Origin of the sequence: Exiguobacterium sp. s5 (genome assembly GCF_018618075.1) — a bacterium.
GTDB lineage: Bacteria > Bacillota > Bacilli > Exiguobacteriales > Exiguobacteriaceae > Exiguobacterium > Exiguobacterium mexicanum_A.
Map to the genome: position 1 here is coordinate 57,672 of NZ_JACSLK010000005.1, position 170,612 is coordinate 228,283.

Sequence of the window (170,612 nt, forward strand, 5' to 3'; positions counted from 1 at the left end):
CTGAAAGTGGAACCGCGTAAGAAGTGGTTCTTTGAAGACTAAAAAAGGTAAAAAAATAGCATCACCTAACTGGGCTTTTAAAAAGTCAGTTAGGTGATGCTATTTTTATGAGCTGAGCTTGCTTGTTTTTTATTTTCGTCACGTAAGGCGAGAAACGGGTTGAACCCATATAGTGATCTTGCTCCGATAGACTAGAGAGTAAAGCGAGGATGTTTTTAAGCTGCTTCGCCCCTTCTTGGATGCTCAAGTGATTGACATGTCCCTTTTGATCTAATCGGTTCACAAATAGCTCGACCTTCCCGCCGCTTTCAATCAATTCCCGACTGACCAATGCCGTATCCTCTATCAATTCTTCGAACTGATGATGAAGGCCGATCCCGTTCGAAGCTGACAAATCGAGGTACACCGTGAACATGTCTTGATTGACCGGCTGGTACAGTTTCGTTTGCAAAGTCGATTTTTTCGCCGTCGCATACCAGTCGATTTGTCTAGACGGTTCATCCTCATAGGGTTTCGAGGAGATTTGTAGTAACCGATCCTTAATTGGAGAATATTTAGAGACGCGCTCACCAAGCTTCAGGTGTGAGCGGATACGCTGCGCATGAGTACTTGAAATCGATGGATAGACCGTCCAACGTAAAGGGGGAGGCAAATAGAGTGTCAGCGTCCCTAACGATAGAGGCAAGCTAATCGTGATGGAGATTTCAGCTATTTCGATGGGCCCCCTTCGATTACCTGTAAGTTCGAAGACGAAATCAGATGGCAGCTCGTCCAATTCGATGATGGATTCCGTATGCCCCTCTAAGTTCACGACGTAAGGTCCATCCTTTGGCGTACGTATATATGTTTTCGTGCTCATGTCGTTTAAGAGGTGCACGTTCGCCAGTTCAAGGGTGAACTTACAACTTTCGTTCTTGAACAGAATCGAGTCGAACTGTCTCCACGTGACGTCCATTTGTGCAGTCAGTCGTTTCGTGTAACGCTCGATATAAAGACTTGCCGCCAAAAAAACAGCGAGAACGAATGAAAGAATCGAGAGGTACGGCACGAACAACAAGATGATCATCACTGAAAATAAGACGATTTGGATTCGTTTTTCAAGCAAAAAAAATACATTGGTCGTGATGTTCATCGGAGTCACATGCCCATCTCGACCGGGACCGGGACGGTCGACAAGATTTCTTCCATGACCATGGCCTTCGAGGACTTGATCTCGCCCTCGAGCGTCAGTGTCAACCGATGAGCGAAAACGTATGGGGCCAAGAACTTGATGTCCTCTGGTGTGACATAGTCACGATTTTGGATATAGGCATAGCTTTGAGCGGCTTTCGAGAGCGCGATCGTCGCACGTGGACTGATCCCCGTCTGAACGTTCCGGTGACTACGTGACGCGGTCGCGATCGAGACGATATAGCGTAACACGTCTCTCGAGATGTGGATTTTCATGGCATCGGCTCGATATTGCAGGAGTTGCTCGAAATCGACATTCGCCAATACCGCCTTACGGGTCTCGGTGACGGATTCCTCCAGCAATTGAAGTTCGAATTCTTCGGTCGGATACCCTGTATGTAGACACATCATGAACCGGTCAAGCTGCGCATCAGGCAAAGAGAAGGTGCCAGATGATTCAATCGGGTTTTGCGTCGCGATGACGAAGAATGGGGTAGGAAGTTGATAGGTCTTGCCCCCGACCGTCACCTGTCGTTCTTCCATCGCTTCGAGCAATGCGGACTGGGTACGTGGGACGGCCCGGTTGATTTCATCGATGAGCACGATGTTGGCGAAGATCGGGCCTTGCTTGTTTTCAAACTCTTGCGTCTTTAGATTGAAAAAATCTGAACCGACAATATCTGACGGTAATAAGTCGGCTGTGAACTGAATTCTTGAAAAGTCGCCGTGGAAACTCGTCGCTAACGTCTTGGCCAACATCGTTTTCCCGGTGCCAGGTACATCTTCTAAGAGCACATGTCCGTTTGCCAACAGCGACGTCACACACAACTCTACTACTGTCGGGTTGCCCAAATAGACTTGGTTGATTTCCTCAATCATCGTACGAATGTTCATCAAGATTTCTCTCCTTTGTAGTGTTGTATATACTGTCTGACAGATACTTTGAAATCATGAAGTGAGCGCTCGTCGATCACGTTCAGTTCTCCATATCGCACATCGGCATAAGGTTTCACAGATTGTTCGAATCGAATGCGTGCAAACCACTCTGAGACGGTCTCGTGAGGTTTTCGTTTTTGAGTGTCGCTCAAGGTGTCATTCAACTCCACGAGTAGTTTCCCAAGCTCAGTATCAGAGGCATAGAGAAAGGTTGGTGTTGTATTGGTCACCGTGTTCATGTTGGCTCGAGATGATAATGGTCTCTCGTCAGCTGAGGACGATGTCGCTTTGCGTCGCCGTTTATCCCACCAATCGTGTACGCGCTTGTAGTTCTTGAGAAATAAAATGAGCAAGAAAGCTATAACGGCCCATTTCAGGACGTCTGAAGTATCCCCTTGGTCTTCACCAGACGTCTTTTTCTCAAACCGTTCTTTCGACAAAAGATCATACCACTTCGGTATATCATTAGTATCCTCTAGATTCTCTGTTTTATCTTTAAAGGTTGCCAATTCACCGTCGATGTACCTTGGATTTCCCGACATGTCTTGTTGGGTCGGGCGATCTACAATCATTGTATAAAGGAAAGTACCCCCGATTTTAAATAAAGCGACGATGATTAAGGTCGATATGATGAAATAATACATTTTTCTTTTCTGCATAAGCCCTCCTTCATCGATAAGTCTCTATGATAACTTAGTCTTCTTAAAGGAATTCAATGTATACTTATATATTCCTTTATAATAAAAAAATGTTAACAATTGAAAAATAATACATTTAAAAGCGAATCACCAGATTGGCTAATTCACCGTATAATGAAAACATAATAAATATTATTGGGGAGTGGCAAATGAAGGTCCATTTACTGCACACTACAAAATTTTGGAACATCCGCGTCGGCACAGACGAGTTCGTCGTCCAGTATGGAAAGCTCGGTACGGTCGGTAAAGTCCAACTAAAGTCTTTTGATACGGCAGAAGAGTGTAAGAAAGAAGCCGACAAACTCGTCCGTCAAAAACTAAAGAAAGGGTACGTTGAGGTCGAGTACGACTGGGACAACCATCTTTACTTAGATGACCCAGAGATCGGCCCGCATCCGTTGACGGCCCACCCGGCGTTTATGCAACATTTCCAGGAAGACTTTTATTTAGACTGTACGGACGAGTTCGCGCCGTTCGGGAGCGATGAAGGGGCCGACGTCCTCGACATGTTCGGAGAAGCGCTTCGAAAAGAGCAGGACTTCGATTTTCTGGAAGGGGCGTATGCCGTCCTGTCTGACTGGCTCGAGGAAGACATCTCGACGCCGGACGACTGGATGTTGAACGGAGATCGTTTCGTGTGTGACGTCGTCATCCTCGCGAGCGCGTTCGCTTCAATCAAACTGACCGGACGAATCACAGATGCGTTGAAACGTTCTGCCCATGAAGCGTTAACCACAATCGTCGAGGAAGTCGAGCCTGAGGATACGCATCGGTTTCAGCTAATCAACGAACAGCTCACCACTTTCCCCGTGTCGAAATGAAACTTTTTCAGAAAAACGGCGTATACTAAAGAGAGAGAAGGACAAACGTCCGAACGAATAGGGGGAAACACCAATGTCAGACATAGAAACAACACCGACATCATTCAGCGGCACATTGCCAATCGAGGCACGCACCGTCTTCCGACTGTCGAGCGCGATCTTTTATCTCATTGGGCTCGTCATCACAGGTGGCCTCGTCGCCGCCGCGCTTTATTTTGACTGGCCGACATGGCTGCAATATACGATGTACGCCTTACTCGCCATCGACCTCATCTATAGTGTGATTGATATTGTCGTCTTCCAAAAATGGAAGCAAGAGCGGTTCACGTATGATGTGAAACCACTCGAGATTCGCTTGCATCATGGCGTCATCACGACAAACGACGTGTTGATCCCGATGACGAAAGTACAATACGTCCACGCCCAGCAAGGCCCGCTGCTACGAAAGTACGGCTTGCAGACGATCACGATTGGAACGGCGGCCGGGTCTCACGACATTTATGCAATCGAGGAGTCGTTCGCGAAGACGCTTCGTGAACAGATTGCGATCTACGCCCGCATCGAGGAGGAGGATGTCGTATGACGGAAGCCGCCCTCACGTGGCATCGGCTGCCGAGCCGCGTTTTACTGTTACGGGTATTAGAGGTCATCAAGTCGTTCGCCATCCCACTCATTATCTTGTTCGTCTTGAACAATGACTGGGAGTCGACGTTCGGCATCATCTTGCGGGTCGGGATTCTGCTCTTTCTCGGGCTCGATGTCCTGCAGAAGTTCTTTGGCTGGCTCAACTTCCGGTATGCGCTCGATGAGAAGACGGTATACATCATCGACGGTAATTGGATCAAGAAAGAGAAGTCGCTTCCGCTCTATAAGATTCAGAGCGTCCACTCGAACAGCCCATTTTTGTACCGTTTGCTCGGCGTCGTCGAATTGACGTTCGACACGAACGCGAACAGTGACGATGCCTCGTTCAAGCTGGCCGGTGTCTTCCCGAACGAGGCGAAGCGGCTCGAGGACATTCTCGACCACGTCCGTCATCGGAAAACAGAAACTGCCTCACCGATAGAAGGAGAGGCTGAAGCAACGTCAGAACCGCTATCAATCGAAAAGCCGGCAAGTCGGTTGTTATATGCACTATCGACACGAGAAATCATTATCGCCTCGTTGACATCACTATCGGTCTTCGCGATTTTCCCTGTCGCTTCGACAATCATCTCGTCCATCGATGACTTCATCAATCTCGACGGGACGTTCGATACAATCGGCGATTGGGTCGTCCACGCGTCGATTATCGCGATTGGCCTGCTCGTCCTGACGGTCCTGATATTGTCGGTCGTCATCGGCATGGTCATCAACTTCTTGAAATACGGGAACTTCCGGCTCGAACGACGCGGGGACCGCATCCGCGTTGAGAAAGGACTGCTCAACCGTTCCGCTAAAGAGATCCCATACGAGAAGATTCAAGCGGTCCGGGTCAAAGAGACGTTCATTCGGCGCTGGTTCAACATCGTCGGTGTCGAACTCGTCGCGGCCGGGACGATGGACGAGTTGAAAGACGAATCGTCAACCATCCTCCCGTTCGTGAAACGGGAGCGGGCGATGACCGTGTTGAACGAGCACTTCGACCAGTTCGTCTGGTCTGACACGCTTCATCGCTTGCCAAAACGTTCGCTCTGGGTCAAACTGCTACGCATCAGCTGGGTCGGACTCATCGTCTCGGGTGTCGTTTTGTATTTCTTCCGCGATTACGCCTGGTGGCTCGTCCTACTGTGGGCCATCATTATCGGCGGTCGCCTATTGAGCTATATGACGACGCGCTACGCTCGCAACGGTCAGTTCATCGAGCTGCGGACAGGGGCCTTCAACGTCAGTTCATTCTTGACGGACAAGCCGCGGATCGAACAGGTCCAAGTGACACAGACGCCACTCCAACGCCGTTTCGATGTATGTAACGTCCTGTTCTCGACACGGGGTGGCTTGTTATCGAATGAGATGATCGAGGACATCCCGAAACACGAGGCAGAAGCCATGTTGAAGTGGTTCTCCCGTTATACGGTAGAGGAAGACATGAAAACACCGGGCTAACGGATAGCCCGGCCAGGTGATCGACGAGCCCACTCGCGTGTTGCAAGTGGGCTCGTCTTTTTAAATCGGCTTGAGGGGCTCGCTCCGACATAAGCTTGAAGTTGATCCTCTTTTGTGTGAATGCAAAAATCATGGCGCGTGTAGGTCACACGGGCCATGATTTTTCATGAACAGCATTGGAAGAGACTTTTGGGAGAATGATTGTGAACGTCGTTTTTCTTGGTTGACTCGTCACGTGAATCTCGCCCTCATGTAAATCGATGATGGACTTGGCGATGGCGAGACCAAGACCTGATCCGCCGGTGTAATGTGCGCGTGACTTTTCCACTCTAAAAAATCGTTCAAACACGTATGGGATGTCACGTGAGGGGATGGCCTCCTCGCCGTAATTCGTCATGTTGATAAGAACCGTTTCATCCGTATCTTCGACAAATGTATCGATATACGTTCCGTCACGCCCGTAACGAATCGCATTCTCGAGTATGTTTTCGAATACGCGCACGAGCTTCAACGCATCACCCTCAACGATGGGTCGTTTGGCTGAGGAACTGAATCGAGCTTCCATTTCAACTTCCGAGAGACGTAACGTCGACTGCATGATGAGCTGATTGAGCAATTCATCGAGACGGACCTCACTTGTTTGCAGCGCGATTCGGTCGTTTTGCAGAAATGTATAGTCAAAGATATCGTTAATCAAGCCTTTCAGATGGGTCGCATTCTCATGAATGACTTGGATGTAATGACGCAACTCCACCTCGTCCCGGTAACGGTCGCTGTGAATCAAGTCAAGATAACCCGTGATTGACGTGAGCGGGGAGCGCAAATCGTGGGCGACGTTGGCCACGAGCTCGTGCTTCAAACGATCCGCTTGAACCAATTCCTGCTCCGCCTTTGCTGCACTGTCTGAGATGGCGCGAACAGTCGCCATCAACTGCTCTAGCTCTGGCGGGACCGATGGTTCAACCAAATCACGATTGGCATGGAGTTCTTCGACAAGTGAAGTCATCCGCTCAATGTGAAACTGTAAATACCGTTTACGCTCATATTGATAAATCAACACGAGACAAACGATGACCATCAGATTGTAAAACATGACGATGACACCTTCCCGGAAATACGACAACACGATGATCAGACTCTCCATAAATCGTGATGACTCCTCGAAGTACCAGACGGCAGGCAGTAACAGAGCACCGCTCAGTGTGGCGACCCCAAACGCAATCAATACATACAGCAGACGTTTCCACATCGGGATGAACGTTATGACGCGCCATATATTATGTCTCAATTTTATATCCCACTCCCCACACCGTATGAATGATGACCTCATGTGGCACGACGGCATGTAATTTCTCACGGATGTTACTGATATGAACCATCACCGTCTGATTCGACCCGACGCCATGCTCTTGCCAGACAGCCTCAAATATTTCTTCAGAGCTATACACCCGGCCTTTATGTTTCGCTAGTAAATACAAAATCTCAAATTCACGTGCTGTCAATCGAATCGTCTGCTCTTGCATCATGACGGTGTGGCTGGCTCGATCGATGAGGAAGGGGCCAGCTTGTACACTTGAGGACTTGCTTGGTCGGTTATAGTTTGAACGGCGTAGCAATGCTTTAATACGTGCCATCAACTCGAGCGGATTGAACGGTTTGATGATGTAGTCATCGACTCCCGTCGTCAATCCCAATATCTTATCCATATCACCCACTTTGGCACTGACCATTAAGATCGGAATTTGGCTCGTCTGGCGCACACGCTTACAAAATTCAAGCCCATCCATCCGAGGCATCATCCAATCTAAAATGATTAAGTCAAACGATTCTTGGTTGAACAAGTCAAGCGCCATTTCCCCATCGGTTGCCATCGTCGTGTGATACCCGTCATTTTTTACATACACATCAATCAGTTCTGCGATTTGGACATCATCATCCACTAACAAGATTTTTGTCATGCTTGAAACTCCCTCGCGAATTAAAGTTGGAAATTCTGATACAAACGTCGGAACGGAGCGTATTGGACGACGAAGCGAACGAGTAAGAACCCTAAGAGCGCGCCGAACGCATTTGCCAATAAATCATTCACATCCGTGCTTCGTCCACTGCCTAGTGTCGTACGCACCAATAATTGAATCAGTTCAAGAATCAGACTAAACTGAAATCCTAATTTAAGTACTTCTTTTTTCGTGATCGACGGTTTCAAAAATGGAAGATAACAGCCGAACGGGAGGAGCATCACGATATTCAACACAAACGAATACAAGTCGATGGTCAAAATCGGAATAAAATTAATCGTTTTCCACCATGGTACTTGGTTCGCATATTTTCCTAAGTTAACGTCAATCGGGAAAAAAACGAAGTGAAGGACACCTAATAAGTATATCCCGAATGATAGAAGCAAAATGGTTTGTGTGACTTTTACATGTTTCTTGCGAAACGACCAGACGAGTAACGTGATGAGTCCGAGGATGGCGAGTGGGATGAGAACGACTCCTGATTCGATTGTGAACATAACTGAATAATTCTGATTATACATGGGAATAAACCTCCTAAGAATTTGAACTGTCTTCAGTGTAGATGGCAGATTTAAAGAATTCTTAAAGGAGTCATAAATGAAATCTAAAAAAGGCAAAGCGCTTTGCGTTGCCTCGAACTGTAGAACAATCAATCAAGAAGCTTGCTCTCGGAATAATGTCGGGCGTCCCGATATCATTCGTCACGTCAACTTCACCGTTTTCGCGTTTCTGTTGCTGAAAAATGGGAACAAGTATGGTATGATGCAAGTAGAAAGAGACCGGTGCTGGACACACCGGCCTCTGGCTTACAGGCTACCACTTTAAGAGTGGTCCCAGCCGCCACAATGGTTAGTGAATCAGAAAGTGACCCATCTCATTGCGCCGAGGGGGTCATTTTTTTGTGCGTTCAGACGTTGCACGATCGGATGTTTGGTGTAAAACCAAGTGAACGATGATCGGAGCGAGGATCGGGACGATCACATAGTCGCCGACCCAGGTCCATAGTTGTTCCATCCGCACCACCGCCTTCCTCCATTGTGGACTTGGCGGCTGCCCCCACTATTGCTGCGTTAACCTGCCTCTTCATTATAGCAGATTCTTGTCAAAAAAGATGCTAAAAACAGGAACGTTTGTTCTTGTTTTATAAAATGAACCTTTCGTCCGAATAGGTCTCATGACTGGGTCCAAAGATGGATTTGAACCAATAATAGCTTGTATGTCAGAGGTCAGACAGGATATAATCAATCTCGTGTGTATAACCACATGGGTGGGTGAGGGTGCCAATAAAGGATTGATTCCTATGGCAAAACAAACAGAATGGAAAACAGAAACATACGGGGGCGTGCTAAACTTTCTGGCGACAGCATACATCCCGGCCGTTCACGCGGCAATCTTGACACAAGCCGGACTCCCGTTCGAGGGAGCGCTCGTCGGAGCGATTTTGACAAGCATCATCGGAACGTTCATCGCAGGGCTGTTCAACTTGCCGCTGCTCCTGTTACCAGGGATGGGTATCAACGCGCTGTTCACGTACACGCTCGTCCTGCAGATGGGGCTGAGCTGGCAAGGCGCGCTCGCTGTCTCATTCGTCTCAGGGGCGCTCGTCGTCCTGTTGACGGTGACGAAGGTGGCGAGGAAACTGGCGAACGCATTCCCACCGATCATTCATGACGGATTGACGGTCGGACTCGGCCTGTTCCTCATCTTGATCGGACTCGAGGCGGCGGGGATCGTCTCGGGCGGTGGCGGGGCATTGCTTCACATCGGAGACCTCGGGGAACGGCCGGTACAGGTCGCGTTCCTGTCGCTCTTCGTCGCCATCCTGCTCTTCTTGAAGATGGGACCGAGCAGTTTTTTATGGACAATCGCGTTCGGGGTCGGTTTAAGCGCCGTCATGGGTACGCTCGACTGGACCGGTGAGTTCGCGCTCACGCCGTTCTTCGAGTCGTTCGGGACCGTGTTCGGCAACGTCTCGTTCGCCGAGTCGGCGTCACCAATTTTCTTGGTCGCCGTCGGCGTATTGACGCTCGTCTTGCTGATCGAGAACATCAGCCTGATCCAGAATCAGACGCGCGCCATCGGCAAGGATGCGGATGCCCCGAAAGGGCTCGTCGCCCAAGGGTTATCGACGATGGCCGGTGCCCTATTCGGCTCGAGCCCGACCGTCTCGACGGTCGAGGTCGCGGCCGGCATCTCGGTCGGCGCTCGGGGCGGCATCGCCTCGTTCGTCACATCAGGCCTGTACGTCGTCTCGCTCTTGTTGTTGCCGCTGTTCGCGATCATTCCGGTGACGGCAATCGCGCCAGTGTTGATCATCATCGGCATGATGATGTTCCAGAACGTGAAGCATCTCCCACTCGACAATTGGGAGCATGCCTTCCCGGCGATTCTCGTCATCATCATGATTCCGTTCACGTATTCCATCGTCGATGGCATCGGGCTCGGATTCATCGCCTATACGATGATCGTCTTGTTCAAGAAAGGCTATCGGTCGCTCAGTCCGGTCGTTGGTGTCTTGGCCGTATTGTTTCTGGTGTTCTTTTCTTTACCAGTCTGGCTATAAGATAGGGCGGTACCGTGTATACGGTGCCGCTTTTTTTGTATGATGAAACAAAGGAGGTGTTTGAATGGATCAAGCAGGCGGATTCATTTCCATCGGGATGGCTTATCCGAGCCATTATCCGTTACCTGAACTTGCTCAAAATGTATGTGCGGAACTGTTAAGTAGCGGTGGCGAAATCATAAACGTGACATACAGTCAGGATAAGGCGGGCACTAGTTGGACGACAACGACAGGTACCGACTTTGCTCAGGTTGGGCATTACGGATCTATCCATTTACGAAGCAACTATTTTGGAGACGTGGACATGACGATGACCGTGTCCCTTCAAGAGATGGACACCTATGTCGGGATTCTCATCGATATAAGGTGGAATGATATCGTCTCACACCCTGCATCGAGACCCGTGTTCACACAGAAAATCGAACGACTGCTCGTTGACGTGTATCGCCATATGCCATTCTCGTACGCGCTTGCCGGGCACGAACTTGAGCTCGACTGGGCACCTGATGCGTTTCCGACATCAGCGGACTGGTTGGATACGTTCCCTCTTTTTATGGTCCCGTCACCACAAGGCGTGATGGTAACTTACGGTTCAATTTCAATCGACGGGATGACTCCTCAAACCAATATGAAGAGGTCTATCCCGTTATATGCATAAGTGAGGCTCAATCACCTCAATCAAGCATTCCTTGATTGACGAAGCTCAGTGCTAAGCGGCCGGAACATGATACAATTTTCTTAGCTTATAACCGAAGGAGGATACTTTTATGACGAAAACCTCAGATGTCATCGACGAGTTTGCATCCTATATAGACTGGTTAAACACATTGTCGGGATTGGATGAATCGATGTGGGAAAAATCGATTGCAACCGACAAATGGTCAATCAAAGCAATCGTCCTTCACATCGCCCATTGGGACAATCATCTGTTGAACGTCATCGTCCCGGCCGTCAAGACCGGGGAAGCCATGATTTTCCCTGAATTCGACTCATTTAACGCGCGAGCGACCCAAAAAGCGAAACGTCTTTCGGGAGAAAACGTGTTCCAGTTAGCCAAAACGAGTCGGAGCTTGCTTATAGAAACGCTTCGGTCATTACGTCAAGAGACGCTGACTTCTCACACGATGGCAAACGGAACGACCCATTCTCCGCATGACGGTGTTCCGTACACACTTGCCTATATCGTCACCGAGTTCATCGAACACGACCGGCACCATCAGCAACAAGTCGACAGCATCTTGGGGAAAACGTCTTGAAGAGACGAGCGAAAGTACGCGGTGTTAGACGAAGACTGAAACGGTTGCGCATGGATGTCGACGAACAGACCTATTCGTTCCCGACGACGTTTCACGACGGGTATTGGCATAACAAAATCCCGATTGATCAATCGTTCTTATCGTCTGTACAGGAGAACAGCCGGATTCAACGTGCGATTATCGAGGTGATGATGGAAGGGGCCTCACGTCTAGTGCATAACCGAGAAGAGGAGCGATACCAGGTCGTCGTCTTACTCGATTTGCCGACGCTTTGGCAGTCCGAACTGCTCGTGTTTGAAAGCGATGCACGACTGAAGGCGTTTATGGATCGGGATACGTCAGAGCAGATGTGGACGCGGTTGCCTAACGATCGCATATTCCTACAAAGACTCGACCTGTCAATGGACGTCGAGGTGCATCGGTTCCACGAACTGATTCAAGATGAAGATTATATGCATAGTGGAGAAGTCTGGTTGCTCGTTCAATAAGCGGGCAACTTTTTTTGTTAAAAAACTGAATATTCCATTAATCCGTATGCTATAATCCTTTCAAATCCATTTTCCAAAAAAAGGATTAAATGGAATCGATGAATGAAAGGAGTCGTTGAATGGGATGCAGTCGAATCTACATATTCACATACGGGTCGTTACATGAGAAAAGCCAAAGTTCTGTTTGTATCAGCAGTCTTGATTTCTTTACTGGTTGTCGCACTTATTTCATTTTCAGGTCAACTTGCTTATACCTACTTCAAAGGGTTGGACATTTCAGGGAGCCCCATCACAAGTTGGGTCACGGATTGTCATGACAAGCGAAAGTTGTTTGGGATCATTAAGGTCGTCGATACGGATGTTTGGTGTGGAGATGGTAGTGACGCAGATCCCGGTCCCGGTATTTCTGAAGCAGGAGCGGTTGTTGGGCCATCAGATGATGAAGGCGGCACACCAAGGGAAGATGAGAATAACTCGTCTCCGTCATACGGCAAACCATCCACAAGCGAATCCGATCGCCTTTCCCTGTTGCCTTACATTTTCAGCGCCCTCCTCCTTCTTTTGATTGGTGTATGGATGTGGCGTAGACCCTTCCACAAAAAGGGGAGGGAAGCCGTTCCGATAGACGAGAGGATCCACTCAAGGCAAGAGACAGACGGAACGTTCGAAGAGGCAAAACGCTCCGCTCATCCGCTACCAGATTCCCCGTTGCGGCAACATTTGATTCAATTCGAACAAGCGCTACCGCCAGAAAAACGTCGACGGACGTTCGAGACGTTATCCGCCTGGGCGAGCCGCATTCAACTCGACGCCTCGCTTCGGAGCTATTTAGAGACCCGTTATGACAAAGTCGAGATCACGCCACAACGTGAAGAAGCGTTCAAACAACAGCTTGATGCCTATTTACTTCGTTTAGAAAAGGAGCCACCCTTATGACCATCAAACGCGTATTAGAACAATTGGACCAAATCTATCTCGGAAAACCTGAAATCACGCGCCTCTGCTGCACGGCGCTACTCGCGAACGGGCACATCTTGTTAGAGGACGTCCCGGGTACCGGGAAAACGTTACTTGCCAAAAGTATTGCCAAGAGTTTCGAAGCTGATTTCACGCGCATCCAATTCACGGCCGATTTGCTTCCGACCGATATCATCGGTTCTGACTTCTTCAACATGCAGACACAGACGTTCGAAAATCGGACAGGACCGATCTTTACCAACATCTTATTGATTGATGAAGTGAACCGAGCCGTCCCCCGGACACAATCCGCCTTGCTCGAGGCGATGGAAGAGCGGCAAGTCTCGATCGGCGGAGTCACGTATCAACTGCCAGAACCGTTCTTCGTCATCGCGACGCAAAACCCGATCGAATCGGCAGGGACGTTCGCCTTGCCCGACGCTCAACTCGACCGTTTCTTGATGTCCCTTCAAGTCGGATATCCTGAAGCAGGGGAGGAGCGACAGTTGATTCTTCAGACTGTTTCTAAGACACGCCACATCGTTTATGCCCTCATGTCGTCCGAAACGTTTTTAGCAGCGCAGCGAGCAGTTGAGGAGGTCCGTATCCATGACGACGTCGTCACCTATCTGCTCGCCCTCATCCAAGAGACACGATTTCATCCGCTCGTCGAAGTCGGAGCCAGTCCTCGCGCGACGCTCGCCCTCGTCAAGGCGTCTCAAGCTTACGCTTATATCGAAGACCGTCAATTCGTGACCCCGGAAGATGTCCAAGCCGTCGCGACGCATGTTCTGGCACACCGCTTGACGCTCACGCTCGAAGGGGACGTGAAATCGACGAAACGGGAAGTTCTCGCTGATATTTTGGAGCGAGTCGATGTACCGGTCGAGAAGGTGTGAAGATGCGACAAGTCGAAGTGAGCACACCGTCACTTTTAGACGACAAGCTATGGCCGGCCTATACCGGAATCCTACTTCTGTTCATATGGTTCCCATATGTGTGGCCGCTCGCTTATCTGTCTGGCGCAATTCTAGGATTGATGCTGATTCGGAAATGGCTGACGCAGAAAATTGTCGAAGGGACACGTTTATCGTTCCACCAGAAAGAGCAGTTGTTGTTCGTAAATGATCGTGTCTCGCTAAGAATGGAGGTGACAGGTGTAGAACGTCTCCAAGAACTCGGAATCCCGACATCGGTCCGCCTGGTCACGGGACACGGCTTGACGTTTGACGAAGATCAGCGCGTACATGTCATTCAACTTCGTGAGGAATCGACCTATTCGCTTCCAATTCATGCGAAACAGCGCGGGCCCGTCCAAGTCAATGAATGTACACTTCAGTTCAGACTCCCATTTTGGCTTGGCACCATCTTCGTCACAGATCATACGCTTCCATCCTGGATCATACTCCCATCCATCACGAGACAGAACAGATTTGACTCACGCCTGGTACGGATGGGGGACCGACTCGTTAAACATTCACCGCTCAACGACCCGTTGATGATTCAAAGCACAAAACGGTATGAGCAAGAGCCGGTCAAACAGATTGACTGGATCGCGACAGCCAAGACAGGAAAACTTCAGGCGAAAGTGTATCAACGCCAAAACCTCGATACATTCACGCTCGTGCTCGACTTGAGCGGTCCGCTAGGGAATGGCCTTCATGCGCGCTATGAAGAGTTGATTCAACAGGCCGCTTATCTGGTATCCTATTTAGTGAAGGAAGATTGTAAAGTCGAGCTGTTCATCAATCGGCTCGATGCTGAGAATCATATCGACCACCTGCGAATGAGTGACGGTCGCAAGCAATTGCGCCTCGCCCTCGTACGTCTGGCGTGGGTCCATGAATCCGATCGATTCGTCGCTTCGAAACGGTTCAATCAAATCATCGAGCGACAGAATCATCCGCATGCGGAAGTGATTCGGATTGACGCGTCACTGCTCAAACAGATGTCTATCAGTTGAAAGGAGAAAACATGTTGCGCCACCTCACAACATTCGCCCTAGCTGGGGCCTTCACGCTCGTTGCTACGTCAGCAGCTGCCGCGCCGACTGAACGATCCGCGGAGCGTTTTGCTGAAAAACATTTCGAGTCAATCGTCCTCGACCATATCGAAGGTGACGACCCGAGTAACTATCATTTGACGGAAAGTCGCGCCATCTCGTTCGGTTCGCTCCATGAAGTGATGATTGCCGCGCAATCCTGTTATTCGTCGGACGAAATGTGTACGTTTGTCTCGAGCAAGGAGTACGTATCAGCCGTCCTACAAGATGGAGAGCCGAGAAATGTCATCGGCACGTACGAGCAGGAACCGGGCCTCTTCGCCTTCTCCACGTTCGGGTATGGTGACGAGTTGGCCATTGCCTTAGCTGATGTGTCCGGTACATTGGTCCATTCCTCGCGAGAGAATGCCTGGTTTGACTATGATGGAAAGAAGTTGACCGCCTTGACGACCGATGCGAAACGGTTCATCGAAGAAGACAGGATCACGCTCGAGATGTATCAGAAACGCTTGGTCGAGACACAATCCAACACCGAAGCGCAACCAGGGGATGCGCTTACTGGTGGTTCAGGTGACGTTCAGACAACAGAACCAACATCATATCGGATGCTCGGACTCGCGTTGTTGGCGGTGCTCCCGCTCGCTTATCTTTTTTTCCGAAGGCGATGGAGAAAGTGAAATGTAAACGTCAGTGATTGATTTAAAGCGAAAACCGCTCGTCTGAGCCATACAAAAACACCGCTCCACGCAAATCGCGTAGAGCGGTGTTTTCACATGTATGGTCCGTTCGCTTGGACGACGAACTGTGAGTGTTCGTAATGATACGTGATGCGTGAATAATCGAACGGCTTCCCGTTCGAAAGATGGAAAATCGTCTCGATGCGGAGCGTCGGGTCCTCCGTCTGTAAACCTAGATAGCCGGATTCCGTCTCGGTCAATCGCCCGACCTGCATGTACATGTCCGAAAAGCCGATGGTGACGCCGAGTGCGCCTTGTACGTAATCGAAGATCGAGTCGGCGACGATCTCTCGGTTCAAATACGGGACAATCGCCTTCACATAGTACGACTCCTCGTAACAGAACACCTCGCCGTCGACGAAGCGGACCCGCTCGACGCGATAGACGTCATCCGTCACGTCGATGCCAAGGTTCTGTGCGACCATCGCGTCCGGTTTCGTGACCGAGACGTCGAGCACGTCCGACGTCAACACCCGGTCACCAAGGTTGCTCTTGAACCCTTGTGTCGAGAACAGGCTCATATAGCCCGGACGGTTGTGGCGCCGGACGAAGATGCCGCTCCCCCGCAATTGAAAGATGACGCCTTTCCGTTCCAGCAACTCGAGCGCTTTCGTGATCGTACTCTTGCTGACGGCATATTGGCTCATCAACTGCTCGAGGACGGGCAGTTTATCTCCTTGCTTCAAATCATGTTGATTGATGTACTGTTCAATCTCTGCTGCCACTTGTTGATATTTAAGCACGCTCATCCCTCATCTACTTGAAAATGTTGCCTTCATTATACCACACACATGTCTACGAAACGTTCACAAACTATTTATTGTATCGCTATTGATTAATTGTACCGGTACAATTATAGTAAGAGTGTACAAAATGTAAGCGTTACATCAAAGGAGGGTTTTCAGTTGAGTAAAGTTCGGGATTATTCAAAACTGGCTCGGGATATTTTAGAGGCCGTCGGAGGGGAAGACAACGTCATCAATGCGGCCCGCTGTGCGACGCGACTCCGCCTCGTCTTGAAGCGGTCGAATCCGCAAGCGAAAGAACAAGTCATGGCGATGCCAGGTGTCATCACGGTCGTCGAGACGGGTGGCCAGTTCCAGGTCGTCATCGGGCAGCATGTCGGGGAAGTGTTCGATGAGTTCACGAAACTGGTACAGATCGAAGGGACGGAGGTCGAAGACGGAAACAAGGGGACCGTCCTCAACCGCATCATCGCAACGATGTCCGCCGTATTCGCACCGTTCATCTATATCTTGGCCGCAGCCGGGATTTTGCAAGGGGTACTCATCATCACGACATTGTTGTTCGACGGTTTCGCCAAGACGGGGACGTACGAAGTGTTCAGCTTCATCTCATGGGCACCGTTCACGTTCTTACCGATTTTCATCGCCATCACGGCATCGAAACACTTTAAGACGAACACGTTCATCTCCGTCGCAGCCAGTGCGGCGTTGGTCAGTCCGACATGGGCCGAGATGGCGGCTCGCATCACGTCAGGGGAGACGATCAGTTTCCTCGGCCTCGCCTTGTCAGGTACGACGTATACGTCATCGGTATTACCACCGCTCTTCCTCGTCTGGATCTTATCTTACGTCGAGCGGTTCTTGAACCGACACATGAACGAGGTCATTCGCCCTCTGTTCGTACCGTTCTTCAGTTTGGTGCTCATGGTGCCGCTCACGATTCTCGTCGTCGGACCGATCACGACGATGGGTGCGGTCGGAATCGCCAACGGCTACAACTTCTTGGCGGAAAACGCGCCGATGCTCGCTGGCGCGATTATCGGTGGTCTCTGGCAAGTCATCGTCATCTTCGGGGTCCATTGGGGTGTGACGCCGATGGTGCTCGCAAACTTCGACTTGTATGGCCGTGACTCGTTCCAGGCATATCAGACGATCGCCGTCATCGCCCAAGTCGGTGCCGTCCTCGGTGTCATCTTGAAGGCGAAGAGCCAAGAAATCAAAAAAGTCGGTGTCTCGGCTGGGATTACTGGACTATTCGGAATCACAGAGCCTGCCATTTACGGGGTGACACTCCGCTTCAAGAAACCGTTCATCTTTGGATGTATCTCAGGGGCCATCGGAGCCATCGTGGCCAGTTTCTTCAACCCGTATTACTTCGCTTACGCTGGTCTCCCAGGTCCGCTCACCCTTGTGAACGGAATCAGTGAAGACGTGCCGACCTCGATTTGGGGATTGTTAATCGGGACAGCGATCGCCATCATCCTTCCGGTCGTCTTGATTCAAATCTTCGGTTTCGGAGAAGACACGGCCAAACAAGTGACAGAAGTGACGGAAACACCTGCGACGGCAGAAGCGAGTGCGACGCTCGTCCAGGAAGAGACGATTGCTTCACCGCTCTCTGGAAAAGTCATCGCCTTGAACGATGTTCCGGACGACGTATTCGCCTCCGGAGCGATGGGGAAAGGTTATGCCGTCGAGCCAGACGGGAATAAGGTCATTGCACCGTTTGACGGGACGGTCGTCATGGTCGCACCAACGAAACATGCGATCGGTCTCCGTTCGAACACTGGGGTTGAACTCTTGATCCACGTTGGTCTCGATACGGTGACGCTCGATGGGAAACCGTTCACCGTGCACGTCAAAGACGGGGACGGCTTTAAAGCGGGCGATGTGTTGACGACGTTCGACCGTGACATGATCGCTGCACATAATATTTCAAGCATCACACCTGTCATCGTGACGAACAGCGCGACATACGCCGACGTACTCGTCCAAGCAAGTAATCAGACAGACACGACGACACCAATGCTCACGATTGTTAATCAATAAGGAGGAACTACCATGAAGACATTACCAAAAGACTTTCTATGGGGCGGCGCGCTTGCCGCCCACCAATTTGAAGGCGGCTGGGACGCCGACGGCAAAGGGCCGAGCGTCGTCGACGTGTTGACGGCCGGCGCTCACGGCGTCGCGCGTCGGATCACGGACAAGGTCGAGCCGGACGAATTTTATCCGAACCATGAAGCAATCGACTTCTATCACCGTTATAAAGAAGACGTCGCGCTCTTCGCTGAGATGGGCTTGAAGTGTCTCCGCACGTCAATCGGTTGGAGCCGGATCTTCCCGAACGGGGACGATGCGGAGCCGAACGAGGCAGGGCTCCAATTTTATGACGACTTGTTCGATGAACTGTTGAAGCACGACATCGAGCCGATCATCACACTATCTCACTTCGAGATGCCGCTTCACCTCGCACGTGAGTACGGCGGGTTCCGCAACCGTGCCGTCGTCGACCATTTCGTCCGCTTCGCCGAGGTGTGTTTCGACCGCTACAAAGACAAGGTCAAATATTGGATGACGTTCAACGAGATCAACAACAAGATGGACGTCAACAACCCGCTCTTCTTATGGACGAACTCTGGCGTCATCGTCGAAGACGGGGAGAACGCCCGTGAAGTGATGTATCAGACGGGGCACCATGAGTTGATTGCGAGCGCCCTCGCCGTCGCGAAAGGGAAAGCGATCAACCCGGACTTCGAGATCGGGGCGATGGTGTCCCACGTGCCGATCTATCCGTTCTCGTCAAACCCGGACGACGTCATGCTCGCTGAAGAAATGATGCGTCAGCGTTACTTCTTCCCAGACGTGCAAGTGCGTGGGTTCTATCCGAGCTACGCCTTGAACGAGTTCGAGCGTGAAGGCTATTCAATCCCGTTCCTCGATGGGGACGAGGAGATTTTGAAAAACGGGACCGTCGATTACCTCGGTTTCAGTTACTATATGTCGACGACCGTGAAGAGTGATGTCGTCGCCGACAACAGTGGCGACATCGTCAACGGTGGTCTGCCGAACGGCGTCGAGAATCCGTATATCAAGTCGAGCGACTGGGGCTGGTCAATCGACCCGGTCGGTCTCCGCTATGTGCTCAACCGGTTGTACGACCGCTATCAAATCCCGCTCTTCATCGTCGAGAACGGATTCGGTGCTGTCGATGAGATCGTCGACGGGAAAATCCATGATGCGGCACGCATCGACTACTTGAAGGCGCATATCGAACAGTTGAAACAAGCGGTCGTCTATGATGGCGTCGACTTGATCGGCTACACGCCATGGGGCATCATCGACATCGTCTCGTTCACGACGGGCGAGATGAAGAAACGGTACGGCATGATTTATGTCGACCGTGACAATGAAGGCAACGGCTCGATGGAGCGGATGAAGAAAGACTCGTTCGATTGGTATAAGCATGTGATCGAAACGAACGGGGAAGCGCTCGCGTACGAGCTTTCGAAGTAAACGAAAATACCTCTTGAAGACAATTGTCTTCAAGAGGTATTTTTCTGTGCTTACGTCGTTTTCGGTTTGACCGCCACCCACACTTCGCTATAGACGTTGTCCGACGGTCCGTCATGCTTCGTGAACGAGATGCTTGGCAAGTCAGCCAGTTCGTAGCCAGACGTCGGCAGCCACTCGGCATACGTCTTGGCCATCGTCTCCTGGAGCGTCTTCGGGAACGGGCCGGTATTCGGGAAGACGGCCCACAGGTTCGACTCGATCGTAATCTGTTCAAGATCCTCGTACGGATTATCTTGTGTCGTCGCGAAGCCAATCATGTGCGTGAGTGAACCCGTTTCGTCCAAATAGCTTTCATCGAAGTCGTACGACACGTTGAGCACTTGATTTGGATAAAGGTCCGCCAATTGATGCATCTCGCTTCGTTGTTGTTCCGTAATTGACTGCGCCAACTCGACGATGTCTTGATTCACGCCTTCGAACTGAATCGGGACGCGTTTAGACACGCCGACGACGTTAAATGAAGATTTGTGTTCTAATTTGAATTCCATCGAGATTCCCCCTTTGATGTCAATGAAGAAAGTGAATTTCGGGAATGACTTTTGAATCTTGTTCTTGATGACTTCTGACGGTAAAAAGCCACACCAGTCTCGAAACGCTCGCGAGAATCCGTCGACGGATTGATAGCCATACGTATATGCTATGTCCGTGACTGATTTCCCTTGAATCAAGTCCTTGTTCGCTTCTGACAGCCGACGGTTTCGAATGTATTCATTGAGCGTCATCCCGGCCATGTAGGAAAACATGCGTCGAAAATGATAGTCGGAGACCCCGACGATGCGGGTGATATCCTGACTCGTGATGTCTTCTGTTAAATGTTGATCGATGTGGTCCATCAATCGGTTCAATGATTCAAGCATCAGCATTCCCTCCTTTCTGCATTCATCATACTTCGAACGTCGTAGGGGCACTCGATGATTTTGATACGGATATCATCGGATAGAAGGCATCACTGGTTGTAGCCGATGAACATCGTGAACATGATGAGAATGATCGATGACGTCATGAGTAGAAACGCAAGCGAGCTCGCGAACACGAGAAATGTTTTGGAGAAGTGGCGTCGTCGTTTCCAAATCCCGATGACGAACACGACGTTCAAAATGAGAAATAGTGCGAGCAGTAGTAACGGGAGAGCCCGGTCCTGTATCAACATAAGTAAGTCCATAGATGGTTACCTTCCTTTAACTATTTTAAAAATCAGGGTATTCGTCATAACTCCCCTTATAATAATCAAGAATTAGCACGCATATCGTTTGTTACCTAGGAGGAAAACTATGAAAAAGCTACTTCGTGCGACCATCGCGGGCATCGCGTTGTTCACGCTGAGCATCGCGCCGTCAGAAACCGCGGACGCTGCACCGAAAAAATTTAAGAACTGCACCGAACTGAATAAGACGTACAAGGGCGGTGTCGCCAAGACGAAGACGACGAAAAACAAAGGCGGCAAGACGAAGTACAAGCCGTATGTCAGCGCCACGCTGTATGAAGCAAACAAATCGAAAGACCGCGACAAAGACTTTATCGCCTGCGAACGCTAAGAGATGAGAGGACAGCGGTCCTCCGTCTCTTTTTTAGTTATTAAAGCGGTACGATATATCCCCTTCAGCATCGTAACCGATGATGGACTCAATCGACTCGATTTGGTCGACGAGCACGAACCAGACGTCATTCCCGGCCTTTGTCTTCAACAGTTCCGGTTCAAATTTGTCTCCGTTCAACTCGACGACGACTCTTGTCGTCTCGCCGTGGTTCATTCCGTAAAGGATGTCGTAGGGGGAGCATTCTGACCGATCCCCGCACGATTGGCCGAAAGTGGCCCACGTGAGCCCTGCCTCGGACAGCGATTCAGATGTAATCGACTGAACCTGATTGTCGACAGTAAGTTCAAGACCTATGCCTTGCGTAACCGGCTCTTCACTCCATTCCTCGACGGTGTAACTGTTCATGAAAAAGCGAAGACTCATGTCACGGTCATCAACAGGGTAGGTGAGAATCGGTTCCGCTCCCTCGGGCAATTGTGGCTGCTTCGTCGAATCAAATGCCCAGGCCACTCCGGCTGATACCAACAATGAGCACATAAGAATGAGGACAATCTTTTGCTGACGCTTCATAACAGACCGCTCACTTTCTCAACTTGTAAAAACTGTCGTACCTGTTCGAGCGGGAACGCCGGGTTCCAATGGACGAAGTGGCCGCCTGTCATTCGTATGTAAGTGATCGGCAGCTCATGCCGTTGCAGGTCCATCATGGCTGACTTCGTCAATCGGGCTTCTTTGTCGTCCAGTCCGACAAAATCGCCGTAAATAAGTAACGTCGGGACTTTAAGTGAACGCATAAGCTGCGGCACGTCAAGGTGATAGAAGCCGAACAGCAGATTCAATCCGCCTCGTCCGAGCTTAGCCGGGTCGTTCAACGCGCGCCGAATCTCGTTTCGTTCAGAGAGGCCTGTCTGTGCGCAGAAAGTCTTAACCTGTTCCTCTGTAACTGGAGATGTACCTTCATCTGAAATGACCTTCGTCTCGATTTTCGGGACGAGCCGAGGTCCGAACAGACGATAAAGTCCGCTCAGGAGCGGGACGGCAAGGCCGAACACGCCATACTCTCTCAACGGAAGGCGAGGGAACGCCTTATGGCCTTGATCGAGCAAGACGAGCCGCTCCACGTGCTCGGGATAATGCGTGGCGAAAGCGAGAGCGATCGCACCTCCAAGTGAATGCGCGATCACATGGACGGGTCCGATTCGATGTGTGACGACGTAGTCGTTGACCCAATCCGCCAACTGTTCGGACGTCATGACCTGCTTAATCCCTTCACTTCGCCCGAACCCTGGCAAATCCAGCAAATGCACCTCGAAGTCGTCGCATAGCACCTCAGCGAGTGAACGACCTTCTTCTCCGGTGAATCCTCCAGCCGGTAAAAATATAACGGGTGTCCCGCTTCCCATCACTTCTGCATGATAACGATTCAATTGAATCCCACCTTCCAACTCCCAATATCTGTATCTTTCCATTGTACGTGACTAGTGATTGGAACAGAAGCAGATTCTTTCAAACAGAGATACGTTTTCACCCAAATCCAGGTATAGACTAATGACACGTGAGCAGGTTGCACTTGTCGTTTTCTCTGTCGCTCTTGAGTTGTCTCAACAAGGAGGAATGCGGTGTGAAATTATCGGGTAAAACGGCACTCGTCACCGGGGTCGGGCCATCGCCAAACTGTTTGCCGAGGAAGGGGCACGCGTCGTCGCCGTCGACATGAACGGGGACTCGGTCGAGACGATCGCCTCAGAGATTAAAGCGAGCGGCGGGGAAGCCGTCGGCGTCTCGGGGAACGTCACGAAGCAGGAAGATATCGACAAGATGGTCGAGACGGCGACGAGCACGTTCGGCTCGCTCGACATCTTGGTCAACAACGCGGGCATCATGGACAACTTTTTGACCGTCGGCTAAGTGACGGACGAGATATGGGACCGCGTCATCGCCGTCAACTTGACCGGACCGATGAAACTGGCACGGGCCGCGATCAACATCATGGACAAGCAAAAAACGGGTGGCGTCATCATCAATAACGCCTCGGTCGGTGGCCTGTTCGGGACACGCGGCGGTGCCTCGTACGTCGCCTCGAAGCACGCACTCATCGGCTTGACGAAAAATATCGCCGCCACGTACGGTACGTTCAACAAGATTCGGGCCAACGCCATCGCACCGGGCGGGGTCAATACGAATATCGGCGCCACCATCACCGCGCCGAGCGAGCTCGGGATGCGGGCCATCCAAGGGGCAGGGGATGCCCCGATGGGTGAACCGGAGCAAATTGCCAAGGTCGCGTTGTTCCTCGCCTCCGACGATTCGAGTTTCGTCAATGGAGACGTCTTGAAAGCAGACGGCGGTTGGACCGCCCGTTAACGAGAAAAAGCCGACACGATTGTCGGCTTTTGTTATGTCTGTCGCTTTCGGTACGCCAATGGTGTCACCGCATGGACTTTTTTAAACGATTGCACGAAATGGCTCACGCTCGTGTAGCCGAGACGATGCGCTAGATCGGCGATCGGTTCCTTCGACTCCTCGACGAGGCGCGCCGCACGATGCATGCGGACGTTTTGGACGTAGGCGAGCGGCGATGTGTCGCCCCATTTTGTAAAGTAGCGGCAACATTCCGCCCGGCTCAGACCACCCGTTGCTGCGATGTCTTCGAGCGTCAGTTTCATCGTGTCATGGTCATGTATGTAGGCGAGCATGAGACGCATCCGTTCCTGAACATGATGTTTCGTTCTGCTTTGCGGCTGTTGAATCCAATAGCGCCAAATGACTGCGAGCTGTAAGCTCGCATCGAGCAACGCGAACGAGGACTTCTTCTTCAGGCTACAAATCACTTTGTCGATTATGTCGAGGACGGGCTTATCTCCTGGTTCACCGGGATGCAACACTTTACTACGCGACGTCTCGGCGTGCGGTGTCACGTACAACTCCGCAAGCGACGGAGAGAATAGGTCAAACGGCTCGACGGAGATCACGACCAAACGAAATGGCTCTCCTTTCGGTTGAACTTTCACGATTTGTCCACGGTCTAAGATCAACGCCATCCCGGAGCGGAGCCGAGACCGTGTCCCATTGACGAGCAGGTCGAGTTGTCCGTTCGTGATTAACCAGATTTGAAACAGAGGATTCACTTTGATCGTCGTCTCAATCGTCGTTTCAGTCCACTCTTGGATATCAATCAGATTTCCTTCAACCTTCATCCGAACACCTCAATAATTGAACATTTATTTCGTTTTAACACCGGATGGACACACTTCTTTTTCACCACGAAGCGTCTATCAAGACATTTCATTGGAATTTTCTACGTGGCGATTGAACAAGTTCCTTCTATATAATGGCGTCAAAAGATGAACCAACCGGTGACACCCGCATGCACTAAGATGGCGATTGGAACACCAATGCGGAATTTCGGTTTCAATGTCTTATGACGGAAGAACCGCATCGCGAGATAGGCCCCGAATGCGCCACCGATCCAAACGAGAATGAGTAACGTTTGTTCCGAAATGCGCCATTCCCCAGATTTAGCACGACGTTTATCGAGGTAAAATGACATAAACGCTAGGAAATTAGTCACAATGTAATATAGCAGTAATAGTTCCAAAGACTAAAACCTCCTTTCTCTTCTCTTTAGTATAGCTGAAAATGGCTCAACTAAGCCATTTGTATTTGGATTGTAAAAATTCAGATTCCTCTCATCTCGCTGAAAGCTTCTGTAACTGAACTGATATCACTCTCATATCAGCCTGTAACGGCAGTGAAATATACAGGTGTTACAGTAAGGGGGCGTTAGAAAAGGGAGGAATATTCTTATGAAAAAACCACTATTGACACTAACGGCACTCGCTGGCCTTAGTTTAGGAGTCGCTGCTCCAGCTTCGGCAGCATCAACACACACAGTTCAGTCTGGAGATACACTTTACCGTATCGCCGTGAACAACGGTGTATCAGTTAATGACATCAAACAAGCGAACGGCTTAAACTCTAATATGATTTATCCAAACCAAGTATTGAAGCTTGCGAAGTCAGAAGCTAAAGCTTCAAGCGCTTCAAAAACGTATACAGTAAAATCAGGTGACACGTTGTATCGCATCGCGACAAACAACGGCGTATCTGTCAAACAGTTGATGACATGGAACGGTCTTAATTCAGATCTCATTTTTCCTGGTCAACAATTCTCTGTAAAAGGTGCTAAAGCAGCATCGGTTGCGAACAGCGCACCAGCCGCTAAACCAAAAGCATCAACATCTGCACCAGTGACGAAACAGTCTACGTCTACAACGCAAACCCAAGCTCCGGCTTCAGGTAAGACGATGACTGTGGAAGCAACGGCTTACACGCCATACTGTGCAGGATGCTCAGGAATCACGGCAACAGGAATCGACGTCCGCTCGAACCCGAACCAAAAAGTCATCGCGGTTGACCCTTCAGTCATCCCACTCGGCTCTAAAGTATGGGTTGAAGGCTACGGCGAAGCAATCGCTGGAGATACTGGTGGCGCCATCAAAGGTAACAAAATCGATATCTTGATGCCGACACGAGAGCAAGCGCTCAACTTCGGTCGTAAATCAATCACAATCAAAGTCTTAAACTAATCGATTTACCCCAAAAACACCGCAGGCGCGGTGTTTTTTTGTGTGTCTATCCCTTTACCTGTAAACGAGCATTTCATTCTTACGAAGAATGGGTAAACAAGAGACAAAAGGAGGAAATCGAGATGATCACGACAGAATTCATTCTAGGCATACTCGGTATCGTATTGGTCATCCTCAACGTGACGTTTGCGGTCACCATCATCTTCTTCGAACGGCGCGATATCGGGTCGACGTGGGCCTGGCTACTTGTTTTATTCTTCGTGCCGCTGCTCGGATTCTTCATCTATATCTTCTTCGGACGATTAATCAAATCGAATAACTTCTACCAAGTCGACGAGGAACGACGGCATGAATACGCGGAACACGTCCATAACCAGTTGACTGAGCTCGACGCCCATGGCGGCTTGTTCGCCAGTGATCCGCTCTTATCCAAGTATCGTCGCCTCGCCCGCTTGAACTTATCCTCCACGAATGCGCTCGTGACGTATCATAATGCAATTCAAGTCATCCATGACGGCGAGCAGAAGTTCGATGCGTTGTTCCATGACATCGAGGTGGCAACAAAGGAAATCAACATCCAATACTATATCATCCAAAACGACTCGCTCGGTCAGGCGCTCATCTCGGCCTTGACGCGACGGGCCAAGGAAGGGGTCAAGGTCCGTCTGCTCTATGACGCCGTCGGCTCCCGCGGATTGCGACGTTCCCATTTTAAACAACTGCTCGCGCACGGCGGCGAGGTCAAATCGTTCTTCCCGTCACGCCTCGGTATCAACTTCCGCGTCAATAACCGGAATCACCGAAAGCTATGTATCATCGATGGGGAGATCGGCTATATCGGTGGTTTCAACGTCGGGAATGAATACCTCGGGACGAATCGTCAGTTCGGCTATTGGCGCGATGTGCATCTACGGATGAGAGGGGAGGCGGTCCGAGAACTGCTCGAGCGTTTCCTCCTCGATTGGAACCGTGCCGTACCGACGAAGCATCGGGCCGAGAAAGAGGATTTCATTTGGCCGTCCATCCTTATTGAGACGGCCCAATCACCGGTGCAAATCGTCACATCGGGCCCGAACTCATCGACCGAGCACTTGAAAAACATGCTCGTCAAGATGATCACCGAGGCGAAAGAGACGATTTACATCCAAACCCCTTATTTCATCCCTGACGCCAGCTTCCTCGACGCCTGCCGCAATGCGCTCATGTCCGGGACGAAGATCCGCCTGATGATCCCGAACAAGCCGGACCATATGTTTGTCTACTGGGCGACGTATACGAATGCGGCCGAGCTTGTCCGCTACGGGGCCGAAGTATATACGTATGAAGGCGGCTTTTTGCACGCGAAGACGCTCGTCATCGATGGCGAGGTCGCCTCGATCGGCACGACGAACATCGACGCCCGCAGTTTCCGACTCAATTTCGAGATCTCGGCGCTCGTCTATGACGAGGTCGTGGCCCAGTCTGTCATCGATGCATTCGATCGAGACCTCGCATGTGCTGACAGGTTAACAATTGAGCGTTATGAGACACGAACGAAATGGATTCGCTTCAAAGAGAGCGTGTCGCGCCTGTTGAGCCCAATCCTCTAAAAAAGACCAGTCAGGTGTCCCGGAAAGTCCGGTCATCTGGCTGGTCTTATTGTTTGAGCGTCTGTTTGACTTGCCGTTCGAACGCCTCGACGATTGGAGCCGGCGCTTCTTTCTCTCCGTACTCGGCCGCCTCCAGCCATGTGGCAAAGCGATTCCCTTCGGTAAATCCGATTCGTTCGAACCATTCCGAAACAGTCTCTTCGCGCTGGCGGGGATGCGCTTGTTCGAGACGTCTCCCGGCATCAAGCAGACGGACGTGCCGTGGGGCCCGTGTCGAGCGGCGAACCGAATCGGCCGCTTGATGGCGTTGCTTCGGCACCGTCACATCCTCATGGATTTCTTTTCGGCGTTGCACATAGATGAATAAAGCGATGACGCTGACGAGAACGACGAGAAACGTCACGACCAAGAATAGCGATTGATTCGTCGCCGATTCGAGTAACGTCTCGTTTGAAATCGTCTCGGCATCGATGTTAGGATTGTCCGGGACGAGGATACGGTTGACGCGATCGGTCGGATCGAGATTGACTCCGTCGAACCAACCGCCGATCCAAATCAGGATGGGCTGAATCCAGGCGACGAGATTGCCGAACAACAGCTCTTTGATGGTCCGGATGATTATCGCCAAACCGAGGCCGACCCCTAGGGCGACGACGAGCGTGGACAACATCCGTTTATAGTCACGGCGATAATACAGGCTCCGTTGCCAAAACAAGAACAAGAACGGGAAGACGATCATCGCCAGCGGCTGAGACGCCGGCGGGAACAACCAATCGACAATGAGGAAGAGCACACTTGCGATCGCGTAACGGTCCGTCCAATCGAGAGTTCGGATAAAGGCGTGGACGTACGTGAACAACAGTAGCGTGATGCTCATCTCATACGAGAACAAGAGCGCGGCGATGCTCAGGGCCGTCTGCACCCCGAGCTGCCAGTTGCGCGGCAAACGGAGCGTCAGCAGAAAGACGAGCGGAAACACGTGACCGACATAGAACGCGGCGAACACCCACCAGAGTAGTCTCATCGTCCGTCACCTCCCAGTCGTAAAATGGATTGGCTGCCGCCGTATTTGGCGACCTTCCGTTCGAACAGTGACCGGGCGAGCGGGAAATCCCGTTCCGACAGACAGGCGAGTGTCGTCATGACCTTGCGGAAATGCGTCTCACCGCTCCCCGGGGCGAGGTCATAGGTGATGCCTTCCTTCGTCAGGGTCGGGACGATCAGCCCATAGCTCGCGTTCTCTTTCTCGAAGTCGCGGCATAGCGCCGCCGCCTGCGAGATCAACCGTTCCATCTGATGGGTGAGGGCGCGCCCGTCTTTCGTCAACAAGTCGAGCACGACGACATATTCGTTCGCCTGGACGGGTTGCTCGGTGCGGGCGAGCAGTTCACCTGTCTTCGCGTAGGCCGACCAATACAGTTGCCGCATCGGCTGTCCGTGATACGGGGCCACCGACTGGAACGTCTCCGGGTCACGGTAGGCGCTATGACGGACCATCTCTTCGCCTGGTAACGTCGGCGGACGTTTCGGGATCGGATAAGGCAGGAATTCGGGGAAGACATACCCGATGCGGTCGAGCGGATCTTCTTTATAAAGTGAGAACATACGGAGTGGGTCCCGAATCTCCATGCCGATCGCCTCCATGCGGATCGGACCACGCTTGATTGCCTTGAGTGGAAGCGTGTAGGCGACGGCCGCCTCACGACCGACAAAGTTCTCTTGGCGCCAGAAGGCGTGCGCCTCCGACTCGACGGTCGGATGGAGATAACCCGACAATCGGACGACGCCAAGGGGCACGGGCGCCGTCGAAATCAATTTGAGCGTATACGTCTCTTCATCGTTCGGGAACAGCTTCAGTTCGTCAGTCACTTCGACGTGGACGTACTCAGCGAGTCGGAATAATAACTCCGGCATGATGAGCGCATACAGGCTGAACCCGATAATCACACTCGCGAGGAAGACGTTCCCGTATAGGGCGGTGAACACCCCGACGACGAACAAGAGCCACATATACCCGGACTCGAGGTAGCGAGGGCTGACGAGTTGCATGTCACACCTCTGACGGGACCGGGATGGTCTCCAAAACGGACTTGATCAATTTGGACGGCTTCGTCTTGAGCGACGCCTCCACCGTCAACACGATCCGGTGGCCGAGGATGGGCAGGGAGAGCGCGCGAATGTCTTCCGGCGTGACGTAATCCCGTCCGTCCATATAGGCGTGAGCCCGGGCTGCCATCGTATAGGCGAGCGTCGCCCGTGGGCTCGGTCCGACCTCGATGTCACGGTGATGACGGAGTGCCTCGACGAAATCGAGAAGGTAGTCTTCCATCGCCTCGTGAAACAAGACGTCACGGACGGCTTGCTGCATCTCGACAAGCTCGGTCTGTTGCAACGTGAACGGAGCCGCACTCAAATGCTCATTCCGTAGCAACCGGCGTTCCGACTCTCGTGACAGCGGGGCGAGTGACAGTTTGAATAAGAAGCGGTCGAGCTGCGCCTGAGGCAACGGGAACGTCCCTTGCCCGTCGAACGGATTTTGCGTCGCGATGACGAAGAACGGGTCCGGTAAACGAAGTGACACCTCACCGAGCGTCACTTGCCGCTCCTGCATCGCCTCTAACAGTGCCGACTGCGTCCGTGGTGTCGTCCGGTTGATTTCATCGACGAGTAAAATCGACGTGAAGATTGGGCCCGTTCTCCGTTCGAACGTGCCTGTCGTCGGATTGAACAGTTCCATCCCTAAAATGTCACTCGGCAACGTGTCCGGCGTACACTGTACGCGTTGGAATGCGGCCGATACCGAGGTGGCCAGGCTACGCGCGAGCGTCGTCTTTCCTGTCCCCGGTCGGTCCTCGAGCAGGACGTGTCCCCCGGAGAGGAGGGCGATCGTCGACAGCTTGATCGCCTTTGACTGCCCGATCACTTGATCGTTTAAATGTGTCGTCCATTGTTGCACCATAATAAAATTCCCCCGTCTATTTTCTGATAATTAAGAAAATCATAGCACACTCGCGGTCCGAGATGGAACGCTAAAGACCAGCGCTTCAAAATATGTACGTCACGTGTGGTCAATTTGAAGAGGCCGCCTTCGCTCTTTTCCGGCTCGGGAACTTAAAAACCAAGTAATAAAGGACAATCATACTCGTGTATGGGTTTAAGGCACTGACCCATGCCGGTCCATCGAACAAAATATACGTGAGTGTGATGAGGCCGGATGCGACGAATAATAGCTTTGAGAACATAGGTGATGTGTCTCCTTTGAAGCGAAATATAGAATAAGTTGACTATACCATGTCACTTTCGCGATAACCGCCCGACAAAAAAACTGACCTGCCTGTATGAGGCAAGTCAGTCATCGCTTCGGTGTATCCAAATAGCGTTCAAAATGCCGTTCGAGCCAATCTTGGAAGAACGACATGAACGTACAGATGCCCCAGTAGATGAGGGCAACGACCAGATAGACGGTCATATAGTCGAACTCCCGGCCCCCGACGATCTTCGCCTTGTTGAAAATTTCAGGGACGGTGATCATGGCGGCGAGCGAACTCGCTTTAATCAAATCGAGGAACACATTCGAAAGCGGGGGGAGCGCGATTCGCGTCGCCTGCGGCAAGATGACCCCTTTGAGCGTCAGCCACTTGTTCATCCCGAGCGAGCGGGCCGCCTCGACCTGTCCCGGATCGACGGCACGGATCGCCGACCGGATAATCTCAGCGATATAGGCCGCCGAGTTCAGACTGAACCCGATGACCGCCGCCGTCAGCGCCGCGAACTCGATGCCGATGAATGGAAACCCTGAATATAAGATGAACAGGATAATCAAAATCGGCACGCCCCGCATGAACGAGATATAGAACGTCGACGGGAACCGCAGCATCCGGGACGGTGACAGTTTCCCAAGGGCAAGCACGAGACCGAGCAACAAGCCGAAGAACATGCTGACGAATGAGATCCAAAGCGTGTTCGGCAAACCGCCTAGCAGATAAGGGAACGAGCGCACAGCCAGGTCGACGTCGAAGATTGCTTCCCATTTCACACCTTCGAACATGACCGCTTAGTCCAATTCGACGATCGTCGCGTCGACGTCCGGTTCTACCGAGACATCGGCTCCGTTATAGAACGTTTCCGACAATTCTTTCACCGTACCGTCTTCAAGCATCTCGCCAAGGACGCGGTCGATGTTCTCTTGGAGCTCTGCATTCTCTTTGTCCATCAAGAACGCGACTTCCTGTGGGTTATAGGCGATATCCGGGTGGATCGTGATATCGAAGTCCGGGAAGAAGGCGAGGGCGAGTGTCTGAAGATAGTAGTCGTTCAAGATGACGTCGGTCCGTCCTGTCGAGACGTCACGAAGGTACTGGTCGTTCGTCGCGTTGTCATAGATGACTTCCTCGGCTCCGTATTGACGTGCCACGTCCATAAAGACGGTCGTCGCTTCACCAGCGGCTTTTTTGCCTTTCAAATCCTCAATTGACTCGATGCCAGACAAATCGCTCTTGCGAACGATGGCCGTCCCGTACGTGTACTTGTACGGTGTTGAGAAGGCGAACTTCTCTTTCCGGTCCTCTGTGACCGAGATATCGTTCGCTGCGACGTCAACTTGTCCGTTTTGGACGCTCGTCAACATGTTGTCGAACGCCATCTCTTTGAATTGGACCTCGAGGTCGAGGCGTTTCCCGACCTCTTTCATGAGCTCGACATCAAACCCCGTCAACGTATCGCTATCCTCTTCCCGGAATGAGGCAGGATAGAGTGTACCGGCCGTACCGACCGTGAGTGTACCGTCTTCTTTGATTTCGTCCCAGCGCGAAGTTTCGGCCTGATCGGTGCTAGAATCACCACACGCCGCGAGCGGGACAGCCAATAATAGGGATGCTGTCAAACCTTTTGTCATACGTTTCATTCAAGTTCCTCCTTAAGTTATCATCTGTCTAAAAATAGCATGACATACGCTTACAGGCAACTCCTAAGAACTGAAAAACAGAGTTGAATTTATATTTGAAACATAAATCCATAAAGCGTTATCATGTCCTTGAATTAACGATTCAGTTAAGTGATACAGTTTACAATTTCCAACGAAACAGTTGTGGACATGTATATAAATAGTTGTGCGGATGGGAAAGGGACTTTGTCCAACAATGAATGAAGTTGAGTTAAGGAATCGTCGATGTTGGCCATGATGTATCAAACAGAAAGAGGAGTTTCATAGCAATCTAGCAAATCATATAAAAGATGAGTTGTGAATGATTAGAAGTCATCTTAAAAACCAGTTACAATAATCTAGCTACGGGAGATGGACCAACCATGACCTTTATGACCATGATCATCGTTTTAGCAATAGGCTTAATTACACTATTGATTGGACTATTTACAAAGAAAAGATGGGTGACCATCCTGTCGCTCATTCCACTAGGATTGTCACTTTGGAATTTCATGGCCCTATTCTCGATGGGTATGTAATGTAGAGATAATGAGAGTAGAAGAAGGAGATACACGTGGAGAAATGGGAAAGATGGGCCGTTAACCCAGAGATACCGGCTAAGCTGGAACTGCAGGCGCTAATTGATGACAAAGACGGATTAAGACTCGTGTTTATGGATGCGGATGAGAACACCTATACGTTCTTGTTTGACGGACTTGTGCAATCGTATCGAAATACAGACGAAGGAACGCTTTTCAAAACGCTAAAGCATTTATATAAACATTATGACCCTGATTTTTTTAGCGACTGGACACTCTTTAAAGTGAGCGATTCCAGCTATTTAAAATGGTTAGCTGAAGAGTCGGAGAACATTTACGAAACGGTTTATGATATTCAACATTACGTGTTCCTGACATCAAATGATGTGGTCGAAGTGATATCAACAGAGCCGCCAATCCTGATTTCATAACCATCACTGTATGGCTAGTCTGGTGAGACGATGTAAGAGCGGTCATGACATATCGAAAGGAGAATGCTGCAATGGAAGATGCACTAGACATCTCGATTCAAGCGTTGAATGAGGAGTCTATCAACGTCGTGAGCGAAGCAAACGAACCGTTTCCAATCCTCGGGAAAATCATTCCGAGCTTTTGTGACGGGGTTTGGACGTACGAGGAACAGTTATATGAGAAAGCCCGTGTGACGAGCTTCCCGAACGATTCACTGGACTGGCATGAATACATCAACAGTGAGGACAAACAAGTATTCTTGGCATTCGACGAGACGACATGTATCGGACAGATCCGTGTGGTGAAAGATTGGAACCGTTTTGCGTATATCGAGAACATCGCGGTCCGTAATAGCTATCGACACAGCGGGATTGGCCATTTGCTGATACAAGTTGCAGAGACGTGGGCAATCGAGCACTCGTTGCTTGGATTGTCGCTCGAAGCGCAGAACGATAACGTGATCGCGTGTCGATTTTATGCGAAAGAAGGGTTCGCACTCGGAGGTATCGATACGCTCAAACAGACCGGCAATCCGAACATCGATATGACGTTGTATTGGTACAAGATATTCTGATTTTTTTTCGAGAGGAGAGACCTCATATCTGGCATCGATTTTCTTAACTTTTCCCTTAGTTAACATAACATATATTATCAGTAAAAATAAAACTCCGTCTCAATTCTTTAGTATACTTAAAGTAGTGAGACGGAATGTGAAATTTGCCGAAAGGGATTCAAGTTCGCGTAAAACGGATCAATGTGACGCCCGGTTCGGGTTCAAACTCGGCACTCGGTTCGAACCCGAGCTTCGTGTACAGTTTTTTGGCTGGTCCGTTATGTTTGCCGGTGTGCACATAGACGAGTTTGTCCTCGTGCAAGCTGAGCACGTGTTCGAGCAACGCCGTCGCAAGTCTCGCCCTGAAATATCGAGGATCGATGCACAGTTTTGTGACCTCGACCGTGTTCTCAGCCGCTTCAATCGTGATAAAGCCGATCAGCCGCCCATCGTTATACAAACCGTAGCTCGTACCGGGCAGATTCTGAATCACCTCGACCGTCTCATAACGTGCCGGAATCTCATCAAATCCGATCAGCTCGGCCTCGACCGCATAAGCGTTTCGTTGAATCTCAAGCATCTGCTCGGCCAGTTGATAATCTGTCGTCTGAATCTCGCGTAATTCCACCTGTGAGCACCCCCGGATTATCGTAAAAATAGACGTGCTTGCTTGCGTTTCGCCCGCTTCAGTGCCAAATAGAGCCGATGTGTCCCGGCGACTGGTTGCCCATGGCCGACGAACGTACGTTGCGGTGCGAGATCGATCAACTTCTCCGCCTGCTCTAACGCTGCACGCTTATCCCATGTCGCGATACCCGGCAACGGGAACAACGGACGAACGTCCCCTGCCACGGCGACTCCCCCACGCGTCTGAAATGCATCTCCCGCAAACAAAATCCGCTCCTTTTCATCGAAAAAAGCAATCGAACCAGGGGTATGACCCGCTGCCGGATAGACCCGTAAGCCGAACAGCCGCTCACCTGGATCAAGCAATTTATCCGGCAAAGAGTGGATTTTCGGGAGAGAGCCTTTCAGTTTGAGAGCCCGCTCGTCCGGGTCTGTCGTCCGGTCCCCTTCAAGGAGACGGGCATCGCGCCTCGAGACGTACAGCTCGGCATGAGGATGGGCTTTCAAAATCGTATCGACACTGCCGACATGATCCCCATGGGCATGCGTCAACAAGATAGCGAGAAGCGGGCGTTCGAATGTCTCGATATACGATAAAATTGCTTCCGCGTTCTGCGCGAGCCCTGTATCGATCAAGACAAGCCCGAGCTCACGTTCAATCAGTTGGACGTTGATGGGTAAGATGGGTGCGAAAAACGTCAGTTGATGGACGTGATCAAAACGTGTGACTTTCATGGAATCCCCTCCCCTTAATCGAATAACGCGGTCCAATCTTCTTGCCAACGGGCCTCAAAACACATATAGAGCTGCTCTCGCGTGTTCCGCGCAAGTGACAAAGGTGGTAAGGCGTCTCGTGTAAAGAACGCAACCTCGCTCGTCTCATGACTAATTTGCGCCTCTCCACCAATCAACTCGCATTCGATAAACAGTTTATAGTAATGCTGCGACAACGGCGGATGGTCGTGATGATGCATGTCGAACAAAGCAAGCAGCCGAATCGGTGCGACATCGAAACCGGCCTCTTCCTCGATCTCTTTGATGATGTTCTCTGCCGGGGACAGTCCGATCTCACAAAAGCCACCCGGAAGCGTCCAAAGTCCGTCTGACCTTTCCTTGACGAGTAACACTGCGTCATCCTTGAAGACGACGCCTCGGACGTCGAGCTTCGGTGTCGGATAACCATCGACGTGGGTCAATTCGGTGATTTCATGCAAAGCAAGATTAGATTGTTGCTCGAACATCTCGGTCGCGATTCGTTGGAGTTCGAGGTAACGTTCTCGATCGAACTCGTCTTTCGTAAACGTCAAGCCAGCCTGTGACATACGTATCCCCCCATGATTTGTCCTCCTGTCCCATTCGCCAAAAGGGATCGTTGTTCCTTTTAGAAATACCCGCTCCTAAGAGAAACTAATGTGACATGGAGTTGAAAAAATCAGCTGATGCCCCCGTGTTATACTGGATAGAGAATCAAATCGAAGGAGGTTGGACATGCCGATTTCACTGTTATCCCAGTTCAAAGCAGACTTGGACGGCTATACCGAGCGGCAGCTCCGTTATCAGGCAGCAGCAGACGTTTGGTCAATCGGGCAGATGTACGACCATATCATCGTGGTGGCCGAGGAATATGCGGACGAGATTGAACGGTGTCTCGCTTCCACTGAAGAACAACCGCTCGGGAAGACCGAGTTCGGTGAACGATTGTTCCGGATGGGTGGTTTCCCAACGGTCAAAATCCGCTTACCTGATGAGATGAACCAACCCCCGAACAATACTGACAAGCGCGAGACGCTCGAACGACGAATCGACGAGTTATCTGGACGCTTGAACCGAATTGAACCGCTCGCCCGCGCGGCAAACCCTGACGTCAAAGCCCGGCATGGCGGTTTCGGTTGGCTGAACGCCCAGGAATGGTACGACCTTATCGAGATGCATAGCCGTCATCATTTGCGCCAACAGGCCGATTTGGAGCGCTATCTGATAAAGGCGGAGCTTTGAATTCATAAGAAAACCCTGTATCAAAGACAATCGTCTCTGGTACAGGGTTTTCTTTAGTTCGATCTCAATCGAGGTACACATCCTCAATCTCTCCGAACGTCTCTTCATCAAACACGAACGAGCCGTTGGCGTAGCGGTCCAAGAGCGTCAATTGCTTCGTCTTGACCGTCTTCGCTTTCTCTTTCCCGATGATGTGGAGCGTTTCATCGTCATGCACCGGGAGCACACGACGAATCTGGTGCGGTTTCGATTTGACTTCGCGGATGAGCATCGTCCCGCGCAAGTTGCGGTTCGTGCAGTCGAACTGATCCTCGAGCTTCATCTTCTTGACCGCTCCACGTTGCGTCACGAGGACGAACAGTGGCGGTGTGAAGAAGGCGAAGGCATCGGCGACCACATCGCCATCTTTCAAGTTCATCGCTTTGACGCCGGCGGCACGTTGGCCGACGACTGGAACATCGTCTTCTTTGAACCAGAGGCCATAGCCGCGCTCAGAGACGAGGAACAGTTGTCCTGGTCCGTCACTGATGCCCGCGAAGACGACCTCGTCGTCACCTTTTAACTTGAGCGCCATGAGCGCTTTCGACTTGCGTTGGGCGTCATAGTCACGGAGCGGCGTCCGTTTGACCATGCCTTCACGCGTGACGAACAGGCAGTGCGCGTCGGTGTCGAACGTCGAGACGACATCGGCCGAGACGACTTGTTCGCCTTCGATCGGCACGAGGTTGGCCACATGCTGACCGGCGTCTTTCCATTTCGACTCTGGAATCTGATGGACCGGGATGAGCAAGTAACTGCCTTTGTTCGTCCAGACGAGCAAGTGGTCCGTCGTCATCGCCTGGGTGACGAGGACGGGACGGTCTTTCTGCTTCATCTCCGGCATCTCGTCGCTCGAGGCGCCATATGAGCGCATCGATGAACGTTTGACGTACCCGTCGCGGCTGACGAACACCATCGTCTCTTCGACGGCGATCATGACCTCTGTCTTCAGTTTCAACTCTTCGACTTCCGATTCGATGACCGAGCGCCGTGCGTCGCCGAACTCGTGACGGAGCGCGGTCAACTCTTTCGAGATGAGCTTCCGTTTCGTCGCGTCGACGTTCAAGATGTTGGCGAGGCGAGCAATCTCTTTTTGGAGCGCCTTCGCCTCTTTTTGGAGCTCGACGATATCCGTGTTCGTCAACCGATAAAGTTGGAGCATGACGACCGCTTCGGCTTGACGGTCCGTGAACGAGAACCGCTCCATGAGCTTCTGTTTCGCCTCGGACTTGTCTTTGGCCGAACGGATGAGTTCGAGCGTCTCGTCTAGGACCGAGATGGCCTGTTCGAGCGCGTCGACGATCTCGGCGCGTTTCTTCGCCTGATCGAGTTCGAACGTCGTGCGACGGGTGACGACTTCTTCGACGTGCTTCAAGTACGCGTCGATGATCGACAAGAGACCCATCTGTTTCGGTGTCCGGTTGACGATGGAGACCATGTTGTAGTTGTAGGCGAGTTGCAAATCGGTATGCTTCAAGAAGAAATGGAGCACACCTTCCGCATCGGCTTCCTTCTTCAATTCGATGACGACGCGGACGCCGGTCCGGTCGGTCTCGTCACGGACTTCGGCGACACCTTCGACTTTGCGGTCGAGACGGAGCTCTTCCATCTTCTTGACGAGGTTCGCCTTGTTCACCTCATACGGGAGTTCGGTGATGGTGATCTGTTCACGGCCGCCCTTAAGTGGCTCGATGACCGATTTGGCACGGATGATGACCTTGCCTTTTCCGGTCTCGAACGCCTTCAAGATGCCGTCTTTGCCCATGACGATCCCGCCAGACGGGAAGTCAGGTCCTTGCATATAACGGAATGCGTCATTCGTCGTCTCGACCTCACCTTTCAAGCGGGCGATGGCGAGATTGAGCACCTCGGTCAAGTTGTGCGGCGGAATCTCGGTCGCATAACCGGCAGAGATCCCCGTCGTCCCGTTCATGAGCAGGTTCGGGAGGAGTGACGGCAAGACGAGCGGCTCTTCGGTCGAATCGTCGAAGTTCGGCGTATAGTCGACCGTATTCTTCGAGATCGATGTCAGCATGACGCCGGCAATCTTCGACAGACGGGCCTCGGTATACCGCATCGCGGCGGCCGAGTCGCCGTCCATCGAGCCGTTGTTCCCGTGCATGTCGATGAGCGGGTAACGCAACTTCCAGTCCTGCGATAGGCGTACCATCGCCTCATAGACGGAACTGTCACCGTGCGGGTGATAGTTACCGATGACGTTACCGACCGTCTTGGCCGATTTGCGGTACGGTTTCTCGTTCGTGTTGCCTTCATGGTGCATCGCATACAGGATGCGGCGTTGAACGGGTTTGAGCCCGTCGCGCGCGTCCGGGAGGGCCCGGTCCTGGATGATATATTTCGAGTAACGCCCGAAGCGGTCACCGACGACCTGTTCGAGCGACAAGTTTAAAATATGTTGAATCGTCGACATCGTTACATCACTTCCTCAATCGCTTTAGTCACGTGTTCATTGGCGATGATTGAATCATCTTCCTGGAGGCCGAAGGCGACGTTCTCCTCGATCCATTCACGGCGATGGGCGACATTGTCTCCCATGAGCACCGAGACACGCTTGTCGGCGACGGCAGCGTCGTCGACCGTGACGCGGATGAGCGTCCGTGTGTCGGGGTTCATCGTCGTCTCCCATAGCTGGTCGGCGTTCATCTCCCCGAGACCTTTGTAGCGCTGGAGGATATAACCCTTCTTATACACTTTGACGAGCTTCTCGAGCGCCTCTTCGTCCCAGGCGTACTCGAACTGTTCCGACTTGCCTTTCCCTTTCGAAATCCGATAGAGCGGCGGCAAGGCGACGAACACTTTGCCGGCCTCGACGAGCGGACGCATATAGCGGAAGAAGAACGTCAACAGGAGCACTTGGATGTGGGCCCCGTCTGTATCGGCATCGGTCATGATGATGATCTTGTCGAAATTGCAGTCTTCAAGGTCGAAGTCGTGGCCGACCCCAGCCCCGATCGCGTGGATGATCGTGTTGATCTCCTCATTTTTCATGATGTCCTGGAGTTTCGACTTCTCCGAGTTGATGACCTTCCCGCGCAGCGGCAGGATGGCCTGGAACGTCCGGTCGCGGCCCTGTTTGGCCGAACCGCCGGCCGAGTCACCCTCGACGAGGAACAGTTCGTTCTTGGCGGCGTTCTTCGACGTCGCCGGCGTCAGTTTCCCGTTCAAGATGCTCGAACGTTTCTTCTTCTTGCCGTTGCGCGCCTCTTCCCGGGCTTTCCGGGCGGCTTCGCGGGCCTGGGCGGCGCGGATCGCCTTCTTGATGAGCATCGTCGCCATCTGCGGGTTCTCCTCGAGGAAGATCGTCAGTTGTTTGGCCATGACACCATCAGCGCTCGTACGGGCCTCGGGCGAACCGAGTTTCGATTTCGTCTGCCCCTCGAACTGGAGGAACTCTTCCGGGATCCGTACCGAGACGATGAGTGTCAAGCCTTCGCGGACGTCACCGCCGTCAAGGTTCTTATCTTTTTCTTTCAACAATCCGTTCTTACGGGCATACTCGTTCACGATGCGGGTCATCGCCGTCTTGGCGCCGACCTCGTGCGTGCCGCCGTCACGAGTCCGGACGTTGTTGACGAACGAGAGGACGTTCTCAGAATAGGCGTCCGTGAACTGGAAGGCGAGCTCTAGCTCGATATCGTTCTCTGTCCCTTCGAAATAGACGATCGGATGAAGCGTCGCCTTATCGTCGTTCAAATATTGGACGAATTCGGCGATCCCTTCCTCGTAATGGAACGTCTCTTCTTTGGCAGAGCGCTCGTCCGTCAGCGTGATCGTCAATCCTTTTAATAGGAAGGCTGATTCACGGAGACGTTCGGCGAGCGTGTCGTAGTTGTATGTCGTCGTCGAGAAGATCGAGGCATCCGGTTTGAAGTAGACGCTCGTCCCCGTCTGGCGCGTCTTGCCAGTCTCGAGGAGTGTCGTCTGCGGAATCCCGCCATCGGCAAACGTCTGCTCGAACACCTTGCCGTCGCGATAAATCGTGACGAGCACCTTGCTCGATAGTGCGTTCACGACCGAGGCACCGACCCCGTGGAGTCCACCCGACGTCTTATAGCCGCCTTGGCCGAACTTCCCGCCGGCGTGGAGGACGGTGAAAATGACCTCCGGCGTCGGTTTGCCAGAAGCGTGCATCCCCGTCGGCATGCCGCGCCCGTGGTCACGTACCGTGATGGCATCATCTTTATGGATGGTCACATCGATTTGGCCACCGAATCCGGCGAGCGCCTCATCGATCGCGTTATCGACGATCTCATAGACGAGATGGTGCAACCCGCGATGGTCGGTCGAACCGATATACATCCCCGGACGTTTCCGGACAGCAGTCAGTCCTTCGAGCACCTGAATGGCGTCTTCATTGTAATTAAATAGATCTGTTGACATCTTCGTCACCTCAATTTCGAACACACGTTCGTTTTTCTATCCTATTGTATAGCTGTTTTTGGATTCTGGCAAGCCTCCCCGCGAGCAAGGCTCGTGAAAAAAAGGAGACCTACCAAGGAGGTAGGTCTTAACCGAGAAGGCGGGCGTGCTCGACATAGATGCATCGATTTTCGATGTAGTCGAGTCCGGCATCGCGAGCGATTCGCTCGGCGTCCGGGCTGGTGAGCCCGAGCTGGTTGAAGACGAGACCGACATCCCCATGTCGGACCGCATCTTCGGCCACGCCGGCCAAATACTCATTGCGTCGGAAGACGTCGACGATATCGACGCGTCCCGGGATGCTCTCGACCGTCGGATAGACTTTACGTCCGTTCCACGTCTCGAGCGTCGGATTGACAGGGATGACCGTGTAACCTTGTAACAGCAGATAGTCTGCGATTTGGTTTGCGGTCTTGTTCGGGTTGGCTGACACGCCGACGACAGCAATCGTCTTCGCCTCGGTGAGCCATTGTTTCAAACGTTGATCGTCCATCCTGAAATCCCCCTTTTGTTTACGTACTCAGTGTACCTTTACCTGAATCACCGTTTCAAGCTTTATTTTCTTTTATCATACAACTGTAACTCTTTCAAATTTTTAAAACAAATCAATTGGTTCACCATAACTTATTATGTAAACCATATTATAAGGCGTATTTTTATGGTTTCCCGGGTCGATGTGTGACTCACTTGGAAATGACGCTTGAACGAACATTGCGTGAAATATCTATTTCACGCAATTATATGCACGATTTAAAGGCGTTTGTGCGTGTCGGTTTTAATCGATTGTTGGATAGGCATGGGCAAATGAGGATGGGTTCGGTATACTGAAAAAAGGAGGTGTTCGCGTGGGAACAGCCTATGAGGAACGTCGCGGTACACTATATAATTACCGCATCACTTTTTATGGGAACGTGTTCGCTTGGCTCATCCATGTCGTGTTCTTAATCACGTTTTGGCGACTTGACGTAACCGTCCTTGCCTGGTCGAACGTACTCAGCGTTCTTTATTACACATTGTCTTTTTATTTTGTACATAAACGATATTATCGGACGTTCTTCATTGGTCTCTTCGTCGAGGTCGTCTATAACGCCATCATCTCGACAATCGTCCTCGGCTGGGGCGCGAACGTCCACTACTTCATCCTCACGGTCGCCTATGGCGTGTTCTTCATGCCGAACGTGAGCCGGGCCATCCGAATCGCCTCGACGATGCTCGCCATGGGCATCTATGGCTATTTATATGTGAACGTGACGGACGGGACATCGCCGCTCGGCCCGACCCTCGAGCAAGTCATCGGGGTGACGTGTTTACTCGCGACCATCGCCTTGATCGCCGGGCTGTCATTCATCTTCGAAGGGGCGGTCGTCGAGGTGACGTCCGAACTCGAACAGACGAACGAACGGCTACATACCCTCGCCTCGCGGGACGGTCTGACCGGTCTCTATAATCGCACGACCGGATACCGTTTAATCGAAGAGGCGATCCGTGAAGCGGTCTTGTCGGGACGCCCGTATGCGGTCGTCTTGGCCGACATCGACCATTTCAAGTCGTTCAATGAACGGCATGGCCACGACTGCGGCGACCTTGTGCTCAAACAAGTCGCCTCTGCACTCACGCGGACCGACGGCGTTGCCGTCCGTTGGGGCGGCGAGGAATTTCTTTTGTTCTTGACGGACCAGTCAGAGGACGAGGCGGCGCAAGCAATCGACCACCTGAGACAGCAAATCAAATCTCTCGAGACGATTTATGAGGGACGACGGCTCAGCGTGACAATGACATTCGGTGTCACGACACACCGTGGGTTCAAGCCTGTCGACACGCTCGTCAAAGAGGCGGACGACCGGCTCCGGGCCGGGAAACAGGCCGGGAAAGACCGCATCGTCACGTCAATCCATCATTAAGCGAGGAGCGATTTTTTGAGTATATTCCGCCAGCTCGGCCAATCACCGACGAAAGTCGACACGAGACGTTTCAACTTGAGCGGCTATGAACGCATGCCGGGCTTCATCCAACGGTTCTTGAACCACTTGGCCGCCAAACACTACTCAGAGCAGACCGCGCAGCGCTATCTGTATGATTTTTTGGATTTCTTCCGCTGGGTCGAGACCGCGAGTGCATCCGAGGTCGACCCGTCATCGGTCGAAATCGAATCGTTCGTCGAGTTCGACCATGCCGGGGCCGAGGCGTACGCGACGTACCTCGCCCTCGAGCTCGACAACGCACCGAGCGTGATCAATCGCAAACTGTCGTCGATGCAGTCGCTGTTCAATCATCTGATCGAGAGGGGCATCACGGCGCACAACCCGTTCCAGGCCGTCGAGCGACCGAAGCGCGCCAAGCGCAACCCGGTCTATTTGACCGAACAGGAATGGCTCGACTTCTCGACGCTCGTCCGCAGCAACGTCGGCATGTCCGACCGCGAAGCGAGCTGGTACGAACGCAATCGGGACCGGGACTTCCTGATGATCCAACTGCTCGGGTTGACCGGGATGCGTGTCTCCGAACTTGTCGGCCTTGATTGGAACGACATCGACCGAGAGAACGGGACGATCCGTGTCATCGGGAAAGGGAACAAGGAACGCGTCATCCCGATCGCCTCCCCGCTCGAGCCGCTCCTCGACGGATATCGTGGTCAAGGCGCAGGTCCCTTGTTCTGCTCCGAGAAAGGCAAACGGATCTCGGTCCGCACGGTGCAGCACGCGTTGAAAGGGCACATCGACCGTCTGAAGCCATATCTGCCATTTTTGACGCACAAGCAGGTCACGCCGCATAAATTGCGACACACGTTCGCCTCTCGTCTCGCCATGAGCGGGGTCGACGTCTTGACGATCCAACAACTGCTCGGACACGAGTCGGTGGCGACGACGCAAGTATATGCCCATATCGGTGACGAGAAGAAAAAACAAGCGTTAACCTGTTTACGATAACTTATTATGTAAACCAAAATAAAACACCCGAATCTATCAACAGGATAGGTTCGGGTGTTTTTGTCATAACTGTTTTGTCGAGAGGATGACAATCGTCTCATCGAGCACTGTATAGTAGGCGTCCTCGAACGTTTGACGTTCGTTCGTCTCGAGGTTGAAGATGCTCACGCCGCCCCCTCCTTCAGCCGATTCATGGATGAAATAGGACGAAGCGAGTACGCGCTCGAACGGAGCCGTATCGAGGAAGCGGGCACCGGTCGTCGCGTCAATCAGTTCGGTGTGATCTTCCGATTCCTCGACTTTGATAAAGACCGTCGAACTGACATCATCATACGTAAAGTCGATCGGTTCATAGGCCCCCCAGTCGACGACCGTGACCTCCCGGAGCACGTCCGGTGCCGCCAACTCATAAATCGTCTCCTCATTCGCTGCATCGACGAACGCAGAGAACCGCAGTTTCGCGTCCCGTTCCCCGAGATATTGGACCGTGTCCCCTTCCCCATGGAGCCGAATCAAGTCCTCGAATGGGATCTCCCCTTGTCGGTCCCGGATAGCCTCGACCGCCTCGTCGAGCGAACAGATGAGGATCGCTTCGGAGTGGTCGATCGCATCGTCTGGCGAGACCCGTCCGTCCTCGAGCGCCTCGTAATAGGCGAACTCGTCCAATCGGGCGTTACAGACGATATAAGGGACCCCGTCCAGCTCGGTCGTGAACAGATACAGCTCGCGGAACTTACCGGCATGGCCGACGAGCCGTTCATCACGGATCCGTTCTTGGAACGACGTCTCGGCATCATACAACCATGCCTCGTCCGCATCCCCGAAACTCGTCAAGAACAGGAAGTAACGATCGGCAAGTACCCAATAGAGCGTACTGTTGCCTCGCTTCTCGAATGTCGCGAGCACAACCTCCTGTCCAGAGCGGTAATCGAAGGCGATCAGTTCCGTTCGGACGACCCCGGTCCGGTCCGGTGTCTCGTTCAAGAAATAGACGCGGTCCTTACTGACGAACAGCTTCGAGATCCCGTAGTCTTCATACACACGACGGCCGACCGGAGTGACGGAACCGTCTTCTTCGTCATAGCGGAAGATCGAGAAACTTGTCTCACCCGACTTTTCGCGGTAATAGACGGACGTCTCGGTGACCGCGATCAAGTCCTCATGGCTGATTGACATGGCACGTGCATCAACGATTCTCATAGCGCACCTCTCTCATAAGAAGATTCGACCGGTTCGACGGTGACGATACCGGGTGGTCGTTTCGGGAATGAAATCCGCAGATGGGCGAATTCGATGACAGACTGGCGAGGGTCGGCCTTCTCGATCCAGCGAATTCGTTGCCGGTTCGCCAAGGCATGACCAATTTTTTCTTCGATTTGGAACTGCGAGATGCCGCGATAGGCGACTTCTTGGATATACGTCGTCTCGTCGGCTTCGAACTGTTGCCAAATGCCCATGACGAGCTGCCCGAGTGCCGAGACGCGTTGTTCCGGTAATCGGACCGTCCGTAACGTCTGTTCGACTTCTTTCAAACATTCGAGCGGATCGTCAGCCATCGCGAACAATCGCTTCGCCGAGTTGTTCATGACCCGATAACGTCGTTTCCCGCTCTCCAGCCGGAGTACTTGCGCGTATGGCTCGACCGGTACCCCGTGAAAGAACGTGTCCACCCCACCCCAAGAAAATCCGAAGGCTGGATCGAACTTTTGGATCGTCTTCATGAAGGCGAGCATGAAATCCTCGACCTCCCGACGCTCGAGCCGTAACCATTCGGCGAGCGCGAGCGTGCCTCGGTCTTTCTGAATCCGGTGCACCGGGAAGAACAAGTCCCCCTCCGCCAGGCGATGTGGTTTGAGTTCGGTCCCGTCGGCGCGATAGTCCGTCGCCGGACGGCCGCTCCGGCCCGCATAGACAATCCATTCGTCTTCGGTGCTCTCAAACGCGTAGGCTTGATGCGCCCATGGCGGCGTCACGTATAATGCCGGATACTCTTCATACGTCTCCAGGTGAAGGTAGGAGCGGTCGGTCCACAGTTGTGCGAGCAAACGGACGATTTCCCCGGTCTCCGAGTCCTTCGGTGCGATATAGTTGCCCGTGTTACCGATGTACGTCAAAACATGGAAGTCATAGGCGTGATACAGATGGCGGACGATGCGCTCGAACACGGCGGCGATCATGCGCTCGAACAGCGGATGGTCCTCGTTCCGGTCGACCGAGGTCGCATCGACGGTGCACATGAGCCATCCCATACGCACATAAAGCCGAATCCGGAGCGGATACGAGATCAACGGGGACGAAGATGCATGAATCTCCGTCAGACCAAGGTTGGCCATGTTCTCGACCTGTAACGTGAATCCGCTACGCCTCAGTTGTTCTTCCATCTTCTTTTTCCAATTGATCGTCTCCATCGCATTCACTCGCTTTCCGTTGCCATGTCAGCTTTGTGGCTCATTGTGAAATTTTTCCCGTTTCTTGATTCATACAAACGCCTTTCCACCGGCGTGTTCTGTCAGGCGCTTGAGTGCCTCGTCAAGCACCGGTCGTGCCGTCCCGAAATTGAGCCGTTCGAACGTCGTCCCTGACGCACCGAACGGGAGGCCTGGTGACAAGAACAGACGGACCTGCTCGTGCAGCCACTTCTTCCGCGCTTCCGGTTCAAGACCGAGCCCCGCGAAGTCGATCCAGAGGAGATAACTCGCCTCGGGCATGAACGTCTTCAATTGTGGTAGTTCTTCCTGGAGCCGCTCGACGAGGTACGTCGCCTGCTCTTCGAGTTCGGCCGTCAACTGGTCAAGCCAACGCTCGGCGCGCGAATCCGTGTAGGCGGCAATGATGGCCGTGTTCGCGAACGGTGTCGGCAGGACGTGATGTTTGTTCTGGACTTGGATGATTCGTTTACGCATCGCATCATCCGGACAGATGATGTAAGAAGCGAACAGTCCAGCGATATTAAACGCCTTCGACGGCGCACTCACCGTGATGACCGAGTCATCGAGTCGATGGAGGGCAGTGTGCCGTTGTGACGGGTACGTCAAATCAGCATGGATCTCATCAGTGACGAGGATGACGTCATGGCGACGTGCCAGCTCGACGACTTGCTTCAGCTCGGACTCGGTCCATACCCGTCCGACCGGGTTGTGCGGCGAGCAGAGCAAGAACAGCTTCGCCTTGCGCATCTGTGTCTCGAGCGCATCGAAGTCCATCTCGTAGCGACCATCGACTTGACGAAGCGGGGCGTCGAGCAACTCCCGTTTCAACCCGGTGACCAGTTCATGAAATGGCGGATAGACGGGCGACTGGATGACGACCCCATCCCCTTCCTCCGTCAACGCCTCGACGATATGCGTCAATCCCGGTACGACTCCACTCGAGAACAAGACGTGATTGGCATCGACGTTGAGCCCGTGACGGCGGTCGTACCATGAACTCACGGCCGCTTGCGCCTCTCTAGAGAATAATGTGTATCCGAACTCGCCTGTCGCGGCCCGCGCCGTGAGCGCCTCTGAGATGGACGGGGCCGTGCGGATATCGATGTCCGCCACCCAAAGCGGCAAGACGTCATCTTTCAAATGGAACCAGCGGTCGAGCCCGTCCCATTTCACCGAATCCGTTCCGGTCCGGTCAAGCGATTGATGTAAGATTGATTTCATGTTCATCCCTCCTACTCCTACTGTAACAAAAAACGGACGTCCGAGTCCGCAAAACGATGGCGGATTCGGGGCACGTCGGCTATAATCGACCGAGATACTACAAGGAGGTGAACCTGATGGACGTGACCGTCATCCGCCATAAACGCCGGAAACGGGCGGCTTTCTTCGTGACGCCGGACGGAATCGAGCTGCGGATTCCAGCTAGGCTCCCGGACCGGGTCGTCGAGACGATTTTAACGGAGCATGCCGGCTGGATCGAAGATCGCCTCGCCGCATTGCCGAAGCGTGACATCTTACCAGCCGACAGACTGCTTTTGCACGGAGAGACGTTCCCGCTCGTCAAACGTGATACCGAGACAAGGTTCCGTTTCGACGGCGAAAACTTTCACTGTCCCGCTGCATGGGACGAGTCATCGCTTCGGAAAGCGCACGAAGCTTGGCTCCGCGAGCGGGCTCTCGCCTACGTCACGAATCGGGCGCCCCACTATGAACGTCAGCTCGGTGTGAAGGCGAGCCGAATCCGCATCGGCCACCAAAAGACGCGCTGGGGGTCATGCAGTTCGACCGGGACGATCTCGATCAACGTCCGGCTCATGCTCGCCCCGCGGGACGTCATGGACTATGTCATCGCCCACGAATGGACCCATCTCGTTCATTTCGACCACTCGAAAGCGTTCTGGTCGAAGCTAGCGTCAGTGTATCCAGACGTCGCCGGCGCGATGGCCTGGTTGAAACAGCATGGCCATACGCTGCAAATCAAAAAAACCAATTGAACGTGTCCCTTTTCAGGAGGCATGTCCGATTGGTTTTTTTAGATGGCGGAGGTGAACCGCTCGGCTGTCCCGTTCAGCGATTCGGCCGACTGTTCGATATGCTCGAACCGCTCGAGTGTCTGTTCCATGATGCGCACACTCTCTTGAATGTCTGCACTGGAGCGGGATACACCGTCGACGATCGAGACGAGCTCTTTGTTCATCCCATCCGTGTTCGAGCGAACTTCGATGACGGCGCGTTCGACGAGACGTGACAGGTTCCGCACCTCGGTCGCAACGACGTTGAAGCCGAGACCGTGCTCACCTGCCCGTGCGGCCTCGATGGCGGCGTTGAGCGACAACAGGTTCGTCTGGGCGGCAATCTCTTTGATCGTACTGGCGATTTTCGTGATCTTGCCCGCCTGCTCTTGCAAGTTTGCGAGCGTCTTCAAGTTCTGATTCGAGTCCGCATCAAGGCGTTCGATCGTCTGTTTCAACTGTTGACTCTCTTCCATGCCGCGTTGGGCCCGGGTGTCGAGGTTTTCTGCCATGTCACGAAATGAGCGCGCGTATTCTTCGATCGTCTGTTGGCGACTCGTGATGTCGGAGGCGATTTTGACGACGCCGACGACTTCGTCCTGTTCATAGATCGGCATATAGGTGGCCTCGAGCCAAATCGAATCGCCACGGGCGTCGATGCGCTCAATCTTGTCGGCCGAACTGAAACCGTCGAACAGCTTGTTCCAAAACGCTTGATAATCCGGGCTGCTGACGAAACTTGGCGTGCAGAACAAGTGATGGTGCATCCCGATCATTTCGTCACGTTTATATTTCATTGCCTTGGCGAAGAGGTCGTTCACATCGACGACGCGTCGTTGACGGTCGAATCGGATCATCGCCACGTTGGCCTCGAGGGCACGGAGCACGTCAGGGGATGAGAGGCTAGCGGTCTTTGTCAGTTCCATTCCGATTATTCCTACCTTCTTTTCTCGATTTCCTTTAGTGCTTTATTCCTGGAATGTAGCGGAATTCTAGTGTACCCTGTGTGAAAAGTCCTGAATAGCGTCGGTTTTTGAAATCGAGTCAATATCTTGAATTTGAAGTGTTTTCCAGTTGGTTCACTGCTAAGTCCATGAACAAAGGACCCGTGCCATGCACGGGTCCCCTATCATTCCTGGTCATCGAATATTGATTTGAACAGCGTGACTTGGTCGGCCGTGAGTTCACCCCGGCTGTCCTGCGGCTCGATACCGCCGATCATCCGCTCATCGAACCAGATTCCGAAGTCGAGCGAACGTTCGGGCGCATCGTCCGGCGTGAACACGAACGTCGCTTTTACATCCGGGTCACGATCGATTGGGACGGGCTGGTCTTCCCATTTGATTTCTTCGGTCGTTCGGTCAAGCTCGGCATTCGTCTCAGCGTCGGTAATGGTGCGTGTCGACCCGTAGTCCCCATCAGTATGTATCGTTTGGTACTCGATACGAGACGGATCCACGTCTTCCTCGCTACTGGCACAACCTCCAAGCAACAGTCCCGCGCAGATGACATATCCAGCTAACATGCGTTTCAACAGCGCATCCCTCCCTGATTCACGTCCAATCTGTTCATTCGAAAGCTTGCGGGTACAGTTCTTGGAACGTCTCCGCCCCGACGCTCGACAGTTTGAACACTTCCCCGGTCTTCACGTCTTTCACATAGACATCGACTTTTTTCGAACGTTGCTGGTAGCTGACCTCGAACTGTTGCCCAAGATTTCCACGCAATAGCGTCAAATACTTATAATCTTCCGTTTCACCGCTCTTCGTCGACGGGCGCGCGGTCTCGATGGCTTCGACCAATCGATCATACGCCTCGCCACTCACGCTGACGGCGTCCGGATAAGGGAGCGGGACTTCACGGTGGTACGGATACTTATGGAGGTAAGCAATCGAAACCTTCTCTAACTCGGTAGAATCACTGAGCAACGGGATCGGTTTGAACCGCATCCACAAGGTCTTCGTCACCATCTGTCCGTCCACCTCGACCGTAATATCGTAAAGCGGAATTTGTTTCGACGGTTCCATCGTTCCACCTTCGAATACCCGACGGAAGGTCAGACTGTCTGCCCCATTGAGCAGGTCGGTATCTTGAAGAATGGATGAAGAGTAGCGAGCCCCGTCCCCGCCATAGGACATGAGCAGATGAGGCAGGTTCGTCTCCGTATCCCGCCCTAGTGCGATGAACACATCAAACTGTCTGAGGTTCGGCGAAAAGTCGAAGGATGGGTTAAAGAAGCCCCATTCTCCAATCCCAATCTCGACCGTGCCGTTAAATCCGGGGGACATCCTCATGAGCGTGACCGGATACGGCTCGATGTCTTGTCCATTCTCGTAGAAGGCGTCCGGCTCATGTAGCGAGGCCCGCTCGTTCTCCGTCGCGACATGGACGGTCGGAAGGAACGAGACTTCAGTACCAACTTCGTCTTTTAAGAAAGACGGCCGTGCCTCGAGCTCGACGGCTTGGTACCCTGGTATCCCATCCATTTGATGCGACCTACAGAGCGCATAGACCGCATCCCCTTCAACATATGTCACTTCGTCGAAGGCATATCCATCATAATCTTCAGTTATAAACGGGGCCCGGGTCGCATACGCCATCCCGAGCACCGAGAACGTCTCTTCGTCTAGTTCGGCCAATCGTTCTTTGTCTTCACATTGGTTCAAAATTGTTTCGGCATTTACTTCCGGCTCTTGACTGTTTATCGTAACCCGTTCGGCTTGCCAGTGCTCCTCGATATGGCCATAGCGGACGACGTCCACGTCTTCCGAGCAGCCTGCCGTCAACCATAACAGTGACAACGCCATCAACGCTCGTTTCTTCATGTTGATTCCACTCATTTCTTCTTCAAATCAGGGAAGTAAGACAAGAACGTCTCGGCCCCTTCGCTCGTCAGTTTATATGTCTCTTCGGTTGATCGGTCGGTCACGTAGATATCCAGCTTCTTCGATCGCTGTTTATACGTCACCACGAACTCTTGGCCTTTGAGCCCGTCGACGATTGTGAGGTAACGATAGTCTCCTTGATTGCCTGTGCGCTTTGTCGGCTCAGCCGAATCGATTGCTTGAATCAGGTCGTCCATCTCGTTACCTACCGCACGCAAAATGGTCGGATACGTCAAGGTTGACTCGTGATTGAATGGTTGTTGGTGGAGATAAATCAGAGGACCGCTCACAGACGGCATATACTGCTCTTCCGGATTGTCTTTGAGCGCCTTTTGTTCAGAAATCGTTAACAGTTCAGAGGCACGATATGTAATGGTCGCGATTTCGGTCACCGCTTTCCCGTCACGGGTATAATTGAACTCATACAATGGATAGGATTTGTCGGGTAATAGTTCCGAACGAAGTGGCAGTCGTTTGACTGTCAACTCTTCATACGACTGTTCTCCTTTTACCGGGTCGATAAGTTCATCTAGCGGACTCATTGTGAAATAGAGGTCCGCGAGCATCAATAAAACATAGGGTTTCTTTTCATCGGGATGATATCCGATTGCGATTTTTACCTCATCTATGTGTGCCATCATCGGGTCGAACATAAGCACTGGGAAAGCGAGTTGTCGATCTCCAATGGTCAATTCCACCTCGCCGTGGAAGGCCGGTATGAACGTGACGATGGTATCAGGAAAAGGTTCGACAGCATTATTCGGCTCCAATAATCCATCCGTATCGAGGAATTCTGCTTGAGTAGTTTCGTCGGCAGGTTTGATGAAAGGGTTTCGTTGAATTCGCTTCCCGTTCTGTGTATCAACGAATGGGGGGAATGACTCAATGACCTCGGCTTGAAAGCGTTCCGAGAGCATATCGCGACAAAGTGCATAATGCTCATCGCCTTTGATGTACGTCACCGATTTATATGCATATTCATCTCCCGTATCGGTCATCTGATGGCGATTCGCGATGACCGTATCGTAAACCGTCAAGTCTCCCTTCAATTCAGTCGTCAATTCCCCGGTACAGGCCTGTAACGTCTCACCGACCGATTCGAGGGCTTCCGGTTGCTCTAAGGAATACTTGTTAACGGTCCAATGCGCATCGACATACGACAAGTTCACGACGTCTGGCTTTTCCCCACCGCAACTGGCCAATAAGCCCATGGATAATACGAGTGCACTGGCTAACTTTTTCAAATCATCCGCCCCTTAAAATCTATTTGTACCAATTTTACCATTATATGACTTTAAGGAGGAACAGGAAAAACCCGTCCACTCTCATGGACGGGTTCGCTCATTCAATTATACGGCTTGATCAATCGCACGCGTCAGTCGCGTCTCGACGTCGTGGGCGATCGATTGAAGCGACTCATCCTCAATCAGCTCGATCAGTTTCGTCGGCTTCGGCATCCCGACATGGGTCGCCCCGTCTTTCGTGAAGACAGCGAGCTTACAAGGCAGGAAATAGCCGCCTTCCCGATGTGCCGTGATGACTTTCTTCGCTTCTTTCGGATTACATACTTCAAGGATGCGATAGTCCCCGTCGATCGCTTGGCCTTTCTCTTCGAGCGTCTCGCTCAAATCAAAGTCCCAGAGCACTCCGAACTCTTCTTCCTTGAGCGTCGCTTTCAGCTTCTCGACGACCGCTTCGACCGTCTGGTCTGTCTTGACCGTGTAATCAAACATGTAAATCCCTCCTCGGTTATGGTCTCTTTCGTCATGTACCCGAACTGACTGACGACAAATCGTCCGATGGCGATAAAAAGTATATGTGATTTGAAACATATTTCGCGTTCGAAACGTATGAATGAGAGAAAATAGAGAAGTCCATACTTACGTAAAGGAGAAGTGGTTGCCGTGACGGTCACCGTATTCACACATACAAGCTGCAGTTCTTCCCGTAAGACGATTGATTGGTTACGCGAACAGAACATCCCATTCATCGAGAAGAAATTGACCGATCAAGGGATGTCGTTCACCGAGTTCAAAGACATGCTCCGCCTTACCGAGAACGGGACGACCGACCTGTTGTCCGTCCAAAAGAGCGTGTACAAACAAGCGGCGGACCAACTTGACGAGATGTCGCTCCGTGAGCTGTACAGCTTTGTGGCGTCGCACCCCCAAATCTTAAAGAGTCCGATCGTCGTCGACGACAATCGGATTCAAATCGGGTTCAGCGAGAAAGAGATTCGTACGTTCATCCCGCGCCATGACCGAATCGCCGAATTGAAACGATTGCTCGACAACAAATAAGAGCCCTGCCGAAGCAGAGCTCTTTTCTTATGCTTTCTTGAGTCGGGCCGCCAAGCGGTTACCGAACGATTGAATCGATTGGACGAGCAGGATCAAGACGAAGATGGTCACGTACATGACCTCCGGCTCGAACCGGAGATGCCCGTATTGGTAAGCGATATCACCGAGTCCGCCTGCCCCGACGAGTCCTGCCATCGCGGTCGCCCCGATCAAACCGATCGTCGCGATCGTCAAACCGAGCACGATCGATGAGCGGGCCTCCCGGATCAACACGTACCAGATGATTTTACGGGTCGAGATGCCCATCGCCTCATACGCCTCGACGACCCCGCGGTCGACCTCGAGTAGCGCCGACTCCATGAGCCGGGCGATATACGGGGCCGTGAACACGATGAGCGGCAACAGGACGCCTTGGACGCCAATCGTCGTACCCATGATAAAACGGGTGAACGGGAGGATAAAGAATAAGAGAATGATGAACGGGATGGAACGGACGACGTTGATGACGCTCGATAAGATGCCGTAGAAATAACGGTTGGCGAGCCGGCCGTTCGGTCGCGTCAAGACGAGAAGCGTCCCGAGCGGCAGTCCGATCAACGTCGAGATGACGAGCGCGATGCCGGTCATCGTGAGCGTCTGGATCGTCCCCGTCCAAATCAAGTCACCCCAATTTTCCCAAAACTGAAGCATGGTTCGTCACCTCCTTCACTTTCACACCGCTCGCCTCTAAGAAGCGGACGGCTTGATCGGTCTGGGCCTTATCGCCGTCCAAATGGACGAGCAGATTGCCGACGAGACCGCCTTTTAGCTTTTTTATGCCGCCCCCGATGATATTCGGGAGCAAGCCGAACCGTTTCGTCAACTGGGCGAGCACAGCCTGTTCACTCTGATGACCGATGAACGACAAGTTGACGAGCATCCCGTGCGTGCTCAACTCATCAACGACCTCTTTCGGGACATCGAGGTTCGTCTTCAAGAACTTGCGTGTCGTCGCATGCTGCGGGTCCGAGAACACGTCGAGCACGTCCCCTTCCTCGATGATCCGGCCGGCCTCGATGACCGCGACCCGGTCACAGATGCGCTCGATGACTTCCATCTCGTGCGTGATCAAAAAGATCGTCAGTCCGAGCTCGCGGTTGATGTCGAGCAAGAGGTCGAGGATCGACTCGGTCGTCTCCGGGTCGAGCGCGCTCGTCGCTTCGTCGCTGAGCAGGATATCCGGCTCGTGCGCGAGGGCCCGGGCGATGGCGACACGTTGCTTCTGTCCGCCCGAGAGTTGCTCGGGATAGTGTTTCCGATGGTCCGTCAAGCCGACGATGTCGAGGTATTTGTCGACGCGAGCACGGATCGTTGCCTTGTCGAGACCTTCAAGCCGGAGCGGGATGGCGACGTTCTCTTCGACAGTCGCCGTCTTGAGCAGGTTGTAGTGTTGGAAGATCATTCCGATTCGATGGCGGAGTTTTGAGAGCCCACGTTTGTCGAGCTTCGTGATGTCCTGTCCTTCGATCTCGACCTGGCCCGACGTCGGGCGTTCGAGCAGATTGATCATGCGGATGAGCGTGCTCTTGCCGGCCCCGCTTCGGCCGATGATACCGAAGATTTCGCCTTTCTCGATCGTGAGCGAGACGTCGTCGAGTGCGGTGACGGCACCTTTGTTCACCGTGAACGTCTTCGTGATTCCTTTAAGTGCGATCATAGGACCTCCTTAAAACGCCGGGACGATTGAGCCGTTGAACGTCTCTTCGATGAACGTCCGGACCTCGTCCGAGTGATAGTATGATTTGAGTGTCGCGACGACTTCGTCATCCTTGTTATCGGTGCGGACGACGACGTAGTTCGGATACGGGTTGTCGACCGTGTCTTCGTGGAACAAGGCGTCCTCGTTGATCGACAGGCCGGCACCCATCGCGAAGTTCGTGTTGATGGCCGCGAGTGCGACTTCCGGGAGCTGGGTCGGGAGCTGAGACGCCTCGAGCTCGATGAATTCGAGGTTGAGCGGGTTTTCAGCGATGTCGCGTTTCGTCGCCTTGTCCGTCAAGCCTTCCTTCAGCGTAATGAGGCCCGCTGTCTCATACAGACGGAGTGCGCGCAGTTCGTTCGCCGGGTCGTTCGGGACGGCGACCTTGTCGCCTTCTTTCAAGTCCTCAATGTCGGTCAACTTTTCCGAGTAAAGACCCATCGGGAACGCGACGGTCTTGAACACATCGTCGATCTTATAGCCTTTGTCGGACTTTTGCAGTTCTAGGAATGAGAGCGTCTGATAACTGTTCACGTCGAGGCTACCCTCGGCGAGCGCCGTGTTCGGCGTATTATAGTCATTGAACACTTTGATATCGAGTTCGAGGCCGTCTTCGGCCGCGAGTTCTTTCACTTTCTCGGCGATCTGTTGGTGCGGCCCGCCCGTGACGCCGATCGTGAGCGACTCCGTGCTGAGCGCCTCGCTCGCGTCCGATTGTCCGCATGCCGAGAGCGCGATGGCGGCGAGTAATGATGTTCCTGCAAGTACTGTTTTCTGTTTGATGTTCATTTGTTTTCCTCCTCCAAAATGAAAGCCCGCTACTCATTCAGAGTGGCGGGCACGACAAGTCAAAGTCGGACACGCTCATCTCCCAGACGATATCGTCTGTTGGAATTAGCACCATGATCATTACGATCTGGTTGCCGGGTTTCACAGGGCCAGTCCCTCCACCACTCTTGATAAGCAATCGGTCTATTAAGTTGTTATCATCTTACTTTTAATTCTTTTAATTGTAAATAGAAAATTGTAAATTTTCAAAAATTATTTTCAAAAAGTCTTTATCGAGTGGTTCCGGCAACTGTTGCAGTTCGGTTTCCGTCATGACGGAGTCGACCAGTACCGGGATGTCGCCCGACCCGACCCCGAGCGCCTCGAGCGTCGTCGGTGCACCGAACCGTTTCAACCAGGCCTCCAAATACGGAGCATCGGCCGAGCGACGCAACCGCTCCTGGACGATTAGGCCGAAGCCGACCTTGTCTCCATGCAAGAAAGAGTGGGTCGACTCGAAGCGGCTGAGTGCATTATGGACCGCATGGCCCACGGCGACGCGTGTCCCGGCGTCACCAAATCCTCCGACGGCACCTCCAATGGCGAGCACGTGATCGACCGCGAAGCGGACGTCGTCACTATACGACTCAAAAGCGTGCTCGCTCAATTCAAGTTCGACGAGACGCCCGCACTGCTCGGCCAAGACGAGTCCGGTGTTGACGCCGGCGTCAGCTGAGCTGTCACCACTCAAATAACGGGCCTCGTAAAACTTCGCGACCGTGTCGATGACACCGGCCCGAAAGTATTCATATGGTGAGCGCGAGATGACCCGTGAGTCAACGATGACCCGTTCGATGACGACGCGGAACATGTCGTAGCGGTCGTAGCTCCCGTCCTCCTGATAGACGACGCTGAGCGGTGTGAACGCCGCACAGTTCGAGGCGAGCGTTGGGACGACGATGAGCGGGACGTTCCGTTGATAGGCGACGAGTTTGGCCGTATCGACGAGCTTGCCGCCTCCGACGGCGATTAACACGTCGGCGTCCAACGGTTTGAGCCGTTTGACTTCCGAGTCCGTGCACTCCCCGCTGAACCTTGTTGCCGGATAGTCCGCGATGGCCGGAAAGATGGCTCGGACGACGTCATACCCGTTCTGACCGTGCAGGACGTGGGCACGTCGGCCGTCGACTAAGTCATCAAGACGGTCGAGCGCGTCATCGGCGTGGTCATATTCAAGGACGGCCTGACGAATCATGCGCGCACCTCCTCATAGGCGGCAAACAACCGCTCGATTCGTTCGACGGCCTCGTCAATCTTCGGTTCCGGTGAGACGAGACCGAAGCGGACGTATCCGTTCCCTTCCGAACCGAAGAAATAGCCCGGGGTGACGGCGACACCGGCTTCATGCAGCAGTTTCCGCGAGAACGACTTGGCATCACCCTCAGGCACTTTCGCCCAGACGAAGAACGAGCCTTCCGGCGGTTCGACGGCCCAGCCGGCCCGGTTCAACCCGTCGATCAGGCGATCACGCCGTGCCTCGTACAGTCGTGCCAAGTCATCGCGAATGGTACGGGGCGCCTCGAGCGCAGCGACAGCCGCCGCCTGGATGGCCGAGAACACGCTGACGTGGACGTGGTCCTGATACGTGTTGATCGCCTCGATGATGTCCGCGTTCCCGACGGCGAAGGCGACGCGCCAACCGGACATGTTGAACGCTTTCGACATCGTATATACCTCGATGCCGACTTCTTTCGCCCCTTCCGCCTGCAGAAAGCTAGGCGGGACATGGCCATCGAATCCGATGCTGCCGTATGCGAAATCGTGGACGACCATCAAGTCCCGCTCCCGGGCGAAACGGACGGTATCGTCAAAGAAAGCGGGTGAGGCGACGGCTCCCGTCGGATTGCTCGGGTAGTTCAAATACATGAGTCTTGCATCTTGCGTATCGAGCGTCTCATAGTCCGGCAAGAAGCCGTTCTCTTCCCGGAGGACGAGGTCACGGACGACGGCACCGGCGAGTCGTGCCCCCGAGATGTAATCAGGATAGCCGGGATTCGGTAGCAAAATCCCGTCGCCAGGTTCGAGCACACATTGCGGCAACGTGATGAGACCAGATTTTGAGCCGATGAGAATCGCTACTTCTGTCTCGGGATCAAGTTCGACTCCATACTCATTCAAATAGAACGTCGCCACTGCTTGCTTCAGGCGGGCCTGACCGCGGAACGGACCGTATTGATGGGTCGAGGCATCAAGGAGCGCCGTCTGAAGCGCGTCACAGATCGGCTCAGGCGTCGGCAAATCCGGCGTCCCTTGACCGAGTCGGATGATATCGCGACCGGCCTGTTCAAGTGCTGCGACTTCATCGGCGAGTCCGACAAAGTGTTGGGGTGGTAAAGTTTTAAGTAAGTGTGAGCGTCTGTCTGTCATGAATAGTCCTCCTATGCAAAAAACACCCCTTTCCGCGGAAAGGGGTGTCGAGATACGGACGTATTCAAACAACCACCTTTCCATCTCTCAAGGTCACCTTGCTGGAATTAGCACAGTATTGGAACAATCTGTTGCTGAAGCATCATCGGGCCAGTCCCTCCGCTTCTCTTGATAGAAAGTGTTTTTATATGCGATTTGTCTTTTTGTAATATGTCACTTAGTTAACCAAACGTTACCAATCTTGTCAATCCTTTTTCGAAAATGGGTGTGGCCTATTGAATCCCGATAAAAAAAAGGTCATAGTACAAAGTGAACACTATTCTACAAAATTTAAAAGATGAGGGGATGGACCTTTGGAATTAAATCGTCAATTGATTTGGAAGTTGAGCGTGATCGGATTGATTCTGCTCGTCCTATGGAAAGTCATCAGTGAACCGGACACGATTTCTAGTGTGTTGCACTACACGTTCCAGTTGCTGACGCCGATTATCATGGGAATTGCCATCGCGCTGCTCCTGAATACCGTCCTGTCCTATATAGAAGAACGGTTTCAATTAAAACGCTATCAAGGTTTGCTGATCCTTTACATCGTCTTCATCGGGATTCTTGTCATCTCCGCTGTGACATTGTTCCCGCGCATCTACTCGAGTGTGGCCTCACTCATCGAAGAGCTCCCGTTCTACATCCGACAGATTGACGGGTTCCTCGCCCAGTTGAACACGTACTTGAAAGAGTACAACGCGACGATTGCCCAAGCCATCGATTTCAGCCGCTTCGAGGAACGTTACTCGGGCTGGGTCGAGACCGCCGTCTTGTCGTCGGTCAGCTACGTGTCGAGCTTCACGATGACGCTCATCAATTTCTTGATTGGGATCGTCATCTCAATCTATCTGTTGAAAGACAAAGAGGTTTTTGCCCGCATGTTCAAGCGGCTGTTGTATGCGATGTTCCCGGTCGCGTCGGCTAAGACGACGATCGACATCTTTCAAGAGATGGATTACATCTTCAAACGCTATATCATCGGGAAGTCGATCGACTGCCTCATCATCGGGGTGTTGGCCGTCGCCGGTCTGTTGATCATCGGGGCACCTTACGCGCTTCTACTCGGCGTCATCGTCGGCGTCTTGAATTTTATCCCGTACGTCGGTCCGCTGCTCGGGATGATTCCGGCGTTCATCATCACCTATTTCTATGACCCGTTCACGGCGCTCATCGTCCTCTTGTTCATCTTCTTGTTGCAACAATTCGACGGACTCTGGCTCGGCCCGAAGATTCTCGGCGACAGCGTCGGCATCACCCCGTTTTGGGTCATCACGTCGATCATCATCGGGGGTAGCCTGTTCGGTCTCGTCGGGATGTTCATCAGTGTCCCGGTCACGGCGATGATTCAAGTCGTGTTCTCTCGGTTGATCGACTACCGGCTCAGCCGAAAGAATTTGAACGAATTATTATGACACATTGACGATTTATGTTGACACATTTCACGGAAATATCATAATCTTGAAGAGAAGACAGTCCAATGCAGAAAGGAGAGGTACCGATGTCAGTCATTCAACGCTCGCACGTCCAAGTTCATATTGACCGGCAGGCGCCTCTCCGTGATTTGAATCCGTGATGTCGCCTGCCTTCCGAGGCATGCCTAAGATCGTAGGGACGCGTATGCCTTTGTGCATGCTGCGTCCCTTTTCTTATTCTATCAACTAAAGCAGGTGACCTTAATGATTCAATCACTCAAACAGCTCGACCGTAACATTTGGATCCGCTTCCTCGGAGAGACGATCACCGGTGTCATGATGTTCATGATCGCACCGTTCCTCGTCCTCTACTATAGCGACAAGCTCGACAGTTATATCCAGGTCGGGGTCATCATGGCGACCGGACCAATCATGGCGCTCATCGGATCGGTCGTCGGTGGACGGCTCGCAGACCTGTATGGCCGCAAACCAATCATGATGGCTGCCATTCTTGGCGACGCCCTCGCCCTAGTCGGTTTCGCCTTCGCCGAAACGTTTTGGCCGCTCCTTTTCTTGAACGCCATGCTCGGTTTGACGAACTCATTGTTCCACCCGGCCGCAAGCGCGATGGTAGCCGATGTGACCGAGCCCGAACAGATGAATGAGGCGTTCGGTCTGTTGCGGATGGGGCACAATATCGGGGCTGCATTCGGCCCGCTCCTCGGGAGTGCCGTCCTCTTTATCGACCGGCAGTATATCTTCTACTCGGCCGCTCTCGTCTTCGTCTTGTACGCACTCGTCCTCGGTCGCTTCATCCGGGAGTCACTCCCAGAGACGACCGATGTCGACACGCCATCGAACCGGGATGTCCTGCGCGTGTTCTACAATGACAAGGTGTTCCTCGTGTTCATCTTTGCCGGTGTCTTCATCTCGATGGGCTTCTCGCTCATCGAGAGCATGCTGCCCCTCTTCTTGAGAGAGTCGATGCCATCGTACACCGATCGTGAGAACCCTTTCGCCTATATGCTCGCCTTGAACGGCATCATGGTCGTGTTGTTCCAGTTTCCGATCGCTTCGAAACTCGGCCGCAAGTCGTTCGGCAACGTCATGCTCGCCGGGGCGACCATCTTCGGGGTCGGCATGATTCTGATCGCCGTCATGCCGCGTCTCCTCTATTCACTCGGGACACCGTACCTCGTTCTCGTCAGCGTCTTGCTCGCGGTGTACGCCTTCTATACGCTCGGCGAGATGATCATGTCCCCGGTCCAACAGACGTTCATCGCCTTGATCGCTCCGGAGAATATGCGCGGTGCCTACAACGGGGCCGCCAGCATCCAATGGTTGATCGGCGGGGTGACCGCACCGATCATGGCAAGCTTGTTCTTCGACCAACGCGCCGGACATATCGCGTTGATCCTCGTCGGGGCGGCCAGCTGCGTGTCGGGATTCATCTATTGGCAACTTGGACGCCGCGTCAGCGCAGCCGAAGCGAAACAAAAGACAGCTTGACTTATAAAACCACACTGAACCTAGTCGTTTAGTGTGGTTTTTGATTTCGTTCGAACATCATTAAATTTTGAATTTTTCATTCGTTTATTCTTTACAAACATAATGATTCTTTTTTATGATGATACGGTTAAGGAGGGATCTTTCATGGAAAGGATCGATAAACAGAAAATTGTGGACAGCGTGCCACAAAAAGGTTTTTTCGGACAGCCTAAAGGCTTGTTCACGCTATTCTTCACTGAGTTTTGGGAACGGTTCTCGTATTACGGGATGCGCGCCATCCTCGTGTTCTACATGTACTACGAGGTATCTGAGGGCGGTCTCGGTCTCGACCAGAATGTCGCCTTGTCGATCATGTCGGTATACGGCGCACTCGTCTACATGTCGGGGGTCATTGGGGGATGGCTCGCCGACCGTGTCTTCGGGACGTCTCGGGCCGTCTTCTTCGGCGGCGTGTTCATCATGCTCGGTCATATCGTCTTGTCGATTCCAGGCAGCCTGACGTTCTTGTTCATCTCGATGGCACTGATTGTCATCGGTACGGGCTTGTTGAAACCGAACGTTTCAAGCATCGTCGGTGACCTGTATCACGAGACGGACCGTCGTCGTGACGCCGGGTTCAGCATCTTCTATATGGGGATCAACCTCGGTGCCTTCATTTCACCTTTGATTGTCGGTGGGGTCCAAAAGAGCTACGGCTTCCATTGGGGCTTCGCACTCGCCGCGGTCGGGATGTTCATCGGTCTTGTCGTCTTCCTCGTCACGAAGAAAGGCAACCTCGGTCTTGCCGGTTCATATGTGCCGAACCCGTTGACGCCGTCTGAGAAGAGAAACGCGATCAAGTATACGACGATCGCGGTCGTCCTCATCGGTGGCCTGTTGGCCGTGCTCATCCCGCAAGGTTTGTTCACGATCAACACGTTCATCGGCCTCGTCGGTGTGTTCGGGATCGCCATTCCGACGATTTACTTCATTATCATGTATCGCAGTCCGAAAACGACGGAAGTCGAACGGTCACGGATCATCGCCTACATCCCGCTCTTCATCGCCTCGGTCATGTTCTGGGCGATTCAAGAGCAAGGGGCGACGATTTTGGCCAGCTATGCCGATAAGCGGACCGATCTTGAATTTTTAGGAATCACGCTCTCACCGGCCTGGTTCCAGTCGCTCAACCCGCTGTTCATTATCATGCTCGCACCGGTGTTCGCATGGCTTTGGGTCCGACTCGGTGACCGTGAGCCGAGCATCCCGACGAAATTCGCGTTCGGGATCTTGTTCGCAGGGTTAAGTTTCTTGGTGATCTTGCTCCCGGCCTATTTCGGAGGCCCGGACACGCTCGTCAACCCGCTCTGGCTCGTCCTTAGCTACTTCATCGTCGTGCTCGGTGAGCTCAGCCTGTCGCCGGTCGGTCTGTCGGCGACGACGAAACTCGCCCCGGCCGCTTTCTCGGCCCAGACGATGTCGCTCTGGTTCTTGTCGAACGCTGCGGCGCAAGGGATCAACGCTCAGCTCGTCCGTTTCTATTCACCGGAGAACGAGATGCTCTACTTCGGGATTATCGGTGGCGCGGCCATCGTCCTCAGTCTGATCCTGTTCGCACTCGCCCCGGTCATCAAAAAGTATATGCGCGGCATTCATTAAGCGTAAAAGCCCATTCCTCGGCCGAGGAATGGGCTTTTGTATGCTTTGCTTATTTACGGACTTGGATGAGCGACAAGTAGCGGTCGATCAAGTCATGGTTGAAGTAATCGTGGAACCGGTCCGACTTGAGCGATTGAATCGACTCATGGAAGGTCGCCGGGAGTGACGAGATGCCTTGACTCTCGATTTGTTTGGCCGAGTACTCAAACAAGTCGTCCTCGTTCGGTGATGACGGCTCAAGCTGTTGCTCGATCCCTTCGAGTCCAGCGTAAATCAGGGCCGCGAGGGCGAGATATGGGTTGGCGCTCGGGTCTGGGTTACGGACTTCGACGCGTGTCGCACTGCCGCGTGACGCCGGGATTCGAATCATCGAACTGCGGTTCGACGGGCTCCAACAGATGTTGACCGGTGCCTCGAAGCCTGGAACGAGACGTTCATATGATTCTGGGAGCGGGTTCGTGAAGATGGCCGTCGCACGGGCATGCTTCAAGATGCCTTCGATGAAATGACGAGCTGTGACCGACAGGCCGTAATCCGACTCCGGCTCTTCGAACGCGTTGACCGTCGGATTGCCGTCCTTGTCGTTCTTCCAGACCGAGATGTTGAGGTGCATCCCCGAACCGTTCACGTCGCGGAGCGGTTTCGGCAAGAACGACACTTTCGCGTTTTTCTCTTGGGCTGCCAACGTGACGATTTCTTTGAAGAACTGGATGTTGTCGGCCGTATGCAACGCGTCATCGTACTTGATGCCGATCTCGTGCTGGGCCGGTGCCACTTCATGGTGGACCGCTTCGATGTTGAAGCCGACATCGCTCAACCGGTTGGCGATATGTTGACGTACCTCATAGCCTTTGTCTTCCGAACGTGTCGAGAAGTATCCGGCCTCGTCATAGAACTCTCCGTTTTCGTCGAAGATGAAGAATTCCGGCTCGGCACCGACGAAGATCGAGTATCCGTCACGAGCAGCGCGCTCGAGGGCATCCTTCAAGACGTTACGCGGGTCGAACTCATACCGTTCCCCGTCTGGTGTGCAGACGTCACAGAAGAACGCGAGGATGCTCTCGTCCCCGTCCTGTTCGTAGCGTGGACGATCTAAATCCGGTCTCAAGAATAGGTCTGAGTTTTTGATGGAAGAAAAACCAGCGATGGATGAACCGTCAAACATCGTCTTCCCTTCAAAAACTTCCGGCAACAATTTTGCAGAGAGAGTCAATAGCTTCAAGTCTCCAAGCACGTCGGAGAAGTACATGTGGATCTGAGTGATCCCTTTCTCCTGAACCGTTTTTTCAATCTCTTCTTGCTTCTTCCTGTTGCCATCCTTGTCAGTTCCGAATAGATTAGCCATGATTCTAAAAAACCTCACTTAAGTTATTTGACAGATCAACACTGTCATGACGCACCTTGCGTACGCTTCTCCTTAAGTCATAACCCACTTTAAAAAATGTTAAACCCCTAATTTGAAACATCGGGCTGAAAGTGGCTCATTCCGCCGTCGCTTGTTATGATGGGGAGAGACTGAAAAGAGAGGAAGAACGCTGTGAACATTTTTATGACCGGTGCGACCGGATTTTTAGGAGGACGGCTCGCCCGCGAGTTGATTCATCGAGGCCACACGTTATGTGTCCTCGCCCGCACGCCTGAAAAAGTGGAGGCGATGTTCTCGCAGGACGAACGCCGCTCGATGACAGTGCTGGCCGGGGATTTGACCGCCCCGTTCCTTGGAGCGGACGATGAGTTTATCAAAAAACATGAGCGGAGCTTCGACTTGGTGCTCCACATGGCCGCGCTCGTCAAATTCGACGAGGAGCTCCGCGATGAGCTGTTCGAGACGAACTTGACGGGGACGCAGCAAGCGCTCGCCCTCGCGAAAGCTTTGCACTGCCCCCGCTTCTTCCACGTCAGTACGGCCTATACGCTCGGCGCACGCGAGATCGGAGATGAGTCGCTGTATGCGACCGATCAGACGTTCCATAACCCGTACGAGGAGAGCAAGGCCCATGCCGAACAAGCCGTCTGGGAAGCCCGGCATGACCTGGCCGTCTCCATTTTCCGGCCCGCCATCATCGTCGGCGACTCGAAGACCGGCGAGGCCGATTCGAAGTTCACGATGTACGGCTATATGCGGGCCCTGGAAGTGTTCAAGCGTCGACTCGAACGCAAAGGCGCGCCTGTCGGTCCGATCCGACTCCTCGGCTCCGAGACGGGCACGTCGAACCTCGTCCCGGTCGACTACGTCGCCGACGTGCTGCTCGCGGCCATCGAACACGCCAAGCCGGATACCATCTATAACGTGACGAACGATGCCCCGCCGCGCAACGAGACGATGCTCGAATATATGAAGCAGGCGCTCGAGTTCCCGCATTTGAAAATCACCGAGACGGCCACGTCCTCGTTGAGCAACGTCGAGCAGACGTTCAACGAGATGGTAAAAGTATTCAACCCGTACTTGAACCGCAACATCTCATTCCAGGATGCGAACACGAAACGCCTGTTGCAGGACGCCGGGTTCAAACCGCTCGATTTGAATGAGCGCTCGCTGCGCCGGATCGTGAACGCCTATTACGAGACGAAATGACAACAGCCGGGACTGATCCGTATCAGTTCCGGCTGTTTTTATGATTTGTCGCAAACGAGGACGATCTTCCCGGCTTGGATTTCACTTTCGAGTGACTCGACCATCTCTTTCGTCAGACCGAGGCTCTCGAGCTGATCGATGCGGTCATCCGAGTTTTTCGTGAACTTCGACATGAGTGATTCCCACAATCCTTTTTCAGTGATGCGGTATGGTTGTACACCTGCTTCTGCGGCAAGACGCACCGTCAATTCTTCATCTTTGGCAAATAAGTAAATGTTCTCGTTGACACATCCGCCTGACACCATTCCATTCACTTCATGGTCGACCGAGGTCATATCCCGCACGATTCTTGTTTCTAACATATTCATCCTCCTAAACGTCCGCTGTTCTAAAATCGAATAATATACTATTCCCGAAAAATGAGTCGTAAAACCCATTTTCCGTCAGCGATTTGAAAAAGAGGGACTCAAGAAAACGTGGCGGTCCAGTCATCGATTCCAAAATGATCGACGATGTCTTGGATTCGTGCCCGTTCCTCCGGTTCAGACGAGACCCCTTCACGGCTGAGACGGACAATATTGACCCCGGTCTGCCAATCGATCTTCCCCGCACGATAACCGGCCTGTTGCAACAGGCCGGCAACAATCTCGAGCTTCTCGCGCTCCATCGATTTCAATGTATGGCTCACTCTCACATGCGACACTCCTTCCCGTTCCAAGCCGTATTGTATCATAGGGACGGCAGACAGGTGCGACAGCGATTTCAATGATGCTATACTACTTATAATGAGACAAGGAGTGATGTAGATGCCGAGACAGGATATGAATACGATCATGCTCGACTATATGAATGAGAAAGAGGATTACGAGGCGTTCGCCGCCAAACTGAAGTCGCTTCTCAGTGAACTATTGAATGACGCCGGGATTCAGTTCCACTCGATCGTCGCCCGGGCCAAGGAAGCGGAGAGTCTATATGCCAAACTGTCCCGAAAACCGTACCAATACCGGTCATTGCGCGACGTCCAAGACTTGGCGGGGATTCGGATCGTGACCTATTTCCATGACGACGTCCGGGCCGTGGCCCAAATCCTTGAGGACGAGTTCCGAATCGACCGTGAACAGTCGATTGATAAATCCACCCTGCTCGACCCGAACGAGTTCGGCTACCTCTCGGTCCATTACGTCGTCGGTTTGAGTGACAAGCGGCTCGCTCTCGGGGAGTATCGCCGCTTCGAGGAGAAAGAGGCCGAGATTCAAGTCCGGTCCATCTTGCAACACGCCTGGGCCGAGATTGAGCACGACCTAGGCTATAAAAACCCGAACGCCGTCCCGCCGGAGATCAAACGCAGCTTCAGTCGTGTCGCGGGACTGCTCGAAATCGCTGATTCCGAGTTCGTCAACATCCGCAAGCAACTGCGGACGTTCGAGCAGGAGACGGTCGAACGGATCGTCGAGTCACCGGACAAAGTGAGTATCACCCGGGACAACTTGAACTATTATATCGCCAATGACGTCACTGTCGAGAAGCTCGATAACGCCATCTTCCAGAGCGACTGGTTGCTCGACACCGACCTGTCGACGATCATCGAACTGACGCGCATGTTCCATTACGCCGAGATTCGCACGTTCCAGGACTTGAGTGACACGCTCGATCGTTATTTCAACCGGGCCATCCAATGCGCGACGCTCTTACCGTCGTCATTATTGCCGCGGCAAGGGATGGGCGTCGTCTACGCAGTCCTCGCCAAGCTGCTCGCCGAAGGGGATGACCAGCAGATCGAGTTCTTCTTCCGCCGCTTCTATCCGGACTTGAAACATTACGATGAAGTCATCCAAGAACTTCGCATCCGTGAAGAGCCATCATAACTTTACAGACTTCATGTTTTTGTTGTAGAATGTTTTTATGTTCTGAAATATATGCAAATAATGATATTTACCTAGGAGGTACGCTTGAGGATGACAACACCTGTACAAACAGCATCTCGCCGTCAGCTCGTCGCTGATGCTGAGCGAGGGATTCGCATGAACTATCGCGGAGTGAAGAAAAACCTCCGGTCGATGTTCTCTCAATACTTGACGCGCAACGAATTCTTCATCCTTCGTTCGCTTTGTCAAAACAGTCCTCAAATCGCCTCGGCCTTATCGAACGAGTTTCAGTTCTCGGCTTCGATGATCACGGCACTCGCAGATGAGCTCACGAAAAAAGGATTAATCTCACGCGAACGTAGCGAACGCGACCGCCGCGTCGTCGAGTTACAGGCGACCGAGGAAGGTCGTGCCTTGTTCGAGACGTTAGAAGATATGAAAATCGAGTACTTGATGGACGTGTTCGAAGACTTTTCAGATGACGAATTGATTCTTCTGTCCAAATTGCTTGATCGAATGGACGCATAAAAACGACTGGGCCCGATTCATTTCGGCCGCAGTCGTTTTTCTTGTGTCGTCCTATAAACGAAAAAACCCTCGGTCAAGGCAGTTGCCTTGTGCGAGGGTTTTTTCGTTCATGCTTTGGCGATTGCCGTGACGACGATCCGGTCACGATATCCGTGTTCCGGGTCATATGGGCCCGCACATGTGATGAGCTGAAGCCGTGTCGCTTGGGTCGCCGCAAAGATCGAGGCGAGCGGAACGTCTTCGAGTCGGTACCGTTCGACGGAGACGACTTCATACTCGATCACCTTTTTGCTCCGCTGGAGCGTCACCGATTCTCCGAGGCGCAGTTCGCCAAGGTTTGCGAAGATGGCCGGTCCGCGAAGGTCATCGAGATGACCGGATAGTACGACGTTACCCGTCGCACCCGCTTTGGCCCCGTAACGATACCATCCGACCTCATCAGCGTCTGTCGGCGTATCCATCCGGTCGAGTCGGTCTTTCCCGACCGGTTGGATGACGGCATCGACATCAATTGACGGAATCTTCAGTCGTTTTGGGACGAACGTCTCTGTGTGAAAAGATTGACGATCGATCTCGGTCGCTGACAGGACGAGCGGTTCGGCGAAACCGACGGTCGTCAGTTTCGAGTCCGCGTCCGGTGCGTCCGCGCCCGGTGCGATCATAAGGAACGATAGCGTTCCAATCAAGAGAAGCTTAAGCGTCTTGCTTCTGACGACGAAAGACGTAGAAGCCAGCTGCTACTGCACCAAGGACTGCTGCTGCGAGCAACCAGTTCATTGATGCTGTCTGAGCGAGACCGCCTTGTCCTGTTTCTGGAGCTCCGGCCATTTCACCGCCGTCTGCTGCAAGGAGGACTTCAAACGCTGGTTCGCCTTCAAGGAGTCCGATGGCGAACGCCGTGTAGTTTTTGCCGCCTTCGAGGGCAACACCGTCAAGTGCCTTCACGACGTCAGTCGCGCCCGCCGGACGAACTTCGAGGTCATACGTGCCAGCGTCGAGTGTGCCATAGTCGCTGACTGCTTTGAACTCAAGGTTCGAGAAGAGCGGGTCGCCACCTTTAGGGGCTACATCGACTGCCGGTGCGTCAGGTGAGAAGTGAGCGACACGGACTTTCGATTTACCGTCTTCAAAGTTCGCATCGTCTTCCATTGCTGCGATCTCGATGTTTTCAAGTTGGCCGATTGCTGCCGCTGTGTAGAACTTGCCTGCTTCGATCGAGAGGTCTGCCGCAACGACGACCGTCTCGGCATCACCTGCCGGCTTGATCTCGACATTGTAATCTCCAGCCGGGAGTGTCAAATAGTCGGTGAGCGCTTTGAACTCTGCGCCTTCGACTGCGACTTCACCGTTGACGTAGACATCTACCGCCGGTGCATCAGGTGAAGCATGGAGTACACGTACCATCGCGTTCTCGTGTCCATCCGCACTGACCGGTACGATGAGTGCAAACGCCAAGGCGAGTGTACCAAGTAAAGACATCAATTTCTTCATGTGAAATTTCCTCCTTTTTCTGCTTGGGTTGACCGATTGACTGCATACGACAAGTTTGATGCGTGCTGCAAAGTGTGCTACATCTGATTGCTATGTAGCTGGTGACATCTTAAATTTAAGACAACGGAGCAATGGCGTAAAGGTGACGGTGTGCTCTGAATATGCCGCTGGACACATCGGGAAGAAACCGCTTTCTTTACATTACCCACACTTCCCCTTCACCTTAATGTAAAAACCCCGCAACGCGTAACGTTACGGGGTTGAATGTGCTTTGGCCCAGTCGATGTCGTTTACGAACACCGCATCGACCCCGAGCCGGCGAAACCGTTCGAGGTCATGCACCGTCTTGACGGTATAGGGACGCACGGCGAGCCCTTCTGTTTGAAGCTGTAGGATTTCCTCATCGGTCATCGTCCGGACGTTCGGATGCACGGCGGTCGCCCCGACCTTCGCACAGTACGCCACAAGGTCATAGAGCGGTTGGGCCAAGAGCACCGCACACTCGATATCTGGCGCCAACCGCTTCAAACGTTTGAGCGTCGCATGATTGAATGAAGAGAACACGATTTGTTCAACGGGGACACGTCGGTTCCGGATCGTATCGACCAGTCGCTGCTCAATCCCGGCATACCGTTCGATATCGGTCTTGACCTCGAGGTTCAGTACCACCGACGTCCCTTGACACAAATCGAACAGTTCATCTAACGTCGGAATCTGCTCGTGGACCGCGAACGTGACGCCCGCATTGACCGCTCTCAGTTCTGATAGCGTCATATCGGCGATCCGCCCTTGACCATCTGTCGTCCGATCGATCGTCTCGTCATGGATGAGAACGAGACGTCCATCTTTCGTCAGATGAACGTCCGCTTCAATCCCATCTGCCCCGGCCTCGAGTGCAGCTCGGAACGCTGTCATCGTGTTTTCGGGATGGCGGGCCATCACTCCTCGATGCGCGAAGAATCTCATCTGTATTCGCCTCAGTTCGTTTTATATTTGCTCGTCAAGTAGCGGACGAGCGGACGTACCGAGATGTCTTCCCCGGTCACTTGTTTGATCAACTCGTTCGGGGTAAGCGCCTTCCCATGACGATGGACATTGTCTTCGAGCCACTGTTTGATCGGGCCGAACTCGCCACTGCTGACGAGCGATTCAAACTCTGGATGGGCATCACGGAGCGCCTCTGTCAATTGGGCGGCATAGACCAAGCCGAGTGCATAGCTTGGGAAGTAACCGAATGAACCGCCGGCCCAGTGCACGTCTTGCAGGACGCCTTTCGCATCACTCGGGACATCGACACCGAGATATTCCTTATACAGCGCGTTCCATGCCTCTGGTAATTCCTCGACCGAAAGATCGCCTTGGATCAGTTTCTTTTCGAGCTCATAGCGGATGATGATATGCAGACTATACGTCAACTCGTCCGCTTCGATTCGAATGAGAGAGGGTTTTGCCTCGTTCACCCCGGCATAAAACGTCTCGAAAGAAACGTCCTGAAGCGCAGGGTGTTCTGTTTGAAGACGCGGATAGACGCTCTTCAGGAACGCTTCGCTTCGCCCGACAAAATTCTCGAAGAAGAGCGACTGTGATTCATGGATTCCCATCGAGGCCCCGCCTCCGAGCCCGAGCTCGTCGAGTTCCGAGTCGATTTGTTGCTCATACGTGGCATGGCCCGCTTCGTGCATCGTCCCGAACAAGGCGTTGCGGAAGTCGGCCTCGTCATATTTTGTCGTAATGCGCACGTCGCGCCGGTTGATCGTAATCTCGAACGGATGGACCGTCGCGTCGAGTCGGCCCCGTGTCAAATCGTAGTCGACGACACGCATCCAATCCTCGCACAACCGCTGTTGGACCGACTTGTCCATCGCCCAGTCGAGTCCTTGTACAGGTTCCGGCAATTCGCGGATGAGCGGGACGAGTTCGTCCCGGAGCGTCTGGAACAACGCATCGAGCTGTTCGACCGTCATGCCAGGTTCATAGTCGTACAGCAAAGCATCATACGGGTGAGACTCGTAGCCGAAATACTCCGCGAACTTGCGTTGGAACCCGATGATCTTCTCGAGATATGGGGCGAACATGTGCCAGTCATCCTGGTCCTTCGCTTTCTCCCATGCCGTCTCGGCTTCAGAGACGAGCGTCACGTACGCCTGATATTCCGATGAAGGAATTTTAGCGTTCCGCTCATACTGTGTCTTGGCGACGGCGACCGACCGGACTTCAATCGGCGTCAATTCCTCGGTCTCGGTCATTTGCGCGAGCAAGTCTTTGAACGACTCGCTCGTCTGGCGCTTGAACGCCTCAGTCGACAGATAGCCAATCGTCTCGGCCCGAAGCGGTGCCGATTGTTCCGGCATCTGGGTGCGCATGTCCCAGTATAGTAAAGAAATCGCCTCATCGAAGGCACGCAATTGTTTGAAATGGTCACGCCACTGCTTTGTTAGTTCCATTCTGATTCCACCCCTATGACAGTTATATCGTTACTTCTTTACTTTAATATAGACGAAGGAAGTTGCCTATTCTTTCGACACATCGGTTTTCCGTTCATACGAGAGCGGCTTCGTCGACGGCCCCTCCAATACGTTCCCTTTCGTATCGAATCGTGACCCGTGGCAAGGGCAATCCCACGAGCGTTCGGCGTCGTTCCAATTGACCGTGCAGCCCATATGCGTGCACCGTGTCGAGACGAGATGGCATTCGTTGTCGAGGTCTCGATAGGCACCGACCTTCTTTCCGTCGACTTGGACGATGCCTCCTTCGTCCAGTTGCAGGTCGTCGAGCGAACCGGGTTTCTCGAGTGAACCTTTGACGAACTGGGTCGCCGTGTCGAGGTTCGTTTTCAAGAACTGACCGACATCCGCCGGCTTGAACTTGGAACGGAGTGGATTTAATAGTTCTCGGAAGCGATTGTCCTCACCGGTCAACAGATCAGCCAAGAGGAGCCCCGAGGCGATCCCATTCGTCATCCCCCACTTGGCGAATCCCGTCGCGACGAACACATCCGGCTCCCGGCTAAACATCTGTCCGACATAGGGGAGATGATCCAGTGTGATCAAATCTTGTGAGGACCAACGGAAGCTGGCCTTTTTCGTATCGAACGCGTCATGGGCGAACCGGTCGAGTCGGTCATAACGCGAGCGCGTCTCCGTCACGTGACCACTTAAGTGACCCTCCCCTCCGACGAGCACGTACGTCTTCTCCCCTTCCTGGAACGTACGGAACGACCGACTCGGTGAATCGACGCTCAAATACATCCCCTCAGGTACACTTTGCTCGGTCTCGCAAGCGACGATATAAGAGCGTTCGACCTCGAACTTCGAGAAATAAAGTCCCCGGATATCATTGAACGGGTAATGGGTGGCGACGACGACTTGGTTCGCCTGGACGCGCCGTCCCGTCGATGTCGTGACGATTGGTCGGGGCCCGGAGCTGATTTCAGTCGCCCGCGTCTTCTCATGGAGTCGACCGCCCGCCTCAACGAAACGATCGGCTAGCTCGTTCAAGTACTTGACCGGGTGCATTTGGCCTTGGTCCCGGATGACAAGGGCTTGTTTCACTTGGAGCGGGAGCGCGGCATTCACTTCCTCCGTCGCGTCCCCGCCTGCGAGGTCGAGCTGCTCATACGCCTCCCGTTCGGCGACGAGTTGGCTCGATCCGTCGATAGAATATAAGTAAGAATCTTTCGTCTCGTAATCGATGTCGAAACCGTCCGCGACCTGGCCCTGCAAATAGCGAAGGGCCTCTTGATTGAGCTCATAATAAAGCCGGGCCGTCTCATGATTGAACGTTCGAATCAATTTGGAGTAAACGGTCCCGTGCTGCACGGAACATTTCGCCGTCGTATGACCGGTCGTCCCCCGTCCGACCTCGGCCGCCTCGAGCAAGACGACTTGTTTACCGCGTCGCTGTAGTTCGTAGGCTGTCACGAGCCCGGCGATGCCCGCTCCAATGACGACGACGTCACATGAGACCGAGCTTTCTAACTTTGGATACGGTACGGTCTCGTCGTGTTGACGCCACAGGGAATTGGTAAATGGATAACGATGCATGAAGGTGCCTCCTTTAGTGGGTTGAGTGTCTGTTATTGTGTATACCCATTCCACTTTATTTCATACGCGTCAATTATTGACCTGATTCTTTATTTTGATGACGATTTCAATAGGCTCCATCCATTATGGTAGAAAAGTAAACAATGAAGGAGCGATTACATAGTGAAACGAAACCGCAGACACCGTAGAAAGACGTACATCATGAGGCGATTGACCGTCGGCCTCGCCCTGATCGGACTACTCGCCATCATCCCTGCCCTAATCGGCTTCAAGCAAGACTCAGAACCAAAAGCAGAACCATCCGCTCCGGTAGCCGTCCCCGTCAAATCCGGACCGACTTTCCCGGAGATTCCAATCAAGGAATGGACACATCAACCGATTGCAGCAGCCGAGAAACCGGATCTGCTCGTCGGATCGATGGCGTTCGTCAATTTGACGGACGGTCAGATTTTAGTAGATAAGAACGCATCGGAACGCGTCTTTCCCGCCAGTACGACAAAACTGATGACCGCCCTCCTCGCTTATGAGACGGCAGTCGACAAAGACGAGCTCGACAAAGACGTGGTCGTGGTGAAACAGTCGACGCTCGATATCCCGTGGGACAGTCACATCGTCCATCTCGCAGTCGGTGACCGGCTCACCGTCCGCCAGGCGCTCTATGCGACGCTGCTCGAGTCGGGGAATGACGCCGCCAATAGCCTCGCCGAATACGTAAGCGGTTCGACACCCGAGTTCGTCAAGTTGATGAACGCCCGTTCGAAAGTACTCGGGTTGACCGGGACCCAATTTCGGAATGCGCACGGCTACTCCGACCCGGAACACTTTACGACTGCACTCGACATGGCTAAAATCACCTACGCGTTCGGCACGTATCCAGAGCTCGTCGAGATTGCCGGGACGTACGAATACGAGGCGAAGTTTGTCGATCAGGCCGGAGATTTGAAACGACGTTGGTGGTATCATCTCGGATCAGCCATCAACGAGCGGAGCATCCACTATTCGAAGCTTGTCACCGCAACGAAAACCGGATATACGGACGAATCAGGCTACACGATGGTGTTCTTGATGGAACGCGACGGCAAACAATACGCTTTGGTAACCATGCAGGCCAAGTCAGGACAGACGTTCCCGACGATGCGTACGGTTGAACAGATTGCTTTTGGCATTACTTATGAATAAATGGACATCAACCACCCGCTCTTCCCTGTACAGGGAAGAGCGGGTGGTTGTGTTAAAACATCAGAAAATAGACGAGTTATATGACAATCAGATGACACAGGGATAACACCTATATAACTAATTGTCAGAATATTTAAGCTTTAACCGTGAAAAATATCGGCCTTATCCATTGATACAATGCGCTTTAGAGCCATTTTTATGAAAAGATGACAGTTTGCAATGATTGAGTAGGTCCGTTATGGTTAGTCACAAGTTCGCCGAGTCATTCAAGTTTGACGCATTTGTGTGAGATTCACACATGGTTGAACTACGATTGATAAAACGACAACAATTGAACACGTACAGGAGGTAATCAAATGTTATGGCAAGAATGGGTATCCATCGCGCTTTATCTCGTGATGATGCTCCTCATCGGATACGTCGCCTATAAGCGAACGACCGATTCATCAGATTATATGTTAGGTGGCCGTAAAATGGGGCCAGGTGTTACCGCCATGTCAGCCGGAGCTTCGGATATGAGTGGTTGGATGTTAATGGGACTTCCGGGCGCAATGTACGCCACGGGATTATCAGCGATTTGGTTAGCCGTTGGATTGGTCATCGGAGCTTACTTGAACTACTTGTTAGTCGCTCCCCGTCTACGCGTCTTCACGGAGATGGCAAATGACTCGATCACGATTCCTGACTTTTTAGAGAATCGGTTCCGAGATCACTCGAACTGGCTACGGATCCTGTCTGCATCCGTTATCATCATCTTCTTCACGTTCTACACGTCAGCCGGACTTGTGTCTGGTGGGAAGTTGTTCGCAAGCTCGTTCGGGCTTGACTATCAGATGGGCGTCATCGTGACGATTAGCGTCGTCATTCTTTATACGCTCTTCGGTGGTTTTACAGCCGTCAGTTGGACGGACTTTGCACAAGGTGTCATTATGTTCCTTGCGCTCGTCCTCGTCCCAATCGTCGCTTTGACAGACGTCGGTGGTGTTTCAAACGCCGTCAACACGGCCACGACGCTCAACACGGATTTGTTCGACCTCTTTAAAGGAACGTCGACGCTCGGGATTATCGGTCTCCTCGCTTGGGGACTTGGTTACTTCGGTCAACCGCACATCATCGTCCGCTTTATGGCGATCCGTGATGTGAAATCATTGAAGACGGCACGCCGTATCGGTATGGGCTGGATGACAGTCTCTATCATCGGTGCCGTTATGACAGGTCTCGTCGGAATCGCCTACTTCCGTGGTCAAGGGAATGCCCTGGCTGACCCGGAAACGGTGTTCATCCGCTTCTCAGAAGTATTGTTCCACCCGTTCATCACTGGATTCTTGCTCGCTGCGATTCTAGCAGCGGTCATGTCGACCGTATCGTCACAGCTTCTCGTGACATCGTCAGCGTTGACAGAAGACTTCTATCGCAAGTTCTTCAATAAAGAAGCAAGTGAGAAGACGATGGTTCTCGCCGGTCGAATCGGTGTCTTAACGGTCGGAGTTGTCGCGACTCTCATGTCGCTCAGCCCATCGAACACGATTTTGACGCTCGTCGGCTATGCGTGGGCAGGCTTCGGTTCAGCCTTTGGTCCAGCGATTCTCTTGTCGCTCTATTGGAACAAGATGACGCGTCAAGGTGCCCTCGCCGGAATCCTTGTCGGTGCCATTACGGTCATCCTTTGGATCGTGACTGGACTCTCGAGCGTGATTTATGAGATGGTGCCAGGCTTCTTCCTCAGTATGCTTGCCATCGTTCTCGTCAGCACGTTCACGAGCCAACGTGAACAAAAACGAATCAACCGTGAATTCAGTGAAATGGAAGCTGAACTCGCCGTTGCGAAAAAAGAATAACATCAATCAAAAACGCGGGCCGAACGGCTCGCGTTTTTTTTGTTGCGCACAGTCACGTATCTTTACTTTAACACGGCTTGTTTTATAGAACACCGTGATCAATGCATTAAAGAAAAGCCCGCAGATATGATATCTGCGGGCTTGAGACTCGATTACATCGCTCTCGCCATGAACCATAATTGAATGAAAAATGGCACCAATACGAGGACGAGCATCGCATTGCGCATCCATCGATTACGGTTCCAGTAGTACGCCATCAAGACGAACGGATGTAGTGCCGTCAGCTGATATGGGTTGAACCAGAACCAGGTGAGCATCAATACGATAAAGAAATATAACACAGAGCGTTGTTTCGTGGTGCGCCATTCGCGCCACATGTCGAACGCCCCTTTGAAGAATACGATAAACGTCACGATCCAAAACACCATCACAATGATACTATTCAATGACTAGACCACCTTCATGAGACATTTTCAATATAGAACCCGCCCCAGTAAATATGTCGATACGTGTATTCTTTTCCACTCTCTGCCGTGATGATGATTTCATCCTCAGTCAATACGAGCACATGGACCGGAATCTCACCTTTTCGTAACATCGGGCTAAACAGTTGAAACTGTTTGTTCAACCATTTCCGCTCCGAGAAATCACGGTAATGATGCAAGGCGAGCGACGGATGAACCAAGAACACACCAATGATCAAAGCGATGGCTCCCGGTGAGGCGACCACTTCAAGCAGTAACGAGAGGACGAGCAGAAGCGATAAGACCGCATAACCGAACTCAAGGAGCTCCATCAAAGAGGCTCGACCGGCAATCACGTACTGCATGACGCGGAAGGCCACGTACAGTAACAGACTGACCATCACATACTGGGTGAACGGAGCGCTACTCATCTCAACGTCCAAATAGAACAAGATCGGCAGTAACATGACCCACTTCCATAATTGTAAGGCGAGGTAAAACAATGTTTGATCGATGAAACGACGATTGTGTACGAGCCGTTGCATATCCATGTTTCCCACCTCCGATTAAAAGATGTGATCTTATCGATATCATTCCCTGAATCAAAGATTGATAACAACGATTTACACGTCAACCGGATATTTCTTTTTGTTCGATGAGCGTGGCGTTCAGGAGTCCCCCGAGAAGGATGACCGAGGCCGCCAGGTAGAACCAGATCAACAAGATGATAAAGGCACCGAGCTGACCGTAAAACTGTTCATAGTTTGCATACTGTGAATAGTAGCTGAATACGTTCGAAACTGTCAAGATGCCGATTGTCGCAAAAGCCGCCCCGGCCCAGCTGTCTCGGAACGTGCCGCGATGGCTCGGCAACCACTTATAGACGAGCAGGAAGACACTGAACAGGATGAGTGTTCCGATGATCCAACGGAAGTAGAACCAAATCTGGGCATATCGGGCGACGATGTCATCGATAAAGATGATATGGGTCGCCAACTCTCGTAGCGCCGTCTCGATGACCGGGACGAGCAACGAGAACGGCAGGACGAACATGAGCGCGAGCGTCACGGCGATGTCTTGCAACACCCCGCGCCAGAACGCTTTGTTTCGGATCAGTCGATAGGCGTCGTTCAAGGAGCGAACGAGCGATTGGACGGCCATCGACGAGATCCAAAGTGCCGGTAAGATGCTGAGCGAGGCCAAGCGCAGTCTCGAATCATCAAAAATGGCTTCGATGTTCCCTTGTAACAATCGATAACTCGCTTCGGGCATCACCAAGGACAACGCCGAGATAACGTCTCCGCTCGAGAACGGCAGCCATCCGACGATGCCGAGGACGAACAATAGAAATGGGAATGTGGACAGGATGAAATAGTAAGCCAACATCGCGGCTTGATCGAAGAATCGTTCGGCAAAAAATCGTTTGAATGTGTGAAGAAATGGTTGTATCATATCCTGCGCTCTTTTCTATTTTTATTATATAATTACGGTATGTGAAATAAAAAAGTTTCAAAAAGGAAAGGCAGGACTGGCGCTGTACGTCAATCCTTGCCTTACACTCAACTAATATTCTCTCGTTTCGCTTCCCATGCTTCGACGTGCTCTTTCCCTGGCAGCTCGACGTCGTCCCGATTGAACACCGGATCGCGCCCTGCTCGTTTCTGGGCCACGTAATCATCAAGCAACAGTTTCGCGACTTTACTGAGTCGGAAGATGGCGTACATGTTCACGAGTGCCATCAGACCCATGAAGATGTCGGCGATCGACCAGACAAGCCCGGCTGAACGGACCGAACCGAACAATACCATCCCGATGACGGCGATCCGGTAAATGACGAGATACACTTTCCGTTCCGAGATGAACTCGATGTTCGTCTCCCCGTAATAGTAGTTCGCCAAGATCGAGCTGAAGGCGAACAATAAAATCGCGATCGTCATGAGCGATGTCGCGACCGGCCCGATCTCGGTGAGGAGCGCCTCTTGGGCAAGTTCGATGCCTTGGAAATCTTCAGAACCCGGCATGCCAGAAATGAGGACAATCATCGCCGTCGCCGTACAAATAAAGAGCGTATCGACGAACACGCTGAGTGACTGAATGAGACCTTGCTTGACCGGGTGACTGACCTCGGCGGTCGCAGCCGCGTTCGGGGCCGACCCCATCCCCGCCTCGTTCGAGAACAAGCCTCGGCGAATCCCTTGCAAGACGGCCGCACCGACCGCTCCGCCAAGCAGTTGTCGAATCCCGAGCACGCCTTCTGAGAAAATGGCTGAGAATACGGCCGGGACGACCTCCAAATTCGTCAAGACGACCCACAGGGCGAGCAAGATATAACCGCCAGCCATGATTGGGACGATGATCCCTGACAGCGTCGAGATGGACCGGATCCCACCGAAGATGACGATCCCCGTCACGACGGCCAAAATAATCCCGATCCAAAGCGTGTCGATCTCGAAGACGTTGTTGACCGACAAGGCGATCGTGTTGGCCTGGACCGAGTTGAATGCAAATCCAAAGGCGAACGTGATCAGAATGGCGAACACGATACCGAGCCATCGCTGACCGAGTGCCCGTTCGATATAGTAGGCCGGTCCGCCGCGCCACGCTTTGCCATCATGCACTTTGTACACTTGGGCGAGCGTGCTCTCGACGAACGCTGACGCCGAACCAATCAACGCGATGAGCCACATCCAAAACACGGCACCCGGTCCCCCGAGTGCAATCGCGGTCGAGACGCCGGCGATATTCCCGGTCCCGACCCGTGCTGCCGTCCCGATGGCGAACGCCTGGAACGACGATACTTGTCCTTTTTCGTGCTTGATCCCTTTGACGAATAACAGCTTGAACATCTCGGGCAGCATCCGGAACTGGACGAACCCCATCCGAATCGTGAAATAAAGCCCACCGGCAATCAATACGAAAATGAGTACGTACGTCCATAACAAATCATTCGCCTGCATGACGAGCTCGCGAATGTCCATGCGCATCCCCTCCTTTTACGGAGTTATTACCCGCTCGACGGACCGCAGAAACGAGACGGTCAGCGCGAAGCCTCTTCTAGTATGCGTTCACAGAGCGCATGCGTCGTCAGACTATCAGCAGCGAGCACCGACTCGTTCGGTTCGCCGTTCAGTAACTTGATGAACGCATCGATCATCGTCGTGAAGCCGCGACGCATAAGGTTCGACTCCCACGGACTCAGAGCCCGCTCGAGCATGCCGTCGCGCGTGAAGTCATACACGCGCTCGACGTCGCGGGACACCCGCTTCAGACGCGGAGACATCACTTCCATCACTTCTTCCGTACAACCGTTGTCGCGGTTCATGATCCCGAGCGCTTCGATCCCATCCGCCGTGAATTGAATCTGCAACTGTTTCAGCGTCTCTCCTTCATAGCGCGTCCGCACCGACAAATTCTCAACCGGTGCGAGCCCCGTCAAGTAACGGAGCGTGTCGACGACGTGGACGAAATCCTCGATGATGAACTCTCGGAGCGTCGCCGGTTGATACGTGCGATTCTTTTGAATGAGGACGAGGTTTTGGTCCGTGACTTCCTTCAAGGCCGCCGTCGCCGTCGCGAAACGACGATTGAAGCCGGTGACGAGTTCGACCCCGTTGTCTGCCGCGAGCCGCACGAGCCGCTCCGTCTCGTCGAGCGAGAACGTGACCGGCTTATCGATGAACACATGGACGCCCCGCTCGAGCACGTAGCCGACCTGGTCCGCGTGGGCCGACGTCGTCGAATGGATCAACACGCCATCCACCTCATCGAGCGGCACGTCTTGTAACGACCGGTAATGGCCGCTGAATCGGTATTTGTCGACGAGCTGCCCCGCTTTCGCCTCATCTCTTGAAACGAGATAGACGTCCACCTCTTCTAATCCGGCATAAACCGGTAAATACGCTTTTTTCGCGACATCCCCTAACCCAACAACTACGATCTTCATTTCAACATCTCTCCTCTTCGATGGACTGAACAAAACCCCATGGCGTACGCCCGGGGTCGATGGTTCACTTAATGGACGGCAAGAATCTCAAAACTCGTGATCGGCTTGCGAATCGCATCCGACACGATTTGATATAGGTCGGCGAGTTGCTCATTATCCTTTAAATCTGGCGTCCGGTCGAGCTCGACTTCACACGTTCGTGTCGTCTTTTCCTTATCTTGAAACGCATATTCAATCGTATATGTCTGCATGACACGTCTCCTCTCAAGCGATGTATACGTATGTATAGCCTGAAACGAAACGATTGAAACGCCTCGGGTGTGCGACACAAATCGCTCGAGAGCCCCTGTTCGACCCGCGCTCCCCCATTGTACCATTCGTACCTAGGGCGACGCCTCCTCCATCTGTGACAAAATCTGTCTCGTTTGTCGGAAGCACGATTAAAACCGCCTCCAATCCGTTTGCTTGTAAATGTGGGCGAAGATTCCTAGAATGGACAAGTATGCATCAAAGACATAGGAGTTTTAACATGAAAAACAATCTTACTTATCTTGCCTTCCCGCTGGCCATGCTGTTGTTGGCCGGTTGCACGAACGAGACAGAACCGAATCCCGAGTCGAAGACGGAACCTCAGGAACAGGTTACCGTTGAGACGGAGCCCCCTGACCAGACCGGAACGAACGATCACTTCACGGGCTACGACTTGATTGAAGTCGAGGGTGGAGATTTGTCAGGCGACCGCGAGCATCATGTCGTCGTCGATATCGGATACGGGGAACGCGAGTACTGGGCGTTCACGAACGAGCACGGACAACTCGTGAAAGTGCTCGCCGACGAGATCGTCTTGCAAGATGATGAGCTCGAGGACGTCACGTCTTCGGGTCGCTATTATTCAGACGAGGCGAAAGTGCCTGGTGTCGAGCATCGCGACCTCGACGAAGGGCACGTCATCGCCGATTCGCTCGGCGGCGTCTCGAACGCCTTCAACATCACTCCGCAAGACAGCACGCTCAACCGCCACGGGGACCAGGCGTACATGGAGAGCGTGATCCGGAGCGCAGGCGGCGCGACCGACTTCGAGGCCATCATCACCTATCCGGATACGGAGACACAAATCCCTTCACACTATGAGTACACATACACTGTCAAAGGAAATGTCATTACCGATTCGTTCGACAACGTGAACCCGGACGAGGTGAACTAGTCGCTCGGGCTGACCGAGAGTGCGACTGAAGCCGAGTCCGTGTCTGAAGACGGTGACGTCGCGAGCATCGATATGAATGGGAACGGCCAAGTGACGATCCAAGAGGCGAAGGACGCCGGGTTCACCATGCCGATTACGAGCGATCATTGGCTCTATCCTTACATGCATGACAATGATGGCGACGGGATGGTCGGAGAATAAGCTCTTTGCATCGCCCACAACGATATGAAAGAATCATCGACGTCACGCTCTTCCTGACCAAAGGGAGAGCGTTTTTTTTATGGTGCGTCGATATGAGATTGTAAGACATAAAATCAAGCAAAAAAGGACCATAGACGAGTGTCTACGGTCCTTCGACCAATTGTTATTTTGAGTCAGTCGACTCAACAGGGCGTCTCGGCGGACGCTTGCCGAAGAACTGGTAGTATTGCGTCTCAATATTTCCGTTGTACAGCTTACGGCGTTTCGTCGCCGGACGGCCGTACGCCTTCTCGAAGTCCTCATAGCTCGTCAACATGTAGACGCTATAGCCCGGATACTTGGCGAACTGTTGACCGATCCGCTCGTACAGGTCGATAATCTCTTCTTCGGTCTGCAACCGTTCACCGTATGGCGGGTTACCGATGATGACACCGTACTCTTCTTTCGGCTTCAAGGCAGCCGCGTCACTGTGGACGAACGTGATGGCGTCACGGACGTCAGCGAGCTCGGCGTTGTCCTTGGCGAGCTTGACCATGCGTGGGTCGAGGTCGATGCCGTAAATTTTGAGCGGTTTGTCCCACTCCGCTTTCTCGTTCGCTTCATTGATCGCCTCATACCAAGCTTTCTTCGGTACGCACGGCCAGTCTTGTGAACAGAACTCACGGTTGAGGCCAGGTGCGATGTTGCGACCGATGAGCGCCGCCTCGATGGCGAGCGTCCCAGAACCGGTGAAGACGTCATAGAACGGCATGTCCGGCTTCCAGTTCGTCAGCTGGATCATCGCCGCGGCCATCGTCTCTTTGAGCGGTGCCTGTGAGTGAAGCTCACGGTACCCGCGACGGTGAAGCGCGTCACCTGACGTGTCGATCGTGATCGTCGCGACATCTTTCAACAAGGCGACTTCGATTGGATAGTACGCGCCTGTCTTCGGAAGCCACTCGCCCGGCTTGTCGTATCCGCGTTGCATCGCGTCGACGATCGCTTTCTCCGTGATCTTCTGACAGTCGCGGATCGAGAATAACTTCGACTTGACCGAGCGGCCGTCGACGATGAACCGGGCGTCCCACGGCATGAGATCCGTCCAAGGCAGTTCGACCACACCGTCGAACAGTTCCGTGAACGTCGTCGCTTTGAACTCGGCGACGACGAGCTTGACGCGGTCGGCCGTCCGGAGCCAAAGGTTGAGACGTGGAATGTCCTCCATCTCCGCGTCGATATAGACGCGTCCATTCTCGACCTCACACGTGTAGCCGAGGTCACGTACTTCTTTGGCGACGAGAGCCTCGATGCCCATCGCCGCGGTGGCGATCAGTTTACGTTTTGCCATACTATCCCTACTTTCTATAGTGTAACTCCTAAAATGGTCATGTAAAAAGGAGCTCAAGTAGGATTGCTTGAACTCCTGGTCAATGTTAAATGAGAGACTATGCTGCCCTGTAAGCCATGTTCTGTACTCCGGTGCTCATAACGGTCTCCCTGGCACGATGGAGTGACAATCATCTATCTGCGCCGATTGGCGCCTTCCGTCCCGTTCGGTTCCAGTCAGGAAGTTCCCCTACCATAGTTTGGGTTTCTCGCTCGTGGGGTTTACCTCGTTCCACTCTGAACGTTTCCGATCAGACTCCGTCACTGTGGCACTTTCAAGAAGCTTGCACCATATCCGAGGACTTAGGTGCTTCTTCTGCCGTCAACTTGCGTTGCCTACACTTATCTTTTCGTGTAGCACGATCACTACAGCCATCACAGGCTGTGCGAGCATGGACTTTCCTCAAGACTTGCGTCCCGCGATTGCCCAGACCTCATAGTCACTTTACCCATTGTAGCGGATAACCCGCGAAATGACAACCGAGAACCTGAACTTGATTTTCATGGGCGTCAGCGCTAAAATAAGGCGTGTTCCATTGAACAAGGAGGGATTTTGATGCGTCAAGATGCAAAAAACGGTTGGATTCAACGACTGACCTATGTGATTGAAATCGATGACATTAAAGCGCTCCACCCGAACAACGGCGTGTTCGCCTTCTACCGGAATAATCGACTCGTTCGAGGATTCGAGCCGTTTGACATCAAAGCACCAAATGAATTGTCCAAACGTTCGTATCACTTCGACCATCATAACTTGGCCCACTTACAGGAACGTTTTCCTGAATCAATCCCGACGTTCGACGCGTCGACACAGACACGTCGCGCCTGGAGCGACGACGTCCGCGTCGGCCTCTGCGAGATCATCGTCGACGGGAAACTGAGTTTTGAACATATCGACGATAACGGCAACGTCTTAGAAGCGAATATCCGTTGGAGTGGTGAAGCCATCACGAAAGCATAAATCAACACCCGAAGCCAGCACTGGCTCCGGGTGTTTTTTTATGTCGATTCCGCCGAAGTGTCCGTCTCGTCTTGAACCGGTTGCGGCGCATATTTGACCGGCACCACTTTTTCAGTGACGTCGGTCGGCTTCAACAGCACCGTATAGGCCGATCCCGTGTCACCACGAACAGGGAACTTGCCCGGTACATGAAGCGCTTCATAGACGACTTTCTTGTTCGCGTCGAGCACGGTGACGACGCCTTTTCGGGACGTGGTCAACTCAAACGTTCCGGCATCGGCCGCTCTGACCGTGACTAACGGCTTGACGGCGTTCACATAGGTGAACGAACGATTGACCGAGCGTTTGTGTTTCCCGTCGGTGACGGTGGCATTCAGGCGATATTTCCCGCTCGGTAACCAATCTCCTCCGGCATACATCGTAAACATCGATTTCCCGGCTGAGAGCGTCTTCACTTTACGCGTTCCTTGATACAACGTATACGTCGTCTTCAAGTTCGACTTTTTCATGACCGTCAGTTTCGCTTCTTTCACATAGCGGCTCTTGAGCGTCGATGGTGCGGAGAGCGCGACCGGTCGTGGCGTCGCATCGATCAGCCGCTTCGTGTTGAGCTCGGTATACGTCTTCCGGCTCGCACGTGGCATTTTTTGAAGCAAAGCATCGATGTCGGCCGGCGTCAGGAACGGATTGACCGATTTGACGAGCGCGATCCCAGCCGACACCATCGGCGCCGCCATCGATGTCCCGTCCATGTAGACGAAGCTATTTTTCACGCCGAGCGACAAGACATTCACCCCGGGCGCCACGATTTTGACTTGGCTGTCCATATTGCTAAAAGCAGCGACACGGCGGTTTGCGTCGATCGCCCCGACCGCGATGACTTCTTTCATATTGGCCGGGAACGACGTTTTCTTCTTCCCGTCATTCCCGGATGAGGCGACGATGACGACACCTTTGGCACGGGCCCGACGAATCGAGTCGGCGAGGACGCGGTCATAGTCTTGACCTCCGAGCGACATGTTGATGACGTTCGCCCCTTTCGCGACCGCCGTGTCAACCGCCTTGGCGACCGTCCAAGAATCCGTGTACTCCGAATTTTTGCCGTAAAAGACGTTATAAAAATGATAACGCACGTTTGGAGCGAGCCCTGCCATTCCGAACTTGTTGTGACGTCCGGACATGATGCCTGCCGTGTGCGTGCCGTGATAGTCGACACTATACGGGCCTTTCATCGAGTTGACGACACGCGGGACGTTATACAGCTCTTTATGACTCCGGTCGGCCGATGAATCGATCAAAGCGATGACGATGTCCGACGCCCCTCGGGTCGTATTCCACGTCAAGTCGGTACCCGTTTGCTTGATATAGTACTGATGACCGACCCTAGGCTCGGCCACGACATAGCCGTGCTTTTCCAACAGCACCGGTTTGGCCGCGTCCACAGACGTAGGGACAAGCAGCGCGAGCGCTGCTGCAATCATAATTTTTTTCATCGCCTTCCGCTCCAATCCACACTTCATAAGATGACCCCATTATCTCAAATCACGCGGTTAATTTCCCTTTTTTTCAAAAAATAGATTGTGACATTTTTGCGACGCTTACCAATAGTCCGGCTGGTCAGGGTCGTGCATCTCGTATTCAATGATTTTTCCGATCGTCAAATACGTGTAATAGCGCGCCAGCTCCGTCCGATACGGGTCAGGTGTGAATCCGTCCAAGTCCTCGCCAAGCGGTGAGCCGTCGATCGTCTCGAACTGTTGACAGAAGAACGATTCCGTCTCCTTGTCCCAGACGATATTGTCGCCGATATAGCCGCTCCCGAACCGGATATAATCGATGATGGAAGGCACGATCACTTCGGCCGGAAGCCGCTCACTCATGCGGCCGACCAATTCATAGCGGACCCGATCGGCATACTCGGCTTGGTCGAGGGACGTACATTTCAAGACCTCTTTATTGATTTCAATCAAGACGACATAGTCCCCCGGATCAATCGATAGCTTCATCTCATCACCTCATCTCAACTTCCACATAGCTCTATCTTAACAAATATTCGGAACGAAACCGCGAAATCCTGTATGCCTGTAAAATTTTCCATCTGGTCGATTCATACAACATGACGAAATCTGTTTTTGGTATACTGAATGAGATGACATGAAGAGAGGAAGTGCAGTATGGCCAAACGCCCTTTGACCCCTCGCGAGAGTGAATTGATCGCCACGGCCTTGTTCGTCGTCGGGAACGTCCCTTACGTCGGGCACATCGACCGGCTCGAGTCGATCACGCTCCGGGATATCGCAGACGACTATTTGAGTGGAAAAAATTCCGTCGCCGACGCCGTCGAGGCGCTCGACCAATACATCTATGTCCGACGACACCGTTTCAAAAACGTCACGCCGAACAACCTTTGGACGCTTGACGATCGGACCGAGCAGGAGGCACTCCGCTATATCGTGCGCCGGCCTGAGCTGAAGAAAGGCGAGACGCTCAGCAAAAAGGATCAACCGTTCACTGTAGGCCAAGATATCGAGTTCAAGGTCGATAAACAGCTCGATCGCGGTCAGTTCCGGATTTACATCGGTAAACTGAACGGCTACACGGTGAAAGCCCAGTCGAAAGATAAAGAAAAACTCAAATCGGTCAAAGGATGGATCACCCACCTCGACCGGAAAGACCGACTCGTCTTTGTCAACATTTCCGAGTTCGGGCGCGAACCGATCGACCCGGACGCCAAAGTCCGGCTCGAGGCGATGAGCGCCGCGCTGCTCGGCTGGTTCGCCACCGCCACGTTACCAACCGAGGATGAAGCGATGACGGCTAAACAGATGATTGCCACGCTCCAACGCCGTGACCAACCGTACTGGTTCACGTTGAATGTCGCGATGAACCATCCGAAGCCCGAGCACTTCAAGCGGTGGGGCACAGTCGTCAACCTGCTCGTCAAGGCGAGCGCCGGCGACGCTTCTGCTCTTCAGACACTCGAGGCGCAAGAAGACAAGTATTTCAAAGATGCCTTCTTGCGGGCGCTTCGAGCCTTGCATAAAGAACTGACCAAAACGACATAACATGCAGGTGACCTGCCACGGGTCACCTGTTTTCGGTGTCGTGATAGAAAGGAAGAGAGCGATGCACGTACTGATTGTAGAGGACGATTTGGCTATCCTTCACCTCGTTGAGACCACGCTACAGCGAGCCGGACATACGGTGACAGCTGTCATGGATGGGGCCGACGCCGAGCGACTGTTTATGGCGAACCCTGCCGATGCCGCGATCATCGACATCTTGCTGCCGGGCCTCGACGGACGGACGCTCTGCTCACGTCTGAAGCAAATGACGGACATTCCCGTCATTTTATTGACCGCTCTCGGGGAATGGGAAGAAAAACGAAGCGGCTTCGAACACGGGGCCGATGATTATATGACAAAACCGTTCATCCCGGAAGAGCTGCTGTTCCGCCTTCAAGCCGTCGCAAAACGTTACGCCAAAAATGCGGCCACACTCGTCACAGTTGGACCGCTCAAGCTCGACTTGCGCGATTATCGCCTTGAACTGAACAGTGAGACGATCCACCTGCCGAAAAAGGAGTTCGAGCTGCTCTATCAGCTGGCGGCGTTCCCGGGCCGGGTGTTCACCCGGGATGAACTGATCGAACAAGTATGGGGCCTTGACTTTGAGGGCGACGACCGGACCGTCGACGTGCACATCAAACGGCTCCGAGGCCGCTTGCATGACGACACGATCACGATTCGAACGGTTCGGGGCGTCGGCTATACGCTCGAGGTCACGTTATGAAAACGCTCTATACCCGGATCGTCCTGACCGTGTTCATGATTTTGCTCTTGTCCGGCGCCATCGCCCTTCTCGTCAGCAATGTCGCCTATTACGTCTGGTGGCAGCCGTCCTACAGCGAAAAGACCGAACAGACGGCACAAGCCGCCCTTGACTACTTCGAGACGCATACGGACGGTGAGCCATCGGCCTTTTATCGATTGCTCGCTCAGACGGGCTATCAACTCCTCGTCGTACGTCCTGACGGTGAGGTCGACCGCTATGGAGGTTCGTTCCGGGACGAGCAACTCGACGAAGCCGTCATCGCCTCGGTCCGGTCCGGCGAACGCTACGACGGGATGCGCGCTTATCCGTTCCACTTGTTTTGGCTCGGCTTGTTCGACAATGAAGTCGTCAACACGTATGGCTTCAGCCTGGACGGGGAAGATGCCGTCTTCATCCGCCCCGACCTTGGCGCCCAAATCCGAGAATTGCACTTGTTCGTCGGCTTGTTCTTTGCACTCCTGACCGGCCTCGCCTTCATCTTGATCGCCCTATCGACAAGCCTGATCGTCCGACCGGTGCGCACATTGACAGATGCGACCCGCTCCGTCGCATCCGGGGCCCGTCCGCTCGATCTCCCGACCGAGCGCAACGATGAGATTGGAACCCTCGCCCGTCGTTTCTCTGACATGGTCGACTCACTGGAGAAATCCGAGGGTGAACGGCGTCGCTTCGTCTCAAGCGTCTCGCACGAATTCCAAACACCGCTCACCTCAATCAAAGGCTACGCCTCGGAACTGGCCGCCCGAACCGAAGGGGACGCCTTGATGTATGCCGGGATCATTCGTGACGAGACGGATCGCCTCTCGGATTTGACAAAACAGTTGCTCCTGCTCGCCCGGCTCGACGAGTCGAACGTGTCGCTCTCCGAACAAGTCGATGTGAGCGCATCGATCGAGGACGTCATTCGTCGCCATGCGTTCCAGCTGGATGAGAAAGGGATCGCCGTCGCGACAGAGCTTGACACATCGCTCGTCGTGACCGGCGACCCGCTCTTATTGGCCCAAGTCTGGACCAACTTGTTGACGAACGCGATTCACGCCTCTCATGACGGGGGGCTGATCACCATCAAAGCGTATGCAGCCGATCGTCCGACTGTCTCGATTCAAGATGCCGGCGTCGGAATGGATGAGGCGACGCAGTCACGCCTATTCGAACGTTTCTATAAAGGAGACGTCTCTCGGACCGGCCGGGGCACCGGTCTCGGACTTGCTATTGCCCAAGACATCGTCCGCCTGCATGGCGGTGAGATGACGGTCGAATCCCATCTCGGGACAGGAAGCACCTTTTACGTCCGGTTTTAGTCCCGTTCATATTCTGTTCATATCCGTCAGTTATGCTTCCTTCATCGCTATGAAGGAGGCTTTTTTGTATGAATTTAGCATTTAAAGAAATGTGGCGGCAAAAACGAAAATTTTCATTAATTTTTGTCATCACCCTACTAATCGTCTTATTGTCGACGTTGATCACCGGGCTTGCCGATGGGCTCGCCTATGACAACGGGGCCAGTTTGCGTGAACTCGACACCGAGACGTTTCAGTTGGCTGAGGATGCGGACGGGCAACTGACCCGCTCGTTCATCGAACTGCCGACGCCAGAAACGCTTACACCGCTCGGGGTCAAACCGTTGACACTCGTCGATGGGACCGTGAAACAGGACGCCACGCTATTCACGTTACCGCGGGATTCTGACATCGGGCCCGCCCTCGACCTCGCCGTCGGCGAAGTCCTCGTCGATCCAAGCTTTCTCGGGGACTTTAAACTCGGGGACACGATTCAAGATTTCACGACCGGCTACTCATTCACCATCGCGGGGACGACGGACGGACGTTACAGTCATGCACCCGTCATGTGGGCATCGATGGAGACGTGGGAGGCGTTCCAGGCAGACAGCGGACAACCCGAATACGTCTCGGCCTGGCTCGGGGAAACTGAGACGTCGCTCGCAACGCTCTCCAAACAAGACGTCGTCGAGGCCGTACCGGGCTATACAGCCGAACAAGGCACGTTCACGATGATGCGCGGCTTCTTGTTGTTCATCGGTGCGTTCATCTTGACCGCATTCTTTTATATGTTGACGCTCCAGAAACTGCCAGAACTCGGAATTTTGAAAGCGATCGGGATTCGCCCTCGTGTGATCGGCACGGCGCTCGTCACGCAAGTCATGGCAACGGTGCTCGTCGCGAGCCTGTCGGCAGCCGCCTTGACGGCCCTCGTCGCCTCGTTCGTCCCAACCGATATCCCATTCCGTTTCGATGCGGGACATGTGCTGCTCTACAGTGTGATCATGTTCGGGCTCTCACTCATCGGTACGTTGTTACCGCTTTGGAAACTGCGTCACCTTGACGCCGCCGACGCTTTAGGAGGGACATTACAATGAAATTGATGAACATCAGCCACGCCTATGACGGACAATCTGTGTTGCGTGGAATCGATTTGCAGGTCGATGCCGGGGAATGTATCGGCATCATCGGACCGAGCGGCAGCGGGAAAAGTACCTTGCTCCAAATTCTCGGACTATTGAAACGACCGGTCTCGGGACAGGTCGAGCTCGAAGGACGAGACTTGCTCGGGGCCACTGAAGAAGAGCGACGCCTCTTGAGACTGAACGAAATCGGATTTGTGTTCCAGCAAGCACATCTCGTCCCTTACTTGACGGTCCGGGAACAACTCGAGCTCGTCCAGGCCGAGAGCGAGTCGAAACAAGATCCGATTCGGCTGCTCGACGCGCTCGGTTTGGGGCATCGTCTCGACCAGTTGCCAGGGCAACTGTCCGGAGGCGAACGTCAACGTGTCGCGGTCGCTCGGGCCTTGGTCAATCGCCCCCGACTGATTTTGGCCGATGAGCCGACGGCGAGCCTCGATTATGAGAATGGCCGACGGGTGATGGAGTTGCTCGTTACTGAGGCACGGATGAGTGCGCGACGGGTCATCGTTATCACCCATGACGAACGGATGCTCGACGTCTGTGACCGGGTCCTCATGCTTCAGGACGGCCTGCTCCAACCGTCGCCCCGACATCAAAACAGGGAAGACCGCGATTGAGGCGGCCTTCCCTGTTGTTTGTCAGATGACGTGCGCGTGAAGTGGCTCCTCAATCGATGCACTTACGAGTTTTCCTAAATGATGCGTCAACCAGGCGTTGAAACCGATGATGAGTGTCATGTTCCCATGCTCGTCGATTCCGGCCGAATCGACCCGGATTAGTCTTTCCTCGATATGTTGCGAGACGAGAGTGATGCGGGCGAGCGCTAGGACTGATTGGAAGACCTCGTCCGCCGATGACCCAATCGCTTGCGCCACGTCCGACACGGACAGTTCAATCGGTCGTGCCGGCTCAAGCACATAGCGGTCAATCAGCACATCGAGTACCATCGCATGCTGACGATGGCCGTTGACCGGGGCACGATAGAAGGTCACCCCTTCGGCGGTCTTGTAATCCACCTGCCCCGTCAAGCACGCGTGCAGCAACTGATCCATCACCTCTCGCCCCATCGCTTCGTCTCCTCCCGCTTCACCTTGATGATTGTCTGGTTCCATCATAGCAAGACGATACTGCTCAAACGAACGGGACAATCATCGGTATGTCCCTTGCTTAACGGCATGAACCCGCCGTCAAACCGACACTGCGGGTGAACTATCGTCACGTTTTCGGGTACAATAATGGAGAAAGGAGCGGTTCAGATGCAGAAGAGATGGAAAGTTGGACTTGCAACACTATTCACCGGCTACTATGCCATCAGTTATTATGCGTTCAAGCGCATGACGCGAGGCAAACGCAAGACGCCAGAGATGCTCTTGGCCCCGTATACGAAAGAAGATCAATCGTTTTATCATGACGTGCCGTTCGAGCACGTCTCGCTCCGTTCTCAGGATGGCTACCGGCTGTATGGACGCGTCTACCGCAATGAAGGGTCGACGAAATGGATCGTGTTCGTTCACGGCTATACCGCCTCCCACAGTTTCATGGCCCCGCATTTGGCGATGTTCCATCGCCTCGGGTACAACCTGCTCGCTGTCGACTTGAGATCGCACGGTGAGTCAGAGGGCGTATACGCCTCTTATGGTTTCCACGAAAAGCATGACATCACCGATTGGGTCGACTGGTTGCGGGCCAATGAAGTGGTCACGGAAGTCGGGTTGCACGGTGTCTCGATGGGAGCTGCCTCGATTTTACAGGCCGGACCGTTAACCGACGTCGACTTCTTGATCGCCGAATGTCCGTTTGACGATATGAGACAGCTCATGCGCCATCAGCTGAACGTGTTGCACCGGTTGCCCGGGGACCTGCTCTTGCCAGGGATCAACTATTTCTTGTGGACGCGGGCCGGTTTCCGGATGCATCAAGTCCGGCCCAAACACGATCTCGCCGCGATTGACGCGCCCGTCTTGTTCATCCACGGAACGAAAGATGATTTCGTGCCGACGTGGATGTCGGTCGAGATGAACGCGCTCAACCGGCAAAACGAGTTAGCCCTCATCCATGGGGCCGAGCACACAAACTGTATCTTGAAAGATCAACCCGCCTATGAGGCGGCCGTCAGTCAGTTTCTGCATCGACGACATGAATCGGCCCGGCGATAAGGTCGAGTAAGGCATGGACGACCATCACTGGCCATAATACACCCATCGCCAAGTACAAATAGCCGAGTCCCCAGCCGACGATCCCGGTGACCAGGACGCCCCTGACGCCTTGATAAGCGTGGGCCAACCCGAACAAGGCGCCGCCGATGAAGGCGAGTGTCAGGGATGAGACGTCAAGATAGAGACTGACGGTGTAGAGGAGCACACCACGGAAGATGAACTCCTCGGTCACACCTGCCGTCCACGAGACGGCGCTCCAGGCCTTCGCCTCAATATCCGTCCGCGGCAAGAGCAACCGCTCGATTTCGAGCTCATAGTACGGACGTAACCGCCGCCGTAACCGAGACGAGGTTTTGACGAGCAAGTAAAACGCCAGCAGCACGGAGATGAGGATGGTCGTGAAAAAGAAAAACTTCCAAGCGGACATGTCCCCTTCGAGCGGGGCGAATCCGAGACCGACCATGTCTGGCGGGACGCCGAACAAGAAGACGAGGGCGAGCAAAAGCAGGCTGAGCCCCCACGACGACTTGACTGTCTGTTCATAGACACGTCCACGACCGAGCGTTTCGATCATCGGCTTCATCAACCGGGCGTTGAACAATTGAACGATCAACAAATACATGAGAATGATGGTAAAGACGGCCTGTTCGAGCATCTATATCCACTCCTGTCCTTCCTGTTAGCTATATGCTACACTATTCGGGTATTGTCTAGAAAGCTAGGAGGCGGAATCTTGAAACGATTGATTTTGCGACTGACCGGTCTCATGCTTGTGATCGTGCTGTGCCTCGGCGCAATCGGCTGGTTTGGTCAACATGATAAAGTGAACAACGCCCTGTACCGGGCCTATTACGGGGACCATGGCGTCCCGTCCGTCCATCGCGATGTGTATGAGGATGCCGCGGCCACGTATGACGTCGATTGGCGCTTACTTGCCGCCGTCCATCGCGTCGAGACAATTTTCTCCCACAGTTCATCGATGCGTTCATCGGTCGGGGCGATCGGACCGTTCCAATTCATGCCGCGGACGTGGCTCGGTTGGCAATATGACACGGACGATCAAAAAGGCGATGTCCCTGAGGACGAAGTCGATTTGACGGATCTCGCGCTCATCGAACAGTACGGCGGTCTCGGACGCGATGGCAACAATGATGGCAAAGCCGACCCGCACAGTCTCGTCGACTCGGCCCATACGGCCGCTTACTATTTGAGCGAGCACGGCGGGACGAAGGCAGACACGACGGACTCGATTCGAAACGCCATCTTCGAGTACAACCGCAGTGAACAGTATGTCAATGATGTGATGTCGTTTTATGAGTCATATCAAACCGATGTGTCTTATTTACCGGATGACAAGGCGTCGGCAACCCAAAGTGTCGCGCGCTACACAATCCGCTACTTGGAATGGTTCTCAGGCTGGGTCTGACCCGGCACTATTTGATTAAAAGTGAGGAAACCTTATGAACACCCATATCGAGGAAGTGACGATTCGTGTCAAGTCGGTCTTCAATGAGGACAAGACGAAGCGCTACTTGCGTTCGTACGAATTCACAGATGTCGTCGACGGCGTCATCTGTGCCGTCATCATCTATTCGCCACGGATGAGCGATGCTTTCTTGTCCGGTACGACAACGCAGCGGGCGTATATGCTCATGCGGAACCATCTCGATCAACCGATCCGTGAGATGCGCGTCATCAGCCTCGTCCCGACACTCGCCATCAATGACAATCTGCCGTACGTCGAATCGCAACTCGACGAAGTCAACTTTCATTACGTTGAGGAAACGCTCGACGAGGTCGAGGTGAGCGGAGGTATGATTATCGTCGGCTGGGGCTCTCCGGGACGCTTGATGCATCATGCCACCCCGTATAAGGCGCTCTTTGCCGACCATGAGGCGCATATGTTCTGTATCGGCACGACTTCCAAAGGCGAGCCGCAACAGATTCGTATGGCCAACGAGAACACCGTGCTCGAGGCGTTCAATAACGAATCGATCAAACCGAAATTTAGAATTGTAAAAGAGACGAAACAAGACGACTCCGAGTGAGTCGTCTTGTTTCGTTTATATGCCAATCCATACGCTCACTCCAAACAATAGGAGCAAAAGCGACGCCAACAGAAAGTCGTTCCTGGTGACGGGGACAACCTCGTACGTCGCTCGAGGTTCCCCCGTAAACCCACGTGCTTCCATCGAGAACGCGATTCGTTCCGCTTGGCGAATAGATCCAGCAAGAAGCGGAACGATTAATTTGGGGACGTGGCGGATGTGATCGAGTCTCGTCTCCAAACGTACGCCTCGTAGCGCATGCGTTTCATATAGTTGCATCAGTTCTTTTTTTAGAATCGGAAAGAAACGAAAACCGACGAAGACACTATATGCGATTTTTGGTGATAGCTTTCCTTGTTGCATCAAACTGTAGACGAACCGTTTCGGGTCCGTCGTCAGCGTGAACAGAAGCGACATGGCTGTGAATGCCAACACACGTAAGGAGAGCGTCGCTGCTAGCATCACATTCTCATCGGTCACATCATTGCCAAACAGCTTGAACACGACATCTCCGCTTGATTGCTTTCCAAAGACGAGCGTCGTCCACAATGTCCCGAGCGCGGTGAATAAGAATGGGATCATGAACAACCCCCATCTTCTCCAGCTCACGGCAGAGAATAGCGTTTGAAGTGTAACTGTTCCGAGAAAAACAGCAAGCGGAGTCCAAGGGTTATACATGAAGGCGAGACCGAACATGAGACATGCCACGGTCAGAAATTTAATCGTCGGGTTCATCTCATGAAATGTCATCGCGATTCCTCCATCAATAAGCCGTGGGTGCGTAGTAATTCTTTTTCATCCCAGAGTGAAGCGTCATATGGCCCACTCAAGTCGCCGTCACACATCAAATAATATGTGTTCGCAATCCGCGCGAAGCTGAGGTCGTGCGTCACAAACAAAATCGTCTGGCCGGATCGTGTTCGTTCGACCATTAAGTCATAGAGCGCACGAAGCGATACCTCGTCTTGTCCGGCAGTCGGTTCATCAAACGCAATCAGTTGTTTATTAGACAGCATCATCACTCCGATGGCGAGCCTTCGTTTTTGACCGTGACTAAGGGAGAGTGGATGGTGGTCACGCACTGATTCGAGCCCGAGCCGCGTTGAGACGTCCTCAATCGGGCGATTATGGCCATATGCGAGTTCTCGAGTCACATCATTCGTAACGAATAGATGCGCCGGTGATTGCGGGACGAGGCCGACTTTACGCTGTTTCCGGGCTAGGCTTCGCAGCCATGTCGACTTTCCGCTACCATTTCGACCGAGCACCGCAATGAGATCACCCTCAGCGACCTTTAACTCGCTCGCTGCTAATTGAAATGTTTTTCGTTTTAATTCCGGTATGTGAAATAACATTTCCTTTCCTCGTTCAACTTTAATTGGAGAGAACGCATAATCCGGTCGGACGATGAACGGCCCATCATAGTCGATGCGCCCGTTCACGAGCTTCACTTGTCGGTCAAAGAAATCACCCCATATGTATGGCCGATGCTCGATGACGACAACGTTTACGGTCTGTGCGACGCCGTCGAGCCAACGGACGAAATGATGGGCGGTCTCAGGATCGAGGTGAGCGAGCGGCTCATCGAGGAGGAGCCACTCGGGGCGGCCAATCAAGGCACAAGCGACGGCAATTTGCTGCTTCTCTCCCCCCGATAGATCATGGATGGTACGGTGACGATAATCGGTCAAATGCAACGCCTCTAACATTGTGGTGACACGGGCCATCATCTCGTCTCTCGCGACGGCAAAGTTTTCGAGCGTGAAAATCAATTCTTCTTCGACCGTCTGCATGACGAACTGACTGTCCGGGTCCTGAAAGACCGTTCCGACGCGCCGGTTCACTTCGCCAGCTTCATACGTATCATAAGAGCGATCGAACAAGTGCAATCTGCCCGTCACGATGCCATCACAATTGTCCGGATAGAGACGATTCATCAAAGCGAGCAATGTTGATTTTCCCGACCCACTTGCCCCTGTAATGACCGTTCTCCCTTTTGTTAGACGTAGTGTGATATCCGTCAAGACATCGCATTTCTTGTTCGGATAACGAAATGTCAGATGTTCTGCCTCAACCATGCATACGGTCCTGTCGCGCGAGAGCATACCCATCAAGCGCGCCCGTCCGAAGCAACAAGTCGCTCAAAATCTTACCGCCCAGACCAGCAATCAACATCCCGCTCGTTGCGCGTAGTGCGAACATCGTAGCCACATATGTCGGACTGAGGGCATTGAGCCCTCCCATGACGTACGTATATGCGAAACTTGTCACAGCAGCACTGAATCCGGCGAGCATGAGCACCCAAAGATCATAGCGTTTATAACCCGTCAAAGCGAACGCCGCTTCGGCGCCGATCCCTTGAACGATCCCGACTAAAATGATGCGCGGTCCGATGGCGTTGCCAATCATCATCTCAATCGTCGCCGCAAGCACTTCGGACAAGAATGCAGCCCCAGGCTTGCGAATGATATAAGCTGCGATAATCGAGACGATGAACCATATCCCAAAAATCCATTCGTAGGCGATTGGTCCAATCAGACCGGCCCACAAGTTCCCAGCATGGACGAACGCCAAATAGACCACCGCGAACACGACCGATAAAATCGACAACAAGACGATCTCTTTTAACTTCCACGATTTAAGCATCCATGCGTCCCTCGTGTGACGGACTATTCACGCTGAACGTCACCGTCATGACGACGTGGCTTGTCTTCTGTCGGACGCGATCAAACGTCGCCTCATAGAAAGCGAACACCGGCTCGATGTCCCCATGTATACCTGAGGCGTAATGCATCGAGTCATTGAAGACACCTCGCTCTTTCGCAAAAGCGATTTCTTCGTAGATGATGTCCATATAGTCGTCATCACCGAGCGGATAGAGCGCGAACTGTGAGGAGACATATTGCGGACCGACGGGACCATTAAGCGGTTCGCTCGACACAACGAGCACTTCATCTCCGGCCGTATCCCCTGGACACCCGACCGAGAACGTCCCGCTCATCGACACATGTTCCCCTGTCTTCGTCGCGTGTGACAGCACGGTCTTAGCCACATCGAATACATGCTCACTTCGTCCACGGATGACCGTCGACACGTCATCGGTATGTCGCCAGACGTTTTGTAAATCCGTCTCCTTCAACGCCCCTTTGATGATGCTCACGAAATCAGTCGTCATCGGGCTCAGTGTAAAGCGGAACCCGACGATCGGGCTCGTTCCACATTGTTTGTTCATGTTCTATTCCCCCTTATTATGTGTACACAAAAAAGCCGCATCCATGAGAATGCGGCCACTCGTCCAATTTTAATCCATTAGAAAAAGTGCCACACTTCCTCACGCCGGTATTACCCGGATCGAGTCATAAGGGATTGGAGCCATGCTCACATCTCAGCCGAAGCACCCCTAGTGTAGTCCAATGTATGCGGTTGTTTATGCAAGAATCAGTATAGACGACCGCTTTCATTTTGTAAACGGTCTTATGAGAACGTGACGACCTCGTTCCCCGGAAGTGTGTCCCGGAGCGTCGACCAATCCAGCGCCATCTCCTCATCTGTCAGCAGACAGTGATCGAGCTCTTGTTCGATGATGGCTCGATCCATCCGCTGCCCAATCAAGACGAGCTCCGTCTGTCGGTCCCCGTACGGCTCGACATAGTCGGCGGCGAGTTCCGGTTCGGCCGTGAACATGTGACGACGCTCATCTTCCGGAAGCGTCGCGAGCCAGCGCCCGGCATGTTCGAGCGTCGAGGCGTAACCCGCTTGTGAAAACAGACAGGCGAGGTCGTTCCGGGAAGCAATCCATAAGAACCCTTTCGCGCGGACGATTTCTTCCGGAAACGCCTCGATCCAGGCATGGAGACGCTCCGGGTGGAACGGCCGACGCCGACGATAGACGAATGAACTGATGCCGTATTCTTCCGTCTCCGGCGTGTGCACATCTGTCTCAAGTTCTTGAATCCACCCGGCCGCATGCATCGCCTGTTCGAAATCGAACAAATTGACATCCAACAGCTCGGTCAATTCCACGTTCGCATGGACAGACGTCAACAGCTTCGCGGTTGGGTTGAGCGCCTTCAACAGTCCGGTCATCTCGCCGAGTTCGGTCTCGGTCACGCGATCCGCCTTGTTTAAGACGATGATATCGGCGAATTCGACTTGGTCGACGAGTAGGTCGACGACTTCGCGGACGTCCGTCGCCTCAATCGCCTGATTACGTTCATGGAGCGACTCGCCCGAGTTGAAATCTGTTAAGAACCGAAACGCATCGACGACGGTCACCATCGCATCGATATAGACTCGGCTCGTCAAATCGATGCCGAGGGCGTCATCGGCATATGTAAACGTTTGGGCGACCGGGATCGGCTCTGAGATACCGGACGACTCGATGATGATTCCGTCGAGGTCAAGGTCGTTCGCAAGCTCTGCTACCGCCTCGAGCAGGTCCTCACGGAGCGTGCAACAGATGCAGCCGTTCGATAGTTCGACCAACTTTTCGTCCGTCCTCGAAAAACCGCCCTGTTCAATCAATCGCTCATCGATATTCAACTCGCTCATGTCGTTGACGATGACGGCGTATTTCTTGCCCGTCCGATTGTTCAATATGTGGTTCAATAGTGTCGTCTTACCGCTTCCTAAATAACCGGACAGCACGGTGATCGGGATTCGTCTCATTCTACCCACTCCTAAATAGTAATCATTACTTTTTAGATATTGACGGGTCGGTGACGTCTTGTCAAGAAAAAACACGCCCGTTTCCGGACGTGTTCTCCTGCCTATTCTTCTAACGCCTTGCGTTCGGCCTCTGAGCGTGGATAGGCGTTCGCCTGCCATTCGGCTCGATAAATCGAGTCGAGCTGGGTCAGACCGACCTCATCCGCGTCCTTGTCGGCATCCACACTCGGCGTCTCATCCCACCGCGGATTCAAATACGTATGATCGTCTTCCCGATTCGCTTCCAACAGCTTTTGAATCCCGACCCGAGCGACCGCCGCGAGCGCCAAACCGATTCCCGCACGAACGAGCAATCGTTTTACCATCTTCGTACCTCCTTATCGACCAAACCGATAGAGCGGCATCCCTTTCACATCTGTATCAATTTTAAAGACCGAACCTGCGTCCGGATGGGCCTCGAGCGCCGCGTCATCCATCCCTTCGCGCGCCGTCGTGATGGCAAGTTGTTTCAAGTCATCACCGACGAAACAGCATGACGTGACATTCGGGGCCGGCACGAGCACCTCGAGCACTTTTTCACCCGTCTTCGGATTCCAGCGCGAGACGCGTCCGCCCGCGAAGTGGGCAATCCATAAAAAGCCGTCCTCATCGGAGGTCATGCCGTCCGGGAATCCTTCCTCATCTTTGAAATCGATGACGACTTCCCCATCCCCGAGTGTTCCTGTTTTCAAGTCGAACGGGTATTTGCGGACCGTCTCGGTCGGTGTATCGATATGGTAGAACGTCGAGTGGTCCGGAGACCATGTCAGACCGTTCGACAGCGTCAGTTCACTGAGCATGACCTCGGTCGTGCCGTCACGGTTCAAGCGATAGAGCGTCGCCTCGTTCTCCTCGTCGTTGAGATGAAGCGTCCCAGCAAAGATTCGTCCGTATGGGTCGGCCTTTCCGTCGTTGAAGCGAAGATCCCCTTCCGGGTCATCGAGTTCGACGAGTTTATCGAGTCGTTTCGATCCCTCGTCCCATTCATAGATGCCGTCTTTCAAGCCGACGACGACGCCGTCTGTCACTTTCGGGACCGCAAACCCGATCTGTTGTCCCATATCGAACGATGACAGCTCGTCTTCCTTTTCGTCGTACCACCAAAGTGTGTGTCCTTCGATGTCGACCCAATAGAACCGTTTCAGTTCAGCATCCCAACACGGGCCTTCCCCAAGTGTATTTCTGACTCGAATCCATAACGCAGCGTTTACTGTCTCCATTGAATTGCCTCCACTCTCTACATTGATTTCAACTGACTATTCCCTGAGCGGACGAGGTCTATTCAAGATTTTTCAAAATCGTTCCGCAGAGTTAGGGGCGATGTCCGTCTTTCCTTCGCCGGAGCGGCTCTATGAAAAAAAACTCCTTGAATCATTCGATTCAAGGAGTCCACTTATTTCGCACCTTCGACGTTCATATGTTTACTGCGCAACTGGCCGCATGCCGCATCGATGTCAGTCCCGTGTTCAAGGCGGACACCGGTGTTGATGCCACGCTTCTTCAAGACATCATAGAACGCCATGATGTCCTCCGAGGTACTGCGCTCGTATTGGATATGCTCGTTGACCGGGTTATACGGGATCAAGTTGACGTACGACTTGTCCTTAATATCGTCGATGAGCGCCGCCAATTCCTCGGCGTGCTCCGGTAGATCGTTCACTTTCGACAGGAGAATATATTCGAACGTGATTCGTTTGTTCGTCTTCTCGACGTAATACCGGATGGCCGGCATGAGCTTGTCGAGCGGGAACGCCCGGTTGATTTTCATGATTTGCGTCCGTAGCGCGTCGTTAGGCGCATGGAGCGACAGCGCCAAGTTGATGCGCAAATCGAGGTCCGCGAACTTGTAAATCTTGTCGGCGAGTCCGCTCGTCGAGACGTTGATTTTACGCGGCGCGATCGCGAGACCGCGCTCGTCCTTGACGACACGCAGGAAGTCGACCAAGTTGTCAAAGTTATCGAACGGTTCGCCGATCCCCATGACGACGATATGGCTGACCCGGGCCCCTTCGCCGACTTCGTCCAAGTAGTGTTGCACGGTCATGATTTGTTCGACGACTTCGCCCGCCGTCAAATCACGTGTCTTCTTCAAGAGACCGCTCGCACAGAAGCTGCAGCCGATATTGCACCCGACCTGCGTCGTCACACAGACCGAACGGCCGTACTTATGTCGCATGAGCACCGTCTCGATATAGTGCCCGTCGTGTAGTTTAAGTAAAAATTTGACCGTCCCGTCGCCCGCCTCTTGTTTGACGAACAGGTCTTGCGTCGAGATGACGTATTCGGCGGCGATCGCCTCACGCACCTCGGCCCGTACCGAGATGTCCTCGATTTGTTTCACTCGGTCGATGTAGAGCGAGTCCCAGATTTGTCTCGCATGGAAGGCGCTGTATCCCCAAGAGACACACGCTTCTGTCAGCTGATCGAACGTCAGCCCGTATATAGATGGTTTCATTGCTATCTGTCCTTTCTTCAATCCGCATACGTACCATTGTAGCGGACGTGGACGACGGGTGCAACGTTCTTATAACGGTGGAACGGGACGCGAAATATGTCGCTCGAACGCATACGCCAGACGAATCAAGTCACGTTCGGCATAACTCGTCCCGGTGAACGATAGGCCGAACGGCGCCCCGCTCGCTTTCAAGCGATATGGGATCGTGATGGTTGGATGCCCGGCTTTTGCCGCCATGTCATAGTTCAAATCGTGAGGCAAGACGAGCGCGTGCAACTGCTGTTCGTTTAATAGGCGGTCGAGTCCGTCCGTCTTGGCGTCACGTACGTCATCGAGCCGGCGCGTTAAATAGGCCGCCTCGATGAGACGTCCCGACAATCTTTCCGCTTTCTCGAACGTCTTTTGTCCGTGCGGGATCGTCTCAGGATGTCTGTTGTTCCAGTCCATCAAATCCGACAACGTCTCGTACGGGAGCGTCGTCGTGGCCAGGTACGCCTCGATCCCGAGTTTGAACTCGTGGTACAAAATATCGCCTTGGTCGAGCGTATCATGGGCGGGCAGTTCGACTTCGACAAGGTCGATGCCGCTCTGTTTCAACAGCTCGGTCGTCTCACCGTATAATGCTTGTTCTTCTGCTGATAAATCAGCTTTGACGATCCCGACACGCATCCCGACCGCTTGGCGCTCGTCGAGGCACGTCCGATACGGCGGGCCGGCCGGGAGGTTGAGTGTCGCCGGGTCCGCCGGGTCTTCCCCTACCATCGCCTCAAGTGCCCTTACCGCGTCTTCGAGCGTTCGTGCCATCGGTCCCGCCGTGTCTTGCGACCGCGAAATCGGGATGATGCCACTCCGACTGATGAGGCCGACGGTCGGTTTGATGCCGACGATGCCATTGTGCACGCTCGGATGGATGATGGAGCCGCTCGTCTCGCTACCGACAGCGAGCAGTGTCAGGTTCGCTGCGACCGCAGAGGCCGAACCTGAGCTCGAACCTCCGACATCGAGCTTATCCCCATATGGATTGAGCGTCTGCCCACCGACACCGCTCCAGCCGTTCGGCATGCCCTCGGTCAAAAAGTTGGCCCATTCGGACAAGTTCGCTTTCCCGAGGATGATGGCCCCGCTCGCTCGCAGGTTTTGGACGAGATGGGCGTCCCGGCCTGCGAAGTGATGTTCGAGGGCGACGGCCCCGGCCGTCGTCTTCATGAGTCCGGCTGTCTCGACATTGTCTTTGATCAGCACCGGGATGCCGAGTAGCGGCAAGCGTAGCCCGCGACGAAACGCCCGGTCAGCCGACTCGGCCTCGAACAACGCGTCCGGGTTCACTTGAATGACCGCCTTCAGTTTGTCGTTGAACTGGGCGATCCGGGTCAAATAGTAGGCCGTCACGTCACGTGCCGTAAACGTTCCTTCTTTATATCCGCGATGGGCAGATTCGATATCGAGTTCCATAAAATCAAATGTGTCAGTCATATTGATTCCTCCTTTGGTCACTCGATGGTATTCGCTATCGACATTTGATTTCCTGTTTTCGTTCGCCAACGAATGTGTAACTTGGTACACTGAAAGAAAAGGGAGGTTACTATGAACCGTTCGTACGTACTCGTCTTATTGTCCGTCTTTGCCTTGTTCTTCTTACAGTTATATGCCGGGGACGCCCCGTATACGCTACCGCTCTCCATCGTGCTCGTCATCCTGATCCTCGGTGCCACCTTGCTCCAACTACGGCGCAAGCCAAACCGTTGACGCCGCTTCAAATCTGATGGTATGATGCTGTCACCAACTACATATCGATATCTTGAGTGAACGAGAGACCTGGCTCTATGACTTCACAGCAACCTGCTACGGCAAGGTGCTACTACCAGCAAGGCGATTGCCTTGGCCGATATGACAGAGCGCTCATGTCGATGACATGGGCGCTTTTTTTGGGAATGAAGATGAGGGGGACAAGATAATGGAGAAAGCAACATTCGCAGGCGGCTGTTTTTGGTGCATGGTGACGCCATTCGAGGAACAACCCGGCATCGAGTCGATCGTATCAGGTTATACGGGAGGTCACGTCGACGATCCGACGTATGAACAAGTGAAGACAGGGACGACCGGACACTATGAGGTCGTCGAGATCACGTTCGACCCGACGCTGTTCGCTTATGAGCGACTGCTCGAACTGTATTGGATTCAGACCGATCCGACCGATGACGGCGGTCAATTCCAAGACCGAGGCAGTCAATATGCGCCGGCCATCTTCTATCATACGGAAGAACAACGTGTGAAAGCAGAGCAGAGTCGCGACGCGCTCGCGGCGAGCGGACGTTTCCAACAGCCGATCGTCACGAAGATTTTACCGGCCGACACGTTCTATCCGGCCGAGGAGTACCATCAAGACTTCCATAAAAAAAATCCGGCCCACTATAAAGAGGACCGGAAAAAATCTGGGCGTGACGCATTCATCGAACAAGCCTGGTAAGCGAAAGACGGGTCGTCTGACCCGTCTTTTAGCTTTTAGCGATTCCGAGCATGAATCCGGCCACGACGATGAGGCCGATACCCATAAAGACGAAGACACGTTCTTTCGTCGTCTTCTCTTCTTTTAATAGATAGATCCCGCCGAGCGTCGCCACGACGACGTTCAATTGCGACAAGGCGAATGACGTCGCGATTCCGACTTCACCGCTCGACACGAACAGCCCGAAGTTCCCGATCCCCCAGGCGATCCCGGCCAAGATGTTTTTGAACGTCTTCGGATCGAACTTCTTCACATCTTTCTCACGCAGGCTGAACAACAGCGCCGCGACGAACATCCCGACCGACTGTGGCAAGATCGCCGTGATCCCGTCGACCTCGAAATAGTTCGTCAGGACGGCGTACGTCACGTAACCGATACTCGACACGAGCAGAACGAGCAAGCCTTTCTTCAAGGCGCCGCTGCTGTCGCCGTCTTTGTTCTGCTGATACGACGTCAACGCAGCCCCAATCACGATGAGAACGAGCGCCGAAAATCCGAGCCATAGTTCGGTCGTCGTTTTCCAGTCTCCGAGGACGATGACACCGAACAACGATGTACCGAGAAGCTGCATGCCGGTGCTGATCGGCATCGCCTTCGAGACACTTAAAATTTGAAACGATTGGAACTGTAAATATTGTCCGAGTGCCCAAAACGCGCCGGAGATGAATCCGGTCACGATTGCGAGCGTCGTGAACCCGGGATTGAACACGAGTGCGATAATGACTGCCATCACCATCGCCCCGATTGTCGTCCCGATCAACTGTTGAATCGGCTTCCCGCCGACCTTTGAGACGATGAGCGGGATGCTCCCCCACATCAAGGCAGGTAAGAGTGCGAGTAAAATCATTTCCATACATGACACCTGCTTTCGTAATATAACATCATTTGTGATTTTCCCGCGTTCAGTGCTGATTAAACTTTGTTCAAAAAAATTAAAAATAGCCATTGCCAAATGTTTTACTAGGATGATATAATAATTTTCGAACGGGGCATTAGCTCAGCTGGGAGAGCGCCACGCTGGCAGCGTGGAGGTCAGCGGTTCGAGCCCGCTATGCTCCATTATTGAAGTCACCACTCATTCGAGGGGTGACTTTTTTGCGTCGCCGCTCGGTTTAACTCATCCGCTAGCGGGTAATGATTGTAAGACATCATTATTCTAAAGGGGGACTTATCATGGACCGAGCCTCTGTCGAAGAGACCATTTTAGCCGTCATCGACTGTATGCGGGCAAGCAATCATTGTTTCTCAAAATGCTTACAAGAAGAAGACTTGTTGATGGTCGCCGAGTGTATCCGGCTGACGAAAGAATGTTCGGAAGTGTGTGCACTCGCCTTGAACGCGCTCGAGACCGATTCGGCTTTCACCAAACCGATTGGTGCACTCTGCGCCCAGGTGTGTGACACGTGCGCCGTCGAATGTGGCCGCCACTTGCACGACCATTGCCAACGCTGTGCCGAAGCATGTCTCCGCTGTGCCGAAGCATGCCGCAACCTCGTGGCCGCATAATCGCTTTTTAGTCTAACGATATGTTAGACTTTTTTTATACTTGTTTTTACGAGAAAGGGATCAATTATGCCACATTCAATTCTTGCCATCGACGTCGAGACGGCGAACCGCGATAGTCGCAGCATCTGCTCTGTCGGCTGGAGCCTGCTCGTCGACGGTGAAATCATCGAAACGAACCAACTGCTCGTCAATCCGGAGGAAGACTTCGATGCCGGCAATATCCGGGTCCACGGCATCCGGCCAAGCGATGTCTGGGACGCCCCAGCGTTACCCGAGGTGCTCGAACAGCTCTATCCGACGCTGCGGGATGTCGATCTCGTCATGGCACACAACGCTTCGTTCGATATGGGCGCGTTCAAGAAAGCGATCGCCAAATACGATTTATATACGTTTCCGACGATCGAGTACGGCTGTACCGTCAAGTTGTCGAGAAAACTGTATCCAGGTCTGCCGAATCACAAGCTGAACACGATGGCGGAATATTTGAACGTCCCGTTCATCCACCACGATGCGGCTGAAGATGCTCGCGTCTGTGCCCTGCTCATGCGCGACATGATGCAGAAGACCGGGATCCATGATCCGCGTGAACTGCACCGGTACACATCGGTCAAGCTCGGAAAACTCGCTTATTGAACGATATGCATGCCAGACAGGCCAAGACACACGTCTTGGCCTGTTAGCGTTTAAAGATCCATTTTTTCTGGACATAATAACTGACGACGAACAAGAAGCTGTCGACGAACACTTTGATCCACACCTCACCGTCGCGGATGACATAGAACAGCGCATAGACGAGACCGGCCGACAGCGCCATCTGCAATCCGACGAGACCGAAGTATTTCGGCATCGCCCGCTTCGCCTTCGAATGGAACACAATTTTCCGATTGACGAAATAATTGAACAGCGATGACAGGATACGGGCCACGACCGTCGCAATCAAGACGTGCGTCGTCTCGAACCACGGATTCAACAAATAGACGAACAAGGCATAGAACCCGATGTCTAACAGAAATGATGCGACCGATGATAATGAATAGGCCAAAAACATGCGATAGATAAGAATCGAGTCGATCACCGGCCGGAAATGGGACGAGGCGTTTTCTGCCACATAGACGGTTTGAATTGGTGTCTGATGAATCGGAACTTGCAATCGTTTCGTGAACGTCAACATGTTCATCTCGAACTCATAACGGTTCCCCGGCACATCAAGCAATTGTTCTGCATACCGCAGCGGAATCGCCCGGAGGCCGGTTTGGGTGTCCTTCAGACGAAGACCGCTGCCGAGCAACATGACGCCGCGCGTCATCTGATTTCCGAATCGGCTCCGGAACGGGATATCGGACCCTGAAAAGTCGCGGCAGCCCATAATCAAATGATGAGGCCAACGTATGCCTTCTTCATACAGCTTCAAGACGTCGGCCGGCAGATGTTGCCCATCCGCATCGACCGTGATGACCCCGTTCGTTCTAGGGAAATGCTGAACGACATGTCGAATCCCGGTTTTCAACGCCGCACCCTTCCCTTGATTCCGGGTATGCTCGAGCACCGTGACCCATTTTCCGACCTCGTCAAAAATCGGACGGGACGTCTCGGCACTCCCATCGTTCACGACGAACAGATGGACGAACCCTTCTTCTTTCAACTCCCGGACCAGTGTGACGAGCGCTTGATCGGGATTATATGCTGGGATTAATATGACGTAATCATCAAGACGTTCCACGGAATGCATTTGCATCGCCACCCCTCCTTCCCTCCTTCTATACCCAAGTGAGTGAAAAGTGATTCCTCGAACCGCCTCAAACAAAAAACACGATGTCCGAGGACACCGTGTGGTCGATCAACCGATGAAGATGAAGTAAGACGACGCGAAATAGACGAGGACGACGAGAACGGACGGCAAGACGTAGCGGAACTTCGACGTGACATCTTTTCGAAGGACACTGTACATGACCAAGACCGACAAGATCGTGATCCCGATCGCCGTCACCAAGTGTGACGTGGACACATCCGCCAAAATCGAACCGCCTCGGTAGAAGACATCCGACATCGCGATGATGAGCATATTGAAGATGTTACTCCCCAAAATCGAACCGAACGCCAAGTTGACGTTACCAAGCTTCAAGGCGACGAAGACGGCGACCGCTTCTGGGAGCGACGTCGAGGCCGCGATCAAGAAACTGCCGACAAAGCTCGAACCGAGTCCGGTCACGACGGCGATTTGGTCACCTAACACTGAAAGCGCCGTTCCGGCCGCCATGATGACGAGTGCGGCGATGATGAAGCCGATGACCGCGCGCTTGATCGGAATTGAGTCGGTGACGCTGACACCGACTTCTTGCTCGACTTCCCGTTCTGTCGTAGGTTCTTTTGGACGTTGTCCGATATAGTAAATCCCAACCGCGTACAACCCTGCAATCAATAAGGCATCGATCCCGATCCCGAGAATCGTGAAGTCGATGCGGATGACGAGTGCGAGCATCGTCACGAGCGTCAACATCAAACCGAGACTCGCCGTGTAGAGGTGATCCCGACTTGCTTCGTTAAATAGACGCTTCTGACGATAATACAAGTCAAACATCGCCAAGATAAAGATGTTGAACAAGTTCGAGCCGAGCATGTTCCCGATGGCGATGTCCGGGTTATTGATCATGACGGCCGATACGCTCGTCGTCACTTCCGGAAGCGATGTCGCTCCGGCAAGCAACACGGTCCCGACGAGCATGCCGCTCATCGTCGACTTCTCGCTGATGACGTCGGCATACGTCGATAATTTGATGGCAGCATACACGGTGAGTGCTGCGGCCAAGATGAAGTAAATAAATACCATTTTCTGTGTCTCCCCTTTTTCAAAAAATCAAAAAAGACCTTTTTATGGACGCCGAAGAAGCATCCATAAAAAGGTCTCGCGGACTTGGATCAGAAGCTCGATGGACCGAGTGCGTTGCACCGTAGTGACGATCCATCGACCACATTCGTGGTCGCTACTCCCCTTCTTATGTTCACGATGAATATATCACGTTTAAGGTCACTTGACAATCATTTCACTCAAGCCACGCGACGATCTCGTCCGACTGCAATGCCATTCGATACGATAATTCATCGATCGCTTGGAGTGCCGGGAGCGACAAGCGTTCCCACAGTCCAGCTTCTTTCAATTGAGCCGACAAGGCGTCGAGCTCGAGTTGATTGACCTCGGTCCCGTGACGATACCCTTCGCGCATCGTCTCGTTCAGCTCGAAAGCGGTCTGACAAAGCGTCGTCGTCTCTTGAAGCCACTCTTCTTCACGGAACCCATGTCTGATGACACCGAACAACTTCTCTAACTTCTCGGTCCGCCCTTCTTCGACTCCGTAAAACAACAAGTTCATTTCCGTCTCGAACGCTTCGATGAGCGTCGTCGTCTGCGCGAACGGCTTCAACGCATGGAGCAGTTCATGATAATACCAGGACTGGTCGCGGAGCGGCCGATTGAAACGGTCCCATACTTGTTTGCCGGCAGACTCGACGTCGAGACGAATCGAACGCAGATTATGTAGCTTGTCCGCGGCCAAGAGTGCGACTTCATCATACTGCATCGTCCGCACATGCTGAATCGTCATCCGTTTGCGTTCTTCCCACGACTGGTGTTTCCCCGGCTCGGACACAGCCTTGACTAGACGTGTCACTTCATGTCCAAATCGTTCACTCAGTTCATCAGGTGTCGTCAACGTATCTTCGAGCAAGTCGTGGAGCAGACCCGCCACGACGACCGGGACGGGTTGCCGATCTTCGACGAGCAACATGGAGACCGCCACAGGATGGGTCAAGTAAGGAATATTCGTTCCTTTTCGAAACTGTCCGTCGTGACGGACGGCCGCGAAACGGAGTGCCTCCTCGATGATTTGATGCACGACGCTTCCTCCTTCGCTAGTTTCAATGTACTCCCCATCCTATACCCGTCACTAGGCCTTTACACGCATATCGGTTGTTGAAAGATAGGGTAATGGTCCCAGTTTCTTGATTCAAGCTTCGTAAATCATCTTTTTCGTCATGCCCCCGTCAACGATCAAATTTTGCCCGTTGACGAAATCGTTTTTCTCGTCAATCAAATAAGAGACGGCACGGACGATATCCTCCGGCGTCCCGACACGTCCTGACGGATGCTGCGCGTGATCGATATCACGAAGGGCTTCATCCGAGGTATGGATCCATCCGGGACTGACCGCATTCACCGTGATTGGTCGTTCAGCCAAAGAGACCGCCATCGACTGAGTCAACGAAACGATCCCGCCTTTTGAGGCGCCGTATGCTTCCCAATCAGCCTCATTCTGAAGCGCGCGGGTCGAGGCCACGTTGATGATGCGGCCGAAATCAGCCCCTTCGTTCAACGTCAAGAAAGCTTTCGAGCAAGCGAACGTCCCGACGAGGTTAACATCGATCACGCGTTTGAACGTCTCGACGTCGAGTTCGGTCATCGGTTTGACGAGTGAGGATACGCCACCGTTATTGATAAGCACATGGGCGGTGCCGACTTCTTGATGAATTACTTTGAATACGCTGTTCACATCCTCATGATCCCCCAAATCCATCTGATGGAACGTCACTCCTTCAAGTTGTGGGTCTTGCCCGATATCGAGTCCGACAACACGATATGTCGTGCTAAAATGGCGGGCCAGTTCCCGCCCGATTCCTTGGCTGACACCGGTTATAATCATCGTCTGTTTCATTGTCATCCCTCCTGAACAGTAGAATACCCTGATTGCATGAAAATGAGTCCTATCAGTTCGACCAAAGTGTTTGGTCAGACGTCGTCACGACGGTCGCACCTGCCTCAAGGGCGGCCTCGATTTCTTCAGACGACGAGATCAAGCCGCCGGCGAAGACTGGAATGTTTGTCGCTGCTTTCACGCACCGGATATATTTCGGGACGAGACCTGGTAATACCTCAATATAATCCGGTTGAGTGCGGTTGATGAGGCGATAACTCTTCTCGAGCGAACTCGAATCGATTAAAAACAGACGCTGCACCGTTTTAACTTGCTTTTGTTTCGCTTTTAAAATGACACTGCCTTTCGTCGAGATGATTCCATACGGTCGAAACGTCTGACACACATATTCGGTCGCATATTCATCCGCCTTCAGACCTTGAATCAAATCGAGATGGACGAACACTTGCTTGTCATGGGCCGCTAGTAACTGAAACACGGCATCAAGCCGGGCCACATGTACTTCAAGCAAGACGCCAACTTTGAATGGCCCTCTCACAAATGTCTCGAGGTCTTTCATGTCTCGGAGAGCAGGCAAAATCGTTTGACCTTCAATCATTCCCACACAACCTTTCTCCATTCCAGTTTCTCTCATTATCTGTACAACGTCATCCGGAAATCAAGGTTTACCGATTCAATATAGCGGGAAAATAATTTTAACTTATGCGCAGAGAGGGAGTAGTGACATGGTGAATGAAGTAGATGTACGGATTGAGACACCGACACCGGAGGAGCATCAACGCCTTCGCGTCAAAGCAGGCATGCCGAAACGTTCCGACTCAGGCACGGTGAAAGGGCTCGCTAACACGTTATACGGCGTTTGTTTATATAAAGACGACACGATGGTCGGGATGGGACGTGTCGTCGGGGACGGCGGCATGGTGTTTCATCTCGTCGATATCGTCGTCGATCCCGAGTGTCAAGGCCTTGGGCTTGGTAAATTGATCATGGAACGATTGATGGATTGGATTTTACAGGAAGCAGACGAGACGGCCATCATTAGTCTGATTGCTGACATTCCGGCAGACGGCCTGTATCGCCAGTTCGGATTTGACTATTCTCGTCCCGAATCGGTCGGGATGGAATATCAATGGAGTGAAAACTGATGGTGAAGCAATCCTTCCCTTTTTTAGGGGGTGACGTATGGACGTATTCAATGTAATCGTATTCCTCGGATTGGCACTCACCGTAATTTCGGTGCTCAGTTTGATTATCGAGCGGTTGTTCTTTCCTAGTATCCTCGCCTTCATTGCCATCGGCGTCGCGGTCGGCTTCTTTTGGGACGGGAATGAGGTCTTCAAAATCGCCGGGGAAATCGGGATTATTCTGTTATTCTTTCTACTCGGTTTAAAGTTTCCGCTGAGCGAGCTCGTCAAGCGAATGAAACAAGTGTGGAAAGCAGGCGTCCTAGATGTCCTTCTCGCCTTCGGGGTCACGATTGGAATCGCTTTGTTGTTTGGTCTCGACTTCTCACAAGCATTTTTGATCGGTGCCGTCCTCTATGCGACGAGTTCGTCGATTTCGGCGAAACTTCTCGAGCGACATTCTGAAAAACATGAAGATGTGAAAGAGTTCGTACTGGCGCTCCTTATCTTCGAAGACATTTTCGCCCCGCTCATTTTGACCGTGGCCCCGTTCATCATCCAAGACGAACCGATCGCTTTCACGGACATCGGGAAAGTGTTCGCCGGATTTCTGATTTTCGGAGTGCTCCTCTTCATCGGGTCTCGTTTCGTTTTGAACCGACAGCGGTTCGTCAAACATCTGTTGCGACAAGATGATGCGAGTATCGGTTTGATTGGATTGATTTTATTCTTTGCCGGGATTGGCATGGTGTTCGGCCTGTCCGAGATTCTCGGGGCGTTCATTGCCGGAATCATGCTTGCGGGCATCCACGATGTGCGGCCGTTGAAACGATTGACCGTACCCGTTCGCGACTTGTTCTTGCCGATTTTCTTCATCTCGTTCGGGATCTCCATCAATCTCGATCAAGGGGTCATCGTCAATGCCCTCTTCTTCGTCCTGATCGTTTGGGGCGTGTTATCGAAGTGGATCGTCGGACGCGTCGGGGGTCGCATGTATGGCTTGACGCGGGTGCAGGCGAACGAGGCCGGCTTCTCACTCGCCCCGCGTGGCGAGTTCTCGATCTTGTTCACCGCCCTATCAAACGGAGCGATCAACTTATTTGTCGGTCTCTATATTTTCGTCTCGGCCATCGTCGGCATCGTCTTGTTCCGCTTCTCTGAGATTCTTGCTAACAAGACGGAGGAAAAACTTGAGAAAGTACTTCCCGATGAGACAAAAAATAAAGAAGATCAATGATAGAACACAAAGGAGGACCTTCGCGTGAAGGTCCTCCTTTGTTCGTCAAAATGATGATGCTTGTTTCGACTGTTTTTTCTTCCGTTTCTTGCGCCAGATGAAAAAGACAATCAGACAGACGGCCAATAATCCATATATCGCGTACGAATACACATCTAAATATCGTAAAATCGATTCCCAATTCTCACCGACCCGGATGCCGATATAAATGAGAATCGTGTTCCAAATGACCGTGCCGGCCGTACTGAGCAACAAGAACTTCAGAAACGGCATATTCGACATGCCGGCCGGTAACGAGATCAAGCTTCGGACGACGGGCATCAATCGTCCAAAGAACACCATCCAGCCCCCATATTTGTCGAACCAAGCATCCGCCCGTCGAACGTCCGCGATATCGAGCCGAATCCATTTCCCGTATTTCTTCGTCCACTTCTCAATCTGTTCGACATCTAAATATAATCCGATCCCATATAACAAAATCGCTCCTAAAATGGCACCGGCTGTCGCAGCGAAAATGACGAGCGGGACGTTCAAATCAGTTTTCACGGCAAAGAATCCACCGAACAAGAGCACGACCTCTGATGGAATCGGCGGGAACACATTTTCAATAAAGATCATGAACGCGATACCGAAATAACCGAACTGTTCAATGACCTGGATCATCCACTCTCTCATATCGTTCAACCTCCAATATCCCCTATTATACCCGTCACCTCACTTCAAAAACCGTCCCGACGTGCTAAAATGAAGTACTTGAACGAAAGCGAGGAAACGACAATGACCGAACCGATACGTTGCCCTTGGTGCGGTACAGACCCCATGTACGTCCGTTATCATGACGAGGAATGGGGCAAACCCGTCCACGACGATCAGAAGCACTTCGAATGTTTGACCCTTGAGAGCGCCCAGGCGGGACTCAGTTGGATCACCATTTTACGAAAGCGCGACCATTACCGGGAAGCCTACGCCAACTTCGACGTCGAAGCGGTCGCCTCGTTCGACGAAACGGATGTTGAACGGTTGTTGGCCAATCCCGGTATCGTCCGAAACCGCCGGAAAATCGAGGCGTCAATCAATAATGCCAAGCGCTTCATCGAGATTCAACAAGAGTTCGGCACGTTCGATGCCTACATCTGGTCGTTCGTCGACAATACAGTGATCAACAACCAATGGGCGGCCAATGACGACATCCCCGCCACGACCGAACTGTCTCATCAGATCAGCAAGGATTTGAAACGGCGTGGATTCAAATTTTTAGGGCCGACGACCGTCTATGCCCATCTGCAGGCGACCGGACTCGTCAATGACCACTTGACCTCTTGCTTCGCTAAATAATTTGATTATTTGGTCAATCCTTCAATAAAATCGTGCACTTGATTCAATTTTGTGACAAAATTTTGACATGGTGCATACCATAAACAAAGAAAGCGTTTTCATTATGATTGAGGGGGATGTTTTATGAACGGGATTTTAATATCCATCACCGTTTACATGGCGCTCATGGTACTACTCGGCGTCATCGCCTATCGGCGGACGGAGAGCATCGGCGACTATATGCTCGGAGGGCGCGGACTCGGTCCCGCCGTCGCGGCTTTGTCGGCAGGTGCTTCCGACATGAGTGGTTGGCTGTTGATGGGACTACCGGGTGCGATGTTCGCGACCGGACTCTCGAGCGGATGGATCGTCATCGGGTTGACGATCGGCGCGTACTTGAACTGGTTGCTCGTCGCACCTCGCTTGCGGACGTACTCGTATTTGTCCGAGGATGCCATCACGATTCCAGATTTTTTCGAGAAACGTTTTAAAGATTCACGCGGCACGTTGCGATCGTTCTCGGCGGCTGTGACACTCATCTTTTTCACCCTCTATGCCACGAGCGGATTCGTGGCCGGCGGCCGGTTATTCAATGCCGTCTTCGGAATTGAGTTCGGGACGGGCGTCTTGATTTTGGCTTCTATCATTATCATCTATACGTTCATCGGAGGATTTTTGGCGGTCAGTTGGACGGATTTCGTTCAAGGGTTGATCATGTTGTTCGCCCTCATCCTCGTCCCGGCCATCGCCATCACGGCGACCGACGGCGTGAGCGCCGCCTTCCAGACGATCGGTGACATCGATGAGGCGCTGCTTGATCCGCTGACTGGTCAGTCGCTCATCGGCATCGTCTCCCTATTCGCCTGGGGGCTCGGTTACTTCGGGCAACCGCACATCATCGTCCGTTTTATGGCCATCGAGAAGTTACAGGACATCAAGAAGGCACGACGGATCGGCATCTCATGGATGCTGTTCACCGTCGTCGGCGCGATGGCGACCGGGCTGTTCGGACTCGCCTATTATACGCAGCGTGGACTTGAGATCGATAACCCAGAAAACATTTTTATTAATTTATCTGATTTATTATTCGTCGATCTCATCACCGGCGTCTTGCTTGCGGCGTTGCTCGCTGCCATCATGTCGACCATCTCGTCACAGCTCCTCGTCTCGTCGAGTGCTGCGACGACCGACTTCTATCAGAAGTTCTTCCGAAGAGACGCCGGCGACCGTGAGCTCGTCATGGTCGGCCGGATCACGGTCATCCTCGTGTCGCTCATCTCGATTTGGCTGGCGTTCGGGGCGGATGATACGATCTTGAACTTGGTCGGTTACGCCTGGGCCGGCTTCGGCTCGTCGTTCGGGCCACTCATCCTGTTCAGCCTGTTCTGGAAACGGACGACGCGACAAGGGGCGCTCGCAGGTATGCTAACCGGTGCCTTCATCGTCATCGTCTGGAAAAACTTTGCCGCCGATTGGTTCGGGACCGTCGGTGAGCTCTATGAGATGATTCCAGCGTTCTTCTTGTCGAGCCTCGCCATTTATGTCGTCAGTCTGATGACACCACCACCGAGCTCGACGATCACGAACGAGTTCGAGGAAATGGAACACATCTTGAAGACAGAACGGATTTAACGATCGAAGTGCCATGCTACTATAGCCTGGCACTTTTTTTTGTCGCCTAACAAGGAAATTGACAGTCTATAGCGAAAGGTACATATAGATCAATTTGTATCATAAGAAAGGAAGTGACTCGTCCCTTGAAACGAGTAATCCCGTATAAACAAGCCATATTGACCTTGCCCCTCCTCTTTCTGTTCGGCTGTGCGACCGCCGACGTCGAGACGTCTACGGAGCAAACGGAGACCCCGGCACCAGAGACCGAGGCGGAGGAGCCGGCACCTGTTCCGGAAGAGCCAGAATCAGTCGTGACGACGACGTCCGTCTATGCGATCGGCGATATCTTGTTACACGACAACGTATATAATGCCGCCAAGAGCGGGGACGGCTATGACTTCACTGCCGCCTTCGAACCGATCGCCCCGATTTTGACCGAGGCCGATATTGCCATCGCCAACCAAGAGAGCATGATTGGTGGCAGTGAGATCGGCTTATCGAGCTACCCGGCCTTCAACAGTCCGTATGAGGTCGGTGATGCGCTCCAAGACGCTGGCATCGACCTGGTGACGACGGCGAACAACCATACGCTCGATCGAGGTGTCACGGCCATCGAGAATTCGATTGCCCACTGGAACGAGATCGGTATGCCGTATACTGGTTCGTTCTTATCGGAAGCGGACAAGGCTGAGATTCGGACGTTGACGAAGAATGATATCTCGTTCGCGTTTCTCGCCTACACGTACGGCACGAACGGGGTCGTTCCGAAACAACCGTACCATGTCAACTACATCGATCTCGAGGCAATGAAGCCTGAGATTGAAGCGGCCGAACAAGCAGCCGACCTCACCGTCGTCTCGCTCCATTTCGGGAATGAATATGAGATACTCCCGAACGAGGCACAACAGACACTCGTCCAAGAGCTGTCTGACCTCGGGGTCGATCTCATCATCGGCCATCACCCCCACGTCCTCCAACCGGTCGCTTGGGTGGACGGCGCTGAAGGCAACCGAACGTTCGTCGCCTACTCGCTCGGCAACTTCCTGTCCGGCCAACAAGGGGACGATCGTAATACGGGTGGCATCGTCGGCATCGATGTCGTCAAGACCGTCGAAGCGGATGAGACGACGTTCGAACTCGCCAATCCGATGTTCTATCCGACGTTCACCCGGCGCTCTAGTGCGGACGGACCGTTCGAGGTCGTGCCGTTACAGACGGCAAAACCCGAGTTGTTCGATGCCACGAGCGAACATATGTCGCAATGGATGCCAGAACTCGAAATCGTTCAATGAAGGATCACTTTCACAAGTGATTCTTTTTTTTTGCCAAAAAAGGTTGCTTTACATGAAATCATCCGTTAGACTAAGTCGTATATTTATAAATACAGATGAATAATTATGTATAAGGGGTGTAAGGAAATGAAACAAAAACTCGTATTAGCTTATTCAGGTGGACTTGACACATCGGTCGCAATCAAATGGTTGGATGAACAGGGATATGACGTCATCGCCTGCTGTTTGAACGTGGGAGAAGGGAAAGACCTGGAGCGCATTCAACAGAAGGCACTCAAAGTCGGGGCCGTCAAATCGGTCGTCATCGATGCGGTCGATGAATTCGTCAACGATTTCGCCCGTTACTCGATGCAGGCACATACAATGTATGAAGGCGTCTATCCACTCGTCTCTGCCCTATCGCGGCCGCTCATCTCGAAGAAGCTAGTCGAGGTCGCGCAAGCCGAAGGTGCCATCGCCGTCGCTCACGGGTGCACGGGGAAAGGGAATGACCAAGTCCGGTTCGAGGTGTCGATTCATGCGCTCGACCCGTCGCTTGAAATCATCGCGCCGGTCCGGGAGTGGAAATGGTCACGGGAAGAAGAAATCGCCTATGCGGCCGAGCACGGTATCCCGATTCCGATCGTCCAAGAAGAGCCGTTCTCGATCGACCAAAACATTTGGGGCCGGGCCGTCGAATGCGGCATTCTTGAGGACCCATGGGCCGCTCCACCGGCGAGCGCTTATGAATTGACGGCACAGCTCGAAGACACTCCGAACGAACCGACGTATGTCGAAATCGAGTTCAACGCCGGCGTACCAGTCGCCATCAATGGACAAGCAGCGACGTTCACAGCCATTCTCGAGCAGTTGAATATCGTCGCCGGGGCTCACGGTATCGGGAAAATCGACCATATCGAAAACCGGGTCGTCGGGATCAAATCGCGGGAAGTGTACGAAGCACCGGGTGCGATGACGCTCATCACGGCACACCAAGCGCTCGAGGCGCTCACACTCGTTCGGGAAGTCGCCCACTTCAAACCAATCGTCGAACAGAAATTGACGGAGACGATCTACAACGGTCTCTGGTACTCGCCACTGACGAAAGCGCTTCTCGCCTTCATCGATGAGACGCAACAGACCGTGACCGGTACGGTCCGGATGAAACTGTTCAAAGGACAAGCCATCGTCGACGGACGGAAGTCGCCGATCTCGCTCTATGACGAACATCTCGCGACGTACACGTCGGCCGACACGTTCGACCAACAAGCCGCCGTCGGTTTCATCAAGTTATGGGGACTGCCGACGAAAGTGCAAGCGGAAGTGCTAGCGGAGAAAGGAACGATGGTGCATGAGTAAACTATGGGGCGGCCGGTTCGAACAGACGGCCAGTGAATGGGTCGACGAATTCGGGGCCTCGATTCATTTCGACGCCCAGCTCGTGTTAGAAGATATTGAAGGGAGCATCGCCCACGTGACGATGCTCGGGGAGCAGCACATTTTGACGGCGGACGAAGTCGCGCAAATCGTCGCGGGGTTGAAGACGCTAGCCAAGAAGGCACAAGCGGACGAATTGACGTTCAACGTCTTCCATGAAGACATCCATATGAACCTCGAGGCCCTCTTGCATGAAGAAATCGGCCCGGTCGCTGGCAAGATGCACACGGCGCGGAGCCGGAACGACCAAGTAGCGACGGATATGCACCTGTATTTGAAACGCCGCGTCCTCGAGACGATTGACGGAATCGAGGCCGTGCAGACGGCGCTCTATGACCACGCCGCTCAAAACGTCGAGTCAATCATGCCGGGTTATACACACTTGCAACGGGCCCAGCCGGTCTCGCTCGCCCACCACTTGCTCGCTTACTTCTGGATGCTCGAGCGCGACAAGGAGCGCTTCAGTGACAGCTTGAAACGGATTGACATGAGCCCGCTCGGAGCGGGTGCTCTCGCTGGGACGACATTCCCGATCGATCGTCATCGCTCGGCCGAGTTGCTCGGTTTCGCCCAAGTCTATCCGAACAGTCTGGACGCCGTCAGCGACCGTGACTTCATCTTAGAGTTCTTGTCGAATGCGTCGCTGCTCATGATGCACTTGTCACGGTTCTGCGAGGAGTTGATCCTTTGGAGCAGCGAAGAGTATCGGTTCATCACGATCTCTGACGTGTTCTCTACGGGATCGAGCATGATGCCTCAGAAGAAGAACCCGGACATGGCCGAACTCGTCCGCGGAAAGTCAGGTCGCGTCGTCGGCAATCTGATGGGACTTTTGACGATTATGAAAGGACTCCCACTCGCCTATAACAAGGACCTGCAAGAAGATAAGGAAGGCATGTTCGACACCGTCAAGACGGTTCAGGGCAGTCTCAGCATCATGGCCGGTATGATTCAAGACATGACGTTCCACACGGAGATGATGAAGCAAGCGACCGAGCGCGATTTCTCGAACGCGACCGAACTCGCCGATTATTTGACGGCAAAAGGGATGCCGTTCCGTGAGGCCCATGAAGTGACGGGCACGCTCGTCCGGTATTGTATCGACCAGCGTCTGTATTTATCAGAATTACCGATTGAGACGTACCAAGCCCACTCTGAGTTGATTGAAGCGGATGTGTACGAGGCACTCTCGCCGGTGACGGCCGTCAAACGCCGCAACAGTTACGGCGGGACGGGCTTTGACTCAGTTCGGATTCAACTGACAGAAGCGAAAGAGAACCTACCGACACATGCGTAAACGATGAGGACCTGGTCAATTTGAACTGCTCCCCGTCAAGTAGACAGGGCAAATAATGAAAACTAGCCTAGGCGGCTTGAGCCCTGTATTCGACAGGGCTCAAGCCGTTTAGTCGTTTCTGGAGACGATCATGGTTATAGAACGATATGTAGGCCTCGATGGCCGATGTGAGTTCGCTATAGGCCTGGAACTCACGCAAGTAGTACATCTCGACTTTCAAGGTGCCCCAAAAACTCTCGATCGGGGCGTTGTCGAGACAACGTCCGATCCGGGACATGCTGTGGGTCAGTCCCGCGTCTTCTACCATGCGTTTGAACCCTCTCGAGGTATATTGGAACCCTCGGTCACTATGGATCATCGGACGTGCTCCTGTACGGAGCCCCGCGATGGCCGGCATCATCGTATGGAAGACGAGCCCGTTGTTGTTGGACTTTCCGATACGATAGGCGACGATCGAGCCGTCATACAGGTCGATGATCGCGCTCAGATAAGCCTTCTTCCCGGCACCATATTTGAACTCGGTGACGTCGGTACACCATTTCTCGTCCGATCGGGACGCACCGAATTCTCGGTTCATCAGGTTCTCGGCCACATGTTGTGGTGACGATTTTTTGTACCGATTTCGTTTCTGGCGGATGACCGAACGGATCTCGTGGATGCGCATGAGACGATAGATGCGCTTCTCGTTGTATGCCGGCAGGCCATGCTGGCGTCGTCTGCGGTTGACCGTCATGGTGATCCGTCGATAGCCGTAGGTCCCGTTCACCTGGTCGTATAGGAGACGGATGTCCTCTAGTAGGCTCAAGTTCTCTTCCTCACGTACCGAGACGGTACGCTTCAACCATTTATAATAGGCGGCCCGTGAGACCTGCGCGACCTCACAAAGGAGCACGACCGAGAATGTGTCGGTTGTCGACAGTTCCTCGATGGCCGTGTACCGCAGCTGTAGCCGGATTTGGCTGATCAACCTCTCCTCTCGATCTCCTCTAACTTTTTTAGGAACAGGTTCTCGGCCCGCAGGCGCTCGTTCTCCCGCTCGATCTGTTGGATGCGACGTTCGAGCTTCTCCTCGTTGGTCAGTTCCTCTTCTTGCTTCGTCCGTCCACGCCGGTCCTCGAGCCCATGCACGCCGTCGGCGTCATATTTTTTCGTCCAGCCATAGACCTGCTGGTAAGACACAGCGAATAGCTCGGCTGTCCGTTGATAGTTCCGCTCGTTCTCCAGGCAATATCTGACGATCTCGATCCGTTCCTCGAATGTGGTCTTTCTTCCTTTGGCCATAGCTCGATCCATCCCTTTTCTCGAATCTGTTAACTCGCTATGACCAGTATACTTCTTAATCCATCTGTAAAGAACAGACCAACTACTGATGTGATGCTTGGAGAGGGTTTCCATTTTAGTGAGACCGTCGAGATAGTCACGCACGGCCGCGATTTTCTGATCCCTCGTGTAAAGTCTTTGTGTCCTCGATTCATTCAACGCGTCAATTCCACCGGTATCGAATTTGGCTTTCCATACCCGGAGGGTATCCCAAGAGACGTCATGGGCCTCCATGATTTCCTTCCAACTATATATTTCTTCTTCCATCATGCGCACCGCACCCAATTTTTGTTCGATAGAATGCCGACTTCTCGCCATAAAAAAACACTCCCCAATCAGATAAACAGATTTGTTATTTCATCTGTCTACCTATTGGGGAGCATATCAATTTGCGACCAGGTCCTCATTTTTCTGCTTGTCAGACGAAAAAAATGATGTTAACCTAACTTTAGTCAACGTTAACAGAAAAGGGGTTTACATATTGAAAATTCATGATTTGACACAAGTTGCCATCGGCGCCGCCTTGCTTGCGAGCATCGGCTCCATCGCCATCCCGATCGGCCCCGTACCGATCACCCTTCAAATGCTCGGCATCATGACGGTCGCTTCCGTGCTCGGCGCCAAAAAAGGTGGTCTTGCCGTCGTCGTCTACTTATTGCTCGGCTTGATCGGTCTACCCGTCTTAAGTGGATCGGGCGGGCTCGCCCCGTTTGTCGGTCCGACGGTCGGTTACTTGATCGCCTTCCCGATCGCTGCCTTTTTGATCGGTTGGTTATCGGAACGGCATCGTACGTTCCCCGCCCTCGTCGCTTATAACATCCTAATCGGACTCGGCTTCGTCTATGTAGTCGGCAGTCTCGGTCTCCAAGCCGTGTTCGGACTGACGTTCATCGATGCACTCAAAGTGAATATCCCGTTCATCCTCGGTGACTTGATCAAAGCAGTGTTAGCTGCGGGCATCGCCTACAAAGTCTCAACGAACCCGCAAATGCGCAGAACCCTCGCCTCGTGAAGGTTCAAACGTTTCATCGGAAAGAAGAGGTGGAACGTATATAGTATGGAAGGGGGTGTCCTGATGAGCGATTCAACGTTTAAAAAGCGCTTGATGAAAGCGACCCATATCCATCGCTCCCCGAAAGGACAGCGTCGCGGGAAAGACGAGCCGCAACGTGAAAAACGCGACACCGAGGCGTTCGAACGACGGTTGCGTGAAGCGAAGAGCAAAGTCGGAGAGATTCAAGAGAACATTGACCATATCGCCAGACGTTAACACCCTGTCCTCGGACAGGGTTTTTTTAATGCGCTTCAGCACACGTTATACCGATGGTGATATTTATATGTAGGATATATCATGCTCCGACTATCACTATAAGAAAGACCCTCGTCTGTAGACGAGGGTCGATCATCACTTCGAACGCGGCCGGATAAACAGCGCGACAATGAACGAGAGCGCGAGGACGACGAGTAGTCCGAGCGAGATGTCGTTGAAGCCGAGCAAGTTGAGTCCGACGCTGATGGCGACAGCGACATAGAAGCCACCGAGCGCCTTTTTGACGAGTTGCGAACTGAACCGTTGCAACTGCTTCGCCCCGATCGGTGAGCCAATCATCGCCCCGGCGATGAGCGCGAGACCATGCCAATAGTTCGCATCGGCCCCGGCGACGGCATAGTTGATCACGCCCGAGACGACGATGAGGAACGCCGCGGCGATACTCGTCCCGACGGCTCGTTTCATCTCGGTGTTGAGCAGTTTGACTTGAAGCGGTGTCAACACGAATCCGCCGCTGACACCCATGAGTGACGAGATGAACCCGCCGAACAACCCGATAAAACCGAGGCGTGGGACCGACTCCGAGCCGACACTTCCTTCTTCATGTTGCTTCGACCGGAAGAACGAGACGGCAAAGTACGTCAGTAGCGCGATGTAGGCGAGCGAGATGACCGGCTTCGCACCGTCGAGCGTCTCAAGGTAGAACACGAGCGGCGTCGCCACCCACGTCCCGACGACACCGAAGGCGCCAATCATGAGGGCATGTTTCGGATTGACGTTCTTTAATTTAAGATGGGAGATCGTACCGGCCGTGGTCGACCCGAGCGTGAGCATCAGACTGAGCGCGATGGCCGCACTCGCCTCGTATCCGAAGACGAGTAGTAGCGGCGTGAGTAAGATCCCGCCCCCGATGCCGAAGAATCCGCTCAAAATCCCGATGAGCGTTCCGAGCAGTAGAAACGATAGTAATGCTGTGACATCCATGAAAAAACCTTCTTTCTTTCCTTTTCATAATTAATCATAACAAAAAAGGAGCGCTTTATGGCGCCCCTCGTTTATAATACCTTCTCTAAAAATCCGAATACTTTTTGACGATACTCGGTTTGGAACGAGCGATGCGACTGCACGTGCCCATCATTCTCGGTCACCCACAGTTCGACTTCCTCCCCGGCCTCGGCCAATTGTTCACTCTCGCTCACAGGGATGGCATCATCGCCCTCACTATGAATCAACAACACCGGCGCCTCGATTTGAGCGATATCGTCAATCGGCTTGACCACATCGGCATCGAGACCCGTGAACCACGGCGTCACCGTCATGATGACCGGTGTGAACGGAAAGTTCGGTAAATCGCTCCATACAGGCAAGTTTGTCTCGAGGTAGCCCCGGAGGTCACTGAACGGACTATCGGCAATCACAGCGGCCACGTCGGTCTCATCAGCCGCAGACAACGCCGTTGCCGCGCCCATCGACACCCCGTATAAGACGATTGGACCGTCCGAGCGTTCTTTCGCATAGGCGATTGCGGAAGCGAGGTCCGCTTGTTCTTTCGCCCCAACCGTCACACGGTCACCTTCCGAGATGCCTGACCCCCGAAAATCGAACGTCAGGAACTGATATCCTTGTTCATGAAACTCCGGAATCAATTCTTTGAGCGGCAAATCGGACTGCTCGCGGTTCTTCCCATAACCATGTGCGAACACGATCGTTGCGCGCGGTGTCGGGTGCGGGATCCACCACCCGTACAAATCGTGACCATCCTCGGCTTCGATGGTCACATTCTCGTATTTGACACCTAACGTCTTCGGCGTATACGTCAACGTCTCACGTTCGGGCGACGTCAACTGATCGCCGATGTGGGCCGAGATGCCCACGACGGCGAGAAACACGATGAGAAGCAACACACTGGTTGCAATCCCTATATATTTAACCCAACGATTCATCGCACTGCCCCTCTCCATTGTCCACTTGCTTTCAGTTGACTCATCGGAGCCAACTCCGTAAAGCGATTAACGCATGTTGTACCGGTTCCCATGTCTCAGACGGAATGACGTAACACGTCGCCTCCGCAATGTGAAACGTCGTCACATCGGCACGTCGAACGATATTTTCACCGATTGGACCGAACGGGTCACTGTTGACATCCGTATGGTCGAATGTCTTCCACACCCGCACCCCGTCCTCATAAAGCGCGCACCCAAACGACTTCACCGGTCCGTCAATTCCATACTCGGCATAATGCCATAACGTCGTCGCATCGAGCGGTGAACCAAGATGTAGGATTTTTGCATTACGCTCGATCATGCGTTCGATTGGCGAACACGGCCCAAAACCGACTTCAAGTGTATGTCCTGCCACGATCTCCTCGGCACCATTCCCCCACGCAGCGACCGACCACATCGGATGATCGCTCCGAAACACGTTCGGATACGTACGGAACAGTTCCGGGACACGGCCCATGCCTCGAGTCGGTGTCTTTTCCTGGTCATACGCCGGCATTTCCTCCCGGATCGTTGGCCACCACTCGACTGGGACGGGTGGGGCTTCCCATTCAGCCGGGTCTGAATTATCACTGCTCTGGGTCGCCATCATGATCAGCCCGTCCGGACCGACCGTATCTTGGAGCGCCTCGATGACGGTCTGAGCCCCGCCACATACCCATCCGAGCTTTGATAAGGACGTGTGGACGAATAGGGTGTCCCCCGGCTTGACGCCGGCACCCTGTAAGTGGGCAACTAAACTTGTTTTCGTTTCGATATGTTTCATCGGATTCACTCCACGATGAGCTGGATCGTCGACCCGCTCCTTGATTTTTTGACTTCAATCCGGGCGTCGACCCGGTCTTTTAATTCCTGAACGTGACTGATGACCCCGACGAGCCGCCCGCTCGATTGGAGCGACATGAGAAGCTCGATCGCTTGGTCGAGCGATTCAGCGTCGAGTGTCCCGAACCCCTCATCGATGAGCATCGTCTCAAGGCTGACCCCGCCACTCAGTTGCTGGACGACTTCGGCGAGTCCAAGGGCGAGCGACAATGATGCTTTGAACCCTTCCCCACCAGACAAGTTTTGGACGCGGCGTGACTGACCCGTATAGGCGTCAAAGACTAATAGTTCGAGACCGGACTTGGCATTTCCTCTCGCCGTCTCGATTTTCCGCTCCAATTGGAACTGTCCGCTCGTCATTTGATCGAGATGGACGTTGGCCGCATGGAGAATTTGATCGAAGAACGCCGTCTGCACGTACGTCTCGAACGTCAACTTTTGCGGATTCAGTCCTCGACCGGTGTCGGCGATCAATTTGACCGTCTCCAGATTCCGTTGATCCTCATCCGTCTTCTCCCGGAGCGCGTTCCATTCGGCTACGATGTGACGATGACGTTTCAATTGCCCGTCCGCCGTCACGAGTTGTTCGGACAGCGCTTCGAACGAACGGTTCTCCTCGTGCAACTTCTCCTGGAGTCGTTCAAGGTCTGGTCGCGGACGGTCCCCGATTTTATCGTTCAGCGCCTTGACGGCGTGTTCGAGCCGGACACCTTCCTCCAGTTCGGTCGCTTGACGTTCGCGCAGCTCGGGCAGTTGCTCGACGCGCGCGCGATACTCCTTGAACACAACTTCAGTCAACTCAATCTTCTCGAGAGCAGCCTCCAGTTCAGCCGTCGCTTCGGAAAGACGAACATGCTCGAACTCGAGTTGTTCACCAAGGAGACGGAGTCGCTCCGCTTCCCCCCACTTCAATCGATTCAATTCTTCAAGCCGACGTTCATACGTCCCCACGTTTCGTTCGATGTGAGTGAGTCGCGTCGCGAGCTGATTCCGCTCGGTCTGCAACATTTCTAACGTCGTCCCATCCGGTTGACGCATCGACTGAAGCTGCTCTTGGACGGTTTGGAGCTGTTCGAACAACTTCTGTCGTTCATCTGCCTGCACACGCTTCGCCGTCTCGAGTTGCTTCAATTCGGTCGTGGTCGCGCGTAAGAGACGCTCCATCCGTTGTCGTTCTTCGGCTTCTTGACGCAACTGCCGGACGCGGGCGTCTTGGTGTTGCATCGCAGCGTCAGCCGCACCATCGAGCTTCAATTCAAGTCGAGCGAGATCACGTTCACGGATCAGCTCATCGAGTTGGCGTTTGAGCGCCCGATAATCCGCCCGTGCTTCATGTAGCTCAGCCTCGATCCGTTTCAGCGTCTCGATGGCTGAGCGATGACTGGCTTGGTCGATGGACGTCCCCGTTCGCTCGACGTGTCCGTGGGTCAATGAACCGCAGACCGGACAAGGTTCCCCCGCTTCGAGTTGCTCGCGCAGCGTGTCGGCCATGAGCGCATGCTCGGCCTCGACGAATTGGTCGACTTGCTTCGTCTGGGCAGTGAATTGTCGCTGGACTTCCTTCCCGTTGCGTTCACAGGCACCGAGTCGTTCCGTGACCTCTGCCACTTTCGCCTCGAGCCGAACCTGATGTTGGAGCTGACTATACAGCCGTTCGGCCTCGACGAGTTGGTCTGGGGCCGGTGCGTGTTCCAGCTTAGCCTCAAGTTCGCCTTCAGTCGCTTGGAGCTCCTTGAGACGCGCTTCTTCTGAGAACAGGCTGAGCGGCTCCAACTGGCGTTTCAAGTCATCCCGACGTCTCGTGGCCCGGTGCCATTCGTCGACATAGGGCAACATCTCGTCAATCGCATTGACGCGACTTGTGGCTTGATCTGCCTCCTGGCGCATGGTCGTGATGGCTTCTGCTTCTGCCTTCAACTCTTCCAGCTGTCTCGTGTAGCCTTCGTCTCGTTGACGGGATACATCGCGTTCACGGGTCAATCGTTCGATGTCGTGACGCACCGTTTCGGTACGTTGATAGAGCGGGTTGACGCTTGCCACTTGTTCAAGTCGTTGAATGAGCGTCTGGCGTTCTTCGCGCTCCTGTGCCGCTTCGCGGAATGCTTGGAGCGCGGTCGCGCGCACGTCCCGCTCTTCCATCAACTCGGCGAGCGTGGTCGCCTGATTCATTTCTCGACGCAGCGCCTCGAGCCGTTCTTCACCAGTCCGGCGTTGTGCCTGTAGCGAGTCCCTCGCCGCCAAGAGCCGCTCCTCCCGGGCGTCGAGCCACGTCACGATTTCAGGCAAGTTACGGGTCGACATGTCCTCGACGGCCTCGTCTTCAAGTTCCAACAGTTTTAAGCGCGTCGTCTCGACCGCCCATTCGACTCGTTTGCGGTATTTGCCGTAACGTTCGATCCAATCTTCCTGAAAGGCACGGTACGCCTCCGTCTTGAAGATCGATTGCAGAATCTGTTGCTTCTTCGTTGAATCGGAATCGAGGAGCTGACGGAACTGGTTCTGCGGCAACAGCAAGATTTGGCTGAACTGCTCATAGCTCAGTTGCAACAACGATTCAATCGTCTGTTCAACGTCGTTCACTTTCGTCGCAATCGGTTTCCAAGCGTCTTTCCATTCGTAGAGCACCGCCTCGTGCGGGATTGGCGTCTTATTTTTCGGATGCGGCTGTTGTGGTTGGCGGACGATCCGATACCGTTCGTCGCGAATCGTGAACGAAAAGTCGATCTCGGTCTTTCGCTCCGGGTCCGCATATTGGCTTCGGAAATCACTCGCGTTTCGGAGCGTCCCACTCGCCCGTCCGTAAAGCGCGAACGTCATCGCGTCAAAAATCGTCGTCTTTCCGGCACCGGTCCGGCCGCTGATGACGAACATCGAACGGCCTTCAAGCTGCGTAAAATCGATTTGTTCCGTCTCGGCGTAAGGACCGAAGGCGGTGATGGTCAATTGTTCCGGTCTCAAATCGATTCCTCCCCTTCTAAGAAGCGTTGCACCGTCGCATCGGCATCGCGGCCGTGGACGGCTTTAAAGAAGTCCATATATACATCCTCGACCGATTGCCGTTCGAGCTTCTCCCGTTCGAAGCGGGACGTCTGGTCTTGGCGACGCAACAACTCAAGTTCGAGGTGTAAGATGTTCGGATAGACGGTCCGCAACTTCGCCATCGGGTCGAATAACGCACGTTCATCGGTCAAGACGATTTTTAAATAGTCGTCGACGGCCTCGTCTTGATAAAACGACGGGTCGAGCAGCTCGTTCAGCGTCCCGGTCAAGATGCGCAAGTCACGGCGCGCCTGGAGTGGACGACGTCGACGTGTCCACGTCCCGTCCCATTCGATGACGTCGACCGATTTCACATGCGTCGTCTCGGAGAACGAATATTTCATGAGCGACCCGCTGTACGCGATCCGGTCGTCGCGAATGGCGTCACGGTTATGCAGGTGTCCGAGCGCCGTATAGCCGAACGGCGCGTATAGTCCTTTGGCGACTTGCCCGGCCGTCCCGACGGACAGTTGCCGTTCGGAGTCGGTCTCGAGTCCGCCGGCGACGAAACTGTGGCCGACGGCGACCGCTCGTGCGTCGATCGTCCCGTAAGAATCGACGACTGCGGCGAGCGCGTCATGGTGAGTCCGAATCGACTCGTCGCCGAACGCGTAACGGATGCGCGCCGGCTCGAGGAACGGCATCAAATAAAACGGGATGTCGTTCACGACAATCGGCTCTGTTCCCGGGTCATATTTCCCGACGATATGGAGACCGACTTTCGTCAACAGTTTGGAGCTGTATTGGAGCCGCTCGGCCGAATCGTGATTGCCGGCGATGGCGAGCACGGGGATGCCCCGCTCGAGGACGAGCGCACGCCACATCTCATCGAGCAAGTCGACGGCCTCGACGGGCGGCACGGCCCGGTCGTATAAATCACCGGCGACGACGATGGCATCAGGCTTCTCCTCGTCGACGATGTGTAAAAATGATTCAAATAATATATATTGTTGTTCTTCTGTCATGTGGCGACCGTGGACGATTTTACCTAAATGCCAATCGGCCGTATGTATCCATTTCATGCGACTTCACCTCTGATTCCATTCTAGCATTATTCCGGTGCACGATTCGACGTCTTGACACTTGTTTTCGAAACAGCGAAAGTTAAAAGGAAAGGGGGACGTATCATGGAGTCCACATCCACATGGCAAGCTTTTTTGCGCTTGTTCCGCGTCGCTCGACCACCGAAAGGTCTGTTCATCGGCGCTGTATTGATTTCGTTGCTCCAAGCGATGGCGTCACTCGCCATCCCGCTCATCTTGCAACGCGTCGTCGACAATTGGAGCGAGGCCGCGCTTGACGCCCGTCTCGTCACCATTTTCGTCATCGCGTTTCTGATTCAAGTTATCTCGAGCGCGATTTCGATCTATTGGTTACATATCGTCGGACAACGCGTCGTCGCCAACCTGCGGACGACGTTATGGGAGCATCTCGTCGCGCTTCCGATTCCGTTCTATGACGGCGTCAAATCGGGGGATCTCGTCTCGCGGCTCAACAATGACACGACGACGTTGCAGCAGCTCTTGTCCGAACAGAGCGTCCGCTTGTTGACGTCGTTCGTCTCGGTCATCGGCGCTGTCGGCATCTTATTCACACTCGATTGGCAGATGACGCTCGTCATCTTGTTCTCGGTGCCGACGACACTCTTGATTGTCATCCCGCTCGGGCGTAAACTTCGGAAAATCGCCAAGGCGACCCAACATGAGCTCGGTGACTTGTCCGGGTTTTTCGCCGAACTGCTCGGGGAGATTCGGCTCGTGAAATCACAGGCGACCGAATCCGTCGAGGTCGCAGAAGGAAAACGACGCATCGAGCGTCTCTTCGGCCTCGGTGTGCGCGAGGGACGGATTCAAGCGATCTTGATTCCGCTCTTGAACGTCACGTTGACGGCGATGCTGATCGCTATTCTCGGCTTCGGGGCTTATCGCGTCTCGACCGGTGCCCTGTCGACCGGCTCGTTGCTCGCGTTCATGCTGTACTTGTTCCAAATCATCACGCCGCTCATCACGATGACGGAGTTTATCACCCGGCTTCAAAAAGCACGCGGGGCGACCGAAAGAATATCGGAACTGCTCGCCATCGAGCCGGAACCGTACACGGCTGAGCCGTCGACGATTCGACAGTCGTCGCTCTCGTTCGAGGGCCTGACGTTCCGTTATGGCGACCAGCCTGTGATTGACGACGTGTCCCTCATTGTCCCGTTCGGTGCCACGACAGCCATCGTCGGACGCAGCGGTGCTGGCAAGACGACACTGTTTGCCCTCGTCGAGCAGTTCTACCTTCCGTCGAGCGGTCACATCTATTACGGGGACCGGGATATCTCAACCTACGGCCGCAACGAATGGCGGCAAGTCATCGGCTACGTCGCCCAAGATTCGCCCGTCCTATCCGGGACGGTGCGGCAAAATATCTTGTACGGCTTGACCCGGACAGCGACCGAGGACGAGATTCGACGAGCCTGCGACATGGCCAACGCCTGGTCGTTCATCGAGTCGATGCCGGACGGGCTCGATACAGAGATCGGTGAGCGCGGCGTCCGCTTGTCGGGTGGTCAACGACAACGACTCGCCATTGCCCGGGCGCTGTTACGCGACCCGCAAATCTTATTGCTCGACGAGGCGACATCAAGTCTCGACTCGGAATCTGAGCGTGTCGTCCAAGAAGCGCTCGACCGGCTCATGAAAGGCCGGACGACGCTCGTCATCGCCCACCGCCTTTCGACCGTCCAACATGCCGACCAAATCGTCGTGCTCGAGGACGGCGGCATCAGCGGGCTCGGGACGCACCAAGAGTTGCTTCGGGACAACAAACTCTATGAACGACTCGTGAAACAACAACTTTTAGGAGGCAATCAATTATGAAGACAATCGGATTTATCGGACTCGGTGTGATGGGTCAATCGATGGTCAGAAACTTAATGAAGGCGGGATTCGAAGTCCAAGCGTATACGCGGACGAAAGAGAAGGCGGCTGATTTATTGGCGGAAGGTGTCCGCTGGTGTGATTCGGTCGAAGCCGTCTGTCAAAACGCCGATGCCGTCATCACCATCGTTGGCTACCCGTCTGACGTCGAGAGCCTTTATTTCGGGGACGGTATGATTTTGCAGTCGGCCGAGCCGGGAACGCTCGTGATCGATATGACGACGTCTTCGCCGACGCTTGCCGAACGTATCGCTGAGGCGGCAATCGATCGCAGCTTACTCCCGCTCGACGCACCGGTCACGGGTGGCGATGTCGGTGCGAAGAACGGGACGTTGTCGATTCTCGTCGGTGGCGGCGAATACGCCTTCACGAAGGCACGACCGCTGTTCGAGGCGATGGGCCAATCGATCGAACGGATGGGCTATGCCGGGAGTGGCCAATATGGAAAGCTCGCCAATCAAATCGCAATCGCCGGCATCATGATGGGCAACGCCGAGATGCTCGCCTTTGCGAAACAAGCCGGGCTCAATCCCGATCAACTGCGCCAGACGATCCGAGGCGGCGCAGCCGGCAGCTGGACGCTCGAGAACCTTGTCCCGCGGATGATCATCGAGGACTACGCTCCTGGTTTCTTCATCAAACATTTCATCAAAGATATGAAACTTGCCCTCGAGAGCGCAGACCAGTTGAATATCAAACTGCCGAGCCTCGAGTTGGCGCATAAACTGTACTCGATCCTCGAAGAGAACGGCTACGGCGAGAACGGGACGCAGGCGCTCATCGAATACTACATGCACCAGGACGTTTGAATCGGCTCGCTCGTGGAATTAGTAGTACAGAAGGGAGCGATGTAAGATGCCATGGAATATGAAAGATTATCCGGAATCACTGAAAAACTTCGACCCGCTCGTCAAAAAGAAAGCCATTGATATCGCCAACGCCTTGCTCGCCCAAGGCCACTCCGATCAAAAGGCGATTCCGATCGCCACGGAACAAGCGAAAAAATGGCATGAACATGCCTCAAAAGAAGAGAAAGACGAGTTCCGTGACGCTCCCGACCCACAAAAGTCGGATCGGCACGGGACATAAAAACAACCGGTCGGCTCATTCAGCCGACCGGTTGTTCGTTTGCTTCTGTTTCTGCCTTGATTTCGACGTACAGTCCGGCGAGCGCCGTGTTGATATAAGGTTGCACGAAGATATAGGCCAATCCGCCGGTGAATAAGACGAGCACATACCAACCGATGAAACTCGCATATAGACGAAGCATCGTGCGCTTGTGTCCAAACATGAGACGGCGGCTTTCACGCATCGCGCCGAAAGCGGATAGTTCCGGGCGGTCCCGTAGGACGAACGGGACGATCCGATACGTCAAATAGAACCAGATTCCCGGCACGATCAAGAACAGCATGAGCACGTTCAAGCCGAGATAAAAGATGGCATAATACGTGACGGCACGCATGTAATCTTTGAGCGAACCGAACGCTTCGAATAGCAGACCGAACGACGGTTTCTCGGCTTTCGCGATGTCGAGGAATACCCAGTTGCGGCCAAGTTCTAGCGGAGCGAGCAAGACGGTCGCGGTGTATAGTAAACCGATCGAGACGAACAGGATGCTCGGGTCGGTCGATTCTAAATCGAGCTGCGTCGTGATGACCGCTTGAACGAGCATCGTTGCCACGACCGCAAGGAGCGAGATGCCCCAGTTCCCGGACAACATCCGAAGGGCAAATTGTTTATAGACTGATGATTGCATGACTTCACCTACTGTATCGTTTTTTTCATTATAGCAAAAAAACAGTCATCCGACTGTTTTTAGCGTGTCATCGTTTCCTTGATGGCGTTGAACTTCTGCTCATCTAGCTGTCCATCGGTCCTTACACCACTACCGACATGGACAAAGTCAATGCCTAATCGGTCGACGAGTTGGGACACGTTGTCCGCCGTGATCCCAGCGCCTGGAAGGATGTTCATTTCCGCGACGTCGTGCATCGCGCTCAACCGCTCTAAGCCCTCTAATGCCGTCGCTTGACCGCCAGATGTCAGCACATGGTCCACTTCAGGGAAATCATTCAACACGGTGATAGCGTCCATCAAATCGACCGCGTCATCAATGGCCCGATGGAACGTCAATGCCATCTCGCCCTTATGTTTAATCACTTCCCCGAGCAGTGCCTCATCGATGCGTCCGTCATTCGTCAAAGCACCGAACACGATGCCATCGGCTCCGAGCTCACGACACAGACCGACGTCTGCCAAAATCGTCTCCGCGTCCGCTTCATCATAGACGAATGAGTCTGCATGCGGACGAATCATGACGTGGACCGGAATCGTCGCTTGTTCGAGCACGTTTCGAATCGTACCGAAACTCGGTGTCGTCCCGCCAGCTCGCATATCCGCAATCAATTCGAGACGGTCCGCCCCGTAACGCTCTGCCTGTTTCGCTTCTTTCAATGTGGTCACGATCACTTCAATCATGTCTTCTGCCTCCTTATTAAGGTGCGAAGCGCCATTCGACCTCGTGCTCCGCTAACGCACGTTTCCAATCTGCGGGCTCCGGGAAATCCGAGATGATTGTCGTCACCTTGGAAAAATCGGAGACCCGATACCGCTTTTGTTGGTTGAACTGGGTATGGTCGGCCAGTAGAAAACATTGTCTACTTTGGTCGAGTACCGCTTGCGTCACGGTCGAGAGACCGTGAGCATCACACGTCAAACCGAGCGAGGGATCGACCCCCTCGACGGAGAAAATCGCCATGTCAAACATGTACGTCTTTAACTGCTGCAAGACGTGTTCGCCGACGGTGACGAGATGCTTCGGATCAATCGTGCCGCCGAGCAGTTGGATGTCCCCCGTGAAGACGCCTTTGGCCCGTTGCTCGAAGAGCGCCTTTGCCGCCATGAGTGACGGTGTGACGACCGTCAAATTTCGTCCGCGAAGTCTCGCGGCGACTTGTTCCGGGGCGACCCCATGACCGATGTAAAGGAGGGTATCATCCTCGACGAGCTGAAACGCCGTATAGGCGATGCGACGAATCCCGTCCATGTTTGAAATCATCATCGGTTGGAACGATACGCTTTGATGCAGCACCGCCCCGCCATACACCCGTTTGATGCGATGTTCTTTTTCAAGTTCTTCTAAGTAGCGGCGGATCGACTCCCCAGAGACGTTCAACCGTTCAATCAACTCACTCGTCTTCACTTTGCCTTCTCGTTCAATCCATTCCACAATCTTTTGCTTACGTTCTTCTCCAATTAAAGACACTTCCCTGCCTCCTCCGCAAATATCGCTTCCTTTCTCAGTGTAGCGAACGGATGTAAATTTAACGTAAACAGAAAGTAAAGAACGGGCAAATCCAACAGATTTTTCGCTCATTTCGACGAAAATCAACAGAAATCCACAAAAAAAGACAGTCGAATGTTGACGTCTTGCTTTCAATCTCGAGCGCATCTCATGAAAATGACCGACCTTCTCTCCGTATCCTCCGAGATCTTGCCGGTCATCGAAACATTCATTTTCGTTTTTGGAACAGTGGTACTTTCGGTTCAGTGCCGGAGCGAATCCGCTGCCAGTTCGTGCGGTGTTTGATGATGATGAACAAGGCGAGCGGAACGATGACGATGAGCGGTAGCCAATCTTTCGCGATGACACCATACGTGACGACGGTCACGAGCCCCACGGCTGCGGCAGCCATCGAAGATAGCGATACCATCTTCGAGACGAACAGCGTCACGAGGAACGTCCCGACGACGACGACGAAAAACCATGGGAACGCCGCGAGCAGAACGCCCGCACTCGTCGCCACCGATTTTCCGCCTTTGAACTTGGCAAACACCGGATACGAATGACCGATGATGGCCGGGATCCCGGCGAGGAGCAAGCTCATCTCGCTCCCGAAGAGGAGCGGTAATAGCGCTGCGACCAACCCTTTACCCATATCCCCGAGCAGAACGAGCGTGCCGGCTTTTTTGCCGAGCACACGGAACGTGTTCGTCGTGCCCAAATTCCCACTCCCATGCTCCCGGACGTCGACCTTATAGCCGAGTTTTCCGACGATAAGAGCAAACGGAATCGCACCGAGTAAATAGCTGATTAAAATGATGATGATTTCTGTCATGTAAGGCATCGCAATTCCCCTTAATCCATTAATTGCTCGAGATAGTGCTCAAGCGGGACGTTCGCCTTGTGGACGTCAGTCGCATGCTCTACCCCGATATAGCGTAAGTGCCACGGTTCGTACATATAACCGGTTTCGGCCTCATATGCACGTTGATAACGGACGATGAATCCGTACGTGTGGGCATTGTCGGCCAACCACTTGCCCTCTTTCGTCTGTTCTAGACTTTGTGTCAATTGATAGCCGACCGAGGCGCTCGAAACATCGATGGCGAGCCCGGTCTGATGTTCCGAGTGTCCTGGTGGTGCCGAATATTTCATCGCCTGTTCTTTCCCGTCCCGAGCGACATAGTTATTGAACAGTTGCACTTGATAATCGTAGGAACGGAACGCACTCGTCCCTTTTAACTCAATGTCGGCCGCTTTCGCGCCCGTCATGAGCTTCTCGATGGCCTGTGCCGCTTCTTTACGAAGCATCTTCCGCTCCCCGGTCGCCGATTCGACGAAATCGATATTCGCCGTCACGAGATCGGCTGGTTTATAGCCCGCTGGCAAGGCGATTTGCTTATTGACAAGGATGAGTGTGTCGAGCTTCAAATTCGCCGTCCCATTCTGTTCAAGCGGTTCGCTCGGCGCTTCAGTCGGCTCCTCTACAGGAGGCGCCTCGGCAACCGGCACTTCTTCTTCAGGCTGATCCTCGGAAGGCTCTTCCGCTGTCGGTTCCTCCGTTTCCGGAGTCGGTTGTTCTGCTTGCTCGTCTTCTTTATCCGTCGGCGTTTCGGCCGGAGTTTCTGTTTGTTGTTCGGTTTCGGCCGGTTTGTTCTCGGCTTCTTCCGTTTTGCTTTGGTCGCTTGTGGTACAGCCCACTAATGTGAGCGTCAAGGCGCAGCACACCATCAGCATAGATGGTTTTCGCATGCGATCTTCCCCTTTCATTGTACAAAAAATACCGTCAAGATATGATACCATACTGACGGTACAAAAGAACCACTGTTATAAGACGGGACTCATGACGCGCATATACATGTCATGCCACTCAGGAAACTCACGATCGAGTCGAATCGGTTTGAAGTCACCGCGTTTGACGACGACATGTGTCGTCTTCGCCGAACCGACGAGATGACCGTTTTGATCAGTCAACTCATAACCATAGACCGTCCGGACCTTCGAATAACTATCGACCCAAACTCGTACGTGGACTGTATCTCCGTACGTCACGCTCTTCTTATAATCGACCGAGACGTTCGTCACTGGGGAAACAAATCCAGCTTCCTCCATGTCTTTATATTCGACCCCGAGCTGGCGCAACAATTCGGTGCGTGCCATTTCAAGATATACTAAATAGTTTGCATGATAGACGATGCCCATCATGTCGGTCTCCTGATAGCGGACCGGAATCTGAATCGTATGCATTGAATCGTCCTCACTTTCAACTTGATTATATTATAACTTGGTCTTAATATCTACTTCTAAAATCTGATTCAATTCACTGTCTTGTGACGATGCTTCGATCAAACGATACGATTGTCTCGCGATCGCTTCATCGATCAACGATAGGGCCGTCCGTGCATTCGGTCGGTCGATTTCTTTTAGACGGTCAAGGAGTGCCTGACTGACATCTTCATCACACGTATAGCCGAATTTTGCGGCATACTTCTTGGCGATATCGACGATCTGTTCAAGCGAGTAGTCCTCGAAGTGAATCGTCCGCTTGATCCGGCTGTTGAGCCCTGGGTTTGAGTTGATCAGGCGACGCATCGGCGCCTCATAGCCCGCCATCACGACGACGAGGTTGTCTCCATGCTTTGGCATCTCGTCAACGAGCGTATCAATCGCTTCGCGCCCGTAGTCGTTCGGCCCTCCATTCAGGCTGTATGCCTCATCGATCAACAACACGCCACCGAGTGCATCGCGAATCGCGGCTTTCGTTTTTTGTGCCGTTTGCCCGACATAGCCGCTGACGAGATCGGCCCGGCTGACGACTTTCAAATGTCCGCGTTTTAAATATCCTGTCTTCTTCAAAAGCTGGGCGTACAGGTGGGCGAACGTCGTTTTTCCGGTCCCGCTGTTCCCGACGAGGGCGGCATGGAGCTGGACGGGTGCCGTCTTCAACCCGAGTTCACGCCGACGCTTCTGAATCGTGACGAGTGCCTCGATCTCGCGCAGTTGACGTTTCGCCTCATCCATCCCGACCAAATCGTCGAGTGTCGGACCGGACGTATCCTCGGTCGCATCCATATCAAAATCGACTTCTGTCAGGAGGGCCATCTCGTCGAGTGGGGCATCGGCACCAAATCGCGACCCTTTCTTGAACATGGCGTCGAGTAGAATGTTGTGCACCGTCCGCGCGTTGCCGAACGTCGCGTCGACCCGTTCCCGGTCGATTCGCGCAATCAAGGCGCGCTTCGCTTCGACCGTCAGGACGTAGTTGTTCTCCGCCGCCACTTTTTCACCGATGGCGACGAGTTCGTCATCACTGTAATTCGGGAGCTCGTAATGGTTGGATTCCGGGAAGCGGGAACGAAGTCCTGGGTTCGCAAGCAGAAAATGACGCATTTCTTCCGGGTAACCGGCGAGAATCACGACAAATTTTCCCGCATACTCCCCGCTCGTCATCGCGGCGACGAGCGTGTCGATGGCTGCTTGTCCATAGTCACTCCCACTCGCATCTTGACGTTTCAAGGCATACGCCTCGTCGATGAATAAGACACCGCCCTCGGCTTCCTTCACCTTGTTCATGACTTGTTCTTCCGTTTGACCGACGAACGCACCGACGAGACTCGACCGGTCCGCCTCGACGACATCGGGACGTGCGAGCAGACCGAGCTCGAAATAAATCTCGGCCATGAGACGCGCGAGCGTCGTCTTGCCGGTCCCTGGATTGCCGGTGAACACGAGATGGAGTGAAGGTTGGTGTTTGGACGAGAACCCCGCTTTCTCACGCTCTTTCTGGAACAACAAGAACCGATACCATGCTTTGACACGTTGCTTCACGTCAGACAAGCCAATCATCGACTCAAGCGACTCAATCGCACTCGACCGTGTCGCTTCAGTTTGTTCTGGTAACAATGCAACAATCGCGTCGAGTCGTTCCTTGACGAGACCGACTCGTTGGCCGAAGCGGTGAAACGCCTCGCGGCTGAAATAATTCCCTTGCATCGACGCCAAGAGTGAGGCTGTGTCGTCTTCGAGCGCGGCCACTTCTTGCATCGCTTCGATGACGACGATGAACAGACGTTCGAGTTGCCCTTTAAACTCCGAGTCCCGTAAATCAGATTTGGCGCGGTCAATCTCATCGTGAAGCTGCTCGAGATGTTCGAGCAACTCGGATGTCTTCGACTCATATTCGGTCAATATTTGAACTTTCATCGACGCGTAATCCGTCTCACGCAGCTTCGGCCACTCGACATGCAGCTGTTGCTTGTGGCGCCGCAAAAGATCATACAATTGACTGACACGAAGGGCTGGCGGCAAAGCACCGAGCGACTCCAACTCTTTCACCCAACGAGTTAACAGCGGGTCGATCGACTGACGGTGCTGTAACCGTCTCGTCGCGAGTAGTGTCAGTGTGCGAATCAATTCTTGGCGATGCCCGGTCGCGCGTGACCAATGGGCGTAAGACAGGAGAGCCGCTTCATCGACGCGCCCACCTTCTTCCCAAGCCGTCAAATCGGTTTGGACTTGCTCCAAGGTGATCTGTTTCATAATATTCTCCTTTTTAGACGACAAAGGAGCCGACGTCTCAGTCTGCTCCTCGCCGGATTATCGTGATTCAAAAGAAGTCATGCGAATCGAATGGAACAACTTTCCGTTGTTACGCGACTCGGCGGCGAGCAGGATTCGCTCGTTCGCATCGACGTAATAGGTCACCGCTTCTTCATTCTCATCTTCACTGAAAATCGATGGATACTTCTCGACCCATTCCGCTGGGACGGCTTCCGGTGTTTCTTTCTTGACGAACGCTTGTGCCGTACGACCGATGATATCGACATCGCCTTCGCTCGAGCCAAGTGTTCCGTCGTCTAGCCATTTACGAATCTGTTCGTTCGTCGCCCTCGACAAGAACGGGTGCGGGGCGACCGCGCCTGAACTTGTCTCTTGGCTGTTCGTCTCATCGCCGTCCGGATTGAACTCACGATAGACGGTCCCATCCCACTCAGCACGGGCGCCGACGTTCGGTCCCTCTACGACCTCGGACACGAAGTGCCCGTCTTCGTCATATGTCACTTTATATTCACGAACTTCTAGCGTCTCCCCGTCCTCAGGCAACTTTTTTTCTTCATAGCCGATGACCACAGACGTATAGAAAGGCTCGGCCCGATTGGTGCGGCCGTCGTCGTCATTTAAATTGGTGACCAAATAAAAGTTATAGGCGAGCAGGGCGCCGACAATGAGAATACCGGCAAAAATCACCCAACTCAATCGCTTCTTTACGTGTTGTTTCATAGAATGCCCTCCCAATCTTCTTCACTTACTATCCTACACTAGCGAGAGGGTCCTGCAAAACATTAACCACTAAAAAAGGCCTCCGTATGGAGACCTTTCAACTTATCCGAGTTTATCTTCTTCGTCTTTATACGCTTCAATCCACTTGTCCCGCTCGTCCGGTTCGTCGGCCAAGTCCTTGAACAAGGCGACGATCATCAGAATCAAGACAAAGATGAACGGGAAGGCGACGAGAATCGCGACCGCTTGCAGCGCTCCGAGCCCACCTGCATATAAGAGGACGGCAGCGATTGAAGATTGGATAAAGCCCCAAATCAACTTGATGCGCATCGGCGGGATCAGTTTACCGTTTGTCGTCAGCATTCCGAGCACGTAGGTGGCCGAATCCGCCGACGTAATGAAGAACGTCGAGATTAAGAAAATGGCCACGATACTGAGTACCGTCCCAAATCCGCCGAACGTCTCGAACAAGGCGAACAACCCGACTTCCGTCCCGATCTCGTTGACTTGGTCGATCAGTGCTGCGCCGCCGAACAAGTCAGCCCAGATCGCCGATCCACCGAAGACAGAGAACCAAAGTAGACCGAACGATGTCGGAACGAGTAGAATCCCGATGATGAACTCACGAATTGTACGTCCTTTTGAGACGCGGGCGATAAAGGTTCCGACGAATGGTGACCAAGAGATCCACCATGCCCAATAGAAAATCGTCCAACCGTTGATCCATTCCCGTTCGACAGGCTCAAATGCACCCGTACGGAAACTCATCGACGGCAACTGTTGCAAATATGTCCCGATCGTCTGTGTGAACAAATCGAGAATGAACGCGCTCGGTCCGGCCACCAGTGTTGCTCCAAGCAAGACGATGGCAAGGAAGATGTTCGTGTTACTTAAAATCCGAATCCCTTTCTCGAGACCCGTCGAAGCGCTAATCATGTATAGCACTGTCACGACAGCGATGATGATAAATTGTGTCGAGAACGCGTTCGGCACTCCTGGAATCAAGTAATGCAGACCACCAGCGATTTGCTGGGCCCCGAATCCGAGCGAAGTAGCGACACCGAAAGCGGTCGCAATGACGGCCAAAATATCAACGGTCTGTTTGACCGGACGTTCATAGCGGTCATTGACGAGCGATCCGATCGTCTCTCCGATCGTCGCCGGACGACCTTTGCGGAACGTCGAGTAAGCGATGGCGAGCGCGATCATCGCATAAATCGCCCACGGGTGGAAGCCCCAATGGAAGAATGAATAACGCATCGCAGTGCGCGCATCGCCTTCCGGCGTCGGCGACTCAAACGGTGGTGCATGGAAATGCGACAACGGTTCTGCTGCCCCCCAGAAGATGAGGCCAATCCCCATTCCGGCACTGAACAACATGGCGAACCATGTCAAATAGCTGAATTCTGGTCGGTCCGTATCTTTGCCGAGTCGAATCGAACCAAATCTCGAAAAAATTAGAAAGACGGCGACGAGTAAAATCCCAGTCGCGCTGAGCAAATAAAACCAACCCATCCCGTTCGAGAGCCAACCTTGTAACTTCGTCGTCACGTTCAAGAGACTCGCGTTACCGAGGAGGCGCTCAGGGAAGATACCCCAAATCGTGAACAAGACCGTAATGATGGCTGAAACGAGGAAAACGGTCGTCACTTGGCTTTTTCTTTCCATAATCTCACTCCTATTCAATTTTCTTATTTTCATATACGTTTTCCACCGTAACATAGTTTATAAACCCGACTCAACCCCTCGGCGTGTAATCGCGCCGCTGACAAAAAGAGTGACGATTCGGTTTCGTCACTCTTGCGGCTTCGGTTCTAGCGAGACGATCAATGTCTCGTCCACGACGTAATAAGGCCGTTTCGGCAACACTTTTAAATACCCGCCTTCACGTAATCGTGTCAAATCAAGTTGTAACGTCTGTTGGAATTTTCGGAGCGGTAATTTTTTTTCTTGTTCGAAATATAAATCGAGCGCCCGCTGGACTTGATCCATCTCATAGACCACTTCCCGTTCAGTTTCGGGAACGATGTGAAACGTCTCTTTGGACATGTAAAATCGCTGCCTCGGTTTGCCGGGTAAATGTTTCTTCAAACGCGCAAGGTCGATCTCCTGTGCTTCATCGAGGAGCACCGTCCGATTGACGCCTTTCGGCAACGTCTGCTCATACTCGTGGATCGCCTCTCGCAACTGAGGAAGCGTGATGTCGACTTCCTGTTCCGTCACTTCCTCTTTTTGCGTCAGCCGTTGCCACCAGTTTTTGCCTGATTTCGTTTGTCGCTCCATACACTCCCCCCTCTCCCCATTCTCTTCCCGATATCGTGCACCGTCTCACCTTATATTCGCACATTCACTAAAAAAACCTTCCTTTTTTCAAAGGAAGGTCAGTTGGCTTATTTCAATTTGTTACGGAGGACCATTTGCAAGATTCCACCGTGACGGTAGTAATCGATCTCGACTTCAGAATCGAAGCGGGCGACAACTTTGAATTCAGTCACCGTACCGTTCTCATGAGTCGCTTTGACGTTCAGGATATCACGTGGGCGGACCGATTCGTCGACTTGGATGTCGATCGCCTCTTCGCCTGTGAGTCCGAGTGAGTCCGCTGACTCTCCGTCCATGAACTGGAGCGGCAAGACGCCCATCATGACGAGGTTCGAGCGGTGAATCCGTTCGAAGCTTTGCGCGATGACGGCACGGATGCCGAGCAAGTTCGTTCCTTTGGCTGCCCAGTCACGTGACGAGCCCATTCCGTAGTCGTTCCCAGCGAAGACGACGAGGCCTGTGCCCTGCTCTTTATACTTCATGGCCGCATCGTACATCGGCATGATTTCGCCCGTCGGCCAGTACGTCGTGAAGCCGCCTTCAGTGCCTGGTGCGACTTGGTTACGAATACGGATGTTCGCGAACGTACCGCGCATCATGACTTCGTGGTTTCCGCGGCGTGAGCCGTACGAGTTGAAGTCGAGCGGTGCGACACCTTTTGATTGAAGGTATTGGCCAGCTGGTGTCGTTTTCGAGAATGCTCCGGCTGGTGAGATGTGGTCGGTCGTGACCGAATCAGCAAACTTCCCGATGACGCGGAGTCCGTTCAACGCATGGACGACGCCCGCTTCCGGCTCGAGGTTTTCGAAGAATGGCGGGTTTTGGATATACGTTGAATCGTCCGAGAAGTCATACAAGTTGCCTTCTGGCACGTCGAGGGCGTTCCAACGCTCGTTCCCTGTGAACACCGTGTCGTACTCTTTACGGAACGCTTCCGGTGAGACGACGTCTTGAACGACCATCTTGATTTCATCGTTTGATGGCCAGATGTCTTTGAAGAAGACCTCGTTGCCATCTTTGTCCGTTCCGAACGACTCGTTCATGATGTCGAAGTTGACCGATCCGGCGAGCGCGTACGCGACGACGAGTGGCGGTGACGCCAAGAAGTTCGCTTTCACGAGCGGGTGGACACGGCCTTCGAAGTTACGGTTCCCCGAGAGGACCGACGAGACGAGCAAATCGTTCGATGTGATCGCTTCTTCGACTTCGCGGTCGAGTGGACCCGAGTTTCCGATACAAGTCGTACATCCGTAACCGACGGTGTTGAAACCGAGTTGGTCGAGATACGGCGTGAGACCGGCTTTATCGAGGTAATCGGTAACGACTTTCGAGCCTGGTGCGAGCGACGTCTTCACGAATTTCGGAACCGTGAGACCGCGTTCGACGGCTTTCTTCGCGACAAGTCCTGCTCCGACCATGACGTATGGGTTCGACGTGTTCGTACAACTTGTGATCGCTGCGATTGCCACGTCACCTGTACGCATGTCGACAGCGCCGTCCGTGTAGTTGACAGCTGCCGTCTTCTCAAGCTCGGCTTTTTCAAGACCAAAACCGCTGTGTCCGGCTGGTGCTGTCACGCTGTCGACGAACGCCGTCTGAAGGTCTGACAAGTTGATCCGGTCTTGTGGACGTTTCGGTCCAGCGAGCGACGGCTCTACTTTCGACAAGTCGAGCGTGAGCGTTTTCGTGAACGACGGGTCGGCCTGGTCTGGCGTATAGAACAAGTCGTTCGCTTTCGAGTAGGCTTCGACGAGGTCGATCAATTCTTCTGGGCGACCTGTCGTGCGCATGTAGTTGAGCGTCTCTGTATCGACTGGGAAGAAGCCACATGTCGCACCATATTCAGGTGCCATGTTGGCGATTGTCGCCCGGTCCGAGAGCGGCATCGTGTGAAGCGACGGTCCGAAGAACTCGACGAACTTGCCGACGACTTTCTCGTTACGGAGCATCTCTGTGACGACGAGCGCGACGTCAGTCGCTGTGACACCCGGGTTGACTTCACCGACGATTTTGACGCCGACGACGTCTGGTACCGGGAAGTAAGACGGTTGTCCGAGCATGCTCGCTTCAGCTTCGATTCCACCGACACCCCAGCCGAGGACACCGAGTCCGTTGATCATCGTCGTGTGCGAGTCCGTTCCGACGAGCGAGTCTGGATAGGCGACATTGCCCGTTCCATCGTTCTTTTCGAGCACGACCGAAGCCAAGTATTCCAAGTTGACTTGGTGGACGATCCCTGTTGCTGGCGGGACGGCACGATAGTTGTCGAACGCCGTCTGGGCCCAACGTAAGAACTTGTAGCGCTCTTCGTTACGCTCGAACTCGATGTCCATGTTTTTCATGAGTGCGCCGGCGAAACCGTACGCATCGACTTGGACCGAGTGGTCGACGACGAGGTCGACCGGGATTTCCGGGTTGATCTTGTTCGGGTCTCCGCCGAGGTCGGCCATCGCTTTACGAAGTGAAGCGAGGTCAACGACCGTCGGTACACCCGTGAAGTCCTGAAGGACGACGCGAGCCGGTTTGAACGGAACATCGATGTCTTTCGAGACTTCGGCAGTACCCCATTTAGCCAAGTTCTCGACATGTTCTTTCGTGATGGCGCGGCCATCCTGCTGGCGAAGTACAGATTCGAGCAACACACGAATCGAGTACGGAAGTCGACTAAGTTCCGTCACCCCTTCTTCTTCAAGCTTTTTGAGCCGGTAATAATCGTACGCTTTGCCATTGACCTCGAACTGCGTCCGAGATTTGAAAGCGTCTAATACGTTCGTCTGTTCCATACGATATCCCCCTTTTTGAAAGCGGCGACTTCGGCATGTGCCGTAATCGCTTACTTATCACATGTTTATCATAATACAACTATAGCGTGACGTAAAATACATTCCGTCACAAATTAGTCATAAGTAAAACTTATCAAAATCAACCAAGTCACTGAAACAAAAAAAGACGGCCCTATGAAGAGCCGTCCATCCATTATTCTGCGCCGATCTCGACGTTGACGTCGAGGGCGTCGACGAGCGTGAGCTCATCTTCATACCGTTCTTTGAAGCGATCGAACGTGAACTCGTTGGCGAACAAGAACACGGGACGCTCCCAGCGGTCCGTCACGAGCATGTTGCGTGAGTCCTGGAACGGCTTGAGCGCCTTCAATTCCTTGTCCTTCACCCAACGGGCGACGCTGTATGAGACCGGCTCCATGCGGATGTCGACGCCGTACTCATTGTTCAAGCGATACTCGAACACTTCGAATTGGAGTTGACCGACCGCACCGAGATAAATCTCGTTATACTCGTTACGGTACACTTGGATGGCTCCTTCTTGGGCGAGCTGCTCGACACCTTTGTGGAAATGTTTCGACTTGAGCGAGTTGACCGGCGAGACGCGCATAAAGAGTTCTGGTGGGAACGTCGGCAACGCCTCGAACGCGATTTTTTGTTTCGATGTCGTGATCGTATCACCGATTTGATACGTGCCCGAATCATAAATCCCGATCACGTCTCCAGCGAACGCCTTGTCGACCGTCTCCCGGTCGTTGGCCATGAGCTGTGTCGACTGGCTCAACTTGATCTTTTTGCCCGTCCGTGTGAGCGTGACGTCCATGCCGCGCTCAAAGACGCCCGAACAGATGCGAACGAAAGCGATGCGGTCGCGGTGGGCCGGGTTCATGTTCGCTTGAATCTTGAAGACGAAGCCGCTGAAGTCCTCTGACGTCGGGTCGATTGGACCGACGTTCGACTTACGTGCCTCAGGCGCCGGTGACATATCAAGGTAGTGATTCAAGAATGACGTCACCCCGAAGTCGACGAGCGCCGTCCCGAAGAAGACCGGCGTCAATTTCCCGTGCTGGATTGCATCGACGTCGATTTCATTGCCGGCACCGTCGAGAAGATCGATTTCATCTCGAAGGTTCGTCAAGTTCTCTTCCGTCAAGTGATCGGCGAGGATTGGATCATTGACCCCATCCTCGTTCAACGTGAGCGTCGCTTTGTCACCACGGAACAAGTGCACTTCGTTTTTTAAGCGATCGTATACCCCTTCGAACTGCATTCCGCTCCCGATCGGCCAAGTCACGGCGACCGAAGGCATGCCGAGCACTTCTTCAAGTTCTTCCATGAGCTCGAGCGGATCTTTCGCTTGGCGGTCAAGCTTGTTCATGAACGTGAAAATCGGAATCCCGCGCATCCGACAGACTTGGAACAATTTCTTCGTCTGCGTCTCAATCCCTTTGGCCGCATCGATGACCATGACGGCACTGTCGACCGACGTCAAGACGCGATACGTATCTTCCCCGAAATCGTTGTGTCCTGGTGTGTCCATGATCGAGACGACCTTGTCTTGATAGACGAACTGCATGACCGATGACGTGACCGAGATTCCACGTTGTTTCTCGATCTCCATCCAGTCAGATTTGGCGTGTTTAGAGTTTTTGCGGGCTTTGACCGTCCCCGCTTCACGGATGGCTCCCCCGTGAAGGAGCAATTTCTCGGTGAGCGTCGTCTTACCGGCATCCGGGTGCGAGATGATGCCGAAAATACGCCGCTTCTCAACTTCTTGTTTTAATTGGTTCATGTATGGCTCTTTCCTTTCTGAACATTACGATTTACACTGGCTCTTGCTCATTGCAACGCTATCTATTCTAACGAAGCCCACGCGTTTCGTCCATCTTTATAGTAAGGAACGGATAGCTGTAGCTTTTGTATCTCCCCCCTTTTTTGTATACTTAGCTTGAATGATCGTGAAATGACAGAACGGGGGAAAGACGATGCCAGAAAACTTGGTGATGTATTTCATTGTCTTCTGGGGATTCGTGATGATCGGATTGATGTCGATCGGCGGCTACTTCATGTTCCGCAAATTTTTAAAACGAATGCCGAAAGAAGACGGGCGCTCACTCCTCGACATCGAGGATGATTACATCGACAAGACACGCCACTTATGGACACCGGAGACGCGTACATTGCTTGATCGTCTCGTCACACCGGTACCGGAGCTGTTCCGCGACGTCGCCATCCGAAAGATTGCGGGCAAAATCGGACAGTTCGCTCTCGAGACGCGGGCCCGTGAAATGACGACCGAGCTCGTCGTCAAAGGCTATATCGCCGCGACACCGAAACGGGACCATAAATTTTTAAAAAAGGCGCTTGAAGAAGAACAAATCGACTGGAAAATGTATCAACATTATTTCCAACAATGATGAAACGAGATGCCGGCCTTGGGCTTGGCATCTTTTTTTGTCTTCACCAGTTCAACTAAGTTATACGAAACGGAAATTGTGCCATACGAATACTAAGTCCAAAGTACCTTTTTTGGACGGATTAATTATTCTTAAATACCGTTCATAATATAGACAATATTAAAAACGATTACAATAAAGTGGTATGACCAATATTAGTATAACATGCATGGGTTTTAGCAATAAAAATGGATAGCTTTTCCTTTATTTACATTTCTATAATGTACGTATCTTGATTCCAAAAGGAGGTTTTCCGATGCATGATGTCACGCACGTCACGCAAACTGACAGCACTCGCTCCGCCGAAACAATCGTCGAGAGCCCTTCATTCCACAAGTTGATGCAAGAAAAGAACCGGTTCATTGTTCCATCCATCATCTTCTCACTCATCTTTTATTTTACGTTACCAATCTCCACGAGCTACTTCACGTTCTTGAACATCGCTGTCGCCGGTGAGATCACTTGGGCCTGGGTGCTCGCCTTCGCTCAATTCTTCATGACCTGGACGTTTTGTGTCATGTATAGCCGCCGGGCCCGCCGCTTCGACGAGCTCGTCGCAGCCATCAAACAAGAGGAGGAGGGACGATGAACTGGACAGCTATTCTTCTATTCGTCGCGATTGTTGGACTCACGCTCGTCATCACATTTTTCGCCGCCCAAAAGACAAAGACCGCAAGCGACTTTTATACGGCCGACGGTGGTTTGACCGGATTCCAAAATGGTCTGGCCATCGCCGGTGATTATATGTCGGCCGCTTCATTCCTCGGGATTGCCGGGATGATTGCCCTCGCCGGGTTCGATGGGTTCTTTTACTCGATTGGTTTCCTCGTTGCCTACCTCGTCGTCCTATATTTGGTCGCCGAGCCGCTCCGTAACCTTGGAAAGTATACGATGGCCGATATGATTGCGGCACGCTTCAACAAGCCGCGCGTGCGAGGGGTTGCCGCCATGAATGCTATCGTCATCTCCATCTTTTATATGATCGCCCAACTCGTCGGCGCCGGGGCACTCATCGAGCTCTTGCTCGGCATCCCCTACACGACGAGCGTCATCGTCGTCGGAATCTTAATGACCGTCTATGTCGTTTTCGGGGGGATGACCGCGACATCATGGGTACAGATCACAAAAGCCGTCTTGTTGATGATCGGGACCGCCATCATTTCATTCCTCGTGTTCGCCCGCTTTGACTTCTCCGTCTTCACCATGTTTTCCGAGGTCAGTAAGGCGACACCGCTCGGGGAGAGCTTCTTGAACCCTGGCAACAAGTTCAAGCTCCCGCTCGATACGATTTCACTCAATTTGGCACTCGTCCTTGGGACGGCCGGTCTACCGCACATTCTCATCCGCTTCTTCACGGTCAAGGATGCACCGACGGCACGACAATCCGTCGTCTATGCGACATGGGTCATCGGTGCGTTCTACATACTGACGATCTTCCTCGGATTTGGGGCCGCCGCGTTCGTCGGATCGGACGCCATCGTCGCCGCCAACCCGGCCGGGAACATGGCCGCGCCTCTCCTCGCCCAAGTGCTCGGCGGTGACTTATTGTTCGCTTTCGTGGCCGCCATCGCCTTCGCCACGATTCTTGCCGTCGTCGCAGGACTCGTCTTATCGGCGGCCTCGGCGTTCGCCCACGACTTTTATGGTCATTTCATCCGGAAGGGCGAAGCGACCGAAAAAGAACAAGTCACAGCGGCCCGGATCGCTTCAATCGCGGTCGCACTCGTCTCGATGGGACTCGCCTTCTTCGCCCAATCGATGAACGTCGCATTTCTCGTCTCTCTCGCATTCGCTGTCGCTGCCAGCGCGAACTTGCCGGTCATTTTGTTCACGATTTATTGGAGACGGTTCAATACGGACGGAGCCGTGTTCGGCATGGTCGTCGGATTATTCTCGTCGCTTTTCCTCGTCGCCATCAGCCCGAACGTGTGGGCACCGGATGGCTCGGCAATCTTTATCGGTGAGGCGTTATTCCCGCTCACGAACCCGGGAATCGTCTCGATCCCGCTCGGCTTCCTGGCCGCCATCGTCGGGACGTACGTGACGAAGTCGGACGAAGTCGCCGGAAACTTCGAACGCATCCTCGTCAAAGCGAACACCGGGATCGATGCCGAGACGGAAGCTGCCATGACGAAAAAATCTTCATAATCGACAAAACGGCGTCCCTCGCGAGGGACGCCGTTCATGTTGAAGCGATTTGTTTATATTTTTGGTACATGGCGATGCGCCATGGGACGATCATGCCCCAGGCAATCAAATAGAACAGTCCGCCCGTCGCGAAAATATTGACTTCGTCTCCGAGAAACGCCTTCATGACCGTCCGAATCGCCAATAAGACGAAGACGACGATAAAGAACGCTTTCGAGCGGGATAAGTACACCTCACCATCACGTTTCTCGAAGTTCGATGTCTTGATGAGAAATACGCTGAAAATCAATCCGACGATTAAAGCTTCTCCGACCTCGAGCCAAGTCAATCGAAACGCCGGGACGAGAAATTGCAACATTCCGGTCGACATCGCCAAGGGCGGAATCAAGATCTTTTTAGCATTCGTCGGACGTGCTGATGCTTTGACGCGAACGAAGCTCGCAATCAGGCCCATCATTAGTGCGACGAGGGTCGATCCCCAAAATATCGACATTCGGTCAACCCCTTTTAAAATCCGGTGAATCCTACTAATTCGCTCATCCAAGCAGCGAAGCGATTCATGCCATCAAAATATAATACGACGCCGAAGGCCATCATCAAATAACCTCCGAATTTTGCCACCTTGGCACTGTTGCGCGCCAAGTATTTGATTTTCCCGACAAATCTCGCCATGATGAGGAATGGGATGGCGAAGCCGATGACGTACGCCAACATATAGCCCATCCCTTGACTCGGGTTCGAGGCCGCGAGCGCGATGACACCGGCAAGAATCGGTCCGGTACACGGGGTCCATCCCGCCGCGAATCCAATTCCAATCAATGCCGTTCCAAAGTAGCCGCTTTTACGCTCCCCTAAAGCGAGCTTTTTCTCGCGCATCATGAAACTAGGTTGCCAAAGTCCCGCCAAAAAGACGCCGAATACGAAGATGAGGATGGCACCGAACATGCGCAAACTATCCTTATATTGAATGAATACGTCGGCAATGAGCGAGGTCGACAGACCGAGCACGAGGAAGACGATCGAGAAACCAATCAAGAATGAGAACGTGTGAAACCAGGCCGTGCGTTGTCGCAGTCCCTCGCTCTTTAAATCAGAGACTGAGACCCCAGTGATATACGATAAAAAGACTGGATACAACGGTAGCGTGCACGGCGATAAAAATGATAAGACGCCCGCCCCAAATGCGAGCCAAAGTGTGACTTCCATGCGATCTTCCACCTTTCAGCCCCATTATAGCGAAAACCTTTTCAAAATGCTCGCATCTTTTTCCGAGCACCTTACATGATTGAATTTGTAATCTTTGAAATGGAAATGAAACTTGTAAACGGTAGTGTTAGATGCTAAGATTTGGATATTCTTATTAGTCAGTATCGATCTTACAATGATGGGGGAAACACCGTGGCGGTCATCACAGCTGAAAACTTACATTATGCCATTGAACAGAAACGCGATGAACTGTATGAAATCGCCTCGCAGCACAGTTGGACGTCTCCAGAAGTGATTCATGTCAGCCAAGAATTGGACAAGCTGATTACACGTCACGTCCTAGCCATACACGCTTCAGACCACATAAATTAATCGAACCAAACGGCCCGTCCTTCCTTGAAGTGGCGGGCTTTTTCCATGGAAAAAGACACCTTGACGGTGTCTTTTTTGTAATTTATGACATCAGACGTTGTCCAGATTGAAGTTCGTACATCTTTTTGTACAGCCCATCCTGTTTTAAAAGCGCCTGATGGTTACCTCGTTCGACGATCTCACCCCGATGAAGGACGAGAATCAAATCGGCATCTTGAATCGTCGACAGACGGTGCGCGATGGCAATCGTCGTCCGTCCCCGTCTCATCCGATCGAGGGCGAGCTGGACACGCTCCTCGGTCTCGGTGTCAATCGAACTCGTCGCCTCATCTAAAATCAAAATCTTCGGGTCACGGGCGACCGTCCGGGCGAAGGCGAGCAGTTGCCGTTCCCCGCTCGAGAATGTCGCGCCGCGCTCACCGACCGTATGTCCGTAACCGGCCTCAAGCTTCTCGACGAACGTATGAGCTTGCACGAACTCGGCCGCTTCCCGGACTTTGTCCGAGTCGATTGTCGGATTGAACAGTTTCAAGTTATCCTCGATCGTCCCTGTGAACAAAAATGGATCTTGGAGCACAAGCCCGACTTTGGCTCGGAGCTCGGCTTCCTCGAACTGCTCAATCGGATACCCGTCGATCGTGATTTGGCCTGATTGATACGGATAGAACCGGGTCAACAGGTTGATGATCGAACTCTTTCCGCTACCCGTGTGACCGACGAGGGCGACCGTCTCGCCTGGTTTGGCGACGAATGATATCTGTTTCAATACATCGACTTCCCCATCGTAGCTGAACGTGACGTTCTCGAACCGGACTTCCCCGGAGCCGATTTCGGCAGGACCGGCGAGACTCTTTCCTGGAGCCGGTTCATCCGTGTCCAAGATTTTGAAGACACGGTCCGCCGAGACGACCGCCTGTTGAAACTCGCTCAAGCGTTGCATGATGTCGAGCACCGGACGGAAGATGCGCTCGATGTAGCTGATGAAGGCATAGACGACCCCGACCTGCACTTGCTCGGTCGTCGACAAGACGCCGTAATAGCCGAGCAGTCCAATGATGGAGAAGGCGAGCAACAGCTCGATGATTGGTCGCAGCAACATACTGTCGAGCTTCAAGTTTCGATAACGTGCCTCTTGGTGGGCCTCGTTCGTTTCTTCGAACTGGCGGACGAGCCGCTCTTCTTGACGAAACTGTTGAACGATTCCCATCCCGTTGATCGATTCATTCAATTGCCCGTTCAGTTGTGACAACAGGTCACGCACTTGGGCAAAATATTTTGTCGAATAGCGGCGATACGCCCAGATGATGAGCCAGAACAGCGGAACAAGGACGAGCCCCATCGTCGCGAGCGTCGGTTCGAGGATATAAAGGAACACGTACGTCCCGACCAATTGAACCGCTGACTGTACGAACGTGCTCATTACCCCGACGTACAGTTCCTTGACGGCCTCGGTGTCGTTCGTGATTCGAGAGACAAGCACTCCCGCCGGAGTCCGGTCAAAGTAGGCGAGCCGCATCCCCATCACATGTCGGAAGATATCCATCCGGATGTTTTGCACGATCTTCAAGGCAATCTTTTGGAACGAAATCGACTGCAAGTAGTCGAAGATGATTGCCGAGATATGGAGGACGAGATAGACGACGAGCAAGGTGACGACCCAGTTTGTCGGATAGACGCCAGGCGTCACGAACTCATCGATGAACACTTTGATTAAGAACGGTCCTGCTAGTTTTGCGCCGGTGGCGAGCAACAAGAACACAAAAGCGAGTCCGAGCGGACGTGCGTAGCGGTTCGTGTAGGCCAACAGGCGTTTGATGACCGCCCATTCCTGAACGTCATGCTTCATGGTGGCCACCTCCTTCGACAATCGCCTCGAGTTGTTGGCGATCGTACGTGTCTTTGTACCAACCGGGCTGGCGAATCAAGTCCTGATGACGCCCGCGTTGGATGATTCGACCGTCCTCAAGGACGAGAATCTCATCAGCATGCTCGACCGCAGACAGTCGATGCGCCACGATCAAGCGGGACTGGTCAGGGTTCCCGGTCCGGAAATGCTCGATGATCGCCTCCTCCGTCTTCGCATCGACAGCCGAGACGGCATCGTCGAGGATCAACACGTCCGCCTCAATCATGAGGGCACGTGCGATTGAAATCCGTTGCTTCTGACCACCCGACAACGTCACACCCCGTTCCCCGACGAGCGTGGCGTATCCTTCCGGCAGCCGCATGATGTCATCATGAACCTCGGCGATTTTTGCCGCCTCCATGATTTCGTCGAGTTTCGCTTCCGGTTTGCCGAATGCGATATTGTTCGCAATCGAATCGCTGAACAAGAAATGATCTTGCGGGACGACGGCGACTTTATCGAGCAGGAGTGATTTTTTCACTTGGCGAATGTTGACACCACCGATTTTGATCGTCCCATCATGTACGTCATACTCTCGTGTCAACAAGCGTACAATCGTCGTCTTACCAGAACCGGTACGGCCGACGAGTCCGAGCGTCCGTCCGCGTTCGAGGCGGAATGTGACGTCTTGCAGGACGGGCGTCTCGTCATAGCGGAACGCACGAATATCCGCTTCAATCTCCGAATGGGCGAGTTTCGTCGCCGCCATCGGGTCATCCTGAATCTCAGGTTTGACGGCGAGCATCCGCTCGATCCGGTCGTAAGACGCCCGCCCTCGTTCGACGATATTGAACAGCCAGCCGAAAGCGAGCATCGGCCACGTGAGCAAGCCGAGATAGGCGGTGAAACTAACGATCTGTCCGATGGTCAGCTCTCCTTGTTCAATCAAATACGCGCCATAACCGATCGACAAGATATACGAGAGGCCGACAATCCCGAAGATGGTCGGGTCGTACAAGGCGTCGATTTTCGCGACACGTACGTTTTTCGCCATGACTTCGTCGGATAGCTTCTCGAACGAGTCGACGTCGCGGCCGACTTCCCCGGTCGACTTCAACACCCGGACACCGCTGACGCTCTCTTGGACTTTATCGTTCAGTTCAGAGAACGCCGCTTGGGCGACCCCGAACCGATTATGTAAGAGTTTGCCGTATCGCGTCGTCAACGCGACCATGATTGGCAGCGGCAACAATGCCACGACCGTCAACTTCCAACTGATGGTCGTCACCATCGTGATAATGACGAACGTTCCCATAGTGATGCTATCGACGAGTGTCAAAATCCCCGCACCCGCCGTCGTCGAGACGGCTTGGACATCGTTTGTCGCATGGGCCATCAAATCCCCGACCCGCGACTTCTTATAAAACCGTTGATCTAAATCGGTGAAATGACGATAGAGCTGACTCCGCAACATCCGACCGAGGCGAATCGAAGCCCCGAAGATGAAGTATCGCCAGAAGAAACGGGCCACATAGTTCCCGATCCCGACGGCCGCGAGCCCGCCGAGCAACATCCATAATAAATCTGTTCCAAGCGTTCCCCGGTTGATTTCATCGACGATTCGTCCGATGATGCGCGGCGGTATAAGTTCGAGCGCCGCGACGAACATGAGTAAGACGATGCCGAGCGCATACGTCCGCCACTCGAGCTTGAAGAACCAAGCTAGTTGTTTGAATACACGAATTGGAAACACCCCCTATGTTGTCTTGAATTCAGACTATTCTATTAGATTAGCGAAAGTTTGTTCGATTGTCTAACAAAAACTGGATGAAAAAAGCACTTTGCGGGCGCAAAGTGCTTCGGTCAATCGAGTTTATTTCTTTTCGTTCTTCATTTGAACGTTCATGGCGCGCATCACTTGGTTGACTTTCTTCTGTGACGGCTTTTGACCCATTTGCATCATCAATGTACGAATCATATCTTCGTTGATCGGTGGGTTCTGTTCGAGGTAGTTCATCATGTATTTACGAGCGATAAAGAAACCGATCGCAATACCCCCGATTAGTGCTGCCACGATCAGAAGAATCCAGAATAATGTACTCAAGGCTTAACCTCCTCTACCATATGAAACATCGTTTTTTACTATACACTATATTACGCTAATTCGCTAGTCGTCTGAAAAAAAAGTGGTGACCCAAAACCTCCGGGCCACCACTGACAACATGCGATTAAAGTGATTTGACAGCTGCGACGACGTTGTCGACAGACATGCCGTATTCTTTCATGAGGAGATCCCCAGGAGCAGAAGCGCCGAACTTGTCGATGCCGAGTACTTTTCCGCCGAAACCGACGTATTTGTACCAACCGAGCGTCGCGCCCGCTTCGAGCGAGACACGTTTCGTGATCGACGACGGAAGGACCGATTCTTTATACTCTGCCGATTGCGCTTCGAACAATTCCCAAGAAGGCATCGAGACGACAGCCGCGTTCACGCCTTCAGCAGCGAGTGCTTCGCGTGCTTCGACGAGGACGTGTACTTCAGAACCTGTACCGAGAAGGAGGACGTCTGCCTCGCTTGAGTTGCCCGCGACGACATAGCCACCTTTAGCTGCGTCTTCAATCGACGTGCCTTCGAGTTCTGGCAATGCTTGACGCGTCAAGACGAGAAGTGATGGTGACGTTTTCGTCGTGATTGCTTGCTTCCAAGCCGCGATCGTCTCTTTTCCGTCAGCTGGACGGAGAACAGACAAGTTTGGCATCGCACGGAAGCTCATCAAGTGCTCGACCGGTTCGTGCGTCGGGCCATCTTCGCCGACCGCGATTGAATCGTGCGTCAAGACGAACGTTGATGGGATTCCCATGAGCGCAGCAAGTCGAACTGCCGGGCGAAGGTAATCCGAGAAGACGAAGAACGTCGCGCCGTATGGGAGGACCCCACCGTGGAGCGCCATCCCGTTGACGGCTGCTGCCATCGCGAATTCACGGACTCCGAACCAGATGTTGCGGCCGGCTGGATCTTCATCGAAGTCCGCAGCGCCTTTGATCATCGTGTTGTTCGAACCAGCGAGGTCAGCCGAGCCTCCGAAGAGAGTCGGAACCGCTTTGGCGATCGCGTTCAATACTTCACCGCTCGTTTGACGAGTCGCTTTTTTCGAACCGATTTCGAACGTCGGCAATTCGCTGTCCCAACCTTCTGGGAGCTCGTTGTTCATCGCACGTTCGAACTGGGCACCAAGTTCAGGGTGTGCTGACTTGTAAGCTTCAACGAGTTCGTTCCAGTCCGCTTCATGCTTCGCGCCTGGCTCAACGACTTTATCGTTGAACAAGTCGTATACTTCGTTCGGTACGTAGAAGTTCTCGCCTTCCCACTTGTAGAACTGCTTCGTGAGTTCAATTTCAGCTTCGCCGAGTGGCGCACCGTGTGATGCCGATTTGCCTGACTTGTTCGGTGAACCAAAGCCGATAACCGTCTTCACTTCGATGAGGGTTGGTTTCGACGTTTCAGCTTTCGCTTCGTCGATCGCTTTCGCGATTGTATCGATATCCGTACCATCTTCGACACGGATCACTTGCCAACCGTAGGCGTTGAAACGATCTTCAACGCTTTCCGAGAACGATTTGTGAAGGTCGCCGTCAAGCGAGATATCATTTGAATCGTAAAGGACGACGAGTTTGCCGAGTTTCAAATGACCAGCGAGCGAAGCAGCTTCTGCCGATACGCCTTCCATCAAGTCACCGTCTCCGCAAATCGCGTATGTGAAGTGGTCAACCACTTTGAACTCATCGCGGTTGTACGTCGCTTCCAAATGTTTCTCTGCCATTGCCATCCCGACAGCCATGGCGATCCCTTGTCCGAGCGGTCCAGTCGTCGCGTCGACACCTGCCGTGTGACGGTACTCTGGATGTCCAGGCGTTTTCGAATCCATTTGGCGGAACGATTTGAGGTCGTCCATTGAGAGATTGTAACCAGATAAGTGAAGAAGCGAGTACAAGAGCATCGAACCGTGTCCCGCTGAAAGGACGAACCGATCACGGTTGAACCAGTTCGGGTTTTTCGGGTTGTGACGCATTTTGTCCGTCCAAAGTGTGAACGCCATCGGAGCCGCACCCATCGGCATACCCGGGTGACCTGAGTTCGCTTTTTGGACCGCATCGATTGAGAGTGTCCGAATCGAGTTAATCGCTAATAATTCTTTAGTAGTTGTTTCCACTAATTTCATCCTCTCTGTTGTTAACAAAGTTTCTACCCGTCATATTTTAGCACACTCATTCGTGTGTCACAACTAATTAATTAGTATAACACATTAAATGGAATCGTTTACTTCCTTTCGTTTGAAAACGCATCAATGAGTCCCCCTGATCAACGTTCGCGTATAACAAACATGCACATCCTATATGAAATAGGATGTGCATTCATGGTCATTCTGAGCGGTAACGTTCCTGCTCATCTTTTAATTTTTCTGGCGTTACGTCGTTTCCTTCCGGATCGACGACCTTCATTCCCATCATTTGTGATTTGAATGATTGGCGGAACGCTTGCAAATATTGTTGGCGCAGCGCTTGCTGCTCATCCATCTCTTGTGGTGACAGACCATCTGTCTTTGCTTTGTTGGCGAGGAAATTGATTCGCTCCAATTGTTCAGGTGCTAGCATCGGGCTCGCCCCCTCTCTACTGAATTTGTCCTTCTACTGTACAAAATCAACGAGCAGGAATCAAGTTTCTGGTACCGACACGTGCTCCAAGTAGCGCCGGTTCACGGTCGCTTTCGATACCTCATAACCAAAACCGCGGAGGGTGGCGGCAATTTCAGCGAACGTGAGTCCACGTTCACGCAATTGGACGATTTCTTCAATCGGAACTTCGATTCGGCTCCGGCCTCCCTGGTCATGGTGCTGGATATTCCGATGCGGATTAAATCCGTTCGCGACCGCCCGACGCATTCCGCGTGAAATTTTAGCGTTATGGATCTTACGTTGATACTCTTCGACGACACTGACGATCTCGAGCACCATCTTCTCGGCGTCGGAGACGATATATTCATCGGACGACTGCATCGTCAACAAGCGCACGTTATGTTTCATGAGCGTATGCAAGATAGCGATTTTTGCATTTCCCCGTCCGAGACGACTGTCGTCGCTCACGAGCACGGCATCGAGATCGGACGTCGAGACGTGCTCCAATAGATCGAGCAGTCCCGCCCGATTGACCTCATACCCGCTCTCTTGTTCACTGATCACATCGACAACCTCAGCCTCAAGACGTCTCGCCATCTGCTTCAACTCGTCCGCCTGACGACTGAGCGACGTCTCTTGGGTGGACTTGTTCGTCGATACGCGACAATAAATGACGACTCGCATCGCGTCACTTCCTTTCTTTCCATTCGCCCTCTACGATACACAGGATGAAGGGATGTTCGCAATCAGAAACGATTATTCGGCGGCGAACCACGTCGTCTTGTCGTCTTTTTCATCATCTCGCTTAGCGAGAATGTGCGCTTCGAGCGTCTCCGCCTCTTTCAAGGCGACTTCTTCTTCAATACTGTGTTCGACTTTTTGTTCGGTCACGACGACCGCTTCGTTGTCGCGAAGCTCTCCGACCGCGAAAAATACGAACATACCGAGTGCCAACATGCCGACTAAGATGATTCCATTGATTGTGTCTCTCATAATCATTGCCTCCTGGGAATAAGAATACACGTTCTCGAGAACGTCTGTTCGTTTATCTGTTCTCATCATAAAACAAGAACTTCTGTTCGGTCAAGCAGAAAAAACGAACGAATGTTTGTGCGCTCATGTGTTCTTGTGTTAAACTAAACCCATAAAGAATAGGATGCGTTCGCAGGTTATTCGACATAATCGAGGTGAAATCCATTGAAAAAAATGTCAGCAAGACAACAACAGATTCTTGATTTTATAAAAGCTGAGGTCCGGGCGAAAGGGTATCCCCCTTCGGTCCGCGAAATTGGCGAGGCTGTCGGGCTCGCATCGAGCTCGACTGTACACGGTCACTTGGACCGTCTTGAGAAGCGTGGATTGATTCGACGTGATAAGACGAAGCCACGCGCCATCGAGATTTTGGATGAAGAGATGTCCGTCGTCGAAGACCACGATGCCGTCATGTACGTGCCGGTCATCGGGAAAGTCACAGCCGGTACGCCGATCACGGCCATCGAGAACGTGGAAGAACACTTCCCGCTCCCGGCTCACGTCGTCGGTTCCGACAACGTCTACATGCTCTCTGTCTCAGGAGACTCGATGATTAACGCGGGGATCTTGGATGGGGACCGCGTCCTCGTCCGTCAACAGAACACGGCCGACAATGGAGAGATTGTCGTCGCCATGACGGATGAAGGTGAAGCGACCGTGAAGCGGATTTATAAAGAAGCTTCGAAAGTGCGTCTTCAACCGGAGAACGACGAACTCGAAGCGATGTATTTCGATAACGTGTCGATTTTAGGGAAGGTCATCGGTGTATACCGCACGATTCACTAATGGCTAGTGGCAAGACACATACCCGTACGAATCTCGTGGCAATCGGTGCTCTTGCGATTGCCACGCCTTTTATTGACATCGATGTTCCGACCGTGTTCCTGCTTGGCGCCCTCATCGGGACGTTCTGGCTCTCCCCGGATCTCGATTTGAAGTCGGACGCCTATTATCGATGGGGACCGCTTCGGGGCTTTTGGCTCCCTTATGTGAAGATTATGCCCCATCGGTCGTTATTCTCGCATTTTCCGCTCTTGAGCGATCTGATCCGGGTCATCTATCTCGGTTTCCCGCTCACGCTTCTGCTCACGGTCACGCCGTATGAGGAAGCTATCAGATCGTGGCTCGACCTGAACGGGGCAGCATGCTTCTTCGGACTCGTTTTCGCGACGACGCTACATACGACGCTCGACTATGCGTCCACGTTCTTAAAACGTGCGTTTTAATCAGATCGTTATGCTACACACCCAAAAAGGGCAACCCGTCTAAATAGACAGGGTTGCCCTTTTTTGAACCGTTTATTATATAGAAGTTCAACAACTTTTATGCAACATGACATGATTTTCAGCCACTTCTCGTCCATTTACCAACAAGACGACACGATGCTCCCCTGGATAATGCCGACGGGTCGTCAAATCTGACCAGTCGTGCACTCTGGTCGCTGCAAGTCGCGCGCCCCCAGCGACGGTTCTATTCGCTAGCAGGAATGCTTTACGACTCGCTTTCCCGTTGGCTTTTATAAACTCAATCGCGTATTCGATACGAACATAAGCAGCATCCCCTGGACGAATGGACACATCGTACTGAATCTCGCACGCCTCCCCTATGCGGATCACGTTCGGATGTATAGAAATCGATGAGTCGACGGTTAAATTTGTTTCCTGCGTATAACCGAATATCGTTAACGCGTCAGGATGGGCTGACTTGATCAGTGTCCGGCATCCGTGTCTAATGATCCAATCGGTATGAGGATGCTCGCCCTGCCATCGTCGCGAGACTGCGAGTACAGCTTCTGGGTGATCTTTCGAGATATCGTTGAGGTTGTTAGCGACACTTTTTCTCACATATAATGATGGATCTTCTTTTAACAACTCTAAAATCTCCAACACTGGAGCTGGGTCTTCTTTGAACATCGGTAACGATTCCGCCCACGGAAGGCGAGGACGACAACCCTCACTCGCCAAACGCCGAACATGTTCGTTCGGATGAATTGCCCAAGCTGTCATTTGGTTCATCACACGTGTTGGATCCCGCAACAAAAAAGGTCTGATGGCGAATTCAGAAGACGACGTCTGCGTGAAGCGTTCGAGCGCTGACATCGAGCGTTCCCAATACCCTTCTGCCTGCCCGTACACTGCTACAAAGTCCGGGAAAAACAAATAAGGAAAGCCGACGCAGTCATCTGCAATTTCAACCAATACGTCCAAAGCTGATTCGTAATTCTGTGGCAAATACTGACCTAGTTTTATCGAAATACGTCGAGTACGCCCTTTGAGTGCCAACGCTTCCCACGATTCATCTATGATTGATGCGATCAAAGCCTGTACGTCAAATGACGGATACACGGTTTGAATACGTCGTCCAAATTCCAACAAAAAGGTCTCATCATACACGTCTTTTAATGGTGTTGCCACTTCTCGTCCCCCTATCCCATTCCATTACATTTATAGTGATATACATTCTCCCTCATTATATTGATTAGTTGAAGCGAATTATAGAAAAAGAGTCCTGAATGAGCACTTCATACGAAGACTCGTTCAGGACTCTGATTTTAAAGGGAATATCCCTTATTAGTCGACTTAGTAGAGCGTCATGTACTGATCGCGCTCCCACTCTGTCACTTGCGTACGGAACATATCCCACTCGATTTCTTTCAACTCGAGGAAGTGCTCACCGATATGTTCACCGAGTGATTCCATGACGACTTTGTCGGTACGGAGTACTTCGAGCGCGTCGAAGAGCGTAGCCGGAAGGTCGTCAATCCCGTTAGCAACACGTTCTGGCTTGTCCATGACGTAGATGTTGCTATCGATCGGCTTCGGAGCCGCCATTTCTTTCTCGATTCCATCAAGACCTGCAGCCAATAGCGTGGCCAAAGCGAGGTACGGGTTCGCCGCCGGGTCGACCGAACGTACTTCGATCCGTGTCGAGAGGCCACGGGCCGCTGGTACACGAACGAGTGGTGAACGGTTGCGCGCGCTCCATGCTACGTAGCAAGGTGCTTCGTAACCAGGAACGAGGCGCTTGTATGAGTTGACAGTCGGGTTACAGACAGCCGTGAACGCACGAGCGTGCTCGAGAATCCCTGCCGTGAAGGCGCGAGCCGTGTCAGAGAGTTCCATTTCGCCGTTTGGATCGTAGAAGACGTTCGTGTCACCTTTGAAGAGCGACATGTTGGCGTGCATCCCTGAACCGTTGACACCGAAGAGTGGCTTCGGCATAAACGTCGCGTGAAGACCGTATTTCGCTGCGATCGTCTTGACGACGAGTTTGAACGTTTGGATGTTATCGGCCGTCGTGACCGCATCTGCGTATTTGAAGTCGATCTCGTGCTGACCTGGTGCGACTTCGTGGTGTGATGCTTCGATTTCGAAGCCCATGTTTTCGAGCTCGATGACGATCTCTTTACGGCAGTTCTCGCCGAGGTCGACCGGTGCCAAGTCGAAGTAACCGCCTTGGTCGTTGAGTTCGAGTGTCGGTTGGCCGTTCAAGTCTTTCTTGAAGAGGAAGAACTCAGGCTCTGGTCCGACGTTGAACGCTGTGAAGCCGAGCTTCTGCATGCGCTCGAGGTTACGCTTCAAATTGCCGCGCGGGTCACCGCTGAACGGTTTGCCGTCCGGCGTATAAATATCACAAATCAAGCGAGCGACTTTACCGCTGCCGTCTGTCCACGGGAAGACAACCCATGTGTCAAGGTCTGGATAGAGGTTCATGTCTGATTCCTCGATGCGTACGAACCCTTCGATTGAAGAGCCATCGAACATCATCTTGTTATCAAGTGCTTTGTCCAATTGGCTGATCGGTACCTCGACGTTTTTGATCGTACCGAGGATATCCGTGAATTGAAGACGAATAAAGCGTACGTCCTCTTCTTGTGCGATGCGTTTGATGTCTTCTTTCGTGAACGTTTTTCTGGCCATGGTGAAATGTCCCCTCTCACATTGTGTAATGGTTAGTGTACTGGCGTCATCGATAAAAACGTGACAGCTCACCTTGAATGAGCGACGTCTTATTGAAACGGCCAGCTTCTTGAAGCTGTGTTTTCAATAATTTGTGTAACTCTTGTTCAGAGATCTTCGGTGCTTCATCGACCGGCGGCTTTGGTGATTCCGCATCTTTGGCGTCCGTGTTGTCGAGCATATGACGAATCGCCGCCAAGTTGAAGCCTTGGTCGATAAAATCCTTGATCGTGAGTAGACGTTCGACATCATTAAAGGAATAGAGCCGTCGTTTCGATTCCGTCCGACTAGGCGAAATTAGACCCTGTTCTTCATAGTACCGAATCTGTCTACCTGTCAGCTGTGTCAAATCTTGAACGATTCCAATCGGAAACAACGGGTTGGAGCGACGAAATTGATCGGCCATCTCTTACCCCTCCTTTTCTGTCTCACACTGTGAGAATAATATATGACAACTTACCTGTCAATAGATGTTAAGAAAGTTAACATGACATTTCGGTTACAACTTCTGTGAGATATTGTCACGGTCAAATGTGACGAGCTCTTTCGTCCGCAATTGGCTCAAGGCGAGCATGAGCGCGACCTTGACGTGGGCGTAAGTCAATCCGCCTTGGACGTATGCCGTGTATGGAGCCCGGAGTGGTCCATCGGCCGACAGTTCAATCGATGAGCCTTGAATGAACGTCCCGGCCGCCATGATGACGTCATCCTCATAGCCCGGCATATAGGCTGGTACCGGCAACGCGTGGGCATTGACCGGTGACGCCATTTGGATGCTCTGACAGAAGGCGATCATCTTGTCACGGTCGCGGAACGTCACCGATTGAATCAAATCGGTCCGGGGCGTCGTATAATGCGGGTCGGTCTCGAAACCGAGCAATCCGAGCAGGCTCGCCGTCAAGTGTGCCCCTTTCAACGCTTGGGCGACCGTATGTGGCGCCATGTAAAACCCTTGGTACATCTCTTGAAGCGAGTAGAGTGACGGACCGGCCTCGCTCCCGATGCCTGGCGTCGTCATGCGGAACGAACAGCGTTCGACGAGTTCTTTCGTCCCGGCGATATAGCCGCCCGTCTTCGCCAAGCCGCCACCCGGGTTCTTGATGAGCGAGCCGGCCATGAGATCGGCCCCGACATGGGTCGGTTCGATCGTCTCGACGAACTCGCCGTAGCAGTTGTCGACGAAGATGAAGACGTGCGGATGTGCCGCTTTGATCTTCCTGATCGCCTCACCGATTTCTTGGACCGGGATGCTGCGACGATTGGCGTAACCTTTCGAGCGCTGGATGCCGACGAGCTTTGTCTCAGGACGAATCCGTCCGATGACGGTCTCGACGTCGATTCGGTCCTCTTTCAGCTCGACAGTGTCGTAGCCGACACCGAGCTCTTTGAGCGACCCACGGCCGTCTCCCCGAATCCCGACGATCTCTTCGAGCGTATCGTACGGCTTGCCGGTGATATAGAGCAGCTCATCTCCTGGCAACAACACACCGAACAAGGCAATCCCGATGGCGTGTGTCCCGGAGATGATTTGCGGACGGCATAGGGCGAGGTCCGCCCCGAACACGTCGGCGTAGATCGACTCGAGCGTGTCGCGCCCGATATCGTCATAGCCGTACCCGGTCGTCGGATTGAAATGGAAATCCGACACTTTGTGTTTCTTGAACGACTCGAGGACACGGTATTGGTTGAACTCCGCCGTCGCCTCGATCGTTTCAAAATATGGTTTTACCCGTTCTTCCGCCTCGGTCACGAACGGGGCCAATTCATCATAGTACGCAATCTTTTCTTGCCACATCATTGTTTCACACCTCAAATGGTTTCAGCGTCGCATATAGACGCGTGTCTTCTCTCATATATCCGACGAGTTCGACCGAACCGTCATCGAGGAACTTCTCCTCGAGACGATACATCGAATCTTTGGCCGGATGGTAATGCTCGAACGAGCGGACCGGCAAGACGACGTGTACTTTCGTCAACACATCCGCAATCTTATCTTCAATCGCGCCGATGAGCGTCTCGATATCGGTCGAATCGAGCGCCGAGATGACGAGCGGTCCGCCGACGAAGTCTTCGGTCAACCGGTCTTTCTTATTGTATACCTCGAGCTGCGGTACCTCACTCGCCCCGAGTTCCGACAAGACCGAATTCGTCGTGTCGATTTGGTTCATGTAATGCGGATTCGATGCGTCGATGACGTGCAAGACGAGGTCGGCCCCGAGCACTTCCTCGAGCGTCGAGCGGAACGCGGCGACGAGTTTCGTCGGCAAGTCCCGGATGAATCCGACCGTGTCCGTGATCAACACTCTACCGCCCCGCGGCAACTCGAGCTCGCGCGTGAGCGGGTCGAGCGTCGCGAACAGTTCGTCCTGTTCGTACGTATCCGCATCCGTCAAGCGGTTAAAGATTGTCGACTTCCCGGCGTTCGTGTAACCGACGAGCGCGACTTGGAACACACGGTTTTCTTTCCGACGCTCCCGGTAACGGTCACGGTGCGCGACCGTGCCTTCGAGATTTTTCTTGATTTCATCGATGCGGCGCTTGATGTGACGACGGTCGGACTCGAGTTTCGTCTCACCCGGTCCCCGAGTCCCGATTCCGCCACCGAGACGTGACAACTGCGTGCCTTGTCCGATCAAACGTGGGAGCAGGTAGTTCATCTGAGCGAGCTCGACTTGGAGCTTCCCTTCTTTCGATTGGGCCCGTCCGGCAAAGATGTCTAAAATCAATTGCGTCCGGTCAATCAGTTTCATCTCGTCCGGGTCGTTCAGCGAGATGCGGATATTCTTCGATTGGGCCGGCGACAGCTCGGCGTTGAAGATGACGATGTCCGGCTCGAACTGTTCGATGAGCACCGCGAGCTCCTCGACCTTCCCTTTCCCGATGAATGTGCGGCGGTCGACTTGTTGCCGTTTCTGATCGAGACGGGCGACGACCTCACCTCGTGCCGTATCGACCAATTCGACGAGTTCCCCCATCGATTGTTCATATGTCCAATCGTCGACGGTCGGTAATTGACACCCGACGATAATGACTTTCTCTCGTTGCATAAAAATCCCTCATTCCTATAAGTCTCATCCTCCATCTTACCACGAAACGACGAATGGAGAACGTCCGTTTGTGGTACGATATGAGGAGAAGGAGGAACGTCCATGACGAAACGTAGAAAAGAGTATCCATTGCCTGAATATATCGAGGCGTACTTGTTCCATCTCGGCGCGAGCGGCCGTCAACCGTCGACGCTGAAACGCTATCGGTACGATTTGATCGATGTGCACAAATACTTTCATGACCATAACGTCGAGCTCGATGCCCCGGAGGCGTGGCTCGCCGTCCCGCTCGAATCGTGGAAGACGTTCGTCAACGACTTCCTCATCGAGGAGAAGCAATATCAACAGGCGACGGTCGCCCGGATTGTCACCGTCATCAATAGCCTGACCGTCTTCTTGAACCCGCTCCGTAAGAAGATGCTGACGTATGCGCAACCGGCCCACACGCTCACCGTCGACCAGATCGCCTTGCCTGCCGAGTTCAACAAGCTCGTCCGGACGATCCGCTCAACAAGCGGTCTGAGCGAGAATCAGCTCCAGGCGCACCCATATCTCGTCAACCGAAACGAGTTGATTGTCACGCTGTTCTATAAATACGGTCTCCGGGTCCACCATATCATTCGTCTCCGGATGAACGACCTGCATCTCGCGAGCCATGAGTTCGACGTCTATGACCGGCTCGGCAACCGGTTCACGTTGAAACTCAGTCAAGAAGACCAAACGCTCCTCATGAACTACTTGGCCGACATCCCGACGCCCGTCCGTCCGCGCTGGTACTCGGACGACCCCGTCTTCGTCTCGTTCGACTTCGCCCGAATGACATTCCGCTGGGTGTATGCGAAGAACCAGCCGAAACAGTTGACGATCGTCATGATCACGAAGATGATGCGCCAATTGAACGAACGGAGCGGTCTCACCCGCTCGGTCACACCATCGATGCTCCGGAACGCCCACGTCTTGAAGACGTACGCGACCGACATGACGTCACTCGAGCGGATGAATGTGACATGTATGCATAAAGAGTCATCACTCCGGCGCTACGAACAGGCGTACGCGGAGTTCGGTAGCGAACTCTACGGCGAACAAATCCCAAACGAAAACCCCGCCTTGTAACAGGACGGGGTTTTGTATGTTAATGGGCCCATTCATCTCGCAACAGCCCGTACACGACGTGGTCGACGTAGCGGTCATAGAGCCACTCCGCATTGCGAAGCACCCCTTCTTCGAGGAAACCGAATCGCTCGGGCAGCGCCCGGCTCTTCACGTTCCCAGTTGCGACCCGAATCTCGATTTTATCGAGTTTCAAATCACGGAACCCATAATCGATGACCGTCTCGAGCGCTTGACTCATGATGCCCTTGCCTTGAAAGTCTTGGCCGAGCCAATAGCCGACCGTCCCGCATTTGATGCCCCGGTCGATGTCATTGAAGCCGATCGTCCCGGCGAGCTCGTCCTGATACACAATCGCGAACGATTTCGGATAGCCGCCCGTCTCCATCAATCCTTTGATTCGTCCTTCGATGTTTTGCCGCGAATCTTCGACCGTCTCGGTGTAATCGAGCCACCCGAGCCACTCGCGAAGGTATGGCTTCGATGCCATCGTCAATTGGAACAACGCCTCCGCGTCGTCAATGGTGAACATTCGTAGTTGAAGCTGATCATTGATGTCATAGCGTAACATGTCATTTCCCCCGTTAAGTTACCAATTATTGTGTTCTTCATCATTTCATCGTAAACTATTTGTAAATAATTTGAAAGCGGTGAAAGTATGTAATTCGACCTCATGTCATCCACCCAAAATTGAATAGTTCCGGAGGAGAGTCATGATGAAGTCGTTTTACCTGCTGCTGGTCAGTCAATGGCTGGCCAATATCGGCGACGTGCTTTATATCGTCGCCTTGATTGCTTTGTTATATCAACAGACCGGTTCCGCCCTGGCTGCGGCCAGTTTCCCGATTGCCGTCACGATCGGTATGACCGTGAGCGGTCTGTTCTTTGCCCGCGTCTTGTCTCGGTTCACCCTCGGTCAGACGTTGCTCGTCACACAACTGTTGAAGACAGTCTTGCTCGGGGCCGTCATTTGGTCGGAGTCGATTCTCGTCCTCGGCCTCGTCGTGCTCATCGCCTTCTTGGATGGGTTCGCCCGTCCGGTCCAGGCGTCGTTCATCCCCAGGCTGACGACGAATCGCCAACAAGCGAACAGTCTCGTCCAAGGGTCGAACCAGTTCATTCAGCTGGCGATGTGGCCTCTCGGCACGATGGTCGTCGCTTCCTTCTCAAGCGAGCTCGCTCTGATGATCGCGTTGATGTTGTTCATGCTCTCGACGCTCGTCACGCTTCGCTTCGTCCGTTCACTCGACCGCGACGTGACGGTAGAAGATGGCGAATCAGACATATCGCTTAAGGACAGCCTCGCCTTCGTGCGCACTGCTCCTTTCGCCAGGTTAATCACGGTGTTCGTCACGTTCGAGTCGTTCGTCAGCACACTCTGGATCTCGGCGCTCTTGCTCGTCTATTTGGAACGCCACCTCCACATCGATACGGGCTGGTGGGGAACGATGAACGCGAGCTTCTTGATTAGCATGATTCTGGCCAGCGCTTACCTGTATCGCGCAAAGCGCAACAGCTCGCTCGCCGTCAGCTCCATCTTGTCTGTCTTAGCGGCCCTATTGTTCGGCATGACATCTCATATCGCGTTCGCGCTCATCGCGCTCGCGGTTCAAGGATACGCCACCCAGCTCCGCATCATCCAGACGAACACGGTGCTCCAAGAAATGACACCTGCCTCGCAACTTCCGTACGTGTATAGCGTCCAACAGACGGCCTACACCCTCGCCTTCAGCATCGGCAGCCTGACGTTCGGACTACTCGCGGACGGATTGCCGATTGCCATCGTCTATTTGATTGGCGCAGCGTTGACCGTTCCGCTCGTCTGGGTCGGTCGACAAATCGACCAGATGGGAGATGTGGTCCAATCTTCATAACAAAAAGGCGCCCCCTTATATGATTTACAATTCCTTTGGTTACAACAGATTCATTCCGCATCACGTATACTAAAATGAAAATACTAGTTAGGAGGAATCTAAATATGAACACGTTATCAAACCAGGAAAAGGACGAGATATTGCAAACTCTACATGTACGATTTAACGCCCATCCCGAACGACATCCTGATCTAACTTGGCCCGACGTCTTGACTCGCCTTCAAGAGGACGACCGGAAACTCGTCGTGCTTGCCGAGATGGAACGAACCGGCGGCGAACCTGATGTGATTCGACTTCCGAATGGCGCCTTAGCTTTTTGCGACTGCTCTCCAGAAAGTCCGAGTGGTCGACGCAGCCTATGCTATGACGCTTCGGCGTTGGCGGCACGGAAGAAGAACAAACCGGATGGGAGCGCCGTCGCATTGGCTGAGGAGATGGGAATCGAGCTACTCGACGAAGCAACGTATCGTCATCTACAGACGCTCGGTTCGTTCGATTTGAAAACATCGAGCTGGATTTTCACTCCAGAAACGATTCGTCAAAAAGGCGGCGCCTTATTCTGCGACCGCCGCTACGACCATATCTTCCTCTATCATAATGGTGCCGATTCGTATTATGCGGCCCGTGGATTCCGCGGGATGTTGATTCTTTGAGCAGGGCCACGGGCCTTGCTTTTTGATGTGGATAGCCAAAAGAAAATGACTGGGAACTATATCACCCATCAGCGTTGGCTCCTCTAAATCTTGAAACAATATTTGTTCCCCAGATGCACACGGACCCCAGCCAAGAAAAAAATATGTTCAGACAATCAAAAGAAGGTTAGCCTACTCCTAATATCTTTCTTAAGATTTTTTGATCAAAATACGGTGTTTGAAATAAACGATAACCATTCATCATGTCTTAACTGTTCAAATTTTAAAGCCTACCTCCTATATGCCTACCAAAAATTTCAAATGAATGAACGGATGGGCATGATGGTTTATCTCACGTCTACATCACCCCAACAAAAAAACTGCAGACGATTTGAAGTGCTCCCTGTCAAGTAGACAGGACAAATAATGAAAACCAGCCTAGGCGGCTTGAGACCTGTATTCGACAGGGCTCAAGCCGTTT

General features: G+C 53.0%; 172 protein-coding genes, 1 tRNA gene, 1 other RNA gene, 2 pseudogenes and 4 riboswitches (1 of these 180 only partly in view). Of the genes and pseudogenes, 69 read left to right on the plus strand and 107 right to left on the minus strand.

Features of this window, described 5'->3' with window-relative positions:
* On the plus strand, positions 1–42 hold the end of the coding sequence (locus KNP60_RS11165; RefSeq protein WP_114166163.1) for an FUSC family protein. Its footprint begins 1,050 nt before the window's first position; the window shows 42 of its 1,092 coding nt (coding positions 1,051–1,092); its start codon lies off the left edge, out of view; the stop codon is at positions 40–42.
* A 43-nt stretch (positions 43–85) separates the two neighbouring features.
* Here the strand turns inward: KNP60_RS11165 and KNP60_RS11170 are convergent, their stop codons facing one another.
* The 3 genes from KNP60_RS11170 to KNP60_RS11180 are packed head-to-tail and all read right to left on the minus strand — an operon-like array spanning position 86 to position 2,765.
* Positions 86–1,132, minus strand: a complete 1,047-nt coding sequence (locus KNP60_RS11170) for a DUF58 domain-containing protein (RefSeq protein WP_131472725.1) — start codon at positions 1,130–1,132, stop codon at positions 86–88.
* Positions 1,133–1,137: 5 nt separating this feature from the next.
* The gene (locus tag KNP60_RS11175) at positions 1,138–2,064 is read right to left on the minus strand and encodes an AAA family ATPase (RefSeq protein ID WP_131472723.1); all 927 of its coding nucleotides are present in this window, start codon (positions 2,062–2,064) and stop codon (positions 1,138–1,140) included.
* On the minus strand, positions 2,064–2,765 hold the full coding sequence (locus tag KNP60_RS11180) for a hypothetical protein (RefSeq protein WP_131472721.1): 702 nt from the start codon (positions 2,763–2,765) through the stop codon (positions 2,064–2,066). The genes KNP60_RS11175 and KNP60_RS11180 overlap by 1 nt, the downstream gene beginning before the upstream one ends.
* Positions 2,766–2,953: 188 nt before the next feature.
* Here KNP60_RS11180 and KNP60_RS11185 point away from each other — a divergent pair, with 188 nt between their 5' ends.
* The 3 genes from KNP60_RS11185 (at position 2,954) to KNP60_RS11195 (ending at position 5,710) form a co-directional block, all read left to right on the plus strand.
* Positions 2,954–3,625, plus strand: a complete 672-nt coding sequence (locus tag KNP60_RS11185; protein WP_131472719.1) for a WGR domain-containing protein — start codon at positions 2,954–2,956, stop codon at positions 3,623–3,625.
* A 73-nt stretch (positions 3,626–3,698) separates the two neighbouring features.
* A complete protein-coding gene (locus tag KNP60_RS11190; RefSeq protein ID WP_214797479.1) occupies positions 3,699–4,208 on the plus strand; it encodes a PH domain-containing protein in 510 nt (169 codons plus the stop codon).
* Positions 4,205–5,710, plus strand: coding sequence for a PH domain-containing protein (locus KNP60_RS11195; RefSeq protein WP_214797480.1), 1,506 nt, complete (start codon positions 4,205–4,207; stop codon positions 5,708–5,710). The genes KNP60_RS11190 and KNP60_RS11195 overlap by 4 nt, the downstream gene beginning before the upstream one ends.
* Positions 5,711–5,855: 145 nt before the next feature.
* Here KNP60_RS11195 and KNP60_RS11200 read toward each other — a convergent pair whose 3' ends face one another.
* The 4 genes from KNP60_RS11200 to KNP60_RS15585 all read right to left on the minus strand — a co-directional run bounded on the left by KNP60_RS11200 (position 5,856) and on the right by KNP60_RS15585 (position 8,742).
* Complete coding sequence (locus KNP60_RS11200) at positions 5,856–6,998, minus strand: sensor histidine kinase (RefSeq protein WP_251131389.1); 1,143 nt, start codon at positions 6,996–6,998, stop codon at positions 5,856–5,858.
* Positions 6,988–7,668 carry a response regulator transcription factor gene (locus tag KNP60_RS11205; protein ID WP_214690918.1) on the minus strand — a complete coding sequence of 227 codons (681 nt, stop codon included), beginning with the start codon at positions 7,666–7,668 and terminating at the stop codon, positions 6,988–6,990. Before KNP60_RS11205 ends, KNP60_RS11200 begins: the two co-directional genes overlap by 11 nt.
* Before the next feature lie 20 nt (positions 7,669–7,688).
* On the minus strand, positions 7,689–8,249 hold the full coding sequence (locus tag KNP60_RS11210) for a VanZ family protein (protein ID WP_214719606.1): 561 nt from the start codon (positions 8,247–8,249) through the stop codon (positions 7,689–7,691).
* Between the two features lie 370 nt (positions 8,250–8,619).
* On the minus strand, positions 8,620–8,742 hold the full coding sequence (locus KNP60_RS15585; RefSeq protein WP_255417482.1) for a hypothetical protein: 123 nt from the start codon (positions 8,740–8,742) through the stop codon (positions 8,620–8,622).
* A 286-nt stretch (positions 8,743–9,028) separates the two neighbouring features.
* Here KNP60_RS15585 and KNP60_RS11215 point away from each other — a divergent pair, with 286 nt between their 5' ends.
* From KNP60_RS11215 to KNP60_RS11250, 8 genes are all read left to right on the plus strand, one after another.
* A complete protein-coding gene (locus KNP60_RS11215) occupies positions 9,029–10,291 on the plus strand; it encodes an NCS2 family permease (protein WP_214797482.1) in 1,263 nt (420 codons plus the stop codon).
* Positions 10,292–10,355: 64 nt separating this feature from the next.
* Positions 10,356–10,949, plus strand: coding sequence for an Imm64 family immunity protein (locus tag KNP60_RS11220; RefSeq protein ID WP_214797483.1), 594 nt, complete (start codon positions 10,356–10,358; stop codon positions 10,947–10,949).
* A 109-nt stretch (positions 10,950–11,058) separates the two neighbouring features.
* Positions 11,059–11,547 carry a DinB family protein gene (locus KNP60_RS11225; protein ID WP_128122488.1) on the plus strand — a complete coding sequence of 163 codons (489 nt, stop codon included), beginning with the start codon at positions 11,059–11,061 and terminating at the stop codon, positions 11,545–11,547.
* Positions 11,544–12,035 carry a DUF3916 domain-containing protein gene (locus KNP60_RS11230; protein ID WP_214797484.1) on the plus strand — a complete coding sequence of 164 codons (492 nt, stop codon included), beginning with the start codon at positions 11,544–11,546 and terminating at the stop codon, positions 12,033–12,035. Before KNP60_RS11225 ends, KNP60_RS11230 begins: the two co-directional genes overlap by 4 nt.
* A gap of 162 nt (positions 12,036–12,197) precedes the next feature.
* The gene (locus tag KNP60_RS11235; RefSeq protein WP_251131390.1) at positions 12,198–12,971 is read left to right on the plus strand and encodes a hypothetical protein; all 774 of its coding nucleotides are present in this window, start codon (positions 12,198–12,200) and stop codon (positions 12,969–12,971) included.
* Positions 12,968–13,891, plus strand: a complete 924-nt coding sequence (locus tag KNP60_RS11240) for an AAA family ATPase (protein WP_214797485.1) — start codon at positions 12,968–12,970, stop codon at positions 13,889–13,891. The genes KNP60_RS11235 and KNP60_RS11240 overlap by 4 nt, the downstream gene beginning before the upstream one ends.
* 2 nt (positions 13,892–13,893) lie before the next feature.
* On the plus strand, positions 13,894–14,955 hold the full coding sequence (locus KNP60_RS11245) for a DUF58 domain-containing protein (RefSeq protein WP_251131391.1): 1,062 nt from the start codon (positions 13,894–13,896) through the stop codon (positions 14,953–14,955).
* A 14-nt stretch (positions 14,956–14,969) separates the two neighbouring features.
* Complete coding sequence (locus KNP60_RS11250; protein WP_214797486.1) at positions 14,970–15,671, plus strand: hypothetical protein; 702 nt, start codon at positions 14,970–14,972, stop codon at positions 15,669–15,671.
* 92 nt (positions 15,672–15,763) lie between these two features.
* Here the strand turns inward: KNP60_RS11250 and KNP60_RS11255 are convergent, their stop codons facing one another.
* The gene (locus KNP60_RS11255; protein WP_214763120.1) at positions 15,764–16,474 is read right to left on the minus strand and encodes a GntR family transcriptional regulator; all 711 of its coding nucleotides are present in this window, start codon (positions 16,472–16,474) and stop codon (positions 15,764–15,766) included.
* A gap of 162 nt (positions 16,475–16,636) precedes the next feature.
* Between KNP60_RS11255 and KNP60_RS11260 the strand changes: the two genes are divergently transcribed.
* Both KNP60_RS11260 and bglA read left to right on the plus strand, forming a co-directional pair.
* Positions 16,637–18,526 (plus strand): beta-glucoside-specific PTS transporter subunit IIABC, encoded by a 1,890-nt coding sequence (locus tag KNP60_RS11260; protein ID WP_214763121.1) that lies wholly within the window; start codon positions 16,637–16,639, stop codon positions 18,524–18,526.
* A gap of 12 nt (positions 18,527–18,538) precedes the next feature.
* Complete coding sequence (gene bglA / locus KNP60_RS11265; protein ID WP_214797487.1) at positions 18,539–19,993, plus strand: 6-phospho-beta-glucosidase BglA; 1,455 nt, start codon at positions 18,539–18,541, stop codon at positions 19,991–19,993.
* 50 nt (positions 19,994–20,043) lie between these two features.
* On the opposite strand, the gene KNP60_RS11270 is transcribed toward bglA, so the two are convergent.
* Positions 20,044–20,910 (minus strand): AraC family transcriptional regulator, encoded by an 867-nt coding sequence (locus KNP60_RS11270; protein WP_214797488.1) that lies wholly within the window; start codon positions 20,908–20,910, stop codon positions 20,044–20,046.
* Positions 20,911–20,999: 89 nt separating this feature from the next.
* On the minus strand, positions 21,000–21,215 hold the full coding sequence (locus tag KNP60_RS11275; RefSeq protein WP_214797489.1) for a hypothetical protein: 216 nt from the start codon (positions 21,213–21,215) through the stop codon (positions 21,000–21,002).
* 109 nt (positions 21,216–21,324) lie between these two features.
* Here KNP60_RS11275 and KNP60_RS11280 point away from each other — a divergent pair, with 109 nt between their 5' ends.
* The gene (locus KNP60_RS11280) at positions 21,325–21,588 is read left to right on the plus strand and encodes an excalibur calcium-binding domain-containing protein (RefSeq protein WP_214797490.1); all 264 of its coding nucleotides are present in this window, start codon (positions 21,325–21,327) and stop codon (positions 21,586–21,588) included.
* A gap of 33 nt (positions 21,589–21,621) precedes the next feature.
* Here KNP60_RS11280 and KNP60_RS11285 read toward each other — a convergent pair whose 3' ends face one another.
* Both KNP60_RS11285 and KNP60_RS11290 read right to left on the minus strand, forming a co-directional pair.
* Positions 21,622–21,996: a hypothetical protein gene (locus KNP60_RS11285; RefSeq protein WP_214797491.1), complete on the minus strand. Its 375-nt coding sequence runs from the start codon at positions 21,994–21,996 to the stop codon at positions 21,622–21,624.
* 161 nt (positions 21,997–22,157) lie between these two features.
* Positions 22,158–23,018 carry an alpha/beta fold hydrolase gene (locus KNP60_RS11290; RefSeq protein ID WP_214797492.1) on the minus strand — a complete coding sequence of 287 codons (861 nt, stop codon included), beginning with the start codon at positions 23,016–23,018 and terminating at the stop codon, positions 22,158–22,160.
* A 194-nt stretch (positions 23,019–23,212) separates the two neighbouring features.
* Between KNP60_RS11290 and KNP60_RS11295 the strand changes: the two are divergent.
* A pseudogene (locus KNP60_RS11295) lies at positions 23,213–23,955 on the plus strand (SDR family oxidoreductase).
* Between the two features lie 32 nt (positions 23,956–23,987).
* On the opposite strand, the gene KNP60_RS11300 reads toward KNP60_RS11295, so the two are convergent.
* Complete coding sequence (locus KNP60_RS11300) at positions 23,988–24,788, minus strand: helix-turn-helix transcriptional regulator (RefSeq protein ID WP_214797493.1); 801 nt, start codon at positions 24,786–24,788, stop codon at positions 23,988–23,990.
* Positions 24,789–24,928: 140 nt separating this feature from the next.
* Positions 24,929–25,189: a DUF1294 domain-containing protein gene (locus KNP60_RS11305; RefSeq protein WP_232939616.1), complete on the minus strand. Its 261-nt coding sequence runs from the start codon at positions 25,187–25,189 to the stop codon at positions 24,929–24,931.
* Between the two features lie 208 nt (positions 25,190–25,397).
* On the opposite strand from KNP60_RS11305, the gene KNP60_RS11310 reads away from it, so the two are divergent.
* Positions 25,398–26,180: a LysM peptidoglycan-binding and 3D domain-containing protein gene (locus tag KNP60_RS11310; RefSeq protein WP_034777617.1), complete on the plus strand. Its 783-nt coding sequence runs from the start codon at positions 25,398–25,400 to the stop codon at positions 26,178–26,180.
* A gap of 122 nt (positions 26,181–26,302) precedes the next feature.
* Positions 26,303–27,769: a cardiolipin synthase gene (cls, locus tag KNP60_RS11315; protein ID WP_214797494.1), complete on the plus strand. Its 1,467-nt coding sequence runs from the start codon at positions 26,303–26,305 to the stop codon at positions 27,767–27,769.
* A 46-nt stretch (positions 27,770–27,815) separates the two neighbouring features.
* Here the strand turns inward: cls and KNP60_RS11320 are convergent, their stop codons facing one another.
* The 5 genes from KNP60_RS11320 to KNP60_RS11340 form a co-directional block, all read right to left on the minus strand.
* Positions 27,816–28,793, minus strand: coding sequence for a hypothetical protein (locus KNP60_RS11320; protein ID WP_214797495.1), 978 nt, complete (start codon positions 28,791–28,793; stop codon positions 27,816–27,818).
* On the minus strand, positions 28,790–29,818 hold the full coding sequence (locus KNP60_RS11325; RefSeq protein ID WP_034777619.1) for a DUF58 domain-containing protein: 1,029 nt from the start codon (positions 29,816–29,818) through the stop codon (positions 28,790–28,792). Before KNP60_RS11325 ends, KNP60_RS11320 begins: the two co-directional genes overlap by 4 nt.
* Before the next feature lies 1 nt (position 29,819).
* On the minus strand, positions 29,820–30,728 hold the full coding sequence (locus tag KNP60_RS11330) for an AAA family ATPase (RefSeq protein ID WP_214797496.1): 909 nt from the start codon (positions 30,726–30,728) through the stop codon (positions 29,820–29,822).
* 393 nt (positions 30,729–31,121) lie between these two features.
* Positions 31,122–31,817, minus strand: coding sequence for an amino acid ABC transporter permease (locus KNP60_RS11335; RefSeq protein WP_214763133.1), 696 nt, complete (start codon positions 31,815–31,817; stop codon positions 31,122–31,124).
* A 6-nt stretch (positions 31,818–31,823) separates the two neighbouring features.
* Positions 31,824–32,672 (minus strand): transporter substrate-binding domain-containing protein, encoded by an 849-nt coding sequence (locus KNP60_RS11340; protein WP_214797497.1) that lies wholly within the window; start codon positions 32,670–32,672, stop codon positions 31,824–31,826.
* 592 nt (positions 32,673–33,264) lie between these two features.
* Between KNP60_RS11340 and KNP60_RS11345 the strand changes: the two genes are divergently transcribed.
* Positions 33,265–33,660 carry a hypothetical protein gene (locus tag KNP60_RS11345; RefSeq protein ID WP_214797498.1) on the plus strand — a complete coding sequence of 132 codons (396 nt, stop codon included), beginning with the start codon at positions 33,265–33,267 and terminating at the stop codon, positions 33,658–33,660.
* A gap of 71 nt (positions 33,661–33,731) precedes the next feature.
* The gene (locus KNP60_RS11350) at positions 33,732–34,274 is read left to right on the plus strand and encodes a GNAT family N-acetyltransferase (RefSeq protein ID WP_214797499.1); all 543 of its coding nucleotides are present in this window, start codon (positions 33,732–33,734) and stop codon (positions 34,272–34,274) included.
* Positions 34,275–34,431: 157 nt separating this feature from the next.
* On the opposite strand, the gene KNP60_RS11355 is transcribed toward KNP60_RS11350, so the two are convergent.
* The 3 genes from KNP60_RS11355 to KNP60_RS11365 are packed head-to-tail and all read right to left on the minus strand — an operon-like array spanning position 34,432 to position 36,202.
* Positions 34,432–34,881, minus strand: a complete 450-nt coding sequence (locus tag KNP60_RS11355; RefSeq protein WP_214797500.1) for a GNAT family N-acetyltransferase — start codon at positions 34,879–34,881, stop codon at positions 34,432–34,434.
* A gap of 17 nt (positions 34,882–34,898) precedes the next feature.
* Complete coding sequence (locus KNP60_RS11360) at positions 34,899–35,615, minus strand: MBL fold metallo-hydrolase (protein WP_214797501.1); 717 nt, start codon at positions 35,613–35,615, stop codon at positions 34,899–34,901.
* Positions 35,616–35,629: 14 nt separating this feature from the next.
* Positions 35,630–36,202 carry an NUDIX hydrolase gene (locus KNP60_RS11365; protein ID WP_214797502.1) on the minus strand — a complete coding sequence of 191 codons (573 nt, stop codon included), beginning with the start codon at positions 36,200–36,202 and terminating at the stop codon, positions 35,630–35,632.
* A gap of 166 nt (positions 36,203–36,368) precedes the next feature.
* Here KNP60_RS11365 and KNP60_RS11370 point away from each other — a divergent pair, with 166 nt between their 5' ends.
* On the plus strand, positions 36,369–36,875 hold the full coding sequence (locus KNP60_RS11370; RefSeq protein ID WP_214797503.1) for a DinB family protein: 507 nt from the start codon (positions 36,369–36,371) through the stop codon (positions 36,873–36,875).
* Between the two features lie 64 nt (positions 36,876–36,939).
* Here the strand turns inward: KNP60_RS11370 and parC are convergent, their stop codons facing one another.
* From parC to KNP60_RS11385, 3 genes are all read right to left on the minus strand, one after another.
* Positions 36,940–39,345, minus strand: coding sequence for a DNA topoisomerase IV subunit A (gene parC / locus KNP60_RS11375; RefSeq protein WP_214797504.1), 2,406 nt, complete (start codon positions 39,343–39,345; stop codon positions 36,940–36,942).
* Positions 39,346–39,347: 2 nt separating this feature from the next.
* Positions 39,348–41,315, minus strand: a complete 1,968-nt coding sequence (gene parE / locus KNP60_RS11380) for a DNA topoisomerase IV subunit B (protein WP_214753285.1) — start codon at positions 41,313–41,315, stop codon at positions 39,348–39,350.
* A gap of 127 nt (positions 41,316–41,442) precedes the next feature.
* Positions 41,443–41,847: a CoA-binding protein gene (locus KNP60_RS11385; protein ID WP_138859418.1), complete on the minus strand. Its 405-nt coding sequence runs from the start codon at positions 41,845–41,847 to the stop codon at positions 41,443–41,445.
* A 352-nt stretch (positions 41,848–42,199) separates the two neighbouring features.
* Between KNP60_RS11385 and KNP60_RS15645 the strand changes: the two genes are divergently transcribed.
* The gene (locus tag KNP60_RS15645; protein WP_214797505.1) at positions 42,200–43,255 is read left to right on the plus strand and encodes a GGDEF domain-containing protein; all 1,056 of its coding nucleotides are present in this window, start codon (positions 42,200–42,202) and stop codon (positions 43,253–43,255) included.
* A gap of 15 nt (positions 43,256–43,270) precedes the next feature.
* Positions 43,271–44,281, plus strand: a complete 1,011-nt coding sequence (locus KNP60_RS11395; protein WP_214797506.1) for a tyrosine-type recombinase/integrase — start codon at positions 43,271–43,273, stop codon at positions 44,279–44,281.
* Positions 44,282–44,344: 63 nt separating this feature from the next.
* On the opposite strand, the gene KNP60_RS11400 is transcribed toward KNP60_RS11395, so the two are convergent.
* From KNP60_RS11400 to KNP60_RS11410, 3 genes are all read right to left on the minus strand, one after another.
* Complete coding sequence (locus tag KNP60_RS11400; RefSeq protein WP_214797507.1) at positions 44,345–45,481, minus strand: hypothetical protein; 1,137 nt, start codon at positions 45,479–45,481, stop codon at positions 44,345–44,347.
* Entirely contained in the window at positions 45,478–46,689 is a 1,212-nt protein-coding gene (locus tag KNP60_RS11405; protein WP_214797508.1) for a hypothetical protein, read from the minus strand. Before KNP60_RS11405 ends, KNP60_RS11400 begins: the two co-directional genes overlap by 4 nt.
* A gap of 69 nt (positions 46,690–46,758) precedes the next feature.
* A complete protein-coding gene (locus KNP60_RS11410) occupies positions 46,759–47,931 on the minus strand; it encodes a MalY/PatB family protein (RefSeq protein WP_214797509.1) in 1,173 nt (390 codons plus the stop codon).
* Positions 47,932–48,047: 116 nt separating this feature from the next.
* Here KNP60_RS11410 and KNP60_RS11415 point away from each other — a divergent pair, with 116 nt between their 5' ends.
* Positions 48,048–48,704 carry a M48 family metallopeptidase gene (locus tag KNP60_RS11415; RefSeq protein WP_214753283.1) on the plus strand — a complete coding sequence of 219 codons (657 nt, stop codon included), beginning with the start codon at positions 48,048–48,050 and terminating at the stop codon, positions 48,702–48,704.
* 38 nt (positions 48,705–48,742) lie between these two features.
* Here the strand turns inward: KNP60_RS11415 and KNP60_RS11420 are convergent, their stop codons facing one another.
* The 5 genes from KNP60_RS11420 to KNP60_RS11440 form a co-directional block, all read right to left on the minus strand.
* Positions 48,743–49,648 (minus strand): methyl-accepting chemotaxis protein, encoded by a 906-nt coding sequence (locus KNP60_RS11420; protein ID WP_214797510.1) that lies wholly within the window; start codon positions 49,646–49,648, stop codon positions 48,743–48,745.
* A gap of 203 nt (positions 49,649–49,851) precedes the next feature.
* Entirely contained in the window at positions 49,852–50,256 is a 405-nt protein-coding gene (locus KNP60_RS11425) for a hypothetical protein (RefSeq protein WP_214797511.1), read from the minus strand.
* A 34-nt stretch (positions 50,257–50,290) separates the two neighbouring features.
* Complete coding sequence (locus tag KNP60_RS11430) at positions 50,291–51,547, minus strand: hypothetical protein (RefSeq protein WP_214797512.1); 1,257 nt, start codon at positions 51,545–51,547, stop codon at positions 50,291–50,293.
* Positions 51,548–51,558: 11 nt separating this feature from the next.
* Entirely contained in the window at positions 51,559–52,851 is a 1,293-nt protein-coding gene (locus KNP60_RS11435) for a hypothetical protein (RefSeq protein WP_214797513.1), read from the minus strand.
* A 105-nt stretch (positions 52,852–52,956) separates the two neighbouring features.
* The gene (locus tag KNP60_RS11440; RefSeq protein ID WP_034777646.1) at positions 52,957–53,340 is read right to left on the minus strand and encodes a DUF302 domain-containing protein; all 384 of its coding nucleotides are present in this window, start codon (positions 53,338–53,340) and stop codon (positions 52,957–52,959) included.
* Positions 53,341–53,511: 171 nt separating this feature from the next.
* On the opposite strand from KNP60_RS11440, the gene KNP60_RS11445 reads away from it, so the two are divergent.
* Entirely contained in the window at positions 53,512–53,907 is a 396-nt protein-coding gene (locus KNP60_RS11445; RefSeq protein ID WP_021067479.1) for a Spx/MgsR family RNA polymerase-binding regulatory protein, read from the plus strand.
* Positions 53,908–53,934: 27 nt separating this feature from the next.
* On the opposite strand, the gene KNP60_RS11450 is transcribed toward KNP60_RS11445, so the two are convergent.
* From KNP60_RS11450 to KNP60_RS11470, 5 genes are all read right to left on the minus strand, one after another.
* Positions 53,935–54,597 carry a methionine ABC transporter permease gene (locus KNP60_RS11450; protein ID WP_034777647.1) on the minus strand — a complete coding sequence of 221 codons (663 nt, stop codon included), beginning with the start codon at positions 54,595–54,597 and terminating at the stop codon, positions 53,935–53,937.
* Positions 54,569–55,603, minus strand: coding sequence for a methionine ABC transporter ATP-binding protein (locus tag KNP60_RS11455; RefSeq protein ID WP_214797514.1), 1,035 nt, complete (start codon positions 55,601–55,603; stop codon positions 54,569–54,571). Before KNP60_RS11455 ends, KNP60_RS11450 begins: the two co-directional genes overlap by 29 nt.
* A gap of 9 nt (positions 55,604–55,612) precedes the next feature.
* Positions 55,613–56,434 carry a MetQ/NlpA family ABC transporter substrate-binding protein gene (locus tag KNP60_RS11460; protein WP_131435086.1) on the minus strand — a complete coding sequence of 274 codons (822 nt, stop codon included), beginning with the start codon at positions 56,432–56,434 and terminating at the stop codon, positions 55,613–55,615.
* A gap of 72 nt (positions 56,435–56,506) precedes the next feature.
* A riboswitch (SAM riboswitch) is annotated at positions 56,507–56,611 on the minus strand.
* A gap of 40 nt (positions 56,612–56,651) precedes the next feature.
* Positions 56,652–57,668 carry an iron-containing alcohol dehydrogenase family protein gene (locus KNP60_RS11465; protein WP_214792039.1) on the minus strand — a complete coding sequence of 339 codons (1,017 nt, stop codon included), beginning with the start codon at positions 57,666–57,668 and terminating at the stop codon, positions 56,652–56,654.
* Complete coding sequence (locus KNP60_RS11470) at positions 57,665–58,840, minus strand: aminotransferase class I/II-fold pyridoxal phosphate-dependent enzyme (RefSeq protein ID WP_214797515.1); 1,176 nt, start codon at positions 58,838–58,840, stop codon at positions 57,665–57,667. Before KNP60_RS11470 ends, KNP60_RS11465 begins: the two co-directional genes overlap by 4 nt.
* A gap of 77 nt (positions 58,841–58,917) precedes the next feature.
* Positions 58,918–59,018, minus strand: a riboswitch (SAM riboswitch).
* A gap of 175 nt (positions 59,019–59,193) precedes the next feature.
* Between KNP60_RS11470 and KNP60_RS11475 the strand changes: the two genes are divergently transcribed.
* From KNP60_RS11475 to KNP60_RS11485, 3 genes are all read left to right on the plus strand, one after another.
* The gene (locus tag KNP60_RS11475; RefSeq protein ID WP_214797516.1) at positions 59,194–60,294 is read left to right on the plus strand and encodes an AI-2E family transporter; all 1,101 of its coding nucleotides are present in this window, start codon (positions 59,194–59,196) and stop codon (positions 60,292–60,294) included.
* Positions 60,295–60,558: 264 nt separating this feature from the next.
* The gene (locus KNP60_RS11480; protein WP_214797517.1) at positions 60,559–61,803 is read left to right on the plus strand and encodes an MDR family MFS transporter; all 1,245 of its coding nucleotides are present in this window, start codon (positions 60,559–60,561) and stop codon (positions 61,801–61,803) included.
* A gap of 144 nt (positions 61,804–61,947) precedes the next feature.
* Positions 61,948–63,441 carry a peptide MFS transporter gene (locus tag KNP60_RS11485; protein ID WP_214707724.1) on the plus strand — a complete coding sequence of 498 codons (1,494 nt, stop codon included), beginning with the start codon at positions 61,948–61,950 and terminating at the stop codon, positions 63,439–63,441.
* Between the two features lie 49 nt (positions 63,442–63,490).
* Here KNP60_RS11485 and KNP60_RS11490 read toward each other — a convergent pair whose 3' ends face one another.
* Entirely contained in the window at positions 63,491–64,786 is a 1,296-nt protein-coding gene (locus KNP60_RS11490; protein ID WP_034777655.1) for a glutamine synthetase family protein, read from the minus strand.
* A 192-nt stretch (positions 64,787–64,978) separates the two neighbouring features.
* On the opposite strand from KNP60_RS11490, the gene KNP60_RS11495 reads away from it, so the two are divergent.
* Positions 64,979–66,016 carry an SDR family oxidoreductase gene (locus KNP60_RS11495; protein ID WP_214797518.1) on the plus strand — a complete coding sequence of 346 codons (1,038 nt, stop codon included), beginning with the start codon at positions 64,979–64,981 and terminating at the stop codon, positions 66,014–66,016.
* A 38-nt stretch (positions 66,017–66,054) separates the two neighbouring features.
* Here the strand turns inward: KNP60_RS11495 and KNP60_RS11500 are convergent, their stop codons facing one another.
* On the minus strand, positions 66,055–66,378 hold the full coding sequence (locus KNP60_RS11500) for a YflT domain-containing protein (RefSeq protein WP_034777657.1): 324 nt from the start codon (positions 66,376–66,378) through the stop codon (positions 66,055–66,057).
* Between the two features lie 104 nt (positions 66,379–66,482).
* Positions 66,483–66,710, minus strand: a complete 228-nt coding sequence (locus KNP60_RS11505; protein WP_214797519.1) for a hypothetical protein — start codon at positions 66,708–66,710, stop codon at positions 66,483–66,485.
* Positions 66,711–66,822: 112 nt separating this feature from the next.
* On the opposite strand from KNP60_RS11505, the gene KNP60_RS11510 reads away from it, so the two are divergent.
* Both KNP60_RS11510 and KNP60_RS11515 read left to right on the plus strand, forming a co-directional pair.
* Entirely contained in the window at positions 66,823–67,881 is a 1,059-nt protein-coding gene (locus KNP60_RS11510; RefSeq protein WP_200881484.1) for a GTP pyrophosphokinase, read from the plus strand.
* Between the two features lie 90 nt (positions 67,882–67,971).
* Complete coding sequence (locus tag KNP60_RS11515; protein WP_034777659.1) at positions 67,972–68,409, plus strand: MarR family winged helix-turn-helix transcriptional regulator; 438 nt, start codon at positions 67,972–67,974, stop codon at positions 68,407–68,409.
* Between the two features lie 107 nt (positions 68,410–68,516).
* On the opposite strand, the gene KNP60_RS11520 is transcribed toward KNP60_RS11515, so the two are convergent.
* From KNP60_RS11520 to KNP60_RS11540, 5 genes are all read right to left on the minus strand, one after another.
* Positions 68,517–69,095 carry a class F sortase gene (locus KNP60_RS11520; protein WP_214797520.1) on the minus strand — a complete coding sequence of 193 codons (579 nt, stop codon included), beginning with the start codon at positions 69,093–69,095 and terminating at the stop codon, positions 68,517–68,519.
* Between the two features lie 7 nt (positions 69,096–69,102).
* The gene (locus tag KNP60_RS11525) at positions 69,103–69,900 is read right to left on the minus strand and encodes a DUF4397 domain-containing protein (RefSeq protein ID WP_214797521.1); all 798 of its coding nucleotides are present in this window, start codon (positions 69,898–69,900) and stop codon (positions 69,103–69,105) included.
* Positions 69,901–70,152: 252 nt separating this feature from the next.
* Positions 70,153–70,866 carry a glycerophosphodiester phosphodiesterase gene (locus KNP60_RS11530; protein WP_214797522.1) on the minus strand — a complete coding sequence of 238 codons (714 nt, stop codon included), beginning with the start codon at positions 70,864–70,866 and terminating at the stop codon, positions 70,153–70,155.
* Positions 70,867–70,877: 11 nt separating this feature from the next.
* A complete protein-coding gene (locus KNP60_RS11535; protein WP_138859395.1) occupies positions 70,878–72,344 on the minus strand; it encodes a carboxypeptidase M32 in 1,467 nt (488 codons plus the stop codon).
* A gap of 66 nt (positions 72,345–72,410) precedes the next feature.
* On the minus strand, positions 72,411–73,943 hold the full coding sequence (locus tag KNP60_RS11540; RefSeq protein WP_214797523.1) for an FAD-dependent oxidoreductase: 1,533 nt from the start codon (positions 73,941–73,943) through the stop codon (positions 72,411–72,413).
* A gap of 201 nt (positions 73,944–74,144) precedes the next feature.
* Here KNP60_RS11540 and KNP60_RS11545 point away from each other — a divergent pair, with 201 nt between their 5' ends.
* Complete coding sequence (locus KNP60_RS11545; protein ID WP_214797524.1) at positions 74,145–75,122, plus strand: D-alanyl-D-alanine carboxypeptidase family protein; 978 nt, start codon at positions 74,145–74,147, stop codon at positions 75,120–75,122.
* 356 nt (positions 75,123–75,478) lie between these two features.
* Positions 75,479–76,960, plus strand: coding sequence for a sodium/proline symporter PutP (putP, locus tag KNP60_RS11550; protein ID WP_138859392.1), 1,482 nt, complete (start codon positions 75,479–75,481; stop codon positions 76,958–76,960).
* Positions 76,961–77,112: 152 nt separating this feature from the next.
* On the opposite strand, the gene KNP60_RS11555 is transcribed toward putP (KNP60_RS11550), so the two are convergent.
* The 6 genes from KNP60_RS11555 to KNP60_RS11580 all read right to left on the minus strand — a co-directional run bounded on the left by KNP60_RS11555 (position 77,113) and on the right by KNP60_RS11580 (position 81,618).
* On the minus strand, positions 77,113–77,406 hold the full coding sequence (locus KNP60_RS11555; RefSeq protein ID WP_233004283.1) for a hypothetical protein: 294 nt from the start codon (positions 77,404–77,406) through the stop codon (positions 77,113–77,115).
* A 14-nt stretch (positions 77,407–77,420) separates the two neighbouring features.
* Positions 77,421–77,975 carry a hypothetical protein gene (locus tag KNP60_RS11560; RefSeq protein WP_214797525.1) on the minus strand — a complete coding sequence of 185 codons (555 nt, stop codon included), beginning with the start codon at positions 77,973–77,975 and terminating at the stop codon, positions 77,421–77,423.
* Positions 77,976–78,054: 79 nt separating this feature from the next.
* The gene (locus KNP60_RS11565; protein ID WP_034777670.1) at positions 78,055–78,876 is read right to left on the minus strand and encodes a YihY/virulence factor BrkB family protein; all 822 of its coding nucleotides are present in this window, start codon (positions 78,874–78,876) and stop codon (positions 78,055–78,057) included.
* A 107-nt stretch (positions 78,877–78,983) separates the two neighbouring features.
* A complete protein-coding gene (locus KNP60_RS11570; protein WP_214797526.1) occupies positions 78,984–80,402 on the minus strand; it encodes an alanine/glycine:cation symporter family protein in 1,419 nt (472 codons plus the stop codon).
* Between the two features lie 59 nt (positions 80,403–80,461).
* Positions 80,462–81,367 (minus strand): Gfo/Idh/MocA family protein, encoded by a 906-nt coding sequence (locus KNP60_RS11575; protein WP_214797527.1) that lies wholly within the window; start codon positions 81,365–81,367, stop codon positions 80,462–80,464.
* A gap of 68 nt (positions 81,368–81,435) precedes the next feature.
* Entirely contained in the window at positions 81,436–81,618 is a 183-nt protein-coding gene (locus KNP60_RS11580; RefSeq protein ID WP_214797528.1) for a hypothetical protein, read from the minus strand.
* Between the two features lie 278 nt (positions 81,619–81,896).
* Between KNP60_RS11580 and KNP60_RS11585 the strand changes: the two are divergent.
* Positions 81,897–82,772 (plus strand): annotated as a pseudogene (locus tag KNP60_RS11585) (DNA/RNA non-specific endonuclease).
* 163 nt (positions 82,773–82,935) lie between these two features.
* On the opposite strand, the gene KNP60_RS11590 reads toward KNP60_RS11585, so the two are convergent.
* Together KNP60_RS11590 and rnpB are read right to left on the minus strand one after the other, a co-directional pair.
* On the minus strand, positions 82,936–84,099 hold the full coding sequence (locus KNP60_RS11590) for a THUMP domain-containing class I SAM-dependent RNA methyltransferase (protein ID WP_114166232.1): 1,164 nt from the start codon (positions 84,097–84,099) through the stop codon (positions 82,936–82,938).
* 105 nt (positions 84,100–84,204) lie between these two features.
* Positions 84,205–84,572, minus strand: an RNA gene (gene rnpB / locus KNP60_RS11595) — RNase P RNA component class B.
* 121 nt (positions 84,573–84,693) lie between these two features.
* Here rnpB and KNP60_RS11600 point away from each other — a divergent pair.
* Positions 84,694–85,098, plus strand: a complete 405-nt coding sequence (locus KNP60_RS11600; RefSeq protein WP_034777681.1) for a hypothetical protein — start codon at positions 84,694–84,696, stop codon at positions 85,096–85,098.
* A 38-nt stretch (positions 85,099–85,136) separates the two neighbouring features.
* Here KNP60_RS11600 and KNP60_RS11605 read toward each other — a convergent pair whose 3' ends face one another.
* Entirely contained in the window at positions 85,137–86,618 is a 1,482-nt protein-coding gene (locus tag KNP60_RS11605) for a S8 family peptidase (RefSeq protein WP_251131392.1), read from the minus strand.
* Positions 86,619–86,696: 78 nt separating this feature from the next.
* A complete protein-coding gene (locus KNP60_RS11610; protein WP_214797529.1) occupies positions 86,697–87,104 on the minus strand; it encodes a hypothetical protein in 408 nt (135 codons plus the stop codon).
* Between the two features lie 168 nt (positions 87,105–87,272).
* Between KNP60_RS11610 and KNP60_RS11615 the strand changes: the two genes are divergently transcribed.
* The 5 genes from KNP60_RS11615 (at position 87,273) to KNP60_RS11635 (ending at position 91,974) form a co-directional block, all read left to right on the plus strand.
* Positions 87,273–88,163, plus strand: coding sequence for a hypothetical protein (locus tag KNP60_RS11615; protein WP_214797530.1), 891 nt, complete (start codon positions 87,273–87,275; stop codon positions 88,161–88,163).
* A gap of 61 nt (positions 88,164–88,224) precedes the next feature.
* Entirely contained in the window at positions 88,225–88,890 is a 666-nt protein-coding gene (locus KNP60_RS11620) for a response regulator transcription factor (RefSeq protein WP_214797531.1), read from the plus strand.
* Positions 88,887–90,233, plus strand: coding sequence for a sensor histidine kinase (locus KNP60_RS11625; protein ID WP_214797532.1), 1,347 nt, complete (start codon positions 88,887–88,889; stop codon positions 90,231–90,233). The genes KNP60_RS11620 and KNP60_RS11625 overlap by 4 nt, the downstream gene beginning before the upstream one ends.
* A gap of 68 nt (positions 90,234–90,301) precedes the next feature.
* Positions 90,302–91,309: an ABC transporter permease gene (locus KNP60_RS11630; protein WP_138859379.1), complete on the plus strand. Its 1,008-nt coding sequence runs from the start codon at positions 90,302–90,304 to the stop codon at positions 91,307–91,309.
* A complete protein-coding gene (locus KNP60_RS11635; RefSeq protein ID WP_138859378.1) occupies positions 91,306–91,974 on the plus strand; it encodes an ABC transporter ATP-binding protein in 669 nt (222 codons plus the stop codon). The genes KNP60_RS11630 and KNP60_RS11635 overlap by 4 nt, the downstream gene beginning before the upstream one ends.
* Before the next feature lie 21 nt (positions 91,975–91,995).
* On the opposite strand, the gene KNP60_RS11640 is transcribed toward KNP60_RS11635, so the two are convergent.
* Positions 91,996–92,424: a hypothetical protein gene (locus tag KNP60_RS11640; RefSeq protein ID WP_034777688.1), complete on the minus strand. Its 429-nt coding sequence runs from the start codon at positions 92,422–92,424 to the stop codon at positions 91,996–91,998.
* Positions 92,425–92,613: 189 nt separating this feature from the next.
* Between KNP60_RS11640 and KNP60_RS11645 the strand changes: the two genes are divergently transcribed.
* Positions 92,614–93,513, plus strand: a complete 900-nt coding sequence (locus tag KNP60_RS11645; RefSeq protein ID WP_214797533.1) for an alpha/beta hydrolase — start codon at positions 92,614–92,616, stop codon at positions 93,511–93,513.
* Here KNP60_RS11645 and KNP60_RS11650 read toward each other — a convergent pair.
* Positions 93,470–94,168, minus strand: a complete 699-nt coding sequence (locus KNP60_RS11650; protein WP_214797534.1) for a CPBP family intramembrane glutamic endopeptidase — start codon at positions 94,166–94,168, stop codon at positions 93,470–93,472. The genes KNP60_RS11645 and KNP60_RS11650 overlap by 44 nt on opposite strands.
* Before the next feature lie 78 nt (positions 94,169–94,246).
* Between KNP60_RS11650 and KNP60_RS11655 the strand changes: the two genes are divergently transcribed.
* Both KNP60_RS11655 and KNP60_RS11660 read left to right on the plus strand, forming a co-directional pair.
* The gene (locus KNP60_RS11655; protein ID WP_251131393.1) at positions 94,247–94,939 is read left to right on the plus strand and encodes a lytic transglycosylase domain-containing protein; all 693 of its coding nucleotides are present in this window, start codon (positions 94,247–94,249) and stop codon (positions 94,937–94,939) included.
* A 34-nt stretch (positions 94,940–94,973) separates the two neighbouring features.
* The gene (locus tag KNP60_RS11660; protein WP_214797535.1) at positions 94,974–95,561 is read left to right on the plus strand and encodes a DUF1643 domain-containing protein; all 588 of its coding nucleotides are present in this window, start codon (positions 94,974–94,976) and stop codon (positions 95,559–95,561) included.
* A gap of 15 nt (positions 95,562–95,576) precedes the next feature.
* Here KNP60_RS11660 and KNP60_RS11665 read toward each other — a convergent pair whose 3' ends face one another.
* From KNP60_RS11665 to KNP60_RS11705, 9 genes are all read right to left on the minus strand, one after another.
* Positions 95,577–96,311: an energy-coupling factor transporter transmembrane component T family protein gene (locus tag KNP60_RS11665; RefSeq protein WP_214797536.1), complete on the minus strand. Its 735-nt coding sequence runs from the start codon at positions 96,309–96,311 to the stop codon at positions 95,577–95,579.
* Positions 96,308–97,639 carry an ABC transporter ATP-binding protein gene (locus KNP60_RS11670; RefSeq protein WP_214797537.1) on the minus strand — a complete coding sequence of 444 codons (1,332 nt, stop codon included), beginning with the start codon at positions 97,637–97,639 and terminating at the stop codon, positions 96,308–96,310. Before KNP60_RS11670 ends, KNP60_RS11665 begins: the two co-directional genes overlap by 4 nt.
* Positions 97,632–98,207, minus strand: a complete 576-nt coding sequence (locus KNP60_RS11675; RefSeq protein WP_034777699.1) for an ECF transporter S component — start codon at positions 98,205–98,207, stop codon at positions 97,632–97,634. Before KNP60_RS11675 ends, KNP60_RS11670 begins: the two co-directional genes overlap by 8 nt.
* Entirely contained in the window at positions 98,200–98,793 is a 594-nt protein-coding gene (locus KNP60_RS11680; RefSeq protein ID WP_214753240.1) for a YkoF family thiamine/hydroxymethylpyrimidine-binding protein, read from the minus strand. Before KNP60_RS11680 ends, KNP60_RS11675 begins: the two co-directional genes overlap by 8 nt.
* A gap of 79 nt (positions 98,794–98,872) precedes the next feature.
* Positions 98,873–98,973, minus strand: a riboswitch (TPP riboswitch).
* Positions 98,974–99,035: 62 nt separating this feature from the next.
* Positions 99,036–100,229 (minus strand): GTP-binding protein, encoded by a 1,194-nt coding sequence (locus tag KNP60_RS11685; protein WP_214797538.1) that lies wholly within the window; start codon positions 100,227–100,229, stop codon positions 99,036–99,038.
* A 101-nt stretch (positions 100,230–100,330) separates the two neighbouring features.
* Positions 100,331–100,594 (minus strand): hypothetical protein, encoded by a 264-nt coding sequence (locus tag KNP60_RS11690; RefSeq protein WP_034777704.1) that lies wholly within the window; start codon positions 100,592–100,594, stop codon positions 100,331–100,333.
* A gap of 12 nt (positions 100,595–100,606) precedes the next feature.
* Positions 100,607–101,488 carry an SMP-30/gluconolactonase/LRE family protein gene (locus KNP60_RS11695; protein WP_034777705.1) on the minus strand — a complete coding sequence of 294 codons (882 nt, stop codon included), beginning with the start codon at positions 101,486–101,488 and terminating at the stop codon, positions 100,607–100,609.
* Positions 101,489–101,661: 173 nt separating this feature from the next.
* Positions 101,662–102,723, minus strand: coding sequence for a dual-specificity RNA methyltransferase RlmN (gene rlmN / locus KNP60_RS11700; RefSeq protein WP_034777707.1), 1,062 nt, complete (start codon positions 102,721–102,723; stop codon positions 101,662–101,664).
* A 69-nt stretch (positions 102,724–102,792) separates the two neighbouring features.
* Positions 102,793–104,196 carry an amidase family protein gene (locus KNP60_RS11705; protein WP_084592822.1) on the minus strand — a complete coding sequence of 468 codons (1,404 nt, stop codon included), beginning with the start codon at positions 104,194–104,196 and terminating at the stop codon, positions 102,793–102,795.
* A gap of 111 nt (positions 104,197–104,307) precedes the next feature.
* On the opposite strand from KNP60_RS11705, the gene KNP60_RS11710 reads away from it, so the two are divergent.
* Positions 104,308–104,469, plus strand: coding sequence for a hypothetical protein (locus KNP60_RS11710; RefSeq protein ID WP_034777709.1), 162 nt, complete (start codon positions 104,308–104,310; stop codon positions 104,467–104,469).
* Positions 104,470–104,513: 44 nt separating this feature from the next.
* Positions 104,514–104,614: riboswitch (SAM riboswitch) on the plus strand.
* Between the two features lie 63 nt (positions 104,615–104,677).
* On the plus strand, positions 104,678–105,190 hold the full coding sequence (gene msrA / locus KNP60_RS11715) for a peptide-methionine (S)-S-oxide reductase MsrA (RefSeq protein ID WP_034777710.1): 513 nt from the start codon (positions 104,678–104,680) through the stop codon (positions 105,188–105,190).
* A 28-nt stretch (positions 105,191–105,218) separates the two neighbouring features.
* Here the strand turns inward: msrA and KNP60_RS11720 are convergent, their stop codons facing one another.
* Complete coding sequence (locus KNP60_RS11720) at positions 105,219–106,082, minus strand: GRP family sugar transporter (protein WP_034777713.1); 864 nt, start codon at positions 106,080–106,082, stop codon at positions 105,219–105,221.
* 133 nt (positions 106,083–106,215) lie between these two features.
* Between KNP60_RS11720 and KNP60_RS11725 the strand changes: the two genes are divergently transcribed.
* The 3 genes from KNP60_RS11725 to KNP60_RS11735 all read left to right on the plus strand — a co-directional run bounded on the left by KNP60_RS11725 (position 106,216) and on the right by KNP60_RS11735 (position 107,368).
* Positions 106,216–106,288, plus strand: a tRNA-Ala gene (locus tag KNP60_RS11725).
* A 114-nt stretch (positions 106,289–106,402) separates the two neighbouring features.
* A complete protein-coding gene (locus KNP60_RS11730; protein ID WP_034777716.1) occupies positions 106,403–106,735 on the plus strand; it encodes a four-helix bundle copper-binding protein in 333 nt (110 codons plus the stop codon).
* A gap of 66 nt (positions 106,736–106,801) precedes the next feature.
* Positions 106,802–107,368, plus strand: coding sequence for a 3'-5' exonuclease (locus KNP60_RS11735; protein WP_214707664.1), 567 nt, complete (start codon positions 106,802–106,804; stop codon positions 107,366–107,368).
* 43 nt (positions 107,369–107,411) lie between these two features.
* Here KNP60_RS11735 and KNP60_RS11740 read toward each other — a convergent pair whose 3' ends face one another.
* The 5 genes from KNP60_RS11740 to KNP60_RS11760 all read right to left on the minus strand — a co-directional run bounded on the left by KNP60_RS11740 (position 107,412) and on the right by KNP60_RS11760 (position 112,039).
* Positions 107,412–108,470 (minus strand): bifunctional glycosyltransferase family 2/GtrA family protein, encoded by a 1,059-nt coding sequence (locus KNP60_RS11740; protein WP_052090129.1) that lies wholly within the window; start codon positions 108,468–108,470, stop codon positions 107,412–107,414.
* Positions 108,471–108,572: 102 nt separating this feature from the next.
* Complete coding sequence (locus KNP60_RS11745; protein ID WP_034777723.1) at positions 108,573–109,562, minus strand: sodium:calcium antiporter; 990 nt, start codon at positions 109,560–109,562, stop codon at positions 108,573–108,575.
* A gap of 214 nt (positions 109,563–109,776) precedes the next feature.
* Entirely contained in the window at positions 109,777–110,625 is an 849-nt protein-coding gene (locus KNP60_RS11750) for an HD domain-containing protein (protein WP_034777725.1), read from the minus strand.
* 111 nt (positions 110,626–110,736) lie between these two features.
* Entirely contained in the window at positions 110,737–111,441 is a 705-nt protein-coding gene (locus KNP60_RS11755) for an SDR family NAD(P)-dependent oxidoreductase (RefSeq protein WP_034777727.1), read from the minus strand.
* A gap of 52 nt (positions 111,442–111,493) precedes the next feature.
* Positions 111,494–112,039 (minus strand): glycerol-3-phosphate responsive antiterminator, encoded by a 546-nt coding sequence (locus tag KNP60_RS11760; protein ID WP_034779918.1) that lies wholly within the window; start codon positions 112,037–112,039, stop codon positions 111,494–111,496.
* Between the two features lie 127 nt (positions 112,040–112,166).
* Between KNP60_RS11760 and KNP60_RS11765 the strand changes: the two genes are divergently transcribed.
* Complete coding sequence (locus KNP60_RS11765) at positions 112,167–112,586, plus strand: GNAT family N-acetyltransferase (RefSeq protein ID WP_034777729.1); 420 nt, start codon at positions 112,167–112,169, stop codon at positions 112,584–112,586.
* A gap of 37 nt (positions 112,587–112,623) precedes the next feature.
* Positions 112,624–113,802 (plus strand): cation:proton antiporter, encoded by a 1,179-nt coding sequence (locus KNP60_RS11770; protein WP_034777732.1) that lies wholly within the window; start codon positions 112,624–112,626, stop codon positions 113,800–113,802.
* 45 nt (positions 113,803–113,847) lie between these two features.
* Here KNP60_RS11770 and KNP60_RS11775 read toward each other — a convergent pair whose 3' ends face one another.
* Positions 113,848–114,477, minus strand: coding sequence for a DedA family protein (locus KNP60_RS11775; RefSeq protein WP_214753230.1), 630 nt, complete (start codon positions 114,475–114,477; stop codon positions 113,848–113,850).
* Between the two features lie 102 nt (positions 114,478–114,579).
* Here KNP60_RS11775 and KNP60_RS11780 point away from each other — a divergent pair, with 102 nt between their 5' ends.
* The 5 genes from KNP60_RS11780 to argH all read left to right on the plus strand — a co-directional run bounded on the left by KNP60_RS11780 (position 114,580) and on the right by argH (position 120,735).
* Complete coding sequence (locus KNP60_RS11780; protein ID WP_214753228.1) at positions 114,580–115,137, plus strand: DNA-3-methyladenine glycosylase I; 558 nt, start codon at positions 114,580–114,582, stop codon at positions 115,135–115,137.
* Positions 115,138–115,260: 123 nt separating this feature from the next.
* Entirely contained in the window at positions 115,261–116,748 is a 1,488-nt protein-coding gene (gene putP / locus KNP60_RS11785) for a sodium/proline symporter PutP (protein WP_214753226.1), read from the plus strand.
* A gap of 125 nt (positions 116,749–116,873) precedes the next feature.
* Positions 116,874–118,022: a CapA family protein gene (locus tag KNP60_RS11790; protein WP_251130434.1), complete on the plus strand. Its 1,149-nt coding sequence runs from the start codon at positions 116,874–116,876 to the stop codon at positions 118,020–118,022.
* A gap of 126 nt (positions 118,023–118,148) precedes the next feature.
* Positions 118,149–119,360, plus strand: coding sequence for an argininosuccinate synthase (locus tag KNP60_RS11795; RefSeq protein ID WP_029595378.1), 1,212 nt, complete (start codon positions 118,149–118,151; stop codon positions 119,358–119,360).
* Complete coding sequence (gene argH / locus KNP60_RS11800) at positions 119,353–120,735, plus strand: argininosuccinate lyase (protein WP_214797539.1); 1,383 nt, start codon at positions 119,353–119,355, stop codon at positions 120,733–120,735. Before KNP60_RS11795 ends, argH begins: the two co-directional genes overlap by 8 nt.
* 67 nt (positions 120,736–120,802) lie before the next feature.
* Here the strand turns inward: argH and KNP60_RS11805 are convergent.
* Positions 120,803–122,373, minus strand: a protein-coding gene (locus KNP60_RS11805; protein WP_214797540.1) for an IS3 family transposase whose coding sequence is annotated in 2 segments (ribosomal slippage) — positions 120,803–121,734 and positions 121,734–122,373 — 1,572 coding nt in all. Because the reading frame shifts where the segments join, the coding sequence is not laid out codon by codon here.
* Between the two features lie 163 nt (positions 122,374–122,536).
* On the opposite strand from KNP60_RS11805, the gene KNP60_RS11810 reads away from it, so the two are divergent.
* Positions 122,537–123,067, plus strand: a complete 531-nt coding sequence (locus KNP60_RS11810; RefSeq protein ID WP_034777741.1) for a biotin transporter BioY — start codon at positions 122,537–122,539, stop codon at positions 123,065–123,067.
* Between the two features lie 63 nt (positions 123,068–123,130).
* The gene (locus KNP60_RS11815; protein ID WP_034777742.1) at positions 123,131–123,325 is read left to right on the plus strand and encodes a hypothetical protein; all 195 of its coding nucleotides are present in this window, start codon (positions 123,131–123,133) and stop codon (positions 123,323–123,325) included.
* A 135-nt stretch (positions 123,326–123,460) separates the two neighbouring features.
* Here KNP60_RS11815 and KNP60_RS11820 read toward each other — a convergent pair whose 3' ends face one another.
* The 5 genes from KNP60_RS11820 to KNP60_RS11840 all read right to left on the minus strand — a co-directional run bounded on the left by KNP60_RS11820 (position 123,461) and on the right by KNP60_RS11840 (position 130,211).
* Entirely contained in the window at positions 123,461–124,309 is an 849-nt protein-coding gene (locus KNP60_RS11820; RefSeq protein ID WP_131435199.1) for a sulfite exporter TauE/SafE family protein, read from the minus strand.
* A gap of 71 nt (positions 124,310–124,380) precedes the next feature.
* Positions 124,381–125,268 (minus strand): alpha/beta hydrolase, encoded by an 888-nt coding sequence (locus KNP60_RS11825; protein ID WP_214797541.1) that lies wholly within the window; start codon positions 125,266–125,268, stop codon positions 124,381–124,383.
* Positions 125,269–125,308: 40 nt separating this feature from the next.
* Complete coding sequence (locus tag KNP60_RS11830; protein WP_214797542.1) at positions 125,309–126,091, minus strand: AAC(3) family N-acetyltransferase; 783 nt, start codon at positions 126,089–126,091, stop codon at positions 125,309–125,311.
* A gap of 5 nt (positions 126,092–126,096) precedes the next feature.
* Positions 126,097–129,108, minus strand: a complete 3,012-nt coding sequence (locus tag KNP60_RS11835; RefSeq protein ID WP_214797543.1) for an AAA family ATPase — start codon at positions 129,106–129,108, stop codon at positions 126,097–126,099.
* Entirely contained in the window at positions 129,105–130,211 is a 1,107-nt protein-coding gene (locus tag KNP60_RS11840; protein WP_214797544.1) for an exonuclease SbcCD subunit D, read from the minus strand. Before KNP60_RS11840 ends, KNP60_RS11835 begins: the two co-directional genes overlap by 4 nt.
* 105 nt (positions 130,212–130,316) lie before the next feature.
* Between KNP60_RS11840 and KNP60_RS11845 the strand changes: the two genes are divergently transcribed.
* From KNP60_RS11845 to KNP60_RS11855, 3 genes are read left to right on the plus strand one after another with little or no spacing between them, the layout of a single operon-like run.
* Positions 130,317–132,050 carry an ABC transporter ATP-binding protein gene (locus KNP60_RS11845; protein ID WP_214797545.1) on the plus strand — a complete coding sequence of 578 codons (1,734 nt, stop codon included), beginning with the start codon at positions 130,317–130,319 and terminating at the stop codon, positions 132,048–132,050.
* On the plus strand, positions 132,047–132,919 hold the full coding sequence (locus KNP60_RS11850) for an NAD(P)-dependent oxidoreductase (RefSeq protein WP_034777753.1): 873 nt from the start codon (positions 132,047–132,049) through the stop codon (positions 132,917–132,919). The genes KNP60_RS11845 and KNP60_RS11850 overlap by 4 nt, the downstream gene beginning before the upstream one ends.
* A gap of 46 nt (positions 132,920–132,965) precedes the next feature.
* On the plus strand, positions 132,966–133,199 hold the full coding sequence (locus KNP60_RS11855) for a DUF2188 domain-containing protein (RefSeq protein ID WP_214797546.1): 234 nt from the start codon (positions 132,966–132,968) through the stop codon (positions 133,197–133,199).
* A 19-nt stretch (positions 133,200–133,218) separates the two neighbouring features.
* On the opposite strand, the gene KNP60_RS11860 is transcribed toward KNP60_RS11855, so the two are convergent.
* The 12 genes from KNP60_RS11860 to KNP60_RS11915 all read right to left on the minus strand — a co-directional run bounded on the left by KNP60_RS11860 (position 133,219) and on the right by KNP60_RS11915 (position 147,567).
* Positions 133,219–133,866 (minus strand): DUF975 family protein, encoded by a 648-nt coding sequence (locus KNP60_RS11860; RefSeq protein ID WP_214797547.1) that lies wholly within the window; start codon positions 133,864–133,866, stop codon positions 133,219–133,221.
* Positions 133,867–133,925: 59 nt separating this feature from the next.
* The gene (locus tag KNP60_RS11865) at positions 133,926–134,588 is read right to left on the minus strand and encodes a copper homeostasis protein CutC (RefSeq protein WP_214711314.1); all 663 of its coding nucleotides are present in this window, start codon (positions 134,586–134,588) and stop codon (positions 133,926–133,928) included.
* Positions 134,589–134,604: 16 nt separating this feature from the next.
* The gene (locus tag KNP60_RS11870; protein ID WP_034777760.1) at positions 134,605–135,375 is read right to left on the minus strand and encodes a DeoR/GlpR family DNA-binding transcription regulator; all 771 of its coding nucleotides are present in this window, start codon (positions 135,373–135,375) and stop codon (positions 134,605–134,607) included.
* 247 nt (positions 135,376–135,622) lie between these two features.
* On the minus strand, positions 135,623–136,237 hold the full coding sequence (gene plsY / locus KNP60_RS11875) for a glycerol-3-phosphate 1-O-acyltransferase PlsY (protein WP_371743412.1): 615 nt from the start codon (positions 136,235–136,237) through the stop codon (positions 135,623–135,625).
* Between the two features lie 11 nt (positions 136,238–136,248).
* Complete coding sequence (locus KNP60_RS11880; protein ID WP_214753215.1) at positions 136,249–137,145, minus strand: M15 family metallopeptidase; 897 nt, start codon at positions 137,143–137,145, stop codon at positions 136,249–136,251.
* A gap of 75 nt (positions 137,146–137,220) precedes the next feature.
* Positions 137,221–137,640: an acyl-CoA thioesterase gene (locus tag KNP60_RS11885; protein WP_034777763.1), complete on the minus strand. Its 420-nt coding sequence runs from the start codon at positions 137,638–137,640 to the stop codon at positions 137,221–137,223.
* A 30-nt stretch (positions 137,641–137,670) separates the two neighbouring features.
* Positions 137,671–139,932 (minus strand): AAA family ATPase, encoded by a 2,262-nt coding sequence (locus KNP60_RS11890; RefSeq protein WP_214753213.1) that lies wholly within the window; start codon positions 139,930–139,932, stop codon positions 137,671–137,673.
* Between the two features lie 57 nt (positions 139,933–139,989).
* Positions 139,990–140,673 carry a hypothetical protein gene (locus KNP60_RS11895; RefSeq protein WP_034777768.1) on the minus strand — a complete coding sequence of 228 codons (684 nt, stop codon included), beginning with the start codon at positions 140,671–140,673 and terminating at the stop codon, positions 139,990–139,992.
* A 102-nt stretch (positions 140,674–140,775) separates the two neighbouring features.
* The gene (locus KNP60_RS11900; RefSeq protein WP_214797548.1) at positions 140,776–142,341 is read right to left on the minus strand and encodes a BCCT family transporter; all 1,566 of its coding nucleotides are present in this window, start codon (positions 142,339–142,341) and stop codon (positions 140,776–140,778) included.
* A gap of 126 nt (positions 142,342–142,467) precedes the next feature.
* Positions 142,468–142,956, minus strand: a complete 489-nt coding sequence (locus KNP60_RS11905) for a DUF3939 domain-containing protein (RefSeq protein ID WP_084592824.1) — start codon at positions 142,954–142,956, stop codon at positions 142,468–142,470.
* Between the two features lie 107 nt (positions 142,957–143,063).
* On the minus strand, positions 143,064–145,778 hold the full coding sequence (gene acnA / locus KNP60_RS11910; protein ID WP_214797549.1) for an aconitate hydratase AcnA: 2,715 nt from the start codon (positions 145,776–145,778) through the stop codon (positions 143,064–143,066).
* A 193-nt stretch (positions 145,779–145,971) separates the two neighbouring features.
* Positions 145,972–147,567, minus strand: a complete 1,596-nt coding sequence (locus tag KNP60_RS11915; RefSeq protein ID WP_034777779.1) for a peptide chain release factor 3 — start codon at positions 147,565–147,567, stop codon at positions 145,972–145,974.
* Between the two features lie 193 nt (positions 147,568–147,760).
* On the opposite strand from KNP60_RS11915, the gene KNP60_RS11920 reads away from it, so the two are divergent.
* The 3 genes from KNP60_RS11920 to KNP60_RS11930 all read left to right on the plus strand — a co-directional run bounded on the left by KNP60_RS11920 (position 147,761) and on the right by KNP60_RS11930 (position 150,379).
* On the plus strand, positions 147,761–148,192 hold the full coding sequence (locus KNP60_RS11920; RefSeq protein WP_034777781.1) for a DUF2621 family protein: 432 nt from the start codon (positions 147,761–147,763) through the stop codon (positions 148,190–148,192).
* 295 nt (positions 148,193–148,487) lie between these two features.
* A complete protein-coding gene (locus tag KNP60_RS11925) occupies positions 148,488–148,820 on the plus strand; it encodes a DUF485 domain-containing protein (RefSeq protein WP_214797550.1) in 333 nt (110 codons plus the stop codon).
* A complete protein-coding gene (locus KNP60_RS11930) occupies positions 148,817–150,379 on the plus strand; it encodes a solute symporter family protein (protein WP_138859341.1) in 1,563 nt (520 codons plus the stop codon). Before KNP60_RS11925 ends, KNP60_RS11930 begins: the two co-directional genes overlap by 4 nt.
* A gap of 34 nt (positions 150,380–150,413) precedes the next feature.
* Here the strand turns inward: KNP60_RS11930 and KNP60_RS11935 are convergent, their stop codons facing one another.
* A complete protein-coding gene (locus KNP60_RS11935; protein ID WP_034779932.1) occupies positions 150,414–150,866 on the minus strand; it encodes a CcdC family protein in 453 nt (150 codons plus the stop codon).
* Positions 150,867–150,886: 20 nt separating this feature from the next.
* The gene (locus KNP60_RS11940; protein ID WP_114166290.1) at positions 150,887–151,585 is read right to left on the minus strand and encodes a cytochrome c biogenesis CcdA family protein; all 699 of its coding nucleotides are present in this window, start codon (positions 151,583–151,585) and stop codon (positions 150,887–150,889) included.
* A gap of 192 nt (positions 151,586–151,777) precedes the next feature.
* Here KNP60_RS11940 and KNP60_RS11945 point away from each other — a divergent pair, with 192 nt between their 5' ends.
* Entirely contained in the window at positions 151,778–151,957 is a 180-nt protein-coding gene (locus tag KNP60_RS11945; RefSeq protein ID WP_034777785.1) for an aspartyl-phosphate phosphatase Spo0E family protein, read from the plus strand.
* An 82-nt stretch (positions 151,958–152,039) separates the two neighbouring features.
* Here the strand turns inward: KNP60_RS11945 and KNP60_RS11950 are convergent, their stop codons facing one another.
* From KNP60_RS11950 to KNP60_RS11980, 7 genes are all read right to left on the minus strand, one after another.
* Entirely contained in the window at positions 152,040–153,803 is a 1,764-nt protein-coding gene (locus KNP60_RS11950; protein WP_034777786.1) for an ABC transporter ATP-binding protein, read from the minus strand.
* Positions 153,793–155,547, minus strand: a complete 1,755-nt coding sequence (locus KNP60_RS11955) for an ABC transporter transmembrane domain-containing protein (protein ID WP_214797562.1) — start codon at positions 155,545–155,547, stop codon at positions 153,793–153,795. The genes KNP60_RS11950 and KNP60_RS11955 overlap by 11 nt, the downstream gene beginning before the upstream one ends.
* 129 nt (positions 155,548–155,676) lie before the next feature.
* Entirely contained in the window at positions 155,677–155,907 is a 231-nt protein-coding gene (locus KNP60_RS11960; protein ID WP_021067584.1) for a YneF family protein, read from the minus strand.
* Between the two features lie 124 nt (positions 155,908–156,031).
* Positions 156,032–158,023, minus strand: a complete 1,992-nt coding sequence (gene tkt, locus KNP60_RS11965) for a transketolase (RefSeq protein WP_214797551.1) — start codon at positions 158,021–158,023, stop codon at positions 156,032–156,034.
* Positions 158,024–158,222: 199 nt separating this feature from the next.
* Positions 158,223–158,456 (minus strand): DUF896 domain-containing protein, encoded by a 234-nt coding sequence (locus KNP60_RS11970; protein ID WP_034777788.1) that lies wholly within the window; start codon positions 158,454–158,456, stop codon positions 158,223–158,225.
* Between the two features lie 60 nt (positions 158,457–158,516).
* The gene (locus tag KNP60_RS11975; protein ID WP_138859337.1) at positions 158,517–159,161 is read right to left on the minus strand and encodes a YneB family resolvase-like protein; all 645 of its coding nucleotides are present in this window, start codon (positions 159,159–159,161) and stop codon (positions 158,517–158,519) included.
* Between the two features lie 72 nt (positions 159,162–159,233).
* Positions 159,234–159,470 (minus strand): hypothetical protein, encoded by a 237-nt coding sequence (locus KNP60_RS11980; RefSeq protein WP_138859336.1) that lies wholly within the window; start codon positions 159,468–159,470, stop codon positions 159,234–159,236.
* 204 nt (positions 159,471–159,674) lie between these two features.
* Here KNP60_RS11980 and lexA point away from each other — a divergent pair, with 204 nt between their 5' ends.
* Together lexA and KNP60_RS11990 are read left to right on the plus strand one after the other, a co-directional pair.
* Positions 159,675–160,295: a transcriptional repressor LexA gene (gene lexA / locus KNP60_RS11985; protein WP_021067589.1), complete on the plus strand. Its 621-nt coding sequence runs from the start codon at positions 159,675–159,677 to the stop codon at positions 160,293–160,295.
* A complete protein-coding gene (locus tag KNP60_RS11990) occupies positions 160,295–160,735 on the plus strand; it encodes a metal-binding protein (RefSeq protein WP_214797552.1) in 441 nt (146 codons plus the stop codon). The genes lexA and KNP60_RS11990 overlap by 1 nt, the downstream gene beginning before the upstream one ends.
* A gap of 87 nt (positions 160,736–160,822) precedes the next feature.
* On the opposite strand, the gene KNP60_RS11995 is transcribed toward KNP60_RS11990, so the two are convergent.
* The 5 genes from KNP60_RS11995 to hflX form a co-directional block, all read right to left on the minus strand.
* Complete coding sequence (locus KNP60_RS11995; protein ID WP_214797553.1) at positions 160,823–161,923, minus strand: DNA alkylation repair protein; 1,101 nt, start codon at positions 161,921–161,923, stop codon at positions 160,823–160,825.
* Positions 161,924–162,088: 165 nt separating this feature from the next.
* Positions 162,089–163,429, minus strand: a complete 1,341-nt coding sequence (glnA, locus tag KNP60_RS12000; protein ID WP_034777799.1) for a type I glutamate--ammonia ligase — start codon at positions 163,427–163,429, stop codon at positions 162,089–162,091.
* 46 nt (positions 163,430–163,475) lie between these two features.
* The gene (locus tag KNP60_RS12005) at positions 163,476–163,874 is read right to left on the minus strand and encodes a MerR family transcriptional regulator (protein ID WP_214797554.1); all 399 of its coding nucleotides are present in this window, start codon (positions 163,872–163,874) and stop codon (positions 163,476–163,478) included.
* Positions 163,875–163,967: 93 nt separating this feature from the next.
* Positions 163,968–165,263, minus strand: coding sequence for a methionine gamma-lyase family protein (locus tag KNP60_RS12010; RefSeq protein ID WP_138860295.1), 1,296 nt, complete (start codon positions 165,261–165,263; stop codon positions 163,968–163,970).
* A gap of 7 nt (positions 165,264–165,270) precedes the next feature.
* Positions 165,271–166,515, minus strand: coding sequence for a GTPase HflX (gene hflX / locus KNP60_RS12015; protein WP_214753199.1), 1,245 nt, complete (start codon positions 166,513–166,515; stop codon positions 165,271–165,273).
* A 102-nt stretch (positions 166,516–166,617) separates the two neighbouring features.
* Here hflX and KNP60_RS12020 point away from each other — a divergent pair, with 102 nt between their 5' ends.
* Positions 166,618–167,628 (plus strand): site-specific integrase, encoded by a 1,011-nt coding sequence (locus tag KNP60_RS12020; protein ID WP_214753197.1) that lies wholly within the window; start codon positions 166,618–166,620, stop codon positions 167,626–167,628.
* A gap of 19 nt (positions 167,629–167,647) precedes the next feature.
* Here KNP60_RS12020 and KNP60_RS12025 read toward each other — a convergent pair whose 3' ends face one another.
* Positions 167,648–168,196 (minus strand): GNAT family N-acetyltransferase, encoded by a 549-nt coding sequence (locus KNP60_RS12025; RefSeq protein WP_138859331.1) that lies wholly within the window; start codon positions 168,194–168,196, stop codon positions 167,648–167,650.
* A 145-nt stretch (positions 168,197–168,341) separates the two neighbouring features.
* On the opposite strand from KNP60_RS12025, the gene KNP60_RS12030 reads away from it, so the two are divergent.
* Positions 168,342–169,499, plus strand: a complete 1,158-nt coding sequence (locus KNP60_RS12030) for an MFS transporter (RefSeq protein ID WP_214797555.1) — start codon at positions 168,342–168,344, stop codon at positions 169,497–169,499.
* A gap of 104 nt (positions 169,500–169,603) precedes the next feature.
* Positions 169,604–170,152 carry a DUF4256 domain-containing protein gene (locus KNP60_RS12035; protein WP_214797556.1) on the plus strand — a complete coding sequence of 183 codons (549 nt, stop codon included), beginning with the start codon at positions 169,604–169,606 and terminating at the stop codon, positions 170,150–170,152.
* Positions 170,153–170,612: the final 460 nt, after the last annotated feature.

What these genes read in the sequence shown, in the direction of transcription:
- KNP60_RS11745 (WP_034777723.1), bottom strand. Translation starts at nt 109,562, where the DNA reads ATGGTATTTATTTACTTCATCTTGGCCGCAGCACTCACCGTGTATGCT.
- putP (WP_214753226.1), top strand. Translation starts at nt 115,261, where the DNA reads ATGAACGGGATTTTAATATCCATCACCGTTTACATGGCGCTCATGGTA.
- KNP60_RS11770 (WP_034777732.1), top strand. Translation starts at nt 112,624, where the DNA reads ATGGACGTATTCAATGTAATCGTATTCCTCGGATTGGCACTCACCGTA.
- KNP60_RS11490 (WP_034777655.1), bottom strand. Translation starts at nt 64,786, where the DNA reads ATGGCTAATCTATTCGGAACTGACAAGGATGGCAACAGGAAGAAGCAA.
- KNP60_RS11735 (WP_214707664.1), top strand. Translation starts at nt 106,802, where the DNA reads ATGCCACATTCAATTCTTGCCATCGACGTCGAGACGGCGAACCGCGAT.
- KNP60_RS12035 (WP_214797556.1), top strand. Translation starts at nt 169,604, where the DNA reads ATGAACACGTTATCAAACCAGGAAAAGGACGAGATATTGCAAACTCTA.
- acnA (WP_214797549.1), bottom strand. Translation starts at nt 145,778, where the DNA reads ATGGAACAGACGAACGTATTAGACGCTTTCAAATCTCGGACGCAGTTC.
- argH (WP_214797539.1), top strand. Translation starts at nt 119,353, where the DNA reads ATGAGTAAACTATGGGGCGGCCGGTTCGAACAGACGGCCAGTGAATGG.
- KNP60_RS11415 (WP_214753283.1), top strand. Translation starts at nt 48,048, where the DNA reads ATGGACGTGACCGTCATCCGCCATAAACGCCGGAAACGGGCGGCTTTC.
- KNP60_RS11210 (WP_214719606.1), bottom strand. Translation starts at nt 8,249, where the DNA reads ATGTATAATCAGAATTATTCAGTTATGTTCACAATCGAATCAGGAGTC.
- KNP60_RS11420 (WP_214797510.1), bottom strand. Translation starts at nt 49,648, where the DNA reads ATGGAACTGACAAAGACCGCTAGCCTCTCATCCCCTGACGTGCTCCGT.
- msrA (WP_034777710.1), top strand. Translation starts at nt 104,678, where the DNA reads ATGGAGAAAGCAACATTCGCAGGCGGCTGTTTTTGGTGCATGGTGACG.
- KNP60_RS11560 (WP_214797525.1), bottom strand. Translation starts at nt 77,975, where the DNA reads ATGGATATGCAACGGCTCGTACACAATCGTCGTTTCATCGATCAAACA.
- KNP60_RS12005 (WP_214797554.1), bottom strand. Translation starts at nt 163,874, where the DNA reads ATGGCCGATCAATTTCGTCGCTCCAACCCGTTGTTTCCGATTGGAATC.
- KNP60_RS11940 (WP_114166290.1), bottom strand. Translation starts at nt 151,585, where the DNA reads ATGGAAGTCACACTTTGGCTCGCATTTGGGGCGGGCGTCTTATCATTT.
- KNP60_RS12025 (WP_138859331.1), bottom strand. Translation starts at nt 168,196, where the DNA reads ATGTTACGCTATGACATCAATGATCAGCTTCAACTACGAATGTTCACC.
- KNP60_RS11245 (WP_251131391.1), top strand. Translation starts at nt 13,894, where the DNA reads ATGCGACAAGTCGAAGTGAGCACACCGTCACTTTTAGACGACAAGCTA.
- KNP60_RS11820 (WP_131435199.1), bottom strand. Translation starts at nt 124,309, where the DNA reads ATGGATGTCACAGCATTACTATCGTTTCTACTGCTCGGAACGCTCATC.
- KNP60_RS11205 (WP_214690918.1), bottom strand. Translation starts at nt 7,668, where the DNA reads ATGACAAAAATCTTGTTAGTGGATGATGATGTCCAAATCGCAGAACTG.
- KNP60_RS11970 (WP_034777788.1), bottom strand. Translation starts at nt 158,456, where the DNA reads ATGCTAGCACCTGAACAATTGGAGCGAATCAATTTCCTCGCCAACAAA.
- KNP60_RS12030 (WP_214797555.1), top strand. Translation starts at nt 168,342, where the DNA reads ATGAAGTCGTTTTACCTGCTGCTGGTCAGTCAATGGCTGGCCAATATC.
- KNP60_RS11335 (WP_214763133.1), bottom strand. Translation starts at nt 31,817, where the DNA reads ATGTTCGAAGGTGTGAAATGGGAAGCAATCTTCGACGTCGACCTGGCT.
- KNP60_RS15585 (WP_255417482.1), bottom strand. Translation starts at nt 8,742, where the DNA reads ATGGAACAACTATGGACCTGGGTCGGCGACTATGTGATCGTCCCGATC.
- parE (WP_214753285.1), bottom strand. Translation starts at nt 41,315, where the DNA reads ATGTCAACAGATCTATTTAATTACAATGAAGACGCCATTCAGGTGCTC.
- KNP60_RS11220 (WP_214797483.1), top strand. Translation starts at nt 10,356, where the DNA reads ATGGATCAAGCAGGCGGATTCATTTCCATCGGGATGGCTTATCCGAGC.
- KNP60_RS11830 (WP_214797542.1), bottom strand. Translation starts at nt 126,091, where the DNA reads ATGAAACATATCGAAACGAAAACAAGTTTAGTTGCCCACTTACAGGGT.
- KNP60_RS11890 (WP_214753213.1), bottom strand. Translation starts at nt 139,932, where the DNA reads ATGAAACAGATCACCTTGGAGCAAGTCCAAACCGATTTGACGGCTTGG.
- KNP60_RS11930 (WP_138859341.1), top strand. Translation starts at nt 148,817, where the DNA reads ATGAACTGGACAGCTATTCTTCTATTCGTCGCGATTGTTGGACTCACG.
- KNP60_RS11540 (WP_214797523.1), bottom strand. Translation starts at nt 73,943, where the DNA reads ATGCATCGTTATCCATTTACCAATTCCCTGTGGCGTCAACACGACGAG.
- KNP60_RS11645 (WP_214797533.1), top strand. Translation starts at nt 92,614, where the DNA reads ATGCAGAAGAGATGGAAAGTTGGACTTGCAACACTATTCACCGGCTAC.
- KNP60_RS11705 (WP_084592822.1), bottom strand. Translation starts at nt 104,196, where the DNA reads ATGACTGACACATTTGATTTTATGGAACTCGATATCGAATCTGCCCAT.
- KNP60_RS11590 (WP_114166232.1), bottom strand. Translation starts at nt 84,099, where the DNA reads ATGGCAAAACGTAAACTGATCGCCACCGCGGCGATGGGCATCGAGGCT.
- KNP60_RS11730 (WP_034777716.1), top strand. Translation starts at nt 106,403, where the DNA reads ATGGACCGAGCCTCTGTCGAAGAGACCATTTTAGCCGTCATCGACTGT.
- KNP60_RS11545 (WP_214797524.1), top strand. Translation starts at nt 74,145, where the DNA reads ATGAGGCGATTGACCGTCGGCCTCGCCCTGATCGGACTACTCGCCATC.
- KNP60_RS11280 (WP_214797490.1), top strand. Translation starts at nt 21,325, where the DNA reads ATGAAAAAGCTACTTCGTGCGACCATCGCGGGCATCGCGTTGTTCACG.
- KNP60_RS11480 (WP_214797517.1), top strand. Translation starts at nt 60,559, where the DNA reads ATGATTCAATCACTCAAACAGCTCGACCGTAACATTTGGATCCGCTTC.
- KNP60_RS11240 (WP_214797485.1), top strand. Translation starts at nt 12,968, where the DNA reads ATGACCATCAAACGCGTATTAGAACAATTGGACCAAATCTATCTCGGA.
- KNP60_RS11685 (WP_214797538.1), bottom strand. Translation starts at nt 100,229, where the DNA reads ATGAGACGAATCCCGATCACCGTGCTGTCCGGTTATTTAGGAAGCGGT.
- KNP60_RS11855 (WP_214797546.1), top strand. Translation starts at nt 132,966, where the DNA reads ATGCCATGGAATATGAAAGATTATCCGGAATCACTGAAAAACTTCGAC.
- KNP60_RS11535 (WP_138859395.1), bottom strand. Translation starts at nt 72,344, where the DNA reads ATGGAACTAACAAAGCAGTGGCGTGACCATTTCAAACAATTGCGTGCC.
- KNP60_RS11340 (WP_214797497.1), bottom strand. Translation starts at nt 32,672, where the DNA reads ATGAAACGTATGACAAAAGGTTTGACAGCATCCCTATTATTGGCTGTC.
- KNP60_RS11440 (WP_034777646.1), bottom strand. Translation starts at nt 53,340, where the DNA reads ATGTTTGATTACACGGTCAAGACAGACCAGACGGTCGAAGCGGTCGTC.
- KNP60_RS11825 (WP_214797541.1), bottom strand. Translation starts at nt 125,268, where the DNA reads ATGAATCGTTGGGTTAAATATATAGGGATTGCAACCAGTGTGTTGCTT.
- KNP60_RS11740 (WP_052090129.1), bottom strand. Translation starts at nt 108,470, where the DNA reads ATGCAAATGCATTCCGTGGAACGTCTTGATGATTACGTCATATTAATC.
- KNP60_RS11570 (WP_214797526.1), bottom strand. Translation starts at nt 80,402, where the DNA reads ATGGACATTCGCGAGCTCGTCATGCAGGCGAATGATTTGTTATGGACG.
- KNP60_RS11815 (WP_034777742.1), top strand. Translation starts at nt 123,131, where the DNA reads ATGAGCGATTCAACGTTTAAAAAGCGCTTGATGAAAGCGACCCATATC.
- KNP60_RS11190 (WP_214797479.1), top strand. Translation starts at nt 3,699, where the DNA reads ATGTCAGACATAGAAACAACACCGACATCATTCAGCGGCACATTGCCA.
- KNP60_RS11670 (WP_214797537.1), bottom strand. Translation starts at nt 97,639, where the DNA reads ATGGTTGAGGCAGAACATCTGACATTTCGTTATCCGAACAAGAAATGC.
- KNP60_RS11400 (WP_214797507.1), bottom strand. Translation starts at nt 45,481, where the DNA reads ATGAGAATCGTTGATGCACGTGCCATGTCAATCAGCCATGAGGACTTG.
- KNP60_RS11485 (WP_214707724.1), top strand. Translation starts at nt 61,948, where the DNA reads ATGGAAAGGATCGATAAACAGAAAATTGTGGACAGCGTGCCACAAAAA.
- glnA (WP_034777799.1), bottom strand. Translation starts at nt 163,429, where the DNA reads ATGGCCAGAAAAACGTTCACGAAAGAAGACATCAAACGCATCGCACAA.
- KNP60_RS11455 (WP_214797514.1), bottom strand. Translation starts at nt 55,603, where the DNA reads ATGATCGCACTTAAAGGAATCACGAAGACGTTCACGGTGAACAAAGGT.
- KNP60_RS11710 (WP_034777709.1), top strand. Translation starts at nt 104,308, where the DNA reads ATGAACCGTTCGTACGTACTCGTCTTATTGTCCGTCTTTGCCTTGTTC.
- KNP60_RS11270 (WP_214797488.1), bottom strand. Translation starts at nt 20,910, where the DNA reads ATGCTTGAATCATTGAACCGATTGATGGACCACATCGATCAACATTTA.
- KNP60_RS11185 (WP_131472719.1), top strand. Translation starts at nt 2,954, where the DNA reads ATGAAGGTCCATTTACTGCACACTACAAAATTTTGGAACATCCGCGTC.
- KNP60_RS11180 (WP_131472721.1), bottom strand. Translation starts at nt 2,765, where the DNA reads ATGCAGAAAAGAAAAATGTATTATTTCATCATATCGACCTTAATCATC.
- KNP60_RS11515 (WP_034777659.1), top strand. Translation starts at nt 67,972, where the DNA reads ATGACAACACCTGTACAAACAGCATCTCGCCGTCAGCTCGTCGCTGAT.
- bglA (WP_214797487.1), top strand. Translation starts at nt 18,539, where the DNA reads ATGAAGACATTACCAAAAGACTTTCTATGGGGCGGCGCGCTTGCCGCC.
- KNP60_RS11525 (WP_214797521.1), bottom strand. Translation starts at nt 69,900, where the DNA reads ATGAAGAAATTGATGTCTTTACTTGGTACACTCGCCTTGGCGTTTGCA.
- KNP60_RS11920 (WP_034777781.1), top strand. Translation starts at nt 147,761, where the DNA reads ATGCCAGAAAACTTGGTGATGTATTTCATTGTCTTCTGGGGATTCGTG.
- KNP60_RS11370 (WP_214797503.1), top strand. Translation starts at nt 36,369, where the DNA reads ATGCCGATTTCACTGTTATCCCAGTTCAAAGCAGACTTGGACGGCTAT.
- KNP60_RS11990 (WP_214797552.1), top strand. Translation starts at nt 160,295, where the DNA reads ATGGCTAGTGGCAAGACACATACCCGTACGAATCTCGTGGCAATCGGT.
- KNP60_RS11780 (WP_214753228.1), top strand. Translation starts at nt 114,580, where the DNA reads ATGACCGAACCGATACGTTGCCCTTGGTGCGGTACAGACCCCATGTAC.
- putP (WP_138859392.1), top strand. Translation starts at nt 75,479, where the DNA reads ATGTTATGGCAAGAATGGGTATCCATCGCGCTTTATCTCGTGATGATG.
- KNP60_RS11600 (WP_034777681.1), top strand. Translation starts at nt 84,694, where the DNA reads ATGCGTCAAGATGCAAAAAACGGTTGGATTCAACGACTGACCTATGTG.
- KNP60_RS11410 (WP_214797509.1), bottom strand. Translation starts at nt 47,931, where the DNA reads ATGAAATCAATCTTACATCAATCGCTTGACCGGACCGGAACGGATTCG.
- KNP60_RS11195 (WP_214797480.1), top strand. Translation starts at nt 4,205, where the DNA reads ATGACGGAAGCCGCCCTCACGTGGCATCGGCTGCCGAGCCGCGTTTTA.
- KNP60_RS11385 (WP_138859418.1), bottom strand. Translation starts at nt 41,847, where the DNA reads ATGGACGATCAACGTTTGAAACAATGGCTCACCGAGGCGAAGACGATT.
- KNP60_RS11430 (WP_214797512.1), bottom strand. Translation starts at nt 51,547, where the DNA reads ATGAAGAAACGAGCGTTGATGGCGTTGTCACTGTTATGGTTGACGGCA.
- KNP60_RS11605 (WP_251131392.1), bottom strand. Translation starts at nt 86,618, where the DNA reads ATGAAGTGTGGATTGGAGCGGAAGGCGATGAAAAAAATTATGATTGCA.
- KNP60_RS11285 (WP_214797491.1), bottom strand. Translation starts at nt 21,996, where the DNA reads ATGAACAGTTACACCGTCGAGGAATGGAGTGAAGAGCCGGTTACGCAA.
- KNP60_RS11620 (WP_214797531.1), top strand. Translation starts at nt 88,225, where the DNA reads ATGCACGTACTGATTGTAGAGGACGATTTGGCTATCCTTCACCTCGTT.
- KNP60_RS11675 (WP_034777699.1), bottom strand. Translation starts at nt 98,207, where the DNA reads ATGCTTAAATCGTGGAAGTTAAAAGAGATCGTCTTGTTGTCGATTTTA.
- KNP60_RS11625 (WP_214797532.1), top strand. Translation starts at nt 88,887, where the DNA reads ATGAAAACGCTCTATACCCGGATCGTCCTGACCGTGTTCATGATTTTG.
- KNP60_RS12010 (WP_138860295.1), bottom strand. Translation starts at nt 165,263, where the DNA reads ATGTGGCAAGAAAAGATTGCGTACTATGATGAATTGGCCCCGTTCGTG.
- KNP60_RS11895 (WP_034777768.1), bottom strand. Translation starts at nt 140,673, where the DNA reads ATGAAACAACACGTAAAGAAGCGATTGAGTTGGGTGATTTTTGCCGGT.
- KNP60_RS11925 (WP_214797550.1), top strand. Translation starts at nt 148,488, where the DNA reads ATGCATGATGTCACGCACGTCACGCAAACTGACAGCACTCGCTCCGCC.
- KNP60_RS11175 (WP_131472723.1), bottom strand. Translation starts at nt 2,064, where the DNA reads ATGAACATTCGTACGATGATTGAGGAAATCAACCAAGTCTATTTGGGC.
- KNP60_RS11775 (WP_214753230.1), bottom strand. Translation starts at nt 114,477, where the DNA reads ATGAGAGAGTGGATGATCCAGGTCATTGAACAGTTCGGTTATTTCGGT.
- tkt (WP_214797551.1), bottom strand. Translation starts at nt 158,023, where the DNA reads ATGAAATTAGTGGAAACAACTACTAAAGAATTATTAGCGATTAACTCG.
- KNP60_RS11765 (WP_034777729.1), top strand. Translation starts at nt 112,167, where the DNA reads ATGGTGAATGAAGTAGATGTACGGATTGAGACACCGACACCGGAGGAG.
- KNP60_RS11665 (WP_214797536.1), bottom strand. Translation starts at nt 96,311, where the DNA reads ATGACATTTCATGAGATGAACCCGACGATTAAATTTCTGACCGTGGCA.
- KNP60_RS11275 (WP_214797489.1), bottom strand. Translation starts at nt 21,215, where the DNA reads ATGGACTTACTTATGTTGATACAGGACCGGGCTCTCCCGTTACTACTG.
- KNP60_RS11680 (WP_214753240.1), bottom strand. Translation starts at nt 98,793, where the DNA reads ATGAACAAACAATGTGGAACGAGCCCGATCGTCGGGTTCCGCTTTACA.
- cls (WP_214797494.1), top strand. Translation starts at nt 26,303, where the DNA reads ATGATCACGACAGAATTCATTCTAGGCATACTCGGTATCGTATTGGTC.
- KNP60_RS11690 (WP_034777704.1), bottom strand. Translation starts at nt 100,594, where the DNA reads ATGGTAAAACGATTGCTCGTTCGTGCGGGAATCGGTTTGGCGCTCGCG.
- KNP60_RS11695 (WP_034777705.1), bottom strand. Translation starts at nt 101,488, where the DNA reads ATGGAGACAGTAAACGCTGCGTTATGGATTCGAGTCAGAAATACACTT.
- KNP60_RS11350 (WP_214797499.1), top strand. Translation starts at nt 33,732, where the DNA reads ATGGAAGATGCACTAGACATCTCGATTCAAGCGTTGAATGAGGAGTCT.
- KNP60_RS11580 (WP_214797528.1), bottom strand. Translation starts at nt 81,618, where the DNA reads ATGCAGACATATACGATTGAATATGCGTTTCAAGATAAGGAAAAGACG.
- KNP60_RS11465 (WP_214792039.1), bottom strand. Translation starts at nt 57,668, where the DNA reads ATGATTCGTCAGGCCGTCCTTGAATATGACCACGCCGATGACGCGCTC.
- KNP60_RS11500 (WP_034777657.1), bottom strand. Translation starts at nt 66,378, where the DNA reads ATGTTAGAAACAAGAATCGTGCGGGATATGACCTCGGTCGACCATGAA.
- KNP60_RS11840 (WP_214797544.1), bottom strand. Translation starts at nt 130,211, where the DNA reads ATGAAATGGATACATACGGCCGATTGGCATTTAGGTAAAATCGTCCAC.
- KNP60_RS11915 (WP_034777779.1), bottom strand. Translation starts at nt 147,567, where the DNA reads ATGAACCAATTAAAACAAGAAGTTGAGAAGCGGCGTATTTTCGGCATC.
- KNP60_RS11980 (WP_138859336.1), bottom strand. Translation starts at nt 159,470, where the DNA reads ATGAGAGACACAATCAATGGAATCATCTTAGTCGGCATGTTGGCACTC.
- KNP60_RS11460 (WP_131435086.1), bottom strand. Translation starts at nt 56,434, where the DNA reads ATGAACATCAAACAGAAAACAGTACTTGCAGGAACATCATTACTCGCC.
- KNP60_RS11320 (WP_214797495.1), bottom strand. Translation starts at nt 28,793, where the DNA reads ATGAGACTACTCTGGTGGGTGTTCGCCGCGTTCTATGTCGGTCACGTG.
- KNP60_RS11360 (WP_214797501.1), bottom strand. Translation starts at nt 35,615, where the DNA reads ATGAAAGTCACACGTTTTGATCACGTCCATCAACTGACGTTTTTCGCA.
- KNP60_RS11170 (WP_131472725.1), bottom strand. Translation starts at nt 1,132, where the DNA reads ATGAACATCACGACCAATGTATTTTTTTTGCTTGAAAAACGAATCCAA.
- KNP60_RS11565 (WP_034777670.1), bottom strand. Translation starts at nt 78,876, where the DNA reads ATGATACAACCATTTCTTCACACATTCAAACGATTTTTTGCCGAACGA.
- KNP60_RS11975 (WP_138859337.1), bottom strand. Translation starts at nt 159,161, where the DNA reads ATGCGAGTCGTCATTTATTGTCGCGTATCGACGAACAAGTCCACCCAA.
- KNP60_RS11610 (WP_214797529.1), bottom strand. Translation starts at nt 87,104, where the DNA reads ATGAAGCTATCGATTGATCCGGGGGACTATGTCGTCTTGATTGAAATC.
- KNP60_RS11530 (WP_214797522.1), bottom strand. Translation starts at nt 70,866, where the DNA reads ATGAGATTCTTCGCGCATCGAGGAGTGATGGCCCGCCATCCCGAAAAC.
- KNP60_RS11905 (WP_084592824.1), bottom strand. Translation starts at nt 142,956, where the DNA reads ATGGAGCGACAAACGAAATCAGGCAAAAACTGGTGGCAACGGCTGACG.
- KNP60_RS11325 (WP_034777619.1), bottom strand. Translation starts at nt 29,818, where the DNA reads ATGCAACTCGTCAGCCCTCGCTACCTCGAGTCCGGGTATATGTGGCTC.
- KNP60_RS12020 (WP_214753197.1), top strand. Translation starts at nt 166,618, where the DNA reads ATGACGAAACGTAGAAAAGAGTATCCATTGCCTGAATATATCGAGGCG.
- plsY (WP_371743412.1), bottom strand. Translation starts at nt 136,237, where the DNA reads ATGCCTTACATGACAGAAATCATCATCATTTTAATCAGCTATTTACTC.
- KNP60_RS11660 (WP_214797535.1), top strand. Translation starts at nt 94,974, where the DNA reads ATGAACACCCATATCGAGGAAGTGACGATTCGTGTCAAGTCGGTCTTC.
- KNP60_RS11845 (WP_214797545.1), top strand. Translation starts at nt 130,317, where the DNA reads ATGGAGTCCACATCCACATGGCAAGCTTTTTTGCGCTTGTTCCGCGTC.
- KNP60_RS11795 (WP_029595378.1), top strand. Translation starts at nt 118,149, where the DNA reads ATGAAACAAAAACTCGTATTAGCTTATTCAGGTGGACTTGACACATCG.
- KNP60_RS11760 (WP_034779918.1), bottom strand. Translation starts at nt 112,039, where the DNA reads ATGATTGAAGGTCAAACGATTTTGCCTGCTCTCCGAGACATGAAAGAC.
- KNP60_RS11720 (WP_034777713.1), bottom strand. Translation starts at nt 106,082, where the DNA reads ATGGAAATGATTTTACTCGCACTCTTACCTGCCTTGATGTGGGGGAGC.
- KNP60_RS11235 (WP_251131390.1), top strand. Translation starts at nt 12,198, where the DNA reads ATGAGAAAAGCCAAAGTTCTGTTTGTATCAGCAGTCTTGATTTCTTTA.
- KNP60_RS11630 (WP_138859379.1), top strand. Translation starts at nt 90,302, where the DNA reads ATGAATTTAGCATTTAAAGAAATGTGGCGGCAAAAACGAAAATTTTCA.
- KNP60_RS11950 (WP_034777786.1), bottom strand. Translation starts at nt 153,803, where the DNA reads ATGAAGCATGACGTTCAGGAATGGGCGGTCATCAAACGCCTGTTGGCC.
- KNP60_RS11450 (WP_034777647.1), bottom strand. Translation starts at nt 54,597, where the DNA reads ATGCTTCAGTTTTGGGAAAATTGGGGTGACTTGATTTGGACGGGGACG.
- hflX (WP_214753199.1), bottom strand. Translation starts at nt 166,515, where the DNA reads ATGCAACGAGAGAAAGTCATTATCGTCGGGTGTCAATTACCGACCGTC.
- parC (WP_214797504.1), bottom strand. Translation starts at nt 39,345, where the DNA reads ATGTCGACGATTCAACATATTTTAAACTTGTCGCTCGAACAGGTCGTC.
- KNP60_RS11885 (WP_034777763.1), bottom strand. Translation starts at nt 137,640, where the DNA reads ATGCATACGATTCAGATTCCGGTCCGCTATCAGGAGACCGACATGATG.
- KNP60_RS11615 (WP_214797530.1), top strand. Translation starts at nt 87,273, where the DNA reads ATGGCCAAACGCCCTTTGACCCCTCGCGAGAGTGAATTGATCGCCACG.
- KNP60_RS11755 (WP_034777727.1), bottom strand. Translation starts at nt 111,441, where the DNA reads ATGAAACAGACGATGATTATAACCGGTGTCAGCCAAGGAATCGGGCGG.
- KNP60_RS11640 (WP_034777688.1), bottom strand. Translation starts at nt 92,424, where the DNA reads ATGGGGCGAGAGGTGATGGATCAGTTGCTGCACGCGTGCTTGACGGGG.
- KNP60_RS11330 (WP_214797496.1), bottom strand. Translation starts at nt 30,728, where the DNA reads ATGGTGCAACAATGGACGACACATTTAAACGATCAAGTGATCGGGCAG.
- KNP60_RS11880 (WP_214753215.1), bottom strand. Translation starts at nt 137,145, where the DNA reads ATGCGAAAACCATCTATGCTGATGGTGTGCTGCGCCTTGACGCTCACA.
- KNP60_RS11850 (WP_034777753.1), top strand. Translation starts at nt 132,047, where the DNA reads ATGAAGACAATCGGATTTATCGGACTCGGTGTGATGGGTCAATCGATG.
- KNP60_RS11865 (WP_214711314.1), bottom strand. Translation starts at nt 134,588, where the DNA reads ATGATTGAAGTGATCGTGACCACATTGAAAGAAGCGAAACAGGCAGAG.
- KNP60_RS11365 (WP_214797502.1), bottom strand. Translation starts at nt 36,202, where the DNA reads ATGTCACAGGCTGGCTTGACGTTTACGAAAGACGAGTTCGATCGAGAA.
- KNP60_RS11310 (WP_034777617.1), top strand. Translation starts at nt 25,398, where the DNA reads ATGAAAAAACCACTATTGACACTAACGGCACTCGCTGGCCTTAGTTTA.
- KNP60_RS11225 (WP_128122488.1), top strand. Translation starts at nt 11,059, where the DNA reads ATGACGAAAACCTCAGATGTCATCGACGAGTTTGCATCCTATATAGAC.
- KNP60_RS11215 (WP_214797482.1), top strand. Translation starts at nt 9,029, where the DNA reads ATGGCAAAACAAACAGAATGGAAAACAGAAACATACGGGGGCGTGCTA.
- KNP60_RS11575 (WP_214797527.1), bottom strand. Translation starts at nt 81,367, where the DNA reads ATGAAGATCGTAGTTGTTGGGTTAGGGGATGTCGCGAAAAAAGCGTAT.
- KNP60_RS11300 (WP_214797493.1), bottom strand. Translation starts at nt 24,788, where the DNA reads ATGAAGGTTGAAGGAAATCTGATTGATATCCAAGAGTGGACTGAAACG.
- KNP60_RS11510 (WP_200881484.1), top strand. Translation starts at nt 66,823, where the DNA reads ATGCCGAGACAGGATATGAATACGATCATGCTCGACTATATGAATGAG.
- KNP60_RS11900 (WP_214797548.1), bottom strand. Translation starts at nt 142,341, where the DNA reads ATGGAAAGAAAAAGCCAAGTGACGACCGTTTTCCTCGTTTCAGCCATC.
- KNP60_RS11635 (WP_138859378.1), top strand. Translation starts at nt 91,306, where the DNA reads ATGAAATTGATGAACATCAGCCACGCCTATGACGGACAATCTGTGTTG.
- KNP60_RS11650 (WP_214797534.1), bottom strand. Translation starts at nt 94,168, where the DNA reads ATGCTCGAACAGGCCGTCTTTACCATCATTCTCATGTATTTGTTGATC.
- KNP60_RS11860 (WP_214797547.1), bottom strand. Translation starts at nt 133,866, where the DNA reads ATGCAATCATCAGTCTATAAACAATTTGCCCTTCGGATGTTGTCCGGG.
- KNP60_RS11405 (WP_214797508.1), bottom strand. Translation starts at nt 46,689, where the DNA reads ATGGAGACGATCAATTGGAAAAAGAAGATGGAAGAACAACTGAGGCGT.
- KNP60_RS11470 (WP_214797515.1), bottom strand. Translation starts at nt 58,840, where the DNA reads ATGACAGACAGACGCTCACACTTACTTAAAACTTTACCACCCCAACAC.
- rlmN (WP_034777707.1), bottom strand. Translation starts at nt 102,723, where the DNA reads ATGAAACCATCTATATACGGGCTGACGTTCGATCAGCTGACAGAAGCG.